The organism is Actinomycetospora callitridis, assembly GCF_028737265.1.
GTDB lineage: Bacteria > Actinomycetota > Actinomycetes > Mycobacteriales > Pseudonocardiaceae > Actinomycetospora > Actinomycetospora callitridis.
Genome location: NZ_JAQZAK010000003.1, coordinates 1 through 227,537 on the forward strand (window position 1 = coordinate 1; position 227,537 = coordinate 227,537).

The window sequence follows — 227,537 nt, forward strand, 5'->3', positions numbered from 1 at the left end:
GCGGTTATTTTCCCTCACGGGGGGTCAGGGGCGGCAGTCGCGGCAGGGGCGGTAGCCGGCGGCGCGGGCCCGGTCGAGGCTCGCGAACCCGTGGCGGTGGACGTCTGTGATCCGGCGCGCGTGGTGGCACGACGGGAAGCAGACGACGCCGGTGGTGTCGCTGCCGACCAGGCGGGTGCCCGCGGCGGCGAGGTCGGCCACCCGGTCGAGGTCCAGGCCCTCGCCCGCCAGCAGCGTCGCCTTGTCCCCGGCGCCGGAGAGGTACTGCCCGAGGCCGCCGTCGCCCCGCACCACGCGGTGGCAGGGGATGAGCAGCGGGACCGGGTTGCGGGCGAGCGCCGTGCCGACCGCCCGCACGGCCTTCGGGTGCCCGGCCTCGCGGGCCACCCAGCCGTAGGGGCGGATCTGGCCCGCCGGGATGCGCGCCGTCGCGGCGAGGACCTTGCGCGCGAACTCGCCGACGTCGGTGAGGTCGAGCTCCGGGGGCCCGCCGGTCCCGCGCAGGGCGGGCAGCAGACCCCGGGGCGGGCGTGTCGCCGGGCGCACCGGGCGGCCGTGGCGCGTCCGGTACTCCTCGAGGAAGACCTCCAGGTCGCCCGCGTGGGCGGCGGTCCGGACGAGGCGCACCCCGCCGGCGCCGGCGACGGCGTACACCTCGCCGAGCGGGCTCGGCGCGCGCACCCAGCCGTCGACCACGCGGTCCGCGAGGGTCGCGGGCGCCGGCTCCGCGAGGTCGCGCAGGGAGGCCAGCAGGGGGTCGGGGGTCGGGCGGTCGGCGGTCGGGGCGTCGGTCATGCCGTCTCCTCGGTGGTGTCGGCGGTCAGGCGGATCCGGAGCGCCGCGAGCCCGCGGGCGGCGTGCGACCGGGCGGTGCCCTCGCTGCAGGCGAGGACGGCGGCCACCTCGGCGACGGGCAGGTCGACGACGTGGCGCAGCACCACCGCGGTGCGCTGGGCGACCGGCAGCTCGGCGAGCAGGCCCGCCAGCCGGTCGCCGAGGTCGCCGGTCTCGGCGCGCTCGGCCGGCCCGGGGGCCGCGCTCGCGCGGTCGGGCACGGGGTCGACGCCGTCGGTCCGGGGCCGGCGGGCGGCGTCGCGACGGTCGTTGCGGGCGGTGTTGAGCAGGATGGTCAGGAGCCAGGGCCGCAGGGTCAGGCCCTCGATGCGCTCCGGGGTGTAGCCGCGCAGGGCGCGGTAGGCCCGCAGGAGCGCCTCGGCGGCGAGGTCCTCGGCGTCGGCCGCGCGGTCGGAGGTCCGCCGCGCGACCGCGTGCACCACGTCGCCGTGGGCGCGCACCACCGCCTCGAACCCCGCGTCGAGGTCCTCGACCAGCGCGGTGCGCAGCTGCTCGTCGTCCGCCACGTCCAGGAGAACACCAGACCGCCGGGATCCGTGGCGGGTCGGATTCGTCCAAGCCGTCGACGCCCCCGGGACGGCAGGCTGCCGGACATGACCCCGACCGTGCGTCGCATCGTCGCCAACCTCGCCGTCGCCGACCCCGCCGCCGACGCCCCTTTCTGGACCGGCCTGCTCGGGCTCGACACCCCGATGGACATGGGCTGGGTCGTCAACCACAGCGCGGGCACCGCCCAGGTGCAGCTCATCAGCCGCGATGCCACCTCCCCGGAGGACAGCCGCGTCTCGGTCGAGGTCAACGACCTCGCGACGCTGCAGTCGGTCCACGACGGTGCGGTGGCGGCCGGGTACGAGATCGTCCACCCGCTCACCGACGAGCCGTGGGGCGTGCGCCGGTTCTTCGTTCGCACGCCGCAGGGCGTGGTGGTGAACGTGCTCGCCCACCGGTGACCTGACAGGCTCCCGCCCCATGCGGACCTTGATCACCGGAGCGAGCGCGGGCCTGGGCGAGGGCATGGCCCGCGAGCTCGCCGCGCGCGGACACGACCTCGCCCTCGTCGCCCGGCGTCTCGACCGGCTCGAGGCCCTGCGCGACGAGCTCGCGCCCACCGGGGTCCGGATCGTCGTCGCCACGCTCGACGTCGACGACCACGACGCCGTCTTCACGACGTTCCGGGCGATGCGCGACGAGCTCGGCGGCCTCGACCGCGTGATCGTCAACGCCGGGGTGGGCAAGGGCGCGCCGATCGGTACCGGGCGTTTCGACGCCAACCTGGCGACGGCTCAGACCAACTTCGTCGCCGCGCTCGCGCAGTGCGAGGCGGCGATGGAGATCTTCCGCGCGCAGAACGCCGGGCACCTCGTCGTGGTCTCGTCGGTGGCCGCCGATCGCGGCCTGCAGGGTGCCCAGACGACCTACGCGGCGACCAAGGCCGCGCTCTCGCACCTCGCCGAGGGCATCCGGGTGGACGTCGCGGACACGCCGATCCGGGTGACGACGCTGGCGCCCGGCTACATCCGCACCGAGCTCAACGGGGGGATGAGCCGGCCCTTCTCCGTGGACGCGGCGACCGGCACGAAGGCGATGGCGGACGCGATCGAGAAGGCGCCTGCCTTCGCCTACGTGCCGACGTGGCCGTGGGCGATCCTCGGGCGGGTGCTGCGGGTGATGCCGACGCCGATTCTCCGTCGCCTCACGTGACTACGGTGGTCCGCGTGTCCGAGCTGAAGGAACGACTGCGCACCGACCTCACCACCGCGATGAAGGCCCGGGACCAGGTCCGGGTCTCGACGATCCGGATGGCGCTGTCGGCGATCAACACCGAGGAGGTCGCGGGCGAGGCGCACCGCGAGCTCACCGACGACGAGGTGATCACCGTCCTCGGGCGCGAGTCGAAGAAGCGCCGGGAGTCCGCCGAGGCGTTCGACGGCGCGGGCCGCACGGAGCTCGCCGAGCGCGAGCGCGCCGAGCAGCTCGTGCTGGCCGACTACCTGCCCGCCCAGCTCTCCGACGACGACCTCACCGCGATCGTCGCGGCGGCCATCGCCGAGACCGGCGCGCAGGGCCCGAAGCAGATGGGCGTGGTGATGAAGGTCGTCCAGCCCAGGGTGGCCGGCCAGGCCGACGGCCGGCGCGTGTCCGGCGAGGTGAAGCGCCAGCTGAGCGGCTCGTGAGGTCCGCGCTCGTCACCGGCGGCGGCACCGGCATCGGCCGCGCCTGCAGCCTCGCCCTGGTGTAGCTCGCTCGCGAGTGGGGAGCGAGGGACGCCCCACCTGCGTGGGACGCACTCGAGGTGACCCTCGCTCCATCACCCCCCGCGCGTCACGGCGTCGTCAGGGCCCGCTGCAGCAGGACGCCGGCGAGGACCAGTCCCGCGACGGCGATGCCGATGCGCAGCACCGTCGGCGGGAGGCGGCGGGCGATCGCGGGGCCGCAGTAGTTGCCGACGAGCAGCCCGCAGGTCAACGGCAGCGCCGCCGACCAGGCGACCTCGCCGACGACGGCGAAGGCGATCGCGGCGACGGCGTTGGACGCGCCGAGCAGCACGTTCTTCACCGCGTTGACGCGCACGAGCGAGTCGGCGAGGGCGCGCACGAGCAGGGCCATCATGACGACGCCCGCGGCGGCGCCGAAGTAGCCGCTGTAGACGCCCACCGCGACGACGCCGACGACGGTCGCGGCGCGTCCGCCGCGCGTCGCCACCGGGGCCGCGTCGATCCGCGGGGGCCAGAGCAGCACGAGCGAGGCGCCGGCGACGAGGAACGGGACGATGAGGGCGAAGGCGTCGGAGGGTGTCAGGAGCACGAGGCCGGCGCCGACGGCCCCGCCCAGGATCGTCAGTGGCAGCAGGCGCAGGACGCGGGGCGCCTGGCCGCGCAGCTCGGGGCGGGAGCCCAGCATCGAGCCGACGCTGCTGACCGCGAGGGCGATGGTGTTGGTCTGGTTGGCCGCCACGGGGGAGAGGCCGATCGCCAGCAGCGCCGGGTAGGAGAACAGCGACGCGAGCCCGGCCATCGACCCGGTGAGCCCGGCGCCCAGCCCCGCGACCACCAGCAGCACGACGTCCATCGCGCGCCATCCCACCACCGGCACGCACGCACCGCCCGGCACACTCGAGGGCGTGGAGCGCCCGCCCGTCCGTGACGTCGACATCCGCGACGAGGGGATCCGCCTCGGTCAGCTCCTGAAGCTCGCCGGTCTCGTCGAGCACGGCGCGGCGGCACGGGAGGTGCTCGAGGCCGGCGAGGTCACGGTCAACGGCCGGAGCGAGACCCGGCGCGGCCGGCAGATCGCGCCCGGGGACGTCGTGGCCCTCGCGGGGGAGCGGATCCGGGTGCGTCGGGCGGACGGTTGATGAGTACAAACAACGAGACTCGGGGTCGACGTCCCGGCGAACCGGGTGGAACGACGACGACCCCGAGTCTCGGTGGGAACAGCCCCACGGAGAGAGGTCAAGGTGGGGCTGAGCAGTAGCTTAGCGCCCCCACCCGAGCCCGTCGTCGCTGGACACGGCGGCCGATCCGGTTGACATCGGGTCGTCCTGCGGCCGTGATCCTGCCGTCACCGTGTGACCGGGACATCACGTTCGGTCACCTCTCGCGCTGCGGTCCGGGCAGAGCGTGTGATCGGAGGAGAGACCTGCTCTATCGTGGCTCCCGCCCTCGCGTCATGGTCACCATCCCGGCCGCCGCGCGAGGCGGCTCGGCCGGTGGGATACGCCGATCGGGTCCACCGAGGGGAGCGGAGCGTGAGCGAGGGCGACGGCACCGACCGGCCGCGCCGTCGCGCGCGCGTCGGTCGCACCGGCGCCCGCTTCCCGCGCGCGATCGTCCAGGACGACCCCGAGGACCAGGGCCCGGTCTCGGAGCCCCTGCCCGTCCAGGAGGCCGCCCCCGAGGCCACGCCCGAGGACTCCACCCTCGGACGCACCGGGGCCCGGTTCGGCTCGCAGGGCCGCCGCGCCCGCCGGGCGGCCGAGCGCGAGGCGGCCGAGGACGCGGCGGTGCCCGCCCAGGCCGCGCCGCCGCTGCGCCGTTCGGCGGTGTCGCCGGGGCCCGAGGCCGACGACGCCCCGACCCTGCCGCTGTTCATCACCGCGACCCCGCCGCCGGAGAGCACGCGCACCCGCGTGCGCCCGTACGTCCGCACCGGCGGGCGCACGAAGGCGCGCGCCGACCTGGCCGTCGAGACCCTCGTGTCCATCCCCTCGCCGCGCCCGCCGCTGGAGGACCCCGAGCACGTGGCGCTCGGCGACGTGGTCGGCGACCCACGCTCGGTCGCCGAGGTCGCCGCCCTGCTCTCGGTGCCGCTCGGCGTCGCCCGGGTGATCATCGACGACATGGCGGGCGCGGGCCTGCTGCTCGTGCACCCGCGGGCCGTCGCCGCCTCGGGCGCCCCGTCCCGCGACATCATGGCGCGCGTGCTGGAGGGTCTGCACAGGTTGTAGAACGGGGGGCATGACCGCGACGTCCCCTGTCACGCGCCTCACCGGCTACGCCCACGGCGGCGGCTGCGCCTGCAAGATCCCGCCCGGCGAGCTCGAGGACGTGGTGCGCGGGCTGATGCCGTCGCCGTCGACGACGCGTGAGGGCGAGCTCCTCGTCGGGCTCGAGGACGGCGACGACGCCGCGGCCGTGCGGATCCGCGACGGCCTCGCGCTGATCGCGACCACCGACTTCTTCACCCCCGTCGTCGACGACCCCTACGACTGGGGACGCATCGCGGCGGCCAACGCCCTCTCCGACGTCTACGCCATGGGCGGGCGCCCGGTGATCGCGCTGAACCTGCTGTGCTGGCCGCGCGAGGTGCTGCCCTACGACCTCGCCGCCGAGGTCCTGCGCGGCGGCCTGGCGGTGGCCGACCTCGCCGGCTGTCACGTCGCCGGCGGGCACTCGGTGGACGACCCGGAGCCCAAGTACGGCATGGCGGTCACCGGGATCGCCGACCCCGAGGCGCTGATCCGCAACGACGCCGCCCGCCCGGGCACGCCGCTGACGCTGACCAAGCCGCTCGGCCTCGGCGTGCTCAACAACCGGCACAAGGCCACCGGCGAGTCGTTCGCGGCGGCCGTCGAGGTGATGACCACGCTCAACGCCGAGGCCTCACGGGCCGCCGTGGCCGCGGGCATCCGGGCGGGCACCGACATCACCGGCTTCGGCCTGCTCGGCCACGCCCACAAGCTCGCGCGGGCGTCCGGGGTCACCGCGGTGATCGACAGCAGCGCCGTGCCGTTCCTCGACGGCGCCCGCGAGGCCGCCCGCGACGGCTACGTGCCCGGCGGCTCGCGGCGCAACCTCGACTGGGTGCGCCCGCACGCGCGCCTCGACCTCGTGGACACCGACGAGACCATGGCCCTGCTGCTCGCCGACGCCCAGACCTCCGGCGGCCTGCTGCTCGCCGGCGAGATCCCCGGCCACCCCGTGATCGGCGAGATCGTCGCCGCGCAGGAGGGGACGACGCTCCGCGTCACGTGAGTGATCCGGGTCGTCCTGACGACCCGGATCACTCACGTGCGGAGCATCCCCATCGGCGTGCTCCCTCTGATTGCTCCCAGAGGTCGAGCGCGGCCTCGCGGACCTCGGCGACGTCGACGTCGTGGGTCGCGCTCTGCTCGTGCCCGCACCAGCCGTCGAGCACCCGCATCCCGCACACCCGGCACCCGCCGTGCCACGAGACGAGCACGCGGTGCCAGACGCGGGTCAGCGGCGCCACGTCCGCGAGGTTCGCGTAGGTGAAGACGGCGACGGTCGGGGTGCCGACGGCGCCCGCGAGGTGCCGCGGCCCCGAGTCGTTGCCGAGCACCAGTGTCGCGCGCGACAGCAGCCCGACCAGGCCCGGCAGGTCGAGCGTGCCCACGGCCGTCTCGGGGGTCGAGCGCATGCCCGAGACGACGCGGGCGACCCGCTCGGCCTCCGAGGGCCCGCCCGCGACGACCACCCGGGCGCCGCGGTCGGCGAGGTCCTGGGCGATCGCCCCGAGGCGCTCCTCGGGGTAGCAGCGCCGGGCGTCGGTGGCGCCGGGGTGGACGACGAGCAGCGGCGCGTCGCCGGCCGGCACCACCGCGCGCGAGGACGCCAGGTCCTCGGCGGTGACCTCGACGCACGGCTCCACCCGGGTCGGCGTGGCGCCGGCCGCGGCGGCCACCTCGAGCCAGCGCACGGTGTCGTGCTGGAAGGGCCAGTACGGCACCCAGCGGTCGGGGCGCGGCGCATCCGGGGTCGCCGACCCCGCCGTCACGCGGGCGCCCAGCCGCAGCAGCAGCGCGTTGGAGTTCCGCCCGCCGCCGTGCATCTGGACCGCGAGGTCGTAGCCGTAGGCCCGCTGCTCGGCGGCCCAGGCCTCGATCTCGTCCTCGCTCGCGTCCGGGTCGGGACCGACCCGCACGCCGGGCATCAGGGGCACGGTGACGACCCGGTCGACCGGCGAGGGCCTGCCCGTGAGCAGCCCGACGTGGTGCTGGGCGCCGAGCAGCGTCACCTCGGCGTCGGGGTAGGTGGCGCGCAGGGCGGCGAGCGCGGGCTCGGCGACGACGTAGTCGCCGAGGCCGTTGGCCCGCAGCACCGCGAGGCGCCGGACGTCGGGGACCGGGGGAGCGGGCTGAGCCGGCAGGCCCAGAGCGGGGCCGCTGGCGGGAGCGATCACGCCGCGACACCTTACGGTCGGGGGATGAGCAGCGAGCAGCGAGCAGCGGTGGTGACCGGATCGGGCAGCGGGATCGGCCGGGCGATCGTCGAGCGGTTGACGAACGACGGCTGGTCGGTCCTGGGGGTGGACCTCAAAGTTGACGAGACCCTCCCCGGCCCCTCCCTCGCTGCCGACCTCACCACCCGCGAGGGCAACCGCGCCGCGATCGACACGGCCCTCGAGCAGTTCGGCCGCCTCGACCTCGTCGTGCCCAACGCCGGGTTCCAGCACGTCTCGCCGGTGGCCGACTTCGACGAGGACCGCTGGGACGCCCTCCAGGCGATCCTGCTGACCAGCCCGTTCCTGCTGGCCAAGTACGCGTGGGAGGCCCTGCGCGCGGCCCCGGAGGGCGGGCGCTTCGTCGCGATCGCCTCGGCGCACGCCCTGGCCGCCTCGCCGTACAAGGCGGGCTACGTCTCGGCGAAGCACGGCGTCCTCGGGCTGGTGAAGACCCTCGCGCTCGAGGGCGCCGAGGACCGGATCACCGCCACCGCCGTCTGCCCCGGCTACGTACGCACCCCGCTGGTCGAGAAGCAGATCGCCGACCAGGCCCGCGCGCACGGGATCAGCGAGGACCGGGTGATCGAGGAGGTCATCCTCACCCCGCACGCCCGCAAGCGGCTGATCGAGCCCTCCGAGGTGGCCGACGTGGTCGCGTTCCTGCAGACCCCGGCCGGGTCCACCTTCACCGGATCCCCGGTGACGATGGACATGGGCTGGACGGCGCGCTGACCCTGCTGCGCCCGGAGGGTCCGGGGGATACTCGCCGCCGTGACCCTCCGCGAGCTCGCCGGCGAGCGCTGGCTCACCGTGCCCAACGCGCTGAGCTTCGTGCGCCTGCTCGGGGTGCCGCTGTTCCTCTGGCTGCTGCTGGGTCCGCAGGCCGACGGCTGGGCGCTCGTCGTCCTGGTGGCCAGCGGCATCACCGACTGGCTCGACGGGCGGATCGCGCGCGCCCTCGACCAGTACAGCCGCCTCGGCGAGCTGCTCGACCCGCTGGCCGACCGGCTCTACACCGTGGCGACGCTGGTCGCGTTCCTCATCCGCGGGATCGTGCCGTGGTGGGTACTCGTCCTGATCATCGGCCGTGACGTCGTCGTCTCGCTCGCGCTGCCGCTGCTGCGACGCAAGGGCTACCTGGCCTTCCCGGTGCTCTACATCGGCAAGGCCGCGACGCTCAACCTGCTCTACGCGTTCCCCCTGCTGCTGCTCGCGCAGATGGACTGGCCCGGCGCCGACATCGCCCGCCCGTTCGCCTACGCCTTCACGGTGTGGGGGGTCGCCCTGCACCTGTGGTCGGGCGCGCTCTACCTCGTCCAACTCGTCCGGTCACCGGTCGCGACGGCGTGACGTGCACGGTCCCGGCTTGGCCCGCCGGTGCCCGGCGCTCTAGCCTGCCGCCGCCCGGGGAGAACCCGGGCCGGACCGAGCACAACCCCTGACGTGAGGAGTCGCCGGTGGTCCCCGAGGGCCTGCGCTACACCGCCGAGCACGAGTGGATCACCTCGAGCGAGGCCGACCCGTCGGTCGTCCGTGTCGGCATCACCGACTACGCCCAGGACCAGCTCGGTGACGTCGTGTACGTCCAGCTGCCCTCGGTGGGGGCGACGGTGTCCTCCGGCGAGTCCGTCGCCGAGGTCGAGTCCACCAAGTCGGTCTCCGAGATCTACGCCCCGCTCGACGGCGAGGTCACCGCGGTCAACGACGGGCTGGCGGACACCCCGGAGCTCATCAACTCCGATCCGTACGGCTCGGGCTGGATGATGGAGCTGCGCCTGCCCGACCCGCGCGCCCTCGAGGACCTGCTCGACGCGGCCGCCTACCAGGAGATCGTCGACGGCTCCTGACCATCCGCGGGCCCTCGTTCGGGGACCCCGGACGGTCGCCACCGTTGACGCTCCGCCACGGCACGCGGACTCTCGCTCACGGTGGGTGGGGAGGGCCTCGACCCCGTGGCGGGGACCGGTACCGTGACGGCCACCTCGCGACGATCCGTCACCGAGGCCGGGGACGGGGCCCCCTTCCAGGGTCCCGGAGCCGGCCGGGGACGGGCGGGACACCTCGATCGATCACGAGACCGAGCACGACACGACGGAGGAGCACGGTGAGCACAGGCGGTCCCCCGGTCCCCCCCGAGCGTCAGGGCGAGACGACGTCGGTCTTCCGGGCCGACTTCCTGGCCGAGCCCGAGACCGAGTCCCGCGGCGCTCCGGTGTCCGGGGTCGACGCGCTGCCCGCGGGCTCCGCGCTGCTGGTGGTCAAGCGCGGCCCCAACGCCGGGTCGCGCTTCCTCCTCGACCGGGACACCACGAGCGCGGGTCGGCACCCCGACTCGGACATCTTCCTCGACGACGTCACCGTCTCCCGCCGGCACGCGGAGTTCCGCCGCGACGGCGCGGAGTTCGTGGTGGTGGACGTCGGCAGCCTCAACGGCACGTACGTCAACCGCGAGCCCGTGGACACCGCGGTGCTCGCCAACGGCGACGAGGTGCAGATCGGCAAGTTCCGCCTCGTCTTCCTCACCGGTCCCCGTGACGGCGGGTCGGCCGGGGCGGGGGCGGGGCTGGAGTGACCGCGGCCGGGCTGTCCGAGCCTGGGGGATCCCCCCTCTCGATCGGCTCGGTGCTCGACGCGCTGCGTGCCGACTTCCCGGAGATCACGATCTCCAAGATCCGGTTCCTCGAGTCCGAGGGCCTGATCCGTCCGGCGCGCACCCCGGCGGGCTACCGGCAGTTCTCGCACGCCGACGTCGTGCGCCTGCGGTTCGTGCTGTCCGCGCAGCGCGACCACTACCTGCCCCTCAAGGTCATCCGGGCCCGGCTCGACGAGTTCGACCGCAACCCCGTCGACGGCGGCCCGACGCTGCCGGGGGAGACCCCGGGCGGCGCCGACGGTGCGCTCGCGACGGCGGCCCCGCCGGAGTCCGGTGGTCCCGGCCCCGGTGGACCCGGCGGCCCGACCACGCCCTCCGGCCCGAGCGCCGCGGCCACCGCCCGGGTGCGCAGCCTCGCCTCGGTGGCCGACCGCGTCGAGCCCGACGAGGACCCCGACGGCGCCCGCACCGCCCGCGGGGACACCGTGAGCCGCGACGTGATGCTCGCCGAGGACGGCGTGGACGCCTCGCTGCTCGACGGCCTCGAGCACCACGGCATCCTGCGTCCCGACGCCGACGGCCGCTACGAGCCCGAGGACGTCCTGGTGGCGCGCACCGCGGCCTCGCTCGCACGTCTCGGCGTCGAGCCGCGCCTGCTGCGCTCGGCGCGCGCCAGCGCGGACCGCGAGGTCGGCCTGCTCGCCCAGCTCGTCACCCCCGTCGCCCGCAGCCGCGGTCCCGAGGCCGCCCGCCGCGCCGAGGAGCTCTCCGCGGAGCTGGCGGCGCTCTCCGGACGCCTGCACGCGCTGCTCGTCGGGGCGGGTCTGCGCCACGGTCTCAAGCGCTGAACCGGCCCGTCACAGGGGCGTCACACGGCCCCCGCCCCGCTGGGCGACGGAGCCCGCGGAGGCCCTCGCGGACTCGCGCGCAGGGGTTCGCGAGCGTGTAGCGTCTCGATCCGTCGATCGAAGGAGGCGAGCCGCATGAGCGAGATGCGAGTCGTGGGGGTTCGGGTCGAGCTCCCCGCGAACCAGCCGATCCTCCTTCTCCGGGAGGCCGAGGGCGACCGGTACCTGCCGATCTGGATCGGCTCCGTCGAGGCCACGGCCATCGCCCTCGAGCAGCAGGGCGTCAAGCCCGCCCGCCCGCTCACCCACGACCTGCTCAAGGACGTGCTGGGTGCGCTGGACCGCCGGCTCGAGCAGGTCCGGATCATCGACCTGCAGGAGGGCACCTTCTACGCCGAGCTGGTGTTCGACGGTGACATCCGCGTCTCCGCCCGCCCCAGCGACTCGGTGGCCCTCGCCCTGCGGGTCGGGGTGCCGATCCACGCCGAGGAGGGTGTGCTCTCCGAGGCCGGTCTGGTGATCCCGGACGAGCAGGAGGACGAGGTCGAGAAGTTCCGCGAGTTCCTCGACTCCGTGTCCCCGGAGGACTTCCGCGGGGCCGACACGTAACGGTCGTTCGGGGGTCGGTACTCTCACCCTGAAGTCAAGGTCGAGAGTCGCCGCGCGTCGCGTTGACCCCCATCTCCGCCGCTCGTACCGTCGGCGCCACAACGGAACGAGGGAGGCAATCGGTGAGCGGTGGTCAGGACGGCGGACCCGCCGGCCCCGAGCTCGAGCCCCTCGGTCCGGAGGGCGAGCAGGGCTCGCTGTTCGCCGAGGAAGTGTTCGGCGACGGGCCGCCCTCGGGTGACGTCGTCGGGTACCGCGGGCCGGCCGCGTGTCAGATCGTCGGCATCACCTACCGCCAGCTCGACTACTGGGCGCGCACCAAGCTCGTGGTCCCGAGCATCCGCTCCGCGACGGGCTCCGGCTCCCAGCGGCTGTACTCGTTCAAGGACCTCGCGGTGCTCAAGGTGGTCAAGAACCTCCTCGACACCGGCGTCTCGCTGAACAACATCCGCGTCGCCGTCGAGCAGCTGCGCCGCCACGGCGTGCGCGACCTCGCGCGCATCACCCTGTTCTCCGACGGGGTCACCGTCTACGAGTGCACCTCCCCGGAGGAGGTCGTCGACCTGCTGCAGGGCGGCCAGGGCGTCTTCGGGATCGCCGTCGGCGGAGCCATGCGGGAGATCTCCGGCAGCATCGCGCGCTTCCCTGCCGAGCGCGCCGACACCGCCGTCGTCGACCCGTCGCCGGAGGACGAGCTGGCCTCGCGCCGCAACCGCGGAGCCCGCTCCGCCGGCTGACACGCACCGGGTGACACGGGCCACGCGGACCCTGGGTCCGGCCGCCCGACTGCGCTACCCTCATCCCGTCGTACTTGGACACCGCGCGGGAGAGACCTGCACACAGAAGCCTCTGGCCGCAGGCGCCGAAGGAGCAACTCCTCCCCGGAACCTCTCAGGCATCCCAGACCGCGCGGAGGAGACGACCTCTGGAAAGAGGTGATCGGTCCCGGTTCACGCCGGGGTCGACCACCCGCCGATGGTGCAAGCCGAGGGTGAGCCCACCTCACCGGCGAAGCTCTCAGGCGCCCACAGGTGAGTGGGCAGCGGCAGAGGGGGAGGCCGTACGCGACGGACGGCGACGTCCGCGGCGTGCGAGGCCCCTGCTCGCCCTGCCACCGGAGGCGTCATGTCCGCACCGCACGGTTCGCCCGCCCGCTCCTCGTGGGAGTCCGCTCCCCTCGCCGCGCTCGAGCACGGGGTGCCCTTCGCCGACCGGCACATCGGTCCGGACGCCGCGGGCCTCGCGCGGATGCTCGAGACGATCGGCGTCGGCTCGCTGGAGGAGCTCGCCGACACGGCGATGCCCAGCTCGATCCGCACCGACCCGGCCGACTGGTCGGACGACCCCACCGGCCACGCCCCGCCGCCCCCGGCGACCGAGGCCCAGGTGCTCGACGAACTGCGCGGGATGGCCGCGCGGAACACCACGCTGGAGCCGATGCTCGGCCTCGGCTACCACGGCACGCTCACCCCGCCGGTGATCCGACGCAACGTGCTCGAGGACCCGGCCTGGTACACGGCGTACACGCCCTACCAGCCCGAGATCAGCCAGGGTCGCCTCGAGGCCCTGCTCAACTTCCAGACGATGGTCTGCGACCTCACGGGCCTCGACGTCGCGGGCGCCTCGATGCTCGACGAGTCCACCGCCGCGGCCGAGGCGATGCTGCTGCTGCGCCGGGCCGACAAGACGCCGCCACACAAGGACAGGCCTAGCCGGTTCCTCGTCGACGCCGACACGCTGCCCCAGACCGTCGCGGTGCTCGAGACCCGCGCGGAGGCGCTGGGCATCGAGCTGCAGACCGTGGACGTCACGGGGGATCTGACGGCCGACGATTCTCCTCTGGCGAACGACTTCTTCGGCCTCCTGCTCGCCGCCCCCGGCGCGTCCGGGGCGCTGCGCGACCACCGCGCGGTGATCGAGGCCGTGCACGACCGCGGTGCTGCGGTGATCGCCGCCTGCGACCTGCTCGCCGCCACCATGGTCACCCCGCCCGGCGACCTGGGCGCCGACGTCGCGGTCGGCTCCACCCAGCGCTTCGGGGTGCCGCTCGGCTTCGGCGGCCCGCACGCCGGGTTCCTCGCGGTCCGCCAGGGCCTCGCGCGCCAGCTGCCCGGGCGTCTCGTGGGCACGTCCATCGACGCCGACGGCGACCCCGCGCACCGCCTCGCCCTGCAGACCCGCGAGCAGCACATCCGCCGCGACAAGGCCACGAGCAACATCTGCACCGCGCAGGTCCTGCTCGCGGTGATCGCCGCGATGTACGCCGTGCACCACGGGCCGACCGGGCTCCGGACGATCGCGCGGCGCACCCACCGGATGGCCGCCGTCCTGGCGGCCGGCCTGGTCAAGGGCGGCGTCGAGGTGGTGCACCGCGAGTTCTTCGACACCGTGCTGGTGCGCGTGCCCGGCGAGGCCCCGGCCGCCGTCGCCGCCTGCCGCGGCGAGGGCATCCTCGTCCGCGAGGTGGACGCCGACCACGTCGGCATCTCCTGCTCCGAGCGCACGACGCGCGAGCACCTGCGGTCCCTGTGGCGCGCCCTCGGCGCCGGCGACCTCAACGTCTCGGACCTCGACGCCGCCACCGCCGACGCCGTGCCGGCCTCGCTCGAGCGGACGTCGTCGTACCTCACGCACCCGGTGTTCCACCGCCACCGCAGCGAGACCGCGCTGCTGCGCTACCTGCGCGAGCTCTCCGACAAGGACGTCGCGCTCGACCGCAGCATGATCCCGCTGGGCAGCTGCACGATGAAGCTCAACGCCACCGCCGAGATGGAGCCGATCACCTACCCCGGGTTCGGCGACCTGCACCCGTTCGCGCCGGAGTCCGACGCGCCGGGGATGCTCCAGGTGATCACGGACCTCGAGGACTGGCTGGTGCACCTCACCGGCTACCACGCGGTCTCGCTGCAGCCCAACGCCGGCTCGCAGGGCGAGCTCGCCGGCCTGCTGGCCATCCGCGCCTACCACCGCTCGCGGGGCGACGAGCACCGCGACGTGTGCCTCATCCCGTCGTCGGCGCACGGCACGAACGCCGCGTCCGCGATCTCGGCGGGCATGCGGGTCAAGGTCGTGAAGACCACCGACCGCGGCGACGTCGACGTCGAGGACCTGGAGAAGGTCATCGGGGAGAACGCCGACACGCTCGCGGCGATCATGATCACCTACCCGTCGACGCACGGGGTCTACGAGCCGCGCGTGCGCAAGGTCTGCGCGGCCGTGCACGACGCCGGCGGGCAGGTCTACGTCGACGGCGCCAACCTCAACGCCCTGGTCGGGCTCGCCCGCCCCGGTCGCTTCGGCGCCGACGTCAGCCACCTGAACCTGCACAAGACCTTCTGCATCCCGCACGGCGGCGGGGGCCCCGGCGTCGGCCCCGTCGGCGTGGTCGAGCACCTCGCGCCGTTCCTGCCGAACCACCCGGCCCAGCCGTCGGCGGGACCCGAGACCGGGATCGGCCCCGTCGCCGGCGCACCCTGGGGCTCGGCGTCGATCCTGCCGATCTCCTGGGCCTACGTCCGGCTCATGGGTGTCGACGGACTGCGCCGCGCGACGCTGACCGCCGTGGCCGCGGCCAACTACGTCGCGAAGCGCCTGGACGAGCACTTCCCGGTGCTCTACACCGGCCCGGGCGGCATGGTCGCCCACGAGTGCATCCTCGACCTGCGCCCGCTGACCAAGGCGTCGGGCATCACGGTCGACGACGTCGCCAAGCGCCTCGCCGACTACGGCTTCCACGCGCCGACGATGTCGTTCCCCGTGGCCGGGACGCTCATGGTCGAGCCGACCGAGTCCGAGGACCTCGCCGAGATCGACCGGTTCATCGACGCGATGATCGCCATCCGCGGCGAGATCGCCCGTGTCGAGTCGGGGGAGTGGCCGGCGGACGACAACCCGCTGGTCCACGCGCCCTTCACCGCCCGCTCGGTGCTGGGCGGGGCGTGGGACCACGCCTACTCCCGCGAGGAGGCGGCCTTCCCGGCCGGCGGGCGCCCGACGAAGATCTGGCCCCCGGTGCGGCGCATCGACGCCGCCCACGGCGACCGGCACCTCGTCTGCTCCTGCCCGCCGCTGGAGGAGCTCGCCGAGTCCTAGCACGTGCCAGCGGCGGACCGTCGCAGACGCCCGGTGTGCGTTACGGGAGCACGTCGACAGGCCACATGCGCGGTCGGAGGCACCCACGTGCGGCGTGTCCTCTCATCCGTTCGTGGGACCAGAGGTGACACTGAGGTCCTAAGTGACCTGGGGGGCATCTGTGGGCACGCTCATCGCTGCAGGCATCGTGGTCGGCATCACGCTCGGGTTCGTGGTGGGGCGTCGCTGGGCGGAGTACTTCCGAGCCGCCAGCGACGCCCGGAACATCATGGCCGGCCGCAAGAGATACCGGGGAACCAGCACGCTGGCGTTCGTCCTCGGCGGTCTCCTGATCCTCGGAGTGGCGATCTTCTTCGGGAACAGCCCGTCCTTCTGACGGGGCGGTCAGCCGCTGGCCGCTCCGGGGGCGTCGTCGTCGAGGGCCGCGCGCATCGCGTGCAGCGTGACGCCCCGGGCGTGCAGCAGCGGTGCCGCGCGCCCGGTCTCGCGGTGGAGCATGCCCAGCAGGACGTGCTCGGAGCCGATGGTCCGGTCGCCGCGGCGCACCGCCTCGCGCAGGGCGAGCTCGAGGACCTTCTTCGCGCCGCGGTCGAAGGGGATGTGACCCCACAGCCGGCGGCGACGCCCGCCCGCGGCCCGGGTGTTCTCGAGCGCACCCGGGCCGAAGGCCGCCTCGACGCGGGCACGGACCTCGTCGAGGTCGATCCCCACGTCGGCCAGCGCCTCGCGGTCGGGCAGGTCGGGCGGCCCCGCGCGGCGCAGGTCCTCCTCGACCACCGCGAGGGTCACCCCGCGGGCGGCGAGCAGCGCCGCCCCGCGGGTGTCGCCCGCCCGGCAGAGCCCGAGCAGGAGGTGCTCGCTGCCGATGTGGTCGTCGGCGCGCTGGCGGGCCTCCTCCTGGGCGAGGACCACGATCCGGCGCGCCGGGTCGGTGAAGCGTTCGAACATGGTCGGACCTCCTGGACGATCCCCTAGACGACCCCGCTGCGGCGGTACTTCTTGTGCACCGCCTGCCTGCTGACCGACAGTCCGTCGGCGATCTGCTGCCAGGACCAGCCCTGGTCCCGGGCGTTGCGGACCTGCAGCTCCTCCAGGGACTCGAGGAGCGCCCGCAGGGACGCCACCGCTGCGAGACCCGTCGCCGGGTCCCGCGAGGAGGCCGCCGCCGCCACCGCCGTCGCATCAGCCATGCGTGTCAATCTAGGTTGACAGACCCGGAGCTGTCAACCGACGTTGACATCTAGAGCGCCGTGGCCCCCGGGGACAGGACGATCGGCACCGGCGAGGCCTCCAGGACGGCGGCGCCGGGGTCGCCGATGAGCAGCCGGGTAGCGGCGCCGGCGGGCGAGGCCCCGGCGACGAGCAGGTCACCCTCGCCCCACTCCAGCGACCGCACGGCCTCCTCGACCGTGTCGTCCGCGACCGCGACGGTCTCGGCGCCGTCGATGCCCAGGCCCTCGAGTGCCTCGCGCTGCGCGCCGATCATCTGCTCGCGCCACTGCTCGACGACCACCCGCTCGGCGTGCAGGCCCGCCTCCGGCGGCACCGTCGGCCCACGCTGCGGGGCGAAGGACGCGACGCGCAGGGCGGCATCGGCACGCCGCGCGAGGTCGGCGGCCGTGGCGAGCACACCGCGGGCGCGGCGTCCGGGGCCGAAGGCGCAGGTCACACGCGTGACCGGGCCGTCGGCGAGCGCCACGTGCCCGGCGAGCGCGACGGGCACGTCGGCGGCCCGCGCGAGGCGGGCGCCGACCGACCCCGGGCGGGGCGGGCCGTCGCCGAGCACGACCAGGTCGGCCTGGCGTGCGTGCGCGGCGCGGGCAAGGCCGCCGGGCACCGAGCGGTCCGCGACGTGCTCGACCTCGACGTCGACACCCTCGATCTCGGGAATCACCTCCGGGGCGTCGTCATGCCCGGGCGGCGAGACGGTGCAGACGACGAGCGGGCCGCCGATCACACGTGCCAGCCGCGCCCCGAGCGAGACCGCGGCGTCGGGGTCGGTCCCGGGCATGTGCCCGACGAGCACGGTCACGACGACTCCCCCTCGGTCGGACCGGTCGTGCCGGTCGCGCCGGCCGGGGCGATGAGCCGGGAGTGGCGGGCCCCGTAGAGCGCCCAGAAGATCAGGGCGACCGCCAGCCAGAGGACGAACACGACGTGGGTGATCCAGGAGAGCCCGAGGATGAGGTAGACGCAGGCCGCGATCGAGAGGACCGGCGTCACCGGGTAGCCGGGCACGCGGAAGCCGCGGGGGAGGTCCGGCGCGGTCCGGCGCAGCACCATGACCCCGATCGACACGACGCTGAACGCCACCAGGGTCCCCACGCTGACGAGGTCGGCGAGGACGTCGAGCGGCACCAGACCGGCCAGGACGGCGACGGCGATGCCGACGAGGATCGTCGTGGGCACCGGGGTGAGGGTGCGGGGGTTCACCCGCGAGAGCAGCGGGGGCAGCATCCCGTCGCGGCTCATCGAGAACAGGATCCGGCTCTGGGCGTACATCGTCACCAGGGTGACACTGAAGATCGAGATGACGGCGCCCGCCGCGAGGACGATCCCCGGCCAGCTGGCGCCCGTCACCTGCGTGAGGATCGCCGCGAGCCCGGCCTCCTGGCCCTCGAACTGCTCCCACGGCTGCGCGCCGAGCGCCGCGACGGCCACCAGCAGGTAGACCACGGTGACGACGACGAGTGAGAGCATCAGGGCGCGGGGGAGCGTGCGCCGCGGGTCCTTGACCTCCTCGCCGGCCGTCGACACGGCGTCGAGGCCGATGAACGAGAAGAACACCGTGCCGGCTGCGGCGCCGATGCCGCCCACGCCGAGCGGCGCGAACTCCGCGAAGTTGTCGGCGGAGAACGCGGTGAACGCCAGCCCGACGAACAGCAGCAGGACCGCGAGCTTGATCACCACCATGATCGCGTTGGCGGTGGCCGACTCGCTCACCCCGCGGATCAGCAGCAGGGTGCACAGGACGACGAGGACGATCGCCGGCAGGTTGACGATGCCGCCGGCGCCGGGCGCCCCGGACAGCGCCTCGGGCACCCGTACGCCGACCGTGCTCTGGAGCAGGGCGTTGAGGTACTCCGACCAGCCCACCGAGACGGCGGCCGAGGAGACGAGGTACTCGAGGATCAGGCAGGCCGCCACGCCCATCGCCGCGGCCTCGCCGAGGGTGGCGTAGGCGTAGGAGTACGACGACCCGGACACCGGCACCGCCGAGGCGAGCTCGGCGTAGCAGAGCGCGGTCAGCCCGGCGGTGATCCCGGCGATCACGAAGGACAGGACCACCGCGGGCCCGGCCTTCGGGGTGGCCTCGGAGAGCACGAAGAAGATGCCGGTGCCGACGGTCGACCCGATGCCGATCGCCACGAGCTGACCGAGCCCGATCGAGCGCTTGAGGTCCCCGCCCTCGTGGCCCGCGGAGGCGTCGGCGCCGGTCTCGGCCGCCATGGTGGCGATCGGTTTGCGCCGCAACCAGGCGGTGCGGTCCGGTCCGGGCACACGTCCCCCTCAGGGCCTCGGTCAGGTGGTGATCCGCGTCGCCGTCGAGCGGGTGGCGGGGAGCTTAACCCGAGGAGTGCGCTACGGCGGAAGGGTGACGCGTACGCCCGACGACCAGCGCCAGGACGGCGGCCAGGATCGTCACGAGGCCGACGACCCAGAGCCCCGCGCGCTGGCTGCCGGTGAGGTCGGCGAGCCCGCCGGTGACGTACGGCGCGACGAAGCCCGAGAGGTTCCCCAGGGAGTTGATCAGGGCGATGCCGCCGGCCGCGGCCGCCCCGGTGAGGAACTGCGAGGGCAGGGGCCAGAACGTGGGCAGGGCCGAGCAGGTCCCGACCGCGCAGACCGTCACCGCGGCCATCGTCCAGAACGGGTTGCTCTGGTAGAGCGCGATCGGGATGGCGATCCCGCCGAGGATCATCGGCAGGGCGAGCCACCAGCGCCGACCCGACTCGCCGGCGAGGAACCCACCGTCGGTGCGGGCGGCGGAGCGGTCGGCCGCGCGGCTCCAGAGCACCATGCCGACCGCCGCCACCGCGTACGGCACGGACGTGACGAGGCCCTTCTCGACGATGCCGAGCTTGGTCCCGAACTGCTGCTCGAACCCGGAGACGATCGTGGGCAGGAAGAAGCCGAGCGCGTAGAGCCCGTAGGTGACGCCGAAGTAGACGAAGGCCAGCACCAGGATGCGTGGCGCGGTCAGGGCGCGGCGCAGGGTCCAGTGGTCGGCCGCCTCCACCTCGGCGGACTCGGCGGCCAGCCGCCGACTCAGCCACGTCCGCTCGTCCTCGGAGAGCCACTTCGCCTGCTCGGGACGGTCGGTGAGGGCGAAGAACGTCACGATGCCGAGCAGGATCGCCGGGATGCCCTCGAGCAGGAACATGACCCGCCAGCCGGACAGACCGAAGAGGCCGTCGCCCACGGAGATGATCAGGGCGCTGACCGTCGACCCGACCGCGGTCGAGATCGGCACCGCGACCATGAACCAGCCGACCGCCCGCGCCCGGTACTCGGCCGGGAACCAGAAGGTCAGATACAGGATGATGCCGGGGAAGAAGCCGGCCTCGGCCACGCCGAGCAGGAAGCGCAGGACGATCAGCACCGTCGCGTTCGGCGCGAACGCCATGACCGAGGCGACGATGCCCCAGGACACCAGGATCCGGGTGATCCAACGACGCGCGCCGAAGCGGTGCAGCGCCAGGTTGCTGGGCACCTCGAGCAGCAGGTAGCCGACGAAGAAGATGCCCGACGCGAGCCCGAAGACCGTCGCGGTCATCTGGAGCTCGGCGTTCATGCCGTTCGGCCCCGCGAAGCCGATGTTGACGCGGTCGAGGTAGTTGATGAAGTACAGCAGCCCCAGGAGGGGCATCAACCGCCAGACGACCCGACGCACCGTCCGGCGCCCGAGCTCACTGTCCGTGCTCGACCCGCTCGTCTCCGTCGACACCCGTTCAGTGGACCAGGTGAGTCAAGGGCGTGTGAAGAGCGGGATCAGCCGCAGCTGCGCAGGGCCGAGACGTCGGGGGACCCGCCGCGCTCGAACGAGATGTGGACGTGGTCCTCGTGGTTGGCCGTGGCGCCGCCACGGTCCTCCATGCTCTCCCAGCCCGAGCCGGTGTTGATCCGCTGGTCCCAGATCACGTACTCGACCCCGAGGTCGCCCTTGTTCTCGATGACGCAGTCGGCGATCGCGTCGCCGCTGGTGGTCATGAAGTCGAGCGCGTAGCCGCCGGGGTGGTCGGACTGGCCGCCGCGGCTGCCTACGCCCAGGACGTCGTGGCCCGGGAAGACGCACTCCATCGCGTTGCCGACCTCCTGGACGGAGTCGGCGACGCCGCCGTAGGAGCCCGACGCGCCGCACCCGGTCACCGAGGCGGTGCGCTCCTCCTCGGCGGCGGCCTGCTGGGTCTGTCGCTGCGCGGCGGCGTCCGCCTCGGCCCGGCGGGCCGTGGCGGCGTCGGCCGCGCGGTCGCGCTCGGCGGCCTTGATGAGGTCCGCGGACGCGGCGCCGCCGGACGGCTCGCTCACCGGGGTGACGGCGGAGCCGACGGACGACGAGGACGCCGACGCGGTGTCGGCGAGGGAGGCGCCCTGCGCGGAGAGCTCGAGCGTGGTGGCCGCGTCCTGGGGGTCCTGGTCGGGCAGGGCGATGACCGCCGGGCCGACGAGGGCGAGCGCGCTGCCGGTCAGCCCGGCCGCGACGGCGCCGTGGCGCATTGCGGAGCGGGCGGGGGAGCGGTGGCGCGATGCGCCACGGACGGCGCCCGCGGGCATGACGAAGGGGACCGTCCGGGGCTCGCGTCGGCTCGTGCCTGCCTCTGCGTCACGGCCCCAGGGGGAGCGTTGCCGTGTCACGTTCTGCCTTCCGATCACGGAACGGCCTGGCGACACCGTCGGGGTCGGTGCTGCCGGACGGGGGAGCGAAGGTCCGTCGTGGGGAGCGCCGTGACCTTCTCGTAACCGTTCCGTGAGCGAGAGTAGACGAACCGGACGCGCCGACCAGGCCGGGTTGCCTCCTCGACGGCGGACGGGAGGAACCCCGCGGTCGGCGGTCACCGGCCGCGACGACCGGGTCCCGCAGCGCGACGGCGGCCGGTCAGCGGCTGGTCAGGGGCAGGTCAGCGGCCGGTCAGCACGACACGCGGTCCGCGATCGCCCGGCCGAGCAGGGTGCCCGAGCGCCAGGCCGTCTCGACCTTGGGACTGCCCCAGCCGTCGCCGCAGAGCCCGACGAGGTCGTCGTCGAGGGAGAACTCCTCCTCGTGCGGCTGTGCGGGGCTCGCGTACGTCCAGCGGTGCGCGTGGGTCCAGGCCGGCGCGTCGTCCAGGCCGAGCAGCTCCGTGACCGCGGCGACGACCGGGCCGATCGCCCCGTCGGGGTCGTCGAGGTGCCGGCGCGCCCGCTCCGCGGTGGAGTGCGCGACGAGCACGGGGGCGCCGTCGCCGCGGCGGTCGCCGTCGTCGGCGATCAGGTCGACGTCGGGGTGTCCGTTGACGAACGCCGCCGGCAGGCGCTCCCAGCCGCGGTGCCCGTAGCCCAGGGCCACCGAGATGACGGGGTTCCAGGCCCGGTCGGCGACGCCCGCGCTCGCGCGCAGGGCGGGGTCGAGCAGGCGGGCGGCCTGCGGGTCGGGCATGGCGAGCACGACGGCGCAGGCCGGTTGCCCGTCCACCGCCGGGCCGGGCGTCACCCTCGAGACCGTGTGGCCGGTGCTGACCGTGACCCCCTCGGCGAGGTCGGCCACCAGGGAGCGCAGGCCACCGGGCGCGGACCACCGCTGCGGGCCCGACGTCGACGACCACGTGCCGTCCTCGCCGCGGGCGGCGAGCGTGTCGGTCCACGGGACGGCGAGCCCGCGCCGCTGCCAGTCCTCGACGACGGCGACGAACTCGTCGTCGCGCGCGGTGAAGTAGGCGGCGCCGAGGTCGACGACGTGGTCAGCACCGTCGGGCAGCGGCCGCGCCGCCATCCGCCCCCCGACGCGCTTCGCGCGCTCGAGCACCCGCACCGGCGTGCCGGCGGTCGTGAGCGCGCGGGCGCAGGCGATCCCGCTGATGCCGCCGCCGACGACCAGGACCTCGCGCCGCATCTCCGGAGACGTCACGAGCGTGCCCCCGACCTCGTCACGTGGGTGCTGTCGCGGACCGTGCCGACGTACTCCTCGAGGAGGTCCTCCATGGCCACCAGACCGACCGTCGAGCCCTCGGAGTCGACCGCGCGGGCGAGGTGCGAGCCCTCGCGTCGCAGGGCCGCCAGCGCCTCGTCCACCGGCGCCGACAGCGAGATCTCCGGCAGGGCCCGGACCCGCTCGGCCGGCACCGGGTGGTCGGCGGCCTCGTCGTCCGAGGCCCCGTCGCCGTCGCCGTCGCCGAGGTCGAGCACGTCCTTGACGTGCAGGTACCCCGCGAGCTCGACGACCGGCGCGTGGTCGGCGTTCTCCCCCTCCGGCGTGATCGGGGTGGTGCCCGGCTCCAGGGGATCGGAGCCCAGGCGGGGGTGGGCGTCGGGTGCGGTCGGCGCCTGCACGGGGAAGCGCGAGAACCCGGTGCGGGCCACGGCCTCCTCCACGGCGCCGACGGTGGGGTTCGGGGGCAGCACCGTGACCCGGTCCAGCGGGATGAGCACGTCGGCGACGGTGTGCTCCGCCGAGCTCAGCGCCTGGGTCAGCCTGCGGGTCTGCGAGGCGTCGAGCAGGCCCTCGGCGCGGGACTCCGAGAGCATCCCGGCGATCTCCTGCGGGGTGTACGCCGACTCGCGCTCGTCCACCGGCGTCACGCCGAAGGCCTTGAGGATGTGGTTGGCGACCCAGTTCAGCACCACGATCACCGGGCGCGTGACCTTGAGGAACGCGACGAGCGCGGGTACGAGCCACAGCGAGGTGCGCTCGGGCCCGGCGATGGCGATGTTCTTGGGCACCATCTCGCCGATCACGATGTGCAGGATCGTGACGATCGTCAGCGCGACCACGAACGCGATCGGGTGGATCAGGAACGACGGGACGCCGATCGGCTCGAGGACGACCTCGAGCTGGTGGGCCACCGCGGGCTCGCCGAGGGAGCCCAGCGCCAGCGAGCAGATCGTGATGCCCAGCTGGGCGGCGGCCAGCATCATCGAGAGGTGCTCGGAGGCCCGCAGCACGGTCCCGGCGCCCGCGGCGCCCTCGGTGTGCAGGGCCTCGAGACGGTCGCGGCGCGCGGAGATCAGCGAGAACTCCGCGCCGACGAAGAACGCGTTCGCCCCGAGCAGGGCGAACATCAGGAGCAGGGCGACGCCGTCGCTCACGGGGAGGCCTCCTCGCCGCTCACGGCGACCGCGGCGGGCACCTTGGGTGGTCGCACCACGCGGACCTCGGCGATGCGTCGGGCGTCGACGCGCGTGACGATCAGCTGCCAGTCGTCGAGCGTGACCGCGTCGCCGACGTTGGCCAGCCGCTGGAGCTCCGCGGTGATGTAGCCCGCGAGCGTCTCGTAGACCTCGCTCTCCGGGAACGACCAGCCCACGACCTCGGCCATCTCGTCGGAGCGCAGCATCCCGGAGACGATCCAGCTGTCCTCGCCCTCGCCGCGCACCCGCGCCGCCTCGCCGCGGTCGTGCTCGTCGCGGACGTCGCCGACGATCTCCTCGACGAGGTCCTCGAGCGTGACGATGCCCGCGGTGCCGCCGTACTCGTCGACCACCAGCGCCATCTGGAGCCCGGCCCCCCGCAGACGGTCGAGCAGCTCGTCGCCGTCGAGGGAATCGGGCACGGTGGTGGCGGTGCGCATGAGGTTGCGCAGCTTGGTGGTGGCGCGCCGGTTGCGGGGCTCGGAGAATGCCTGCTTCACGTGGACGACGCCGCGGATGTCGTCGAGGTCGCGGTCGACGACGGGGAAGCGCGAGAAGCCGGTGCGGATCGTCGCGGCGATGAGGTCGTCCACGGTGTCGTCCTGGGACAGCGACTCGACCCGCACGCGCGGGGTCATCATCTCGTCGGCGTTGCGCTCACCCACCCGCAGGGAGCGGGCCATGACCTCGGCGGTGCCCTCGTCGATCGTGCCCTGCTGGGCGCTGGTGGTGAGGAGCGAGCCGAGCTCCTGGGGGGAGCGCGCCGAGCGCAGCTCCTCGGCGGGCTCGACGCCGAGGCGCCGCACGATCCAGTTGGCCGAGCCGTTGAGCCCGGTGATGAAGAACGAGAGCACCCGGGAGAAGCCGGCCTGGACGCCGGCCACCATGCGCGCCGTGCGCATCGGGCGGGCGATGGCGAGGTTCTTCGGCACCAGCTCGCCGAACACCATCGACAGCGCCGTCGCGAAGACCAGCGCGATCACCGAGGCCGTCCCGCCCGCGGCGCCGGGCGGCAGGCCGACGTCCTCGAGCACCGGGGAGATCAGGGTCGCGATCGCGGGCTCGGAGAGGTAACCGGTGATCAGCGTCGTGATGGTGATCCCGAGCTGGGCCCCGGAGAGCTCGAACGACAGGTTGCGGTGCGCGCGCTGCACGATCTTCGAGCGCCGGTCGCCGACCTCGTCGACGTGGTTGTCGATCTGGCTGCGCTCGAGGCTGGTCAGGGAGAACTCGGCGGCCACGAAGATCGCGGTGCCGAAGGTGACGGCGACGAACCCGATGAGTCCGAGCACCGACAGGAGGACGTCCACGGAGTACCGGGTCCCCCGTCAGCTGCTTGCCAACCGGGCGGGGAACCCGCCCGTGGCGATGGGGCCCCACCGCTGCACCGTCAACCGGATCAGGCTCTTGCCCTGGCGGGCCATCGCCTCGCGGTACTCGTCCCAGTCCGAGTGCTCACCGGAGATCGAGCGGAAGTAGTCGACGAGCGGCTCGAGCGCGTCGGGGAGGTCGAGCACCTCGGCGGTGCCCTCGACGTGCACCCAGGGGCCGTCGAAGTCGTCGGAGAGCACGCACATGGCCACCCGGGGGTCGCGGCGCACGTTGGTCACCTTCGCCCGCTCGGGGTAGGTCGACACGAGCAGGCGGCCCTCCGCGTCGATGCCCAGCGTCACCGGGGAGGTCTGGTCACCGCCGTCGGAGCGGCGCGTCACCACGATCGCCTTGTGTCGGGTGCGCAGGAACGCGTCGAGCTCCTCGCGCCCCACCCGGTCGTTCGTCGCCACGTTCACCACGTCGACGAGCGTAGCCGCGTGCCCGGCCCGCTCCGACGCTGTGGGCCCCGGCCTACGGTGATCCCGTGGCTTCCCTGGACGGCCGGCGGGTCGTGGTGACGGGCGCGTCGTCGGGCATCGGGGAGGCCGCGGCGCGGGCCGCCGTCGCCGCCGGCGCGCGGGTCGGGCTGGTGGCACGGCGGGCCGAGCGCCTCGCCGGGCTGGTCGCCGAGCTCGGGGACGCCGCGGTCGTCGGGGTCGCGGACGTCACCGACGCCGCGGCGCTGACCGACGCCGTGGACCGCCTGGCCGCCGAGCTCGGCGGCCTCGACGGCGTCGTCGCGGCGGCCGGGACCATGCACCTCGGGGCCGTGGGCGAGACCGACCCGGAGCGCTGGCGCGAGGTGTTCGACGTCAACGTGCACGGCCTGCTCGCCACCGCGCGGGCCGCGCTGCCCCACCTCGGCGAGGGTGCGAGCTGGGTGACGATCTCCTCGATGTCCGGGCGGCGCGTGCCCTCGGCCGCCGGCGGGGTCTACGCGGCGAGCAAGCACGCCGCCCACGCCGTCGACGAGACGCTGCGCCGCGAGGCGGGGGCGCGGGGCGTGCGCGTCACGACGGTCGCCCCGGGCTTCGTCGCCACCGATCTGATGGCGGGTGACCTCGCGGCGGGCGACGGAGCCGGGCGCGAGGACGTCGCCGCCTTCCGCGAACGCATGCACGCCCGGGGTCTGACGCCCGAGCACGTCGCCGCGGCCGTGGTCCACGTGCTCGGGCTGCCGCCGGAGGTGTGCGTCGTGGAGTACGCCCTGACCTCGACCGCGCAGATGCGTTCCTGACCCCTCGGACGGTGACCTGCGCCGCACGTGGTGGCGCGGCACCGGGCGCGCGCGAGAACAATGGCGCGCCATGTGCGGGAGCCCGGAGCGGGGAACGTGTCGTGAGCGGTAGCCCGTTCGTCGACTTCGACCGGGACTCCTGGTCGCAGCTGAGCGACACCAGCGCCGTGCCGCTCACCGCCGAGGAGCTCGAGGAGCTGCGCTCCCTGGGCGACCCCGTCGACCTCGACGACGTGCGCGAGGTCTACCTGCCCGTCTCACGGCTGCTCGACCTGCACGTGCGGGCCACGGCGGGCCTGCTCGACGCCTACCGGCAGTTCCTGCGCCAGGACGAGCAGGCGACGCCGTTCGTGATCGGGATCGCGGGGTCGGTGTCGGTCGGCAAGTCGACGACGGCCCGGCTGCTGCGGCTGCTGCTCGCGCGCTGGCAGGACCACCCGAACGTCGCGCTGGTGACCACCGACGGGTTCCTGCACTCCAACGCCGAGCTGGAGCGGCGCGGGCTGATGCGGCGCAAGGGCTTCCCGGAGTCCTACGACCGGCGCGCCCTCCTGCGGTTCGTCTCCGACATCAAGGCGGGCAAGCCCGAGGTGCCCGTGCCGACGTACTCGCACCTGACCTACGACGTCCTCGACGAGCACCGGGTCGTCGCGCGCCCCGACATCCTCGTCCTCGAGGGCCTCAACGTGCTCCAGCCGGCCCCGCAGACCGGCGAGCGGGCGAGCGCGCTCGCGGTGTCGGACCTCATCGACTTCTCCATCTACGTCGACGCGCACCCCACCGACGTGCGCCGGTGGTACGTCGAGCGCTTCCTGGCCCTGCGGGAGACGGCGTTCCGCGACCCCGCGTCGTACTTCCGGCGCTACGCCGAGATGGACGAGACCGCGGCCCGGGCCCAGGCGGCCACCCTGTGGGACGAGATCAACGGGCCGAACCTGCGCGAGAACATCGCCCCGACCCGCTCGCGCGCGGACCTCGTCCTCACCAAGGGTGGCGACCACACCGTGCGGCGCATCCGGCTCCGGAAGCTGTGACCCGGCCGAATCGGTGACCCGGGCGGCCCAAGCGCGTGACACAGTCGTGACGGACGGCGACACGTCGCCCGTCGGAGCCGTGGGGATGGGACGATGAGGTATGTCCACTTCCGCGACCGGGACACAGGCCGACCCGACCGATAGGTCCGGTTCGTCCGACCCTGACCTCCCTTCGCGCCTGCGGCTGGCCGTGGGACGTCTCAACCGGCGCATCCGCGTCGACTCGAACGCGGCCCTGCCGCCGCTGCAGACGTCGGTGCTCGCGACGCTGGAGGACGCCGCGCCGCTGCGGCTCTCCGAGCTGGCGCGACGGGAGGCGGTCACCCCGCCGACGATGAGCCGGGTGCTGGCGGCGCTCGACGAGGCCGGTCTGCTCATCCGGACGCCGGACCCCCAGGACGCGCGATCGGCGCTGATCCACCTCTCGGACCAGGGGCACCAGGCCATCCGGCACATCCGCACGGAGCGGACGGCCTCGCTGGCGCAGCGTCTCGACCGGCTCGACGCCGAGCAGCGCGCGGCCCTCGAGGCGGCGCTGCCGGCGCTGGAGCGTCTCGTCGAGGAGTAGCGGAGGAGGCGCGCTGCGCCACGGGGTGTAACGATCTGCGCTCGGCTGACGACAGAGGGTGTGTCAGGTGTGAACGATGCGACCCCGGGAGAGCCGGTGCGGTTCCAGGCGCCCCTGCAACGCCGACCCACGCCACCCGAGGTGGCCGACGAGCGCGAGGCGCTGGAGGGATGGCTCGACTACTTCCGGGCGCTGGTCGTCCTGGCCCTCGACGGGCTGGACGAGATCGCGCTGCGCCGGCGCATCCCCGCCGAGCGGGGCTCCAGCCTGCTGGGGATCGTCAAGCACCTCACCGAGCTCGAGCGCACGTGGCTCGTGGAGCGGTGGGGGGAGCGCGGCAACCCGACGGCGCACGCGCCGAGCTACGTCGACGACCCCGACCCGGGCTTCCGCTTCGCCGACGTGGAGCAGCCCGAGGACGTCGTCGGCTCCTACCTCGAGGCGTGCGAGCGCGGCCGTGACGCGCTGGCCGGCTCCGAGTCCCTCGACGACGCCGTGCGTGACGACCGCCGCGGGCACATCGAGCTCCGCTGGATCCTGCTGCACCTGATCACCGAGACCGCGCGCTACGCGGGGCAGGCGCAGGTGCTGCGCGACGCCGCGCAGGAGGCCGAGCCGGGGACGCTCAGCTCGCCGTGACCACCAGGTCGTCGTGCGCGAGGCTCACGAGGTCCGTGATCGCCCGCGACTCGTCGGTCGGCGACTCGTAGGACCACGCCGCGTCGGCGAGCACCCGCCCGTCGTCCAGGCGCAGCGAGTAGTAGGTCGCGACGCCCTTGTAGGGGCACACGGTGCGCTTCTCGCTGGGCTCCAGGGTGGCGGACAGGGAGTCGCGCGCGATGTAGAAGCGGTCGACCAGGCCCGTCTCGCCCAGCAGGATGCCGCCGGCCGCGTCGGCCACGGCCACGCCGTCGGTGGTGGCGGCGCTGACGTGGCGGCTGGTGTTCCGCAGGTTCACGCGGTGGTACGGGTCGGGCAGGTGCCCGAGGACCTCGTCGTCCTCGTCGAGCCAGCGGTCGGCCGCGCCCGGCGCGAGCACGGCGCGACCGGCCAGCCACGACGACTCGGCGATCGGGGTGGGGTAGGCCCACACCGCGTCGGTGACCACCCGGTCGCCCACGCGCAGGCTGCGGTAGGTCGCGTCGCCCTTGAACGGGCAGTGCGTCGTGGTGTCGCTGGGCTCGAGGAGGTCGGTGCGCAGGTCCTCCTCGGGCACGTAGAGCTGGGGCGGCAGGCCGGTCTCGAACAGCAGCGCCCCGCGGACCGTGTCGAGCACCGTCACGCCGTCCACCTCCGCGCGCACGCGCCGCGTGAACGGCTCGAGCAGCAGCGAGTGGGCGGGTCCCTCGACCGTGAACGTCCGCGTCTCCGGCACCTTGCGGGACAGCGGCCCGCCGAACATGGTCAGCGCCACGACGACCTCCTCGACTCGACTCTCTCTGCAGGGCCAACCCCCGTGATGGCCGGCGATGTTCCCGGCCCGGGTTGCCGCGTCAGGTCGCTACGCGCCCGTGGAGCGGCGGCCTCCTCAGGACCGAGATCGTGCGTGGCGGGCCTCCGCACCGGGGATGACCGGGGGTATGACCCCACCCGTCGAGCCCGTGACGCGCGAGGCACCGGGCTACACCGGGCCGACGATGATGACCCAGCGCTGGTGCGACGTGGCGTTCCTGCACTGGGCGCTCGACCCGGCGGAGGTGGCGCCCCTGCTCCCGCCGGGGGTGCGCCCCGACGTCCACGACGGCGTCACCTGGGTCGGGCTCGTGCCCTTCCGGATGGTGGGCGCCGGGGTGCTGCGCGGGCCGTCGATCCCGTGGCTGGGGACCTTCCCCGAGACCAACGTGCGGCTCTACACCGTCGACGACCGCGGGGCGCGCGGCATCGTCTTCCGCAGCCTCGACGCCAGCCGGCTCGCGGTGGTCGCCGGGGCCCGCGCCGCCTTCGGGCTGCCCTACCGGTGGGCGACGATGCGGATCGACGACGGCCCGGACCGCGTCTACGAGACGAGCCGGCCCCACCCGAGCCGGGTCCGGCTGCGGGTGGGGGAGCCGATGGCCTCCGGCCCGCTCGAGGAGTTCCTCACCGCCCGCTGGGGCCTGCACGAGCGTCACCTCGGCGTCGACTGGTACGTCCCGAACGTCCACGAGCCCTGGCCGCTGCACCGCGCCGAGCTGCTCGAGCTCGACGACACGCTGCTGGACCGGGCCGGCTTCCCGGGGCTCGCCGGGCGCCCGCCGGACCACGTCGCCGCCTCGCCCGGGGTGTCCGTGCGCTTCGGTCTGCCGCGGCCCTGGCGGCGCCCGGCGATCCTCACCGCCGCGCGTACTGGAGGTCGGCGAACACCGCGACGGCGGCGGCCTGGGCGAGCACGATGACCGCGCCGAGCACCGTGAGGCGGTCCCACGCGCCGACGACGAGGCCGAGGCTCGCGAGCACCCAGGCGGAGTTGCCGAGCACGACGACCCAGGTCGCCGGGCGCGGGATCACCGCCCGGCCCGCCAGGGCGACCAGCCCCGCGGCGTAGACGACGAGGAACACGCCGACGCCGAGGAGCAGGCTGCTCGGGAGCCCGAGCGCGGTGTCGAGCACGCCGGCCCCGGCGGTGGCGGCGAGGCCGAGGGTGCCGGATGCGACGGCGTCGAGGCGCAGGACGGCGCGCAGGTCGAGGCGGGTGGCGAGGGCGGTGGTCGTGGTCATCGGGTTCTCCTTCGGTCGCTGACTGCGTCGGGGAGAACCCTGCGGCGGCGCCGGTAGCCGCGTCGATGACCTCGGAGGTCATGGTCCGCGCGCGCCGACCGACCTACCGTCGTCCTCGTGACCAGCACGCTCGACGCCCGCCCCGGCCCCGGTGACCTGCTGCGGGGCTGGCGCACCCGACGCCGCCGCAGCCAGATGGACCTCGCCCTCGACGTGGGCGTCTCCACCCGCCACCTGAGCTTCGTCGAGACCGGACGGGCCCGGGCCAGCCGGGAGCTGCTGATCGACCTGTGCGAGCACCTGGAGGTCCCGTTGCGCGAGCGCAACACCCTGCTCCTCGCCGCAGGCTTCGCCCCGACCTACGCGGAGTCCCGGCTCGACGCGCGGGGTCTCGAGGCGGTCCGCGGGGCGCTGGAGCACCTCCTCGCGGGCCACGAACCGTTCCCGGCGCTCGTCGTCGACCGGTGCGGCGACGTGGTGATGGCCAACCGCGCCGTCGGCGCCCTGCTCGCCGTGCTCGACCCCGCGGTGCTCGCCCCGCCGATCAACATCTACCGCCTCAGCCTGCGCCCCGACGGCCTCGCGCCCCACGTGCGCAACCTCTCGGAGTGGGCCGGGCACCTGCTGCACCGCCTGGAACGCCTCGCCGACCTCACCGGCGACCCGCGCCTCGTCGCGCTGCGCGAGGAGCTGGCGGAGTTCGCGCCCCCGCCCCCGCAGGGCGGCCCGGCGGCCCGAGCGGCGCACGTCATGCTCCCGCTGCACCTCGACCACCCCGAGGGCGAGCTGCGCTTCTACTCGACGATCACGCACTTCGGCGCGGCCTGGGACGTCACGCTCGACGAGCTCTCGCTGGAGTCGTTCGTCCCCGCCGACGCGGAGTCCCGCGCGGTGCTGGAGGGGCTGGCCGCGGCCGGGGGGTGACCCGGGGCTCTCCGCTTCGATCTCCCGAAAGTGCCGCCAGTGCTCGCGCGAGGGGCACGTTCGGCAGGCGCGCGGGCCTGTGGATCCTGCGGAACGTGCCCCTCGCGGCCCGGCGGGACGCTCTACCGCCGGACGGCGTGCACCGCGATCACCGGGTCCCCGCGTGACGCGCGGCGCTGCGCGACGGGCTCGTCGAAACCGCCCGCGTCGCGCAGGTAGGACGCGACGATCGTCGCGCGCCCCTCGTCGTCGGCGGCGAGCCAGCCGCGGACCGCCTTGGTGGGGAAGCAGCGGTTCGAGAAGGTCAGCGCGAACGTCCCGCCGGGCCGCAGTACGCGGGCGACCTCGGCGCACACCGCGACCGGCGCCACGAGGTAGTCGACCGAGACCGTGCAGATCGCGGTGTCGAAGACGGCGTCGTCGAAGGGCAGCGCCGGGTCGGCGTTGAGGTCGCGCACCACCCGCGCGTCCGCCATCGGGTTGGCCTCGAGCTCGGCGGCGTTCATCCCGAGCACGGTGAGGTGCCGCGGGCGGGTGCGCAGGTGCGAGACCCACGAGCTCATGAGGTCCAGGACGTCGCCGGTGACGCCGACCTCCTCGTAGTACGCGCCGACGGCGGCGATCGCCTCGTCGTCGATGTGCTGCACCAGCCGGGGTGGGCCGTAGAAGCGGGCGTCGTCGCCGGTGTCGGCGCGGTCGAAGAACCCGGGCGGGTAGTCGGTCACGTCGCCCGGGTGCCCCGGGGGCGGTCGTCACATGTGATCCGGGTGGTGCCGCGTCGTCCGGCCCGCGCGCGGTGGGGAGCATGGGCGCCATGGCCGAGCCCGCACTGGTCCTCCCGCCCGCCGGTCCGTCGCTGGCCGGGGACGGCGGGGGCCTCACCGACCTGACGGCGTTCCCGGTCCTGCGCCCGGTCACCCCGCGCTACTCCGACCTCGGTGGCGACCGGCGCGTGACGACGGTGGCGCTCACCCGCTGGCTCGAGGAGGCGCGGGTCCAGGCCGAGCTGCCGCGCTTCCGGGCGCTCCTGCAGGACGGCGGCGGTCGCTTCCGGATCGTGCTCGCCGCACAGCGCCTCCGCGCCCTCGCGCCGGTCCCGCGCGGCGCCGAGTACCGGATCGGGCTCGGGGTCCGGCGCATCGGCGGGTCGTCGTTCTCCTACGGGTACGGGGTGTTCGCCGGCGACCGCTGCGTCGCCGTCGGCGACTCGGTGACCGTGGTGGCCACGGGGTCGGGCCCGAGCGAGCTCCCGGACGAGCTGCGCGCCGACCTCGCGTCGATGGTGATCGACGAACCGGGTGGGGCCGCCGCCCCGCGCCCGGGGCCGGCCCGCCGCGATCGCACCCGCTACCCGGCCGTGCACCGGCTGACCTCGCGCATCGGGGACGTCGACACCAACCGGCACGTCAACAACGTCGCGATCCTGTCCTGGTACGCCGACGCGGTCGCGGCCTGGCAGTCCGGGCACCTCGGCGACCCCGACGGCGGGCCGCCCGAGGAGCTGGCGGCGACCGCGTGGGAGGTGCAGTACGTCGACGAGGTCGCCCACCCGCGGACCTACGACGTCGTGCTCGCCGTCGACGCCGCGGCGGACGGCCTGCACTACCGGGCCGGCGTGTTCTCCGGCGAGCGGTGCGTGGGGCTCGCCGACGGCTTCGGCCCCGCCGGTCCGCTCGACCCGACCGGCGCCGGGCTCCGGCCCTGACGGGAACGCTGGTCGGAACGCACGACGTGCCGTCGACGTTGGACCCCTCGTGACGACACCGACGACGCCGACGACGTGGACCGAGCCGCCGCGCGAGGCGGAGACGGTGGTGCGGTCCGGGGCACGGCTGGGTGTGGGCGCCGTGGTCCTGGCGCTGCTGGTCATCGGGGCCATGCACCTGGTGGGCCCGTCGTCGGCGGTCGACCCCGTCCGCCGGACGATCAGCGAGTACGCGCTCCTGCCGGGCGGCTGGCTCTTCGACGTCGCGGTGGTCGTCCTCGCGCTCGGCTCGGCGGGCGTGCTCGCGGCGCTGGTCGCCGCACGCCTGACACCCGCCCGCTCCCTGCCGTCGGTGCTGATCGGTGCGTGGTGCGTGGGCCTGCTGCTCGTCGTCGCGTTCGAGAAGACGAACTGGTCGATCGGGCCGAGCGTCTCGGGCTACATCCACCGCTACGCGAGCCTCGTGGCGTTCATCGCCCTGCCGCTCGGCGCCCTGCTGCTCGCCCGGCGCCTCCGCGGCGACCCGGCCGCCCGGCCCTTCCGGATCGGCGTCCGGTGGGGATCCTGGCTCGCGCTGGCGTCGTTCCTGCCCATCGTCGGGGCCATCGGCCTGCGCGGGGTCACGGGCGTCCCGTGGTGGCGAGCGGTGCCGCTGGGCCTGCTCGAGCGTGGACTCGCCCTGGCCGAGGTGCTGGTCGTCGCTCTGCTCGGGCTCTGGGCGCTGGCGCACGCCCGGCGGTCCGTGGTCGCCCGGCCCGAGTAGCCGTACCGTCCCGCGAGGTGTGGGACGACAGCCTCGACCGGGCCCGGCGGTTCGCGGGGGAGTGGCTGGCCTCGCTGCCCGGGCGTCCCGTGGGGATCCCGGTCGACGCCGAGGCGGTGCGCGCCCGCCTCGACGGACCACTGCCGCCCGAGGGGCTGCCGGCCACGCAGGTGCTCGACGAGCTCGCCGCCGCCCTCGAGCCCGGCCTCGTGGCGACCGGGGGTCCGCGGTACTTCGGGTTCGTCACCGGTGGCGCGCTGCCCGCGGCGCTCGGCGCGGACTGGATGGTCTCCGCGACCGACCAGAACGCCGCCGCCGCGGTGATGTCGCCCGCCGCGGCCGCGGTCGAGGCGGTGACGACGCGGTGGGTGCTCGACCTGCTCGGGCTCCCGCCCGACGCGGCGATCGGGTTCGTCACCGGCGCCCAGATGGCGAACGTGTCGTGTCTCGCGGCAGCCCGCCACGCCCTGCTCGACGCGCAGGGCTGGGACGTCGGCGCCGACGGGCTGGCCGGGGCGCCGGTGCCGACCGTGCTGGTCGGCGGCAAGGTCCACTCCACGGTGCTGCAGGCCCTGCGGCTCTTGGGGTTCGGCTCGGACCGCGCGATCCGGGTCCCGGCCGACGACCAGGGCCGGATGCGCCCCGACCTGCTGCGCGACCTCCTCGCCGCCCTCGACGGCCCGGTGCTCGTCTGCGCCCAGGCCGGGCAGGTCGACACCGGAGCGTGCGACCCGCTCGAGGCGATCGCCGACGTCGTGCACGCCCGCGAGCAGGCCTGGCTGCACGTCGACGGCGCGTTCGGGCTCTGGGCCGCGGCCGCGCCGTCGCGTCGGCACCTCGTCGCCGGCGTCGAGCGCGCCGACTCGTGGGCCGTCGACGCCCACAAGTGGCTCAACGTCCCCTACGACTCGGGGCTGGCGATCGTCCGCGACCCGGCGGCACTGACCCGGGCGCTGAGCCTCTCCGCCGCCTACCTGACGGTGGACGCCCAGGACCCGTCCGGCCGGACCCCGGAGAGCTCGCGGCGCAACCGCGCGCTCCCGGTGTACGCGGCGGTGCGCAGCCTCGGGCGCCGCGGCGTGGCCGACCTCGTCGAGCGGTGCTGCGCCCTCGCCCGGCAGGCCGCCGAGGAGCTGGGACGCCATCCCGGCGTCGAGGTCCTCGCCGAGGTCGAGCTCAACCAGGTGCTGTTCCGCCCCCGCGACGTCGACCCCGGCGAGCTCTCCCGGGCCGTCGCGCGCGACGGCACCTGCTGGGTCGGCACCACCGTCTGGGCGGACCGCCCGGCCGTCCGCTTCTCGGTGTCGAACTGGTCGACGACGCCCGAGGACATCAGCAGGTCGGTCGCCGCGATCACGGCACTGATCGACCGGGCCTGAGCCCCGCGCTACTCCTCCGGGTTCGCCGCGCACGAACTCGTCAAGACGGCCCGGGCCGTACGGTGTCGCCGTGGCACGGACCCGACGGCACGACGCGGACGCCGGGGGACCGGCGGAGATCGTCGAGGCGAAGCACGCCCTCCGCCAGCGCGTGTGGGACGCCCTGCGCGACGGGAAGGTCGCGCGGTTCCCGGGGGCGCACGGCCGCATCCCGAACTTCGTCGGCGCCGAGGCGGCCGCGGAGCGACTGCGCGAGACCGACGTCTGGAAGCAGGCCCGCACGCTGAAGTGCAATCCGGACTCCGCGCAGTGGCCCGTGCGCCAGCGCGCGCTCGAGGACGGCAAGACCGTCTACATGGCGGTGCCGCGCCTCGCCGAGGAGGCGCCGTTCTTCCTGCTCGACCCCGACGACCTCGACGACACCCCGCGCAAGGCGTCGTCGATCAAGGGCGCCTCGCGGTCGGGGCGCACCGTCGCGGTCTCCGACCTCGAGCCGGTCGACCTCGTCGTCACCGGCTGCGTGGCCGTCGCCGAGGACGGCGCACGCCTGGGCAAGGGCGGCGGGTTCTCCGACCTCGAGTTCGCCGTCGCCGGCGAGGCCGGGCTCGTCGCGCCGGACACCCCCGTGGTGACGACGGTGCACGGGCAGCAGGTCGTCGCGACGGGGGAGATCCCCGTGACCGACCACGACGTGCGCCTCGACCTGCTCGTCACGCCCGACCGCGTCGTCACCTGCACGCGGGAGGTGCGCCACCCCGGCCGCATCGTGTGGGACGAGCTCACCGAGGAGAAGATCGCGGCGATCCCGCTGCTGCGGCGCCTGCGGCCGTCCTGAGGGCGCGCCGGTTCGATCTCTCCGGAGTGCCGTCGGAGCTCTCGCGCCGGGGCCCGGGGCCCGAGTTCGGCGAACGGCCACGGAGGTCCGGGGCCGACCTCCGAGAGGTGCTCGAGCTCGGCGACGACGGCCGGTGCCGGACCGTGGCCGAGGCGGTCGGCGACCAGACCGTCGGCTCGCACTCCCGTTCCCGGTGAGCCTGTCGCCCGCCCGGTTGCTCGAGGGCCTCCACCGATCCGGCTGACCTCGCTCAGCCGCCGATCCCGAGCACCGCGAGGCGGGCCTCGTCCAGGCAGGTCACGCGGGCGGTCGAGTTGGCCGGCGGGGCCATGACGACGCTCGTCGGCGAGCTGCAGACCGGGATGGTCGCGGTGGTGCGCGACGTCGCGGTGTCGACCACCGACACCGTGCCGTCCTGGACGTTCGCGGTGTAGAGGTGGCGGCCGTCGGCGGCGTAGCTGACGTACTGCGGGCCCGCGCCCACCACCGGCGTGGCGACCACCTGGTCGGTGGCCGTGTCGACGATCGACACGCTGGCGTCGTCGTAGTTCGCGACCGCCACCCGCGCGCCGTCGGGGGAGGGGGCGAGCGCGTGCGGGCTGACCCCGACGGGGACCGTCGCGAGCGTCGCGCCGGTGCCCGCGTCCATCACCGTGACGAGGTTCGACTCGTGGTTGGCGACGTAGGCGCGGTCGGCGCTGAACGCCACCCAGTGCGGGTTGGCGGCCACCGGGAGGCGCCCGGTGATCGTGTTGGTCGCGGTGTCGAGGAGGTCGATGGTGGCGTCGTCGTGGCTCGGCACCCACACGGTGCGGCCGTCCGGCGCGGCGGCGAGGGCGTAGGGCCTGCGGTCGACCGGGACGACGGCGACCACGTCGCGGGTGGCGGTGTCCACCACCTGCACCACGTTGACCGCGTCGTCGTCGGTGTAGGCGCTGATGTAGGCGCGGGCGCCGTCGCCGGAGAAGGCGATGAAGCGCGGTGGAGCGGCGGGCACCGGGATCGTGTCGATCGCCGCCCCCGCGGCCAGGTCGACCACCGTGACCACCCGGGGGTCGCGGTTGGCGACGTAGGCGACGCGGCCGCCCGGCGCCACCGTCAGCGATCCCGGCGTGGCCGGCGTCGGCACCGAGCCGACGACCCGGGCCGTCCCGCTGCTCGCCGCCGCCACGACGGCGTCGGCCGGGGCGCCGACGGCGCCTGTCGCGGGGTCGTCCCCGCCCCCGATCGCCACGAGCAGCACGGCGAGCAGCGCCAGGACGACGACGGCGGACCCCGCGAGGACGACGATCGCCGGGGAGCCCGGGCGGGCGGCCCACGCCCTGACGCCGGTTCGGGTGTCGCCGGTGCCGGTGTCGGCGGACGGGGCGTCGCCGGTCGGTCCGTCGGACACCGGGAGAGGGGCGGGGGACTGCTGCGCGGTGGGTGGGTCGGCCGGTGGATCGACCGCCGCGCCGGTCGGCGGGTCGTCGCCGGCCTCCTCCTCGGGGCGGGTGCTCCGGGGCGTGACCACGGTCGCCCGCTCGGTGGTGGGGACGGCTCGCGGGGGCGTGGTCGCCGTACCGCCCAGCGCCGCGCGCGCCGCGTCGCCGAGCTCGCCGGTGGTGGCGTAGCGGTCCGCGGGGTCCTTGGCCATCGCGGTCACGACGACCTCGTCGAGGGCGTCGGGGAGACCCGGGACGGTGGCGCTCGGGCGCGGGGGATCGACGTACACGTGGGCGTACATGAGCGCCGGCGCCTCGGAGCCCTCGAAGGGCGTCCGGCCGGTGAGGCACTGGTGGAGCAGGCACCCGAGGGCGTAGACGTCCACCCCCGTGTCGATCGGCCCGTTGGTGAACCGCTCCGGGGCCATGTAGTCGATCGTGCCGACGGTGGAGCCCGACATCGTCAGCCCGAACGCCGTCTGGCCCACGGCGTGCGCGATGCCGAAGTCCATGACGTAGACGAAGTCGCGGTCGGTGATCAGCACGTTGGACGGCTTGACGTCCCGGTGGATCAGCCCGTCGCCGTGCGCGGCGTCGAGCGCCTCCGCGATCTGGCCCACCAGGTGCACCGCGCGCTCCGGGGGCAGGGCACCTTCCTCGCGCAGCAGCGTCGCGACGGTGCGCCCGCTGTCGACCAGGCGCATGTCGATGTAGAGGCGGGAGTCGATCTCCCCGAAGTCGTGGATCGGGATGATGTGCGGGTCGCGGAGCCGGGCGGCCACGCGCGACTCGCGGCGGAAGCGCTCCTGGAACTCGGCGCTGCCGCTGAACAGCGGGGGGAGCAGTTTGAGGGCGACGACACGGTCCCGCTCCGTGTCGACCGCCTGGTAGACGTCACCCATCCCGCCCGAGCCGATGAGACGCTCGAGGCGGTACCGCCCGAACTCGCTGCCGTCCACCCGTGAGTGCCCCCTCGACGCCCGGTGCGGATGGGGCTGGAGCGTAACGATCGATCGGGCACGAGGGGATGGTTCGCCACGTCGGCTCCCTCCTGTCGAAATGACATAAGGGTGGAGGGCCGGTCTGAGGGACACGCTCCTCCTGTCGAAATGACATAATGTCGATTATCGGATCGAGCTGGCGATGCGGGAGGGCCGGCCGCTCCGGGTCGTCGCCACCACCAGGGCCACCGCGCCCGCCGTGAGGGCCAGGGACCGCACGAGGTTCGCGTCGAGGAGGCTCGCGATCGTCGCCTCGTCCTGGCCGATCCGGTCGAGCCGGTCGTGCCTCGGGATCGCCCACGCGACCGTCGACACCAGCGACACGAGCCCGCTGCCCGCGACGACGCCCGCCAGTCCGCGCGGCACGTCGGCCGGCTTGGTCCACGGGAACGCCGCGCACGCCAGGAACGACAGGAACCCGGGCACGATGACGACGAGCGGGATCGCCTCGTTGTACTGCGCGTGGTACGCGAGGAAGTCCTCGGACGGCACGGCCCGGAACAGCGGATAGGACACCGCCTGGGCCTGCCAGCCGACGCCCGTCGAGTACGCCGTCAGGGCCGTGAGGGCCGCCAGGTGGGGTCGGCGCCAGTCGGGTCGGGTGCTCCCCCGGTCGATCGTCCGGGCACGGATGGAGTGGCGGACGCTCATCGCGGGCCTCCCGCGGACGTGGCCAGGACGGCGGCCTGCTCCTGCACGTAGGCGTCGTAGGCCCGCGGCGGGTGCCCGAGCAGCGCTGCCGTGGCGTCGGCCTCGCGATCCATGCGGACGACGCGGGCACCGAGCAGCTCCCCCGTCGCGACCCAGTCGTCGTGCTTGCGCCCGTGCAGGCGTTGCGCGAAGGCGACCCGCCATGCGACCTCGTCGTCGCCGACGTAGGCCACGTCCCGGCCCAGCGCCCGGCTCCACGCCGCGGCGCAGTCAGCGCCGGACAGGGTGGCCGGGCCGGCGACCGGGTACGTGCCGGGGTCCAGGCGCGGCGACACGAGCTCGCGGGCGGCGAGCTCGGCGAGGTCGCGCACGTCGACGCGGTTGACCCCGCGCATCGGCATCGGGAACAGGCCCGCGCCGATCTCCGGGAGGAAGACCTCGTCGTTCTGGAAGAAGTTGCTCGGCGCGAGGACGACGGCGCGGGTGCGGCTCTCCTCCACGCGGCGGCCGATCCGCAGCTTCCCGCGGTAGCTGGGCAGCATCCACGCGAAGACCAGACCCTGCAGGCGTCCGGCGAGGGTGCGACGGGAGATGTGCACACCGGCGAACACGACGCGTGTGCCGGTCTGCTCGGCCGCGGCGAGCAGGTTCTCGGCGTACCGCTCCTCGTCGACGGCGTGCGGCGAGACGTACAGGGCGGACGCCGTGCCGTCCAGGGCGGCGCGCAGGGCCCCGGGGTCGCCGAGGTCGGCGACGACCTGGTCGACGCCGGGACGGTCGAGCGTGTCGACCGGGCGACGGACGAGGGCTCGCACGGGCACGCCCCGTGCGAGCAGCTCGTCGAGGACCAGCCCACCGACGGTGCCGGTGGCACCGACGACGGCGGTCGGAGGACGGGGGGACGGATCGGTGGTCATGACGGGGACTCCGAGGGACTCGGCCCCCGGTCTCGCCGTGGGCCGCTGATTTGGATAGAGTGACACTAACTCGATTTGGGCAGGAGTCAAACGAAATGTCGGCACGACGTCGGTACGACGCCTCCGGGCGCGAGCGCCGCGCCGCCCTCACGCGCCAGCAGATCGCCCTGACCGCCGTCGAGCAGTTCGTGGCGCAGGGGTACGCCACGACGTCGGTGGCCTCGGTGGCGAAGGCCGCGGGGGTCTCGGCGCAGACGGTCTACAACGGCTTCGGGACGAAGGCCGCACTGCTCAAGGAGGGCTACGACCTCGTCCTCGCCGGCGACGCGCAGGACGTCCCGTTGGCCGAGCGGCCCGAGGTGCGGGCGCTGTACGCCGATCCCGACCCGGCGGCGTTCCTGCGGGGATACGCGCGGCTCGGGCGGTCGCTGCTGGAGCGCCTCGGACCGCTGGCGCTGCAGATCGGCGCGGGCGCCCTCTCCGGCGACCCGGACCTCGTGGCCCTGCGGGCGACCACCGACCAGGAGCGCCTGATCGGCACCGGCATGGTCGTGCGGCGCGTGGTCGAGCTCGGGGCCCTCTCCCCCGGTCTCGACGAGGACGTCGCCCGCGACCGCCTGTGGACCCTCAACAGCGCCGAGGTCTGGCACCTCCTCACCGGTGCGCGCGGCTGGACCGGCGAGCAGTACGAGGACTGGGTCGGCGACGCCATGGGCGAGGCCGTGCTGGCGCCCGACCGTCGCGGTGCCCCCTCGTGATCGAGATCCGCTCGTCGGAGCCAAACGACCGGTGACGGCGCGCACACGACGTATCGCACACGACCGATCGGCCGCTGACCGGTTCGTGGCGCCGCCGACCGCGCGCCTCCTTCACAGCTCGCGGCACATCGAGCACGGTGAGGACACGACCGGATCGCGTGACGGACTCCGTATCTCCGTGGAGTGATTGCCGGTCACGCTCAGTGGACGTGGGGGGACGTGTGGGACGCGCGGCGGTGGGGGCACCGCGGAGCGGGCGGCGGGTCAGCTCGTGACCGAGGAGTCCGACGAGATCGATCGGCTGGTCGCCGCGGTGGTGGCCGGCGACAAGGCCGCGCTCAACCAGCTGCTGGTGATCCTGCGTCCCCTGGTCGTGCGCTACTGCCGCTCCCGGCTGGGCACCGAGCGCTCCGGGGTGGCCGCGGACGACGTCGCCCAGGAGGTCTGCCTGGCCGTCCTCAAGTCGCTGCCGACCTACACCGACCAGGGCAAGCCGTTCCTGGCCTTCGTCTACGGCATCGCCGCGCACAAGGTGGTCGACGCCCACCGTCACGCGGGCCGCGACCGCTCCGAGCCCACCGACGACGTGCCCGAGGGCTTCACCGACGCTGCCGGCCCCGAGCAGCACGCGCTCGAGGCGTCGGCGAGCGCCGAGATGCGCGCCCTGCTCGCGCAGCTGCCGCCCAAGCAGCGCGAGATCCTGGTGCTGCGCGTGGTCGTCGGCCTCTCCGCCGAGGAGACCGCGCTGGCCGTCGGCTCGACGCCCGGCGCGGTGCGGGTCGCCCAGCACCGCGCCGTCGCCAAGCTGCGCGGTGTGCTCAACGACCCCGAGGACCGGGCCGGGCCGGACGACACCCCGCCGCGCGGGATCTTCAGTACGCGGGACGCAGCGGGAAGCCGGAGCGGGCGTCGGGGCCGAGCTTGACCCCCAGCACCTGGTGCAGCTGGATGTTGTTCACGTCGAACCCCACCTGGCACGCGGGCATGTAGAGCTTCCACACCCGCGCCCGTCCCTCGCCGGCCTCCTCGACGCAGGCGTCCCAGTGCTCCTCGAGGTTCGCCGACCACCCGGCGAGCGTCCGGGAGTAGTGCTCCCGCAGGTTCTCCTCGTGGCGGATCTCGAAGCCGGCCGCGTTCATCCGCGAGATCAGCCAGCCGATCGGCAGCAGCTCGCCGTCCGGGAAGACGTAGCGGTCGATGAAGGGGTCGGCCGCGGCGCGGTGGTGGTGATCGGGCCGGGTGATGCAGTGGTTGAGCAGGCGCCCGCCCGGCCGGAGCTTCGAGTAGAGGACCTGGAAGTACGACGAGATGTTGCGGCGCCCGATGTGCTCGGTGAGCCCGATCGAGCTGACCGCGTCGAAGTCGCCCTCGGTGACGTCGCGGTAGTCGGAGTGCCGGATCTCGACGAGGTCGCCGAGCCCCCGGCGCGCGACCTCCTTCTGCGCCCAGGTCGCCTGGTCGCGCGAGAGGGTGACGCCGAGCGCCTGCACGCCGTGGTGCTCGGCGGCGTGCATCGCCATCTGGCCCCAGCCGCAGCCGACGTCGAGCAGCCGCATCCCGGGCCGGAGCGCGAGCTTCTCGGCCACCAGCGCGTGCTTGGTGAACTGCGCGTCCTCGAGGGTCGCGGTCTCCGACGGGTAGACCGCGCAGGTGTAGGCCATGGACGGGCCCAGCACCAGCTCGTAGAAGCGGTTGGAGACGTCGTAGTGGTGCTCGATCGCGGTCGAGTCGCGGTCCTTGGAGTGCCGCCGGCCGCGCTGGCGGTGCTCCTCGGGCGGCGGCGCGACGCGGTGGCGGAAGCGCAGCGGCGCCATGCGCGCCGCCATCTTCAGCAGCGTCGACGGCGTGACGTCGGAGACCGTCAGCTCGCTCATCGCGGTCAGCGCCTGGTAGAGGCTGCCCTCGACGTCGAGGTGGCCGGAGACGTAGGCCCGGGCCAGGCCCAGGCTGTTCGGCGAGGCGGCGAGGTACGCGAGTGCGGTCTCGCTGCGGACGTCGACGGTGGCCACCGGCTCGGCGGCCGACGGCGTCGAGGCGCTGCCGTCGTAGGCGCGGATGGCGACGGGGGCCTCGTCCCCCAGCACCGGTCGGAACAGTTCGGCGACCTGCACGTGTCTGTCCTCCTAGCCCGTCACGGTCTTGGTGTAGAGGTCGGGGAGGCGACCGTCCGGGTCGTACCGCGCCTTGAGCTCGCGGTACGTCGCTCCCCCGTAGAGCGCGTCGAACTCCTCCCGCCGGTAGCTGGACGTGGAGTACAGCGACTTGTGTCCGTCGAGATCCATGAGGACCTCCTCGATGCGCCGGTTGTGGTGGTCGGGCGCCTGGCCCGGGGCGAGCTCGGCGTCCGACCAGAAGCCGACGTTGACGTAGGTGGTGGCGGGGTCCAAGGGGTACAGCGGCCACGCACGCCCGTCACGCTGTTTCAACGGGCACAACCACACCGGGCTGATGCCGATTTCCCGGTGGAAGAACTCGAGGAAACCCGGGAGCCGGTCCACCGGCACCTCGACGTCCTGGATGATCGGCTCGACCCCGGCCGCCCCGTTGCGGCGGGCGAGCGCCTGGGACAGGCCGAGGCGACGGTCCAGGGCGACGAGCCGGCGGTAGACGTCGGAGCGGCGGTAGCGCGACGGCCACAGGCGCCGCACCGCCGGGTTCTGCACGCCGAGGGCCCGCGAGCACCAGAACCAGTCGGTGTCCCAGCGCCACAGGTAGTCGTGGATCGTCAGGAAGTCCGTGTCGCGGTCCTGGATGGACCGGTAGTAGATGCCCTGGCCGGTGTAGTCCGAGAGGTACGGCGCGGTGTCCACCATCTCGCCGAGCGAGAGGTGGTGCTCCTGCGGGGAGAACACGGTGCCGTCGCAGAAGTCCACCCGCTCCCCCGCCCACCGCCCGGTCGCCGTGATCTCGGCGAGCGCGGTCGCGGTCTCCTCGGCGGTGTCGAAGCGGATGTGGCGCAGCCGCACGAACGGCCGGACCGGGGCGAGCTCGATGCGCAGGCGCAGCGCGTACCCGAGCGTGCCGTAGGAGTTCGGCAGGCCGGCGAGGAGATCGGGGTGGTCGACGGTCGAGAGGATCTCGCCGGTGCCGGTGAGGACGTCGGCCTCGATCACCGACTCGTGGGGCAGGCCGTCGCGGAACGACGTCGACTCGATGCCGAGCCCGACGACGGCGCCGCCGAGGGTGATGGTCTTGAGCTGCGGGACCACGAGCGGCATCAGCCCGTGCGGGAGGGTGGCGGCGACGAGGTCGGAGTACGTCGTCATCCCGGCCACGTCGGCGGTGCGGGCCACCGGGTCGACCGACAGCACGCGGTCCAGCCCGTCGACGGCGAGCCCGCCGCCGCCGTCACGGAATCGGAACAGGTTCGACGTCTTCTTGCGCAACCGCACCGGGGCGTCCGGAGGGAGCTCCGCGAGCCCCCGCCGCACGGCGTCCACGGCCTCACGATGCGCGATTCCGGCGTCCGCGCCGACGGTCATCTGGGTGCCTCCTCCCGGATCTCGCGGAGCAGCGTATGCCCGGCGTGAGGCGGAGAGCACCGGCAATCCGATGTTCCGTACGCCACCTGAGGGATGGTGGCGCGTCGGGACGGTGCGTGGAGCGGGTTCAGCCGACCAGGTCGGCGACGAGCTCGATCCCGGTGCGGCCGGCCTCGCTGGGATCCGAGACGGATTCCGGTGCGCGGGTGTCGGTCCACACCGTGACGAGGAACAACCAGCGGACCACGAGATAGACGATCAGCAGGAAGCCGATCAGGGCGCCCAGCGCCGCCACCGCGGGCGAGGTGCCGATCAGGCGGAAGTACAGGCCACCGATCTGCTGCAGGACGACGAGTCCCACCGCGGCGACCGCCGCGGCCGGCAGCAGGGGGCGCAGGGCACGCGTCGGACGCGGCAGGTGGGCCAGGCACCACGCCACGACCAGCCAGTTCGCGGCGAGCCCGATCGCGATCGAACCGACCGCCAGCAGTGCCCGGGCGCCGAGGGTGCTGGTCAGGCCCAGGAGGTCGAGCAGCCGCCTCCCCAGCACGCCGGTCAGCGACGCCAGCGCGAACGAGACGGCCAGCGCGACGCCGATGCCCAGCAGCGCGCCGACGTCGGAGACCGCGTGGCGCAGCCGGTGCTCCGGGCACGGCCGTCCCAGCAGCGCGGTCACGGCGTCGCGCAGGTGGCTGATCCAGCTCCACCCGGAGATCGCCGCGGCCGCCAGCGCCAGCGCCCCGAGGGTCCCGCGCTCGGCCACGACGACGTGGACGACGTCGACGACCTCCACACTCACCGGCTGGGGCAGCGCCACCGCGAGGAGGCTCTCCACCTGGGCGAACACGCTCTGGCTCGAGGACAGGACGAACCCGACCACGGACACCGCGAGCATCAGCAGCGGCACCAGGGCGAGCACGGTGAAGAACGTGACCGCAGCGGCGAGGTGGTCACCGTGCCGGGCGCGGTAGAGCCGCCGGGTCTCGCGCAGACGCCGCCACGACGGCGCGATCCGGCCGGTCATCGGCCGGCGGCCCCGTGGCCGCCACCCCACCGGTGCCATCGGGTCAGGCAACCACGCCCGCCCCGGGACCCGGCACCGGGGTCCGACCCTGCCCGCGGGTCAGCCGCCGACGGGGTCCCCGGTGACCGCCGCGAGCACCCGCGGGAGCGCCTCGTCGGCGAGCGCGGCCATCTCGGCGTCGGTGCGGTCCTGGATCGGGTGGGCGACGTAGACCGCGGGCACGCTCGCGAAGCCCAGGGCGCGGGCCTGGGCGTCGGTGGCGGAGACGAACTCCGTGGACGCGACGAACGTGGCCGTCACGCCGTCGGCCTCGAGGGCGGCGAGGTCGTGCACACTGCACGACGTGCACGAGCCTCAATCGGCGAGGGCCTCGATCACCACGTCGCACTCGGCGGCGATCTCGGCGCGCAGGTCGGCGGGCGCGGGGCGGGTGAAGGTCGGCTTGGCGTAGCGCCGGACCGCCGCGCCGCGCTCGGCGAGCAGGGTCTCCAGGCGGTCGAGGAAGACCTCGCCGCGGGGCTTCGAGATGTCGAGCAGCCCGACGGTGCGCCCGGCGAGGTCGTCGGGACGCGGCCCGACGGTGCGCGCGGCGGGGCGTGCCTCGTCGGTGGGGTCCAGGACGATCGATGAGCTCATGGGTCCTCCTCGATGACGCGGGTGACGGGCGTGCTGCCGCCGGGGCCGCCGACCCAGCCGCCGAGGACGGCGGAGAACTTCCCCGCTCCCCCGCCGGCGACGGCGATCATCAGCCCGCCGGGACGGAACTTCGGACGCGGTCGTGACGGGGCCGGCATGCCCTCGTCGATGCCGTCGGCGCCGCGCGCGATCTCCTCGGGCGCCAGCAGGAGCAGCTTGTCGAGCTCGGCGTGCAGGCGGGCGCGGTCCCAGCCCGCCTCGGCGAAGACCGCGGCGTGCTCGGGGACGACGACGAGCACCGCGTCGAACCCGGGCGCGATCTTGGGGTGCCCGACGTCGCGCAGCCCCCGGGCGAGCGAGCGCGCCAGCGACCCCGGCGTCCGCGAGATCTGGTCGACGACGCCCTGGGCGCCCTCGGCGGCGAACACCGTCACCGCCGATGATCCCGCCGGCACCCCGCGCGAGACCGAGAGCGGCTCCCACGGCGAGCCGCCCTCGTCCTCGGCGAAGCAGAGCCCGACCTTGCCGGGCTGGCCCAGGGTCGCGCGGTCGACCTCGCCGGGACGACCGCCGCCGACGTTGCGGATCACCAGCTGCAGCGCGCGCCCGATCGTCGAGTTCGCCCGGGTGCCCTGCCCCAGCGCGTTGCCCCCGGTGTTGATCCCGATCCGGCGCGCGATCGGGCCGTGGACCAGGACCGCCGGTGCGGCGCCCCACGTGGTGGCGAGCAGGCCGTGGGCGTTGAACTCCTCGGCGCAGGCGGCCTCGACGGCGGCGAGCACCACGGGGAGGTACTCGGGGCGGCAGCCCGCGAGGACGGCGTTGATGGCGACCTTCTCGACGGTCGCGGGCACGAGGTTCGGGGGCACGGTGGCGACGACCTCGTCGGGCGCGCGCGACGTCCCGGCCAGCATGCGCAGCACCCGCGCCGGCGTCGGCGCCACCACCGGCAGCCCGTCGGTCCAGCCGCGGTCGTAGAGCGCCTCGGCCTCGTCCTCGAGCCCGGCGAGCTCGACGTGCCGGGCGTGGAGCTCGTGCCCGCGGGTGCGCACCAGCAGCTCCTCGGCCACCGCCGGGTCGTGGGTGCGGGAGCCGCAGCCCGGCTTCCAGTCGGCGAGGTCCGCGCCGAGGTCGGCGACGCCGGAGAGCTCCCGCCAGCGCGCCCGGTCCCAGCCCTCGGCGCGGTCGGTCTCGGCGCCGGCCCGGCGGCGCAGCAGCGTCGGCACCACGTCGATGCCCAGCGCGAGGCTCGCGTCGAGCCCGGTGTCGTCGACCACGGGGACGCCGTCGGGGAACCCCGGGTCGTCCTGGCTGTAGACGGTGGCGTCGAGGTCCCCGAGGACCGGCGCCACCAGCTGGCAGGTCGGGCAGTCCTGCTTGACCACCACGACGAGCCCGTCGTCGGGGACGGGGGCGGACGCCGTCGTGGTCACGGCGAGGACGCTACCCAGACCGGGCGCGCTCGTGTCGAGAATCCCGCGTCGGTTCCGTCCCTGCACCGAGAGCGCGCGACCGGCGCGCCCACCCGGAGGAGCACCGACCATGCGCACCCTCGTCGTCACCGCCATCACCTCGCTCGACGGGTTCGTCGCCGGACCCGGGGGCGAGCTCATGGGCATGCCCTTCGACGAGGGCTTCAACGTCTACGCCCTCGAGCGGATCCGCGCCGCCGGCACCCTGCTGGCCGGCCGGCAGACCTACGAGGAGTTCCGGTCCTACTGGCCCGCCGTGGCCGACGACCCGGCGCAGGACGAGCGCCAGCGCGAGATCGCCCGCGAGCACGACCGGCTGGAGAAGGTCGTCGTCTCGGACTCGCTGGTGATCGAGCCGGGCGCGCCCTGGGCGGACATCACCCGGGTCGTCCCGCGCGCCGACGCGCCGGCGACGGTGGCCGAGCTGACCGCGGGCGACGGCGGCGACGTCCTCGCGTTCGGCAGCTTCCGGGCCTGGAACCCGCTGCTCGTCGCGGGTCTCGTCGACGAGCTGCACGTCCTGGTCGGTCCGGCGCTGCTCGGGGCCGGGATGCCGCTCCTGGCGGGACCCACTCGCGTCCCGCTGCGGCTCCTCGGGACCCGGCAGCTCGCCGACTCGTCGCTCGTCCTGCACCGCTACGCCGCCCGCGCCTAGGACTTGCGTGCGCGTCGCCCTCCGTGCACCATCCATATGGATGGCGTGGGGAGGGCATGATGGCCGGTGAGCCGGACCGTACCGAGAAGATCACCGTGAACCTCGGGCCGGTCGACCTCGGCCGGATCGACCTCCTGGTGCAGGAAGGACACTTCACCAACCGCACCGACTTCATCCGCACCGCCGTGCGCAACCAGCTCACGGCGAGCGCCCCCGCGATCGAGCACACGGTCGCACGCCGCACCCTCGTGCTCGGCACGCAGCACTTCTCCCGCCGTGAGCTGGAGGCGATGCGTGACCGGGGCGAGCAGGTGCACATCCGGGTGCTGGGGCTCGCCACCGTCGCCGACGACGTCACGCCCGAGCTCGCGCTGGCCACGATCGCCTCGGTCGAGGTGCTCGGGGCCTTCCGCGCGAGCCGGGCCGTCAAGTCGGCGCTCGGGTCCCGCATCGTCTGACCGCTGTCCCTGGAGGCACCGTGTTCCGTACCGCCAAGCTGATCCGCGACACCCTGCGCGCCGGGACGGCGATGAACGGGACGAGCGAGGCCGCGCGCCTGATGCGTTCGGGCCGGCTCATGGAGGCCACCTCCGCCCTGCAGGAGCGCCTCGGCGGCGGCCTGCCGATGAGCGGGGGCCCGATGCCGGCCTTCACGATGCCGACGAGCTCGATGCCGGGCGGTTTCTCGATGCCGGGCGGTTTCTCGATGCCGGGGCCCCGACCCGGCGGCGCCCGGACGTCCGACCGCGCGCCCGGCACCGTCACCCGCGGCGCCGCCGGCGGCCTGGCCTACCGCCTCTACGTCCCCACCGGTGCCCCCACCGGCGCCCCGCTGCTGGTCATGCTGCACGGCGGGACCCAGGACGCCGACGCGTTCGCCGCCTGCACCGGGATGGACGAGGCGGCCGAACGCGCCGGGGTCGTCGTCGCCTACCCCGAGCAGTCGCGCTCGGCGAACGCGATGGGCTACTGGAACTGGTTCCGCCCCGGCGACCAGACGCGGGACGCGGGTGAGCCCGCGATGATCGCCGCCGTGACCCGTGAGGTGACCGCGCAGCACGGCGTCGACCCGGCGCGCGTCGCCGTCGCCGGGTTCTCCGCGGGCGCGGCGATGGCCGCGGTGATGGCGGCGACCTACCCGGACCTGTTCTGCGGCGCCTGCGTGCACTCGGGGCTCCCCCACGGCGCGGCGCGCGACGTCGGGTCGGCGTTCGCGGCGATGTCCAGCCCGCCCCGGACGGTGACGGACGCCGGTCCGGTCCCGCTGATCGTCGTGCACGGTGACGCCGACCGCACCGTCGCGGTCGGCAACGGCGAGGCCGTGGTGCGGGCGGCGCTCGTCGCGAAGGGCGCCACCGAGCACGTCCGCGAGACCGGGCGCACCGAGGGCGGGCGCGGCTGGACGCGGGAGCGCTGGTCGGAGCCGGGCGGACGGGTGCTCGCGGAGTCGTGGACGGTGCACGGCATGGGCCACGACTGGTCCGGGGGCCGCGCCGGGGAGAAGTACGCCGACCCCGCGGGTCCCGACACCGCTACGGCGATGTTCGCGTTCTTCGGGTTCACCGGGACCGAGGTGCACCAGGGCCGCGAGGTCGGGTAGATATCCGGCATGCCCGACCTCTCCGAGTACAACGCGAAGCGGGACCCGGCGCGCACGCCGGAGCCGTTCGGAGAGGTCGGGGAGGCCCCCGCCGGGGAGCGCTTCGTCGTGCAGGAGCACCACGCGCGCCGCCTGCACTACGACGTCCGGTTCGAGCGCGAGGGCGTGCTCGTGTGCTGGGCGGTGCCCCGGGGGCTGCCCGACAAGCCCGGGGCGCCCCGGCTCGCGGTGCACACGGAGGACCACCCGCTGGAGTACCTGGACTTCCACGGCGAGATCCCCGCCGGCGAGTACGGCGGCGGGGCCATGACGATCTGGGACGCCGGGCGCTACGAGGTCGAGAAGTGGTCGGACACCGAGGTCGCGGTGACGCTGCACGGCGAGCGGGTGGAGGGCCGGTTCGTCTTCTTCAAGCCGGACCGGGACGGCAGGAGCGACCACGACGAGAAGGACTGGCTCGTCCAGCGCCGGAAGTCCGACGCCCCGGCGCCCGCGCGGAACAAGGCGGCGCAGTCCCCGCGGGTCGCGGTGGGCGGCCGGTCGCTGCGGCTGTCCAACCTCGACAAGGAGCTCTACCCCGACGTCCCCAAGGCCTCGGTGATCGACTACTACGCCCGGGTCGCCGACACGATCCTCCCCCACCTCGCCGGCCGACCCCTGACGCTGCGCCGCTTTCCCGACGGCATCTCCGCCCCGTCGTTCTACGAGAAGAACGCGGGAGCCAAGGCGCCGGAGTGGCTCCGCAGCGTCGAGGTCCCCACGCCCGGCAGCAGCCGGGGCACGACGACGGCCAACTTCGTGGTGGTCGAGGAGCTCGCGACGCTGGTCTACCTCGCCAACCTCGCGGTGCTCGAGCTGCACGTGCCGCAGTGGCGGGTCGACGACGACGACGTCGTCCAGCCGCCCGACGAGCTGGTGTTCGACCTCGACCCCGGCGAGGGCACCACGGTGGTCGACTGCGCCCGGCTCGCCGAGCGTCTGCGCGGCGTCCTCGACGCCGACGGGCTCACGCCCTGCCCGAAGACCAGCGGCAGCAAGGGCATGCAGGTCAGCGCCGCGGTGCGTGTCGACGACCCGGGACGCACGTCTGGCTACGCGAAGAACGTGGCCGAGCTCCTGGCCCGCGAGACCCCGCGCTCGGTCACCGCGATCATGGCCAAGGACCGGCGACGCGGGAAGATCTTCGTCGACTGGAGCCAGAACAACACGGCGAAGACCACCGTCGCGCCCTACTCGATGCGTGCGCGCGCGGCGAACGGCGCACCGACGGTGTCGACGCCGCTGACGTGGGACGAGGTGACCGCGGCGACCGAGGTCCGGGAGCTGACCTTCTCCCCCGCCGACGTGCTGGCCCGCATCGAGGCCGACGGCGACCTCTACGCCGCGGCCCTCGGCGAGGGTGTCGAGCGCCCCGACCTGCCGGAGAAGCCGTCGGCGAGCTGAGTCGCGACCTCTCCTCTCGATCTCTCGGGAGGGCCGTCGGAGCTGGAACTCCCACAGCACTCTCGGGAGATCGACGTGGAGAGCTGCTCGCGGGTCTCTCAGCCGAGCACGCGGTTGGTGACGCGGCCGACGCCGTTCACCACGCCGCCGACGGTGTCCCCGAGCCCGCCGACGATCCCGCCACCGCGGGAGCCCGAGCCGGACCCGCCGCCGCTGCCGGACCCGCCGCCGGAGCCCGAACCGCCGCCGGAGCCCGAACCGCCGCCGGAGCCCGAACCGCCGGAGCCTGAACCGCCCGACCCGGAGCCGCCGGAACCGGAGCCGCCGCCCGAGCCCTCGTCGTCGTCGGTGTCACGGGGCGTCCGGGTCTCGCCGGTGCTGCCGCCGGCCGTGGTCTCGTCGTCGTCCTCGGCCGCGGAGGTCGTCGTGGTGCGGCGCGTCGACGGCGTCGTGGTCTCGTCCTCGGCGTCGCGGGCCAGCACCCGCGGCGTGACGGTGACGGTGCGCGGGGGCTCGGCGAGCGCCACGCTCGGGTCCTGCAGCGGCGGGAGCACCGAGGCGTCGGCCGGCGAGCCCGGCTGCGGGCCGCGGGTGCCCGTGCCGGGGGGCACGGCGCCGTCCGGGAGCGTGCCCGGGGCGACGACCGGGAAGGTGCCGACGCGCGGCAGGGCGGTGTTCCCGCCGTTGTTCGCCAGCGTCGAGACCGCCAGCGGGACCACGGCGGCGGCCGCGGCGACCGAGGCGGCGGCCAGCCCCCAGCCCCGGAGACGGTGCGAGCCACCGGCAGCGACCGGGGCGGCAGCAGCGCCGCGCCGACGGTGGCGGGTCGGAGGCGGCGGCGGCGAGGGCGCGAGCTCCTCGGGGGCCTCGTCGAGGCCACGGCGGGCCCAGCTCGGCAGGTCGTCGGGAACGGACCCGGACGACCACCAGGAGGGCTCACCCCCCGACCCCTTCGGCATCTGCGCTCCCCTCAGCCCAGCGTGATCGCCGAGACTACTGCATGTGCACGAACGCCTCCACGGTGGCCCGTGCCCCCACCGGAACGTGTCACGGGTCACGGCGCTGCGCAGCCGCCGTCCGGGGAACGAGCCCCGGATCGACTGCGGTGCGCGGGATGGCCGCCCAGCGGGCAGACTCCGCGAGCGTGACCCCGGCGCAGCACCCGTTCCTGGCCGGACGGACACCGCGCGCGTTCGCGCACCGCGGCTGGCACATCGGCGAGCTCGAGGGCCTGGAGAACTCGCTGGCCGCGTTCCGGCGGGCCGCCGAGGAGGGCTACACCCACGTCGAGACCGACGTCCACGCCACCGCGGACGGCGTCCTCGTCGTGCACCACGACGCGACCCTGCGCCGCGTCGCCGGCCACCCCGGGGTGCTGCGCACGATGCCGTGGGCCGACCTCGCCGGCGTGCGGCTGCGCGGGCGTGAGCCGCTGCCGCGGCTCGAGGAGGTGCTCGAGGCGCTGCCGGACACGCGGTTCAACGTCGACCTCAAGGCTCCGGGCACCGTCGCGCCGATGCTCCGTCTGCTCGAACGCGACGACGTGGCCGAGCGGGTGGCGGTCGCCAGCATGGACGAGAGCCGCGTGGAGGCCGTCCGGTCGCGGTTCGGCACCCGCGTGGTCACCGGGCTCGCGTCCCGGTCGGCGCTGCGGCTGCGCGGCCGGGCCGTGACGCCGTCGCTGCTCCGGCGCCCGCTGGACCGCGTGCTCCGGGTGCGCGGTGACCTCGCGCAGCTGCCGGTACGGTTCGGTGCCCTGACGGTGATCGACCCCGCGATGGTCGCTGCCGCGCACGCGCTCGGGATCGAGGTGCACGTCTGGACGGTCGACCGGACCTCCGAGATGCACCGCCTGCTCGACCTCGGCGTCGACGGGCTCATGACCGACCGGCCCGACCGGCTGCGCGACGTGCTCGTCACCCGGGGGGCGTGGACCGCGCCGGCCTGACCGGAGATCCGGATGGCGCTCAATTCATCGCGCACGACCCGATACCGTGTGGAGGCGCGCCGGTCGGGGTACTCCGTGGCCGGTGTGCACCCGTGAGTCGGGTCACGCACGGGGTGAACGGCGGGCATCGCGGGAACGAACCGTGATGCTGCGGCGTTGACCCACGCGTGCCCGGAGGCCATGTGTCCTCGGGTGCACTCGCAGTCGAGGAAAGGACACCATCATGGCCGACCGCGTCCTCCGTGGCAGCCGTCTCGGCGCTGTCAGCTACGAGACCGACCGCGACCACGACCTCGCCCCCCGCCGTTCCTTCGCGTACCGCTGCCCCAAGGGCCACGACTTCGAGGTGCCGTTCTCGGACGACGCCGAGGCGCCCGTGACCTGGGAGTGCCGCCTCCACGGCGACGAGGGCAAGCGTATCGACGGCACCGAGCCCGAGCAGAAGAAGTCCAAGCCTCCGCGTACCCACTGGGACATGCTGCTCGAGCGCCGTTCGGTGCCCGAGCTCGAGGAGCTGCTCGACGAGCGTCTCGGCCTGCTCAAGGAGCGCCGCTCCGAGAGCGCCTGAGGCACTCACACCGCAAGGCCGTCCCGGCGCCGCCGGGGCGGCCTTTCGTGTGTCCTCGAGTGTCAGCGGCGTGCCGTCGCAAGACACTGAGTGTCCGTCATCTTCCGTGGATCGCCGGGCATCACGGTCGGCGGGGCCGCGCCCGCCGGCGTCGCGCACGGTCGCGCACGGCCCAGGACGTGATCCGCCACAGCGCCTCGCGGACGACGGCGCCGCTCATCTTCGACTCACCGTGGGCGCGCTCGACGAACGTGATCGGGACCTCGCGCACCCGCATCCCCGCCCGCTGCACGCGGAACGCGACGTCGACCTGGAAGCAGTAGCCCTCCGAGGCGACCGTCGCCATGCCCACCTCGGCCAGCGCGCCGCGCCGGAAGCAGCGGTAGCCGCCGGTGACGTCGTGCAGCGAGAGCCGCAGTGCCCGGCGCGAATAGACGTTGCCCGCACGGGAGAGCAGGCGCCGGTGCCACGCCCAGCCCTCCGTCCCGCCGCCGGGCACGTAGCGGGAGCCCAGGACGACGTCCGCGTCCCGGGCCGCCGCCAGCAGACGGGGCAGCTCCTCCGGGGCGTGCGAGCCGTCGGCGTCCATCTGCACGATCCAGCCGACGCCCTCGGCGAAGCCGTCGCACCCGCCGTCCAGCACCGCGCCGAACGCGTCCACGTAGGCCGCGCCGAGACCGGCCCGCGGCGCGTGGTGGTGCACCCGCACGCGGGCGTCGGTCGCGGCGATCGACTCCGCGAGCGCCCCGGTGCCGTCGGGGCTGCCGTCGTCGACGACGAGGATCCGCAGCCCGGGCAGGGTGTCCAGCAGCCGCGTGACGAGGCCGGGGAGGCTCTCGCGCTCGTTGTACGTGGGGACGGTGACCAGCACGTCGGCCCCGTCCGGACGCGGTCCCGTCACGCGGCGTCCCGCCGACGCCGCACCAGCCCCACGGCCACCGCGGCGAACCCCAGCGCGACCAGCACCCACTCCGGACCGGGGCCCAGCCGCGTGGCGAGCGTCGTGGTCGTCCGCAGCGGCACCGTCTCGACGAGCAGCCCGGGTGTGAACAGCGGCCCGGTGCGCGCGACGAGCGTCCCGTCGGGCGCCACGATCGCGCTCTGCCCGCTCGTGGCGGCGATGACGACGGCGCGGTCGTGCTCGATCGCGCGCAGCCGCGACATCCCCTGCTGCTGGTAGGTCATGTCGCTGTAGCCGAAGGTCGCGTTGTTGGTGGGCACCGTGAGCAGGTCGGCCCCGCCGCGGACGGCGTCGCGCACGGAGTCGTCGAACACGACCTCGTAGCAGGTCACGACGCCGAGCCGGGCCGGGCCGGCGGGCAGCACGCCCGTCCCGGTGCCGGGCTCGAAGTCGGTGACCCGGTCGACCAGCGGCGAGACGAGCTCGGCGACGCCACGCAGCGGGATGTACTCGCCGAACGGGAGGATGTGGCGCTTCACGTACGTCGCGCCGGGACCCCGGCCCGGCCCCCAGACGATCGAGGCGTTGCGCGGCCCCCGGACCAGCGTGCCGTCCGGTGCGCGGGTGCCGGACAGCACCGCGCCGACCACCACCGGCACCCCGATCTCGTCGGTCACGGCCCGGATCTCCCGGGCGGCGTCGGCGTTGCGGATCGGGTCGATGTCCGAGGCGTTCTCGGGCCAGATCACCAGGTCGGGGCGGGGGGTCCGGCCCGCGCGGACGTCGTCGGCGAGGCGGCGGGTCTGCGCGACGTGGTTGTCGAGCACGGCCCGGCGCTGGGCGTTGAAGTCGAGACCCGCGCGCGGGACGTTGCCCTGCACGGCCGCCACCGTGATCGCGGGGCCCGGGGTGTCGGCGCGCACCGACGGCAGCGTCGCGAGGCCCGCGAGGGGCCCGAGCAGGACGGCGACCAGGGCGCCCGCCGCGGCGCGGGGACGCCGTGGGGGTCGCAGCGCGCGCACGAGGGCCCAGAGGCCGGCCCCGGACAGCGCGACGGCGACGCTCACCAGCGGCGCGCCACCCAGCGAGGCGAGCGGGGCGAACAGCCCGCCCGGCTGGCCGAACGCGATCTTCGCCCACGGGAAGCCGTCGAAGGGCCACCGCTCGATGAGGGCCTCGCCAGCCACCCAGAGGCACGCCACCCACACCGGCGCGCCGGGCAGGCGCGTCACCAGCGGGAACAGCGCCACCGGGACGGCGACCACCACCACCAGGGCGACGAGCAGGAGCAGCCAGACGGCGCCGACGTACTCGCCGGTCCAGTTCAGCAGCGGCAGCTGGTAGGCGACGCCGACCAGCGCGCCGAGCCCGAAGGCGGTCCGCACCCGGCACCCGTCGACGACGGCGACGACCAGGGCGAGGCCCAGCGGCGCGGCCCACCAGGCGCCGAACGGCGGGAACGCGACGTAGAGCAGGAGCCCCGCCACGACCGCGCCGAGCAGGCGCAGCCAGACGGCGCCCCGGGCGGAGCGTGCGGGTGTCGTCCGGGCGGGCTCGGGGTGGGCCGTCAGCACGAGAGCAGGTCGTGGGGCTGCCGGTTCACCGGCTCGCAGCCGTCGTCGGTGACCACGACGATGTCCTCGATGCGGGCACCCCAGCGCCCCGGGAAGTAGATCCCCGGCTCGATGCTGAAGGCCATCCCCGGCTCGAGGACCAGGTCGTTGCCGGCCACGATGTAGGGCTCCTCGTGCACCTCGAGGCCGATGCCGTGCCCGGTGCGGTGCACGAAGTACTCGCCGTGCCCCGCGTCCCGGATGATCGCGCGGGCGGCCTCGTCGACGCTCTCGGCGGTGACGCCGGGACGCGCCGCGGCGACCGCCGCCGCCTGCGCGCGCTGGAGCACCGCGTACACGTCGCGGACCTCGTCGCCCGGCTCCCCCACCACGTAGGTGCGCGTGGAGTCGGAGTTGTAGCCCTCCGGCAGCGGCCCCCCGATGTCGACGACCACGACGTCGCCGGCCTGGATCACCCGGTCGGACACCTCGTGGTGCGGGCTCGCACCGTTCGGCCCGGAGCCCACGATGACGAACGCCGCCTCGGTGTGGCCCTCCTCGAGGATCGCGGCGGTGATGTCCGCGCCGACCTCGGCCTCGGTGCGCCCGGCCACGAGCCAGCCGGGGACCCGGGCGTGCACGGCGTCGATGGCCGCGCCGGCCCGGCGCAGGGCGTCGACCTCCACGTCGTCCTTGCGCATGCGCAGCTCGCGCAGCACCGGCGTCGCCAGCTCCAGCGAGGCCTGCGGCAGGGCGTCACGCAGGCCGAGGACGTGCAGGGCGGGCATGTCGGCGACCACCGCCACGCGCCGTGCGCCCGCCGTAGGGGAAGTGGCGAGCCGGGAGGCGGCCAGGGCGTGCGGGTCGACACCGTCGGTCCAGGTCAGCGTCTCCATCGCGTCGACGGCGGTGCCGTCGAGGCCGGGACGCTCCAGCGTCGGGACGACGAACGCGACGTCGCCGTCGACGGGCAGCAGCAGGGCCGAGAGCCGTTCGTGGGAGTGCTTGACGACGCCAGTGAGGTACTGGAGATCGGGCCCGGGCGTGATCACCAGGGCGTCGACCCCGGCCTGCCGGGCGGCGGCCCGGGCGCGCTCGAGCCGGGCCGTCACGCGGTCGGACGCGAGGGTGCTGCTCATGGTCGCCGAGCCTAGGACAGGCGGGGCCGCGCGGGGTGCGCCCCGGGTCAGGTCCCCGGGGCGCACCCGCGGGATCACTCGGCGAGCTTCGCGAACGCCTGCGCCCAGAGGAAGTACTTGTTCGTGCCCAGGTCGCGCACGGTCTTGATGTTGAACGCCTCCTTGAGCTTCTCGGCGTCGCTCTCGCTCACGCCCTGCAGGGCGGCGACCGGTGCGTCGGCGATCTCCTGCGCGGACTTGGTCTCGTATTCCTTGTCGAGCTTGGACGCGATGTCACCCATGGTGGGTCTCCCTCCGGTGTGCGGGACTGGCACCCGGCCTGTGCCCGCTCGTCGCGGGAGTCACGCGGTACTCATCCTCCGGACTGAGTAGTCCTCCCCTGGGCGGGCCGGTCGCGGCAGGACAGGCTCCGTGCCATGAACACCCCGGTGCCGCAGGACGCGCTCGTCGCCCGCCTCGGTGACGACCTCGCGGGCGTGGCCCGCGAGGTGGACCGCATCCGCACGACCCTCCTGACGATGCAGAGCGCCCCGCGGCCGAGCGCCCCGGCGCCCCTGCCGGCTCCCCCGCCGCCCGGACCGTGGGCCCCGCCGGTCGCGTGGGCCCCGCCGCCCCCGAGCTGGGGGCCGCCGGCTCGTCCCCCGCGCGCGCCCCGTCCGCCCCGCGCCCCCCGCGCCGCCTGGTCGCCGGCCAAGCTGCTCGCGGTCACCGGCGCGGCCACGACGGTGCTCGGTGTCGTGCTGCTGCTCGTCCTCGCCGCCGGACGCGGCTGGTTCGGGCCCGAGGCGCGGGTGATCGGCGGCGCCGTGCTCGGCCTGGCCCTGGTCGGGATCGGGGTGCGCGTGCGGCGCCGGGCCGCCGACGCCCCCGACCCGTCCACGGCCGTACCGACCGCCGCGGTCGCCCTCGCCGCGACCGGCGTGGCGACGCTCTTCCTCACCGTCGCCGCCGCCGTCGCCCTCTTCGGGCTCCTGCCCCTCGCGCTCGGCGCCCCGTTCGCCCTGGCGGTCACCGCCGGCGGGCTCGTGCTGGCCGACCACTGGCGCCACCAGGGCCTCGCCCTCGGCGTGCTGGTCGCCGCCGGGCTGGCCGCTCCCCTGGTCGTCGGCGGACCGACGCCCACGCTCGTCGCCCTCGTGCTCGGTGCCCAGGTCGCCGCGGTGCTCGTCGCCCGCCGGCGCACCTGGCCCGCCGTCGCGACGACCGCCGCCGTCGTCTCGACCGTCGCGGCCCTCGGCGCCGCGATCCGGCTGCTCGCCGGCGCCCCCGACACCCACCTCGCCACCACCGTCGCGGTGCTCGCGGTCCTCGTCGCGGGCGGCGTCTCGGCCGTCCTGCTCGGCGCGTCCGGCCGGGTGACGGCCACGGCCGTGCTCGGGGCCCCGGTGCTGCCGGTCCTGCTCGTCAGCATCGGCCTGGCCCGCGTCCCGGGCACCCTCGTCGCCGGCGGGGTCGCGGTCGCCCTCTTGCTCGCCGTGGTCGCCCTGGACCGTGTCGGCGCTCCGACGGGCCACCGCGCGCTCGCTCTCGTCGCCGGGGCCGGCGCCACCGGCGCGCTGCTGGTCGCGACCGTCCTCGCGATGGGCTCCGGCCCGCTGTCGCTGCCCCTGCTCGCCGAGGCCCTCGTGCTCGGCGTCGCCGCGGCGGTGACCCGCCGGGCCGGCCCGTTGCTCGCCGCCGCCGTGCTGGGCGCCGTCGGGGGCCTGGTCGCGCTGGGGGTGGACGCGCCGATGGAGCTCGTCGCGAGCTTCCCGGCCCGCCCGTTCGTCGTCACCCTGCCGGGCGGCGCCGTCACCGCGGGCGCGGTCGGCGAGCTCGCCGCCGCCCTCGTCGTCGACCTCCTGCTCTCCGCCGTCGCCCTGGTCGGACTGGTCGCGCTGGGGCGGCTCGGGTGGCTGCGCGACCGCGGCCGCGCCGCGACGGCCGCCGGCCTGCTCGGCGTCGTCGCGCTCTACGGGGCGGCCGGTGCGGTCGTGACCGCGGCGCTGCTGGTCTCGCCGACCCGCGACGCGTTCCTCGTCGGGCACGTCCTCGTGACGGTGTCGTGGACCGCGATCGCGCTGGTCCTGCTCGCGCGGGGCCTGAAGGACTCGCTCTCGCGGGTGCTCGGCGGCGTGCTGGTGATCGCCGCGGTGGTGAAGCTCGTGACCTTCGACCTCACCGCCCTCGACGGCCTCGCCCGCGTCGCGGCGTTCCTCGGCGCAGGCCTCGTCCTGCTCGCGGCCGGGTCGCGCTACGCCAAGGCCGTCGCCGCCGCGCCGGGAGCGTCCGGTGCGGACGGCGCGGCCGCGGCGCCCGGCCCGGCGGGCTCGTCGGAGGTCGGCCCGTCGACGGGCGGCGGGCGCCGGCCGGAGGCGTGACGCCCGGGCTCGTGCGCGCCCGTCCGTGTCGGAACACGGGCAGGCGCGCACGAGCCTGCCGCGTCGAGTGGGAAGCTGCCGCTCATGGACGCGCCGGTGATGCTGCTCGACTCGGCCAGCCTGTGGTTCCGGGCCTTCTACGGGGTCCCGGCCACCTTGACGGCCGAGGACGGGACGCCGGTGAACGCGGCCCGCGGGTTCTGCGACATGGTCGCCCGCCTGGTCCGCGAGCGCCGCCCCGGCGCCGTGATCGCGTGCCTCGACCGCGACTGGCGTCCGGCGTTCCGCGTGCGGGCGATCCCGTCGTACAAGGCCCACCGCGTCGACCCCACGATGGGCGACCCGTCCTCCCCCGTCGGTGGCGCCCCCGACGCCGAGGCCGCGCCGCCCGAGCTCGGGCCGCAGGTCGAGATCATCTTGCAGGCGCTCGCCGCCGCCGGGATCCCGACCGCGGGCGCCGAGGGCTACGAGGCCGACGACGTCATCGGCACCCTGTGCGCCACCGAGACCACCGACGCCATCGAGGTGGTCAGCGGCGACCGGGACCTGCTGCAGCTCGTCCGCGACGAGCCCGCCCCGATCCGCATCGTCTACATCGCCCGCGGGGTGTCGAAGTACGAGCTCTACGGGCCGGAGGACGTCGCCGCCCGCTACGGCGTGCCCGTCGCCCGCGCCGGCGACGGCTACGCCGAGATGGCGATGCTGCGCGGCGATCCCTCCGACGGCCTGCCCGGGGTCGCCGGCATCGGGGAGAAGACCGCGGCGCAGGTGATCTCCAAGTTCGGCTCGTGGGACGAGATGATCTCCGCGGTGCTCGACCGCTCCGACACCCGCATGTCCTCGGCCGTGCGCGCGAAGATGGCGCGGGCCGGCGAGTACCTCGTCGTCGCGCCCGAGGTCGTCCGCGTCGCCCCCGACGCCCCCATCGACTGGACCGGCGAGCGACGCACCCTGCCCCACGAGCCCGCGGACCCGGACGCGCTCGCGGCCCTCGCCGAGCGCTGGAACCTCACCGGCTCGGTCGACCGGCTCGTCTCGGCGCTGCGGGGCGAGTAGGGCGGGTCAGCCGTCCTGGCCGCGGCCCTGCTCGGCGAGCCAGGCCTTCGCGACGGTCTTCGGCGCGCGGTCGACCCAGGCGTCCTCCACCAGCTCGCGCAGCTCGTCGACCCCGATCCGCTCCAGACGCACGAGCACCGCGGGGAAACCGTCGAAGTGCGGCGTCGTGAAGTAGACGGCCGGGTCGTCGGCGATCAGCGCCTCCTTGACGCCGAGGTCCGCCACCCGCACGCCGAGCACGTCGCCCTCGGGCAGCGGCACGCCCGCGGCCTCGAGGGCCGCCTCGTCGGAGCGGCGCAGCGGGCGCTCCCAGACGAAGCCCTTCTTCGACACCCGCCAGGTCGCCGACCCCCACGACACCGCCTCGTCGGTGCGCGGCAGGGCCAGGGCGAGACGGCGGACGTCGTCGAGCGTCGCCATCAGCGTGGTTGCCCGACCGAGTAGGTGCCGCTCGCGTCGATGATCGAGACGGGCACCTGGGCGGGCCGGCCGTCGACGGTCGCGGAGCAGGTGAACGTCGCCCCGGGCCGTACCTCCTGGTCCGACGGGCACGTGACCCCGGTGATCTGGCGGCGCCAGTCCTCGGTGACCACCCGCGTGACGCCCTGCGTCACCGAGTCCGCGTCGAGGACGTCGACCCGCGCGAACCGCGGCCCGACGACGAACGCCAGGAGCCCCAGCACGATCAGCGCGATCACGATGAGGGCCGCGACGACCAGGCCCAGCGCCTTCCAGGGGAAGGGCTTGCGGGGCTGCGGCGGGTACGGGCCACCCCAGCCGGGACCGGGCCGGCCCCACCCCGTCGCGGTGCCGGGCGCCGCCCACACCGACGTCGGGTTCGGCCCGGGGCCGGGGGCGGGCTGCTGCACGTAGCCGGTCGGGCCGTAGCCGGGCTGGGGGCCGTGGCCCTGGTGCTGTCCGTAGCCCTGCTGTCCGTAGCCCTGCTGTCCGTAGCCCTGCTGTCCGTAGCCCTGCTGTCCGTAGCCCTGCTGTCCGTAGCCCTGCTGTCCGTAGCCCTGCTGCGGTCCCTGTCCCGGCGGACCCCAGGCGGCGGTCTGCTGGCCGATCTGGCCGTAGCCGGCCTGGCCGTACCCCGGCTGCTGCCCGTAGCTCGCCTGGCCGTACCCCGTCGACGGACCGGACGGCGGGGCCCAGGGCTGCTCGGCCGGGCCGGGCTGCTGCTGGCCGGGCTGCTGTGGCGCCGAGCCGCCGGGCGGCGCCCACGGGCTCGGCTCGCCGGCGGCGGTCGCCGGCTCCGTCGGCGCGGGCAGCCCCTCGGGCGGGGTGTCGTCGCGGGTGGCCGCGCTCCCGGGAGCCGGGCCGTCCGGCCCCGCACCGTTCGGCCTCGGGTCCTCCGCCGAACGCTCCGCCTGCGAGCCCTCCGTGCCCCCCGCCGCGGGCGGCGCCCAGGGCGACTCCGGCCCGGCGCTCGGCTCCTCCGGCGGCGTGCTCACGGCCCTAGCCCTCCCCCACGGCGACGACACCGCGCCGGATGGCGCGGACCGCGTCGCCCGCGGCCCGGCCCACGGTGTCCTCGTTGCCGGCGACGGCGCGGATCTGGTCGAGCAGGTCGACGACCTGCCGGCACCAGCGCACGAAGTCTCCCGCGGACAGCTCGGTGCCGTGCGACGTGGCCCCGGCGAGCACGACCGCGAGCGAGTCGCCGCGCACCCACCGGTGCACCGGCCACGCGAAGCCGAGGTCGGGCTCGCGGGTGCGGTCGAGGCGGTGGCGGCGCTCGTCGGCGACGAGGTCGTGCCACAGGGCCACGGTCTGCTCCACCGCCGACGTCGCGTCCTCGGGCACACGGGGCACGCCGCCGTCGTCGCGGCGGCTGTCGTAGACCAGCGACGACGCGACCGCGGCGATCTCCGCCGGGCCGAGCCCGCGCCACACACCGTGACGCAGGCACTCGGCGACGAGCAGGTCGGACTCCCCCCACAGCCGCGAGAGCCGACGCCCGTTCTCGGTGACGTCCTCGTCGTCGAGGTAGCCGCGCTCACCCAGCAGCCCGCGGATGCGGTCGAACGTGCGGGCGAGCGAGTGCGTCGTCGAGCGCACGCGGTCCTGGAGCTGCTCGGTCTCGCGCTCGAGGCGCTGGTAGCGCTCGAACCACCGCGAGCGGTCGTCCCGGTCGGCCAGTCCGTGGCACGGGTGGGCGCGCAGCGCACGGCGCAGCGACGCGAGCTCGGGGTCCTCGTTGTCGGCGCCCCTGCGGCGGCGGGCCGACCCCGACCGGGTCGGCGGCTCGATCCCCGTCTCGCGCAGCGCGTTGGCGAGGTCGCGCCGCAGCCGCGGGACGCGGTGGTCCATCTTGCGCGGCAGCTTCATCGTGCCGAGCGCCGCGACGGGCTCGGGGAAGTCGGCGAGCGAGAGGCGCCCGGCCCACCGGTCCTCGGTGAGCACGAGCGGGCGCGGCTCCTGGTCGCGGGGGCTGCGGTCGATGCCCGGGTCGAGCACGACGGCCAGCCCGGCGCGCTTGCCGCCCGGGACGGCGATGACGTCGCCGGGCTTGAGCGCCTCGAGCGACGCCGCGGCCTCGGCCTTCTGCGCCGACCGGCCCTGGCGCGACAGGAGCTTCTCGCGCTCGGTCACCCGGCGGCGCAGGTCCATGTACTCGGCGAAGGACCGGAAGTCGCCCTCGTCCCCGGAGCGCCCGCCGGCGGCCTCGGCGTAGCCGGCGAGGGCCTCGCGGTTGCGCTCGAGGCGCTTGGCCAGCCCGACGACGCTGCGGTCGGCCTGGAACTGCGCGAACGACTGCTCGAGCAGCTCGCGGGCGCTCTCGACCCCGACGCGGTCGACGAGGTTGACGGCCATGTTGTAGCCGGGGCGGAACGACGAGCGCAGCGGGTACGTGCGGGTCGAGGCGAGGCCGGCGACCTGTTCGGGGTCGACGCCGGGCACCCAGAGCACCACCGCGTGGCCCTCGACGTCGATGCCGCGCCGGCCCGCCCGCCCGGTGAGCTGGGTGTACTCCCCCGGCGTCAGCTCGACGTGGGCCTCGCCGTTGTACTTCACGAGCTTCTCGAGCACGACGGTCCGCGCGGGCATGTTGATGCCCAGCGCGAGCGTCTCGGTGGCGAACACCGCCCGTACGAGGCCGCGGACGAACAGCTCCTCGACGGTCTCCTTGAACGCCGGCAGCATGCCGGCGTGGTGGGCCGCGACGCCGCGCTCGAGGCCGTCGCGCCACTCCCAGTAGCCCAGGACGTCGAGGTCGGCCTCGGGCAGGCCCGCGGTCCTGCGCTCGACGACCTCGCGGATGACCGCCGCGTCGTCCGGGCCCGTCAGCCGCAGCCCGGAGCGCACGCACTGCGTCACCGCGGCGTCGCACCCGGCCCGGCTGAAGATGAACGTGATCGCGGGCAGGAGCCCGGCGGCGTCGAGGCGCTCGATCACGTCCACACGCGACGGCGGCCGGAAGCCCGATCCCCCGCCGCGTCCCGGCGGCCCGGAGCGCGCCGGCCCGCCTCGTCGGTCACCCGGACGTCCGCCACGGCCGGGGGGCCCGGACCGGGCGCGGCCGCCGCGGATCGAGGGCCCGCGGTCGACCTCGGCGACGGCGCGCACCAGCGTCGGGTCCACCGTGAGCGTCGTCGTACCGCCGCGGCGCTCCTCGGCGAACAGGTCGAACATCCGGTGCCCGACCACCATGTGCTGCCACAGCGGCACCGGACGGGTCTCGTCGACGACGACGGTGGTGTCGCCGCGGACGGTGACGAGCCAGTCGCCGAACTCCTCGGCGTTGCTCACCGTCGCCGACAGCGACGCGATCTGCACGTGCTGGGGCAGGTGGAGGATGACCTCCTCCCACACCGCGCCGCGGAAGCGGTCGGCGAGGTAGTGCACCTCGTCCATGACGACGTAGGCGAGACCCTCGAGCGCCGGCGACTCCGCGTAGAGCATGTTGCGCAGCACCTCGGTGGTCATGACCACCACCGGGGCCGAGCCGTTGATCGCCGCGTCGCCGGTCAGCAGGCCGACCGCGTCGGCGCCGTGGCGCTCGACGAGGTCGGTGTACTTCTGGTTCGACAGCGCCTTGATCGGCGTCGTGTAGAAGCACTTCTGGCCGCGGGCCAGGGCGAGGTGCACCGCGAACTCGCCCACCACCGTCTTGCCCGCGCCCGTCGGCGCGCAGACCAGGACGCCGTGACCCTGCTCGAGGGCCAGGCAGGACTGCCGCTGGAAGTCGTCGAGCTCGAACGACAGCTCGGCGGCGAACCGCGAGAGCTGGGGGTGCGAGGAGCGGGTGCGAGCCTGCTCGTAGGCCTCGGCAGGAGAGCGAGTGGCCACGTCTCCACAGTGTCACATCCGGGCGGGGGGCCGCCGGATCAGGTGGCGTCCCACCGGTCGGTCGAGCCGTCGCTGCCCCGTTCGGGGGCCGGTGAGGCCGGGGGCAGCGGCTCGATGCGCGGGGCCGGCGCGGGGGCGGGTGACGACGAGCCCAGACGGTCGTCCAGTGGCGAGGGCTGATCGGGATCGAGGCCGTCCCAACCCTGCTCGAGACGTCTCCGGGCCTCACGCTTGTCGTGCACCCGCGCGACCTGGATGGAGAGCTCGAGCAACAGGACGAGCGAGACGCCCAGGGCGAGCATCGAGATCGGGTCCTGACCCGGCGTCGCGAGCGCGGCGAACACGAACAGCCCGAAGACCAGGCCGCGCCGCCACGAGGAGAGCTGGGCGTAGGAGACGATCCCGACGCGGTTGAGCATCACCACCAGCAGCGGCAGCTCGAAGCTCACCCCGAAGATGATCAACAGGGCGATGAGCAGGCTGAAGTAGTCGGAGCCCCGCAGCACCGTGGTCTGGATGTCGCCGCCGACGGTGAACAGGAACTGCAGGGCCTGGGTGACGACGTAGTACGCGAGCACGGCGCCGGCCGTGAACAGCACCACCGCGAGGCTCACGAACGTGTAGGCGAAGCGCTTCTCCTTCGCGTACAGGCCCGGCGTGATGAAGCCCCAGAGCTGGGCGAACCAGATCGGGCTCGACATGAGGACCCCGGCCGTGGCGGCGACCTTGAGGCGCAGCGTGAACTGCTCGAACACCCCGAACGCGACGAGTCGGCACTCCTGGCCGCCCCCGAGCTGCACGCGGTTCTCCGGCGGCAGCGCGCAGTACGGCTCGGTGAGGATCTGCCCCAGCGACGGCAGGCCGAACGGGTAGGTGGTGTACCAGAAGAACCCGAGCGCCGTGCCGATCGCGACGGCCAGCAGGGCGACCGCGAGACGTCGTCGCAGCTCGTAGATGTGCTCGACGAGCGTCATCGTGCCGTCGGGATTGGCACGACGGCGTGACCCGGGCCGGCGCAGACCGCGCCACCACCGGGCACGCGACCCGGAGGACGCAGTCATCGAGGGTTCAGGAGGTGGAGCCGGGCCGCGTGGTCGGGGTGGCGTCCGGCGACGAGGGCGCGACGCCGTTCGTGCCCGACGAGCCCTCGTCCAGCGCGCGACCCGGTGCCTGCGGCGTGCCGGAGGCCTCGCCGGGCTTGGCGGCCTGCTCGTCCTCCTTCAGCCCACGGGTCTCGGCCTTGAAGATGCGCATGGACTGCCCGAGGCCGCGTGCCATGTCGGGCAGCTTCTTGGCGCTGAAGAGCAGCACCACGCCCACGATCGCGATGATGACCCATTCGCTCACGGTGTGGCTCCTTCCACGGTGCTGCCGATGCTACGCGTGCGTCGCTGCTCGAGCCGGACCCGCAGCGCGGCGGTGCGCGCCGTGAGCATCCCGGTCTCCCGGCCGAGCTGCTCCCGGGCGACGCCCGCGACGAGGGCGAACCGCTTGACCGGCTTGAGCGCGGCGGCGACGACCAGGCCGAGCACGATCACCGCGACGACCACCGCGACGACGCTCCACAGGTACGGCACGGCGTCGACCCTAACCCGGCGTCGTGACCCTGCGGTGAACGCCCGTGTGCGGCGCGGGGGGCGGTGTCGCGGGTGTGCGCGGTGATCAGGAGCGCACGCTCCACCTCGCCGTGGACGTCGAGGGGGACGGCGCTCTCCTGATCCTCGTCAGGCGCCCTCGCCGTACGCCGCCAGGGCCTCCCGGGCCCGGGCGCGGCGGGCCTCGACCAGGTCCGGCGGGGCCAGGACCTCGACGGCGTCGCCCAGGCCGAGCAGCAGGCGGACCATCCAGTCGCGGTCCCCGTAGCGCATGGTCACGCGGGCCGAGCCGTCGTCGTCGGCGTGCAGGCCCTCGACCGGGTAGTACTCGGCCACCCAGCGGGCGGCGGGCCGCAGGACGAGGGCGGCGACGTGGGCGCCGTCGTCGGGGCGCAGCAGGTCCTCCCCCGACCCCTCGCGGCCACGGGCCCCGGGCGGCGGGGCGGAGGGCTCGTCGAGGACCTCCGCGTCGTCCACGCGGTCCAGCCGGAAGAGCCGCACGCCCTCGGCGCGGCGGCACCACGCCTCCAGGTACACCGAGGCGTCGACGAGCAGCAGGCGCATCGGGTCGACGACGCGGCGGCCGACGGCGTCGCGGGACGCCGAGTAGTACGTGAGACGCAGCGCCCGGCCCGTCTCGACCCCGCGCCGCACGGCGTCCTCCGCCCGGCCCGGAGCGCGGCCGAGGCCGACGGCGACGCCCTCGGGCTCGGCGGGGAGCTCGGTCCTCGTGCCGACCCGACCGGCGGCGTCCTCGATCTTCGCGAGCGCCCGCTGCACCGCGTCCGCGTCCACCACCCCGGGCGCGTCGGCCAGCGCCCGCAGCGCCACGGCCAGCGTCGCGGCCTCGTCGCCGGACAGGCGCAGCGGACGGCGCATGCCGGCGTCGAACGTGACGGTCACGGTGTCGCCCTCGAACGAGAGGTCGACCAGGTCGCCCGGCCCGTACCCCGGGAGCCCGCACATCCAGAGCAGCTCGAGGTCGCGCCGCAGCTGGGCCTCGGCGACGCCGAAGTCCGCGGCCGCCTCGGCCACGGCGATCCCGGGCCGGGCGAGCAGGTACGGCACGAGCGTGAGCAGGCGCGGCAGCCGCTCGGCCACCCCGGCGGTCACCGCGGGCTCCCGGCGTCGGCCGCCTCGGGGGCGCGGTCCAGCGACCCCCGCAGCAGCGCCACCACCGCGTCCCGCAGCTCGGGCGGCTCGAGGACGACGGCGTCAGGGCCGTGGCCGGCGACCCAGCGGGCGGCGGTGTCGACGCGGGAGAGGTCGATCTCCACGACGTCCGGGTCGCCGCCGGGATCGGGCCGGGCACCGCGCCGAAGGCCCTCCGCGCGCCCCGGGGTGAGGCGGATGCGGGCCAGGCCGGTGGGTGGCGGCGGGCCCGCGGAGGCGGCGACGAGCGCGACGAGGTCGACGTCCGGGGGCGGCGTCACGGCCCCGCGCGACCCGATGGCCCGGACGTCGTCGCCGATGCGCGAGAGCCGGAAGCAGCGGACGTCGTCGCGGTCGCGGTCGTGGCCGACGAGGTACCAGCGGCCGCGCCACGACACGACGCCCCACGGCTCGACCGTGCGTGTCCGGGCCTGCGCGGACGGGTTCGACCGGTGGGTGAAGGTGACGACACGGCCCGCGCGGCTCGCGGCCAGCAGCGGCGCGAACGCCGGCTCGGTGGCGCGCAGCCGGGGCTGCACCGACGACGCGGCGTCCGGATCGACCGCGATCCCCGCCGCCCGCAGCTTCTGCAGCGCCGTGCGCGCGGCCCCCGCCAGCGCCGGCGAGTCCCACAGCCGCGCGGCCAGCGCGACCGCCGTGGCCTCGTCGGGGGCCAGGTCGATGTCGGGCAGCTCGTAGTCGCGGCGGGCGATCCGGTAGCCGTCGATCGGCTCGGCCATCGAGGACCGCCCGGTCTCCAGCGGCACCCCGAGCTCGCGCAGCTCGGCCTTGTCCCGCTCGAACATCCGGAAGAACGCCTCGTCGGACGCGACGTCGGCGTATCCCGGCACCGTGGCCCGGATGCGCTCGGCGCTGAGGAACTGGCGCGTCGAGAGCAGGCAGAGCACGAGGTTGACCAGGCGTTCGGCGCGCGCGGACGGGCTGGTCGTCACCCCGGGGAGCCTACGGCCCCTCGCGCAGGTGTTCGAACGCCGGTGCCCCGGCGAGTCGGATCAGATCGAGTCCGAGCTGCGCTGTGCCCGCTCGATCCGCACCCGGCCGTCGTCGTCGCGGTCGACCTCGAAGCGGTAGCTCTCGCGGCTGGTGCGTCCGCTCGCGGTGGTGAACTCGATGTCGGCGGTGACCGTGTCGCGCCGCACCGCCACGTTGGTCGCCCGGACCTCGCGGATCCCGGACCAGAAGCTGCGGTACTCGCCGTAGCCGCCCGACTCGTCGCGGGCGCGGTCCGACAGCACCTCCCAGGCGCCGTCGATGTCGCCGGGCAGCGACGAGTAGTAGTCCACCACCACGGTCCCGGGGTCGCCGGGCGCGGCCGGGTCCACCGGCGAGAGCGGCTCCGCGACCCGCGGCGTGGGTGTCGGGGACGCCGGGGAGCCGCCACCCAGCGGATCCGCGGGCGCCTCCGAGGAGAGGGCGGGCCGCGCGGGCGCGGCGACGGGCGGGGGTGTCCGGTCGCCGGTCCCGACGGCGACCGCCACCCCGACGCCGACGGCCAGGACGGCGCCCGAGGCCGCGGCTACGACGGCGACCCGGCGGGAGCCGAAGCGCGAGGGACGGCTGCGGTCGGAGCCACCGCGCGAGGTGCGCCGGGGGCGCACGTCGGCGGGCCGCACCTCGGTGGGACGCAGATCGGCGGGACGAGGCGAGGGACCGGCGGCGACGGCCTCGGACGGGCCGCTCACCGCCGGGGTCGGCGCGACGGCGGCCATCCCCTCGGCGGGGGCGTCCTCCCCCGGCTCCTCGTCCGACGTGGCCGACGGGGCCGGCACCGGGACCTCGGCGGTGCCGGTGACCCGGGGGGCGGGCACCGCGGCCTCGCGCGGCGCCGGGACGAAGGGGGCCGTCCCGCGGCTGCGCAGGGCCCGCTCGACGGCACCGATGCCGGGCCGGTGGGCGGGGTCGAGGCGCAGCATCGCGGCGAGCGGGCGCCCGAGCACGCCGGCGCGGGTGGCCGGGCGGAGCTTGCCCTCCGCCATGGCGTGGAGCACGGCGAGGGTGTTGTCGTGGTGTCCGCACACCAACTCGTTCTCGACCGCGGCGTAGAGCGTGGCGCCGAGGGAGAAGACGTCGGAGGCCGGCGTGGGGTCCCCCCCACGGGCGACCTCCGGGGCGAAGTAGCCCGGGGTGCCCGCGACGGTGCCGCCGCCGGTGGCCGTGGTGTCCCAGGTGGCCCGGGAGACGCCGAAGTCGGTGATCTTCGCGACGCCGTCGTCGGTGATGAGGACGTTGCCGGGCTTGATGTCGCCGTGGACGATGCCCGCCTCGTGGACGGCGCCCAGGGCGTCGGCCACCTGCGCACCCACCCAGGCGGCCTCGGCGGGATCGAGCGGCCCGTGCTCGGCGATCAGCGCCGCGAGCGAGCGCGACGGCAGGTACTCCATGACCAGCCAGGGGCCGTGCCCAGAATCCGGGTGACCGTCGACGACGACGTCGAACACCGCGATGGCGCGCGGGTGCACGACGCGCGCCGCGATCCGGCCCTCGCGCATCGCGCGGGCCCGGGCGACGCGCTCCTCGGTCGCGTCGCGGTGGCCGCCGTCGGCGAGCTGCTTGACGGCGACGGTGCGCCGCAGACGCCGGTCCCACGCCGTCCAGACGACGCCCATCGCGCCGGAGCCGATGCACTCGCCGATCCGGTACCGGCCGCCGAGCACCGTGCCGGCCACGGACGCGTCGACCGGCACCGGTGCGGCGTCGTGCATCGTGCTCGGCGCCGCCACGGGGCGGTGCAGGCGGGAGGTGCGGGGCTGGTGCTGCATCGAGTTCTCGTGCCGTCCTCGGGCGTCGTCGGGGCAGTGCGTGCTGGGGCCGTGCGTACTGGGTTACCTCGTGCGCCCCGCCGCACGCCGCCGACGTGAGCGCGGTTACAAGGTCGCGATCAGTCGGTCGACGCGTTCGTCCACGGCGCGGAAGGGGTCCTTGCAGAGGACGGTTCGCTGGGCCTGGTCGTTCAGTTTGAGGTGGACCCAATCCACGGTGAAATCTCTCCCGGCGGCCTGGGCGGCGGCGATGAAGTCGCCGCGCAGCTTCGCGCGGGTGCTCTGCGGCGGGGTGTCCTTGGCCGCCTCGATCTCGCCGTCGTCGGTGACGCGGTCGACCATGTCCTTGCGCTGGAGCAGGTCGAAGATGCCGCGACCACGACGGATGTCGTGGTAGGCGAGGTCGAGCTGGGCCACCCGGGGGCTCGACAGGCCGAGGTCGTGCTTGGAGCGGTAGCGCTGCACCAGGCGGTGCTTGATGGCCCAGTCGATCTCACGGTCGATCAGGGAGAGGTCCTGGCGCTCGACGGCGTCCAGCGTCCGGCCCCAGAGCTCGAGCACGCGCTCGGTGACCGGGTCCGAGCCGCGGCGGGCGACGTGCTCGACGGCGCGGGCGTGGTACTCGCGCTGGATGTCGAGCGCGCTGGCCTCCCGCCCGCCGGCCAGGCGCACCGGGCGGCGTCCCGAGAGGTCGTGGCTGATCTCGCGGATGGCACGGATCGGGTTGTCGAGGGTGAAGTCCCGGAACTGCACGCCCTGCTCGATCATCTCGAGCACGAGGTGGGTGGTGCCCACCTTGAGCAGCGTGGTGACCTCGCTCATGTTCGAGTCGCCGACGATGACGTGCAGGCGGCGGTAGCGCTCGGCGTCGGCGTGCGGCTCGTCGCGGGTGTTGATGATCGGGCGCGAGCGCGTGGTCGCCGACGACACGCCCTCCCAGATGTGCTCCGCGCGCTGGGAGAGGCAGAACACCGCGCCCCGCGGCGTCTGCAGGACCTTCCCGGCGCCGGCGATGAGCTGGCGGGTCACGAGGAAGGGCAGCAGCACGTCCGCGATGCGGGAGAACTCCCCCGAACGGCCGACGAGGTAGTTCTCGTGGCAGCCGTAGGAGTTGCCCGCGGAGTCGGTGTTGTTCTTGAACAGGAAGATGTCGCCGCCGATGCCCTCGTCGGCCAGCCGCCGCTCGGCGTCGAGCAGCAGGTCCTCGAGGATTCGCTCCCCCGCCTTGTCGTGGGCGACCAGCTGGGTGAGCGAGTCGCACTCCGCGGTGGCGTACTCCGGGTGCGAGCCGACGTCGAGGTAGAGGCGCGAGCCGTTGCGCAGGAAGACGTTGGACGACCGCCCCCACGACACGACCCGGCGGAACAGGTAGCGGGCCACCTCGTCGGGCGAGAGTCGTCGCTGGCCGTGGAAGGTGCAGGTGACACCGAACTCGGTCTCGACCCCGTAAATCCTCCGCTGCATGCGCACCACCCTAAGCGTTCGAGGGGCCCTGTGATGCCCCGCGAGCGGCCGGGTCCCGGGTCTCCCCGACCGGATCACTACGGTCGGCCCCGTGGCACTCCCGGGACGTGGACTGGCAACGGACTTCTCCCACGGCGTGGGACGACGGGTACGCCAGGGCGCGCGCGGCAGCCGGCGGCGCCTCGCGGACGTCAACGAGCAGGACTGCCGGATCACCACCGCCATCGGCGCGCTGCCCTACACGGCGGCGGACCCTGCGCTGGCCGCGCTGACCAGGTCGGCCAACCACAGCAAGCTCTGGTTCGGCGTCGCCGCCGTGCTCGCCGCCGGCACGCGCCACACCCGCCGCGGCGCCCTGCGCGGCACGCTGGCCATCACGGGGGCGAGCCTGCTGGCCAACGGCGTGCTCAAGCCCCTGGTCCCCCGGCGCCGGCCCGCGGCGGAGCTGCTCCCGGAGTACCGCTCGCTGGACTTCCCGCCCACGTCGTCCTCGTTCCCCTCCGGCCACGCCGCCTCCGCCGCCGCGTTCGCCACCGCCGTGGCGATGGAGAGCCCGAAGGCCGCGACGTGGGTCGTGCCGCTGGCCCTGACCGTGGCGTACTCCCGGGTGCACGTCGGCGTGCACTGGACCAGCGACGTCGCCACCGGCGTGGCCCTCGGAGCCGGGGTGGCGCTGGCCACACGGCGCTGGCTACCGGTGCGCGACATCGACGAGGCCGCCGCCCGCCCCGTGGCCGGCGCGCCGAGCCTCCCCGACGGCGAGGGCCTGGTCGTCATGGTGAACAGCCGCTCGGGCAAGGCCGGCGTCGACCCGTACGACGAGCTCGTGAGCGCCCTGCCGCGCGCCCGGGTGCTGCGCCTCGAGGAGCACGCCGACCTGGCCGAGGCGCTCACCGACGCCGCCCGCCGGCCCGGGGTGCGGGCGCTGGGCATCGCCGGCGGTGACGGCTCCGTGGCCGCCGCCGCGCGGGTGGCCGAGGACCTCGACCTGCCCCTGGCCGTCGTGCCCGCCGGGACGCTCAACCACTTCGGGCGTGACGTCGGCGTCTACGACACCCAGGAGGCCGTGGACGCGACGGGCGCGGGCGAGGCCGTCGCCGTCGACCTCGGTGAGCTGCGCATCCACGCCGACGCCGAGGGCCGCCAGGAGCCCCAGCGCGTCGTCTTCGTCAACACCTCGGCGTTCGGTGGCTACCCCGAGATGGTCCGGCTCCGCGAGAAGTGGCAGCCGCGGTTCCGCAAATGGCCGTCGGCGGTGGCCGCTCTGCTGGTGACCCTCAAGCGCAGCCGGCCCATCCGCGTCCGCCTCAACGGCGTGGAGCGATCGGTGTGGATGCTGTTCGTCGGCAACGGGCCCTACGTGCCGACCGGGATGGTGCCGTCGTACCGGCCCCGTCTCGACACCGGCGTGCTGGAGGTCCGCTACCTGCGCGCCGACCGGCGCTTCGCCCGTGCCCGCGCCTTCGTGGCGCTGGCCACCGGCGTGCTCGGCCACAACCGGATCTACCAGGAGAGCGCCATGCGGTCGCTGGACATCGAGCTGCTGGACGGTCCGGTCGAGGTCGCCGCCGACGGCGAGGTCGTCGGCAAGGGACAACGCCTGCGCTACCGGGTGGCCGACCACCCCGTGCCGATCTACCGCCGTGACGAGGCGCTGTGGCCGCACCGCGCCACCGCCCGCTGACCCGAAAGCATCCCGTGACCCCAGCCGTACACCCGGTCGTGGCCGCTCCCCGCTCCGACTCCCCCGCCTGGTCCTCCTGGCTCCAGCGCCTCGACCGCACCGCCGACCGCGGCCTCATCTGGGCCGCCGTGGCCGGTGGCCTCGTGGCCTCCGGGCGGGGGCCGCTGCGCCGCGCCGGCGTCCGCGGGATCCTGGCCGCCGCCGCCACCTCGACCGTCGCCCACGCGCTGGCCAAGCCCCTGCTCCCCCGCTCCCGCCCGTGGTCGCGGCGCTTTCCCTCGGCCCACGCGGCGTCCTCGACGGCGTTCGTCACCGGCGCGGCCATGGAGTCCCCGGTGCTCGGGGCGGCGCTGGCGCCGCTCGCGATCGGGGTGTCGTCCGCCCGGGTGTCCCTCGGCGAGCGGACCTTCGCCGACGTGGCCGCCGGCGCGGTGCTCGGCGCCGGGATCGCGACCCTGACACGACGCTGGTGGCCCGTGGTGCGCCACGCCCCGGCCCGCGCCCGTCCCGCGGGCGGTGCCCCGGCCCTGGGTGACGGCGCGGGGCTCGTCATCGTCGCCAACCGGTCCGCCGGCACCCCGGGCCCGCTCGAGACCCTCGGCCAGATCGTGGCGCCGGTGGTCGGGGTCGGCGTGGACGAGGACGAGGAGGACCCGATCGCCGAGGTGCACGCCGAGATCCACGCGGTGCTCCCGAAGGCCCAGGTCGTCATCCCGACGCCGGGCGAGGACTTCGTCGTCGACGTGGAGGCCGCCCTCGACCGCCCGATGGTCGACGGCAGCGCCACCCGCGCGATCGGCGTGGCCGGCGGCGACGGCTCGGTGGCGGCCCTGGCCGGGCTGGCCCAGCGCCGCCACGTCCCCCTGGTCGTCCTGCCCGAGGGCACGCTCAACCACTTCGCCCGCGACGTCGGCATCGACGACTCGCCCTCGGCGCTGGCCGCCGCCCGCGACGGCGACGCGGTGCTCGTCGACGTCGGGCTCGTCGACATCACCCCCGCCGAGGGCGAGGAGCGCACCGTCGCGTTCGTCAACACGGCCAGCCTCGGCGGCTACCCCGACATGGTCAAGCTGCGCGAGGACTGGGAGGAGCAGTGGGGCAAGTGGCCGTCGGCGGCCATGGCCCTCGTGCGGGTGCTCGCCGAGGCGACCCCGCTCGTCGTCGAGATCGACGGCCGGCGGCAGAGCCTGTGGCTCCTGTTCGTCGGCAACGGCGGCTACCAGCCGCGCGGCATGGCCCCGCTGTCCCGCCCGCGACTCGACGCGCGGGTGCTCGACGTCCGCTACCTGCGCGCCGACGTGCCGTTCTCCCGCACCCGGTTCATGATCTCGGTCCTCGCCGGCACCCTCGCCCGTAGCCGCGTCTACGTGGCGAACACGAGGACGCGGCTGTCGGTACGCGTGGTGGGCCCGCCGGTCGGCCTGGCCACCGACGGCGAGGTGCAGCCCGACAGCGAGCGCTTCGTCTTCCGGATCGCGCCCAAACCGGTGCCGGTGTACCGGTCGCGGGAGGAGATCCCGCGACCGTAGGGGGCGCTCAGGCCTGCGGGTCGGCGCCGCCGGCGCCGGAGACCTCGTCGCCCGCGCCGGTGTCCTCGGCCGGGGTCTCCTCGGCGGCGGGGCTCTCGTCGCCGGGAAGCAGGGCCGCGAGGGCGGCGCCGGTGACCCGGCGGAACGTGCGGCGGGGACGGCGGGCGCGGTCGAGGACGGCGACCTCGAGCGCGTCGACGCCGAGGGTCTCGGCGGTCGAGGAGGTCGAGGCGGTCCCGTTCTGCGCCTGCAGCGCCTCGAGGGCGATGCGCAGCGCGTCGCGCATCTCGAGGTCCGGCTCGTACGACGAGCGCAGCGCCGCGCTGATGGGCTCGGTGGTGCCGCCCATGACCACGAAGCGGGGCTCGTCGGAGATCGACCCGTCGTAGGTGATGCGGAACATCTGGTCGCGCTCCGGCGTCGCCCCGACCTCGGCCACGCACAGCTCCACCTCGAACGGCTTCTGCTGCTCGATGAAGCTCGCCCCGAGGATCTGGGCGTAGGCGTTGGCCAGCGAGCGGCCGGAGACGTCGCGCCGGTCGTAGGAGTAGCCGCGGACGTCGGCGAAGCGGATGCCGGCCGTGCGCAGGTTCTCGAACTCGTTGTAGCGCCCGACCGCGGCGAACCCCAGCGAGTCGTAGATCTCCGAGACCTTGCGCAAGGAGTTCGAGCGGTTCTCCGCCACGAACAGCACGCCGCCGGCGAAGGTCAGCACGACGACGCTGCGCCCGCGCGCGATGCCCTTGCGCGCGAGCTCCGAGCGGTCGCGCATCAGCTGGTCGACCGACGCGTAGAACGGCATCGTCATGGCGGGGAGCGCTCCTGGGGTCGGGCGGTCGGGTGGGGTCGGGCGGTCGGGTGGGGTCGGGCGGGAGGGGGTGCTGTCCGGTGGGTGCGGCTCAGCCGCCGGGCTTCTCGCGGCGGTCGGCGACGACGGCCTCGGCGACCGCGGCCGTCTCCTCCTGCGGCAGCATCGTGGCGCCCTCGGCGTCGATGGTGACCACGATCGGGTAGATCGCGCGGATGGTGTCCGGTCCGCCGGTGGCGCTGTCGTCGTCGGCGGCGTCGTAGAGCGCCTCGACGAGCGTGCGCACGCAGTCGGCGGCCGATGCGGACGGGTCGTGGCGCTTCTTCAGCGACGACTTCGCGAACAGCGACCCCGAGCCGACGCCGGCGTAGTCGGTCTCCTCGTTGCGGCTGCCGACGACGTCGTAGGAGACGATCCGCCCGGCGCGGGCCGGGTCGGCCGCGTCGAGGTCGTAGCCCACGAACAGCGGCACGAACGACAGACCCTGCATCGCGGCGCCGAGGTTGCCCCGCACCATGCCGGCGAGCTTGTTCGCCTTGCCGTCGAAGGTGAGCTGGACACCCTCGAGCTTCTCGTAGTGCTGCAGCTCGACCGCGAACAGCCGGACCGCCTCGACGGCCAGCCCGGCCGTGCCCGCGATGCCCGCCGCCGAGTAGTCGTCGGTGACGTAGACCTTCTGCATGTCGCGCGACGAGATGAGGTTGCCCATCGTGGCGCGACGGTCGCCGGCGATCGCGACGCCGCCGTCGTAGACCGCGGCGACGATCGTCGTGCCGTGCGCGGCGGCGACGTGCCCCGCCTGCTCGGCCGTCACGGGCCGGGCGTTCGCCCCCGGCAGGAGGTCGGGCCGGACCTCGCGCAGGAAATCGACGAACGAGGCCGTCCCGGCCTGGAAGTAGGCCGGGTGCAGGGCCGACGAGGGCTCCATCGGTGGGGGCGCTCCTAGGCAGGTCGGGTGGGCTGGGTGGGTCTGTCGGGTGATGGAACACCGCCCCCGAGACCCGGCGTACCGGGCCGCGGGGGCGGCAGGGTTCTCGATGGTTCCGGCGCGGGCTGCGAGCCTCCGCCGGGAGGTTACTGGCCGCCCTTCTGGACGTACGCGCGGACGAAGTCCTCGGCGTTCTCCTCGAGCACGTCGTCGATCTCGTCGAGGATCGTGTCCACGTCCTCGCCGAGCTTCTCGCGGCGTTCCTGGCCGGCGGCGGTCGAGTCCTCGCCGCCGTCGCCGTCGTCGCCCCCGCCCTGCCGCTGGGTCTGTTCCTGCGCCATGGCTGCCTCCCGGGTCCTCGGTACTGCAGGTCGAACCCTACCCATCGAGAGCGACATCCGCCCGTACCGCGGATCATTAGCCCCGCGTCAGGGCCTCGACCAGCGCGCTGGCGTCCGCGGAGTTGTCGATGAGCTCACCGACGTGCCCGCGCGTGCCGCGCAGGGGCTCCAGGGTCGGGATCCGCACCAGGGACTCGCGTCCGAGGTCGAAGATGACCGAGTCCCACGACGCCGCGGCCACCTCGCCGGGGTAGCGCTCGAGGCAGCGGCCGCGGAAGTAGGCCCGCGTGTCCTCCGGCGGGTTGGTGACCGCGGCGCGGACGGCCTCCTCGTCGACCAGCCGCTTGATCGAGCCGCGGGAGACCAGGCGGTTGTAGAGACCCTTGGCCTGACGGACGTCGGCGTACTGCAGGTCGATGAGGTGCAGCTTCGGGGAGTCCCACGGCAGATTGTCGCGCTGCTGGTAGCTCTGCAGCAGGTTGAGCTTGGCCACCCAGTCGAGGCGGTCGGCGCAGCGCAGCGGGTCGGTGCCGAGGTCGTCGAGGACCTGCTGCCAGATGTCGAGCACCTCGCGGGTCATCGGGTCGATCTCGCCGTCCTGCGTGGTCTCCTCGTGCTTCCAGGCGCGCTCGAGGTAGGCGTGCTGGATGTCGAGCGCGGTCATCTTGCGCCCGTCGGAGAGCTCGACGACGGTCTTCAGCGTCGGGTCGTGGCTGATGCGGTGCACCGAGCGCACCGGCTCGAGCAGGCGCAGGTCGTCGAAGCGGACCCCGCCCTCGATCATCGAGAGCACCAGCGCCGCGGTGCCGCACTTGAGGAACGTCGAGTACTCGGCCAGCGTCGCGTCGCCGATGATGACGTGCAGCCTGCGGTACTTGTCGGCGTCGGCGTGGGGCTCGTCGCGGGTGTTGATGATGCCGCGCTTGAGCGTGGTCTCCAGCCCGACCTCGACCTCGATGTAGTCGGCGCGCTGGGAGAGCTGGAAGCCGGCCTCGTCGCCCGAGGCGCCGAGCCCGACGCGGCCGGCGCCGGAGACGACCTGCCGCGACGCGAAGAACGGCGTCAGGCCGGTGATGATCGTCGGGAACGGCGTCTGGCGGGCGCAGAGGTAGTTCTCGTGCGAGCCGTAGCTCGCGCCCTTGCCGTCGATGTTGTTCTTGTAGAGCTGGATGCGCGGGGTGCCCGGGACGGTGGCGGCGCGCTCGGCGGCGTCCTCCATGACCCGCTCGCCCGCCTTGTCCCAGATGACGGCGTCGCGCGGGGTGGTCACCTCGGGAGCGGAGAACTCCGGGTGCGCGTGGTCGACGTAGAGCCGGGCACCGTTGGTGAGGATGACGTTGGCGGCGCCGAGGTCGTCGAGGTCGCCGGTGTCCGGCGGCGGGCCCGCGCTCGGCCCGAGGTCGAACCCGCGGGCGTCACGCAGCGGCGACTCGACCTCGTAGTCCCAGCGGGCGCGGCGCGCGCGGGGCACGTCGGCCGCCGCGGCGTAGGCCAGCACGATCTGGGTCGAGGTGATCACCGGGTTCGCCGCCGGGTCGCCGGGGACGGAGATGCCGTACTCGATCTCGGTGCCCATGATGCGGCGCGCGGTCATGCTCTCGACCCTACGGGTGCGACGGGCGCGCGGCCTGCTCCGACCCGGGGCCCCGTCCCGGGCCCCGCCACAGGACCGCGAACACCACCGCGCCCGCCACGACCGCCCCCGCCATCGTCGCCGCCATGGGCACCGCGGAGCGGCCGCCGGCGATCCCGACGAGCGGGGCCGTGCCCGCCCCGACCAGGAACTGGGCGGTGCCGAGCAGCGCCGACGCGCTCCCGGCGTGCTCGGGGTGGTCGGCCAGGGTGAGCGTCGTCGCGTTCGGCAGGACGAACCCGACGCCGATCACGGTCACGACGAGGCCCGCGAGGATGCCGGCCAGGCCCACGTCGAGCAGCGCCGACGCCAGGAGCACGCCCGTGCCGGTGAGCGCGACGCCCAGCCCGACGACGAGCAGCCGCTCCGGGCGCACCCGCCCCGAGCCGGCGAGACGGCCCGCCACCTGCACCGACGCGACGATGGCCACCGAGTTGGCCGCGAACACCCCGGAGAACCCCTGCGGCGAGAGCCCGTAGAGCTCCTGCAGCACGAAGGTCGAGCCCGAGATGTAGGCGAACATGGCCGCGAACAGCAGGCCGGCGGCCAGGACGCAGGCCAGGACCCGCCGGTCGGAGAGCAGCACGCGGAACGAGGCCGCGGTGGCCGCCGCGCTCCCCGCGCGACGCCGGGACCGGGGCAGCGACTCGCGCACCAGCAGCAGTACCGCGACGCCGGCGAGGGCTCCGTAGACGGCCAGCACGACGAACACCCCGCGCCAGCTCGTCACGCGCAGCAGCTGGCCGCCGAGCACCGGCGCGACGATCGGTGCCACCCCGGAGACGAGCATCAGCGTCGCGAACGAGCGCGCGGACGACGTCGCGTCGCTGGTGTCGCGCACCACGGCGCGCGCCACGACGATCCCCACGGCCCCGAGCAGGCCCTGCGCCAGGCGCAGCCCGATCAGGACCTCCACGCTCGGCGCCACCGCGCACAGCACCGAGGCGACCGCGAACCCGGCCGACCCGATCAGCATCGGGCGCCGCCGTCCCAGCACGTCGGACAGGGGGCCCGCGATCAGCTGGCCCAGCGCCAGCCCGACCAGGCAGGCGGTCAGCGAGAGCTGGGTGACCGACGGCGTCGTGGCCAGGTCCGCGGTGAGCGCGGGCAGGGCCGGCAGGTAGGTGTCCAGCGACAGCGGGGCGGCGGCGGTCAGCGCACCGAGCACCACCAGCCGGGCGCGGTGCGCGCGCCTGCTGACGGTCGGGCTGCCGTTCCGGTCCTCCCCCGCCCCTGCCGCCGGACCTCCCGACGGGGCGGGCCCGGTCACGCCGGCTCGTCCTCGGTGGGAACGTCCCCCGTGTCGTCCGAGGGGTCCTCCGCCGTGAGCCAGCTCAACAGGTGGTCGTGGACGTCCGGGTCGTTGAGCAGGTGGAAGTGGTGCGACGACGTCAGCGGCTGGACGTCGGCGATCGCGCCGCCCGCCGAGTCGACGGGCACCAGCAGGTCGCCCAGGGCGTTGGCCAGCGGGTGGTGCTCGGAGCTGGTGACGCACGCGGCCACGGCGTGGTGCGAGGCGTGCGCGAGCAGCGGCACCTCGGCGTCGGACACCCCGGCCACGAGGTCGCGGATGCCGGCGGAGCGCCGATCGAGGAACTGGCCCCAGGTGGCCGAGCGCGACCAGCGTGAGAGCCCGGAGGCGACTTGGTCGACGCGGTGGGCCAGCGGCGCCCCCCGGTGCGGCGAGCCGAGGTAGATCATGCGCCGGACCGTCGCGACCCACGGCTGACCGGTCTCGACGGCGTGGTGGCAGGCGTGGCGCAGCATCAGCCCGCCCATCGAGTGCCCGACGAGGTCGAGCCGGCGCACCTCGGCCGGCCACCGGTTCCAGAGGTCGGTGAGCAGCAGGGACAGCGCGGCTCCGTTGTCGGCGATCCGCAGGCCGGAGTTGTAGCGCAGCAGCAGGGGGGTCGCGCCGGTCGCCGACGCCACCCGCTCGGCGTAGCCCTCCCCCGCGCTCGCCTCGCCGTAGAGCCGCCAGGCGTGCTCGGTCTCGCCGAGGCCGTGGACGAACAGCACGAGGCGGCCGAGGTCGCGCTCCGGGTGGTCGGCGACCGCCGCGCGGAGGTCCTCGGGGTCGGCGGGCAGCGCGTCGTGCTCGTCCTCGAGCGTCGAGGTGTAGAGCGCCATCGGCACGGCGAGGTCGTTGTCGAGGGCCACCATGTGGTCGCCGACCAGGCCGTTGATCGCCCCGGTGATCACGGCGCCCGTGGGGTTGCCGGTGATGGGGCGCCACTCCCCGGGACGGGCCAGGCCCGCGGCCACGCCGATGCCGCGCCCGGCGAGGTGGGAGATGCCGCGCACCGCGGCGTAGACGCCCGAGCTGATGCCGTCGTGCACCACCTGCACGGGGCGCGACGCCGGGCCGAGCCCGGCCCTGCGCAGCGCGCCGAAGACGGTGCCGGCGACGGCCTCGTGCGTGCCCTGGACGGGGCGCGACACGATGTCGATCGCCTCCGACGCGACGCCAGCCGCCCCGCGGACCTCGTTGCGATCCCTCGAGGGGGTGCGCTCCGGGGTGCGGGACGGCCGGGTGTGCTCGTCGGTCATGGCCCGAGATTACCGGTACTGGGCGTACACAGCTTCTCGTGTCACAGGTACTGGCCGGTGTTCGAGGCCGTGTCGATCTCCTTGCCCTGCGCCGCGCCCTTGCCGGTGACGAGCGTGCGGATGTAGACGATCCGCTCGCCCTTCTTGCCCGAGATCCGGGCCCAGTCGTCGGGGTTGGTCGTGTTGGGCAGGTCCTCCGACTCGGCGAACTCGTCCACCACCGCGTCCAGCAGGTGCTGCACGCGCAGACCGGACTGCTGCGACTCCAGGTGCGACTTGATCGCGGCCTTCTTCGCCCGCCCCACGATGTTCTCGATCACCGCGCCGGAGTTGAAGTCCTTGAAGTACAGGACCTCCTTGTCCCCGTTGGCGTAGGTGACCTCGAGGAAGCGGTTGTCGTCGGTCTCGGCGTACATCCGCTCGACGACCCGCTCGATCATGCCCTCGAGGCACGCCGCGCGGTTGCCGCCGAACTCGGCGATGTCCTCCTCGTGGACCGGGAGCCCGTCGATGAGGTACTTGCCGAAGATGTCCATCGCCGACTCCGCGTCGGGACGCTCGATCTTGATCTTCACGTCGAGCCGGCCCGGCCGCAGGATCGCGGGGTCGATCATGTCCTCGCGGTTGGAGGCGCCGATGACGATGACGTTCTCGAGCCCCTCCACGCCGTCGATCTCCGAGAGGAGCTGCGGCACGATCGTCGTCTCGACGTCCGAGCTCACGCCCGAACCACGGGTACGGAAGATCGAGTCCATCTCGTCGAAGAACACGATGACCGGCGTGCCCTCGGACGCCTTCTCGCGCGCCCGCTGGAAGATCATCCGGATGTGCCGCTCGGTCTCGCCGACGAACTTGTTGAGCAGCTCCGGGCCCTTGATGTTCAGGAAGTGCGCCTTGACGTCGCGGCTGTCCTCGCCGCGGGTCTCGGCGACCTTCTTGGCCAGGGAGTTCGCCACCGCCTTCGCGATGAGCGTCTTCCCGCAGCCGGGCGGGCCGTAGAGCAGCACGCCCTTGGGCGGGCGCAGCTGGTAGGTCCGGAACAGGTCCGCGTGCAGGAACGGCAGCTCCACCGCGTCGCGGATGGAGTCGATCTGCCGCGAGAGACCGCCGATGTCGGTGTAGGCGACGTCGGGGACCTCCTCGAGGACGAGCTCCTCGACCTCGGCCTTCGGCACCTTCTCGTACGCGTAGCCGACCTTGGAGTCGACCATCAGCGAATCGCCCGGCTTGAGCTCCGGCCCGTCCGCCCCGAGCAGCGAGTCGGCCAGGTGGATGACCCGCTCCTCGTCGGCGTGCCCGATGATCAGCGCTCGCGTGCGGCTGCCGTCCTCGTCGGTGAGGATCTCCCGCAGCGCGCACACCTCGCCGATGCGCTCGTACTCGCCGGCCTCCACCACGGTGAGCGCCTCGTTGAGCCGCAGGGACTGCCCGCGGGTCAGGTCGGCGGTCTCCACCGCCGGCGACACCGCGACCCGCATGCGGCGACCGGAGGTGAACACGTCCACGGTCGAGTCCTCGTGGGCGACCAGGAAGACGCCGTAGCTCGACGGCGGCTGCGCGAGCCGGTCGACCTCCTCGCGGAGGGAGACGAGCTGCGCGCGCGCCTCCTTGAGCGTCTCGGTGAGCTTGTCGTTGCGCTCGGTCAGCTGGGAGACGCGCTGCTGCGCCTCCCCCAGTCGCTGCTCGAGGATGCGCGCGTGCCGAGGGGATTCGGTCAGCTTGCGCCGCAACAGCGCGACCTCGTCCTCGAGGAAGCGCACCTGTGCTGCCATGTCCGCCGAGCCGCGTTCACCGCGGTCCCGGCCCTGGTCGGATCGGCCCCTGGGGTCGTCGTCAGTCGTCACGGCGCCCTCCTCCGCTACTCCGTGGCGTAACCGTACCCGCGAATCGAGGTGTCCGTGGAGTAGCGTCCCGGTGACGGACTTCTCACGCCACCCCCTTGCGCGCTGTCACGGTGGGTGAGTTGACCACCACGGAACAGCACCACTCGCTCACCCTCGGTCGACATCCGACCTGGTCGGGGACGGTCAGCCCCGACTGGGTCGCCGCTGCACCCGAGGGGGCGTGACGCCGTCCGCGAGCCGTCGCGCGGTCACGATGAAGGCCGTGTGCGCGATCATCCGGTGCTCCGGACGGACGGCGAGTCCCACCGCGTGCCACGGCCGGACCATGGCCTCCCACGCCTGCGGCTCGGTCCAGCAGGCCTGCTCACGCAGCGCCTCGGTGAGCGACGAGAGCTGCGTCGTCGTCGCGACGTAGCCGACCAGCACCCCGCCGGGCACGAGCGTCGCGCGCACGACGTCGAGGCACTCCCAGGGCGCGGCCATGTCGAGGACGATCCGGTCGGCCGTCTCCTCGGGGTCGTGGTCGGCGAGGTCGCCGACGCGCAGGTCCCAGTTCTCCGGGCGCTCGCCGTAGAAGCGCTCGACGTTCGCGACCGCGTGCTCGGCGTGGTCGGCGCGCACCTCGTAGGAGCGCACGTGGCCCGCCGGCCCCACGGCGCGCAGCAGGCTGCACGTCAGCGCGCCCGACCCGGCGCCGGCCTCGAGCACCCGCGCGCCCGGGAAGACGTCGCCCCACATCAGGATCTGCGCGGAGTCCTTCGGGTAGATCACCTGGGCGCCGCGCGGCATGGCGAGCACGTAGTCGGGCAGCAGGGGGCGCAGGGCGAGGTAGGGCGTGTTCGCCGCCGAGAGCACCACGCTGCCCTCGGGGGCGCCGATCAGCTTGTCGTGCGCGATCGCCCCGCGGTGCGTGTGGTAGCTCTGCCCGCGCTCGAGCACCAGGCTGAAGTGCCGGCCCTTCGGATCCGTGAGCTGCACCCGGTCGCCGGGACGGAACGGGCCGCTGCGGACCGGGCCGCGCTCGTCGGGGGCGTCGACGGGCGGGGTGTCCTCGGTGTCGCCGTCCTCGGTGTCGCCGTCCTCGGTGTCGCCGTCCTCGGTGTCGCCGTCCTCGGGGGCGGCGTCCGCGGTGTCGGTGTCCTCGGGCCTGATGTCCCGGGCACCGCTGTCCTCGGGCGCGACGGTCTCGACCGGCGTCTCGTCGGTGACCGCTCCGTCGCTCTGCACGACGACCCACCCTAGGGACCAGGGGGTGCGGCGCCGCGAGGGGCACGTTCGGCAGCGCGCCGCGTCTGTCGATCATGCGCAACGTGCCCCTCGCGGCGGGCGAGCCCGCGTGATCGCTCCAGGTGCTCCGGTGAGCCCGCCACACGGGCTCCGAGGAGCACCCGGAGCGATCACGGTCCCCGAGGAGGACAGGAGCTGTCGGGGTGCCGACCTACCGTGGCGGCCATGAGCACGCAGGCCGACGCGACGGATGTCCCCGCCGCACCGTCGCGCCCGCCCGCGCTCTCGCCGTCGCGGGCGGTCGACTTCCGGCGCTGCGCGCTGCTCTACCGCTTCCGCGCGATCGACCGGCTGCCCGAGACGCCCTCGCCCGCCGCGCTGCGGGGCACGCTGGTGCACGCGGTGCTCGAGCGGCTGCACGCCCTGGCGCCCGACGACCGCCGCCCGGACGCCGCCCGGGACCTCGCCCGGGACGTGCTCGACGAGCTCGAGTCCGCCGACCGCGCGCTGCTCGGCGACGACCCGGGGCTCGCCCCGCTCCTCGAGCGCTACTTCGCCCTGGAGGATCCGCGCGGCGTGACGTCGGAGGCCCGCGAGCTGCGGGTCGAGGCTGAGCTGGAGGGGCCCGAGGGGCCGACGCCGCTGCGCGGCCACCTCGACCGGCTGGACACCGGGCCCGACGGGCTCACGGTCGTCGACTACAAGTCCGGACGAGCGCCGCCGGTGCGCGGCGAGCTGCGGGCGCTGTTCGGGGTGCGGTTCTACGCGCTCCTGCTCGCCCGCAGCCGGGGCGTGGTGCCGACGGTGCGGCTGCTGCAGCTCGGCGACGTGACGACGCTGACCCTGCGCCCCACGGCCGCGGAGCTCGAGCGGTTCGCCGGCGTGCTGCGGGCGGTCTGGTCCGCGATCCGCCGGGCCGCGCCCGCCGGCGACTTCCGCCCGAACCCCGGCCCCGGGTGCGCCTTCTGCGACTACCGCCCGCGGTGCCCGGCGTGGGGCGGGACGCCGCCGCCCTACCCGGGCTGGCCCACGCCGCTGCCCGTCCCCCGGCCCCGCGAGCCGGGGTGACCACCCGTCAGCATCCGGGCCTCAGCAACCAGGTGGCGCCCCGCCGGTGCCGTCAGGGAACGGCAGCGCGCACGGCGCCCGCCGCGGGGTGCCCAGGGCCCCGCCGCCGGGGGTGGCCTCGGTGCTGTTCGTGACGATGCTCAGCGAGGTGAACAGCCGCACCATCTGTCGCGAGTCGATGTTGGGGATCTCGTTCTGGGCGCCGGCCTGGGCGTTGAGGGCGTTGGAGGGCTCGCCGCCCGTCTCGTCGACGACGTAGGCGCCGTAGTCGCGGAACGCCTCGGCGATCTTGCGGGTGTCCGGCTCGGTGATCCAGCTCAGGTCGACGTCCGGGGGCAGCCCCATCAGCGTGCCCATGTGCACGCGCGGGTCCGGCCCGCGGTAGACGTCGCGGAAGGCCCCGTCGGCCTTGAAGGCCGGCCAGCGGAACCCCTCCTGCGCGGTGCTGCAGCTCAGCTCGCAGTTGAGGTTGATCTTCAGCGGGTGCCGGAGGGGCTCGGGCTTGGACATCTCGCCGACCCGGATGCTGCCGCCGATCCCGGAGAGGTTCGAGCCGCCGTGGCACCCGAGCCTGCCGTCACCGCGCAGCGGCACCGCGGGGAAGGAGAAGTCGTAGGACGGGTCGCCGCCGGGGCGCAGGCGCAGCGGCTGCCCGGCCACCACCGTCTCCTCGTCCGGGGTGTCGGCGAGGAAGGTCGAGCAGTTGTTGTACGAGCCGTCGGCCGAGAGCCCGGGGTCGACGTGCACGTCGACGCGGCCGCGGGGCCACACCGCCTCGCGCACGGGGAACGCCGGGTCGACGCTGATGTTCTCGATGTCCAGGTAGACGTCGCGGGCCTGCGTGTTGAACGGCGCGAACTGCGCCGATTGCGCCAGCGGCAGGTTCCAGATCGAGTCCCAGGCGAAGGGATGCGTGTAGAGGTCGCGCGACGGCCCTCGATAGGGTTCCGGCCCCGAGCCCGCCCCGCCCAGCGACGTCGCCACCAGCACGCCCGCGATGGCCATGGCGGCGGTGAGCACCGCCAGCAGGACGCGTGTCCTGGCTCCCGTCACACGGTCCCCCTGGTCGGTGGCAGGCGATGATCGTAGCGAGGGCGACCCCCGGCCCCGTCCTGCTCCCTCCCCCGACCCCGCTGCGGAGAGCCCCCGTGACCCCGACCGAGCCCTTCTTCCGCCTGCTGACGCCCGCGGCCGACGACCCGCCCGGGGTCCAGCGCGTGCTCGCGACCGACTCGACGGCCGGCCCCTGGTTCCCCGGGGCGCAGCACATGGGACCGCCGAGCGCGCTGCTGGTCCGCGCGCTGGAGCGCTGCGAGCCCCGGGACGAGGTGGTGCTCTCGCGCCTGACCGTCGAGGTCCTGGGGCGGGTGCCGGTCGGCGAGCTGACCGTGTCCGCCCGCGTGGAGCGTCCCGGGCGCACGATCGAGCTGGTGTCCGCGGAGCTGGCCGCCGACGGCCGGGCGGTGGCGCGCGCGGCGGGCTGGCGCCTGGCGGTCACCGACACGTCCGCCGCCGCCACCGATCCCGGACCGGCGATGCCCGGCCCCGACGAGGGCCGCGTCATCCCCACCCCCGAGGGCTGGCTGCCGGGCTACCTCGACGCCCTGGAGTGGCGCTGGATCGCCGGGCACCTCGGCGAGTCCGGGCCCGGGCAGGCGTGGGGCCGCCTGCTGGTGCCGGTCGTCGACGACGAGGAGCCGACCCCGTGGCAGCGCCTCGCCTCGGTGGCCGACTCCACCAACGGCGCCGCGTCACGGCTCGACCTCAACGACTGGCTGTTCGTCAACACCGACCTGACGCTGCACGTCCACCGCGCCCCGCGGGGCGAGTGGATCGGGCTCGACGCCGACAGCGTCATCGGGCCGGAGGGGCTGGGGACGGCGTTCTCGGTGCTCCACGACGAGCACGGACGGGTCGGGAGGGCCGCCCAGGCGCTGACGGTCCGGCCGCGCTGATCCCTACCCGGGCCTCAGCGCGTGCCGTTCGTGGCGCCGATGGCCCGGCAGGACTGCAGCGACGAGGTCACGATGCCCGTGGCCCCGAGGTCGGCGAGCTCGTCCATGATGTCGTTGACCCGCTTGCGCTCGACCATGGAGCGCACCGCGACGAACTTCTCGTTCGACAGCGGCGCGACGGTGGGCGACTCGATCCCCGGGGTCAGCTCGATCGCCCGTTCCTTGAGGTCGATCGGGCAGTCGTAGTCGAGCATCACGTAGCGGCGGGCGTAGACGACGCCGCGCAGCCGCTCGACGAAGCGGGACTTCGAGCGCTCGATGTCCGCCGTGTCCGGCGCCTGGTCGAACTTCGCGTTGCGGTCGATGATCACGGCCTCGGACTCCGTGATCGGGTCCCCGATCGCCACCAGGCCGTGCTGGGCCAGGGTGCGCCCGGAGCTCACGACGTCGGCGATGGCGTCGGCCACCTGCAGCTCGATCGAGATCTCGACGGCGCCGTCGAGGCGGATGACGTCCTTGGCCGCGATGCGCTGCTGGGCGAGGTTCGCCCGCACCAGCCGGGGATAGGACGTCGCGATCCGCTTGCCCGCGAGGTCCTGCACGGTCCACTCGTTCCGCGCCGGGGCGGCGTAGCGGAACTTCGAGTGCCCGAAGCCGAGCCGCAGCAGCTGGTTCACCGAGGCGCTCGACTCCTCGGTGAGGTCGTGCCCGGTGATGCCGAGGTGGAGCTGGCCCTCGGACACGTAGGTCGCGATGTCCTTGGGGCGCAGGTAGAAGAACGTGACGCCGTTGGCCTCGTCGTGGAGGGTCAGGTCGCGGCTGTCGGTGCGTTGCCGGTAGCCGGCGTCGCGCAGCATCGTCGACGCCTCTTCGGACAGGGACCCCTTGTTGGGTAGGGCGACGCGGAGCACGGCTCCTCCTCCTGACACCTGTGGGTGTCGACTACAGGTGCTTGTAGACCTCGTCGAGCGTGAGACCGCGCCCGAGCATGATCACTTGGACGCGATAGAGCAGCTGGGAGATCTCCTCGGCCAGCTTGTCATCGGTCTCGTACTCGGCGGCGATCCACACTTCACCGGCCTCCTCGAGCACCTTCTTGCCCTGGGCGTGGACCCCGGAGTCCAGCGCTGCGACGGTGCCGGATCCCTCCGGCCGGTCGCGCGCCTTGGTCGTGAGCTCGTCGAAGAGCACGTCGAACGTCTTCACGTCGAGCCATCGTCGCACGGCGTCACGTGGGGTCGCACACCACGGGATTCTCCTCGTACGCCCGGGATGTTCGTCCCTCGCTCGTCCGGGGCGCCGTCCGGGCTCTCCGGCGCGCCGAACGGGCGGTCGGTAGGGAAGCCGATCACGGCGCTGGTGCGTTCGGGCACAGGCGCTCTGCCGACCGTGTGACGGAGCGCTCAGCGCGCAACGGCCCGCGTCCGGTGGTCGCTCCCCGACCCGTTCCGCAGGGCGTCGCGGAGGTCGTCGAGGGTCAGCCCGACGAGGCTCTCGCGCAGGACGCGGCGCTCCCCCGCCGGCACGGGCACCTCGGCGGGGACGACGAGCACCGTCGCGCCGGCCGCCACGGCCGAGCGCGTGCCGGTGGGCGAGTCCTCGACGGCCACGCTCGCGCGGGGGTCGACGCCGAGTCTCTCGGTGGCGAGCCGATAGGGCGACGGGTCCGGCTTCGTCGCCGGCACCTCGTCGCCGCACACGGTGACGTCGAAGAACTCCCGGCCGATGGTGTCGAGCGCGACCTCGGTGAGCTCCCGGTAGGTGCTGGTGACCAGCGCCGTGGGGAGCCCCGAGGCCCGCACCATCGCGAGGGCCTCCCGGGCGCCGGGGCGCCACGGGACGCCGCGGCCGAAGACCTCCGCGGTGCGGTCGGTCAGCCAGCGGCCGTCCGTGGCCACGCCGTCGGGGTCGTCCGGGTCGAGGCCGACCTCCGCCCGCACCGCACGCACGGTGCGGGTGAGGCTGGACCCGGTCAGCTCCTCGCGGGTCTCGGCCGACAGCTCGCCGCCGTGGTGCGCGGCGAGCTCCTGGATCGTCACCGACCAGAGGCCCTCGGTGTCGACCAACGTGCCGTCCATGTCCCACAGGACGGCCGCGAGGCTAGCGCCCATGGAGATCAGGCATTGAAGTACTTGGCCTCCGGGTGGTGCACGACGAGCGCGTCCGTGGACTGCTCGGGGTGCAGCTGGTCCTCCTCGGAGAGCTCGACGCCGATGCGGCCCGGCTCGAGGAGGTCCACGATCTTCACGCGGTCCTCGACGTTCGGGCAGGCGCCGTAGCCCAGCGAGTACCGGGCGCCGCGGTAGCCGAGCTTGAAGTACTCCTCGACGTTCTCGGGGTCCGAGTCGGCCATGACCGAGCCGTCGGAGAAGCCGAGCTCCTCACGCACGCGGCGGTGCCAGTACTCGGCGAGCGCCTCGGTGAGCTGCACGCCGAGGCCGTGGACCTCGAGATAGTCGCGGTAGGAGTTCTCCGCGAACAGCGTGTTGGCGAAGTCGGCGATGGGCTGGCCCATCGTCACCAGGTTCATCGGCAGCACGTCGACACCGCCGAGCTCCTTGGCCTCCTCGCGGGTGCGGAAGAAGTCGGCCAGGCACAGGTGGCGGTCCCGCTTCTGGCGCGGGAACGAGAACCGGTGCACCTCCTTGGCGTCCGGGTCCGGCTCGGCGAGCACGATGATGTCCTGGCCCTCCGAGATCGCCGGGAAGTAGCCGGCGACCACGGCGGCGTGGGCGAGGATGCCCTCGGCCTGCAGCCGGTCGAGCCAGTAGCGCATGCGCGGCCGGCCCTCGGTCTCCACCAGCTCCTCGTACGACGGCCCGTCCTCGCTGGCCTTGGAGCCGCGCAGGCCCCACTGCCCGAAGAAGGTCGCGCGCTCGTCGAGCAGGCCGGCGAAGTCCTTGAGCCGGATGCCGCGGACCACGCGGGTGCCCCAGAACGGCGGCTGCGGGACCTCGATGCGCCGGGCGACGTCGGAGTGGTCGGGGATCTCCTCCGGCTCCGCCTCCGCCTCGCGCTTGGCCTGGATGCGCTGTGAGCGCTCGCGGCGCTCCTTGCGCTCGGCCATCTTGGCCGCCTCGGCCTCGGTGCGCTCGGTGTCGCCGCTCATCACGGTGTCCATCAGGCGCAGGCCCTCGAAGGCGTCCTTCGCGTAGCGCACGTCGCCCTGGAAGAGCTCGCCGAGGTCGTTCTCGACGTACGAGCGGGTCAGCGCGGCGCCGCCGAGCAGCACCGGGTACTTCTGCGCGACCCCGCGGTCGTTCATCTCCTGCAGGTTGTCCTTCATGACCACCGTGGACTTCACCAGCAGCCCGGACATCCCGATGGCGTCGACCTTGTTCTCCTCGGCCGCCTCGAGGATGGCGTTGATCGGCTGCTTGATGCCGATGTTGACCACGTCGTAGCCGTTGTTGCTCAGGATGATGTCGACGAGGTTCTTGCCGATGTCGTGGACGTCGCCCTTGACCGTGGCCAGCAGGATCTTGCCCTTGCCGCCGTTGTCGTCGGCCTCCATGAACTGCTCGAGGTGGGCCACCGAGGCCTTCATGACCTCGGCCGAGGCCAGCACGAACGGCAACTGCATCTTGCCGGCGCCGAACAGCTCGCCGACGGTCTTCATGCCGGCCAGCAGCGTCTCGTTGATGATCTCGAGCGGGTCCTTCTCCTCCATGCCCGCGTCGAGGTCGGCCTCCAGGCCGTTGCGGTCGCCGTCGACGATCCGGCGCTCGAGGCGCTCGAACAGCGGCAGGGCCGCGAGCTCCTCGGCACGCGCGTCCTTGGCCGACGAGGCCGAGACGCCCTCGAAGAGGTTCATGAAGTGCTGCAGCGGGTCCGGGGTGTTGCGGGACTCGTCGCGCCGGTCGTAGACGAGGTCGAGCGCGGCGTCGCGCTGCGCGTCGTCGATCTGCGACATCGGCAGGATCTTCGAGGCGTTGAGGATCGCCGAGTCGAGGCCGGCCTCGGTGCACTCGTGGAGGAAGACCGAGTTGAGCACCTGCCGCGCGGCCGGGTTGAGGCCGAACGAGATGTTCGAGAGGCCGAGGGTGGTCTGGACCTCGGGGTAGCGCTCCTTGAGCTGCTTGATCGCGTTGATCGTCTCGATGCCGTCCCTGCGGACCTCCTCCTGGCCGGTGGAGATCGGGAAGGTCAGGCAGTCGATGATGATGTCCTCGACCCGCATGCCCCAGTTCTCGGTGAGGTCCTCGATGAGGCGGAACGCCACGCGGGTCTTCCACTCCGCGGTGCGGGCCTGCCCCTCCTCGTCGATGCAGAGGCCGATGACCGCGGCGCCGTGCTCCTTGGCCACCGTCATGATCTTGATGAAGCGCGACTCGGGACCGTCGCCGTCCTCGTAGTTCACCGAGTTGATGGCGCTGCGGCCACCGAGCTGCTCGAGCCCGGTGCGGAGCACGTCGGCCTCGGTGGAGTCGAGCACCACCGGCAGCGTCGAGGCCGTCGAGACCTCGTGGGCCAGGCGGTCCATGTCGGCGTTGCCGTCACGGCCGACGTAGTCGATGCAGAGGTCCATGAAGTGCGCGCCCTCGCGGGTCTGCGCCTTCGCGATCTCCACGCACTGCTCGTAGTCGTCCTCGACCATGGCCTCGCGGAACGCCTTGGAGCCGTTGGCGTTCGAACGCTCGCCGATCATGAGGAAGCCGGTGTCCTGGCGGAACGGCACGGCCTGGTACACCGACGCGAGACCGGGCTCCGGCTTCGGGTCGCGGGCGCCCGGCGTGAGGTCCCGGCACTTCTCGGCCAGCGCCTTGATGTGCGCGTTGGTCGTGCCGCAGCAGCCGCCGACGAGCTGGAGCCCGTAGTCGGTGACGAACGAGGCGCAGTAGTCGGCGAGCTCGTCGGGCTGCAGGGGGTACTCGGGGCCGTTGGCGCCCAGCTCGGGCAGGCCGGCGTTGGGCATCACCGAGACCGGGATGCGGCTCTGGCGGCTCAGGGCGCGCAGGTGCTCGCTCATCTCGGCGGGGCCGGTGGCGCAGTTCAGGCCGATGCCGTCGATGCCGAGGGGCTCGAGGGCCGTGAGCGCCGCGGTGATCTCGGAGCCGACCAGCATCGTGCCGGTGAGCTCGACGGTGACGTGGCAGATGACCGGGATCCGCAGGCCGTACTCGTCCATCGCCCGGTAGGCACCGAGGATGGCCGACTTGGCCTGGAGGAGGTCCTGGCACGTCTCGACGAGCACGGCGTCCGCGCCGCCCTCGAGGGCGCCGAGCACCGACTCCTTGTAGTGGTCGCGCAGCAGCGCGAACGGCGCGTGGCCCAGCGTCGGCAGCTTGGTGCCCGGTCCGTTGGACGCGAACACGAAGCGCGGACGGTCCGTGGTGGCGTACTCGTCGGCGGCCTGTCGGGCGATCTTCGTGCCCTCGCGGGCGAGCTCGCGGAGACGGTCGACGATGTCGTACTCGTTGAGGTTGGCCCAGTTCGTGCCGAAGGTGTTGGTCTCGATGACGTCGGCGCCCGCCTCGAGGTGTCCCTGGTGCACACTGAGGACGGCGTCGGGACGCGAGACGTTCAGGATCTCGTTGCAGCCCTCGAGGTCCTGGAAGTCATCGAGCGAGAGATCCTGGTCCTGCAGTGCGGTGCCCATGGCACCGTCTCCGATGAGCACCCGGGAGTGCAGGGCAGACAGGAATGCAGACTCACTCGAAGTAGTCATCACACGATCGTAACGTGATCGGCGAGCAGTCCCGGACGCACTGCGAGCCTCGTCACGACCCGTAGGCTGTGCGGGTGCCCGAGTCCGACGACCACCTCGACGAGCCCGTGTCCAGCGACGAGGCCGAGGAAACGGAACAGCTCGAGGACCCCGACGACGCGTCGGAAACCGCTCCCATCAGCGACGACGCGCCCGTGATGCTGGCGGCGTTCGAGGGCTGGAACGACGCCGGGGACGCCGCGAGCACGGCCGTGGAGCACCTCGCCCTGCACTGGGACGCCACCGAACTCTCGGCGATCGATCCCGACGAGTACTACGACTTCCAGGTGTCCCGGCCGACCGCGCGGATGGTCGACGGGGTCAGCCGCGCCATCGACTGGCCCACCACCCGGCTCACCCGCTGCCGTCCCCCGGGATCGGCGCAGGACCTCATCCTCGTGCGCGGGATCGAGCCGAACATGCGCTGGCGCGCCTTCTGTGCGGAGATCATCGACCGGGCGCGCGAGCTCGGCGTCGGCACGGTGATCACGCTCGGCGCCCTGCTGGCCGACACGCCCCACACGCGGCCCGTCCCGGTCACCGGCACCTCGTTCGACAAGGCGTCGGCCGCCCGCTACCGGCTGCAGCGCTCGCGGTACCAGGGCCCCACCGGGATCGTCGGGGTCCTCCAGGACGCCTGCGTCCAGGCCGGGATCCCCGCGATCTCGTTCTGGGCCGCCGTGCCGCACTACGTCTCGCAGCCGCCCGCGCCGAAGGCCACGATCGCCCTGCTGCAGCGCGTCGAGGAGGTCCTCGACGTCGAGGTGCCGCTCGGCGGTCTCCCCGAGCAGGCCGAGAAGTGGGAGCGCACGGTCTCGGAGATGGCCGACGAGGACGACGAGGTCCGCGAGTACGTGAAGGCCCTCGAGGAGGCCGGCGACGCCGAGACCGACCTCGAGGAGGCCTCCGGCGAGGAGATCGCGGCCGACTTCGAGCGCTACCTGCGCCGTCGCGGCCCCGGCGGCGACGGCCCCGGCGGCACCGCAGGCGGCCCGCCCGGGCCCGGCAAGGCCCCCTGGGAGCGGTGAGCGCCGCTCCGGCGGCTGAACGCTCCGGGCTCGCCCGGCTGCGGCTGGCCGCGCTCTACGCGGGCGGCTTCCTCGGCCCGTTCGGTGGCGGGGTCACCGCGTCGATGCTGCCCGAGCTGGGCGCCGACCTCGGGCTGTCGCCGTCGGCCGCCTCGGCGTCGCTGACCGCGTACCTGCTCCCCTTCGCGCTGCTCATGCTCGTGTCGGGGACGCTCGGCCAGCGCTGGGGCGCGGCCCGCACCGTGCGCGTCGCCTACGTCGCCTACGTCGTGTTCTCGCTGCTCGGCGCCGTGGCGGGCGAGGGCTGGCTCTTCCTCGCGGCGCGGGCCCTGCAGGGGGCGGCCAACGCGTTCACCACTCCCCTGCTGCTGGCGTCGCTCGCCGCGGCCACGCCGCCGGAGCGTCTCGGGCGCTCGCTCGGCGTCTACGGGTCCCTGCAGGCCGCCGGGATGACGTTCGCGCCGCTGGTCGGTGGGCTCGCCGCGGAGGTCGACTGGCGTCTCGCCTTCGTCGGCGTGGCCGTGGTCGCCGCGCTGCTGGCGGTGGCCGGGCTGCCCGCGGACCCGCCCGCCGACCCCGGCGACCGGCCCCGCCTGCGCGACGCCTGGCGCCCGTCGGTGTTGCGGCTCGGGCTCGTCGCCGGGCTGGCGTGGGGCGCGCTGGGCGGGCTGTCGTTCCTCGTCGCCCTGCGCGTGGAGGACGCCTTCGCTCTCGGCGCCGGGCTCCGGGGCGCGCTGCTCACGGCCTTCGGCGTCGCCGGACTGCTCACCGCGCGCCTCGTCGGGGCCGGCGTGGACCGCCTCGGACCGCGCGTCGTCGTGCGCCTCGGCGCGCTCGCCGCCGCGGTGCTCGTCGCCGCGATCGGCCTGCTGCCGTCGGCGATCGCGGTGGCCGCGGTCTGGGCGCTCGCCGGGGCGGCCGCCCAGCTGGTGCTCGTCGGTGTCAACGCCCTGGTCCTGCGCGGGGGCACCGCCGGCGGGGTGTCGGTGGTGCAGGCCCTGCGCTTCCTCGGTGCCGCCGCCGCGCCCGCGGTGTTCCTCGCGCCCTACCACCTCTCCCCCGTCGCGGCCTTCGGCCTGGCGGGGGTCCTGCTCGCCGGAGCCGCGGCGCTGGTGCCGCGGCGCTGATCCGTCGGGCCGGCTGGACGGTGACGGCGCTCGGGGCGCGACCGACCTCGGCGTGACACTTCGGTTCTCGAAGCGTCGCGCGTGCTCGAGGGCACGTTCGGCAGCCGTTCGAGCCCGTCGGGCCGGCTGGGCGGTGACGGCGCCCGGGGCGCGACCGACCTCGGCGCGACGCTTCGGTTCTCGAAGCGTCGTGTGCGTCGAGGGGCACGTTCGGCAGCCGTTCGAGCGCGTCGACGCTGCGCAACGTGCCCCTCGTGGGCGCTCAGCGCGCCGACTGGGCCGCGACGGCGTCGAGGGTCGGGCCGCGCGGGAGCAGGTCGAGCACCGCGCGGGGGGCCGGGCGGGGCGTACCGAGGCCCAGGGCGGCGGCGCTCGCGGGGTCCGGGACGGCGAACACCCGCCCGCCGGGGTCGACGAGCACGCCGGCAGCAGGATCGGTAGAGGCGGGCGCTCCCGGCGCGACCGGGACGACGTAGGTCCCGCCACCGGCGACCCAGGCGCCGTCGAGCGGGGGCCCGACCAGCGGGGTGGGTTCGACCGGCCCGGGGAACGCGGACGAGGCGAAGACGGCGGCGGCGCCGGAGGCCTCGGCGCGCACGCAGGTGGTGCTGGCCTCGTCGTAGGTGACCAGCCGGGGGGTCGCCGACGGGTAGGCGCGCACGTCGACGACCCCGACCCGCGGGACGGCGGCGAGCCGGCCGGGCGGGACGGCGGCGATCCCGGGGTCGGCGGCCGGGTCGGGGTTGGCGAAGCGGGCGAGCTGGGCGATCACCGCCGGCACCTCCTGCACCCCGGTGGCGGCGACGAGGAAGAAGCGCCCGCCGTCGGGGCTCACGACGGCGCCGACGGGCACGCCGAGCGCGGCGGTGCGGGCGTCGGTGGGCGTGCCCCCGCTGCCGGGGACCTGCACGGGGACGAGCGGCGGGGCCTCGGGCAGCGTGCCGAGCAGGGCCGGGCCGGCGTTCCGGGGGCGCGCACCGGTGAGCTCGAGGCCTCGGACCACGGACCCCAACGACGGGTCGATGCGCGCCCGGCGCCCCTCGGTGACGAGCCAGAACCCGTCGGGGCCGCGCAGCAGCAGCGCCTCGTCGGCCGCGAGCGGGCGCCCGGGCGTCGGGACCCCGCCGAGCGCGACGGTGGTGACCGCCGGGTCGGCGGCGGGGTCGGGCACCGAGGGGTCGAGCGTCGCGCGGTCGCAGATCGCCCAGGCGTCGGGGGCGGGAGCGGCCGGGTCCGGCAGCACCGACGGCGCGCCGGGGATGCCTGCCGGCGCGGTGCGGGGCGCGTCGGCGAGGGCGTCGTCGCGGACCGGCACCGGGGGCCCGCCCACCTCGGTGTTACCGGCCGCCCCGGCGAGCAGGCGCGCAGACGCGAGGTTCAGGGCCGGGACCAGGCGGTCCGGGCCGTGGGCCACGGCGTAGAGCGCCCCGGAGGGCTCGCCGCGCACCACCGACTCGTCGCGCCACCCCTCGTCGCCGCGCACGAGCCCGACCACGGCGAACCCCACGAGCACCAGCACCGCGAGCACCGTGCCCACGAGCAGCGCGCGATTCTGGCGGCGCCCCGGGTCGTGGCGCGGCGTCGGGTCGCGGTCGACCAGCGCGGACTCCAGGCGGCGCACGGCGAAGCGGTGCGCCTGGACCTGGGTCGCGGAGGGCGGTTCCGAGGGCACAGCGGGATGCGTACCGCATGTGAGCGATCCGGGTCGTCGAAACGGCCCAACTCACTCACGTGCGCGGTGCGCCTCCAGCTGGGCGAGGTCGACCCACTCGAGCGTGCGGGCGTGGGTGGCCTCGAGGACGACCGGCGGGGCGGCGCCGCCCTCGAGCGCCTCCTGCCAGCGGCTCGCGCACAGGCACCAGCGGTCGCCCGGTTTCAGCCCCGGGAAGCCGGCGTCGGCGCGGGTCAGGTCGTTGCCGCGCTCCGCGGAGTAGGTCAGGAACTCCTCGGTGACGCGGGCGCACACGGTGTGCACGCCCGCGTCGTCGGGACCGGTCTCGCAACAGCCGTTGCGGTAGAAGCCGGTGACGGGGTCGTGACTGCAGTCGGCGAGCTCGCCGCCGAGGACGTTGCGGGGCATGCGCGGGAGGTACCCGCGTCAGCGCAGCGTGACCCCGAGCAGGGCGTCGGCGGTGTCGGCGAGGCGCGTCGGCCCGTCGGCGGTCCACCCCTCGCCGCCGCGGCGCAGCAGCACCTCGTCGGCCCAGGCGTCGATCGCCGCGAGCGCCCCGGGCGTGTCGAGGTCGTCCGCGAGGTGCGCGCGCACCCGGGCGATCGTGTCCTCGGGGTCGGGCCCGGTCGGCGCCGCGACCGCGTCGCGCCAGCGGTGCAGCCGCGCCTGGCCGCCGGTCAGCAGGTCCGCGGTCCAGGACCGGTCGGTGCGCCAGTGCCCGCTCATCAGGGCCAGGCGCACGGCCAGGGGGTCGACGCGGTCGGCCCGCAGGCGGGAGACGAAGACGAGGTTGCCCTTGGACTTCGACATCTTCTCGCCGTCGAGCCCGATCATCCCGGCGTGGCAGTAGTGCCGGGCCAGCGGGTGCGCGCCGGTGAGGGCCTCGGCGTGCGCCGAGCCGTACTCGTGGTGCGGGAAGGCGAGGTCCGAGCCGCCGCCCTGGACGTCGTACTGGTCGCCGAGACGGTTCAGGGCGATGGCCGCGCACTCGACGTGCCAGCCGGGGCGTCCCTCGCCGAGGTCGGAGGTCCACGACGGCTCGCCCTCGCGGGCCATGCGCCACAGGAGCGCGTCGAGCGGGTCCCGCTTGCCCCGGCGGTCGGGGTCGCCGCCGCGCTGCGGGAACACCTCGCGCATCCGTGCCTCGTCGTAGCGCGAGACGTAGCCGAAGTCCCGGGTGGCGGTGTGGTCGTGGTAGACGTCCGGGAACTCGGCGTCGTCGGCGCGGTAGGCCGCGCCGCTGGCCAGGAGCTTGCCCACCAGCTCGCTGATCTCGTCCATGGCCTCGACGGCCCCGATGAAGTCACGGGGCGGGAGGATCCGCAGGGCGGCCATGTCCTCGCGGAACAGCGCCGTCTCGCGCATCCCGAGCACGACCCAGTCGTCCTTGTCCCGCTCGGCCCGCTCGAGCAGCGGGTCGTCGATGTCGGTGACGTTCTGGACGTAGTGCACGTCGTGGCCCGCGTCGAGCCACAGGCGGTGGATCAGGTCGAACGCCAGGTAGGTCGCCGCGTGGCCGAGGTGCGTCGCGTCGTAGGGCGTGATGCCGCAGACGTACATCCGGGCCGTGGCCCCCGGCGTGGTGGGTCGGATGTCCCCACCCGCCGTGTCGTGCAACCTCAGCGGGGGCGGGCTGCCGGGCACCCGCGGGACGTCGACCGATGACCACGCTCGCATGCCCCCGAGCCTAAGCCCGTCGCAGCGGTGCCCGCCCCGACTCGTGGCGAACCGCTCGCGCCTGCGGTGCGAACACCGTGGTGGACCCCGGCCGGGTCGAGTCAGCAGGACGTCGTGGGCGAGCACTCCGCCCTGCACGGGATGACGGACCCGGCCGGGGTGGCCAGGAGTCGCGGGGGGGGATCGACTCCAGCCACGATCGAGCGTAACCGCTTTCCCTCGCGGTGGCGCCCTGTGGTCGAGGCGGGGTCAATCGGACACCAGGCGTTGGGCCGTGTGGTGGATGGGCCCCGCGCCCGATGCCTCAGCGTCGTCGGCGACTCGCCAGGTAGTCGCTGACCACCGCGGCCCCGAGACCGTCCAGGTCCGGATTGACGACCCGCCCGCCCGCACGCCGGGCGACGAGGTCGACGAACGCCTCCAGGCGCGGGTCCTCCCCGAGCATGAACACGGTCATCGCCGCGTGCAGGCGCGCCAGCGCGTCGACCTCGTTGAGCGTCGCGCGCAGCGTCTCCGGGCTCGGGGGGTAGTCGAACGCCGCGTGCCCGTCCGGCTCGAGGTGCGCGGTCGGCTCGCCGTCGGTGACGACGAGGACCACCGGCGCTGCGTCGATGTTCTTGCGCAGGTGACGGCCCGCGAGCAGCAGCGCGTGGTGCAGGTTCGTGCCCTGCTCCCAGGCGCCCTCCAGCGCGGTCAGCTCCCCGAGCTCGACCTCCTTGGCGTGCCGGCCGAACGTGATGAGCTGCAGCGCGTCGCCCCGGAACCGCGTGGACACCAGGTGGTGCAGGGCCAGCGCCGTGCGCTTCATCGGCACCCAGCGCCCGTCGGCGACCATCGACCACGAGGTGTCGACGCACAGCGCCACCGCGGCCCGGGTGCGCTGCTCGGTCTCGACGATCTCCACGTCGGAGACGTCGAGGTCGCGCACATCGCCGCCGGCCTTGCGCATCTCCGCGTTCAGCAGCGTGCGCGAGACGTCCCAGCGTTCGGTGTCGCCGAACGACCACGGGCGCGTCGCGCCCGTCGCCTCCCCCGCCGCACCGGATCGCTGGGTCTCCCGCTCGCCGCGACGGGTCGACAGGGAGCCGACGACGTCGCGCAGCGAGGACTGCCCGAGCTGGCGCAGCGCCTTCGGCGAGAGCATCAGCGAGCCGTCGGCGGCGCGCTGGAAGACGCCCTGCTCCTCCAGCTCACGCTGCAGCTCGGCCAGGCGCTGGGCGTCGACGCGGGCCTGCTCGCCGAGGGTCGCCTCGAGGGCCTCGAGGTCGATGTCCTCCATCCGCGCGCCCGGGTAGGACTGCGAGAGCTGCTCGGCCAGGGCGTCCATCTGCCCCAGCTCCTCCATGGCCCGGGTGGCCTCGCCCATGCCCATCGGGTCGTCGCCGCGGAAGCGGCCGCGACCCTGCCAGTCCTCGCCGGGGCGCATGCCCTGGAGCTGCTGGTCCAGCCGGGAGAGCTGCTCGGCCAGCCGCGGGTCGCCGAAGGCCTGCTGCATGAGGCCCTCGAGCTCGGCGCGCTGCTCGGCCGACAGCGAGTTCATCATCCGCTGGGCCGCGGCGGCCCTCTCGGCGAGCAGGTCGATCAGCTCGTCGGTGGTCTGCGGGTTCTCCGGGAAGAACTCGCCGTGCTTTGCCATGAACTCGCCGAACTGCTCGGCGGTGTCCTCGCCGCGACCGTGCGCCTCGAGCAGGTCGTTCAGGTCCGAGATCATCTCGCGGACCCGCTCGACGTCCTCCGGCGTCGCGTTCTCCATGGCCTGCTTCATGCCCTGGAAGCGCTGGTCGAGCGCCTCCCGGCCCAGCAGGTCCTGGATCTGCTCGTAGGCCTGGCGCGCCTCGGCGTTGCGCCAGTCGTAGTCCTGCAGCTCGGCCACGGCCCCCGCGGGTGACGGGGGCAGCGCGTCGAGCTGCATCTCGCGGAACCGGGCGTCGTCGGAGTCCTCGGCCTGCAGGGAGTTCCGCTCGGCCTCGAGCGCCCGCTCGAGCAGCTCGCGGACCTCCTGCAGCGTCCCGTCGAGACGGTGTTCGCGCTGCAGCTTGCTGCGCCGCTCGTTGAGCCGGCGCATGAGGTCGTCGAGACCCTGCTGGTCGCCCAGCCCGCGGCGCATCAGCTCGCGCATCGCCTGCCGCGGCGACGTGCCCTCCATGACGTCGCGGCCGAGCTCGTCCATCGCCGACCGCAGGTCGAACGGCGGCGCCAGGGGGTCCGGCCCGTCGTAGAAGCGGCCGTAGGAGTAGCGCCCGCTGCGCGGGCCGCCCCCTGGGCCGCCCTCTGGGCCGCCGCTCGGGTTCGGGTCAGCCGCCATAGGCCACCGTTCCGTCCTCGGCGTCGTCGTCCTTCGCCAGCTTGCGGGTGAGGTACAGGTGCTCGAGGGCGAGCTCGACGGCGCTGGCCAGGGGCCCGGGGGCCTCCGTGCCGGCGGCGCCGAGGCGCTCCGCGACCGTGTAGACGACCGAGATCGAGGGCAGGGCGTCGACGACGTCCTTGGCGGCGATCCGGTCGCCCGTGACGACCCGCCGGTCGCCCTCCAGGGCCGACACGCCGTCGGCGAGCGGGGTCAGGTCGACCCCGGCGAGGCGGGCGCGGGCGGTCTCGGAGATCGAGCGGCGCAGCAGGTGCGTGAGCAGCTCGGCCTCGCGGCCCTCCTCCCCCGACTCGAACTCGAGCTTGCCGCGCAGCACCGGCGGCACCGCCTCGAGGTCGACGGGACGCGCCACGGCGATGTCCTCGCCGGTGACCGCGGCCCGGCGCAGCGCGGCGGCCGCGACGGTCTCGGCCGCCGCGATCGAGAACCGGGCAGACACGCCGCTGCGCTGGTCGATCGCGCCGGAGCCCCGCAGGTGGCGGGTGAAGCGGGCGAGGACCTCGACGAGGTGGTCGGGCACGTCGGCGACGAGGTGCGCCTCCTGGTGCACGAGCGCGATCTCGCCGGCGATCTCGAGCGGGTAGTGCGTGCGGACCTCGGCCCCGAAGCGGTCCTTGAGCGGGGTGATGATCCGCCCGCGGTTCGTGTAGTCCTCGGGGTTCGCGCTGGCCACGAGCATGATGTCCAGCGGCAGGCGCAGCGTGTAGCCGCGCACCTGGATGTCGCGCTCCTCCATGACGTTGAGCAGCGCGACCTGGATGCGCTCGGCGAGATCGGGCAGTTCGTTGATCGTCACGATGCCGCGGTGCGCGCGCGGCACGAGGCCGTAGTGGATGGTCTCGGGGTCGCCCAGGCTGCGGCCCTCGGCGACCTTGACGGGGTCGACGTCGCCGATGAGGTCGGCGACGGAGGTGTCGGGCGTGGCCAGCTTCTCGGCGTAGCGCTCGGAGCGGTGCCGCCAGGTGATCGGCAGGTCGTCGCCCTCGTCGGCGACGCGGCGACGGCTCGCCGGCGTGATCGGCTCACCGGGGTGCTCGCCGATCTCGGAGCCGGCGATCACCGGCGTCCACTCGTCGAGCAGGGCGACGAGGCTGCGCAGCAGGCGTGTCTTGCCCTGCCCGCGCTCGCCGAGCAGCACCACGTCGTGGCCGGCGAGCACCGCGCGCTCGAACTGAGGGAGCACGGTGCGGTCGAACCCGACGATCCCCGGCCACGGGTCCGCGCCGGCGCGCAGCCGGGCGAGGAGGTTGTCGCGCAGTTCGGTCCGGACGCCCTTGGGCGTGGCCGCCGGGTGGCCGCTGCGCGCGAGCTCACCGGCGGTGGTGGGGAGATCTGCAGGAGCGGAAGGGGTGCTCACCCCTCCACGCTACGTCCGCGACGACGATCCGGCTCCCGTGAGCGGAGATCGCGCGCGGGGCGCGGTGACCCGACGGTGGCCCCTGACGTCCGATCAGCCGGCTGGTTCCGCCCCGGCCTAGCGCCCGGAGCACGCGGCCCCGCCGTGCTCGTCGGCCGCGTCGACGCCGAGCTGCGGCTCATCGCCCACGGGGGCGCCGCCGCCGGGGACGACCTGATCGTCCACGCCCGCCTGACCGGGCAGGGCTGAGCCCCGGAGGGACGGCCTCGGCGGGAGACGCTTCGGTTGTCGAAGCTTCACCACGGAGATGTCGACCTCCCTCGGCCCCGGGAGCTGTCTCGAGGCTCCTGCTTGCGCGCCACGGGGCGCGTCCGCTTCGCTCCGTGCCGCCGTCACGCGAGCGAGGAGAGGCCACCCCATGGGCAGGATGGACGGGAAGATCGCGATCGTGACCGGAGCCGGGCGCGGGATCGGCCGCGGGATCGCCGAGAAGCTCGCCGCCGAGGGCGCCACCGTGGTGGCCACGGACGTCGACGAGGCCACGGCGAACGAGACCGCAGCCGCACTCAGAGAGGGGGCCCTCGGCGGCGATGCGCTCGGCCTGACGTGCGACGTCGCGTCGCGAGAGTCCGTCGAGGTCATGGTCGCCGCCGTCCACGACCGCTTCGGCCGCATCGACGTGCTGGTCAACAACGCGGGCTACGACAAGGTCGGTCCGTTCGTCGACTCCGACCCCGCCGACTGGGACAGGATCATCGGCATCAACCTCTACGGCGTCCTGCACACCTCGAAGGCCGTGCTCCCGATCATGGTGGAGCAGGGCGGCGGGCGGGTGGTCAACCTCGCCTCCGACGCCGGCCGGGTCGGCTCGTCCGGCGAGGCGGTGTACTCGGCGGCCAAGGGCGGGATCATCGCGTTCACCAAGACCACCGCCCGCGAGATGGCCCGCCACCAGGTCGCCGTCAACTGCGTGTGCCCCGGCCCGACCGACACCGCGCTGTTCGCGTCGGTCACCGAGGACAACCCGAAGCTGCGCGACGCACTGGTCAAGGCGATCCCGCTGCGCCGGCTCGCGCAACCCGCCGACCTCGCCAACGCCGTCGCGTTCCTGGCCTCCGACGAGGCCGCGTACATCACCGGCCAGACCCTGTCCGTCAGCGGCGGACTCTCGATGAGCTGACCGCGCCCTTCACCGGACCCACCGAGGAGACCGCCCGTGCCGTTCGAGGACTACCACCAGCTGACGTTCGAGCGCCGCGACCACGGCGTCCTGCTGATCACCATCGACCGCCCGGACAAGTACAACGCGGCCGACGAGGAGCTCCACGGCGAGCTGGCCCGGGTCTGGCGCGACGTGGGCGCCGATGAGCAGACACGCGTCGCCGTGATCACCGGCGCCGGGAAGGCGTTCTCCGCGGGCGGGGACCTCGCGATGGTCGAGCGGATGGCCGGCGACTACGACCGCGTCCAGCACATGCTCCGCGAGATGTCCGACCTGGTCTACAACATCATCGACTGCGACAAGCCGATCGTCTCGGCGATCAACGGCGTCGCCGTCGGGGCCGGGGTGGTCGTCGCGCTGCTCGCCGACATCGCCATCGCCGCCGAGGACGCCAAGCTCGGCGACGGGCACGTCAAGCTCGGCGTCGCGGCCGGCGACCACGCGGCGATCATCTGGCCGCTGCTGGCCGGCATGGCGAAGGCGCGGTACTACCTGCTCACCGGCGAGATGGTCACCGGCGCCGAGGCGGAGCGCCTGGGGATGGTCGCCAAGGCGCTCCCCCGCGACCAGGTGCTCGACGAGGCGCTGCGCGTCGCCGACACCCTGGGCACCGGCTCGCAGCAGGCGATCCGCCTCACCAAGCGCAGCCTCAACAACTGGCTGCGCAGCGCCGGGCCGACCTTCGACCAGTCCGCGGCCTACGAGATGCTCACGTTCCTGGGTCCCGACGTCGTCGAGGGCTACACGGCGCTGCGAGAGAAGCGCGAGCCCCGCTTCCCGTCGGCGGCCGACTGAGGCACCTTCGGCGCGGCCGAACGAGCCGACCGCGCGATCCCCACCAGCGCGACGATCCACACCGGGACCTGCACGAGCATCGCGACGCGGAAGGCCGTGAGGTCGTAGGCGTCCGGGGTCCCGGCGCCCTGCAGGTCGAGGGCGAGGCCGACGCACAGCACCACGGCGATGGTCGAGACGAAGCCGCCGACGTTGACGATCCCGGAGGCCCGCCCGAGCCGTGCGGGCGGGACGGCCGCGCGGGCGAGGTCGAAGGCGACCAGGGATGCCGGGCCCCCGCCGCCGATCACGACGACGAGCCCGACGAGCACGGCCATCGGTGCCGGGCCGGGCCAGGCGAGGACGACGATCCACGCCGTCGCCTGCGCGAGGACGGAGACGACGATCAGCCGGACGCGGCGCTGCGGCCGGCGCCCGGCCAGCACCCCGAACAGCGGGCCGACGACGATGCCCGCGCCGACGTAGAGCGCGAGCAGCCCGCGAGCGGTCCCGCTCGCGACGCCCTCGCCGCCGGTGAGGAACGGGAACCCCCAGAGCAGCCCGAAGACGTTGCCCGGGAACGGGGCGGCCAGGTGGCACCAGAACGCCAGCCGCACCCCGGGCTCGCGCAGCGCCGCCCCCAGCCCGCCCGCGACCGCCGGCGCGGGTGGAGCCGGCCCCGCCGGGCCGTCGCGGACCACGACCAGCACGAGCACGGCGACGAGCACCGAGGTCCCGCCCGCGGCCAGGTACGCGGGCGCCCAGCCCGTGCCGACGACCAGCGCGGCGAGCGGGATCGCCGAGATCACCTGGCCGAGCTGGCCGAGGATGCCCGCGAGCTGGTTGTAGACCGGCACCCGCCGGGCGGGGAACCAGGCGGGGATCAGGCGCAGGACGCTGACGAAGGTCACCGCGTCCCCGGCCCCGACGAGCATCCGCCCGACCACCGCCAGCCAGAACGGCGCGGCGAGCGCGAGCACCACCTGCCCGACCGCGACCAGCACCGCCCCGCCGGCGATCACCCGCCGCGGGCCGACGCGGTCGACGAGCACCCCGGCGGGCACCTGCAGCGCGGCGTAGACCGCGAGCTGCACCACGGCGAGCAGTGAGAGCACGCCCGACGAGACGTCGAAGCGCTCGGCCGCGGTGACGCCGGTGGCGGCCAGCGACGACCGCCCGAGCACCGCGGCGACGTACGCGAGGACCGCGACGCCCCACACCACGAGAGCCCGCCCGGACCGGCGCGGGGGGACCACACCGTTCACAGGACCCGCGTCCCGCCGATCGGGAGGTCCCAGAGGTCCGCGAGGTCACGCCCGGCGCGCACCCACTCGGCGCGCACGAGCTCGCGCGGCTCGGTGACCGGCTCGCCGGAGAGCACGAACGTGCCCCAGTGGACCGGCACCACGTGCCGCGCGCCCAGGTCGCCGGCGGCCCGGACGGCCTCCGCCGGGTCCATGTGCACCCCGCGGAGCAGATGACGGGGCGCGTAGGCGCCGATCGGGAGCACGGCCACGGCGAGGTCGTGGCCGAGGTCGCGGTGCCGGGCCGCGATCCGCGCGGGGAACGGGCCGTAGCCGGTGTCGCCGGCGTGGACCACGCTGCGCCCGCCGGCCCCCGTCACCACCCAGCCGCCCCAGAGCCGGCGGCAGGTGTCGAGCAGGGTGCGCCGCGACCAGTGGTGGGCGGGGACGAACTCGACGGTCACCCCTCCCACCTCCACGCTCTCCCACCAGTCGAGCTCGGTGACGTCGGTGAACCCGAGCCGGGCGAGCAGCGGCCTGCTGCCGCCGCCGGCGAGCATCCGCGTCGAGCGCGGGAGACGGCGCAGGGTCGGCGCGTCGAGGTGGTCGTAGTGGTCGTGGCTCAGCAGCACGGCGTCGACCCGCGGCAGCTCCTCCGGGGTCACCGGCGAGGGCCTCAGGCGGGTGCCCGCGCCCGGGATGCCGCCCGCGAGGACGGGGTCGACCAGCAGCGTGACGCCGTCCACGCGCAGCAGCGTCGAGGCGTGCCCGAGCCACGTCACGGAGATCTCGCCGGGCCCGGCGGGCGGGAGCGGGAGGGCGTCGACGACCGGCACCCCCGACCCGTCGCGCTCGGCCCGGGGCGGGAACGCGCGCACCAGCTCGTAGGCCTGCCGCGGGCTGAGCAGGTCCGACGTGCGGCGGTGGTGGAAGTCGCGCGGCCAGCGCGGGTCCCGGCGGGGCGGGAGAAGCCGGCTCAGAACGCCGGCCACGGGATCGGGGGCCAGCGTCCTCCCGGCGCGGGCAGCTCGTTCGCGTCGAGCAGCTTCGACAGCCGTGAGCGCAGGGCGGAGACCTCGGCGCGGGTCAGGTGCTCGTGCAGGGTGTCGTCGAGTCCCGCCTTGTTGCCCGGGGACAGGGCCTTGCGCAGGCGGCGCAGGCCGTCGACGACGTCGTCGGAGAGCGGCTCGCCCACCCAGCCCCAGAGCACCGTGCGCAGCTTCTCCTCGCGGTGCAGGCAGATGCCGTGGTCGACGCCGTAGACGCCGCCGTCGACGCCGGCGAGCACGTGCCCGCCCTTGCGGTCGGCGTTGTTGACGACGACGTCGAGGGCGGCCATGCGCCGCAGCGCGGGGTCGTCGGCGTGCACGAGCAGCGCCGGATCGCCGGCGGCGTCGCGGGCGCGCAGCACGGTGCGCCAGCCCTGGCCGACCGAACGGGCCGGGACGACGTCGACGAGCTCGCGCTCCTCGTCGGTGTCGATCCAGCGCTGGACCATGCCGGGGCCGAAGGGACCGTCGCGCAGCACCGTCGTCGGCACCACCCCGAACCCGGCCGCCTCGCTGACCAGGTACGTCGCCACCTCGCGACCGGCGAGCGTGCCGTCGGGGAAGTCCCACAGCGGACGCTCGCCGCGGACGGGCTTGTAGACGCAGCGTCCCTCGACGCCGTTGAAGTCGATGACGCACAGCAGCGTGGTGTTCGAGGCCTCCGTGAGACGGCCCTCGACCTCCATCCGCCCGTGGAGCAGCAGCTCCCGGTCGTCGGAGGACGACCCGTTCGTGCCCGTGTCCCCGTTCACGCGCCTACTCGGGGGAGGCGACGCGTCGGTAGCCGTTCTGCCGCGGGCACACGTGGCCCGACGCGTCGAGCGGCTGGGTGCACAGCGGGCACAGACGCCGTCCGGCGCCGACCACGCGCTCGGCGCGCGTGGCGAACGCGCGGGCGCCGGCGGGCGAGAGGAACACGCGCAGCGCGTCGGGGCCCTCGTCAGTGTCGTCGAGGACGACCGACTCGTCGACCTCCTCCTCGGTGACCGCGAGCAGCTCGACGACGACGTTGCGGGACTCGGCGTCCCAGCCCAGCCCCATGGTGCCGACGCGGAACTCCTCCTCCACCGGCACCTCGAGCGGCGAGGTGTCGACCTCGTCCTCGGGCACCGTGACGGGGACGTCCGCGCCGAACCGGCGGGAGACCTCCTCGAGGAGCGTGCCGATCCGCTCCGAGAGCACCGACACCTGCTGCTTCTCGAGCAGCACGCTCACCCGCCGGGCCTGTTCGGTGGCCTGGAGGTAGAAGGAGCGTTCGCCGGGCTGCCCGACGGTGCCGGCGACGAACCGGTCGGGCTGGCGGAAGACGTGGATCACCCTGGGCATGGCTTCTCGATCGTAGGACTCACGGAGGGACGCCGCTGGAGGAGGCGCGGATCCCCTGGCGTCAACGGCGGTCTCATGCTACTCCGGTCGACCCTCCGACGGTGGCCTCCGCGGGCACGGCGGTCTCGGACAGGGGGTCGCCCGAGGCGGCTGCTGTGGGGTCGTCGGCGGCGTCCGACGAGCCATCGGATTCCTCGCTCTCCGGCTTCGGGACCAGCGCGGACAGGTCGCCGCCGGTGTCGTTGACCCGCACGACGAAGGGCCGTGTCGGGGTGTAGCTGATGACGCTCACCGAGCAGGGGTCGACGACGATGCGCTGGAACGAGTCGAGGTGCAGGCCGAGCGCGTCGGCGACCGCGGCCTTGATCACGTCGCCGTGGCTGCACGCCACCCACAGGGCGCGGTCGCCGTGCTCGGCGCCGATGCGCGCGGCCTGCCGGCGGATCGCCGCGACCGCGCGGGCCTGCATCGCGGCGAGGCCCTCCCCGCCGGGGAACACCGCGGCGGACGGGTGGGCCTGGACGACCTTCCAGAGGTCCTCCTTGCCCAGGTCGCCGAGCTTGCGTCCGGTCCAGTCGCCGTAGTCGACCTCGGACAGGTCGTCCTCGACCGTCGCCTCCAGGCCGCGGGCGGCCAGCAGCGGGGCCACCGTCTCCTGGCAGCGCTGCAACGGCGAGGTCACCACGGCGGCCAGGGGCAGCTCGGCGAGCCGGTCGACCAGCTTCTCGGCCTGCGCGCGGCCGTGGTCGTCGAGACCGACGCCGGTGCTGCGACCGGCGAGCACACCCGACACGTTGGCCGTCGACCGGCCGTGCCGCAGAAGGATCACCGTTGTCACGACACGACCGTACGCGGGTGTCCGACTAGGTCGCCGGGACGACCCCGTTGCTCACGGCGAGCAGGACCACCAGCCCGAGCAGCACCCGGTACCAGACGAAGACGTAGATCGTGTGGTTCTCGACGAACCTCAGCAGCCAGGCGATCGAGGCGTAGCCCAGGGCGAACGCGATGATCGTGGCGACGATCATCTGCGGGATGCTCGGGACCACCACGAGGCTGCCCTGCACGTCGGCGGCGGACGGCTCGAGGATGTCGGGGGTCTGGGTCAGCCCGGACGCGAACACCGCGGGCAGCGCCAGCAGGAACGAGAACCGCACGGCGACGGCGCGCTCGAGGCCGAGGAACAGGCCGGCGCTGATCGTGCCGCCCGACCGCGAGACGCCGGGGATCAGCGCCATCGCCTGCGCGCAGCCCATGACGATCCCGTCGCGCAGCGTGAGCTGGTCGGGGCCGCGGCGCTGCCGCGAGTAGCGCTCGGCGGCGGCGAGGACGAGCGCGAACACGATGAGCACGGTGGCGTTGAGGTACAGGTTGCGGGCCGGGCCCTTGATCACGTCCTCGAACGCGAGCCCGAGGACCCCGATCGGGATCGACCCGAGGATCACGTACCAGGCGAGCTTGTAGTCGTAGCCACGCTCGTCCTTGCGGGCGAGGCCCACGAACCAGGCCCTGAGCAGGCGCCAGATGTCGCTGAAGAAGTAGATGAGCACCGCGGTCTCGGTGCCCAGCTGGGTGACCGCGGTGAAGGCCGCGCCGGCGTCGTTGCCGAAGAAGAACGCCGAGGTGATGCGCAGGTGCGCGGACGACGAGACCGGGAGGAACTCCGTCAGTCCCTGCACGATCCCGAGGACCACGGCCTCGAGCCAGCCCATGGGGGCACCCACCTGCACGGGCACGGACGGTAGCCCACGGTCACCCCGTGCCCGCCTCCCCCTCGGGCCCCTCGGAGGTGGTCGTGACGCCTTCGTAAGCTGGCCGACCGTGGAACAGCGACGGCTGGGCACGAGCGGGCTGCGGGTCTCGCGCCTGGCGCTCGGCACGATGAGCTGGGGCCGCGACACCGACGCCGACGAGGCGGGCGCGTCGCTGCTCGCGTTCCTCGACGCCGGCGGCACCATGGTCGACACCGCGGACGTCTACGCGGGCGGCGAGGCCGAGCGGATCCTGGGCGGACTGTTCGACGACGTCATCCCCCGGGGCGAGGTCGTCGTGGCCACCAAGGCCGGGGCCCGGCGCGAGGACGGCCCGTTCGGCGGCGGCGCCTCGCGGGGTGCGCTCCTCACGGCGCTCGACGACTCGCTGGACCGCCTGAACACCGACTACGTCGATCTCTGGCAGCTGCACGCCTGGGACGACGACGTGCCGCTCGAGGAGACCCTCGCCGCCGTCGACGTGGCGCTGACCACGGGACGCGCCCGGTACGCCGGGATCGCGAACTACGCGGGCTGGCAGGTCGCCTCGGCCGCGACACGCCAGGCCCTGACGTCGCTCCCGTTGGTGTCGGTGCAGTCGGAGTACTCGCTGCTGGAGCGGACGGTCGAGGACGAGGTGCTGCCGGCCGCCGGTCACCACGGGCTGGGGCTCCTGCCCTGGGCTCCGCTGGGCCGCGGGGTGCTCACGGGCAAGTACCGCGAGGGCGTTCCCGCCGACTCCCGCGGCGCGTCGGAGCACCTGGCGGGCTATGTCGGGCGGCACCGCACCGAGCGCACCGCGCGCATCGTGCAGGCCGTCGTCACCGCGGCGCACGGGCTGGGCACCTCGCCGCTGGCCGTCGCGCTGGCGTGGGTGCGCGACCGGCCCGGGGTCGTGGCCCCGGTGGTGGGCGCCCGCGACGGGGCCCAGCTGCTGGGCTCGCTGGCCGCCGAGGACCTCGTGCTGCCCCCGGCCATCCGCGGCGCCCTCGACGACGTCAGCTCCCCCACCGCCCCGGACGACGAGACCGACGAGCCCGACACCCCGCCCTGGGAGTGATCCACACCGGCGTCGCGGTACGTGCGCGGAGCGCGATCGGGTGCGTACGGTGGACGTCGCTCGGTCACGTGTCCCGGAGGTGATCAGCTCGTGAACGATGCTGGTGATGAGGGTGGGCTCATCGGGGCGCCCGTGGTGGACGGCGACTGGGAGTACCAGCCCGTCCGCCTCCCCCCGGACATCACGCGCATCTCGGCCACCGTGCAGCTCGGCATCCGTGCCGAGTTCGGCGGCTGGGAGCTCGCCCGCACGCTGCTCTACAGCGACGGGACCCGGAAGGTCTGGCTGCGCCGCAAGGTCTCCCGCGCCCTCCAGGCCGGCCTCGCGACCTGAGGTAGCGGCTTTCCTGGCACCCAGTGCAAGCCCTGCGGCCTCGCTGGCACTGGGTGCGCGGAAATCCGCTTCGTCAACGAGGCGGTAGGAGCACCACGCGCCCGGTGGTCCGGCGCGCCCGGAGCTCGGTGAACGCCGCCGGCAGGTCCTCGAACGCGTACTCGGCGCCGACGAGCGGGTCGATCGCCCGCCGGTCCCAGAGCGCCTCGATCTCCCGCTGCCAGGCCGCCACGAGCTCCGGCGCCCGCTGCTGGTACGCCGCCCAGTGCACGCCGAGCACGCCGTAGTTCTTCACCAGCGCGTGGTTGGTGGGCGCGTCGGCGATCCGCCCGCCGGCGAACCCGATCACCAGCAGGCGCCCCTCGAACGCCACCACGCGGCGCGCCGCGTCGAACAGGTCGCCGCCCACCGGGTCGTAGACCACGTCGGCGCCGCGGGAGTCGGTGAGGTCGCGCACGGCGGTGACCAGGTCGTCGTGACCCACGACCACCTCGTCCGCCCCCAGCGCCCGCACCACCGCCGCCTTGGCCTCGTCGCCCACCTGCGCGATCACCCGGGCCCCGGCGGCGCGACCGAGCTGCACCGCGGCCGCCCCCACCCCGCCCGCGGCGGCCAGGACGAGCAGCGTCTCGCCCGCGTCCAGCGTCGTGCGGTGGTGCAGCGCGCACCAGCCGGTCTGGTACGCCACGAAGAAGCCGGCGGCCTGGGCCGCGCTCATGCCCTCGGGCCACGGCCACGTCGTGCGCAGCACCGCCTCCTCCGCGAAGCCGCCGTGCGGCATCGTCACGGGACCGAACACCCGCCGGCCGTCGTCGGTCACGCCCGCCACCTCGAGGCCGGGCGTGAACGGTGGTGGCACGCGCTCCTGGTACTCGCCGGCGGTGTAGAGGATGTCGGCGAAGTTCAGGGCCGCGGCCGCCACCCGCACGCGCGTCCCGTCCTCCGTCGAGGGGCTCGGGACGTCGGCGATCTCGAGCACCTCGTCGAACGGCCCGTACCGCGGCACCCGCCAGGCGCGCACGTCAGCCGTCCCCGTGCAGCGGCGGCGGGGCGCCGGCCTCGGCCGGGCCCGGGACGTCGCGGAACCGGAACGGCGCCGGCTCGCGACCGGGCTGGACGAACCAGCACTCCCCCGACTCACCCTTCTCGACCATCGAGGACACGGCGTCGGCGACGTCGGACGCGCCGAGCAGCGGGAACCCGCCGAACCGGTCGCGGATGTCCGCGATCAACGCGGTGTCGGTGAAGCCGGGGCAGACCGCCATCACCCGGATCGGCTCGCCCGTCAGGCTCGCCGCCGCGGACCGGACGTAGCCGACGACGGCGTGCTTGGACAACGTGTAGATCGCGTCGCCCGGCATGCCGACGAGGCCCGCGAGCGAGGACGTCGCGATCACGGTGCCGCCGCCCGCGCGCCGCAGCGCCGGGAGCGCGGCGTTGAGCCCGAACACGACGTGGTCGACGTTGACGCCCATCACCCGGCGGTAGCCGGCGACGTCGAGGGCGTCGATCCCCGACTGGCCGCCGACCGATCCGGCGTTGAGCACGACGAGGTCGAGGCGCCCGCCCCAGGTCTCCACCTCGTCGACCGCGGCCCCCATGGCCGTGTCCGACGTGACGTCGCAGGCCACCGCGAGCCCCGAGCACTCCGCCGCCACCCGCGTCGCGGCCTCGGCGTCGCGGTCGACCACGGCCACCCGGTGGCCCCCGGCGGCGAGCCGGGCACACACCGCGGCCCCGATCCCGGCGCCACCTCCGGTGACGAGCGCGACAGGGGTCCCGTCGCTCAGCACCGGCGCAGGATCTTCTCGAGCACCCGCGTCCCGAACTGCAGGGCGTCGACCGGCACGCGCTCGTCGATGCCGTGGAAGAGCGCGGTGAAGTCGAGGTCCGGGGGCAGCCGCAGCGGCGCGAACCCGAAGCAGCGCATCCCGAGCTTCTCGAACGCCTTGGCGTCGGTGCCGCCGGACATCATGTAGGGCAGCGTGTGGGCCTGCGGGTCCTCCTCCTGCACCGCGCGGGTCATGACGTCGACGAGCTCGCCGTCGAAGCTCGTCTCCACGGCCTGCAGGTTGCGGATCCACTCGCGCTCGACATCGGGGCCGAGGATCTCGTCGAGCTCGCGCTCGAAGGCCTCCTGGCGCCCGGGCAGCACGCGGCAGTCGATGGTGGCCTCGGCGACCGACGGGATGACGTTCGCCTTGTAGCCGGCCGAGAGCATCGTCGGGTTCGCGGTGTCGCGGGTGGTCGCGCCGACCACGCGCGCGACCCCGCCGAGCTTCGCGACCGCACCGTCGAGGGCGGCCGCGGAGTCGGTCGGGAACTCGATGCCCGTCAACGCCGTGATCTCGTCGAAGAAACCCTGGACGGATTCCGTGAGCACCAGCGGGAAGCGGTGGCGGCCGAGCCGGGCGACGGCCTCGGCGAGGATCGTCACGGCGTTCTCGTCGTGGACCATCGACCCGTGTCCCGGACGGGACCGCACGCGCAGCCGCATCCAGGCGATCGACTTCTCCGCGGTCATCACGGGGTAGACGCGGACGTCCTCACCGAGGGTCAGCGAGAAGCCGCCGACCTCGCCGAGCGCCTCGGTGCAGCCCTCGAACAGGTCGGGGCGGTTCTCGGCGAGCCAGTGCGAGCCGTAGGCGCCACCGGCCTCCTCGTCGGCGAGGAAGGCGAACACGAGGTCGCGCGGGGGGACGACGCCCTCGGCGGCGAACTGGCGCGCGAGCGCCAGGATCATCGCGTCCATGTCCTTCATGTCCACCGCGCCCCGGCCCCAGACGTAGCCGTCCTGGACCGAGCCGGACAGCGGGTGGACCGACCACTCGCTCTCGTCGAAGGGCACGACGTCGAGGTGTCCGTGCACGAGCAGCGCGGGGCGCTCGGGGTCGGCGCCCTTCAGCCGCGCGAACACGTTGTGCCGCCCGGGAGCCCCGGACTCGATCACCTCGGTCTCGTACCCCACCTCGCGCAACTTCGCGTCCACGTAGGCGGCGGCCTCGGCCTCGCCCGTGGTCGTCGCGAGCTCTCCGGTGTTCTGGCTGTCGATCTGGATGAGCTCGCTGGTCAGCGACACGACCTCGTCCTCGGCACGACCCATGCGCCGCATCCTGCCACCCACCGTGATCGGGCTGCGCGGCGTCGTCTACGCTCGTTTCTCGCAAGTCCGAGTGGCGGAATGGCAGACGCGCTAGCTTGAGGTGCTAGTGCCCTAGTAGGGCGTGGGGGTTCAAGTCCCCCCTCGGACACCCTGTGGATGCGACGGCCGCGCCGGCCGTGAGGGCCGGGCCGGCGAGCGCTCAGCTCCGTGACCGTCCGGTGAGCTTGTCGCGCATCCGGTCCACCATCCCCACCCCGGGCCCGGCCAGCTTGTGGAAGAGCTCGGCGTTCGGCGCGTCCGGGTGCGGGCGCGTCGGCGCCAGTTTCTTGGCCCTGTCCACCTTCTCGCGCAGATCGACGAGCGTCTCCCGCGGCAACTGCTCGCGCAGGCGGGGGAACTGCTCGTCCTCCTCGTCGCGCACGTGGTGGCGCAGCTTCTCGGTCAGCTCGCCCACCAGCTCGTCGAACCGCGGGTCGTCGGTGGCCGTCGACTCGAGCCCCTTCATGACGCGCTCGAGCTCCTTGTGCTCCTCGGCGTCGTGCTCGGTGACCTCCCGGCCGTCCGGCAGGTGCTCGCGCATGGCGGGGTAGACGTGCATCTCTTCCGCCACCGAGTGCCGCACGAGCTCGCCGATGACCGTGTCGGCGAGGTCGCGACGCTCCTCGGGGTCCGGCGTCCTCGGGAGGCGGTCGAGGATGTCGAGCGCTTCCCGGTGGTCGGTCGTGAGTTCGTCGATGACGTCGAGGTCGGTGCGCTGGTCAGCCATGGTGGCCTCCTGCGTGGTGGTGCGTGGTGGAGCGCCCCGTGGTGGACGAGCCCCGGGGTTACCCGCACGCTGCGCGGGACATGTCGGCACGCCGAGGAAAGGACGCGGATGACGGACAGGCCGCCGGGCGCACCGTGCTGGGCCGAGCTCGACGTCGGGGAGCCGGACGCCGCCCGGGCCTTCTACGCCGCCGTGCTCGGGTGGACGTACACCGAGCAGGGCGTGGCGGGGCACCACCGGACCTCGGCGCTCGCCGACGGCCGGCCCGTGGCCGCCCTCGGCTCTCCCGGCGCCACGGCGCCGCCCGCCTGGACCCTCTACCTGGCCGTCGACGACGTCGACGCCGCCGCGGAGCACCTCGGGGAGCTCGGCGGCGAGGTGCTCCACGGCCCCGAGGACGACCTCGCCGGCGGGCGCCTGCTCGTCGCTCTCGACGCCGGCGCCGCCGTGGTGGGCCTGTGGGAGTCCGACGACGGGATCCCGGCGCCGTCGCCCGGCCGGCTGTGCTGGGCCGAGGCGGCCTCGGCGGAGCCGGGCACCACGCGCACCTTCTACCGGGAGCTGCTCGGGTGGGGCTTCGCCGACGGCACCGACGTCGGTCACCTCGTGGCGAGCACCGGCGATCGGCCCGTGGCCGGGATCGGGATCGCGGGCGACGCGCTGCCCCACTGGCTCCCGTTCTTCGCGACGGCCGACGTCGACGCCGCGGTCGAGGCGGCCCGCGGGGCCGGCGGCGAGGTCGTGACCGCGGTGGCGCCGGGTCCGCGCGGGCGTCACGCCACCCTGGCCGACCCCGCGGGCGCGCACTTCGGTGTGATCGAGGTCGGCTGAGTCGCCGCCCGTCCGGACGGTCCTGGATCGGTACTGTCGATCCGGATGCCGAACGCACGGGGGGACGTCGTCGCGCCCCCGTCGCGCCGTGCGCCGCGGGGTCCGTGGTGGATCTGGCTGCTCCTCGCGGTCCTGCCCTGGACGTGGTTCCCCCTGCGCGACCAGCTGGGGCTCGTCGGCGACGTGGTGGCGATCGTGCTCCCGGTGCTCGCCGTGGTGGCGGCGGTCGTCGCCCTCCTCGTGGGACGGCAGCGCGGCCTCCTCGCGGCGGTGTCGGTGCTGGTCGCCGGGGCGGTGGCGGTGGTCGGTCCGTGGACGCCGGCCGACACCGGGCCGGTCCGGCGCGGCGCCGCGGTGACGGTGGCGAGCGCCAACGTCACCGGGCTCGAGACGACGCTGCCCGCGCTGCGGGCGACCGCCGCCGACGTGCTCGTCGTCGTCGAGGCCACCCGCAGCATCGACCGGGAGCTCGACGAGGACCACCCGCACCACGTCTACAGCGGCGGTACGCCGTCCGTCGGGGTGTACAGCCGGTTCCCGGTGCGGCTCCTCGACGGGACCGGGCCGGGCCTGCCGGGGCTGCGGGTGGCGGTCGACGCACCGACGCCGTTCGTGCTCTACGCGATGCACGTGCCGCGCCCGTGGTGGACCGGCGGCGGCAGCTACCAGGCCACCCCCGCCGAGCACCGCCGGCTCGTCGTCGCCCTCGCGGACCGCGTCGCGCGCGAGCCGGGCCCCGTGGTGGTGGCCGGGGACCTCAACTCGACCGACCGCGGCCGCGACTACCGGCTGCTGGCCGACGACACCGGGCTCACCGACGTCATGCGCGACGGCTGGACCGGGCCCACCTCGGTGACGCAGTGGCAGGCGTTCCTCCTGCGCATCGACCACCTCATGGTCGGTCCGGGCTGGTGCGGCGACGGTCCGCGGCGCTTCCTCCTCGTGGGCTCCGACCACGACGGCATCACGGCCGGCGTGGGGCCCTGCGCCTGACGGTCAGCCGGCGGACTCGACCTCGTCGCCGACCGTGATCGTGCCCGAGGTGAGGACGCGGAAGATCGCGCCGCCGCGGCCGTGCATCGCCCGGGCCGCGCCCGGTCCGACCGTCTCGTCCATCACCCGGCACGGGGCGGCCCGGCGGACCACCTCGAGCACGACGTCGCCGACGACCAACCGGCGCCCGGGCTCGGTCGGCACCTCGCCGTGGTCGAGGGTCAGGGTGCGACGCGTCCGGTCCTCGGGCACGGGGGCGCCGAGCGCCTCGGCCGCCGCGGCCAGGTCGTCGCGGCTCTGGACGGAGACGTGGCGGTGCCGCGTGCCGTGATACCGGTCGCCGACGAGACCACGCCCCGCCTCGGCCTCGACCCGGTCCACCGCCACCATCGGCGCCTTGCGGGCCGGCGCGGTGTGCAGGGCAGCGACCCGCATCGTCATGGCGCACCTCCACGTCCACAAGGTCGGGCGTGGGCCTCGTCATTCCCCGGCCGACGCGCCGTTTCTGCCTCGCGGGGACGCGGGTAGCGCCTCCACCATGCCCCGATCGGACGCCGTCGCCCGACCGACCCTCCCCGAGGCCGCGGAGACCTACCGGCGCGCTGGCCACTGGCGGGACCGGACGCACCTCGACGACCTCCGGGACGAGCTGGCTCGCGACCCCGGCCGCACGCTGCTCGTCGACCGCTCGCGTGGACGGCGTCGGGTCCTGTCCGTCGCGGACGTCGTCGACGGCGTCGACCGGCTGGCCGCGGGGCTGCGGCCCCACGTCGGTCCGGGCGACCGCGTCGCCTACCGCCTGGCCAACCGCTGGGAGACCGTCGCCCTGTTCTTCGCGTGCGGCCGGCTGGGTGCGGTGGCCGTGCCGTTGCCGTCCTCGCTGGGGCCGGCCCAGGTCGAGCAGCGGGCGACGGCGGTCGGCGCGGTCCTCGCCGTCGACGACGACGGCACCGGGCTGATCGACCTCGACGATCTCCCGGACGCCGCCGACGCACCCACGGGCGACGCGGAGATCGGCCCGGACGACGTCGCACTCGTGCTGTTCACGTCCGGGACGACCGGGACGTCGAAGGCCGTGCTGCACACCGCGAACACCCTCCACGCGAGCACCTGCGGTGCGCTGGGCGCGCTGGTGTGCGAGGACCCGGGCCCCGATCCGCGCGTCATGACCCCGTCGGTGGCGACCCACGCGATCGGCGTCATGACCAGCGTGCTGAGCCCGCTGCTGCACCGCCACTGCGCGGTGCTCGACGACGACGGCAGCCCGGAGGCGGTGCTGCGGGCGGTGCACGAGGAGCAGGTCACCCACCTGCTCGTCGGTCCGCGCGGCTACGACTCCCTGCTCGACGCGCTCGGTCCCGACGGCGCCGGTGATGCCCCGCCGAGCCTGCGGATGATCGCCCTCGGCGGCGCCCCGCTGGCCCGTGGCGTCCTGCGCAAGGCCGACCGGCTCCCCGCCGTCCTGCGCATCCACTGGGGCATGACCGAGGTGCCCGGAGGCGGTGTCTCGCGCGGGCAGGAGGTCCCCGGCACCTCCTGGCACACCATGGGGCACCCCGTCCCGGGCCTCGAGCGCGAGCTCCGCGCGGTGCCCGGCGGCGAGGAGGGGCTCGGCGAGGTGGTCGTGCGCGGACCGCAGGTGGCCGTCGGCCTGCTCGACACCGGCGACGGCCACCTCGTGTGGTCGCCGGCCGACGACGACGGCTGGTACGCCACCGGCGACATCGCCGATCGCGACACCACCGGCGAGCTCGCCTTCGTCGACCGCGACTCCGACGAGATCAAGGGCTCGAGCGGCATGATCATCCCGGGTGCGGAGGTGGAGGACCTCCTCGCGGGCCACCCGGACGTCGACGAGGTCGTCCTCGTGGCCTTCCACCCCTCCGAACAGGCCGAGGCCCCGGCGGCGGTCGTCGTCCCGGTCGACGGACGGGCCCCCACCCTCCAGGACCTCCAGCAGCACCTGCGCGACCAGGGCACCACCGAGTGGTACCTGCCCGAGCGCCTCGAGGTGGTCGACCTCCTCCCCCGCGACCCCCAGGGCAAGGTGGACAAGAAGGCCCTGCGCGCCCGGATCGACGAGGGCGCGTGACCCCGCACGCGGCGCTGTTGCTCACCGGGTCGGTCTGAGCGGGACACCCCGGGACGTCAGTCCTCGTCGTCGTCCTCGTCGTCGTCGTCGTCCTCGTCGTCCTCGTCGTCGTCCTCGTCGTCGTCCTCGTCGTCGTCGTCCTCGTCGTCATGGTCGTCGTCGTGGTCGTCGTGCTCCTCCGCCTCGGACGGCTCGGTGCTGTCCCGGTCCCGGTCGGCGACCGCCGGACCCGTCGTGCCCTGCCCGGGACGAGCCGGCCCGCTCCTGCCCGGCTCGTCGTCGCCGGGCCGGGGGTCGTCCCTGTCGGTCGCCGGCGCGCTCGGCGTGCCACGGGACGGACCGGACTGCTCTGTCCGCTCCGCTCGGGGGCGTTCGGTCGTGGGGCGTTCGGTCGTGGGGCGTGCAGTCGTGGGACGTTCGGCCTGGGGACGTTCGGCCTGGGGACGTTCGGCCTGGGGGCGTTCGGCGCGGGGGCGTTCGGCGCGGGGACGTTCGGCGCGGGGACGTTCCGTCGCGGGCCGTTCCGTGCGGGGACGTTCCGTGCGGGGCTGCTCCGCCCGGGGCCGCTCCGTCGTGGGGCGTTCGGCCCGACGCTCGACCCGGGACCGGGCGGCCGACGGACCGTCGGCGGTCGCCCGGTCCGACGCGGACCCGGACGACCGAGAGGGGGACGAGCGGCGCGGTATGGGCCCGGGAGCCTCGCTCCGCCGCGAGGACCGGGCCTGCGGACCCTGCGTCCGACTCTGCGGGGACGTGCCGGCGTCGACCTCGTCGTGGAGCGCCCGGTATCGCACCTGGAGCCGCGTAGCGGTGCGGTCCTGCGACTTCGCCGCCAGCCTGCGCTCGGCGCGGGCCAGCGCGATCCGCGCCTCCGCCAGATCGCCGCGTTCCAGGGCCTCCGACGCGTGGTCGAGGTCGACCGACGTCGCCACCGCGTCCGCCTCGCGGGTTCCCGGGGTCGGGCCCGGCGTGCCCCAGAGGAGCACCACGACGAGGCCCGCCACGGCGGCGGCGGCCACCGAGCTGCCGGGGAGCAGCCGCCGGGGGCGGGATGGGGTCGCGCGGGCGCGGGTGACCAGTACGGCAGCCCGGTCGACGTCCACCGACCACGTCTCCGGGTGCTGCCGGACGGACCGCCGCCACGCGATCAGGGTGACGGCGAGCTCCCGCTCCACGTCCTCGTCCAGGTCGCCGACGACCGGCTCCTCGACGGCGCGGCCCGCGGCGACGCCGTCGAGGAGGGCGTCGTCCGCCGCGAGGCCGGCGCTCCACTCGTCGTGGGGACAGGCGTCGAGGGGACACCAGTCGTGGGGACACGGCGCGCCGGGGCACTGCTCGTGCCCGCCGGTGATCACCCCCGACCCCGATGACCCACCGGCGTGCCGGAGACATCCCGGTCGGTCGGCTCGGGCTCCCGCCGCCCCGAACGTCGGGCGGCGACGTCGACCGCCAGCATCTGGCGCAGGCGGCACAGCGCGCGGTGCTGCGCGATGCGGACCGCACCGAGCGTGATCCCCGTGGCGTCGGCGACCTCGTCGACACTGAGCCCGACCACCGTGCGCAGGAGGAGGACCTCGCGCTGCCGGTCGGGGAGGTGCTCGAGCAGGAGGTGCAGCCGGTGCCGGACCGCGGCGTCCACCGCCAGCTGCTCGGGCCCCGAAGCGCTCTCGGTGATCTCGAGCAGCTCGGGGACGTCCGAGGTGGCCGCGCTGCGATCCCGGCCGAGCGACCGGAAGGCGTTCGCTGTCTTGTGGGCGGCGATCCCGTAGACGAAGCCGAGGAACGGGCCGTCCTCGCGTCGCCACCGAGAGAGAGCGGTGATCACGGAGAGCAACACGTCCTGGGTCAGATCCTCGGGCGACATGATCGGCCGCTCGCGCCCCCCGAGTCGGGCGCGGCAATACCGGTGCACGATCGGCGTGAGCCGGGCCAGCAATTCCTCGAGCGCTCGCGGATGACCCTGCGACGCCTCCGCCGCCTGCACGTCGAGGTCGTCGACGACCACGGTGTCCCCCACTCCCCCCGTCGCTCCGGGCGCTCCGGCGCACCATTTCTGCGTGGTGGCCGCCGCCGATCCGATCGCCGGACCGAGGACGCTGCCTGCTCGACGAGGCAGCCACTCCGCGCGCCGGGGAAGAAGGTCGACTGTGCTCCCGACCGGCGGCGCGGACAAGGAATCGTTATCGCTCCGAAGCCGGTGACGACCCACTCGGGTGACAGGCGACTCGACGAGCCGCCCGGACGGACGGAGAGTGACGAGCCCGCTCCGCAGAGACGGCGCACGAACGCCTGGGATCGGTCTGCGAGGCGGCGCTCTGGAGCGTCGTCCGCGTCCGTTCGCGCGGCCGAGGTGAGGCCAACCGTGACCGCTCGTGTTCGTTCGACGGCTAATCGGCAGTACTGAGCGTTGCTACCGATCGTTTCCTAGGTCCGAACGAGTGAATGAAAGACGGAGTTCGGACACGGAGTAACGGGCGCAGGGTCGCCGGTGAACTGGAACATGACAGTCGACACACGGTGGTGCGACCGGGGGGCGTCATGGAGGGACCGCGAGGAGACCACTCCTCTCGTCCGCGCGGGCGTGCCGGCCGACCCCGTCCCGGATCGCCGGGTGGCGGGGGCTCCCGGGCACGGGCTCGCGCCCATTCCGCGGAAACGGCCGTGCGCAACCGGACGCGACGGAGGGAAGCGACATGACCATCATCTCCGACCCTCTCCAGTACAACGAGGACGACCTGTTCGTCGACCTGCATTCCGTGGTCGGCCACTCGCTGTTCCTCAAGTGCGAGGGATTCAACTTCGCGGGCTCCATCAAATTGAAAGCGGCCGTCGGGATGATCGAGGCGGCCGAGCGGGAGGGCCTGCTCAACCAGTGGTCGATCCTCGTCGAATCGTCGTCGGGGAACCTCGGCGTGGCCCTGGCGATGGCGGCCGCGAGCAAGGGCTACCGGTTCCTCTGCGTGACCGACTCCCGGTGCAACGACGCCACCCGCCGCCTCATCCAGGTCCTGGGCAGCGGTGTCCACGTCGTCACGGAGCCGGACCCCCTCGGCGGCCTCCTCGGCGCTCGGCTCGATCACATCCGGCGGCTCTGCGCGTCCAGCTCGCGCTACGTCTGGCTCGACCAGTACGCCAACCCGAACAACTGGATGGCGCACCACCGCACGACGGCGCCCGCGATCGCCCGCCAGTTCCCCGACCTCGACGTCCTGTTCGTCGGCGCGGGCACGACCGGGACGTTGATGGGCTGCGCGCGCTGGTTCCGCTGGTGGCACCCGCAGGTGCACATCGTCGCCATCGACGCCGCAGGCTCGGTGAGTTTCGGCGGCCCGCCCGGTCGACGGCTCATCCCGGGGCTCGGGATGAGCGTGCCCCCGCCCCAGCTCCACGCGTCCCTCGTCGACGACGTGGTCGTCGTCGAGGAGGAGGACGCGATCCGCGCCTGCCACCGGCTGGCCGGCCGCGGGTACGTGTTCGGTGGCTCCACGGGGACCGTCGTCAGCGGTGCCGCCGCGTGGCTGGACCGGTACGGCGGGGCCGACCTCACGGCCGTCGCCATCGCCCCGGACCTCGGAGAGCGTTACCTCGACACCGTCTACTCGCCGTCGTGGCTGGGCGAGCACTTCGGCGACGGCGTCCTCGAGCCGCCCATCGAGGTCGGCACCGACGTCCGATCGGCCTGACCCCGTGGCGATCGATGCCGCCACGGCGGCGCCCCGGAACGGGCGGCACCGCGCGCACGGTGTGGTGCCGATGACGATCGTGTCGCGAAGGCCGACGACCCCGGGGCCGGCGCGCCCGACGCCCCGGCCGCGGCCTCGGCCCCGTGTCCTGGTGCCGCTGTCGTCGCGCCCGGCCCCGAGGCCCGCGGTCGCACCCGGGAGCACCGAGGCGCTGCTCGCCGAGGTGCTCGCCGGCGTCCTGGACCGCAGGGAGGTCGGCGCCGACGCCCACGTCTTCGACGACCTCGGCGCCGACTCGATGGTCATGGCCAAGTTCTGCGCCCGGGTCCGCAAGCACCCCGACCTGCCCTCGATCGCGATCAAGGACGTCTACACCCACCCCACGATCGCGAGCCTCGCCGCCGCCCTCGCGCCGGCCCCGACATCGACATCGACACCGGCCCCGACACCGGCCTCCGGGAGCACCGAGGCGCTGCTCGCCGAGGTGCTCGCCGGCGTCCTCGACCGCAGCGAGGTCCCCACCGACGCCCACGTCTTCGACGACCTCGGCGCCGACTCGATGGTCATGGCCAAGTTCTGCGCCCGGGTCCGCAAGCACCCCGACCTGCCCTCGATCGCGATCAAGGACGTCTACACCCACCCCACCGTCGCGAGCCTCGCCGCCGCCCTCACCCCGACACCAGCCCCCGCCACGACCACGGAGCTCGTCCCGGCGACCGTCGAGGCCGAGCCCCCGCCGCGCCGGGCCGGGCGGCTCGCCTACGTCCTGTGCGGCGCGGCCCAGCTGCTGTTCTTCCTCGGCTACACCTTCCTGGCGGCGACCATCACGACCTGGGCCTTCGAGTGGATGGTCGTCGCGCCCGACGAGGTGCACCTCTACGTGCGGGCCGTGGCCGTCGGCGCCTTCGGCTTCGCCGTCCTGTCGCTCCTGCCGATCGCGCTGAAGTGGTTGCTCGTCGGCCGCTGGCGGGCGCGGGAGTTCCCGATCTGGGGCGTCGCCTACCTGCGCCTCTGGATCGTCAAGACGCTGGTGCGCTCGAACCCGCTGGTGCTGTTCGCGGGCACGCCGATCTACCCGCTCTATCTCCGGGCCCTGGGAGCACGGATCGGCAAGGGCGCCGTGCTGCTCACCGAGCACGTGCCCGTGTGCACCGACCTGCTCACGGTCGGGCCGGGCGCGCTGGTCCGCAAGGACTCCTTCCTCTCCACCCATCGCGCCCACGACGGCCGGATCCGGACCGGCGCGGTGACGATCGGCGCCGGCGCCGTCGTCGGCGAGAACGTGGTGCTCGACATCGACACCGCGGTGGGCGACGACGCCACCGTCGGCCACGCCTCGTCCCTGCACCGCGGGCAGGCCGTGCCCGCGGGCGAGACCTGGCAGGGGTCGCCTGCGCGGCCGACCGACACGACGTTCCCGACGGTGGCCCCGCTGCCGTGCGGGAGGCTCCGCAAGGTCGTCTACTCGCTGGTCTCGCTGGCGGTCCTGCTCGCCGTCCTCCTGCCCGTCGCCATCGGCGGGGCCGCCCTGCTGCTGATGGAGATCCCCCAGTTGCGGGCGATCATCGAGCCCGGGCCCGACGCGCTGACCAGCCGCCTGTTCTGGACCGAGACGCTGATCGTGTCGGTGATCGCCGTGTTCGGTCTGCTGCTCGTGGGCCTGCTGATCGTGCTCACGCTGCCGCGCCTGCTCGCCCTCGGGGTGCGGGCCGACCGGGTGTACCCCCTCTACGGGGTGCGCTTCTGGCTGCACCGCTCGGTGGCGGCGCTGACCAACGTCATGGCGTTCACCTACCTCTTCGGCGACAGCTCGGCCATCGCCCACTACCTCGGGCGGCTCGGCTACCGGATGCGTCCCCTGGTCCAGACCGGGTCCAACTTCGGGATGGCGGTGAAGCACGAGAGCCCGTACCTCACCCACGTCGGCGCCGGCACGGTGGTCGCGGACGGGCTGTCGGTGATGAACGCCGACTACTCGGCCACCTCGTTCCGGGTGTCACGCACCTCGATCGGCGCCCGCAACTTCCTCGGCAACCGGATCGCCTACCCGGCGCAGGGCCGGACCGGCGACGACTGCCTGCTCGCCACCAAGGTGATGGTCCCGATCGACGGTCCGGTCCGGGAGGGCGTCGGCCTGCTCGGCTCCCCCGCGTTCGAGATCCCGCGGACCGTCGCCCGGGACAGCGCCCTCGACCGGAGCCCCGAGGACCTGGCCCGCGGCGTGGCCGGCAAGAACCGGCACAACGGTGTGACGATGGCGCTGCACCTGCTCGTGCGCTGGTGGCTCGTCCTCGGGATGGCCGCGATCGTCGCCTGCATCGCCGCCGTACCGGTCCGGCTCGGCGCCCTGGAGATGCTGGCCGCACAGTTGGTGATCCTCGTGTGGGGGTCGCTGTGGCTGGTGCTCGTGGAGCGGAGCGTGGCCGGGCTCCAGTGCCGGGCCCCGGAGGGGCGGTCGATCTACGACCGGGCCTTCTGGCGCCACGAGCGCTTCTGGAAGGTCGCCCTCCCGGACTGGGTGATGCTGTTCAACGGCACGCCCTACAAGAACCTGGTCTGGCGGATGCTCGGCGTCCGGATCGGCGCGCGCGTCTTCGACGACGGCGTGAACCTCACCGAGCGCACCTTCACCGTGATCGGCGACGAGTGCACCTTCAACGAGGGCACCGTCCTGCAGGGCCACTCGCAGGAGGACGGCGCCTTCAAGTCCGACCACGTGCGGATCGGTGCACGCGTCACGCTCGGGGTCGGTGCCTTCGTGCACTACGGGACGACGGTCGGCGACGACGCCGTCCTCGCCCCGGACACCTTCCTCATGAAGGGTGAGGAGGTGCCCCCGGGCGAGCGGTGGGGCGGCAACCCGGCCCGTGAGATGGCGGCGACGACGGAGGGACATCGATGAGATCGAGGAGCGGCCACGCCGTCGCGGCGGCCCTGGCGGCGGCCGTGCTCGTCCTCGGCGCGGGCTGCGCGTCGGGCTCGGGGTCGCCCCCGGTCCCCGCGCCCTCGTCGGCGCCCGGTCCGGCCGCCTCGGCGGAGCCCGCCGAGGACGACGCCGCGTCCCCGGAGACGCCCGACGCCCCGGTTCTCGCGTTCGGCGCGACGCACGTCTTCGCCGACGGCAACGCGGTGACCGTGTCCGCTCCGGTCGCGGGGGCGGCGGTGGCCGGCGCGCCGTTCCCGCGCTCCCTCGAGGTGACGGTCACCGTCCGGAACGGGACCCCGGTGGCCGAGGACCTGTCCCGGTTCGGGTTCGACGCCTCGGTGCCGGGGCCGCCGGGGGCGACGGAGGACCGGGAGGCGCCGGCCGTCGACGACGGCCCGTCCGGGGCGTTGGCTCCCGGAGAGCAGCGGACCTTCCCGCTGCGCTTCGGCCTCCCCGACCCCGGTCCGGCCGAGGTCACCGTCGAGGTCGCGAAGGCCGACCAGACCGCGCCCGGGCAGGACGTCCCGGGCAGCGACGAGGCACCGGGCGCGGTGGTCGACTACGAGGGGCTCGTCTAGCCCTTCTCGACGAGCGGTGTGACCTCGGTGCCCAGGAGCTCGATCGAGTGCAGGAGATCCTCGTGCGCCAGGCGCGGGTTGGTCATCTGCAGGTTGATCCGCTCCACGCCGCCCAGCTGCTCGGAGACGCGCAGGACCTTCTCCGCCACGGTGCGCGGGTCGCCGACGAAGAACGCGCCGTCGGGGCCGCGCATGGCGTCGAACGCGCGCCGCGTCGGCGGCATCCCGCCGCGCTCGGCGGCGACCGTCGTGAACATCTCCTCCCACCCCGGGTAGAAGGAGTTCGTGGCCTTGGCGACGTCGTCGCCGAGGAAGCCGAAGCAGTGCAGGCCCACCCGCAGCGCCTCCGGCGGGTGCCCGGCGTGCTCGCCCGCGCGTCGGTAGAGGTCGACGAGCGGGGCGAACTGCTTCGGCTCGCCCCCGATGATCGCGATCATCAGCGGCAGGCCGAGCAGCCCGGCCCGCGCGAACGACTCGGGCGTCCCGCCGACGCCGACCCAGATCGGCAGGCGCTCCTGGGACGGCCGCGGGTAGACGGGCTGGTTCGTCAGGGCCGGGCGGTGCTGGCCCGACCACGTCACCACCGGCGACTCGTTGATCTTCAGGAGCAGGTCGAGCTTCTCGGTGAACAGCTCGTCGTAGTCCTCGAACGCCAGCCCGAACAGCGGGAACGCCTCGACGAACGAGCCACGGCCGACGACGAGGTCGACGCGGCCGCGCGAGATGAGGTCGATCGTCGCGAACTCCTGGAACACCCGGACCGGGTCGGCGGCGGACAGCACCGTCACCGCGCTGCGCAGGCGGATCCGATCGGTGCGCGCCGCCGCGGCGGCGAGGATCACCGGGGGCGCGGCGTCGTAGTACTCGCTGCGGTGGTGCTCGCCGATCCCGTAGGAGTGCAGGCCGACGCGGTCGGCGAGCGCGATCTCCTCCAGGAGGTGCTCGAAGCGCTCCTCCGGGCCGATCTCGCGTCCGGTCGACGGGTCGGTGACGCGGGCGACGAAGCTGTCGACGCCCAGGAGCACGGAGTCGGCCACTAGAGGGCCTTCTGCAGGCGCGCGGCCAGGGTCGTGACGAACGCGGCCGGCTCGGCGAGGTCGCCGCCCTCGGCGAGCAGCGCCATGCCGTAGAGCAGCTCGGCGAGGTCCTTCTCCGCCTTGCCCTCCGACTGCGCGGACTGCAGGCCGGTGACCAGCGGGTGCGACGGGTTGAGCTCGAGGATCCGCTTGACCTTCGGCGGCTCCTGCCCCATCGCCCGGTACATCTTCTCCAGGGTCGGGGTGAGGTCGCCGGGGTCGCCGACCAGGCAGGCCGGCGAGGTGGTCAGGCGCGAGGACAGGCGCACCTCCTTGACCTCCTCGGCGAGCTCGGTGCCCATCCAGGAGAGCAGGTCGTCGAAGCCCTCCGGGGTCTCCTTCTCGTCGCCCAGGTCGACCTCGCCCTTGGCCACCGACGCCAGCGGGGTGCCGTCGAACTCGGAGACCGCGTCGACCCACACCTCGTCGACGGGGTCGGTGAGCAACAGGACCTCGTAGCCCTTCGCACGGAACGCCTCGAGGTGCGGGGAGTTCTCCAGTCCCGAGCGGGAGTCGCCGGTGGCGTAGTAGATCGAGTCCTGGCCCTCGGGCATGCGCTCCTTGTAGGCCGCGAGGGTCGTCGGCTCGTCGGCGCTGTGCGTCGACGGGAACGAGCAGATGTCGAGGATGGCCTTCTGGTTGTCGTGGTCGGAGAGCAGGCCCTCCTTGACGGCCTTCCCGAGCTCGCGCCAGAACGTCGCGTACTTCTCGGGCTCGTTCTCCTGCATCGCCTTGACGGTCTGCAGGACCTTGCGGACCAGCCGCTTCCGGATCATCTGGATCTGGCGGTCCTGCTGGAGGATCTCGCGCGAGACGTTGAGCGAGAGGTCCTGCGCGTCGACGACGCCCTTGACGAAGCGCAGGTACTCGGGGACGAGCGCCTCGCAGTCGTCCATGACGAACACGCGCTTGACGTAGAGCTGCACGCCGCGCTTGTGCTCGCGCATGAACAGGTCCATCGGCGCGTGGCTCGGCAGGAACAGCAGCGCCTGGTACTCGAACGTGCCCTCCGCGGAGAGCCGCATGGTCTCCAGCGGCTCCTGCCAGTCGTGCGAGACGTGGCGGTAGAACTCCGCGTACTCCTCGTCGCTGACCTCGGACTGCGAGCGCGCCCAGAGCGCCTTGCGGGAGTTGACGGGCTCCTGCGAGCCCTCCTCCTCGCCCGGGTCCAGCCGGATCGGCCAGGTGATGAAGTCGGAGTAGCGCTTGACGATGCGCCGCACCGTGTCCGGGTTCGCGTAGTCGTGCAGCGAGTCCTCGGCGTCCTCGGGCTTGAGGTGCAGGGTGATCGCGGTGCCCTGCGGGGCATCCGCGGCGGGCTCGAGGGTGTAGGTCCCCTCCCCCGCCGACTCCCAGTGCACGCCCTCGGCGGTGCCGGCCTTGCGGGTGGTCATCTCGACGCGGTCGGCGACCATGAAGCTCGAGTAGAAGCCGATCCCGAACTGGCCGATCAGCTCGGCGGTCTGCTCCTTGCTCCCGGCCGACTCCGCCTCGTTCATCTGCCGCAGCATCTCGGCGGTGCCGGACTTCGCGATGGTGCCGATGAGCTCGACGACCTCCTCGCGCGTCATGCCGATGCCGTTGTCGCGCACGGTCAGCGTGCGCGCCTCGGCGTCGGTGACGAGGTCGACGTGGAGGTCGTCGGTCTCGACCGCGACGTCCTTGTCGACGTAGCTCGCGAGCCGGACCTTGTCCAGCGCGTCCGAGGCGTTGGACACCAGCTCGCGCAGGAAGACGTCCTTGTCGGAGTAGATCGAGTGGATCATCAGCTGGAGCAGCTGACGGGCCTCGGCCTGGAACTCGATCGTCTCGCTCATACGTCCTCTCCCCGGGGTGGGTCTCGCGGTGCGCTGTCGAGGATATCGACTGCTCCCCGCCCGCTCCGGGGGTGCGGGGCGGGGTGCCGACCGACGGTGGCCCGAGGGGCGCCGTCGAGACGAGATCGCTCCGGCTGCTCCGTGAACCCGATGTGACAGGGTCCCTGGAGCACCCCGCGGATCATGGCCGTCAGCACGAGGGATCCGGCAGGAGGAGCGCTGCGTCGAACCGGCGTATGGACACCGAGAACGATCTCGCCGCTCTCCTTCGCCGTCAGGACGGAGTGGTCTCCCGCGCCCAGGCACTCGCCTGTGGCCTCACAGGTGCGGCGATCGACCACCGACTCGCCCGGGGACTGTGGACGTTGCTGTGGCCGTGCGTGTACCTGTCGGCGGCGCATGCGCTCGGACCGAGGGTCCGGGTGCGGGCGGCGTCGCTGTGGCTGGGACCGGGCGCCACGCTGATCGGGGCTGGCGCGGCCTGGTGGTGGCGGCTGCTCGACGAACCTCCCGAGGTCCTGCGCTTCGCCGTGCCACCGGAGCATCGTGTCCGCTCACGCATCGACGTGAAGGTCGTGCGGCGGGCCCTCGAGGGGGCACGCACCATCCAGCACGGGGTGCCGGTGGTCCCCAAGGCGTACGCCGTGGTCGACGCCGCCGCGGAGCGGGGACTGCACGGCGGCGCGGCGCTCATGGATCGGGCCCTGCTCTCGGGGCGCGTCACCCTCGAGGGCCTGCGGCGCGCTCACCGCTCGCGTCTCGGTCGGCCGGGTTCGGCGATCGTCGCGCGTCTGCTCGCGCTCGCCGCCGGCGGCGCGCGGTCCGAAGCCGAGCGACGTGCCCACGACCTCCTGCGCGCGGCGGGCATCACCGGCTGGCTCGCCGACCACCACGTCGTGCTCCCGGGCTACGGGACCGCGGTGCTCGACCTCGCCTTCCCGGCCGTCCGTGTCGTCGTCGAGATCGACGGCTGGGCCTACCACCGCGACCTGCCGGCGTTCCGCCGCGACCACGCCCGCCAGAACGCCCTCGTGCTCGCGGGGTGGACGGTGCTCCGCATCGACCGGCACCAGATCGAGGGCGACCCCGACGCGATCCTCGCGGTCGTGGTGGCGGCCCTCGTCGCGTGATCCCTCCGAGTGCTCCGGGAACCCGATGTCATCGGGTTGCGAGAGCACCCGGAGCGATCATGACGTGTGGCCGGGCCCGCACCGCCCAGACCGCCAGCGGCACCGCGGTGCCGACGATCGCGACGCCCAGCGGGACGTGCACCGCGAGCACACCGGTGGCCCCGAGGGCGACCTGCGCGACCTCGCCGACGACGAGCGCCGCCGAGACCCCGATCGGCCAGGCCGGGAGCCGGCCGGGTCGCCAGGCGAGCACGGCGAGCGGGACCTGCACCGTCGCGACCAGCAGCAACGTGCCGCCGACGGCCTGGTGGACGATCAGCCCGACCACCGAGGCCTGCAGGATGCCGCCGGCGGCGACGGCCTGGACGACGGTCATGGCCGCGTGCAGCACGGCGACGATCCGGAAGAGGCCCACGGCCAGGCGATCAACCATGGTCGTGGCCCGCGATCGTCGTCGCGGCCCGCTGACCGGCGCCGACGACGAGGAACTGCAGCATCATGCCGTCGTCCTCGTGGCGCAGCAGGTGGCAGTGGAGCATGTAGGGCACCTCCGGGTCGGTGTGCGGGCCGACGCGCACCAGTGCGCGGACGGTGGTCGACGGGGGCACGGCGACGGTGTCCTTCCACGCGCGCTCGCCCGCCGGGACGTCCGGTTCGAGCACCTGCATCCGGGCGTCGTGGACGTGCATGTTGTGCGGCAGCGTGTGCCGGTTGGTGAACTCCCAGATCTCCGTCGCCGCGGCCGGGACGACCTCGTCGATCCGGGACATGTCCATCGCCCGGCCGTTGATCCGGTTGTTCGAGAGCACGAAGCGGCGGGTGCGGCCGCCCTCCGCGAGCGGGGTCTCGCGGGACAGGCGAGCGGGCACCGGGGGCGAGGTCGTCAGCCGGGCGGCGGGCCGCAGCTCGAGCAGGTCGAAGGAGTCGTCCGCTCCCGCCGCGCGCGTGACGCCGTTGACCGCCCCCAGGTCGTGGGACAGCGAGCGGAGCACCCGACGGCGGCCGGGGGCGACGTCGACGACGACCTCGGCGCGCTCCCCCGGGGTCAGCACGACGCCGGTGACCGTGCGCGGCGCCGGGAGCAGACCGCCATCGGTGCCGACGAGGGTCAGCGGCGCCTCGTCGTCCACGGCCACCCGGTAGCTGCGCGCCGACGAGGCGTTGAGGACGCGCAGGCGCACCCGGGTCGTGGTGACGTCGAGGTACGGCGCGATCGTGCCGTTGACCAGCACCGTGTCGCCCAGCAGGCCGACGGAGTTGCGGTGCTGCTCGTCGAAGGACCCGTCCGGGGCGAAGCTGCGGTCGGTGAGGACGAGCGGCACGTCGTCGACGCCGTAGTCGGACGGGAGGGCGGCAGGGATGTCGTCGTCGACCAGGAACAACCCGAACAGCCCCCGGAGGACGTGGCGCTCGGTCTGTCCGTGGGGGTGCGGGTGGTACCAGAGCGTCGCCGCCGGCTGGTCGACGCGCCAGGACGCCTCCCACGTGGCGCCGGGGGCGATCGGCTGGTGCGGGCCGCCGTCGGCGCGAGCGGGCACGCTCGCCCCGTGCCAGTGGGTGGTCGTGGTCCCCGCCAGGCGGTTGGTCACCCGGAGCACGACGTCGTCCCCGCGCGCCACCCGCACCGTGGGGCCGCCGAACGGCAGGCCGCCGTAGCCCCAGGTCGGGGTGGCGACGCCGGGGAGGAAGGAGCTCGTGCCGGGGGCGGCGACGAGCTCGACGACCCGCCGGCCAGCGGCGTCGCGGGTGGACGGCGCGAGCGGCGGGATCGCGAGGGGGCGCGGCGAGGCTCCGAGGTCGCGGATGCCGGGGTTGCCGTTCGCGCACCCCGCGACGGAGCTGACGGCCACGGCGCCGGCGGCGGCGAGCGTGGCGCCCAGGAAGCGGCGGCGGGACAACGGGGACACGACGAAGAGCGTCGCGGCGGGCGAGGGTGGCGGTCGTCGTCGCGACGACGTGTCCGCGACGTACGCCCGAGGGCGTAGGGACCCTGAGGGTGCGCTGCGCGCATGTGAGCACTTCGGAGTGCTGGAGCACTCGAAACTGCTCACATGCGCGCAGCGCACCTCGGGGTGATCAGCCCGGTCTCGTAGGCGACGACGACGAGCTGGACGCGGTCGCGGGCGTCGAGCTTGGTCAGCAGGCGGCCCACGTGGGTGCGGGCGGTGGCCGGGCTGATCACCAGGCGGGCGGCGATCTCGTCGTTGGTCAGTCCGCCGCCGACGAGCGCGAGCACCTCCCGCTCGCGCGGGGTGAGGACGTCGAGGCGCGCCGCGGGCACCCGCGGCTCCGGGCGGCCCGCGAACTCGGCGATGAGCCGTCGGGTCACCGCGGGCGCGAGCAGCGCCTCGCCGCGGGCGACGAGGGCGATCGCGCGGACGAGGTCGGCGGGCTCGCCGTCCTTGAGCAGGAACCCCGCCGCCCCGGCGCGCAGGGCGCGGTAGACGTACTCGTCGAGGTCGAAGGTGGTCAGCACCAGCACCGCGGTCCCGGCCAGCGCGGGGTCGGCGACGATCGTGTCGAGGGCGGTCAGGCCGTCGACGCCCGGCATCCGCACGTCCATGACGACCACGTCGGGACGGGTCTCGCGGACGAGCGCGACGGCCTGCGCGCCGTCGGCCGCCTCGCCGACCACCGCGAAGCCGTCCTCGGTCTCGAGCAGGACGCGCAGGCCGGCGCGGATCAGCTGCTGGTCGTCGGCCAGCACGACCCGGATCACCGGGCTGCCGTCCCCGTGAGCGCCGTCCCCGTGAGCGTCGTCCCCACGAGTGGGAGCGCGGCCTCCACGACGAAGCCGTCGGGACCCGGCGCCGCCGACGAGCGACCGCCGAGCACCGCGGCGTGCTCGGCGAGGCCCCGCAGCCCGTTGCCGGGGGTGATCTCGCCGGCCGGTCCCCCGTCGTCCACGACCCGCAGCCGCAGCTCGGCGGCGTCGCGCTCGAGGTCCACGGTGACCCGCCGCGCGTGGCGGGCGTGGCGCACGGTGTTGGTGACGGCCTCGCGCACGATGCGGAACGCGGCGTCGTCGACGCGGGTGGCCAGGGTGCCGGGGCTCCCCCGCACCTCCACGCCGACGCCCGCGAGCCGCGCGACCCGGGCGACCTCGTCGAGGCGCTCCAGGCCCGAGGACTCCGGGCACTCCGGCTCGCGCAGCACGGCGAGGGTGGTGCGCAGCTCGGCCAGCGCGGACCGGCTCGCCTCCTTGATCTCCAGGAGCGCCGCGACGGCCTGCTCCGGGCGCCGATCGGCGACGTGGGCGCCGACGCCCGCCTGCACCGCGATCATCGCGAGGCTGTGCGAGACGACGTCGTGCACGTCCCGGGCGAGGCGCAGCCGCTCCTGCTCGACCCGCCGACGGGCCTGCTCCTCGGCGCGCTCGGCGGCCTCGTTCTGGCCGCGGCGCAGCCCGCCGACCCCGACGCCGACCGCCACCGTGACGACGATCCACAGGAGGCGGTCGCGGTCGGGGGGCGCGACGACGTCCTCGCGGAACGAGACGACGCGCTCCAGCCCGAGCCACACCACGAACAGCACGACGCCGATCCCGACCGACCGGGGCCAGCTGAGCCGGGTGGCGACCGTGTACATGGCGACGGCGACCATCAACGACGCCGGCCCGTCGGGGTAGCCCATCCAGTAGTAGGGCGCCACCGTGAGCAGGGTCGAGGCGAGCACCGTCACCGGCGCGTGGCGACGCCAGACGAGGGCGAGCGCGGCGGCGACGATCAGCGCCGCGCCGCCGGGCCACCACGGTCGGTCGTCCGGCCGAGCGGTCAGGGCCGTGCCCAGGATCGTGGCCGCGCCCAGCGCCGCGGCCAGCACGACGTCGGTGGGCCGCGGCCACCACGACCGGACGTTCGGGGTCACCCCGGTCACGCTAGGGGTGCGCCGGGGCGTCGTCGTCAGCGTTCCGACGTACGCGACCCGGGGATCCCTCGGGGTGGACCCCGGCCCGGACGCCGGGGACACCTACCATCGATGGATCAATCGGTGACGAGGAATCGGGATGACGATGGCGCGCGGCGACGGTCCGACGTTCGAGAAGCAGGTCCTCGAGGCGTCGGAGCGTCTGTCGGGCATCGCCGAGCGCACCCCGCTCCAGCGCAACATCCGCCTGTCGGCGGCCACCGGCACCGAGGTGTGGTTCAAGCGCGAGGACCTCCAGGTCGGGCGCTCCTACAAGCTGCGCGGGGCCTACAACCTCATCAGCCAGCTCGACGACCAGGCCCGGGCCGCGGGCGTCGTGTGCGCGAGCGCCGGCAACCACGCCCAGGGCTTCGCGTTCGCGTGCGCGGCGCACCGGGTGCACGGGCGGGTCGTCATCCCGTCGACCACCCCGCGCCAGAAGCGCGAGCGCATCGTCGCGCTCGGCGGCGAGATGATCGACCTGGTGGTCGAGGGCGACACCTACGACGAGTCGTCGGCCGCGGCCACGCGATGGTCCGACGAGACCGGCGCGACGCTGGTGCCGGCCTTCGACGACAGCCGCACGGTCGCCGGCCAGGCCACCGTCGTCGCCGAGATCGTCGAGCAGCTCGGCCGGGCGCCCGACACGATCGTCGTGCCCGTGGGCGGCGGCGGCCTGCTCGCCGGCACCGCCACCTGGCTGCAGGCCACCCACCCGCGCACCCGCGTCGTCGGCGTCGAGCCCGCGGGCGCCCGCAACGTGGCCGCCGCCCTGCACGCCGGGAGCCCGGTGGTGCTCGACGAGCACGGGTTCGACCGGTTCGTCGACGGCGCCGCCGTGCGCAAGGCCGGCGCGGTGACCTACCCGCTGATCCGCCGCTCGGGCGCCGAGCTCGTCGCGGTCGACGAGGGCCTGGTCTGCACCGAGATGCTCTCGCTGTACCAGACCGACGGCATCATCGCCGAGCCCGCGGGCGCCCTGGCCGGCGCCGCGATCCGCCCCGACGGGCCGGGCCTGGACCTCGTGCCGGGCGAGACCGTCGTCGTCGTCCTGTCCGGGGGCAACAACGACGTCTCGCGCTACGCCGAGGTCATCGAGCGCTCGCTGCGCTTCCAGGGCCTCAAGCACTACTTCCTCGTCGAGTTCCCCCAGGAGCCCGGCGCCCTGCGCCGCTTCCTCGACGAGGTGCTCGGCCCGGACGACGACGTGACGCGCTTCGAGTACGTCAAGAAGGACAACCGCGAGTCCGGCCCGGCGCTCGTGGGTGTCGAGATCGGGTCGCGCGACGACCTCGAGCCCCTGCTCGAGCGCATGGCCCGCTCGCCGCTGCAGATCGAGGCGCTGGAGCCGGGTTCGCCGGCCTTCCGCTTCCTGCTCTAGAGGCAGACCCAGCTCGACAGATCGAGCGCCCAGCGCGTGGCGGGCGCCGACCACCCGGGCCCCTGGTAGGGCTCGCCGTCGGGGCGCCAGCCGCGGTGGGCGTAGAACGCCTGGGCACTCGTGTTCGCGGTGTAGACCCACAGGGTGGCCCGGGCGAAGCCCGCCGCCGCGAGGTGCGCGACGCCGATGTCGTGCAGCGCGCCGCCGGCGCCGGTGCCGATGACCTCGGGGTCGAGGTAGAGGGTGTACAGCACGCCGCTCATCTCCGTGGTGTCGCCGGCGAGGTCGGGATCGCGCGACGGACCGACGGTGCAGTAGCCCTGCACCCGGCCCTGATCGTCGTCCGCCACGAACACCGCCATCGGCTCGGGCGCGGCGATCGCGGTCCGGCGGACCTCGGCGATCTCGGCCGGGTCGAGGGCGTCGAGCCGCTCGTCGGCGACGATCCCGCGGTAGGCGTGCCGCCAGCCCGCGACGGTGATCTCCCCGATGCGCAGGGCGTCGGCGTCGACCGCGCGGCGGAGGGTCCAGCGCACCCGATCATTCTCCGTCGGACGCCGCCGCGGCGCGCGCGGCGACCCGTTCCGGGACGGGCTCGGCGGCGACGGGGGTCACGACGATGGCCGCGAGCGGGGCGAGGGCGGCCAGGGCGAAGCCCGCCGCGTAGCTCGAGACGCCGATGACCGCGCCGAGCACCGGCGGCGCGGCCGTCGCGACGATGTTCTGGGTGGTGTTCTGCACGCCGAGGGCCCGCCCGGACCAGGCGGTGCCGGCGATCTCCGCGGTGGCGGTGAACGCGAGACCGTTGTCGGCGACGGTGATGATCGAGCCGGCGGCGATGGCGGCGACCGCGATGATCCCGGTGGTCAGGTCGCCGAACGCGAACACGAGCAGGACGGCGGCGCTGGCCACCGCGAGCTGGCGCATCGGGCGCAGGCGGGAGCCCACGCGGTCGGACCACCAGCCGCTGGCGATGCGTCCGCCGGCGCCCGCGATCTGGGCGCCCGCGACGAAGAACCCGGCCGCGGCGGGCGCCCATCCCTGCTCGCGCACGAGGTACTCCAGCGAGAACGCCGAGATCGCGAACTGCGGGAGCACCAGCAGCGCGCTCGCCGCGTGCACCCGCGGCAGGACGACGCTGCGGTAGGGCGAGGCGGGCGGGGCGTCGCCGGGTGCGCGCACCGCCCGGGGCGGGTCCGCGGCGACCACCAGGACGAGCACCGCGCAGACCAGGCAGGCGAGCGCGGGCCAGCCCAGCGCGGCGAAGGAGCCCTCGCGCAGCGCGAGCGTGGGCAGCGCGAGCCCGGCGGCGGCCACCCCGAGCGGCTGGGCGGTCTGGCGGATCCCCATCGCGAGCCCCCGCTCGTCGACGTCGAACCAGCCCATGATCAGGCGCCCGCTCGCGGCGTTGACCGAGGCCGCGCCGATCCCGGCGAGCACCAGCAGGCCGACGGCGACGGCGATCGACTGCGGCGCGAGGAGCGCGAGCACGCCGGTGACCACGCCGCAGGCCCCGAGCCCGGCCGCCATGGGGAGGCGCTCGCCGACCCGGTCGACCACGGCACCCCAGCCGATCAGCGCGATGAGCAGCCCGAGGGTCGGCGCGGCGACCACCACGCCGACGGCGGCGAGGGAGAGCCCACGCTCGTCGCGCAGCATGGGCACGAGGAACGGGACGCCGTACACGACCGCGGACGCCGCGGTCTGGGCGGCGACTCCGGCAGCGAGGACGGCCCAGCGTCGACGGGAGCGCACGGGTTCTTGTCTACGCGATCGGTGCCCATTCCGCAGGAAATCCCTCCCACATCGTGGGACAGCTCAGCGTGATCCGAGACCCACCAGCAGCTCGGCCTCCCCCGTGCGGCCCTGGCGGGACCACGCGACGAGCACGACGACCACCGCGGCGAGCAGCGGGAGGTCGCCGAGCAGCCAGGTCAGGACCCCGGCCAGGTGCTGGTCGGCGAGCAGGTCCGGCGCCCACGGCAGGCGCAGGCGCACGAAGAAGTCGTCGACGAACACCTGCCCGCTGCCCCCGTCCGCGGGCAGCACCGGCGTCCGCGAGACGGGACGGTCGGTGGCCAGCAGGGCGAGCCCGACGAGCGCGTGCACCGGCATCGAGGCCAGCAGGAACGTCAGCCGCGCGAGATACGGCAGGCCCGGGCCCTCCGGCGCGCCGCCCACCAGCGGGCCGAGGAACAGCACGCCGACCCCCACGAACCACAGCGTCATCAGCGGCTGCAGCCAGCCCAGCGGCTGGGTCAGCGCGAACACCCGGGTCAGGTAGAGCAGCACGGGCGAGGCGACGACGAGCACGAGGGCGACGAGCGGGTGGCTCGCCCGGCGCAGGGTCGGCGCGGCGAGGACGTGCTCGAGCCACTCCGCCGGGCCCTCCGGACCGCCGGGCGAGGCCTCGCGCAGGGTGCGGCGGGCCAGCACGATCGGCGCGCCGAGCGCCCAGAGCAGGGGGACGGCCGTCGCCACCAGCATGTGGCCCGCGACGTGGACACTGAGCACCGCCGGGCCGTAGCGCCCCAGCCCCGACGACGTCGCGACCACCAGCAGCGCGCACCCGCCGAACCACGCCAGCGACCGCCCCGCCGGCCACCGCGCGCCCTCGGCGGCGAGGCGGCGCAGCCCGCCGGCGTAGAGCGCGGCGAGGGTCAGGGCGAGCACCAGGGCGGTCAGGTCGGGACGCCAGGAGGTGGCGAGCACCTCCGGATCCGGCGCGACGGCCAGGCCGTAGCCGAGGACCGCGGTCGGGGTGCTCGTCGCGCCCGGGGCCTGCACGGGCGGGACCGCGCGGGTCGCGACCGCGGAGAGCCCGACGACGACGGCGAGGACGGCGAGCTCGACGGACCGGGTCACGCGTCCGGTCCGCCGGCGCCACAGCGCTGCGCCCGCCAGGACGCCGAGTGCCGCGGTGAGCAGGACCAGGGCCGTGTAGTCGGTGCCGCCGTCCGGGGCGCCGCGCAGGGCGACCGCCGCGGCCACGGCCCCCGACCCGATCGTCGCGACCCCCGCGGCCGTGCCGACGCGGGCGGCGCGCCAGGTCGCCCGCGGATCGCGCAGGCGCAGGACCACGAGCACCCCGAGGGTCCCCGTCCACACCGCGGCCGCGACGACGTGGCCCGCGAGCGCGGGCAGGGCGAGGTCGTGACCCACCCCGTCCATGGCGTGCCCGGCCGCGACCGGGACGAGGAGGGCCGCGACGGCGAGTCCGAGGACCCCGGCGCCCCCGGTCCAGCGCCGCACCTCGCCGGCGGCCACGGCCGTCGCCACCCCGAGGGCGGCGGCGACCAGCCAGCTCACCGGCTCACCGCGCGCGAGCATCACCGTCACGAGATCCGGCCCGCGCGGGAGCCCGCCGCCCGCCGAGTCCGCGAGCGTCGCGGGCACCGACAGCGCCGCGCCGGCCGCCCCCACCCAGGCGGCCCACCGCGCGACGCCCAGGGCCCGACGGCCCTGCGGGGTGAACGGCTCGCCGCCGGCGGGCGGGGTGGTGGCCGGTGTCGCGATGACGAGGGCGACGAGCAGCCCGCCGACCGTCGCCGCGCCGGCCAGGTCGACCACCGTGCGCAGCACCGGGACGGCGACGCGGACGGCGAGGCCCGGATCGGCCAGCCCGAGCTCCGGGTAGCCGACGGGCCCGCGCACGAGCACCGCGACCGCGGCGGCGAGGACCCCGAGCAAGGCCCCCGCGATCGCCCCCGTGAGTCCAGGGCGCCGCGTCACGGGTCGATCTCGCTCGGGTACCGGGCGCGGTACTCGTCGAGGTGCTGGGACTTGCAGACGTGCTGTTCCTTCTCGTTCGGCGCCTGGCGCATGCACTCGTCGAGGGTTCGCACGCCGCCGGTCTCGAGGTAGGTCACGGCCCCGGCGAGGGTGCTCCACTCCACGACGACCGCGATCCCGACGGCGACGAGACCGAGCGCGAGCCCGGCGAGGGGGCCGCGGCGGCTCGCGTCCCGGGAGCCGCGCAGGCGCGCGAGCGCAGCCAGGGCGACGACGACCGCGAGCAGGCCCAGCGCCAGCCCGCCCCAGCCCGTCCACGCGCTGACCAGGGCCATCGCGCCCAGCACCGGCGCGGCCACGACGATGCCCGGACGCCGCACGGTGCCGGCGTCGGTGGGTGGCGCGACGGGCTCGGAGGGCACGACCGCGATCGTGACAAGCGCGTCGCGGTGGACCGTCGAGGGGGTCGGCGCGGGTGCGGCGATGGCTCCGGTTCTCGAAGGGTCTCGACCGGGTCGTCCGGTTTCCGGGAGGCCCGATGGGGTTCGACGAGGTGGGGTCGGTCGGGACCCGGGAGCTCGGCCGAGCTCCATGAGGGTCGACGAGAACGCTTCGGTTTCCGAAGCGTCGCGGTCGGGTCGGACGGGACTCCGCCTCAGCCGGGTGGGGCGAAGCCGCCCGGCGAGGGTGCGGGCTCCTCCGGGCTCGACGGGGTGCCCGACGGGGTGGTCGTCGGCGGCGCCTCGGGGGGTGCGCCCGCCGGGACCGCCGGTGCCCACCCCGGTGGTCCGCTCCCCCGCGGTGCCGCGGCCGCCCCGGCCGTGAGGCGGTCGGTCTCGCGACGGCGGCGCTCGCCCAGGACGGCGAGGAGGTAGGGCTCGGGCGGCACCCCGGGCGGTGGGGGCGGGGCGACGCGGGCGGAGACGTCGGCCGCGAGCCGCTCGGCCAGCGACGCCCGCACCCCGCCCGCGAGCTGCGGGGCGCGCACGAGGAACTGGCGGGCGGCGAGGGCCAGGTCGTCGGGGAGGCGGGAGAGCTCGCAGCCCCGCGCCCACGCCGCGAGCCCGGGGTCGGGCGGCGGGAGGCTCTCGAGGCCCGTGCGCGGCAGCCGTTCGCGGACGACGACCGTGCCGGCGAGGAGGTCGCCGACCCGCTGTCCCCGGGCCGTGCTCGCCGACACCACGATCCCGATCAGGCCCGTGAACAGCGACAACAGCCCGAAGTCGACGATGAACCCGGCGAGCGCCCGGGCGAGGGCGTGGCGGAACACGATCGGCCCGCCGTCGGTGCGCACCACCCGCAGCCCCATCGCGTACTTCCCCGGGGAGCGGCCGCGCGTGAGCGTCTCCCACAGCAGCGGATAGCCGACGAACACGCCGACGGTGGTGACCAGCGAGACCGCGGCGGCGAGCGCCGGGTCGACGTCCGCCCCGACCGCCGACATCACCAGCAGGACGGCGAGCAACAGCACCAGCATGATCAGGACGTCGAGCGCGAGGCCCAGCGCCCGGCTGGGCAGGCGGGCGGTGCGCACGTCCAGCTCGACCGCTTCCCCGATCACCACGCGGTCCACGACGGCCATCGTGCCAGCGTCGTGCTCGGTGGAAGGATCGGCGGTGTGGACGTCGACGCCTACGTGGCGGCCCATCGGCCCGACTGGGACCGCCTGGCGGCCCTGCTCGACCGGCGCCGCTGGACCGGCGACGAGGTCGACGAGGCCGTGGCGCTCTACGAGCGGACGGCCACCCACCTCTCGGTGGTGCGCTCGACGTCGCCCGACCCGGCGCTGGTGGCGCGGCTCTCGACGCTGGTCGCCCGCGCCCGCACGGCGATCACCGGCTCGGCCGGCCCCTCGTGGCGCGACCTCACGCGGTTCGCCACCGTCGGCTTCGCGGTGGCGCTGGCGTCGTCCTGGCGCTGGTGGCTGACGACGCTGGCGGTCAGCTCGGTGGTGATGGTCGCCGTCGGGGTCTGGGTGGCCCGCTCCCCCGACGTCCAGGCGGCCCTGCTCCCGCCCGAGGAGACGCGGCGGCTGGTGGAGGAGGACTTCGCGTCCTACTACAGCTCCGACCCGGCGTCGTCGTTCGCGGCTCGGGTCTGGACCAACAACGCCTGGCTCGCGGCCGTCTGCCTGATCACCGGCGTGCTGATCCTGCCGGTGCTCTGGGTACTGCTGCAGAACGTCGTCAACGTCGGGCTCTCCGGCGGGATCCTCGCCGCCAACGGCCGGGCGGACCTGTTCTTCGGCCTGATCACCCCGCACGGCCTGCTGGAGCTCACGGCCCTGTTCGTCGCGGCGGGCGCCGGGCTGCGGTTGGGGTGGTCCTGGATCGACCCGGGACCGCTGACGCGCTCGGAGTCCCTCGCCCGGCAGGGGCGCACCACCGCGGGGATGGCGCTCGGGGTCGCCGTGCTGCTGCTGATCTCCGGGGTGATCGAGGCGTTCGTGACGCCCTCGGGGCTGCCGACCGCCGCGCGGATCGGGATCGGGGTGCTCGCCGAGGCCGGGTTCGCGGCGTACGTCCTGTGGGGCGTGGTGCTGGTGCGCCGCCACGGCCCGTCCGCGCCCGCGCTGGCCGACCTCGCCACCGACCGCCGCGGTCACACGCTCCCGACATGAACACCGTCCCCGAGGACCTGCTCGTCGGGCTGCGTCGCGCGCGCGATCGCATCGACCGCGACTACGCGCAGCCCCTCGACCTCGACGCCCTGGCCGCGACGGCGGGCCTGTCGAAGTACCACTTCCTGCGCTGCTTCGCCCGCACCTACGCGCTCACGCCCCATGCGTACCTCACCGAGCGGCGCGTGGAGCGCGCGCAGGATCTCCTGCGCGCCACGAACCTCACCGTCACCGAGGTGTGTTGGCTCGTCGGCTACGAGTCGCTCGGGTCGTTCTCGACGCGGTTCCGCCGGCTCGTCGGCGCCAGCCCGTCGGAGTACCAGGCGCGGTGGGCGCGGACCGGCCCGCCGCGCATCCCGGGGTGCTTCGTGCTCATGCACGGGCTGAGCGACCGAGCAATCCGCGAGAAGCCGGTCGACGGGGCCACGCGAGGAGAATCCTCCGCATGATCACCAACGTCTCGCTCGTCACCGTCTACGTCACCGACCAGGACGAGGCCAAACGCTTCTACTGCGACGTCCTCGGCTTCGTCGAGGGCACCGACATCTCGATGGGCGAGGGCTTCCGCTGGGTGACGGTCGTGCACCCGGAGCAGCCCGAGCTGCAGGTGACGCTCATGGTGCCGGGCCCGCCCCTGACCGAGGAGATGGCCGGTGCCGTCCGCCGCGCGCTCGCGGCGGGGTCGATGGGCGGCATCGGCCTCTCGACCGACGACTGCCGTGGCGAGCACGAGCGGCTGGCGAAGCTGGGCGTCGAGTTCGTCCAGGAGCCCGCCGAGCGCCCCTACGGCGTCGAGGCCGTGTTCCGCGACAGCTGCGGCAACTGGCTCGTCATGGTCGAGCCCAAGCCGTTCACCGGGGAGGACTTCCCGCACGCCTGACTAGAGCCGCCCCGCCGCCTTGAGCGCGAGGTAGCGGTCGGCAACGGCAGGCGGCAGCTCCTCGGGCCCCGCGTCGACGACCTCGACGCCCCGGCGGCCGAGGCGCTCGGCGGTCCGGCGCCGGGCGGCGCGGGCGGTCTCGGCGGCCGCCGCCGTGTAGACGGCCTCGGCGTCCCCGCGCCCGGCGGCCATCGTCGCGAGCTCCGGGTCGTCGACGGCGGCGAGCAGCACGGTGTGCCGGCGCAGCAGGCTCCCGAGCACCGGGTCGAGGCCCTCGGCCACGGCCGCCTCGTCGAGACCCGTGACGAGCACGACGAGGCTGCGCTGTCCGGCGCGGGCGAGGACGGACGCGGCGAGCAGACGCATGTCGGTCTCGACCAGCCGCGGCTCCAGCGGCGCCATGGCCGTCACGAGCGCCGGCAGCAGATCGCCCGCCGTCGCCCCGAGCACCGAGGCCCGGACCTCGCGGTCGAGCGCGAGGAGGTCGACACGATCGCCCCCGCGGGAGGCCAGCGCGGCGAGCAGGAGCGCGGTGTCCAGGGCGGCGTCGAGCCGCGGGGCATCGCCGACCCGGCCCGCGGAGCTGCGGCCGGTGTCGAGCACGACGAGGACGTGGCGGTCCCGCTCGGGGCGCCAGGTGCGCACGACGAGCTCGGTGGAGCGCGCCGAGGCCCGCCAGTCGAGCGAGCGGACGTCGTCGCCCGCGACGTACTCGCGCAGCGAGTCGAACTCGGTGCCCTGGCCCCGCACCTGGATCGCGCGGCGGCCGTCGAGCTCGCGCATCCGCGCCAGCCGGGAGGGCAGGTGGCGCCGGGACCCGAACGGCGGGAGCACCCGCACGCGGGCCGGGACGGCACGCCCGCCCTGGCGCGCGGCGAGCCCGAGGGGACCCAGCGAGCGGACGGTGACCCGGACCGCGTCCCTATCGCCGCGGCGGGTCGGGGTGAGCGTGGTGACCACCCGGCGCCGCTCCCCCGCCGGCACGACGAGCCGGTGCCGCGCGGGCAGCGCGCCCGCGGAGGGCTCCCAGGCGTCGCGCAGCACGAGATTCGCCCGGCGGCGGCCGGGGTTGGCCACCCGCAGCGCGACCTCGAGCGAGGTCCCGAGACGCAGGGTCGTCGCGCGGGCGGGGTCCTGCTCGCGGTCGAGGTGCAGGCTCCCGACGGGGACCGCCGCCAGCGCGTCCACGACCGCGAGCAGCGCGAGCGCCCCGGACACGACCAGGACCCCGAGCAGCGACGGGACGAGCAGCCCCACGACCAGCGCGCCGAGGGCCACCAGCAGGGCGAGACGCCCGGTGACGGCCATGTCGTCAGCCCACCCGCCCCGGGCCTACCGCGGGACCGGCACGGCGCCGAGCACCCCGGACACGACGCCGTCGGCGGTCACGCCCTCGAGCTCGGCCTCGGCGCGCACCGCGACCCGGTGGCGCAGCACCGGCAGGGCGAGGGCCTGCACGTCGTCCGGCGTGACGTACGGACGCCCCGAGAGCCACGCCCAGCTCCGCGCCGCGAGCAGCAGAGCCGTCGCCCCGCGCGGGGAGACCCCGAGGCGCAGGGACGGCGACGCCCGGGTCGCGCGGCACAGGTCGACGACGTAGGCGAGCAGCTCGGGCCGGGCGGTCACGCGCGCCACGGCGGCCCGCCCGGCGCGCAGGTGCTCGGCGCCCGCGACCGGCGCGACGCCGGCGGCCGCGAGGTCGCGGGGGTCGAAGCCCTCGGAGTGCCGGGTGAGCATGCGGATCTCGTCGTCGCGGGCCGGCAGGGGCAGCACGAGCTTGAGCAGGAAGCGGTCGAGCTGGGCCTCGGGCAGCGGGTAGGTGCCCTCGTACTCGACGGGGTTCTGGGTCGCGGCCACGACGAACGGGTCGGGCAGCGGGCGCGGGACCCCGTCCACCGAGACCTGGAACTCCTCCATCGCCTCCAGCAGCGAGGCCTGGGTCTTCGGCGGGGTCCGGTTGATCTCGTCGGCGAGCAGCAGGTTGGTGAACACCGGGCCCGGGCGGAACGAGAACTCGGCGCTGCGGCCGTCGTAGACCAGCGAGCCGGTGACGTCGCCGGGCATGAGGTCCGGGGTGAACTGCACCCGGCGCTCCTCGAGCGAGAGCGCTGCGGCGACCGAGCGCACGAGCAGGGTCTTGGCGACGCCGGGCACGCCCTCGAGCAGCACGTGCCGGCGGGTGAGCAGGGCGATGACCATGCCCGTCACGGCGGCGTCGTGGCCGACGACGGCCTTGGCCACCTCGCGGCGCAGCGCGAGCAGGGCCTCGCGGGCCTCGTCACCGCTGATCTCCCCCGTGCCGGTCACACCTCCATCCGATCACGCCCGCGGTGCGGGGCCGCCGGGGGTCGCACCGGAGGCGTCGCGGACGGCGGAGCGGAGGCGGTCGAGCTCGCCGGCGAGCGTCACCAGCGCGGCGTCGTCGGACGGGGGCGGCCCGGCCAGGAGGGCACCCACCGCCCCGGCCGGCCACCCGGTCCGGCCGGTGGCCGCGTCGACGACGGCGCCGTCCCCGGCACCCCGCGGGACGCCGAGACGCCCGGCGAGGTCACGGCGCGCATCGGCGCGCAGGGCGGCCGCGGCGCGGTCGCGCGCCCCGGCGCGGCGGTAGAGCCGGGCCCGTCCCCGCACGGTCTCGCCGGCGGGGACGACCACCGGCAGGTCCTCGGTGACCACGCGCCCGAGGCGCCGCCCCCGCCACAGCGCGATCGCCAGCCCGGCCACGAGCAGCTGCACCGAACCCCACACCCAGCCCGGCGGCAGGAGCTCGGAGGTGCCGCGCTCCTGGCCGGGCTCGGCCGGGGGCGGCACCGGCAGGTACCAGAGCAGGTCGGGGTGGGCGCCGAGGACGTCCATCGCGAGGGCGGCGTTCCCGCGCTCGTCGAGGACGTCGTTGGTGAACGGGGCCGCGTCCCCGACGACGGTGACCGTGCGCCCGCGGTCCCGGACCTCGACCAGCGACACCGCGCCGCTCGGGGTGCCCGTCGGGTAGCAGCGCGCCGCGGCCGGGTCGGCGGTGGAGTACGCGGCGCCGGCGAGGTCGACCGGTCCGGCGAGCACCGCGGCGCGCAGCCCGCACGCCGGCCCGGTGGGCTCGGGCAGCTCGACCGGCTCGGGGCGCACCCCCGGGGCCAGCGCGGTGAGGGTGCGCTCATCAGGGCGCAGGAGCACGAGGTCGGCCCGGGACGCGGCGAGGGCGTCGCGCTGGCGCGTGCTGAGCTGCGCGGGCAGGGCGACGAGCACGGTGCGTCCGGCGCCTGCGGTCGCGGCGTCGAGGTCGCTGACGGTCTCGACCCGCACGCCCTGGGCCTCGAGCAGCGTGGCGAGCGCCCGCGTGCCGTCGGGCGAGGCGGCCTCCGGGTCCAGCTCCCCGGTGCGCGGCGCGGCGCCGAGCACGGCGATGACCAGCGCGGCGAGCAGCACGAGGCCGACGACGAGCACGGGGCCGCGCCAGCGCCGTCGCGCGGGGGTCGCTTCGGTGGTAGGGGCCTCGGTCGTGGCAGCGAACGGCCCGTTCGCTGCTTCTACGCGCGCGGACTCCCCGTTGATCATGCGATTCCGACCGCGCGCGTGGTGGCCACCGCGTCGTCGGCGGCCCGCATCCGCTCGGCGGCGTCGGCGTCGGCGGGGCGTCCGCCGTACACCGTCTCGTCGAAGCGCCGCGCCGCGTCCTGCAGGGCGCCGGCCGCGGCGGGCAGCGCCCGGCCGCCCTCGCGGGCCGCGTCGCCGGCGGTGCGCCCGCGGCGGGGCTCGAGCAGCGTGCGCTCCTCGAGCGACCGGACGATGGCGCGCATCCGCTCGCGCACCGCGTCGTCGTACCGCCCGGCCGCGGCGTGCTCCGCGGCGAGACGCCGGTGCTCGGCGGCGGTGCGGTCGGTGGCGCCGAGCACGGCGCCGGGCACGGCCGTGGTGCGGGCGAGCGGACCGAAGCGTCGCCGCACCAGGATCACCACGACCACCAGCAGCACGACGATCACCAGCAGCCCCCACCCGCCGCCGGGCGACACGCCGGACGCCGCGCGCAGCAGGTCCTCGATCCGCCGCGCCAGCCACTGCAGGGCCGCCGACAGCGGGTCGGGGGCGGCGTCGGAGTAGATCGGCCGCGCGAGCTCCTCACGGGCGAGCTCCCGGGCGGGGTCGGCGCCGAGGTCGATCGGTACCGCGTGCGGGGCGGGACTCCCGGGCGGGACCACCGGGACCACCGGGACCATCAGCGTCCGCCGCCCCCGCCCACCGCGGCCCGCTGCAGCTCGATGTCGAAGCCCTCCCGGCGCATGCGCTGGTCGACGTAGAGCAGGCCGCTGACGCCTGCCTGGAAGGGCGTCGTGAGGGTGGTGGCGATGATCGCGCCGATCGCGCTGATCAGCAGGACCGGGAGCGAGGTGATGGCCGCCGGGTCCCCGTTCGCGGTGGCGACGCCGAGCGCGGTGCCGATGAACTGGAACGGCAGCGCGATCACCGCCGCGATCACCGCGGCGATGATGCCGCCGAGGAGCTGGATGCCGAACACCGGCCAGAACCGGCCGGTGACGAGGAACCACGAGCGCCGCAGCGCTTCGGTGACCCCCACGCCCTCGAGGACGTAGGCGGGCGTGGCCAGCGACCAGGACACCGAGAGCCACACGACGACCACGATCGCCGCGAGCACGCCGATCCCGATCACCACGCCGCCCAGCACCCCGTCGACGGCCAGCAGCAGCAGGCCCGGCACCGCGCCGACGACGAGGATCCCGAGGGCGATGAGCGCGACGAGCACCGCGACCCCGAGCACGCCCGGGACGCGCGGGCGGGCCGCACGCCAGACCTCGCCGGGGTCGACGGGCGCGCCGAGCACCGAGCGGCTGATGACCACCATGAGCACGCCCGTGAGCACGGCCGTCGCGACGAGCGTGATGATCGCGCCGACGAACCCGGTGACGCCCGCGCCGGCCACCAGACCGGTGACCTGCGAGAGGTCCGGCGACCCGCCCAGCCCCTCGGCCGACGACGTCACCACCAGCTGCAGCACCACCTGGACGATCTGGCTGATCACCGCGACGATCGCGGACGCGCCGAGCACCACCCGCGGGTGCGCGCGGATGTAGCCGAGCGCCCCGTCGAGGACCTCGCCGAGGCCGAGCGGGCGCAGCGGGACGATGCCGGGCTTGGGGGCCTGCCCGAAGCCGGGACCGAAGCCCGGGCCGGAACCGCCTCCGAAACCGGCGGGTCCGGCGGGGCTGCCGTAGCCGGGGCCGGGGCCGGGGCCGGGGCCGCCGGGAGCCTGGCCGCCGTAGCCCTGGCCCCCGTAGCCGGGGCCGCCGGGAGCCTGGCCGCCGTAGCCCTGGCCCCCGTAGCCGGGGCCGCCGGGAGCCTGGCCGCCGTAGCCCTGGCCCCCGTACCCCTGGCTCCCGTAGCCCGGGTTGCCGTACCCCTGGCTCCCGGAGGCGCCGTAGCCCGGGGGCTGGGCGCCGGACCCGTAGCCCGAGGAGCCCAGGCCCGACGCGCCCTCGGCCGGGGACGCGAAGCCCGACGAGGGAGGTGACGACGCGCCGGTGCCCCCCGAGCCGCCCTCCGACGGGTCCCAGGCCGGGACCGAGGTGTCCGGAGCGGGCGTACCGCGCGGCGGGGTCGGTTCGTCGGCGCGGGCCTCCCGTGGCTCGTCGTTCTCGTCGGACGAGGGACCACTCACCTCGGGCACTCTCCCTCCGCGCCGGCGCGTCCGGCACCGGACCGATGACGCGGCGATCGTGCCACGCCGGTGCGACCGGCACGCGCGGATCGCCGTCGCGCCGTCTGCCACGATCCCCCGCGTGGCCCTGCACTCCGCGTTGTGGCGACGCCTCGACGTCGCCGACGGACTGGCGCACGGCGCCGTGTCCGACTTCGCCCCCGATCACGAGCACCCCGACGGTGCGCACCTCCTCGACGGGTCCGCCGTCGTCCGCGACGACAACGGGGCCTGGTCGCTGCGGTTCTCCGTGGTCGCCGACCGGGCGTGGCTGACCCGCACGGTCTTCGTCGAGGTGCTCGCCGACGACGGGCTCGAACGGGTGACGCTGTCGGTCGACGCGCTCGGGGACTGGACCCTCGACGGGCGGCCCTGGCCGGAGCTGCGCGGGTGCACCGACGTCGACGTCTCCGCGACGCCGCTCACCAACGCGTTGCCGGTGCGGCGGCTCGACCTGCCGATCGGCGGCGAGGCGGCGGTGGACGTGGCGTGGCTCGACGTCCCGTCGCTGGCCGTGCACCGCGTGCGGCAGGTCTACCGTCGCGGCCCGGACGACGCCCGGGGCCTCGCGACCTACACCTACGCCGACCCCACCTACGGCGAGTTCGCGGTGACCGTCGACCCCGTCGGCCTCGTCGTCGCCTATCAGGGGCTGTTCACACGCATCGGCTGAGTAGGCTCGCGTCCGTTCGGCACCCGACGCTGCGGTGGAGGCGGAATCCGTGCGCCTCCCGTCGCTGACCTCCGGTCGCGCCCGCTGGGTCGTGCTCGCGGTGGTGCTGCTCGCCGCGGTCGTCCTCGCCCTCCTGGTGCCGCTGCCGACGGCGCTGGAGCTGCGCGACCGGGTGCGGGACCTCGGCGCCTGGGCGCCGGTGACGTTCCTGCTCGCGCACGCGCTCGTCACGACCACGCCGATCCCGCGCACCGCGTTCTCGCTGGCCGCGGGCCTGCTGTTCGGGCCGTGGCTGGCGCTCGCGCTGTGCCTGGTGGCGAGCACGGCATCGGCGGCCGCGGGGTTCGGGATCTCCCGGCGCCTCGGCGGGCGTGCGCTCCGCCGGCTCGGACCGGGCCGGGTGCGCATGCTCGAGGCCCGCCTGTCGTCGCGCGGGCTGCTGTCGGTGCTGTCGGCGCGGCTGGTGCCGATGATCCCGTTCGCGCCGCTGAACTACACGTTCGGGGTGACGAGCGTGCGCTGGCGCCACTACCTCGGCGGCACCGCGCTCGGGCTGGTGCCCGGCACCACGGCCGTCGTGCTGCTGGGCGACGCGGTGACCGGGACGCTCTCGCCGACCCTGGTCGTGATCTTCGTCGTCAGCGGGGCGATCGGGCTCGCCGGCGTCGCCCTGTGTGCGCGCCCGACCGGGGAGACCTCCGAAGGACCGGAGTGACCGTCAGCTGCCGGGCGGCGGGGCCGGCGCGCCGGTGGGCTCCGGCTCGCTGCCGCTGGTGCGCGGCCCCTCGGTGGGCGCCGGACCCTCGGGCGGGCGCGGCTCGTCCGCGGGGGCGGGCGGGGCCACCGGGTCGGGCGTGATGACGCCGGGCTGCGGCGCCGGGCCGGGCGGCGGGAAGCCCTCGGTGGAGAACTGGTCCGGGTTCGACGGCGATCCGGGGGCCGGCTCGGCCGGGAAGACGCAGGCGCTCAGGCTGATGCCCCCGGCGAGCAGTACGGCCGCCAGGGCCGCGGTGCGCCCGGCCGTCCGTCGGTTCGGCACTCGGTTCCCTCCCAGGTCGTCGCGCCGGTCTCCCCGGCGGCGCGCAGACGGTATCGCGTCCCGTCCCCACCTGCCGTGCACCCCACGTGCGTGATCTTCACTGCTATCACCGAGAAGATCACGCACGAGGGCGGCCGGCGAGGATGCCCCGCGGGCGGATCGAGCGCATCGGCTCCGGGCCGACGCCCTCCTCGCGCAGGACGTCGTTCGCCGCCGTGACCGCGGTGACCGCCGCCCGCTCCATGAGCGCGGACGGGACGTCGCACGCCACCCAGTCGCCGGCCAGACGCAGCCCGCGGGCGTCGGTGAGGACGCCCGGCCGCACGAGGTGGTAGCCGGGGTCGAACCCGGGCGCGTTGGTGTAGCGGTGCGCCTCGACGTCGATCACGCGCAGGTCGGCGGTCTCGGGCCAGAGCGCGGCGAGCTCGGTACGCATCGCCGCGACGAGGTCGTCGGTCGGGGTCCCGGACGGGCAGGCGTACGAGTGCAGCTCGATCACGGATCCCCCGCGCTCCCGCGCCCAGCGCGCCGAGCCCCCCTCGAGCCGGTGGAACAACGTCACCGAGTCGAGGACCTCCTCCCGGGTGACGCCGGTGAACACCGCGCGTGCCGGGTCGACGTCGCCCTCGCAGAACAGCCGGGCGACGACGTAGGGCTCGCCGCTCGGTAGGGCCGCGATCCGTCGGGCCAGCCCCGGGGCCGCGGCGACGAGCTCGGGCGACGCGGCCACGAGGTCGCGCGTGGCCGGGACGTCGGTGGTGACGACGAGGTGGCGGGCGTGGCGGGCCGGCTCGCCCTCGACGTCGACGGCCCACCCGTGCGCGCCGTCGGGGCGCAGCGCGACCGCGCGCGTCCCCGTGCTCACCGTCGCCCCGTGCTTCTCCAGCAGGCGGGTGAACGGCTCCCAGAGCGAGGTGCGGTAGTCCTCGGTCGGGGCGTCCATGCCGAGGCCCTCGGGGTTGGCCGTGAAGTAGAAGTGGCACATCGCGAGGAACTCGGCCGCCGAGTAGCGCTGCTCGACGTTGAAGAACGAGTGCGCGAAGACCTCGAAGAGCATCGCGCGGCCGCGGTCGGAGAAGCCGAGGGAGTCGAGCAGCTCCGCGGCGCTGCGGTGGTCGTGCTCGGCGTAGGTCCGGACGGGGTCGTAGTGCAGCATCGCCAGCGCCTCGTCGGCGTTCACGTGCCGCAGCTCGCCCAGCTTGAAGCTCGGGCTGCGCAGGACGAGGGCGACGAGGTTGAGCAGCGGGGTGCGCGGCAGCGCGGTGAAGTCCTCGGACTCCCAGCCCACCGAGGGGCGGCTCGCGATCGGGTAGCCGCCGACGTCGCGCAGGAAGCCGAGGTCCGGGTCGAGGCGGCGCAGGATGTCGCGCAGCGTGTAGTACTGCCGGAAGAAGCCGTGGTAGCCGTGCTCGACCACGACCTCGCTGCCGTCGGCCAGGCGCCGGTCCCAGGTGCCGAGGCGCCCGCCGAGGTGCGGCGCCGCCTCGAGCAGCTCGACCTTCACGCCCCGCTCGGCGAGCACCAGCGCGGCGGTCACGCCGGCGATCCCGCCGCCGACGACGAGGGCGCTCGTCTCCGGTTCCACCCGCTGGGGCAGGTCGGGCCGGGCGCGCACGTGGTGGTGGGGTCGGGACACGGGCCGGAGCCTAGGCCGGACGGTCGGCATGGGCCTGCGGAGACGGGGGCACCTAGCGGGGCGAGGATGAGTCGTGCACGTCCCGATCGGGACGTGACGAAGCGGGAGGGGACGCATGGCCGAGACCGACCGGGAACGTCGCGTGATCGACGAGGTCACGAAGGGACTGATCATCGGCGGATCGGTGCGCGACGCCACCGAGCAGAAGACGTTCGGCGTCGAGGACCCGTCGACGGGCGAGCTCCTCTGCGACGTGGCGGACGCCTCCCCGGAGGACGGGATGGTCGCCCTCAAAGCCGCGCACGACGCGCAGCCCGAGTGGGCCGCCACCGCGCCCCGCGAGCGCGGGGAGATCCTGCGCCGCGCGTTCGAGCTGATCACCGAACGCGCCGACGACATCGCCCTGATCATGACGCTGGAGATGGGCAAGCCGCTGGCGGAGTCCAAGGCGGAGATCACCTACGCCGCCGAGTTCTTCCGCTGGTTCTCCGAGGAGGCCGTGCGGATCTCCGGCGAGTGGAAGGTCAACGCCACCGGCAACGGGCGCGTCCTCGTGATGCGTCAGCCGATCGGGCCGTGTCTGCTGATCACGCCGTGGAACTTCCCGCTGGCGATGGGCACCCGCAAGATCGGCCCGGCGATCGCGGCCGGCTGCACGATGGTCATCAAGCCGGCGAGCCTGACGCCGCTGACCATCCTCAAGCTGGCCGACATCCTCGCCGAGGCGGGCCTGCCCGACGGCGTGCTCAACGTCGTCACCACGACCTCCACCGGCAAGGTGATGGGGCCGCTGATCGCCGACGGGCGCATCCGCAAGCTCTCGTTCACCGGGTCGACCGAGGTCGGGCAGAAGCTGATCGAGCAGTCGGCGCAGCAGGTGCTCAAGACGTCGATGGAGCTCGGCGGCAACGCCCCGTTCGTGGTGTGCGCCGACGCCGACGTCGACGAGGCCGTGCAGGGCGCGATGCTCGCGAAGATGCGCAACATCGGCGAGGCGTGCACGGCCGCGAACCGCTTCTACATCCACGCCGACGTCGCCGAGGAGTTCACGAAGAAGCTCGTCGACCGGATGTCCGACATGAAGGTCGGACGCGGCACCGAGGAGGGCGTCGAGGTCGGCCCGCTCGTCGAGGCCGACCAGCGCGACAAGGTCGCCGAGCTCGTCGACGACGCCGTCCAGAAGGGCGCCACCGTGCGCACCGGGGGCCAGATCCCCTCGGGTGCGGGCTACTTCTACCCGCCGACGGTGCTCTCCGACGTGCCCACGTCGGCGCGCCTGGCCAAGGAGGAGATCTTCGGCCCGGTGGCGCCGATCTTCACGTTCACCGAGGACGACGACGCGATCCGCGCCGCCAACGACACCGAGTTCGGCCTGGTCAGCTACCTGTACACGAAGGACCTGAGCCGGGCGATCCGCCTCTCCGAGCGCCTCGAGGCGGGGATGGTCGGGCTCAACCAGGGCATGGTCTCCAACGCCGGCGCGCCCTTCGGCGGCGTGAAGCAGTCGGGCCTGGGCCGCGAGGGCGGCACCGTCGGCATCGACGAGTACCTCGAGATCAAGTACGTGGCGATGAACGTGTAGGTGCGCTTCGCGCATGTGAGCAGTTTGGAGTGCCATAGCACTCCAAACTGCTCACATGGCCGGAGGCCACAGGTCGCCCAGGAGGGTCTCGTCGTCCAGGCGGTGGGCGGCCGGGGTGTCGTGCAGGACGAGCAGACCCTCCGGCAGGACGGCGAGGCCCTCGGGGCGGTCGCAGCCCACGCCGACGGCGAGCTCCGCGACCGTCTCGATCTCCTCGCGCGGGATCGCCGGCGGCAGCGGGGCGGCCGCCGCCCCGGGCAGGCGCAGGACGCGGGCCGGCCCGTCGAGCACCATCGTCGGGCCCGCGAGGACGAGCAGGTCGTCGCCGGCGCGGGCGAGGTCGCGCACGCCGAGCCCGTCGAGGTCGAGGAAGACCTTGTCGATCCCGTCGAGCACGAGTTCGGTCCCCTCGACGCGCACCGCGAGCCACAGCAGCACGGCCCACCCGCGCAGCACCGGTCCGCGCAGGCCGAGGACGACCCGCTCCCCCAGCACCGCGACGCCCTCGACGTCGAACCCGTTGTCCTTGCCCGGGATGCCGAGGAACGGGCCGAGGTGCTCGTCGTCGGCGAGCGCGCCCCAGAGGCCCCGCCTACCCGACGGCAGGCGCGCTCCCGCACCGGGAGCGGGACGCGGACCGTCCGGCCCGTCCCGCAGCGGCAGCCGGGCGAGCAGGCGCCGCGACTTCTCCGCCGACGTCCGGGCGAGGCGCGCGGGCACGTCGGCGGGGTCGGTGCCGGGCTTCACCCGCCTGCGCTTCGGGCTGTGCGAGCCGACGACCCACAGGCAGCCGTCGACGACGTCGAGCCCCTCGGCGTCCACCTCCTCACCGGGCTTCCCCGGCAGGTCGACGGCCTCGCCGAGCGGCACCTCGTCGGGGCTCCCCCAGCCCGGGCCGTCGCGCCGCAGCGCCAGCAGCGAGGAACCCTCGTCCGGGGCCACGAAGAGCGTGTCGCCGACCGCGGCGACCCCGGAGAGGTCCACGCCCGCCGTCGGCGCGTGCGTTCCGAGGTGCAGGGGCACGGTCGTCGGGCTCATGGCGCTCACTGTCCCCGGAACGTGAAGACCGCGGTGCGCCCGTCGGAGGATTCGAGCCGCACGGTCGAGCCGTCCTCGACGAAGGTGCCGCCCTGTTCGACGCGGGTGACGATGCCGTCGTCGGAGATGTCCACCGAGCCCGGCGCCATGGCCTCCACCCGGAAGTCCACGCCGTCGCCGTCGCTCGCGGGCCGGCGGGTGGTGCTCCGGCCCGAGCCGCTGCTGTGGTTGCTGCCGGGCTGGCTCACCTCGATCGGCGTGCCCGTGACCGTCGCGCGGCAGTCGTTGCCGGAGCAGCTCACCGAGCTGCCGGCGCCTCCCGCGCAGCCGGCGAGCAGGCCGGCCGCGACGAGGGCGACGGCCGGCGCACCGGTCGCGCGCAGCACCCGTCGCCGCAGCGGCTCAGCGGGCGACTCGTGGATCGGGGCGGTCATGCGGGCACCTCGCCGTGGCTCGAGGGGGTGATCTCGATCCGTACGACGGTCCGGCCCGCCCGGAATGTTCCCGGCGACTCAGCAGGACGACCACAGCAGCACGACCACAGCAGGACTAGAGCAGGACCTCGGCCAGCACCCGCGCGAGGTCGGCCGGTTCCCACCCGTGCGCGGCCCCCGGCACCTCGCCGCGCTCCGCGTGCGGCAGCGCGTCGACCAGCGCGTCCGCGGCCTCGACGAACACCGGCCAGGCGGCCGTGCCGGTGAGCACCGTCGTCGGCGCCGTGACCTCCCGGGCGAGCGTGCCGTCGCGCAGGGCGTCGGCCGCCCACGCCAGCGCCTCGGCGTCCGCCGCCGTCGTCGGCGCGAGCCGCAGGTAGCGCTCGCGGTCCGGGCCGGCGAGCATCCCGTCGAGCCACTCCGGGGGCATGCCGTCCATCGCGAAGCGCAGCACCGCCTCGGGGCCTGCGGACCCCGTGCGCTCGACGATGCCGGCGTGCCAGGCCCGGGCGTCGGCGGAGCCGTCGGTACCGAGCGGGATCTCCCAGAGCACCAGGTGGTCGACGCCGGGGATCCGGGTGGCGGCGGCCAGGGCGATCGCGCCGCCCGACGAGCTGCCGTAGAGCGCCGCGCGCCCGCCGAGCTCGTCGATCAGCGCGCGCAGGGCCTCCACCTCCCCGGCCAGGGTGAACGGCGGGTCGCCGGTGCTGTCGCCCCGCCCGGGGCGGTCGTGGTGCACGACGTCGAACCGGCGGGCGGCCAGCTCGCCGGTCAGCGTGCGCGTCGCGGGGTCGGTGGCCCGCATCTGGCCCAGACCGCCGACGAGCACGAGGGGCCGCCCGCCCGCGCCCTCGCGGTCGTAGGCGATGCGGCGGCCGGCGCCGGTGCGGACGTACACGGACGTCAGCCCGTCACGGCGCGCAGCCGGCGCACGACCTCGTCGGCGCCGAGGGCCCGCGTGACCTCGTAGAGGTCGGGGCTGCGCTGCGCCCCGGTGATCGCGACGCGGGCGACGTTGGCGGCGTCGCGCAGCATGCCCGGGTAGGCGTCGGGGTCCTTCTTGTACGTCTTCGGGTTGGGCGCGAAGCCGTGGCGGGTCGCGAGGTCGCGGATCTGCTGGAACCACGTCGGCTGGTCGCCCTCGTGGGTGTAGGTGTCCGCCAGGTCCGCCGCGACGGTGCGCACCAGCGCGGCGTCCAGCTCGCCGAACCGCTCGTCGTCGGGGTCGGTGACGTCGGTGAAGAGCTCGGGGAAGAAGAAGCCGTAGGCCTCGCGGAAGTCCGACCACTTCGCGAGGTCCTTGCGCGGGTTCTCCACGCCCACCCGCTCGACGTCGATCGCCGCGAGCGCGAGCTCGGGGTTCGCGTCGAGCACCTTGACGACCTCGGGGTCGTACTCGGCGGCCCACGCCCGCACCCCGGCGAGCACCTCGGGCCCGGGGAGCGTCGCGATGTGGTCGGCGGAGATGTCGCTGAGCTTCACCGTGTCGACCAGCGGCCCGGCGAGCCCGAACTCGTCGAGGCGCAGCGGCGTGGCCAGGGCCTCGGCCAGCGGGACCTCGGCCAGCCGCGGGTTGGCGAGCCCACGCAGGTAGTACTGCACGGCGGGCACCGGGAAGCCGGCCTCGAGGTAGTAGTCGACGGCGGCCTCGGCGTCCTTGCGCTTGGAGAGCTTGCGCTTCGACCCGCCCTCCTGCTTCATCAGCGGCGCGAGGTGGGCGTAGTCGACGGGATCGAAGCCGAGCGCGGCGAACAGCTGGCGGTGCGTCGGCACCGACGAGAGCCACTCCTCGGTGCGCACCACCAGGTTCGTGCGCATCAGGTGGTCGTCGACGGCGTGCGCGAAGTGGTAGGTCGGCAGCCGGACCGGGCTCTCCGAGCTCTTGAGGATGACCACGTCGTTGTGGTTGTCCTCCATCTCGACCCGCCCGCGCAGCCGGTCGGTGAACGCGAACCGCTCCCCCACCTTGCCCTCGGACCGGAACCGCGCGACCCACGGCCTGCCCTCGTCGAGGGCGGCGCGCACCTCGTCCTCGCTCGCGTCCCGCCACGGCGCCCAGCGCCCGTAGTAGCCGGTGGGCAGCTTGAGCGTGCGCTGGGCGTCGGAGATCTGCGCGAGCTCGTCCTTCGTGGCGAAGTCCGGGTACGCCGTGCCCTGGCGCATCAGCTCGCGGACGTAGGTCTGGTAGATCGCCGCGCGCTGCGACTGGTGGTACGGCCCGTACTCCCCGCGCGGGGCCGGGAGTGCGGTGTCGCCCTCGTCGGGGACGAGGCCGAACGCGTCGAACGCCCGGGTGAACTGGGCGTCCGCGCCCTCGACCTCACGGCTCTGGTCGGTGTCCTCGATCCGCAGGACGTAGACGCCGTCGGTGGAGTGCGCGAGGTCGCGCGACACCATCGCGGTGTACAGGCCGCCGATGTGCACGAACCCGGTCGGGCTCGGCCCGAACCGGGTGACGAGGGCACCGGCGGCGAGATCGCGCGGCGGGTAGCGCTCCTCGAGCTCGGCGGGCTCGGGCAGGTCGGCCGGGAACAGGCCGTCGACGAGGGCGCGATCGAGCATGGCCCCAATCTACGAGGTGGCCCCCCGGCTCAGACGGTGTCGGTCGGCGGGAGCCCCGCGTCGCCGGTCGCGTGCCGTCCGAGCCCGTTCGTCTCGGGCTCCGCTACGGCGGCGTCGGCCCGCTGTTCGGCCGCCGCGACGACCTTGGCGATCTCGGGGTCGGTGCTGGTGTCGAACCAGTCCTCGACGTCGGCGTCGGTCTGGCCCGGGCGCGTGGCGGGCGACGCGTCCTCGGGCGAGGGCTGGTAGCGGAACACCCCGTCCTCGCCGGGCGCCCCGAGCATCTTCGTGAAGCCCTCCAGCGCCTTGCCGAAGTCGCTGGGCACCACCCACATCTTGTTGCTGTCGCCCTGCGCCATCTGCGGCAGCGTCTGCAGGTACTGGTAGGCCAGCATCTCCGGCGTCGGGCGCCCGGCCTTGATCGCGGCGAACGTCTTCTCGATCGCCTTGGCCTCGCCCTGCGCCTGGTAGTACGCGGCGGCCCGATCGCCCTGCGCGCGCAGCATGGTGGCCTGGCGGTCGGCCTCGGCGTTGAGGATCGCGGCCTGCTTCGAGCCCTCGGCGTTGAGGATCGCGGCCTGCTTGTTGCCCTGTGCGGCGGCGATCGAGGACTCGCGGTGACCCTCGGCGGTGAGGATCATCGCCCGCTTCTCGCGGTCGGCCTTCATCTGCTGCTCCATCGAGTGCTGGATGGAGGGCGGCGGGTCGATGGCCTTGAGCTCGACGCGGACGACGCGCAGACCCCACGGCCCGGTGGCGTCGTCGAGGGCCCGGCGCAGGCGGGTGTTGATCGTCTCGCGGGAGGTCAGTGCCTCCTCCAGGCTCATCCCGCCGACCACGTCGCGCAGCGTCGTCGTGGTGAGCTGCTGGACGCCGTTGATGTAGTCGGAGATCTCGTAGACCGCGTTGCGCGGCTCGGTGACCTGGTAGTACACAACGGTGTCGATGGAGACCGTCAGGTTGTCCTGGGTGATCACCGGCTGCGGCGGGAACGAGACGACCTGCTCCCAGAGCGCCACCCGCTCGCGGATGCGGTCGATGAACGGCACCAGGATCGTCAGGCCGGGCGCGGCGGTGCGCTGGTAGCGCCCGAGCCGCTCGATCACCGCGGCCTCGGCCTGGCGGACGACCGTGACGCTCTTGACCACCGCGGTGATGATCAGGATGAGCACGATCGCGGACACGACGTACAGCACGAGCGTGACGGGGTCCATCGGCTAGCTCTCTCCCTGCAGGGGCGGACGGGACGGGCGCGCGGGCCCGGCGACGTCCGCCGTGACCACCGCCGTCGCCCCGCGGATGTCGACGACGACCACGGGGTCGCCGGTGGCCAGCTCGGCGCCCTCGTGCAGCGCGCGGGCCGTCCAGAGCGCGCCGCCGATGCGCACGGTGCCCGCATCGGCGGCGGAGATCGGCTCGACCACCTCGGCCAGCGCCCCGAGCAGCGCCGTCGGTCCGGCGTTGGCGGTGCCGTCCTCGCGCGACCCGTGGACGCGGCGCAGCAGCGGCGGACGCGCGAGCAGGACGAGGAGGGTGGCGGCCAGCCCGAAGACCGCGACGTCGGCCCCCAGGGGGACGCCGAGGGCGGAGGCGCCGGCGGCGACCAGCGAGGCGACGCCGAGCATCAGCAGCACGAGGGTGCCGGACATGAGCTCGACCGCGATCAGGAGGACTCCCGCGACGAGCCAGAGCAGCGGGATCACACCGCTGAGTGTGCCACGCCGGGGTGTCCGCGGAGGTGAGTTCAGGGACCGACGGTCACGAAGTCGATCAGCTGTTCCATGGCCGTGATCAGGGGCGTCTCGAGGTCCGACCACGACGACACCGACGACAGGACCCGCCGGGCGCCGTCGCGGTCGTCGCCCCACCCGAGGGCCTCGCACACGCCGCGCTTCCACTCGATGCCGCGCGGGATGCTCGGCCAGGCCGCGATGCCCACGGCGGAGGGCTTCACGGCCTCCCAGATGTCGACGTAGGGGTGGCCGAGCACGAGGACGTGGGCCGCGGCGGGCCCGAGCTCGCGACGCAGGCCCTCGGCGATCCGCGACTCCTTCGAGCCGGTGACGAGGTGGTCGACGAGCACCCCGAGGCGCCGGTCGGGACCCGGCCCGAACTCGCGGGCGGCCTCGACGAGCACGTCCGCGCCGTGCAGCGGCTCGACGACGACGCCCTCGACGCGCAGGTCGTGGCCCCAGACCTGCTCGACGATCGCGGCGTCGTGCAGACCCTCGACCCAGATCCGGTGCGGCAGCGCCGTCTTCGCGCGGACGTTCTCGACCCGGCGCGAGCCCGAGGCCGAGCGCTGGACCGTGGTGTCCGGCCCGGCGGCGCGCTGCGGCGGGATCAGGGTGGCGGGGCGCCCCTCGTGCAGGAAGGCCGCGGGCTTGTTCGGGAAGAGCCGCCGGCGCCCGGCGGAGTCCTCGAGCACGACCTCACGGATGTCGGCGCGGATCACCGCGCCGCAGAACGTCTCGGCGGCGTCCTCGACGACCAGCCCGGGCTCGGCGACCACCGAGACCACCTCGCGGGTGGGCTTGTGCGGCGCGAGCCCCGGCAGCCCGCCGGTGCGCCCGGCGCCGGACGACGGCCCGCCCCCGCCCGCGCGGCCCGGGGCGCGCACCGCCCCGCCGGTCGTGCGGAAGCCGGCATCGCCGGAGGAGCCGTGCATGCCCCGGCCCTGAGTCCTCGCCACGGGCCGGGACGCTAACGGCGGGCCATGATCGTCCGGGGTCGACACGCCCACGGGTGACGGCCGGGGTGGTCGAGGAAGCCGGGCGCGAGGGTCACCCGGCGGCGTGGGGCCGCGGTGAGCGACGAGGGGCACGTTGCGCATGATCGACGGGCCGGAGCGCCTGCGGAACGTGCCGCTCGCGGCCTGGCCGGCCCGAGCTCGCCAGAACGATCTCCCGGGAGTGCCGCCGGCGCTGTCGAGCGAGGGTCACCCTCGCTGCGTCAGGAGCAGTCGGGGCGTCCCTCGCTGCGGCGGGTCGAGGGGGCGCGCCTGGTCGCCGACCGGACAACCCTCACGACACTCTCGAGAGATCGAAGTGGCGAGCCCGCCGCCCGACGGCCCCACCGCCGCGGCGCCCGTATCGTGATCGGGTGCCCTGCGCGAGTGCTTCCCTGGCCGTGTGGAGCGCGGCGTGGCTCGCGGGCTCCGCCGCGGCCGACGACGTCCTCGACGCGCTGACCCCGTGGTCCGAGGCCCACGACGTGGTCGCCGCCGACGCTGCGACCGCCGCCGTCACCGACCTGCCGACCCCGGACCGGGCCGGCACGGGGCTCGCGGTGCTGCTCGCGCTCGCCCGAAAACGCTGCTCGCCGACGGGAGCCGACGCCCGGATCGTCCTGCCCACCGCCGGTGACGTGCGCGGGCTCCCGGGCCCCGGTGCCCTGCGCGCCGCGGCGATGGAGGCCGGCGAGTGCGCGGTGCTCGCCGGGGCCGGGCTCGCGACGGTCCCCGCGCCCGTGGCCGACGGCGTGCTGCGCTGGACCGTGCACCTCGTCGACGACGTGCCCCCGGCCGCGCACCCGAGCCTGCCCGACGCCGAGCACGAGCTGCGCAGCCTCGTGCGCGACGCGGCCGACACCCTCGCCGCGCTCGACGTGGCCAAGCCCCGGCGCGGGGTGCGCGAGGAGATCGCGGACTCCCTGCGTCGCCGGCCGCGCCCGACCTGGCCGACCGGCACCCCGCCCCGTCCGCTGCGCGTGCTCCAGCACGCCGACGAGGTGGAGGCGATCCTCCTGGCGGCGTCCGGGGACGACCCGGGCGGCGCCATGTCCTCGTCGGCCGCGCTGGCCCGCAACGACGCGCTGCGTCCGCTGGCCACCGCCGTGCGGGGTGCCCGGGTCGCCGCCGTCGCCGAGACCGTCCGGGTGCTCAGCGCCGCCTAGTGCCCGTGACCGTGCCCATGGCCGTGCCCGTGACCCTCGGACGATGACGACCCGGTGGAATCGGAGCCGCCGGAGGAACCGGAAGAACCCGAACCCAGGATCGGCTCCCCCACCCGCAGCGGGGCCTGCTCGTAGCGCCCCTCGTGCGCGGCCACCGGCCGGGTGTCTCCGCGCAGCTCCGGGTGCTTCGCCTCGAGCCGCTCGCGCTGCTCCCACTTGCGCTGCATCCCGGTGACGTACTCCCGGTTGCCGTGGTAGGTGCCCCGCCACGTCTGGGGCATCTGCTCCTTGGCCAGGCCCGCGTCGGCGCGCCCGTGCAGGGCCGGGCGCGACGGCACCTTCCGGGACGCGCCCCCGCACTCCGGGCAGGCCGGGGCGGGGGCGTCGCGCTCGATCAGGCGCTCGAAGCGCAGGCCGCAGTCGCAGCGGTAGTCGTAGATCGGCACCGGGCTACCAGTTCGAGATCGACTTGCGGAAGATCTCCGCGAGGTCGTCCTCGGTGGGAGTCTTCGGACAGGTGGCCAGCAGTCGCTGCTGCTTCATCGTCCCGTCGACCAGGTCGGGGATGTCGCCCTCGCCGAAGCCGACCTCGCCGATGCCGTTGGGGATCCGGATGTCGCGCATCAGTTCGGTGACCACGTGCGGCAGCTGCTCGGACGCGTTCGACTGCGTCTCGGCGTTGGGCCCGAGCATCCGCGCCGCGGCCATGTGCCGGTCGGGCGCCGCCTCGAAGCTGAACCGGAACGCCTCCGGCGCCGTCAGCGACACCGACATGCCGTGCGGCACCATCGGCTCGTCCTGCGGGTAGCCCGCCGGGTGGAAGTCCCGGACCTGCCCGGCGATCGGGTAGGCGTTGGCGTGCGGGATGTGCACCCCGGAGTTGCCGAAGCCCATGCCGGCGAAGGTCGCCGCCATCATCATGTCCATCCGGGCGTCGACGTCCTCCTCGCCGCGCTCCACCGCCGTGCGGAACGAGCGGGCGAGCAGCGACATCGACTTCTCGCACCACAGGTCCGACACCGGGTTCGAGCCGCAGTAGGTCACCCGCTGTTCGGGCGACTTGCGGTCGAACGTCGTGTACCAGCGCGCGGTGTAGGACTCGAGCGCGTGGCAGACGATGTCCATCCCCGACGCCGCGGTGACCTCCGGCGGGAGCGTCATCGTCAGCAGCGGGTCGACCACGGCCATCGTCGGGCGCAGCCGCCAGTGGCTGATGCCGGTCTTCACGCGCAGCGAGAGCACGTCGAGGATGCACATCGCCGTGGACTCCGAGCCCGTGCCCGCGGTGGTGGGCACCGCGATGAGGGGCTTGAGCTGACCCGGCGGCACCTGCGCCTTGCCCACGGGCTTGTTGATGTAGTCCATCAGGTCGCCGGGGTGGGTCGTCAGCAGGTTGACGGCCTTGGCGGTGTCGATCGCCGATCCGCCGCCCACCGCGACGAACCCGTCCCACGGACCCTGCTCGTGGGCGTAGCCGACGGCCTTGTTCATCGAGTCGTCGGTGGGCTCGACGTGCACGCCGTCGAAGCTCTCGACGGTCATGTCGTACCGGCGGATCTGGTCGGCGATGCGGTCGGGCAGGCCCGTCTGCTGCATGCCCGGGTCGGTGATCAGCAGGATGCGCTTCGCGCCGTACTGGGCGAGATCGAAGCCGATCTCGTCGCAGGCACCCGCGCCGAACTTGAGCGGCGGGGCACCCCAGGTGAAGACCGATTCTTCGGTGGGTACCGGGGGGACGGTCATGGGAGTCGTGCTCCGATCAGGTGTAGTGGCCGCCGTTGCCCACGGTCTTGAGTTGGCGGATCTGGTCGGGGTCGTGGCCGAAGACCACGGTGGCATCCGTCTTCTCGGCGACGCCGCGGATCTTCTCCACCGACGAGTAGAACTGGCCCATGTCGTTGACGATCGCGGCTGGCGTGGTGGGCGGGCCGTAGCTCTCACCCATGTACACCGCGTCGGACGTGAAGATCATGGTGCCGCTGTCGGGCAGGTCCACCTGCATCGACATGGTGCCGGGGGTGTGCCCCGGGGTCTGCAGGAGCGTGACGCCGGGGAGGAACTCGGTGTCGCCCGAGACCGTCTCCCAGTTCAGGTCCTCGTAGTCGGTCTTGAGGTGCGCGCCGGTGAACAGGCCGTCGAACCCGAACGCGAAGTCCTTCTCCTTGTCGGAGCAGACGAGCTTGGCGGTGGAGTCCTTGAACAGGCCGGCGTTGCCGCAGTGGTCGAAATGCAGGTGCGAGAGCACCACGTAGTCGATCTGGTCGACCCCGACGCCGAGCTGCTGGAGGCGCGAGTCGAGGTACTCCTCGTCGCTGACCTTCTCGTAGGGGAAGAAGTCCTGCAGGCCCGTCGGGCCCCAGCGCTCCTCCCAGTCCCGCGGGCAGCTGGTGTCCCACAGGATCGTGCCGTCGGGGGTCTCCACGAGGACGCAGTGCGTCGGCACGTCGGCCCACTCGGTCGGCTGGTCGCGCATCTGGCGCGGGCGGATCGACCGCCCGGGCTTGAGCAGCAGCCACGTCAGGTCCGCGGTCATCATCCCGCAGTCCAGGATGCTGACCTTGATCTCGCCGCTCGCAGCCATTCAGGGCTCCTTCGCCGTGCCACCGATGGGAGGGGGACGCGGAGGCGATAGATGCATCTCCGGCCACGTGACGCCGGACACTAGCGATGCGAACGATCACTGGCAACACGCCGGATGGCGGCTGCCGGGCGACCATTTCCCCTGCTCCTGCCCCTGATTGGCAAGAGCCCGGCATCAGCTCGCCGGGCGCTTCGCGGGCTCGCAGCAGCCGGGGTGGCAGAAGGCGCCGTTGCACCCCACGCCGGCGCGCGGGGCGGTGCCGAGCTCGCGCACGGGGGCCCCGTCGACCTGCTCCGCCACGAGCTCCACGACCATCTCGACGAAGCGCGGATCGGACCCGGCGCTCGCCGCGCGGGCGAAGCCCATGCCGAGCTTCCCGGCGTGCTCGGCGGCCTCGTTGTCGAGGTCCCAGACCACCTCGAGGTGGTCGGAGACGAAGCCCACGGGGCTGACGACGGCGGCGCGCACACCGCGGTCGTGGAGGTCGTCGAGGTGGTCGACGATGTCGGGCTCCAGCCACGGGATCTGCGGCGGTCCCGAGCGCGACTGCCACACGAGGTCGTGCTCGGGGGCGCCGACGGCCTCGGCCACGAGACGGGCGGCCTCGGCCATCTGCCGCGAGTAGCGGTGCCCGCCCTCCTCCGGCGGCCCGGCGGTGCGGTCGGCGGAGACCGGGATCGAGTGGGCGGTGAAGACCAGGCGCGGGTCGTCCAGATCCTCGGCGGCGGCCCGCACCCCGTCGGCCACCGACGCGATGAACAACGGGTGGTCGTAGAAGTGGCGCAGCTTGACGAGGTCCGGTGCGGAGCCGGTCCGCTCGATCGCCGCCTCACGGGCCCGCGCGATGTCCTCGTGGTACTGCCGGCAGGCGGAGTACCCGCCGTAGGCGCTGGTCGCGAAGACGAGCGCCCGCCGCACCCCGTCCCGCGCCATCTCCGTCACGGCGTCCTCGGCGTACGGGTGCCAGTTGCGGTTGCCGAAGTACACCGGCAGCTCGCGGCCCGACTCCTCCAACGCCCGCGACAGGTCGGCGACGAGCCGCCGGTTGAGCTCGTTGATCGGGCTGACACCGCCGAAGTGCTGGTAGTGCTCCTCGACGGCGTCGAGGCGTTCCGGGGGCACGTTGCGGCCGCGGGTGACGTTCTCGAGGAACGGTCGCACCTCGTCGGGCGCCTCCGGACCACCGAAGGACAGGACCAGGACGGCGTCGACGGGCTCGCTCACCGACCCAGCATCCCCCGGCGCCCCGGGAGCTACACGGTGAGACCTGGACGGCAGCTACGCGCCCATGGCGTGGTAGCCGCCGTCGGCGTGCACGACCTCGCCGGTGGTGGCCGGCATCCAGTCCGAGAGCAGCGCGCAGATCGTCTTCGCGACCGGGGTGGGGTCCTCGAGGTCCCAGCCCAGCGGCGAGCGCTGGACCCAGGCCTCCTCGAAGGTGTCGAAGCCCGGGATCGACTTCGCCGCCATGGTGCGCACCGGACCGGCGGCGACGAGGTTCGCGCGGATGCCCTCGGGGCCGAGGTCGCGGGCGAGGTAGCGGGTGGTCGCCTCGAGCGCGGCCTTGGCGACGCCCATCCAGTCGTAGCCCGGCCAGGCGACGGTGTTGTCGAAGTCCATGCCGACCAGCGACGAGCCGCGCCCGAGCAGCGGCTTGCAGGCCATCGCGAGGGACTTGAACGAGTAGGCCGAGACCTCGACCGCGGTGGCGACGTCCTTCCACTCGGTGTTCAGGAAGTTGCCGCCCAGGGCCTCCATCGGCGCAAAGCCGATCGAGTGCAGGACGCCGTCGAGGCCGTCGACGTGCTCGCGGACGCTGTCGGCGAGGCCGTCGAGGTGCTCCTGGTTCTGGACGTCCAGCTCGATCACGGGCGCCTCGGTGGGCAGCCGCTTGGCCACGCGCTTGACCAGCGAGAGGCGCCCGAAGCCGGTGAGGACGACGGTGGCCCCCGCCTCTTGGGCCGCCTTCGCCGCGTGGAAGGCGATCGACGCGTCGGTGATGATCCCGGTGACCAGGATGCGCTTGCCCTCGAGCAGGGTCACGTTGTCTCCGTGTTGTCGCTGGCGGGTGTCTAGTGGCCCATGCCGATGCCGCCGTCGACCGGCAGCACCGCGCCGGTGACGTAGGCGGCGTCGTCGGAGGCGAGGAAGGCGACGGCCTTCGCGATGTCCTCCGGGGCGGCCGTGCGGCCCAGCGGGATCGAGGCGAGGATCTCCTCGCGCCGCTTGTCGGTGAGCTCGGCGGTCATGTCGGTGTCGACGTAGCCGGGGGCGACGACGTTGGCGGTGATGCCGCGACCCCCGAGCTCGCGCGCCGTGGAGCGGGCGAGGCCGACGAGGCCGGCCTTCGAGGCGGCGTAGTTCGCCTGCCCGGGCGCGCCGGTGAGCCCGACGACGCTGGAGAGGTAGATCAGCCGTCCGAACCGGGCCTTGACCATGCCCCGGATCGCGCGCTGGGTGACCCGCCAGGCCCCGGTGAGGTTGGCGTCGAGGACGTCGGTGAACGCGTCCTCGGGCATGCGCATGAGCAGCCCGTCGCGGGTGATGCCGGCGTTGGCGACCACCACCTCGATCGGCCCGTGCTCGGACTCGACCTGCGAGAAGGCGGCGTCGACGGAGGCGGAGTCGGTGACGTCGGCCTTGACCCCGTGCAGGCCCTCCGGGGGTTCGCCCGAGCGGTGGGTGACCACCACCGTGTGGCCCCGCTCGACGAGCTCCCGCGCGGTGGCGAGCCCGATCCCGCGGTTGCCTCCCGTGACCAGCACGACGCGGCTCACGCGACTCCTCTCGTTCGGGTCCAACGGCGGCGGAAGGGTATCCGCTTTGGGTCCATCTCGTGGGGACGCGACCGAACGGCGCCTTCCTGTCGTGTGACGGCGCTCATAGGCTTGTATCCATGACCGCGACCGACGTCCCCCCGACCCTCCCCGGCCGCCTCGGTGACCCCGGCCTCGACCTGCGCACCGACCCGCGGGCGAAGCCGGAGCTCGTCGCCGCGCTGGCGGCCTTCGGGCTCGACGGGCCGGCGGCCGGGCCCCCGGTCACCCGCGCGGACGGCCCGGCGGCGGTGAGCGAGGCCGTCGGCGGGCTCCACGAGGGGTTCAGCGCCGTCTACGCCGCCGTCCCGCTGGACCTGCCCGACGACGCCCCCGAGGACGCCGTCGAGGTCACCGAGACGTCCGTGGCCTCCCCCGACGGGCACCTCGTGCCCCTGCGCCTCTACCGCCCCGCGGGCGTGGACGGGCCGCTGCCGGGCGTCGTCTACATCCACGGCGGCGGGATGACGATCCTCGACGCCGAGACCCGGGTCCACGACCGCTGGTGCCGCGACCTCGCCCGCAGCGGCGTCGTCGCGGTGCGGGTCGGGTTCCGCAACGCGTGGACGGAGCTCGGCCCGCACCCCTTCCCCGCGGGCCTCGACGACTGCGCGACCGCCGTGCGGTGGCTCGACGACCAGCGCGGCGAGCTGGGCCTGACCCGGATCGTGCTGCAGGGCGAGTCGGGCGGGGCCAACCTCGCGCTCGCCACCACCCTGCGCGCGAAGCGCTCCGGCGACCTCGACGCCATCGACGGCGTGCACGTGTCGGTGCCGTTCATCAGCGGCGGCTACGCCTGGGACGACGCGCGCAAGCTCCGCGAGCTCCCGTCGATGATCGAGAACGACGGGTACTTCCTGGGCTGCGCCTCCATGGATCTGATCGTCGCCGCCTACGACCCCCACGCCCGCCACACCGAGGACCCGCTGGCCTGGCCGTACTTCGCCACGCCCGACGACCTCGCGGGGCTCCCGCCGCACGTGATCACGGTCAACGAGCTCGACCCCCTGCGCGACGAGGGCCTCGCCTACTACCGCAAGCTCCTGGCCGCGGGCGTCCCGGTCGCCGGGCGGACGAACCTCGGGCTCACCCACGGCGCCGAGCTGATCTTCCGGCAGGCCCTGCCCGCCGAACGACGCGCGGCGATCGCCGACGTCCGGGCGTTCGTGGACGGACTGCACGTGGTCCACGACTGAATCAGGGCAGGCGCTGCCCCGTCACGATCGCGGTGACGACGCCGAGCAGCACGAGGATCGTCGCGGCGAGGAACCAGCGCCCCGAGAGGTCGACGGTGCGCTCCTCGTAGCCGACCTGCTCGGCGAGGTTGGCGTAGGTCTCGCGCAGGTCGAGCTCGGTGGACGCGCGACGGAAGTCGCCCCCGGAGAGCTGGGCGATCTCGCGCATCTGGTCGTCGGCCACCGCGACGGACACCGGCCGCCCGTCGATCTCGATCTCGCCGTACTCGGTGCCGAACGAGATCGCCGAGATCGGGACGCCCGCCGCGCGTGCCTCGGCGGACGCGGGGAAGGCGCCGCGGTCGTCGGCCGGGTCGGTGGTCGGGGTGGTCTGCTTGCCGTCCGAGAGCAGGATGATCCGTGCCGGCGGCGGGCCCTCCGGGCCGCGGATCTGGGAGCCGAACGCCCGGATCGCCGCGAGGCTCGCGCGGATCGCGTCGCCGGTGCCCGTGGACTCCGCGAGCTGCAGCGACCCGATCGCGTTCTTGATCGCCTGGCGGTCGGTGGTCGGCGTGACCAGCGTGCTCGGGGTCGCGGCGAACGACGACAGCCCGAGGTTGATGCCGGCGGGCAGCTGGTCGGCGAAGGCCGAGGCGGCGGTCTGGGCCACCTGCAGGCGGGAGGGCTCGACGTCGGTGGCGCGCATCGAGAGCGACACGTCGATCGTGAGCATCACCGTGGCGCGGTTGCGCGGGACCTGCGCGATGCCCTGCGGCCCGGCCAGCGCGATCGTCATGAGCACCAGCGCGACCAGCAGCAGCGCCATCGGCACGTGCCGCCACCAGCCGGGCCCCTTGGGGGCGACGCGCTCGAGCAGCGCCAGGTTGGTGAAGCGCATCGTGTAGCGCTGGCGTCGACGGTTGATCCACCAGTAGCCGACCGCGAGCGCGGCGACGACGACCAGCAGCAGGAACCACCAGGGGTGCGCGAACACGGTCACCGCCCCCCGGGCGCCGCGGTCGGCACGCGGCCGGTCGTCGCGCCGCCCGACCACCCGCGCTTGCGGGCGACGGCGAAGCGCACGACGTCGGCGATCCAGTCGCGGTCGGTGCGCAGCACGAGGTGCCCGGCGCCCGCCGCGCGCAGGGAGTCGGCGACACGGCCCCGGTGGGCGGCGGCCTCGGCGGCGAAGCGCCGGCGCAGGGTCGGCGTCGTCGTCACCTCGCGGCGGCGTCCCGACTCGGGGTCGGCGAGCACGACGGTGCCGACGTCGGGCAGCTCCTCGTCGCGGGGGTCGACGACCTCGACGGCGAGCAGGTCGTGGCGGGCGCGCAGGGCCCGCAGCGCGCGCTCCCAGTCGACGTCGCCGAGGAAGTCCGACACCACGACGACCAGGCCGCGACGGCGGGGCGGGCGGCGCAGTGCCTCGAGGGCGGCGGGCAGGTCGCCGCGCGTGCCCTCGGGGGCGGGCGGGGTCGCCGCGATCCGCCGCAGCAGCTCGCGGGCCGCGGTCTCGCCGCCGCGGGCGGGCAGGCGCACCGTGCGCTCCCCCGTGGCGACGACGGCGCCGATGCGGTTGCCGCCGCCGCGGGTCAGGTGGGTGACCGCCGCGCACGCGGCGATCGCCAGGTCGCGCTTCTCGCAGGCGGCGGTGCCGAAGTCGAGGCTCGGCGAGAGGTCGACGACGAGCTGGGTCTCCAGCTCGCGGTCGGCGATGGTCTCGCGGATGTGGGGCTCGGTGGTGCGGGCGGTGACCGACCAGTCCATGCGCCGCACGTCGTCGCCGGGCTGGTAGGGCCGCGGCTCCCCCGGCTCGGTGCCCGGCCCGGGCACGAGGCCCAGGTGGTTGCCCTGCAGCAGGCCGTCGAGGCGCCGGCGCACCGAGAGCTCCAGGGTGCGCAGCGACGCCGAGAGCCGGGCCTGCGTGCGCTCCCCCGCGACCTCGTCGGGCCCGCTCGGGACCGGCGACGTGGGGGGCGGCGCCCAGCTCGGGCGGGGTCCGCCGGCCGGGCTCGTCGCCGGCGGCGCGCCCTCGGGCCGCGGACCGGGCTCGGGGACCCGCGCCGCCGGGGTGTCCGGGGAGACGGGCTCGCTCACGCGGTCACCCGCTCGTCCGGCGCCGTCACCGTCCCGCCGCCGGGACGGGCGCCGGGCCCATGCCCACCGGGCGGGCCGACACCTGCGGGAGCGGGACGGTCTGGAGCACGCGGGTGACGACGTGGTCGACGGGGACACCGTCGGCCAGCGCGTCGTAGGACAGCACGAGGCGGTGGCGCAGCACGTCGGGCGCGATGTCGACGACGTCCTGGGGCAGCACGTAGTCGCGCCCGCGCACCAGGGCCAGCGCGCGGGCACCGGCGATGATGCCGAGCGACGCCCGCGGCGAGGCGCCGTAGGCCACCCAGCCGCCGACGTCGGCCATCCCGTGCTCGGCCGGCGAGCGCGTCGCCACCACGAGGCGCACGACGTAGTCGACGAGCGCGTGGTGCACGAACACCTGCGCCGCGACGTCCTGCAGGCGGCGGAGTTCGGCGGGGTCCAGCACGCGGTGCGGCGACGGCGGGCTCACGCCCATCCGATAGACGATCTCCCGCTCCTCGTCCGCCGTCGGGTACTCGACGAGGATCTTGAACAGGAAGCGGTCGCGCTGCGCCTCGGGCAGCGGGTAGACGCCCTCGTTCTCGATCGGGTTCTGCGTCGCGAGCACCAGGAACGGGTCGGGCATCGGGTGGGTCTCGCCGCCGATGGAGACGTGGCGCTCGGCCATCACCTCGAGCATCGCCGACTGCACCTTCGCGGGCGCGCGGTTGATCTCGTCGGCGAGCACGAAGTTCGACACCACGGGGCCGAGCTCGACGTCGAACTGCTCCCGGCCCTGGCGGTAGATCCGCGTGCCGAGGATGTCGGCGGGCACCAGGTCGGGCGTGAACTGGATGCGCGCGAAGGACCCGCCGACCACGCGGGCGAACGTCTCCACCGCGAGGGTCTTGGCCACGCCGGGCACGCCCTCGAGGAGCAGGTGGCCCTTGGCCAGCAGCCCCACGAGCATCCGCTCGACGAGACGGTCCTGGCCGACGATCACCCGCTTCACCTCGAGCACCGTGCGCTCGAGCTGCTCGGCGTCGTGCGCCGGCGTCGCGGTGGCGCCCGTCGTCCCCGCGTCCGTGGGCTCGCTCATCGGCGTCCCTCCCCGACTCCCCGCACCCGGCGTCGTCCCCCTCGGTTGCTCGCTCTCCCACGGTCCGAGCCGGACGTGGGCGTCCGGGGCGGCACGCTACCTGCCCGGTAACCAGGCAACTCGTCGGCCGGTGTGGGCGTCGTGAACCTCCCGCTACACCAGCCTGGTGACGGTCGGGACGATCTCCTCGTCGAACCGCACCGGGGCGATCCGCACCTTCTTGCCCGACTCGGGCGCCTCCACCATCTGGTCGCCCCCGAGGTAGAGCGCGACGTGGTGCACGGCGCCCGCGCCGTCGTCGTCGGCCCAGAACAGCAGGTCGCCCGGCCTGCGGTCCTCCAGCGGCACGCGCTGCCCGGACTCGGCCTGGTAGCCGCTGTAGTGCGCGAGCTCCTTCCCGGCCCCGGCGAAGGCGTAGATCATGAGCCCGGAGCAGTCGAAGCCGGTCTTGTCGAAGTCCCCGAAGCTGTCGGCGACGCCGCCGTCGCGGATGCCCTTCGTCGGGCCCTGCGCGTCGCCCCCGCCCCAGGCGTAGACGACGCCGAGCTGCGAGAGCGCCCGTTCGAGCACGAGCTCCACCTCGTCGCTCATCCGGGTGGTGTCGACGCCCGCCGCGGCGAGCGCGTCCTCACCCCCGGCGACACCCCCGGCGACACGGCCGGCTCGCGCGGTGAGCCCGGCGATTGCGGCGTCGCGCAGCCGGACGTCGCGGGCGGTGTCCCGCGCGGACGCGGCCTCGTCGAACGCCTCGGCGCGCTCGCGCTGGGCGGCGAGGTCCGGGTCGGCGTCCTCCAGCTCGCGCAGCCGGGACCCGGCGGCGTCGCGCTCGGCGGTGAGCTCGCGCAGCCGGGCCTGCTGGGCCTCGCTGTCCGTGCGGACGCGGGTGACCTCGCCGTCGGCGGCGGTGCGTGCCTGCGCGGCCCGTGCGGCGGCCTCGTCGGCCTCGATGCGGGCGGCGCGGGCGCGGGAGTCGGCGTTGGCGGCCTCGATCCGGGCGTGCTCGGCGCCGTCGAGGGCCGCGCGCTGGTCGGCGGTGACGGCGTCGCGCAGGTGGGCGCGCGCCGCGACGTCCTCGGGACCGGCGGAGCCCGAGAGCACCGAGAGCGGCCCGAGCACGTCGGCCTGCTGGAACCACGCGGTGATCCACGCGTCGGCGTCGGCGCGGGCCCGCTCGGCGGCCGCGGCCGCGGCGTCGGCCCCGCGACGGCTCTCCTCGGCGGCGAGCCGCGTCTCGTCGGCGCGGGCGCGGGCGGCGGTGTCGTCGGCCAGGGCCCGGTTGGCGAGCTCCTGGCGCTGCCCGAGGTCCGCGGTGAGCGCGTCGAGCGCCGTCCTCGCGGCGACGATCTGCGCGACGAGCGAGCCGGCCTCGCCGGCCGGGTCGTCGGGGGGCGCCGAGGCAGACGGTGGCGGCGTCGTGGGCGGCGTGCCCGGGCCGGCGTGGGCGGCCGGGACGAGCGCCGGCACGAGGACACCGGTGACCACGGCGACGAGGACCAGGCGGTGGGCACTGCGGCGGGCACAGCGGCGGATGCGGGGGGCGTGCACGCCGTCCTCCTCCGCCGGTCGTCGGTCTCGGGCGCAGTGGAGAGTGGACGTCGCACGCCCCGTCACCGGTGCGACACGCAGAGGTGTGGCACGAATCGCCCGCCCGGGTGGGGTCTCCGCGCCGGTCGGGGTGCGCGGCGGCCCTCCGTCCTGGGTAGTCCGAAGTAGGCTGGTGAGGGCGGGAGTGCGGCACCCCGGTGGGTGCGCGAGACTCCCGGCGAGACCCCCGTGTCGGGCGTCGTCACCGCGCCGGCCGGCACGAGCCGCGCCGTCGGGCCACCACCGAGGACGACGCGGTAGACACCGAAACGACCCCGCGGTCGCGGCCGATCGCCACTCGCCGTCACCGTGAGGACCAAGGAGGAACGTGTCCGTGAGCTCGCCAGACCAGTCCGACGGAGCGACGGGGAGCGCCGACTCGTTCGGCGCACGGGGGACCCTCGAGGTCGGCGGCCAGTCCTACGAGATCTTCCGTCTGTCCGCGGTCGAGGGCTCGCAGCGCCTGCCGTTCAGCCTCAAGGTGCTGCTCGAGAACCTCCTGCGCACGGAGGACGGCCTCGTCACCACCGAGGCCAGCATCCGCGCGCTGGCGGACTGGGACCCGACGGCCGAGCCCGACACCGAGATCCAGTACGTCCCCGGCCGCGTCGTGATGCAGGACTTCACCGGCGTCCCGTGCATCGTCGACCTCGCCACCATGCGCGAGGCCGTCACCGAGCTCGGGGGCGACGCCCAGAACGTCAACCCGCTCGCGCCCGCCGAGCTGGTCATCGACCACTCCGTCGTCGCCGACCTCTTCGGCACGCCGGACGCGTTCGAGCGCAACGTCGAGCTGGAGTACCAGCGCAACGAGGAGCGCTACAAGTTCCTGCGCTGGGGCCAGACCGCGTTCAGCGAGTTCAAGGTCGTCCCGCCCGGCACCGGCATCGTCCACCAGGTCAACATCGAGCACCTGGCGCGCGTGGTCATGACCCGCAACGGTCAGGCCTACCCCGACACCCTCGTCGGCACCGACTCGCACACCACGATGGTCAACGGCCTCGGCGTGCTGGGCTGGGGCGTCGGCGGCATCGAGGCCGAGGCGGCGATGCTCGGCCAGCCCGTCTCGATGCTCATCCCGAAGGTCGTCGGCTTCCAGCTCTCCGGTGAGCTGCCCGCGGGGGCCACCGCCACCGACCTGGTCCTGACGATCACCGAGATGCTGCGCGAGCACGGCGTCGTCGGGAAGTTCGTCGAGTTCTACGGCGAGGGCGTCGGCGCCGTGCCGCTGGCCAACCGCGCCACGATCGGCAACATGAGCCCGGAGTTCGGCTCCACCTGCGCGATCTTCCCGATCGACGACGAGACCCTCGAGTACCTGCGCTTCACCGGCCGCGACGACGAGCAGGTCGCGCTCGTCGAGGCCTACTGCAAGGAGCAGGGCCTCTGGCACGACCCGAGCCACGAGCCGGACTACTCCGAGACGCTCTCGCTGGACCTGTCGACGGTCGTGCCGTCGATCGCCGGCCCGAAGCGCCCGCAGGACCGCATCCAGCTCGACGCCGCCAAGGAGTCGTTCCGCGCCGCGCTGCCCGACTACGTCGACGACGACGGGACGGCGCGCAGCCAGTCCGAGGAGTCCGACAGCGAGTCGTTCCCGGCCTCCGACCCGCCCGCCGAGCACCCCAACGGCGACGCCGACCGCCCGCGGGTCCACCGCCAGCCGGTCGACCCCGACGGCCGGGCGTCCAGCCCGGTGCCGGTGACGCTGTCCGACGGCACCGAGCTCGAGCTCGACCACGGCGCCGTCACGATCGCCGCGATCACCTCGTGCACCAACACCTCGAACCCCTCGGTGATGATCGGCGCGGCGCTGCTCGCGCGGAACGCCGTCGAGAAGGGCCTCGAGCGCCGGCCGTGGGTGAAGACCTCGCTGGCCCCCGGGTCGAAGGTCGTCATGGACTACTACGAGCGCTCCGGGCTGCTGCCCTACCTGGAGAAGCTCGGGTTCAACCTCGTCGGTTACGGCTGCACCACCTGCATCGGCAACTCCGGGCCGCTGCCCGAGGAGATCTCGCAGGCGGTCAACGACGGCGACCTCGCGGTCACCGCGGTGCTCTCGGGCAACCGCAACTTCGAGGGCCGCATCAACCCCGACGTGAAGATGAACTACCTGGCCAGCCCGCCGCTGGTCGTGGCCTACGCGCTCGCCGGGACGATGGACCTCGACCTCGCCACCGAGCCGCTCGGCCACGACTCCGACGGCAACCCGGTGACGCTCGAGGACATCTGGCCCTCGCCGCAGGAGATCCAGGAGACGATCTCCTCGGCCCTCTCCCCCGAGCAGTTCACCGAGGGCTACTCCGACGTCTTCGCCGGCGACGAGCGCTGGACGTCGCTCGACACCCCCGAGGGTGAGACGTTCACCTGGGACCCGGACTCGACCTACGTGCGCAAGCCCCCGTACTTCGAGGGCATGGACCGCGAGCCGAGCGAGGTCACCGACCTCGAGGGCGCCCGGGTGCTGCTCAAGCTGGGCGACTCGGTCACCACCGACCACATCTCCCCCGCGGGTGCCATCAAGGAGGACTCGCCGGCCGGTCGGTACCTCAAGGAGAACGGGATCGAGCGCAAGGACTTCAACTCCTACGGCTCCCGTCGCGGGAACCACGAGGTGATGATCCGCGGGACGTTCGCCAACATCCGGCTGCGCAACGAGCTGCGTGACGGCGACGGCAAGGAGCTCCCGCAGGGCGGCTGGACCGTCGACTTCACCCGCGGCGGCGAGCAGACGGCGGTGTACGACGCGGCGCAGAACTACGCCGCCGAGGGCACCCCGCTGGTCGTGCTCGCGGGCAAGGAGTACGGCTCGGGCTCCTCGCGCGACTGGGCGGCCAAGGGCACGACGCTGCTCGGCGTGCGCGCCGTGATCGCCGAGTCCTACGAGCGCATCCACCGCTCCAACCTCGTCGGGATGGGCGTCCTGCCGCTGCAGTACCCGGACGGTCAGGACGCCGACTCGCTGGGCCTCACGGGCACCGAGACGTTCGCGATCTCGGGCGTCACGGCGCTCAACGACGGCGAGGTGCCCGACACCGTGCACGTCACCGCGACCCCGGAGTCCGGCGACGCGATCGAGTTCGACGCGCGTCTGCGCATCGACACCCCGGGTGAGGCGGCGTACTACCGCAACGGCGGCATCCTGCCGTACGTGCTGCGCAAGATGCTGGGCTGAGGCCCGGGGCTTTCCGCGCGAAGGGCACCTTCGGCCGACCAGATCGGTGGAAGGTGCCCTTCGCTCGTTTCCGGGCTAGTCGTCGGCGGGCGCGCTGCCGTCCATCGCGGCGCGCACCTCCTGCTCCTCGGTGCGCCCGCGGCGCCAGTAGCCGGTGAAGCACACGTCGCCCTTGGGCACGCCGCGCTCGCGCACGACGTGTCGGCGCATGGCCTTGACCTCCGAGGCCTCGCCGGCCAGCCAGACGTACGGGCGCACGCCGGGGAGCTCGAGGTCGCGCAGACGTCCGGCGAGCGCGTCGGGCGTCGTCCAGTGCACGGTGACGTTCCCGGCGGTGTCCCAGGCCTGTTGCTCGGTGACGTCCCGGGCGGCGGCGAGGACCGTCGCGCGCCGCCCGGGCGGCAGTCCCTCGACGATCGCGGCCACCGCCGGCACCGCGGTCTCGTCGCCGGCCAGCAGCACGGCGTCGTGCTCGTCGCGCGGGGTGTAGAGGCCGTACGGCCCGGTGAACGCGACACGCTCGCCGGGCGTGGCCCGCAGCGCCCAGTCCCGCGCCGGGCCCTCGTCGTGCAGGACGAAATCGACGTCGAACTCCACCGGGCCCTCGCGTCGCCGCCGCAGCGTGAAGGTGCGCATCGGGGGGCGGACGTCGTCGGGCATCGCGAGGTAGCGCCGGAACCAGCCGCCGACGTCGTCCCCGTCGAGCGCGGGGACCTGCGGGGCCACCTCGTCGGGCCGCGGGAAGAACATCTTGAGGTAGCCGTCCGGCGCCGCGAGGGGCAGGTCGGCGAGGTCCGGACCCGCGAGGGTCACCCGGAGCACCCGCGGGGTCGGTCGTTCGGTCGCGCGCACCACCGCGCGTCGCAGGCAGGTCGCCGGACGTGTCGCCGCCGTCGTCACGCGCTCACCCTTCCTCGCCGCCAGGTGAGGTGACCCTAACTTCTGCGGGTGTGGTCGGGGCAAGGGCGCATGTCGGGCGCCGCCATCGGTCAACCCCCTCCGGCAGACGGAAGGAGTGGCCATGACGCTGCAGGAGACGGCACGCGAGATCCTCGCCGACGGCCGGGGCATCCTCGCCGCCGACGAGAGCACCGGGACGATCACCAAGCGCTTCGAGGCGGTGGGGATCTCCTCGACGGAGGAGACGCGGCGCCGCTACCGCGACCTGCTGTTCACCACGAAGGACGTCGAGCAGTACCTGGGCGGGGTGATCCTCTACGACGAGACGGTGCGGCAGGACGCGCTCGACGGCACCGGCATGGTCGAGACCCTGCGGCGGCGCGGGATCGTCCCGGGCATCAAGGTCGACGCGGGCGCCAAGGACCTCGCCGGCTTCCCCGCCGAGAAGGTCACCGAGGGGCTCGACGGTCTGCGCGAGCGCTTCGCCGAGTACGCGGACCTCGGCCTGCGCTTCGCCAAGTGGCGCTCGGTGATCACGGTGTCCGACACGCTGCCGACGGCGACGGCCATCGACCTCAACGCCCACGGGCAGGCGCGCTACGCCGCCCTGGCCCAGGAAGCCGGCCTGGTGCCGATCGTGGAGCCGGAGTCGATCATGGACGGCGACCACGGCATCGACCGGTCCGCCGAGGTCACGGAGGCGGTGCTGGCGGCGGTCGTCGAGCAGCTGCGTCGCCAGCGGGTCGCCCTCGAGGGCGTGCTCGTGAAGACCAACATGGTGGTGTCCGGCTACGGCGGACCCGACCAGGCCGGCCCGGACGAGGTCGCCGACCGCACGCTCGAGGTGCTGCACCGCACGATCCCCGCCGCCGTGCCGGGCATCGTCTTCCTCTCGGGGGGTCAGGACGACGAGCAGGCCACGGCCAACCTCGACGCCATCGCCCGCCGCGGCCCGCAGCCCTGGACCGTGAGCTTCTCCTACGCCCGCGCGCTGCAGGGCCGCCCGATGTCGGTGTGGGCCGGCGCGGAGGAGAACGTCGCGGCCGCCCAGGACGCCTTCGCGGAGCGTCTGCGGCTCACCGGCGCGGCCAACCGCGGCGAGTGGAGCCCCGGGGGCGCGGCCTGACGGCGGCGCGGCGTTCCGCGCGAAGGGCACCTTCGGCCGGAGAGAGCTCCCGAAGGTGCCCCTCGCCGAACCCGCCGGGGCCTCAGGACGTCGGTTCCTGGGGCTTCAGCGCGGTCACGTCGTCCGTCAGCTCCTCCACCGACGCGTACACCGACGTCGCGCCCGCCTCGCGCAGCTCGTCGTTCGAGAAGCCGCCCGTGCGCACGGCCACCGACGGGAGCCCGACGCGCGCGGCGGCGCGGCAGTCCCACACGGAGTCGCCGACGACCACCGCGGCGTCCGCGCCGACGCGGTCCATGGCGACCTGCAGCAGGTCCGGGGCCGGCTTGGTCTGCTCGACGTCGCCCGAGCTCACCCAGGCCTCGGGGAGCTCGCCCGCCTCGATCAGCTCGGCGTAGCGCGCCACGTGGTGCGGCTTGCCCGAGCTCGCCATGACCAGCCCGAACCCCGCCTCGCGAACGGCCTCGAGCAGCGCGTGCGCGCCCGGGAGCGCGCTGATCTCGTCGAGCATCCCGTCGGCCTGCTCGAGCCACGCGGCGCGGATGTCGTCGCCGTGCCCGCGCTCGACGTCGTCGCCCGCCACGGCGCCGACGAGCTGGTCCCCTCCCATCCCGATGTGGCGGTGGATGGCCCAGACGGGCACCGTGACGTCGTAGCGGCGGAACGCGCGGTACCAGGCGGACGACACCCCACCCGGACGCGGATCGCCCGCTCCGCCGGGCCCGCCCCGTCCGTCGGGGCGGGCCCGGCGGGGGCCTACCGCGGGTTCTTGATGAAGTCGGCGCAGCGCTCGCCGATCATCATCGTGGTGATGCACGGGTTCACCGTGATCAGGTCCGGCATGACCGACCCGTCGGCGACGCGCAGGCCGTCGACGCCCTTCACCCGCAGCTGCGGGTCGACCGGGGCCATGGGGTCGGAGTCCGCGCCCATCTTCACCGTGCAGGACGGGTGGTAGACGGTGTTGTGGGTGGTGCGGATGTACTCGAAGAGCTCCTCGTCGGACTCCGCCCCGGTGCCCGGGGCGAGCTCCTTGCCCACCCAGTCCTTCAGCGCCGGCGCCGCCGCGATCTCCCGGGCCACCCGGATCCCGCGGATCATGACCTCGCGGTCGTGGTCGTGGCTGAAGTAGCGCGGGTCGACCCTGGGCTTGTCGTGGTAGTCGCGGGTCGAGAGCCGCACCGTGCCCTTGGACTGCGCCCCGGTGACGTTCGGCGTGAGGCAGAACGTGTTGTCCGAGGTCGGGTAGCCGTAGCGGACGATGTTCATGTCGAACGGCACCGAGCCGTAGTGGAACATCAGGTCGGGCGTGGTCCGGCCCTCGGAGCCCGCGAAGATCCCGATCTGCCACCACTGCGTCGACACGGTCGGCATCGTCTGCAGGGCCTCCCACTGCACGAGGCCCTCGGGGTGGTCCTGGAGGTTCTCCCCCACGCCCGGGGAGTCGACGACGACCTCGATGCCGACGTCGCGCAGGTGCTCGGCCGGGCCGATGCCCGAGAGCATCAGCAGCTTCGGCCCGTCGATGGCCCCCGACGAGAGGATCACCTCGCGGCGGGCGGTCACGTCGATCGCGTGCCGGGTGTCCGGGGTGCGCAGGCGCGCGCCGGTGGCCCGGGGACGCGGGCCGGACGTGTCGAGGTTCAGCTTCTCGGCCCGGTAGCCGGTCATTAGCGTGAGGTTGGGGCGGCCGAGGTTCGGGTGGATGTAGGCCACCGACGCCGACGACCGCGAGCCGTCGGTCTTCGCGTTGACCTGGAACCAGTTCGCGCCCCGCAGCACCGTGCGCCCGGTGTTGAACGGGGTCGTCGGGAGCCCGACCTGCTCGCACGCCGCGAGCAGCGCCTCGCCGCAGGGGTCGTGGTCCCCGACGGTGCGGATGGTGACCGGTCCGTCGGTGCCGCGACCGGGGGGCTCGGCCTCCTCCGTGGTGTCCAGCGCGGTCTCGAGCTTGCGGTAGAAGGGGTAGCACTCCTCGGCGCTCCACCCCGTCGCCCCGCTCGAGGCCCAGTCGTCGAGGTTCTCCTTCGGCGCCCAGAAGGCGATCGCGGAGTTGTGCGACGAGCAGCCCCCGAGCACCTTCGCGCGGGCGTGGCGCATGTAGGAGTTACCCGACTCCTGCGGCTCGATCGGGTAGTCCCAGTCGTAGCCGGACTCGAGCAGCTCCATCCAGCGGCTCAGGTCGAGGATCGCGTCGTCGCCGACGTCGGAGGGCCCGGCCTCGATGAGACAGACCGACACGTCCGGGTCCTCGGAGAGACGCGAGGCCACCGCGCAGCCGGCGGTGCCCCCGCCGACGACGACGTAGTCGAACTCGTTCTCGGCCATCACGCCTCCTGGGTGGGGGTGTCGGTGGGGACGTCCGCGCGCGCGTGCTCGGCCACGACGCCGGTCTTGTGCCGCTGCACGGTCCAGTAGTACGCGAAGCCGGCGCCGAGGATGATCCCCGGCAGCAGCACCCCACCCCACTGCAGGTACCAGTGGAACGGCTCGCTGGCGTTGTAGACCTCGTTGCGGGGCCAGGCGAGGTTGATCGTCATGAACCCGCCCCAGAGCACCGCCAGGATGTTGACCGGGATGCCCCAGCGGCCCAGGGAGAAGGCGCCCTCGCGGGGCTCCCACTCGCCGCGGAGGCGCTTGATCAGCAGCGGGACCGTCACCAGCAGGTAGGCGGTGTAGATCATGATGATCGCGATCGACGTGACCACCGTGTAGATCTGCGGGCTGAAGGTCACCAGGAGCAGGATGATCGCGAGCGCGCCGATCACGACCGAGGAGACGATCGGGGTGCCGAAGCGCGGGCTGATCGTGCACAGCTTCGAGCCGGCGGGCAGGTTGTTGTCCCGGCTCATCGCGAAGGCCAGCCGGATCGCCGCGGCGTGCACCGCGAGCGCGCAGACGATGACCGCGATGACGACCGCGACGAGGATGACCGAACCGCCGAGCGGGCCGAGCACGGCGAGGATGAGGTTCTGGAGACCGCCGAGGCTCGAGAAGGCCGGGTCGCTGAGGTCCGGCGCCGACATGAGCGCGAACAGCAGGATCAGCCCACCGAGCAGGAACGAGAAGAACAGCGCACGGAGGATCGCCTTCGGGGCGTTCTTCCGGGGCTCGTGCGACTCCTCGGCCAGCGAGCTCGCGGTGTCGAACCCGTACATGACGTACAGCGAGGCGAACATGGCCACGAGGAAGGCACCGGCGTAGCCGAACGGTCGCCCGCTGGTGTCGACGCCGCCGGTGTCGAACACGATCTGCGGGCCGCGCACGATGTTGATCGCGAGCAGGATGATCAGCAGCACGGCCGCGATCAGCTCGATGAACACGCCCGCGGAGTTGATACGCGCCATCAGCTGGGTGCCGAAGGCGTTGATCGCGGTGGTGAAGAGGATGAGGACCGTGGCCAGGACGACGCCGTTGAGGGCCTGCGCCGTCGTGTCCTCGCCGGTCGGGTCGGGGATGAACTGGAAACCGTCCCAGAGCTCCGGCAGCGTCGCCTGCAGGGCCAGGGCCACCGCCGCGATCGAGACGATCGAGGCCGTGAGCATCGTCCAGCCGGCCAGCCAGGCGGTGTGCGGGCTGGTCAGGCGCTTGGTCCAGTTGTAGATCGAGCCGGCCACCGGGAAGCGCGCCGCGAGCTCGCAGAAGCACAGCGCGACCATGAGCTGGCCGACGAAGACCAGCGGCCACGACCACCAGTACGCCGGTCCGCCGGACCCGAGGCCGAAGTAGAAGAGCTGGAACGTGCCCGTGAGGATCGAGATGTAGCTGATCCCCGCCGCGAACGTGTGGAAGCTGCCGAGGGACCGCACGAGACTCGGCTTGTAGCCGAACTCGTCGATGTCGGCGGCGTCGGTCCCCGTGGCGTCCTTGTTGTCCGTACTCACGAACCACTCCCTTGGCTGGAAGAGGGGAACCACCCGGTCGGACCCGGCCGGGTGTTGGTCCAGATGTGCTTGGCCTCCTGGTACTCCGCGAGGCCCTCGCGGCCGAGCTCCCGGCCGAAGCCCGAGTGCCCGAAGCCGCCCCACTCGGCCGCGGGCACGTACGGCCCGAAGTCGTTGATCCAGATGGTGCCGTGGCGCAGGCGCGCCGCGACCTCCTCACCGTTGCCGTGGTCGGACGAGAAGACCGCGCCCGCCAGGCCGTAGGAGGTGTCGTTGCCGATGCGGACGGCGTCGTCGAGGTCGGTGAAGGTCTCGACGGTGAGCACCGGGCCGAACGACTCGTCGTGCACCACGGACATGTCCTGGGTGCAGCGGTCGAGGATCGTCGGCGGGTAGAAGTAGCCGTTCTGCAGGTCCGGGTCGGTCGGGCGCTCGCCGCCGCAGCGCAGCACCGCGCCCTCGGCGACCCCGGCCGCGACGTAGGCCTCGACCTTCTCCCGGTGCGCGGCGGAGATCAGCGGGCCGGTCTCGGTGCGGGGGTCGTCCGGCCCGCCCATGACGATGCGCCGGGCGCGCGCGACGAGGTCGTCGACGATCCGGTCGTGCGCCGACTCCTGGACGACGAGCCGCGCGCCGGCGGAGCACACCTGACCGGAGTGCAGGAAGATCGCCGTCAGGGCGTTGTCCACCGCGGTCTCGTGGTCGGCGTCGTCGAAGATCACCAGCGGGTTCTTGCCGCCCAGCTCCAGCGCGACCTTCTTCACCGTGGCCGCCGCCGACTCCATGATCTTCCGCCCGGTCTGCAGGCCGCCGGTGAAGCTCACGAGGTCCACGTCGGGGTGGCTCGACAGCGGCGCCCCGGCCGCCGCGCCCGCCCCGAGGACGAGGTTGGCGACGCCGTCGGGAAGGCCGGCCTCGGCGAGCAGCTCCATGAGGATGATCGCGGTGTGCGGCGTCAGCTCGCTGGGCTTGAGCACGAACGAGCACCCCGCCCCCAGCGCCGGCGCCACCTTCCAGGCGGTCTGCAGGAGCGGGTAGTTCCACGGCGTGATGAGCCCGCAGACGCCGACGGGCTCGTGGACGACCTTGCTGCGCGCGGCGGGGATGCCGGTGTCGACCAGCCGCCCGTCGTCGGTGGCGGAGATGTGCCCGAACCACCGGAAGCAGTTCGTGATGTCGTCCATGTCGATCTCGGACTCGACGACCCGCTTGCCGGTGTCGTCGGTCTCGGCCTTCGCGAGCCGTGCCTTGTCGCGCTGCAGCAGGTCGGCCACCCGTAGCAGGAGTGCGCCGCGCTCCTGCGCCGGCACGGACGACCAGCGCTTGTCGTCGAAGGACCGCCGAGCCGCGGCGATCGCGAGCTCGGTGTCCTTCGGACCCGCCTCGTCGACCTCGGCCACGAGGGTCCCGTAGGCGGGAGACCGGATCTCCCGTCGTCCCCCGTCGACCGCCGACACCCACGCTCCGTCGATGAACAGCTGCCCCACGTCCGGCGCCTCCTCGGTCCCATCACCCGGTCGGCCCTGTGCGGGCCGTGATGAGTATCGACCCTCCCCCACCGTCGGCACCATGTCTTGACACCGACCACACGCGTGGCCACGAGGAGTGACGCCGGAGCACGTGTCGCCCGGCGTGGTCGGGGAACACGACGGGGTGTCCGGACGCGCGCTGGTGGTCGGGGGTGGCATCGGCGGCCTCGCGACGGCGCTCGCGCTGGGCCGGGCGGGGTGGGAGGTCGAGGTCCGCGAGCGACGGACACGGCCGTGGGACGGGGGCGCGGGCATCTCGCTCTGGCCGAACGCGCTGCGGGCGCTCGACACCCTGGGGGTGGGCGACGACGTCCGGGCCGTCGGGCACGCGAACGAGGCCGGCGGGATCCGGGACCGGCGCGGGCGGTGGCTCGCCCGCACCGACAACGCCGCGCTCGCCCGCCGGCACGGCGACGGCATCCTCGTGCTCGACCGCGCCGACCTGCTGCGCGTGCTCGCGGAGGCCCTGCCCGCCGGGGTCGTCCGGACCGGTGTGCCCGTGGATGCCCCCGACGCGGGACCGGGGGACCTCGTCGTCGGCGCCGACGGGATCTCCTCGTCGACCCGCGCGCTCGTCGACCCCGCCGCACGGTCCCGCTCGACGGGCACCGTCGCCTGGCGTCTGAGCGCTGCCGTCGACGAGCCGCCGCGGGCCGGCGGCGAGACCTGGGGGGTCGGCGCCTACGCGGGTGTCGCTCCCCACCGCGGCGGCCGTGTGCACCTGTGGGCGGTCGTGCCCACGGGCGAGCAGGCCGCGTCGGATCTCGGTGCCCTGCGCCGCCGCCTCGCCGGGTGGCACGCGCCGATCCCGGAGCTCCTGGACCGCGTCGACCCGGCGACCGCGCTGGTCACCGAGCTGCGCTGGCTCCCGCCGCTGCGGTCGTTCGTCGGGACCGCGCCCGGCGGCGGGCGGGTCGTGCTGCTCGGCGACGCCGCCCACGCCATGACCCCGAACCTCGGCCAGGGCGCCTGCCTCGCCCTCGAGGACGCCGCGACCCTCGGACCGTGCCTGCGCGACGCGTCCCTCGACGAGGGACTCGCCCGCTACGACCGCCTCCGCAGGCCCCGGACCGCCCGCCTGACCCGGACCTCGCGGCTCGCGGGCCTCGTCGCCGGGATGCCCGGTCGCCTGCCGACGGCCCTGCGCGACGGCCTGGGCTGCCTCGCGCCGCCCGCCCTGACGGTGCGGGGGCTCGACGGTGTCCTGGGGTGGCGCCCGCCGGACTAACGACGGGCGACCAGGCGCGCCTCGCCGTCGCCCTCCTCGTGGTGCAGGACCTCGAGGTGGGAGAAGGCGGCCCGCAGCTCGCCGGGCGGGGCGCGGAACGGACCGCCGGTGTCGCCGACCTCGGAGAGCACGGTCACGAGGAGCAGGCCGCCCGGGGCGACCAGGTCGGCGAGGGCCGGGTAGAGCGACGGCGCGCGGAAGCGCTGGCACACGACGACGTCGTAGGGCCCGGCCACCGGCAGCCCGTCGTCGAGGTCGGCCTCGATCCAGTGCACCGGCGTCGCGCCGGCGAGCTCCCGCCCGGCGGCGAGGCCCACCGGGGAGACGTCGACGGCGTCGACGGTCAGCCCGCGGCGGGCGAGCCAGACCGCCACCGTACCCCGTCCGCACGCGAGGTCCAGCGCCCGCCCGGAGGTCGGGACGAGGTGTTCGCGGCCGACCAGCGCGCCGGGCGGCGCGGGCTCCCCCGCGCCGAGCCCGCCGAAGCGGGCGTCCCAGCGCTCCCGGTCCGCCGTGCTCATGGTCGGGTCGGGATCAGGGCTTGCGGCCCACCACGCCGGCGATGCAGCGCTGGGCGGGCACGATCGGCTTGAGCGCCGGGCCGTCGGGCCACCACTCGAAGCACCGGACGAGCCCCGGATCGATCAGGTCCAGGCCCGGCAGCATCGCCCGGATCTGCTCGCGGGTGCGGAAGCGTCCGGTGCCCATGGGGCTGTGGACGAAGACCTCCTCCATCCGGCGCGCGAGCTCGCTGTCCGCGTCCTCGGGGTCGAGGAAGTGGGCGATCGCCACGTACGAGCCCGACGGCAGGGCCGCGATGTACTGCTCCATGATCTCCGGGACGGAGAGGCGGTCCTCGTCGTAGTGGTGCAGCGTCCCGGCCTGCAGCAGCGCGATCGGGCGGTCGAAGTCGAGGTTGCGGGTGACCACCGGGTCGTCGAGGACCTGTCGGGGGTCGGTGAGGTCGCCCGGGGAGAAGGACGTGAGGTCGTTCTCCTCCAGCAGCGCGCGCCCGTGCGCGACCACCGACGGGTCGTTGTCGACGTAGACGACCCGGGCCTCGGGGTTGAGGCGCTGGGCGACCTGGTGGGTGTTCTCGGCGGTGGGCAGGCCCGAGCCGCAGTCGAGGAACTGGTCGATGTCCGCTTCCCCGGCGAGGAAGCGGACGGCGCGCACGAGGAACGCGCGGTTGTCGACGGCCAGCAGCTCGGCCTCGGGCGCCGCCCGGCGCAGGCTCTCGATGACGTCGCGGTCGACCGGGTAGTTGTCCTTCCCGCCGAGCGCATAGTCGTAGACACGCGCGATGCTCGCCTTGGACGTGTCGACGAGGGCAGGAGCCGACCCCGGACGGGACGAGGAGTGCGCAGCGGTCATGACTTCCCATCGGGCGGTGCGATCACGGACGGTGGCTCACCCTAGGAGCCTAACCTCCGCTGCTCCGGGACGGGTCGAGGAGCGCACGGGCACCCGGGACGCCGTGTAATCTCTCGGGCTCGGCGGCATCCGCCGTGACACCCGACGCCGAACCGGGGAGCGCACGAACCGTGGCCGGACGGGACCAGACCGAGCCGGAGGGCACCGGGCCCACCGCACGCCGGATCATCCTGGGCGCCCAGCTGCGGCGCCTCCGTGAACGGGCCGGGGTCGCCCGCTCCGACGCCGCGTGGTCGATCCGCGGCTCGGACTCCAAGATGTCCCGCCTCGAGGCCGGCAAGGTCGGCTTCAAGGAGCGCGACGTCGCCGACCTGCTGACCCTCTACGGGATCACCGACGACGCCGAGCGCGAGCTGCTGCTCGACACCACGCGCCGCAGCAACGAGCCGGGCTGGTGGCAGCCCTACGGCGACGTCCTCCCCGACTGGTTCGAGGACTACGTGGGCCTGGAGATGAGCGCCTCGCGCATCCAGACCTACGAGCTCATGTTCGTGCCCGGCCTGCTCCAGACCGAGGACTACGCCCGCGCGGTCATCACGTCGGGCCACCCGGACCGCGCCACGCCCGACGACGAGCGCCGTCTCGCCGTGCGCATGCGCCGCCAGCAGACCCTCGGGCGCCGCGACGCCCCGACGGTGTGGGCGATCCTCGACGAGTCGGTGCTGCACCGCCCCATCGGCGGCGCCTCGGCGCTGGTCGCCCAGGTCGAGCACCTGCTCGAGCTGTCGTCGCTGCCCAACGTCGTCGTGCAGGTCCTGCCGTTCGGCCTGTCCGGGTACGCGGCCGAGAGCACCTTCTCGATCCTGCGCTTCTCCGAACCCGAGCTGCCCGACCTCGTCTACCAGGAGCACCTCACCGCGGCGGTGTACCTCGACAAGCGGGCCGACGTGGAGTCCTACAGCCGCGTGATGGACCGGGTCGCCGTCGATGCGCTGACCCCGGACGAGACGCGCCAGCACCTCTCCAAGATCGTCGCCGAGGGCTGACGTCCCGGGCGGGAGACCCGCCCGACGCCGTCTGCACGTGCACGTGATCAAAGCGCTTGCTACGGTGGCTGCACTGTCGGATGCACGTGCAGATGAGCGAGGCGGTCGCATGGGCCAGGTGGCGAATGCACGAGTCGCCCTCCCCGGCGTGACGTGGCGCAAGAGCGCCCGCTCGGGCAAGCAGGGCAACTGCGTCGAGCTCGCGCGGGTGCGCGCGCGGGGTGTCGCCGTCCGCAACTCCCGCTTCCCCGAGGGGCCTGCGCTGGTGTTCTCGGTCGCCGAGCTGAGCGCGTTCGTCGCCGCCGTCAAGGGCGGTGCCTACGACCACCTGCTCCCCGACGACCTCGCGGAGCGCTCGGCATGAGGCGGCCCGGCACCCGCGCCCTGTGGCTGACCTGCGCCGTGGACGGTGCGGACCACGCCGTGTCCGACGCCGCGTTCCTCGCGGCCCAGGGCGGCGACGGCCGGTACGAGGCCCTCTGCCGGGCCACCGTGTGGGCCTCGTCGCTGGCGGCGCCCCCGGCAGGACGCTGCCCGTCGTGCGCCACGGCGGCCGGCGAGTCCACGGCGGTGACACCCGATCGGCGCACCGGCGGGCTGTGGTCCCGGCTCGTTCCCCGCGCGTCGGCCTGATCAGCCCTCGGATGACTCCGTTCGGCGCAGAGTAATCACTCCGCATTCGGACGATCGGTTGCGTCACCCGGGCAGTGCGGATTCCTCGTTCGGTCGATTGCTCTCCGTAAACGAGAACCTTAGGCTCGTGACCTCATCGAGAGCTGAGCGAGAGGGATTCGTGATCACGGAGGCGACGCGACCGGCGGCCCGCCGGGGGGACACCCCAGGAGCCCCGGCGACCTCGGTGACCGCGTCGACCTCGGTCGCCCTCCCGGCCACGGCGCCGTCGCCCGCCACGGCCGCCCTCGAGCCCCTGCGTGATCTCCCCGGTCTCGCCCACGCGTGCCTCCTCGACGAGGGCGGGCACGTCCTCGGCGAGATCGGCACCGACGGCGGTACCGCGGGCGCGGTGCTCGCCTGGGGCCGGCGCGCGGGCGGGGTGGCGTCGGACCGGGGGCTCGCCCTCGAGGACGTCATCGTCACGTCGGACGCCGCCCACCACCTCCTGAGGGCGGTCGACGGCGCCCCCTCTCGCGGCTCCTGGGTCTACCTGCGGGTCGACCGGGAGCGCGGCAACCTCGCCCTCGCCCGGCGGCGCCTCGCCGCCGTCGCGTCCCCGCCGGCGGCACGACCCACCCCGGCCGCGCCGCGGCCCTCGTCGTCCGCACAGCGCCCGCCCGGCGCTCCGGTCCCGGTGCCCGTGGCGACACCGCTGCCCTCCGCTGCGCCGGCGGCACCCTCGGCACCGCCCGCGGCCCACCCGATGGGAGGCACGTTCCCGCGGCGCGTGCCGGACCGCTCGATCCCGGCCGCGGCACCCGCGGCGATCGCCGCCCCGCCCACCACGTGGCCCACCCGGGGACCGGCAGCGTCGCCGGCCGCGGTGGCCACCGACCCGCCCGCACTGCCGGAGCCCCGTCGCCCGGTGGGGCAGGCACCCACGACCCGGCCGGCAGGACCCGTCCCACCGGCCGACCTCGAGCACCGGCGCTCACCACCGCAGGACAGCGCCGGCGTGCTCTCCCAGCGGTGGCGCACCGATCCCGAGACGTTGCGTCGTGTCCTGGCGGGCCTGCTCCGCCTGGGACGCGGCACACCGCCGGCCGGAGCACCACCGCACGGTCCGCCACCGGCCCTCCCCGGCCGCTAGGCCACGACCACCCCTCCCGCTCCCACGACCCCGGAGCGGACCCCGATACGGAGGCAATCCATGAGTGACATCGAGTACGCCCTCAACCAGGCCGCCAACATCAAGGGCGCCTTCGCCGTGGCGATCGTCGACTACGACAGCGGCATGACCCTGGGCTCCCGCGGCGGCAGCGCCGAGTTCGACCTCGACGTCGCCGCCCCCGGCAACAGCGAGGTCGTCCGGGCCAAGTTCGACGTCATGCAGAAGCTGGGCCTGCGCGAGACGATCGAGGACATCCTGATCACCCTCGACTCGCAGTACCACCTCATCCGGCCGATCTACTCGAACAACGAGGACAAGCTCTTCTTCTACCTCGTGCTCAACCGGCAGCAGGCCAACCTCGCGATGGCGCGGCGCGACCTGCGGATGATCGGGCAGCGCTTCTACCTCGACGACCCGTCGTCGGCGGCGGCCGTCCCCGCGCAGGACCAGGGCTACTACCCCGCCGTGGGCCGTCGCTGATCACGACCGGCGGACGGGAGCGGCGAGGGTGGGGCGGCACCAGCATCTGACGTGTGTCCGTTCGGACGGGCTGTCGGCCGTGCTGCGTCCGCTGCTGGACGACCGCAGCATCGTCGCCGCCACCCTCGTCGACGTCGACAGCGGCCTCGTCCTGGACGGCTACGTCGACGCCCCCGACGAGCACCCCTCGCTCGCCGACCTCGAGCTGCTCGGGGCGAGCCACGCGGACATGGTCCGCGCGGCCGCCGCCGTGGCGGGCCCCGCGCTCGCCGAGCTCACCGTGAGCACCGACGACGGCCACCACCACGTCCTGCACGCCGTGCCCGACCCGCACGGCGACAGGCTGGTGGTGGCCGTCGTCGTGCGCGGGGCGGCCCGTCACGTCGCCCGGGCGCGCCGCCGTCTCCGCACGGTGTCGGTGGACGCCCTGACCGCCGGGCCGAGCCTCGCCAAGCGTCCCGTCGACGGACGATGGGTGCTGGACGAGCCCGGTCCCGAGGGGCCGTCGGAGGCCGAGGCCCTGGACGACACCGGTGCCGACGAGCCCCTCCCGGCGGCGCCGGTCGGCACGTCGGCGCCCCTGCTCTCGGCCATGGTCCCGGGGAGCGCCACCGCACCCCCACCGGCGGCGTCCGCGATCGTCCGCCTCTCGGGGACCGTGTCCTCGGTGGCGTCGCCGGCGACCGACGGCGTGACGAAGGGCCTCGCGAACGGCCTGTCCTCGCCGCTCGTCCCGGTCAGCGGCGTACGGCCACCGACAGCGCGAAACGGCCCTGCGGGTCGGTGAACCAGCCGTCGTGGGAGAACCCCGCGGCCGCCAGCTCGTCCCGGATCCGTTCCCGCGTGAACTTCGTCGAGATCTCCGTGCGCATCTCCTCGCCGGCCGCGAAGTCGATCTCGAGGTCGAGCTCCGACACCCGCACGTGCATCGGACGCCGGGCCCGCAGGCGCATCTCGATCCGGCTCGACTGCGGCACCCACACCGCGAGGTGGTCGAAGCCCGAGCGGTCGAAGTCGGCGCCCAGCACACGGTTGAGCACCGAGAGCACGTTGAGGTTGAACGCCGCGGTGACGCCCTGGGAGTCGTCGTAGGCCGCGACCAGCGTCGACTCGTCCTTGACGAGGTCGGTCCCGACGAGGAACGCCTCCCCCGGCTCGAGGGCGTCCGCGAGGGCGGCGAGGAACGTCTGCCGGTCGGCGGGCTCGAAGTTGCCGAACGTCCCGCCGAGCAGGGCGACCAGGCGCCGGCCGCCGTCGCTCGGCACGCTGCGCAGGTCGCTGGTGAAGTCGGCGACCACCGCGTGCACGTCGAGCTCCGGGTAGGCCCCGATCAGCCCCGGGACGGCCTCCTCGAGCGCCGACGGGGACACGTCGACGGGCACGTAGCGGCGCAGGGTGCCCGCGCGGTGCAGGGCGTCGAGCAGCACCGGGGTCTTCGACGACGACCCGGATCCGAGCTCGACGAGGGTGTCGGCGTCGGCGGTCCGGGCGATCGCATCGGAGTGGGCGGCGAGGGCCTCGCGCTCGGCGGTGAAGGGGTAGTACTCGGGCAGCGCGGTGATCTGCTCGAACAGCTCGCTCCCCCGGGCGTCGTAGAGCCACTGCGGGGTGAGGATCTTGGGGGTCGACGTCAGGCCGCGACGCGCGTCGGTGCGCAGGGCGGCGTCGGCGTCGTCGGCGGTGAGGTGTACGTCGAGGGCGGGCAGGCTCATCGGTGTCGGTTCACGTCCTGGGTGTCGGGGCGCGCGCCGGGTTGGCGCGCGGCGTTCACGGCGTCGGGAACGGGTCCCAGCGATCTCGGGGGCGCTCCGGGAGAGCGCCGGGCTGAAGCCCCGGACTACAAGGCGGCGACGGCGACGGACGGGGGGTCGTGCCCCTCGCCGGGCCGGGCGACGAGCAGCGAGCCGTCGGGGACCGGGGTCCAGGCCGGGTCGTCGTCCAGGGGCTCCGAGGCGACGGTCACCCCGCCGTCGGGCCAGGCCCGGTAGGACAGGGCGTGGTCGACGGCCGTGGCGACCACCTGCTCGCCGTCGCCCAGGAGCAGGTTGAGCCGTGAGCCGGGGGCGGCGGCCAGCGCGTCGGTGACCACGCCGGCGACGGCGTCGACGGGGTCCTTGCCGGTGGCGATCCGGGCGCGGAGCAGGGCCCACAGCAGCGCCGAGTCGGTGGCCGCCTCGAGGGTCAGCAGGTCGAGCGCGGGGAGCGTGGCGGCGAGGTCGGCCATGCTGGGCGGCCAGCCGCGGACCACGCCGTTGTGGCTGAACAACCACGTCGACCCGCCGGCCTCGCCGCGGAACGGGGCGCAGGCGGCCGTGGACACCGGCATGCCGACCGTCGCCGAGCGCACCGCGGCGACCAGGGCCGTGGTCTCCACCGCCCGCGCGAGGTCGAGGAACGACCCGTCGGTCCACATCGGGTCGTCCCGCCGGTACAGCACCGGCCCACGTGCGTGATCTTCTGAGCTATCACTCAGAAGATCACGCACGTACCAGCCGGCACCGAACCCGTCGGCGTTCACGGTGCCGCCGCCGCGCATGTCGGCCGGGGCGTAGCTCTGCACGAGCAGGGAGTGCGACGGCTCGGTGAGCAGCGACGCCAGCGTGACCGGCGTCGGGCCCACGTGGGCCAGGTGGCGGCACACGCCGTTACGCCGACCGCGCGCAGCGGAAGCCGGTGAAGATCTGGCGGCGGATCGGCAGGTCCCAGTTGCGGAACGTGGTGCGGGCGTTGGGCGTGCCGACGCCGAAGGACGAGCCGCGCAGCATCCGGAAGTCGCCGCCGAAGAAGACCTCGGAGTACTCCTTGTACGGGAACGGCTCGAAGCCCGGGTAGCCCTCGAAGCCGGAGTCGCACCACTCCCAGACGTCACCGATCAACTGGTGCACGCCCAGCGGCGAGGCGCCGGCCGGGTAGGCGCCGACCGGCGCGGGCTGCAGGTGGCGCTGGTCGAGGTTGGCGCGCTCGGGGCTCGGGTCCTCGTCGCCCCACGGGAAGCGCCGGGTGAGGCCCGAGGCGTGGTCGTAGCGGGCGGCGAACTCCCACTCGACCTCGGTGGGCAGGCGCTTGCCCGCCCAGGCGGCGTAGGCCGCGGCTTCTCCGAAGCTGACGTGCAGCACGGGCTGGTCGCCGACGTCGGCGATCGCCTCGCGCACCCCGAAGGACGTCCGGTACCAGCGATCCTCGACCTTCTCCCAGGTCATCGGCGCGTGCCAGCCCTCGCCGGTGATGTGCTCCCGGCCGGCCGCGGACCACAGCGAGCGGTCGGCGTAGCCGCCGGCGTCGACGAAGCGGGCGAACTCGGCGTTGGTCACCGGGGCGGCGTCGAGCCAGAAGTCGTCGACGCGCACGGGGTGAGCGGGCTTCTCGTTGTCGAGCGCGAACGGCTCGTCGGACGTGCCCATCAGGAACTCCGCACCCGGGTGGAGGATCTCCGTGCCGGCGATGCCGGGCACCACTGAGGGCGGCGGCGGGTCGGCGTGCAGCACCGGGGCCCCGTCGCGCAGCTGGTGGGTGGCCAGCATCGTCTCCACGTGCTGCTGCTCGTGCTGGACGATCATGCCGAACACGAAGCCCCCGGCCAGGGTGCGGCGCTCGTCGAACGCCCCGGCCTCGAGGTGGGCGAGGGCCTTCTCGCGCACCTGGTCGCCGTAGGCCCGCGCCTCGGCGGGGCTGAGCAGCGGCAGCTGGGGGCGCCCGGCGCGCGGGTTGGTGAACGCGTCGTAGTACTGGTCGAGGTCCTCGCGGACCCCGGGGGTCTCCTCGGTGTCCGGAGCGCCGCGGCGCACCAGCCAGTAGTCCTCCATGTTCGCGATGTGCGCGACGTCCCAGTGGAACGGCGACATCAGCGGCGAGTGCTGGCGGGTGAAGTCGGCGTCGTCCGCGGCGAACACGTCGTGGGTCAGGGCGCGCGTCCGGGCCCGCGCCGCCTCGAGGTCGGCGGCGAGGCGTCGGCGCAGCGCGGGGACGTCCCCGGTCTCGCCCTGGGTGTGGCTGGTGGCGGTCATGGACTGCTCACCTCCGAGGAGGATCGGTCGCCCGGCGACGGGTACAGGTCGTCGGGATCGGACGGCGGCGGGGCGGCCGCCGGGGGCAGGTGGGTCTCGGCGGGGTCGAGCGGCTCGTCGGCCGGGCAGCGTCCGCGCAGCACCCGCTCGCTGATCACGTGGTCGACCAGCTCGCGCACGTCGGCGTCGAGGTCGGCGAACGCGGGCCCGGCGAGCGTGCGGTGGGCCTGCGCGAAGACCTCCCCCGCGGCCCGGCGCAGGACGCGGTCGTCGAGCCCGTGGCGGGCGGCGGCGGTCCAGCGGTCGACGGCCGGCTCGGCCGCGGCACGGGCGCGCGCCACCGTGTCCCGGTCGTGCATCAGGGCCGCGACGACCACCAGCGGCACCACCCACTCGTCACCGGCCTGCTGGTCGATGTAGCGGACCTCGAGGTGGCCCTGCGGGCGCACGGGCGGGAAGAGCGTGGTCAGGTGGTAGTCGAGGTCGGCCAGGGTGGGCGGGGTGTCGAGCGCGCCGCCGATCCACTGGGCGAACGTGACGTCGGGCGCCTCCCAGGAGACCCCGCCGGCGCCGTCGCGGCGCACGCACAGCAGGTGGGTGTCGAGCGCCCGCCGCGCGTACTCCCGGCCCGGGTCGGCGCCCAGGGCGGCCGGGGGCGAGGTGCGCTCGGGATCGAGCGCGAGCCAGCTCGCCATGCGCGTCGACTTCCACCCGGTGCGGCGGCCGTGCACCACCGGCGAGTTGGCGAACGCGGCGAGCAGGACGGGCCCCAGCTCGTGCAGCGCGGCCCAGCGCCCGGCGACGTCGGCACCCTCGCCGGCGTCGACGCAGACCTGCACGGCGGTGGTCGAGCACATCATCGTGCGCCCGTGCGGTCCGATGCGGTCGAACGAGGCCTCCATGGCCTGGTAGCGCGGCACGTCGAGCAGTCGCCGTGGCGGACGCAGCGGATCGCTCGCCCGCGGAACGGTGACCAGGCCCTCGGCGGCCAGCCGCTCGCGGATGGCTCCCGCGTCGAGGCGGACGGCCCGCACGAGGTCGCCGACGCTCGGCAGCGGGAGGCTGGCGATCTCCACCTGCCCACCGGGCTCGACGGTGACCGCGCCCCCCGCGGGGAGCGGGGTGGGTCCGGAGCTCTCGGGGGTCTGACGGTGGGGGCGGTGGCCGTTGGTCTCGGCCGTGCTCAGAGAGGGGCTCGGGGCGGGGAGGGTGGCGGGGGCGTGCGGGCCGAGGGCTCGGGCCAGCAGCGCGGGATCGAGGGGGTGGGCGGGGTCGTGGGCGTCGCGGACGAGCCATTCGAGCTCGGTACCGACGAGGCGTGGCGGCCCGTGCTTGAAGCACACGAAGGCGACGTAGGCCTCGGCGGTCGCGCGGTCGGTCAGCGGCGATGCGGGGTCGAGGGCGACCGGGTGCCGCATCACGGGCGGGCCCGCGGGTGGTGACGTCGGGGCGCTCGGGGCGCCACCGGCATCGCGTACCGAGGGTGACGACTTCGGCACGGAGCCTCCCTGATCGACCGACCCGACAGGCTCGCCGGGAACTGCTGCGGACGCGCACGGACGCTCAGCGACGCTACACGCGCCCTCGGCGCCCCGCATGGGGTCGAGCGCCGAGTGGCCGCGAAGCGAATGTCACTGTGAGTGATTACTCAGGCCGCGCTCGGACGTGAGGCGAACTGCGTGTGGTACAGGTCCGCGTACCGGCCGCTGCGGGCCAGGAGCTCGTCGTGCGTGCCCTGCTCCACCACGCGCCCGTGCTCGACGACGGCGATCGTGTCGGCCGCCCGCACCGTCGAGAGGCGGTGGGCGATGACGACGGCCGTGCGCCCGACCAGCGCCTCCGTGAGCGCCTCCTGCACCGCGTACTCCGACTCCGAGTCCAGGTGGGCGGTGGCCTCGTCCAGCACCACGACCCGCGGTGACGCCAGCAGCAGCCGCGCGATCGTCAGCCGCTGGCGCTCCCCACCCGAGAGCCGGTGCCCGCGCTCCCCCACCACCGTGTCCAGCCCGGCCGGCAGCTCGTCGAGCAGCTCGCCGAGCCGTGCGCGGACCATCGCCTCGCGCAGCTGCGCGTCCGTCGCCTCCGGGGCGGCGTAGGCCAGGTTGGCCCGCACCGTGTCGTGGAAGAGGTGGCCGTCCTGCGTGACGACGCCCACGGCGCCCCGGAGGTCGGCGAAGGACAGTTCGCGCACGTCCACGCCGCCGATCTCGACCCCGCCGCTGTCGACGTCGTAGAGCCGGGGCAGCAGCGAGGCGATCGTCGACTTCCCGGCACCCGACGGGCCGACCAGCGCGAGCATGCCGCCGGGCGCCACCGACAGGCCGACGCCGTGCAGGATCTCGTGCTCCACCCGGTCGTCGAGGCGCGCGACCTCCTCCAGGGAGGCCAGCGACACCTCGGCGGCCGACGGGTAGGTGAACCGCACGTCGTGCAGCCGCACCCCGAGGGGGCCGGCGGGCAGCGGCGTGGGCGTCTCCGGCTCGGTGAGGACGGGCTCCAGGTCCAGCACCTCGAAGACCCGCTCGAAGCTGACGAGCGCGCTCATCACGTCGACGCGGGCGTTCGCCAGCGAGGTCAGCGGGGAGTACAGCCGCGTGAGCAGCAGCGCCAGCGCCACGACCGTGCCGGCGTCGAGGGAGCCGGTGACCGCGAGCCAGCCGCCGAGCCCGTAGACCAGCGCCTGCGCGAGCGCCGAGACCAGCGTCAGGCAGGTGAGGAAGACGCGGTTGACCATCGCCGTGCGCACCCCGACCGCGCGGACCCGGTCGGCGCGGTGGCCGAACTCGTCGGCCTCGGCCTGCGGGCGCCCGAACAGCTTGACCAGCGTCGCGCCGCCCGCGGAGAAGCGCTCGGTCATCTGCCCGGTCATCGAGGCGTTGAGGTCGGCCGACTCCCGCTGCAGCGCCGCGATCCGCCGGCCCATGCGCCGCGCCGGCAGGATGAAGATCGGCAGGAGGATCAGCGCGAGGAGCGTCACCTGCCAGGCCAGCGCCACCATGACCACGACGGCCAGGACGAGCTGGATCGAGTTGGTGACGAGGCCCGAGAGCGTCGAGGTGAACGCGCGTTGCGCGCCGATGACGTCGTTGTTCAGCCGGCTGACCAGCGAGCCGGTGCGCGTGCGCGTGAAGAAGGCCAGCGGCATCCGCTGGACGTGGGAGAACACCGCGAGGCGCAGGTCGTAGATCAGGCCCTCGCCGATGCGCGACGACAGCCAGCGCTCGGCGAGGGTGAGCCCGGCGTCGACCACGGCGAGACCCGCGATGACCAGCGCGATCATCACGACGGTCGACGCCGGCGCGGCGGTGGTGATCGCGGAGATCACGCGCCCCGCGAGGACGGGGGTCGCCACGCCGATCACCGCCGATGCGGTGGCCAGGGTGAGGAACACCGCCAGCATCCGGTGGTGACGGTGGGCGAAGCGCCAGATCCGGGGCAGCGTCCCCTTCGGCACGGAGCGCGGCACGGTGTCCGCCTGCGCCGCCGACTGCATCAACGACCAGGCGTCCATGGTTCGCCCTCCGCTCCTCGGACCGTGTACCCCGAGAGCGTGCGACCTCGACCATCGTCGAGGTCAAGCGAGCCGTCCCGTGGCCGGCGGGTGGTGGGCCGCCGGATCCTCTGGAACGAGGTGTACCCCTCGCCGACACGGCCGAGGGGTCGCGCCCCTACTTCTTCTTCGTCCGTGTGGCGCCCCCACGCCCGCGCAGCGTCACGCCCGACTCGGACAGCACCCGGTGCACGAACCCGTACGAGCGGCCCGTGGACTCGGCGAGCGAACGGATGCTCGCGCCCTTCTCGTACTTCTTCTTCAGATCCGTGGCGAGCTTGTCCCGCTGGGTGCCCGTGATCCGTGCACCCTTCTTCAGATCGGCCATCTCGATCTCACCCCTTGCTCCGACCGCAGGTCCGGTCGAACCATGGTGATCGAAAAGTAGGATGTGCGCCACGGCACATTTCGCGTGATCGGTAAGCGGTTCGGCCGATCGGAGTGGATCAGCGTCCGTTTGCGGTACGCCGTCTACCTGCGGGAATGTCAGCTACCTTGCGACCGCGGCCGACTGGGTCAGGCGAGCTCGACCAGTTCGAGGTGCTCGGTCGAGAAATGGTCCTCGGTGCCGTCGGGCAGCAGGATGACGCGTTCGGGCTCCAGGGCCTCGACCGCACCCGGGTCGTGGGTGACGAGCACGACCGCGCCCTCGAATCGGCGCAGGGCGTCGAGCACCTTCTCGCGGCTGGCCGGATCGAGGTTGTTGGTCGGTTCGTCGAGCAGCAGGACATTGGCCGCGCTGGAGACGAGACCCGCGAGCGCGAGGCGGGTGCGCTCACCGCCGGAGAGCGTGCCGGCGGGCTGCTCGAGCTGCTCGCCCGTGAAGAGGAACGCGCCGAGCAGGGTGCGCAGCTGCTGCTCGGGGGTGTCCGGCGCCGCGCTGCGGGCGTTCTCCCAGACGCTGCGGTCCATGTCGAGCGTGTCGTGCTCCTGCGCGAAGTAGCCGGTGCGCAGGCCGTGGCCGGCCTCGACCGCGCCCGTGTCGGGGTCCTCGGCGCCCGCCAGGATCCGCAGCAGCGTCGTCTTGCCGGCGCCGTTGAGGCCGAGGATCACCACCCGGGACCCGCGGTCGACGGCGAGGTCGACGCCGGTGAACACCTCGAGCGAGCCGTAGGTCTTCGACAGGCCCTGCGCCGTCATCGGCACGCGCCCGCACGGCGCGGGGGCCGGGAAGCGGATGTGCGCGACCTTGTCCTCGGTGCGCTGCTCGTCGAGCCCGTCGAGCATGGCCTGCGCGCGGCGGGCCATCTGCTTGGCGGCGACGGCCTTGGTGGCCTTCGCGCCCATCTTGGCGGCCTGGACCTGCAGCGCGCCGGCCTTCTTCTCGGCGTTGGCACGCTCGCGGCGGCGGCGGGCCTCGTCGTCGGCGCGGGCCTGCTGGTACTTCGCCCAGCCCATGTTGTAGCTGTCGAGCTCACCGCGGGTGGCGTCGAGGAACCACACCTTGTTGACCACGGCGTCGATCAGCTCGGTGTCGTGGCTGATCACGATGAGCCCGCCGTCGTGGGAGAGCAGGAAGGAGCGCAGCCAGCCGATGGAGTCGGCGTCGAGGTGGTTCGTGGGCTCGTCGAGCAGCAGCGTCGTCCCGGCGTTGCCGCCCGAGTCGCCGCTGGCGGCGAAGAGGATGCGGGCCAGCTCGACGCGTCGGCGCTGACCGCCCGAGAGCGTCTGCAGGGGCTGGGACAGCACGCGCGCGGGCAGGCCGAGGTTCGAGCAGATCCGCCCCGCCTCGCTCTCGGCGGCGTAGCCCCCGAGGTCGGCGAACCGCTCCTCGAGGCGGCCGTAGCGCGCGATCGCCTTGTCGCGCGCGGCGTCGTCGGCCAGCTCGGCCATCGCGGTCTGCGTCTTCTCCATGTCGCGCAGCAGCTCGTCGAGCCCCTTGGCCGACAGCACGCGGTCGCGCGCGAGCACCGTGAGGTCGCCCTCGCGGGGGTCCTGCGGGAGGTAGCCGACCGGCCCGGTGCGGCGGATCGTGCCGCCGTAGGGCTCGCCGACGCCCGCGAGGCTGCGCAGCGTCGTCGTCTTGCCCGCGCCGTTGCGCCCGACCAGCCCGATCCGGTCGCCCGGCTGGACGCGCAGCGACGTCCCGGACAGCAGGATGCGCGAGCCGGCGCGCAGCTCGAGATCGGACGCGGTGATCACGGGAGGAGTCCTCGGGGAGGGTCGGTGCGGGCGGACGGGGCGCCACGCTGACCTTCCCAGTGTAGGCGACCGTCACCACCGCCCCGGCCGCACGCTCCGATCTCACCGGCCCGCGCCAAGGAGATTCGCACGACAGCGCTCCTCTGTCGCGCTGCCCTACGAACTCCGGCGCCAGGAGGTGAACCTCCCTAGGGTCGCCCCATGACCGACGCCACTCCCCCTGCTCAGGACCTCGCCGGGCGCACCGCCCTCGTCACCGGCGCGAGCCGGGGCATCGGGCTCGGGGTGGCGCGCCACCTGCTCGACCGCGGTGCCGCCGTGACGATCACGGCCCGCAAGCAGGCCGAGCTGGAGGAGGCGGCGGCCTCGCTGGGCGCCCCGGAGCGCGTGCTGGCGCTGCCCGGCAACTCCGGCGACGGGGCCGCCCGGGCGGCCGCGGTCGACGCCTGCGTCGAGCGGTTCGGCTCCCTCGACGTGCTGGTCAACAACACCGGCATCAACCCGCAGTACGGCCCGCTGGTGCAGGCGGACCTCGCGGCCGTCTCGAAGATCTTCGAGGTCAACGTGGTGGCGGCGCTCGGGTTCGTGCAGGAGGCGCACCGGGCGTGGATGGGCGCGCACGGCGGTGCCGTCGTCAACATGGCCTCGGTGGGTGGGCTGCGCTCGAGCGGCGTGATCGGCGCGTACGGGGCGTCGAAGGCCGCGCTGATCCGTCTCACCGAGGAGCTCGCCTGGGAGCTCGGGCCCGACATCCGCGTCAACGCCGTCGCGCCCGCGGTGGTGAAGACGCGCTTCGCGGAGGCGCTCTACGCCGACGGCGAGGACGCCGTCGCATCCCGCTACCCGATGCGCCGCCTCGGGACCCCGGAGGACGTCGCCGCGCTCGTCGGCTTCCTCGTCTCCGACGCCGCCTCGTGGATCACCGGCGAGACCGTCCGGGTCGACGGCGGACTGCTGGCGACCGGGAGCACCTGAACCGCACGAGCACCTCAGGCGGACACGGGCAGAATGACGGTGAACGGGGAGGTGCACACCCATGGGCTTGTTCAGCAGATGGCGCCGCGGGGGCGGCGGCGCGGGCGGTGACGGACGGCGCCAGGTGCTCGACCGCGAGGCCACGAGCGCCGACCTCGACCACCTCCGCGCGTTCGCCAAGTCCCGCGAGGGCGTGGCGTTCTACGTCGAGCCCGAGACCACGGCCACCGACACGACGGTCGTCGCGGTCGCGTTCGACGGGGAGTGGACGCGCCGGCGCGTCGGCACGCCGAAGGCCGCGGAGAAGCTGGCGCGCTCCTGCAAGGTCGCGATCCACGACGTCCAGGTCACCGGCTACCCACCCGAGATGCGCGCGTGGAACGCCCGCGCGAAGGCCGACCGCGCCGCGCTCGAGGAGATGGCCCGCCTCGAGGAGGACCACGACCGGTGACCCGTCCGTGACCGCTGCCATGCCGGCGGCCCCGGTCGCCGATGTCGTGATCGCCGGGGCCGGCCCGGCCGGTCGTGCCCTCGCCCGGGCCTGCGCCGCGCTGGACCTGCGGGTCCTGCTCGTCGACCCCCGTCCCCACCGCCCCTGGACCCACACCTACGGCGCCTGGGCGCACGAGCTGCCCGACGACCTCCCGGCCGACGTCGCCGCCGCGCGCGGGCGCGGGGTGGCCATCGGCGAGCGGACCCACGAGCTCGACGACACCTACGTCGTCCTCGACACCTCGGCGCTGCAGGTGCACCTCACCGACCCGACGGTCGCGGTGCGGCGCGGCCGGGTCGTGGCCGCGGTGCCGGCGGCGCCCGGGCGGAACCCGGCGGTGATGCTCGACGACGGCACCAGCCCGAGCGGGCGGGTGGTGGTCGACGCCACCGGCGCCCGCCAGGCCCTGGCCCGCCGCGGCGCCGCCCGCGGGCTCGAGGGCGTCCGCCCCCGCGCGGAACAGACCGCCTTCGGCGTGGTGGTGCCGCGCGAGGTGGCTGCGCGTGTCAGCGGCGACCGTCTGCTGTTCATGGACTGGCGCGCCGACCACGGGCACGAGGGCTGGCCCACCTTCCTCTACGCCGTGCCGCTGGACGCCGAGCGCGTGCTGCTCGAGGAGACCTCGCTCGCCCGCCGCCCGGGGCTGCCGATGCCCGAGCTGCGCGCCCGTCTGCGGGCCCGCCTGCTCGCGGCCGGGCTCACCGAGGCGGAGATCCCCGACGACCCCGCCGACGTGGAGAAGGTGCGCTTCCCCGTCGACTCGCCGCGACACCGCTCCCCCGCCGGCGTGGTGGCCGTCGGTGCGGCGGACTCCCTCGTGCACCCCGCCTCGGGATTCAGCCTCGCGACCTCGTTGCGCATGGCCCCGCGGCTCGCCACCGTCCTCGCCGACGCCCTGCGGGGCGGTGCCGACCCCGTGGCCGCGGCCAAGGCGGCCCGGCGGGTGGTGCGCTCCCCCGCGGCGGCCACCGTGCACGCGCTGCGACGCCGGGGCCTCGAGACGCTGCTCGCGATGCCCCCCGCCGACGTCCCGGCGTTCTTCGACCGCTTCTTCGCGCTCCCGGACGTCCACCGGCGGGCCTATCTCGACGCCCGGGAGGACGTCACCGCATCGCTCGCGGCCATGACCTCGTTGTTCGGAGGACTGACACCCCGTCTCCGCCTCCACCTGATCAGGGGAACGGTGCTCGGGGCCCGCAGCGTCCGAACGGAGCAATAGCGGTACGCTCGCGAACCGGGATCGTGACGGGATCGTGACCTGTCACCGATGAAAGGGGTTCTCCGCCATGGGTGCCTACCAGACCGTCGCCGTCGGGACCGACGGCTCGGAATCGTCCTACCGCGCCGTGGACCGCGCCGCGACGATCGCCGCCGACAGCAAGGCGACCCTGCTCATCATCTGCGCCTACAAGCCGGCGAAGTCCACCGGCGAGGCCGAGCAGGCCCTCGGCGAGGACGCCGCCTTCCACGTCGTCGGCTCCACGCCCGCCGAGGAGACGCTGCGCGACGCCCGCGAGCGCGCCGCCACCAAGGGCTCGCTCGAGATCGAGACCGTCGCGGTACAGGGCGACCCGATCGAGCGCGTCATCGAGACCGTCTCCGAGCGCAAGGCGGACCTCGTGGTGGTCGGCAACCGCGGGCTCAACAGCCTCGCGGGCCGTCTGCTCGGCTCCGTCCCCCAGGGCATCTCCCGCCGCGCGGGCAGTGACGTCCTGATCGTCCACACCACGTGACGGCGGGTCCGGACCCCACCTCCGCGGACCCGCAGCGGTGGGCGCGTGCCCAGGAGCGGATCGAGGATCTGCTCCTGGGCGGGCCCCGGACCATGACCCGCGGGGAGGTGCACGAGCGCACCGGGCTGTCCCCCGAGCACACGGCCCGGCTGTGGAGCGCGCTCGGCTTCCCGGCCGCCGGTGACGACGCCCGCGGCTTCACCGAGGCCGACATCGACGCGCTCGAGCTCTCCGGACGCCTGCTCGACGAGGACACGTTCGACGAGGCCGAGGAGCTCGCCGTCGCCCGGGCCCTCGGGCAGGGCCTCGGGCGGCTCGCGGAGTGGCAGGCCAACCTCGTGCGCCGCACCATCGCCGGCTCCGGCCGCGCCGACGACCCGGACGCCGTCGTCGACGCCGTCGAGGCGCTCGTGCCGACGCTCGAACGGCTCCAGTCCTACGTGTGGCGCCGGCACCTCGCCGTCACGGCCGGCCGGATGCTCGCCGTGCTCGCGCGCCCCGAGGGCGAGCGCACCGAGGAGAACCGGGTCGTCGTCGGGTTCGCCGACATCGTCGGCTTCACCGCGCTGAGCCGGAAGATCGACGAGACCGAGCTGCGGGCGCTGCTCGAGCGGTTCGAGACCGTGTGCACCGACGTCGTCGCCCGGCGCCACGGACGGATCGTGAAGACCCTCGGCGACGAGATCCTCTTCGTCTGCGAGCGGGTCGAGGACGCCGTCGACATCGCCTTCCGGCTGCACGAGCAGGTGCCCGACGAGGGCGGCCGCCTCATCCTGCGCGTGGGCCTGGCCCTCGGTGACGTCCTGCCCCGCTACGGCGACGTCTACGGCCCCGTCGTCAACATCGCCAGCCGCCTGACCTCCGAGGCCCGCCCCGGGACCGTCCTCGTCGACGAGGACCTCACCCACGCGATCCGCGAGACCGACCTCGACGTCGAGGTCCGCGCGGTGCCCCAGCTCGCGGTGCGGGGCTACCGCCACCTGCGCCCGCACGTGATCCGCGAGCGCGCCTCCTAGGCCGCAGCGAACGCGCCGTTCGCTGCTTCTAGGCGCACGAACTCCCCGTTGATCACGGCGAGCGCGCGAGCCGCGGCTCCCCTGGGCGCCGACCCCAGAACGAACGAACGGCGGGTTCGCTGCTACGGGAGCAGCGAACCCGCCGTCGTTTCGTTCGCGAGGGCCGAGCTCAGACGGTGAACCCCAGGGCGCGCAGCTGCTCGCGGCCGTCGTCGGTGATCTTGTCCGGGCCCCACGGGGGCATCCAGACCCAGTTGATCCGCACGTCGTTGGCCAGGCCGCCGCCGGCGCCCTGGGTCAGCGCCGCGCGGGCCTGGTCCTCGATGACGTCGGTCAGCGGGCAGGCCGCCGAGGTCAGGGTCATGTCGAGCGTGACCACGGGACCCGCCGGGTCGCCCTGGACGTCGATGCCGTAGAGCAGGCCGAGGTCGACGACGTTGATCCCGAGCTCCGGGTCGACGACGTCGCGCATCGCCTCCTCGAGGTCGTCGACCGACGGCAGCGCGTCGTCCGACGTCGCCGGGGCCTCGGGCATGCCGGCGGCACCCCGCTGGACGGTGTCTTCGCTCATGCTGTTCCTCCGGTCTGTGCCGACGCCTGGGCCTGTGACGCCTGAGCCTGGGCGACCGCGTCCTTGAACGCCAGCCATCCCAGCAGCGCGCACTTCACGCGGGCCGGGTAGGCGGCCACGCCCGCGAACGCGACGGCGTCGTCGAGCACGTCCTCGTCCGGTTCGACCTTGCCGCGGCTCTGGACCATCGCCTGGTAGGCCTCGAGGGTCTCGAAGGCCTCCCCGACGGTGTGCCCGACCAGCAGGTCGTGGGCCACCGAGGTCGCCGCCTGGCTGATCGAGCAGCCGAGCGCGTCGTACGACAGGTCCTCCACCTTGGCGTCGCGACCCTCGCCGCCGGTGAGGTGCACGCGCACGGTCACCTCGTCGCCGCAGGTCGGGTTGACGTGGTGGACCTCGGCCTCGAACGGGTCGCGCAGCCCGCGTCCGTGCGGGTTGCGGTAGTGGTCCAGGATGATCTCCTGGTACATCGAGTCGAGCTTCACGGGGCGACTCCGAAGAACTCCTGCGCCCGACGGACGCCCGCCACGAGGGCGTCGACCTCCTCGAGCGTGTTGTACACGTGGAAGCTCGCGCGGATCGACGACTGCACGCCGAACGCCCGGTGCAGCGGCCACGCGCAGTGGTGGCCGACGCGCACGGCGATGCCGGAGTCGTCGAGCACCTGCGAGGCGTCGTGCGGGTGGATGCCCTCGATCTCGAACGCCACGGCGCCGCCGCGGGCCTCGGTGCTGCGCGGGCCGATGATCGAGACGCCGGGCAGGTCCTGCAGCTTGAGCAGGGCCGCGCCGGTCAGCTCGTTCTCGTGCGCCTTGACGGCGTCCATCCCGATGAGGTTGAGGTAGTCGACGGCCGCGCCGAGACCGATGGCCTGCGACGTCATCGGCACGCCGGCCTCGAACCGCGCCGGCGGCGGCGCGTACGTCGAGCCCTCCATGCGGACCGTCTCGATCATCGAGCCGCCGGTGAGGAACGGCGGGAGCGCCTCGAGCAGCTCGCGCCGCCCGTAGAGCACCCCGATGCCCGAGGGGCCGAGCATCTTGTGCCCGGAGAACGCGGCGAAGTCGACGCCGAGGGCGTGCAGGTCGACCGGGGCGTGCGGCACCGACTGGCAGGCGTCGAGCACCGTGTAGGCGCCGACCGCGCGGGCCCGTCGCACCAGCTCCTCGACCGGCGGGACGGTGCCCAGCACGTTCGACTGGTGCGTGAACGCCACGACCTTGGTGCGCTCGGTGATCGGGTCGTTCTCGAGGTCGAGCCGCCCGTCCTTGGTCACCGAGAACCAGCGCAGCGTCGCCCCGGTGCGCCGGCAGAGCTCCTGCCAGGGCACGAGGTTGGCGTGGTGCTCCATCTCGGTGGTGACGACCTCGTCGCCCGGCCCGAGACGGAACCGCTCGGCGGCCGCGTCGACGCCGTCCCCGACCGAGGCGTTGCTCATGCCGTAGGCGACGAGGTTGATCGCCTCGGTCGCGTTCTTGGTGAACACCACCTCGTCGACGTCGGCCCCCACGAACGCCGCGATCCGCTCGCGGGCGGACTCGTAGGCGTCGGTGGCCTCCTCCGACAGGGCGTGCGCCCCACGGTGGACGGCGGCGTTGGACGTCTCGAGGAACGTCCTCTCCGCGTCGAGCACCTGGCGCGGACGCTGGGAGGTCGCGCCCGAGTCGAGGTACACCAGCGGCTTGTCGTCGCGGACGGTGCGGCTCAGGATGGGGAAGTCCGCTCGGATCTTCGCGACATCCAGGGTCGCACCCGCCGAGGGAGCGGATGCGAGTGCGGTCATGCCGGCTGCTCCTCCTTGTCGGCGCCGAAGGCCCCGACGAACCGCTCGTAGCCGTTCTCCTCGAGCTCGTCGGCGAGCTCGGGGCCCCCGGACGCGGCGACCCGGCCGTTCACGAACACGTGGACGCGGTCGGGCGCGATGTACCGGAGGATGCGGGTGTAGTGCGTGATCAGCAGGATGCCGACGTCCGACTGCGACTTGTACTCGTTCACGCCCTTCGACACGACGCGCAGGGCGTCGACGTCGAGGCCCGAGTCGGTCTCGTCGAGGACCGCGATCTTCGGCTTCAGCAGCGACATCTGCAGCACCTCGTGGCGCTTCTTCTCGCCGCCGGAGAAGCCCTCGTTGACGCTGCGCTCGGCGAACGCCGGGTCGATCTCGAGGTCGGACATCGCGCCCTTGACCTCCTTGACCCAGTGCCGCACCTTCGGCGCCTCGCCGCGCGTGGCGGTGGCGGCGGAGCGCAGGAAGTTCGACATCGAGACGCCGGGGACCTCGACCGGGTACTGCATGGCGAGGAACAGGCCGGCGCGGGCGCGCTCGTCGACGGCCATCTCAAGGACGTCCTCGCCGTCGAGGAGGACCTGGCCCTTGGTCACGGTGTACTTCGGGTGGCCCGCGATCGAGTACGCCAGCGTCGACTTGCCGGAACCGTTCGGACCCATGATCGCGTGGGTCTCGTTCGAGTTCACGGTGAGGTCGACACCGCGCAGGATCTCCTTGGGACCGGACTCGGTCTCGACCTCGACGTGCAGGTCGCGGATCTCGAGGGTGGACATCAAGCCTCTTTCGGGAGTGTTCGTGTGGTGGGGGGCGGAGCCGTCAGACGCCGACGACCTCGAGCTCGGCCTCGATGGCCGCCTCGAGACGGTCGCGCAGCGCCGGCACGCGGACCTTCTGGATGACCTCGCCGAAGAAGCCGCGGACGACCAGCCGGCGTGCCTGGGCCTCGGGAATCCCCCGCGCCATCAGGTAGAACAGCTGCTCGTCGTCGAACCTTCCCGTGGCGCTGGCGTGGCCGGCGCCGACGATCTCGCCGGTCTCGATCTCGAGGTTCGGCACCGAGTCGGCCCGGGCGTTGTCCGTGAGCAGCAGGTTGCGGTTGAGCTCGTAGGTGTCGGTGCCCTCGGCCGCCTTCCGGATCAGCACGTCGCCGATCCAGACGGTGTGCGCGGCGGTACCGCCCTCGACGCCCTGCAGGGCGCCCTTGTACATGACGCGCGAGCGGCAGTTCGGCACCGAGTGGTCGACGAGCAGGCGCTGCTCGAAGTGCTGGCCGCCGTCGGCGAAGTACAGCCCGTCGAGCTCGACGTCGCCGCCGGGCGCGCGGTAGTTGATGACCGGGGACAGCCGGACGAGGTCGCCGCCGAGCGTCACCGAGGTGTGCCGGATCGTCGCGTCGCGCCCCACCGAGAGGTGCTGCGCACCGACGTAGACCGCGTCGTCCGCCCAGTCGTGGACCTCCACGACCTCGAGCTTCGCGCCGTCGGCGACCACGAACTCCGTGTTCGCCGCGACCGTGCCCGAACCGCGGTGGTCCAGGACCACGACGGCCTGGGCGTGGTGCTCGAGACGCAGCTGCAGGTGCGCGAACGCGGTGGCGCCGGCCCCGGGGCCGCCGACGGTGATCGTCAGCGGCTCGTCGTCGGAGCGGGCCTCGTTCACCGTGACCACGTGGGCCTCGGTGAACGACGACCACGCCTGCGCCGCGACGCGGTCGGCGGGGATGCCGCCGTCGCCGAGCCGGGCGTCGTCCCGTCCGACGGTCTCGTGACGGGTACCGGAGCCGGTGAGGTCGCCGGCGGCGTCACCGAACCCGGTGCGCACCGAGACCTCGATGCGGCCGTCGGCCGACGCCGAGCCGTCGTGGAGTCCGTGCAGGCGCCGCAGCGGCGTGAACCGCCACTGCTCCTCGCGGCCGCGAGGGACCTCGAAGGCCTCGACGTCGTAGGAGGTGAAGCGCAGCTCCCACGGCGCGAGCTTCGGGCTGCCCGCCGTCTTGATGCCCGGGTCCACGTCGAGGACCGGGGCGCCGGGGGCGGTCGTCGTGCCGCCCCCGGTCTGGGCCACCGGCTGGGTCATCCGACAGCACCCTCCATCTGCAGCTCGATCAGGCGGTTCAGCTCGAGCGCGTACTCCATGGGGAGCTCGCGCGCGATGGGCTCGACGAACCCGCGCACGATCATCGCCATGGCCTCGTCCTCGGAGAGCCCGCGGGACATCAGGTAGAAGAGCTGGTCCTCGCTGACCTTCGAGACGGTCGCCTCGTGGCCCATCGTCACGTCGTCCTCGCGGACGTCGACGTAGGGATAGGTGTCCGAGCGGCTGATCGTGTCGACCAGCAGCGCGTCGCACTTCACCGTGGACCGCGAGTGGTGCGCGCCCTTGTTGACCCGGACCAGACCGCGGTAGCTCGTCCGTCCACCGCCGCGTGCGACCGACTTCGAGATGATCGTCGACGACGTGTACGGCGCGAGGTGCACCATCTTGGCGCCCGCGTCCTGGTGCTGGCCCTCGCCGGAGAACGCCACCGAGAGCACCTCGCCCTTGGCGTGCGGGCCGGTCAGCCAGACGGCCGGGTACTTCATGGTCACCTTGGAGCCGATGTTGCCGTCGACCCACTCCATGGTCGCGCCCTCTTCGGCCTTGGCGCGCTTGGTGACCAGGTTGTAGACGTTGTTCGACCAGTTCTGGATGGTCGTGTAGCGGCAGCGGCCGCCCTTCTTCACCACGATCTCGACGACCGCGGAGTGCAGGGAGTCCGATGAGTAGATCGGCGCCGTGCAGCCCTCGACGTAGTGGACGTAGGCGTCCTCGTCGACGATGATCAGCGTCCGCTCGAACTGGCCCATGTTCTCGGTGTTGATCCGGAAGTAGGCCTGCAGCGGGATGTCCACGTGGACGCCCTTGGGCACGTAGATGAACGAGCCGCCGGACCACACCGCGGAGTTCAGCGCGGAGAACTTGTTGTCGCCGGCCGGGATCACCGAGCCGAAGTACTCCTCGAACAGCTCCGGGTGCTCGCGCAGCCCGGTGTCGGTGTCCATGAAGATGACACCCTGCTGCTCGAGGTCCTCGCGGATCTGGTGGTAGACGACCTCGGACTCGTACTGCGCCGCGACACCGGAGACCAGACGGCTCTTCTCGGCCTCGGGGATGCCGAGCTTGTCGTAGGTGTCCTTGATGTCGGCGGGCAGGTCGTCCCAGGTGGCCGCCTGCTTCTCCGTCGAGCGGACGAAGTACTTGATGTTGTCGAAGTGGATGCCCGAGAGGTCGGAACCCCACTGCGGCATCGGCTTCTTCTCGAACGTGTTCAGCGCCTTGAGCCGCAGCTGGAGCATCCAGTCCGGCTCGCTCTTCTTGTCCGAGATGTCACGCACGACCGCCTCGCTGAGGCCGCGCTGCGCGCTGGCGCCCGCGACGTCGGTGTCGTGCCACCCGAACTGGTAGTTCCCGAGCGCAGCGAGGGTCTCCTCCTGCGTGAGCTCGACGGGGGCGGTGGGGGTGGTCCGCTCCGCGGAGGTGGTCATACGACCTGCCTTCCCTTGACGGTGGTGGTGGTGACCTGCGCCGGTACGTGCGTGGTGCACGCGGCATCGCCGCGCGCGATCGTCGACAGACGCTGGACGTGGGTGCCCAGCAGCTCGGCGAAGACCTCGGTCTCGGCCTCGCAGAGCTGGGGGAACTCGGCGGCCACGCCGGCCACCGGGCAATGGTGCTGACAGAGCTGCGCGCCCGTGCTGGCGGCCCGGGACGAGGCGGCGTACCCCTCCCCGGACAGGGCGCCCGCGAGGGCTTCGACCCGGTCCGGGCGATCGGCCTGCGCCTCGATGTCCTCGCGGTGCTCCGCGAGGAGACCGAGGATGCGGCGGCGGGCGAACGCCCGGACGGCGTCCTCCCCCGCGGCGTCGGCGAGCTCGCGCAGCGCGGCGATCGCGAGGTCCGCGACGTCGTCCTCGCCGCGCCCGGCACGGCGCCGTCCCTGCTCGGTGAGCAGGTGCTGGCGTGCGGGCCGTCCGCGACCGCGCCCGGAGGCGCGCGGGGCGTCGCGGGTGGAGACGGTGCCGTCGGCGACGAGGGCGTCGAGGTGACGGCGCACCGCCGCCCCGGAGAGACCCAGCACCCCGGCCAGGTCCATCGCCGTGGTCGGCCCGTGCTCCAGCAGGCGGCGGACGATGAGGTCCCGCGTGCGGCCGTCGTGTCCGTCGGTGCCCATGGTCCTCACCTCCTCACTGTGGTCTCCACAGTCTGCCCGCTATTTGACAACGTCAGTCTTGCTTATTTCGCGGCGCCGGGCAAAGTGGCGGCCCTGATCAGCGTGGTGATCGCCCTCACGCAGGGTTACCTACCCTCACCCCGGCCCTCACCCCGGCCCTCACCCCGGCCCTGACCGCGGCGCCCGGGGACGCCGACGGGGTCGTCCGGGGCGCTCGGTATCGTCCCGTCGCGTGACCGGGACGGCGCAGGCCCCGCAGGCGCCTGCCGAGGTGTCCCCGTCCGTCACCCCGCCGGGTGCCGTCCCGCCGCCGCCGACGCCCGACGAGCGGCGGCGCCTCCGCACCGTGCGCCGGTTCGGCACCACGGGTGCGCTGCTCATGGCCGTCGGCGCCCTCGGCTGTGGGGCCACGCCCGCCCCCGCCTACAACCCCCTGCTGGGCACGCGCGTGCTCGGCCTGTGGGGGCGCATGCCGACGGTGTCGCTGACGCTCGCCTACATCGGCATGGGCATGCTCGTCCTCGCCTGGCTGTGGCTCGGGCGGCTCGCGTGGCCGGGGCGCGTGCGCCTGTCGGTGCGCCAGCTGACCCGGATCCTCGTCATGTGGATGGTGCCGCTCGCCGTCGCGCCGCCGCTGTTCTCCACCGACGTCTACGGCTACCTCTCCCAGGCCGAGGTCGTCTCGCGCGGGTTCGACCCCTACGTCTACGGCGCCGCCCAGGCCCTCGGGCTCTCCGACCCGCTCGTCGCGAGCATCCCGACGATCTGGCGGACGACGCCGTCGCCGTACGGGCCCGGCTTCCTCACCTTCGGGCGCCTCATCACCGGCATCGCGGGCGACGACATCGTGCTCGGCGTCTACCTGCACCGCGTGCTCGCGCTCGCCTCGCTGGGCCTCGTCATCTGGGCGGTACCGCACCTCGCGCGCCGCGCCGGCGTCGAGCCGATCGCGGCGCTCTGGCTCGCGATCAGCCCGCTGGTGCTCTTCCACCTGGTCAGCGGCATCCACAACGACGCGATCATGCTCGGCGTCGTCCTCGCGGGCCTCGAGATCGGGATGCGCCGCTCGTGGGTGCTGGGCGCGCTGCTCATCGGGCTCGGCGCCTCGGGGAAGATCCCCGCGGTGCTCGCGCTGGGCTTCCTCGCCGCGCACGTCGCCCGCGAGCGCGGGGGTGGGATCGGGCGTCTCGTCCGCTACGGCGCCGCCTGCTCGGCGCTCGGGCTCGGGATGGTCGCCGCGGTGTCGGTGGGCAGCGGGCTCGGCTTCGGGTGGATCCAGGCGCTCTCGGTGCCGAACCTCCTGCGCAGCTGGCTGTCGGTGACCACCGACCTCGGCGTCCTCGGCGGCTGGCTCGGCGGGGTCCTCGGCCTCGGCGACCACACCGACGCCGTCCTCGACCTCACCCGCGCGGCCGGGCTCGGCGTCGCCGCGCTGGTGTGCGTGCTGCTGCTGTTCATGGTGCTCAACGGCCGTCTGCACGCCGTCGCGGGCATGGGCTACGGATTCGGCGCGGTCTTCCTCGCCGGCCCGGTGCTGCACCCCTGGTACCTGCTGTGGGCGATCGTCCCGCTGGCGGCCTCGGTGCGGAACCCGCGCATCCGCGGCTTCGCCGTCGCCATCTGCGCGATCGTCGCGCTGCTCGTGCCCCCGACGGGCGCCGACTTCTCGTTCCGGACCTACCAGCTGCCGATGGCCATCACCGCGGCCGCCCTGCTCGCGCTGGTCCCCCTGGCCGCGGTGCGTGGGCGCGTGCCGCGGACCCCGGCCGCCTAGGCTGTCGACGTGTCGGGATCCCCGGCCGCGCTCTCGGTGCGCGGCCTCGTCGTGCGCTACCAGGGGCGTGCGGCGGTCGACGGTCTCGACCTCGACCTCGCGCCCGGCAGCGTGCTCGCGCTCCTCGGGCCCAACGGCGCCGGCAAGACGACCACCGTCGAGGTGTGCGAGGGGTTGCGCTCCCGCGACAGCGGCGAGGTCCGGGTGCTCGGCGCCGACCCCGCGGGCGCGCCGGACACCCTGCGCGCCCGCATCGGCGTCATGCCGCAGGGCGGCGGCGCCTACCCGGGCGTCCGCGTCCGCGAGATGGTCGGCCTGGTCGCCGCCTGCGCCGCCGACCCGCTCGACCCGGACTGGCTCGTCGACACCCTCGGGCTCGCCGGGTGCGCCCGCACGCCCTACAAGCGGCTCTCGGTCGGCCAGCAGCAGCGCCTCGCGCTCGCGTGCGCCGTCGTCGGTCGCCCGGAGCTCGTGTTCCTCGACGAGCCCACCGCGAGCCTGGACCCGCAGGGCCGGCGTCTCGTGTGGGACCTCGTGCGCGCGCTGCGCGCCGACGGCGTCGCGGTGCTGCTCACCACGCACCTGATGCAGGAGGCCGAGACGCTCGCCGACCACATCGTGATCGTCGACCACGGACGGGTCGTCGCCGAGGGCAGCCCCGAGGACCTCACCGCCGCGGGCGCCGACCGCGAGCTGCGCTTCCGGGCGGCCGCGGGCATGGACCTGAAGCTGCTGACGGCGGCGCTCCCCGAGGGGTGCACGGTGTCCGAGCCGAGCTCCGGCAGCTACCTCGTCGAGGGCGCCATCGACCCGCAGGTGCTCTCGACGGTGACGTCGTGGTGCGCGCGACAGGGCGTGCTCGCCGACGACCTGCGCGTGGCCCGCCGCAGCCTCGAGGACGTGTTCCTCGAGCTGACAGGACGCGAGCTGCGTTCGTGATCCCCCGCAACGACCGGGCCCTCGGTCACTCCTTCGTCGTGCCCGCGCGCCCGTCGGCGGGGGCGGGATCGTGAGCGCGGCACGGTTCGAGGCCGGCACCTTCACGCCCGCCCCCGGGCGCGGGCCGCTGGGACGGATGCTCGCGACGCAGGTCGCCCTGGAGACGAAGCTGGCGCTGCGCCAGGGCGAGCAGGTGCTGCTCACGCTCATCATCCCGCTCGCGCTGCTCGTCGGGCTCTCCCTGCTGGAGTTCGTCCCGCTGCCCGAGCCACGCGTCGACGCGGCGCTGGCGACGGTGCTCGCGCTCGCCGTGATGTCGACGGCGTTCACGAGCCAGGCGATCTCGCTGGGCTTCGACCGGCGCTACGGCGTGCTGCGGCGGCTCGCGGCCACCGCGGTCCCCCGCTCCATGATCGTGCTCGGGCGCCTGGGCGGGATGGCCGCGGTCGTGCTCGTCCAGGTCGTCGTCCTCGGCGCCGTCGCGCTCGCGCTCGGCTGGCGACCCGGGCTCGGCTCGCCGGGCTGGGCGCTGCTGCTCGTCGTCCTGGGCACCGCGGCGTTCGGGGCCGTCGGCGTGCTGCTCGGCGGCAGCCTGCGCGCCGAGCTGGTCCTCGCCGTCGCCAACATCGTGTGGTTCGTGCTGCTGTTCGCCGGCGGGGTGCTCGTCCCCGCCTCGGCCCTGCCGGGCCCGCTCGCCGTCGTCGTACAGCTGCTGCCCTCCGGAGCGCTCGCCGAGGGCCTGCGCACCGCCCTGCTCGGCGGCACCCCGGCCCTCGGCCACATCGTCGTCCTCATCGTGTGGGCCGTGGTCGCCGGCGGGATCGCGACCCGCACCGTGCGCTGGACCTGAGCACCGCACAGCACCGCACCACGCCGCGCCGCACTACCGGGCGTCGTAGGATCGCGACCGTGCTGGAGCGCCTCCTCGCCACACCTCCCGGCCTGATGCGCGGCCTGGCGATGGCCGCGGTCGTCGGCCAGGCCGGCATCGCGGTCACGGGAGCGGTCGTCCGGGTCACGGGGTCCGGTCTCGGCTGTCCGACGTGGCCCCAGTGCTTCCCCGGCAGCCTGGTCCCGGTGCCCCACCCCGAGATCGCGGTCCTGCACCAGTGGGTGGAGTTCGGCAACCGGCTCCTCGGCATCGCGCTCGTGGTCGTCACCGGGGCCTGCCTGCTCGCGGCCCTCAACGTGCGCCCGCGCCGCGGCCGGCTCGTGCTGCTCGCCGCCACCATGCCGCTCGGCGTGGTCGCCCAGGCCGTGATCGGCGGGATCACCGTGCTCACGGGCCTCGCCTGGTACACGGTCGCGCCGCACTTCCTCGTGACGATCCCGCTCATCTGGCTCGCCGTGCTCCTCGTGCGCGAGTCCTCCCCGGCCGCCATGGCCGCCCCGCCCGGCACACCCTGGCGCCCGGCGGTGCCCTCGGCCCTGCGCGGGCTGCTCGCGGTCGCGTCCGTGGTGCTCGTCGCCCTGCTCGTCGCGGGCACGCTCGTCACCGCGGCCGGCCCGCACGGCGGCGACGCGGCCACCCCGCGCCTCGCCGCCGTCCCGCTCCCGACGCTCGCGACGGCTCACGCCCACCTGCTGTTCGCGTTCCTGGGCCTGCTCGTGGGGGTCGGCTTCATGGTCCACGCGGTGTCCGTGCCGCGCGCCGTCGTCCGCCGCCTCCGGGTGCTCGTGCTGCTGACGCTCGCCCAGGGCGCGCTCGGCGGGATCCAGTACGCCCTCGGGGTGCCGGAACTGCTCGTGGCCCTGCACGTCCTCGGCGCGGTCACGACCGTCGCCGCGGCGGCGTGGCTGTGGTCGGCGACCGCCGAGCCCGATCCCGTGACCTCGGCGCCCCCGGCCGACGCCGCCTCGGCCCCCGCCCTCGCCGGGAGGAGCTGACGTGCACGCCGTCCGCATCCCGCGCCACGGCGGGCCCGAGGTCCTCGAGTCCGTCGCCTGCCCGACCCCTCCGCGGGCGACGGTGAGGTGCTCGTCGACCTCGCCGCGGCCGGCGTCAACTTCATCGACACCTACTTCCGCGAGGGCATCTACCCCGCGCCGCTCCCCCTCGTGCCGGGCGTGGAGGGCGCCGGGACGGTGCGCGAGGTCGGCCCCGGCGTCACCGGCTTCGCGCCCGGCGACCGCGTCGCCTGGACCAACACCCTCGGCAGCTACGCGACCGTCGCCGCGGTGCCCGCCACCGACCTCGTCGTGGTGCCCGAGGCGATCGACTTCGAGACCGCGACGGCCGTCGTGCTCCAGGGCATGACCGCGCACTACCTCGTCCACGACACCCACCCCGTCGCCCCCGGCGACGTCGTCCTCGTCCACGCCGGGGCCGGCGGGATGGGTCTGCTGCTCTGCCAGATGGCGAGCGCGCTGGGCGCCCGCGTCCTCGCCACCACCTCGTCGGAGGAGAAGGACGCCCTCGCCCGCGAGGCCGGCGCCCACGAGACGCTGCGCTACTCCGACGACCTCGCCGACCGCGTGCGCGCCCTCACCGACGGCGAGGGCGTCGCGGTCGTCTACGACGGCGTCGGCGCGTCCACCTTCGACGCCTCCCTCGCGAGCCTGCGCGTCCGGGGCGTCCTGGCCCTCTACGGCGCCGCCAGCGGGCCCGTCCCGCCCGTCGACCCCCAGCGACTGAACAGCGGCGGCTCGCTCTACCTGACCCGCCCCTCGCTGCACTGGCACGTCCGCACCCCCGAGGCGCTGGCGGCCCGCGCCGACGCGGTGTTCTCCGCCGTGGCGGCCGGCGACCTGAGCGTGCGCATCGGCGGCCGCTACCCCCTCGACGCCGCGGCGGAGGCACAGCGCGATCTCCAGTCCCGCCGCACGACGGGCAAGCTCCTGCTGCTGCCCTGAGGGGTCGCGAAGGGCACGTTGCGCATGATCAACAGGCCGGGCGGCCTGCGGAACGTGCCCCTCGTCAAGCGCGGGCAGCCAGGGCCGCCTGCACGCGGGCGGCGAAGGTGGCCGAGCGGCGGTGGACGTCCGCCCACGTCGCGGGGATGACGAGCCACCCCGCGGCCGCCAGCAACGCCCACCGCTCCTGGTCGCGGCGCCACTGCACGGGATCGGTGCGGTGCTGGTCGCCCTGGTACTCGACGGCCACGCGGTGCTCGGGCCACGCCATGTCGACGTGCGGGATCCACCCGGCCGGCACGGCCGGGACCGCGTACTGGAGCTCGGGACGCGGCAGCCCGTTCGCGATCAGCTGGAGTCGGAGACGCGTCTCGGGCGGGCTCTCCGCGCGCGGGTCGGCGGCGGCGACAGCCGGGGCGAGGCGACGTCGTCCACGCGTGCGCGGACGACCTCCGACGTACTCGAGCAGGTCACCGGGCTCGAACTCGCCGACGCGCGCCAGGGCGTCGAGGGCGACGACCCCCTCGACGAGTCCCAGGCGGCGCACGAGGTCGAACGCCGTCCGGATCGGCGTCGTCACCCGCAGGTCGTCGACGAGGACGATCTCGTCGTCGTGCAGCTCGTCCTGGCGCACCAGCAGCCCGGTCCGGCTGCGGATGCGACGGCGACCGACGACGAGGTCCACCGGTGCGTGTCGGGGCGCGCAGTCGGCGCCGTGGATCGCGGCCGCCGCGTAGCCGCCGACCACCGCGTCGTCGACCAGGAGGCCGGCGGCACGGGCGCGCACGAGGAGGTCGTCGTCGACGGGCGACGCGACGTGGGTCCCGCGGAACAGGGGTCGGAAGCGTGGGCCCGCGAGGGTTCCCCGCGACGGCGCGTCCCCGTCACGGGTGCGGAAGGGCTGTGAGGTGTCCACACGGTGTTGGAGGGCCGCCGCGCCCGATCGGTTCCCTCTCGCCGCGAGAGGCACGTTCCGCATGATCGAGAGGGTCCGGCGCCAGCCGAACGTGCCCTTCGCGGCAGGGCAGGGAGGCGACCCGCGAACCCGCGTTCACGACGGGCACGTTCCGCATGATCGACGGGCCCGAAGACCTGCCGAACGTGCCCCTCCCGAAAGGACTAGAAGGGCCAGCCGAAGACCGGCCAGCCGACGGCGGAGTCGACCGCGACGGCGACGAACAGACCGGTCAGGTAGGTGTTCGAGAGGTGGAACAGCCGCATCGACTTCACGACCTCGTCGCGCTTCACGGCGCTGTCGAGACGGTGGGCGGCGATCAGGAACCAGGCGCCGCCGAGGACGGTGGCGGCGAGGTAGATCCAGGACGTCGCGGGCACGAGGAGCGCCGAGCAGGCGACCATCGCCCAGGAGTAGGCGACGATCTGGCGGCTCACGCGCCGCGGCGAGGCGACGACGGGGAGCATCGGGATGCCGGCGGCGGCGTAGTCGTCGCGGTAGCGCATCGCGAGCGCCCAGAAGTGCGGCGGCGTCCAGAAGAAGATGATCGCGAAGAGCACCAGGGCCGGCCAGCCGACCGTGCCGGTGACCGCGGCCCAGCCGATCACGACGGGCATGCACCCCGCGGCGCCGCCCCAGACGATGTTCTGGCTGGTCCGGCGCTTGAGCAGCAGGGTGTAGACGAGGATGTAGAAGGCGATCGCGGCGACCGCGAGCCACGCCGCCACCCAGTTCGAGGTGAGGCCCAGCCACACCGCCGACGCCGCGCCCAGCAGGAGCCCGAACACCAGGGCGTGGGAGCGGGGCACCGCGTCGCGGGCCAGCGGACGCTTGCTCGTCCTGGCCATCTTCGCGTCGATGTCCGCGTCGACCACGCAGTTCAGGGCGTGGGCGCTGGCCGCCGCGCCCGCGCCGCCGACGAGCACCGAGAGCACGAGCCAGAGCGAGGGGACGGAGCGCTCGGCGAGCATCATCGCCGGCACCGTGACCACGAGCAGCTGCTCGATGATGCGTGCCTTGGTCAGCGCCAGGTACGCCTTCACGGTGGTGAGGAAGCCACTCCGCCGCGTCGCGGGAACCGGGCCGACCGCCGTGCTCACTCGGTGGCACCTCGCTTGGTGGACGGGACTGCTTCGGTCACGACCCGCGTCTCCTACACGCTGTCGTCGGGGAAGTCTGCACCCCCGCGGCCGCGCCCGCTCGCGGGGGGCGCCACCGGTCGGTGCGGTGTCCGCCACGTCACGGCGGATGACGGCCCCGATGAGGATAGGCCCCGTGTCCGTGACGGGCCGTGAGGGTATTCAGCATCGAGCGGGATGGACCAGGATCGGTGCAGGTCCGAGTGGACTTGAATCGATCCCGTGGGAGCATCGCGCGGGCATCCCGAGACGCTCAAGGAAGGCACGGTTCGTGACCGCGACAGACGTCAGCAGCACACAGCCCGCGAGCGAGTCGGCCGAGGAGATCGAGGCGCTGACGACGCCGCATCGTCCCGACGACTGGTCCGACCTCGACCAGAGGGCCGTGGACACGATCCGGGTCCTCGCGGCCGACGCCGTGCAGAAGGCCGGCAACGGCCACCCGGGCACCGCGATGGCGCTCGCACCGCTGGCCTACGAGCTCTTCCAGCACACGATGCGCCACGACCCGTCCGACCCGGGCTGGCAGGGCCGCGACCGCTTCGTCCTCTCCGCCGGTCACTCGAGCCTGACGCTGTACCTGCAGCTCTTCCTCGCCGGCTACGGCCTCGAGATGCGCGACCTCGAGGAGCTGCGCACCTGGGACTCGGCCACGCCGGGTCACCCCGAGTACAGCCACACCCCGGGCGTCGAGATCACCACCGGCCCGCTGGGCCAGGGGCTCGCCTCCGCCGTCGGGATGGCGATGGCCTCCCGCCGTGAGCGCGGCCTCTTCGACCCCGACGCCCCCACGGGCGAGAGCCCGTTCGACTCCCACATCTTCGTGATCGCCTCCGACGGCGACATCGAGGAGGGCGTCACCGCCGAGGCGTCGTCGATCGCCGGGCGCCAGCAGCTCGGGAACCTCGTCGTGATCTACGACGACAACCACATCTCGATCGAGGACGACACCACGGTCGCCCTCGACGAGGACGTGGTGAAGCGCTACGAGGCCTACGGCTGGCACACCCAGGTGGTGCGCGGCGGCGAGAACGTCGTCGGCATCCGCGAGGCCCTCGCCAACGCGAAGGCCGAGACCGGGCGCCCGAGCTTCATCGCGCTGCGCACGGTCATCGGCTATCCCGCCCCGGACAAGATGAACACCGGCGCCGCGCACGGTGCCGCGCTGGGCGAGGACGAGGTCCGCGCCGTCAAGGAGATCCTCGGCTTCGACCCCGACAAGCACTTCGCCATCGACGACGACGTGCTCGCCCACACCCGGGCGGTCGGCGAGCGGGGCAAGGCCGCGCACGAGGCGTGGGACAAGCAGTTCGAGGACTGGGCGCAGGCCAACCCGGAGCGCCGCGCGCTGCTCGAGCGCATGGCGCGCCGCCAGCTGCCCGACAGCTGGCACGCCAAGCTGCCGAGCTGGTCGGTCGGCGACGACGCCGTCGCCACCCGCAAGGCACTGCAGAAGATCCTCGGCGAGATCGGGCCGGAGCTCCCCGAGCTCTGGGGCGGCTCGGCCGACCTCGCGGAGAGCAACAACACCACGATCAAGGGTGCGGACTCGTTCGGGCCGGCGACGGTCTCGACGAACATGTGGGGCCAGATGAGCCCCTACGGCCGCACGATCCACTTCGGGGTCCGCGAGCACGCGATGGGCTCGATCCTCAACGGGATCGCGCTGCACGGCGGCACGCGGGTCTACGGCGGCACGTTCCTGATCTTCTCGGACTACATGCGGCCCGCGGTCCGGCTCGCGGCGCTGATGAAGCTGCCGACGACCTACATCTGGACCCACGACTCGATCGGTCTCGGCGAGGACGGGCCGACCCACCAGCCGATCGAGCAGCTCAGCTCGCTGCGCGCCGTGCCGGGACTGTCGATCGTCCGCCCGGCCGACGCCAACGAGACCTCGGCGGCGGTCCGCGCGATCCTCGACAACCCCACCGGCCCGGCCGGTCTCGCCCTCACGCGGCAGAACCTGCCGATCCTCGAGGGCACCGACGCCGACGGCGTCGCCCGCGGCGGCTACACCCTCCAGGACGCCTCGGGCGGGCAGCCGCAGCTGGTGCTCATCGCCACCGGCTCGGAGGTCCAGCTCGCGGTCGAGGCCCGGAAGGTCTTCGAGGACGAGGGCGTTCCCACCCGGGTGGTGAGCATGCCGTGTGTCGAGTGGTTCCAGGCCCAGGACCGCTCCTACACCCGTCACGTCATCCCGCCGGACGTCAAGGCGCGTGTCTCGGTCGAGGCCGGGATCGCGCAGTCCTGGCACCGGTTCGTCGGCGACGACGGCGAGTGCGTCTCGATCGAGCACTTCGGCGCCAGCGCCGACTACAAGACCCTGTTCCAGCAGTTCGGCTTCACGACCCAGCACGTGGTCGAGGCGGGGCGCCGCACGCTCGCCCGCGCCGCGGAGCACTCGGCCTGAACCCGAGCTGATCCCGGACCTCCACGGTCCGGCGTCCCGAGGAGGACACCCCCCATGGCCAGCACCACGCCCCTCGCCGACCTCTCCGCGGCCGGCGTCTCCATCTGGCTCGACGACCTGTCGCGCCAGCGCATCGAGTCCGGCAACCTCGCCGGGCTGATCAAGGACTCCGAGGTCGTCGGCGTCACCAGCAACCCGACGATCTTCGCGAGCGCCTTCGCGGACGCCGATTACTACGCCGAGGACCTCGACGCGTTCGCCGCGCGGGGCGCCTCGGTCGAGGACGCGATCCGCGAGCTCACCACCGAGGACGTCCGTCGCGCCTGCGACGTCTTCCGCGAGGTGTGGCAGCGGACCGGCGGCGTCGACGGACGCGTCTCCCTCGAGGTCGACCCGGGCAAGGCCCACGACACCGAGGCGACCGTCGCCGAGGCGGCCGACCTGTGGAAGACGGTCGACCGGCCCAACCTGATGATCAAGATCCCGGCGACGCCCGAGGGCATCCCGGCGATCACCCGCACCCTGGCCGAGGGCATCAGCGTCAACGTCACGCTGATCTTCTCGGTCGAGCGCTACCGCCAGGTGATGGACGCCTACCTCGCGGGCATGGAGCAGGCGCGGGCCAACGGCCACGACCTCACGGGCATGGCCTCGGTCGCGTCGTTCTTCGTCTCCCGCGTGGACTCCGAGGTCGACAAGCGCCTGGACGCCATCGGCACCGACGCCGCGCGCAACCTCAAGGGCACCGCGGCCATCGCGAACGCCCGCCTGGCCTACGCCGCCTTCCTCGAGGTCTTCTCGACCGAGCGCTGGGCGGCCCTCAAGGGCGCCGGGGCCAAGCCGCAGCGGCCCCTCTGGGCCTCGACGGGCGTGAAGAACAAGGCCTACCCGGACACGCTCTACGTCACGGAGCTGGTCGCGCCGAACACCGTCAACACGATGCCCGAGGCCACGCTGAGGGCGTTCGCCGACCACGGCGAGCTGCACGGCGACGCCGTGAGCGGCACCGAGGACGCCGCGCGCGAGGTGTTCGCGGGCCTGGCCCACGTGGGCGTCGACGTCGACGACGTCTACCAGGTGCTCGAGGACGAGGGCGTCAAGAAGTTCGACGACTCCTGGGGCGAGCTCACCCACACCGTGTCGGAGCAGCTCACGCGCCGCAGCCCGGAGCAGGCGTGAGCGCCGCGGGGGGACCACAGGTCCGCATCACCGACGGCGCGCTCGCCGACGCCGCGTCCGCGCTGGTCGAGAAGCTGGTCGGGGACGGCGCCGCGTCGAAGCTCTCGGCCGGTGACCCCACCCTCTGGGGGCCGGAGGCGGAGCCGGAGGCCAGCAAGCGCCTGAGCTGGGTGTCGCTGCACGAGAGCTCGCGCCCGCTCGTCGACGAGCTCGCGGCCCTGCGCCGCGGCCTGCACGACGAGGGTGTCGACCGCGTCGTGCTCGCGGGCATGGGCGGCTCGTCGCTGGCCCCCGAGGTCATCTGCGCCACCCGCTCGGGCGGACCGGTCGGCGGGGACCACCCCCTGGTCGTGCTCGACACGACCGACCCGGGCCAGGTGTCCGACGCGCTCGCCGGCGACCTGAGCCGCACCGTGCTCGTCGTGTCGTCGAAGTCCGGCGGCACGGTCGAGACCGACAGCCAGCGGCGGATCTTCTCCGAGGTCTTCGAGGCGAACGGCATCGACGCGGCGGCGCGGATGGTCGTGGTCACCGACCCCGGCACGACGCTCGCCGACCTCGCCCGCGAGGAGGGCTACCGCTCGCTCGTCGAGGCCGACCCCGGTGTCGGCGGGCGCTACTCGGCGCTCACCGCGTTCGGCCTCGTGCCCTCGGCGCTGGCCGGCGTGGACGTCGGCGAGCTCCTCGACGAGGCCGCGCAGGCCGCCCCCGAGCTGGCGCGCGACGCGTCCGACAACCCCGCGATCGTGCTCGCCGCCGCGATGGCCGCGGCGCACAGCGCGGGTGCCGAGAAGGTCGTGCTCGCCGACACCGGCTCGGGCCTGGTCGGCTTCGGCAACTGGGCCGAGCAGCTCATCGCCGAGTCCACCGGCAAGCAGGGCACCGGGCTGCTCCCGGTCGTCGTCGAGGGCCCCGACGCGCCCGGCTTCGCCGACCACGGCCCGGACGCCACCGCGGTGGCGATCGGGCCGGAGGACGCGGGCGCGCAGATCGCGGTGTCCGGCAGCCTCGGCGGGCAGTTCCTGCTCTGGGAGCACGCCGTCGCGCTGGCCGGCCGCCTGCTCGGCATCAACCCGTTCGACCAGCCCGACGTCGAGTCGGCCAAGCAGGCCACCCGTGACCTGCTCGCGTCGGCGTCCGACGGCGGCGGGTCGACCGGCTCCGGCGACGACACCCCGGTGCTCACCGACGGTCCGGTCGAGGTCCGCACCGCAGGCGACGGCAGCTGGCTCGGCACGCCGAGCACGCTGGCCGAGGCCATCCAGGCGCTGGTGGACGCGACGCCCGAGCGCGGCTACCTCGCGATCCAGGCCTACCTCGACCGGCTCGACGACGCCTCGTTCGAGACCCTGCGCCCCGAGCTCGCGAAGGCGACCGCCCTGCAGACCACCTTCGGGTGGGGGCCGCGGTTCCTGCACTCCACGGGCCAGTACCACAAGGGCGGGCACCAGAACGGCGCGTTCCTGCAGGTCACGGGCTCCGTCGCCGACGACCTGGCGATCCCGGGCCAGCCGTTCTCGTTCGGCACGCTCGAGCACGCGCAGGCCATCGGCGACGCCGGGGTGCTCGCGGCGCCCAAGAACGGCGGGACCGCGCGGCCCGTCCTGCGCCTGCACCTGGCCGACCGCGCCGCCGGCCTGGTGGCGCTCGCCCACGCGGTCCGGGAGGTGAGTCGGTGACCCGACGGTCGGTCACCGGGACGACCGAGCACGACGACTGGGTCAACCCGCTGCGGGACGCCCGCGACAAGCGCCTGCCCCGCATCGCCGGGCCCTCGGGACTCGTGCTCTTCGGGGTCACCGGCGACCTCGCCCGCAAGAAGCTCATGCCGGCGATCTACGACCTGGCGAACCGCGGGCTGCTCCCGCCCGGCTTCGCCCTCGTCGGGTTCGCCCGGCGCGACTGGGCGGACGAGGACTTCGCCGAGGTCGTCCACGACGCCGTGCGCGAGCACTCCCGCACCCCGTTCCGCCAGGAGGTCTGGGACCGCCTGGCGGAGGGGCTGCGGTTCGTCCAGGGCACCTTCGACGACGACGAGGCGTTCGACCGCCTCGCCGCGTGCGTGCAGGAGCTCGACGAGCAGCGCGGCACCAACGGCAACCACGCGTTCTACCTCTCGATCCCGCCCTCGGCCTTCCCGACCGTCTGCAAGCAGCTCTCGCGCTCGGGCCTGGCCGACGACGAGGGCGACGTCTGGCGTCGCGTGGTGATCGAGAAGCCGTTCGGCCACGACCTGCGCTCGGCGCAGGAGCTCAACGCGATCGTCAACGACGTCTTCCCCGAGGACGCGGTCTTCCGCATCGACCACTACCTCGGCAAGGAGACCGTCCAGAACCTGCTGGCCCTGCGGTTCGCCAACGAGCTCTTCGAGCCGATCTGGAACGCCCACCACGTCGACCACGTGCAGATCACGATGGCCGAGGACATCGGCGTCGGCGGTCGCGCGGGCTACTACGACGGCATCGGCGCGGCCCGCGACGTCATCCAGAACCACCTGCTGCAGCTCCTCGCGCTGACGGCGATGGAGGAGCCGGTCTCCTTCTCCCCCGACGACCTGCGCGAGGAGAAGATCAAGGTCCTGTCGGCCGTGAAGCTCGCCGAGCCGCTGGACGAGACCACCGCCCGCGGGCAGTACGCCGCGGGGTGGCAGGGGTCGTCGGAGGTCAGGGGCCTCCAGCAGGAGGACGGCTTCCCGGCCGACTCGGTCACCGAGACCTACGCCGCGATCACCTGCGAGGTGAACACCCGCCGCTGGGCAGGCGTGCCGTTCTACCTGCGCACCGGCAAGCGGCTCGGGCGGCGCGTCACCGAGATCGCGATCGTGTTCGAGCGGGCCCCGCACCTGCCGTTCGACCAGACCATGACCGAGGAGCTCGGCCAGAACGCGCTGGTCGTGCGCGTGCAGCCGGACGAGGGCGTCACCCTGCGGTTCGGGTCGAAGGTGCCGGGCTCGGGCATGGAGGTCCGCGACGTCACGATGGACTTCGGCTACGGCACGGCGTTCACCGAGGCCTCCCCCGAGGCCTACGAGCGCCTGCTGCTCGACGTCCTGCTCGGCGAGCCGTCGCTCTTCCCCACCAACACCGAGGTCGAGCTGTCCTGGCGGATCCTCGACCCGGTGATCGAGAAGTGGCACCGGGAGGGCACCCCGGACAGCTACAACGCCGGCACCTGGGGCCCGCCGTCGGCCGACACGCTGCTCCACCGCACCGGCCGGCAGTGGCGTCGTCCCTGACGCGAGCGCGTCGACGAAGGAGACAACCGTGATCGTGGACCTGCCGTCGACGGACACGTCGGCGGTCAACCGGACGATGGTCGACCTGCGCGAGAGCGCGGGCGCCGTCGCGCTCGGGCGGGTGCTGACGCTCCTGATCATCACCGAGGACGGCCCCGACGCCGAGGCCGCCATCCAGGCCGCCAACGACGCCAGCCGCGAGCACCCGTGCCGCGTGCTGGTGCTGGCCCGCGGCATCCGGCGGGCCGCCTCCCGCCTCGACGCCCAGATCCGCATCGGGGGCGACGCGGGGGCCAGCGAGGTCATCGTCCTGCGCATGTACGGCCCGCTGGCCGACCAGGGCGGGGCGATCGTGGTCCCGCTGCTGCTCCCCGACGCCCCGATCGTCGCGTGGTGGCCGGGCGAGGCGCCGACGTCGCCGTCCGAGGACCCGGTGGGCAGCGTCGCCGGCCGTCGCATCACCGACGTGGGCTCGGCGAAGTCGCCGTCCAAGGCGCTGGCCAAGCTGCGCCAGCGCTACGCGCCGGGCGACACCGACCTCGCCTGGAGCCGCATCACCAGCTGGCGCGCCCTGCTGACCGCCGCGCTGGACCAGCCCCCGCACGACCGCGTGACACGCGCGGCGGTGGGCGGCGCGCCCGACTCGGCGTCCGCCGACCTGCTCACCGGCTGGCTGGCCTCCCGCCTCGGCTGCCCCGTCTCGCGCACCACCCGGGACGTGCCGGGCGGCCAGGGCGGGCAGATCTCGATGGTCCGCCTCGAGCGCGCGAGCGGGCCGATCGAGCTGGTCCGCCTCGACGCGAAGAGCGCGATGCTCTCCCAGCCCGGGCAGCCCGACCGTCGCGTCGCCCTCTCCCGGCGCACGACCCGCGAGTGCCTGGCCGAGGAGCTGCGCCGGCTCGACCCCGACGACATCTACGCCGAGGCCATCGAGGCGATGCCGACGGCCCGCAGCCGGTCCAAGGGCTCCCCCACCGCGGCGAAGGCGGACGCATGAGCACCCCCGAGGTCGTCGTCCACCCCGACACCGACACGACGGCGTCCGACGCCGCCGACCGCCTGATCACCGCGCTCGCCGCGGCGCAGGCGGCCCGGGGCACCGCGTCGGTGGTGCTCACCGGCGGCGGGGTCGGGATCGCGATGCTGCGCGAGGTGGCGTCGTCCACCCGGCGCGACGCCGTCGACTGGGGTGCGGTCGAGGTGTTCTGGGGCGACGAGCGCTTCGTCCCCGCCGGCGACGCCGAGCGCAACGACGCCCAGGCCCGCGAGGCCCTGCTCGACGCGCTGCCCCTCGACCCGGCGCGGGTGCACCCGATGGCGCCGTCCGATGCGCCCGAGGAGGCCGGCGGCGGCGACCCGGACCTCGCCGCCGACGTCTACGCGAAGACGCTCTCGTCGGCGGCGGCGCGGCTCGGGGGCGACGCGATCCCGGCCTTCGACGTGCTGCTCGCCGGCTGCGGGCCGGAGGGCCACGTGCTGTCGGTCTTCCCGGACTCGCCCGCGGTGCACGCGACGGCGGCCGGGGTGGTCGCCGTCCGCGACTGCCCCAAGCCGCCGCCCACCCGCGTCTCGCTGACGCTGGCGGCGGCCCGCCACGCCCGCGAGGTGTGGCTGGTGGCCACCGGCGAGGGCAAGGCCGAGGTCATCGCCCGGGCCCACGCCGGCGCCGCCGAGGCCGACGTCCCGATCGCCGGCCTCCGCGGCACCGAGCGGACCCTCTGGCTCCTCGACGAGGCGGCGGCGGGCGACCTGTCGTCGTAGGAACGCAACGAACGGGCGGTTCGCTGCTTCTAGGCGCCCGAAGTCCCCGTTCGCACCGGCGCTACGGGCGCCGCCGGCGTCTCCCAGGGACGCAGCGAGCGCTCGAAGAGCTCCCAGCACCGGAGCTGGGCGAACCACGCGCGGGCGAGGCGGAGGTCCCGGCGCGGCGTGTGCTCGCGGACCGGGCCGGTGGGCCAGGCGGCGTCGCGACCGGTCGGGTCGCCGGACATCCGGGAGTCGGCGCCGTAGCGCGCGACGAGCAGGAGCCCGGCGACGACGAGGACGCCGAGCAGGGTGACCGTGAGGGCCATCGGGAGCTCCTAGGGGGATCGCAGTGGGCGGGACGTCCTCCAGGGTGGCTCCCGGTGGCAGGAGGCGCCACGGCCACTTCACGCCAAGTGGCAGAGCTAGTGGCAGAAGTGGCAGACTGCAGCCATGGACGTCCAGCTCGGTGCCGGGAGCCTCGCCCGCCTGCTCACCGGGTGGCGTGACGACGGCGGCACGGGCGCGAGCGCCCAGGCCGCGCTGGCGACCCGGGTGTCGTCGCTGCTCACCGACGGGCGGCTCGCCGCCGGGACGCGGGTGCCCAGCGAGCGCGAGCTCGCCGCGGCCCTGGGCATCGGACGGGGCACGGTGGCCGCCGCGTACGAGCAGCTGCGCGAGGACGGCTACCTGGTGCGCCGCCGGGGCTCGGGCACCTGGACGGCCCTCCCGAGCGCGACACCGGCCGGCTCGGGCGGCGTCGTCCCGGCGGCCTTCGGCGGGGTCACGCCGACCCCCGCCGCCGGGTACACGCCGTTCGCGCCGATGGGGCCGGTGAGCGGGTGGTCGCCGGGCCGCGACGTCATCGACCTGGCCCACGCCGCGCCCTGGGCGCCCATGGAGGCCGTGGGCGAGGCCGCCGCCCGCGCGCTGACCGAGCTGCCCGTGCACCTCGCGAGCACCGGCTACGACGTCCTCGGCCTGCCCGTGCTCCGCGAGGCCGTCGCCGCGCGCCTGAGCGCCCAGGGACTGCGCACCTCCGCCGACGAGATCATGGTGACCGCGGGCGCCCAGCACGCCCACGCCCTCGTCGCCCGCGCGCTCGTGCGTCCCGGCGACCGCGTGCTCATGGAGCAGCCCACCTACCCCGGCGCCATCGACCTCGCCCGCCACGTCTCGGCGCGCGCGGTGCCGGTGGCGATGGTGGAGCAGGACGGCGTCCACGGCTGG

At 74.3% G+C, this 227,537-nt stretch carries 215 protein-coding genes, 1 tRNA gene, 2 pseudogenes and 1 riboswitch (1 of these 219 running past the window's edge); of the genes and pseudogenes, 88 read left to right on the plus strand and 130 right to left on the minus strand.

Features of this window, described 5'->3' with window-relative positions; genetic code table 11:
- Positions 1 to 24 precede the first annotated feature (24 nt).
- Positions 25 to 795, minus strand: a complete 771-nt coding sequence (locus PH191_RS11370; protein ID WP_274194727.1) for a methylated-DNA--[protein]-cysteine S-methyltransferase — start codon at positions 793 to 795, stop codon at positions 25 to 27.
- Positions 792 to 1,361: an RNA polymerase sigma factor gene (locus PH191_RS11375; protein ID WP_274194728.1), complete on the minus strand. Its 570-nt coding sequence runs from the start codon at positions 1,359 to 1,361 to the stop codon at positions 792 to 794. Before PH191_RS11375 ends, PH191_RS11370 begins: the two co-directional genes overlap by 4 nt.
- A gap of 87 nt (positions 1,362 to 1,448) precedes the next feature.
- Between PH191_RS11375 and PH191_RS11380 the strand changes: the two genes are divergently transcribed.
- From PH191_RS11380 to PH191_RS11390, 3 genes are read left to right on the plus strand one after another with little or no spacing between them, the layout of a single operon-like run.
- Positions 1,449 to 1,805, plus strand: a complete 357-nt coding sequence (locus PH191_RS11380) for a VOC family protein (RefSeq protein WP_274194729.1) — start codon at positions 1,449 to 1,451, stop codon at positions 1,803 to 1,805.
- Between the two features lie 19 nt (positions 1,806 to 1,824).
- Positions 1,825 to 2,556, plus strand: a complete 732-nt coding sequence (locus PH191_RS11385; protein ID WP_274194730.1) for an SDR family oxidoreductase — start codon at positions 1,825 to 1,827, stop codon at positions 2,554 to 2,556.
- A gap of 14 nt (positions 2,557 to 2,570) precedes the next feature.
- Positions 2,571 to 3,029: a GatB/YqeY domain-containing protein gene (locus PH191_RS11390; protein WP_274194731.1), complete on the plus strand. Its 459-nt coding sequence runs from the start codon at positions 2,571 to 2,573 to the stop codon at positions 3,027 to 3,029.
- Positions 3,030 to 3,177: 148 nt separating this feature from the next.
- Here the strand turns inward: PH191_RS11390 and PH191_RS11395 are convergent, their stop codons facing one another.
- Positions 3,178 to 3,948, minus strand: coding sequence for a sulfite exporter TauE/SafE family protein (locus PH191_RS11395; protein WP_420791794.1), 771 nt, complete (start codon positions 3,946 to 3,948; stop codon positions 3,178 to 3,180).
- 28 nt (positions 3,949 to 3,976) lie between these two features.
- Between PH191_RS11395 and PH191_RS11400 the strand changes: the two genes are divergently transcribed.
- From PH191_RS11400 to selD, 3 genes are all read left to right on the plus strand, one after another.
- A complete protein-coding gene (locus PH191_RS11400; protein WP_274194732.1) occupies positions 3,977 to 4,210 on the plus strand; it encodes an RNA-binding S4 domain-containing protein in 234 nt (77 codons plus the stop codon).
- Positions 4,211 to 4,603: 393 nt separating this feature from the next.
- Positions 4,604 to 5,302, plus strand: coding sequence for a DUF742 domain-containing protein (locus PH191_RS11405; protein WP_274194733.1), 699 nt, complete (start codon positions 4,604 to 4,606; stop codon positions 5,300 to 5,302).
- A gap of 10 nt (positions 5,303 to 5,312) precedes the next feature.
- Positions 5,313 to 6,329 carry a selenide, water dikinase SelD gene (gene selD, locus PH191_RS11410; protein WP_274194734.1) on the plus strand — a complete coding sequence of 339 codons (1,017 nt, stop codon included), beginning with the start codon at positions 5,313 to 5,315 and terminating at the stop codon, positions 6,327 to 6,329.
- Positions 6,330 to 6,357: 28 nt separating this feature from the next.
- Here selD and PH191_RS11415 read toward each other — a convergent pair whose 3' ends face one another.
- Positions 6,358 to 7,497 carry a glycosyltransferase family 9 protein gene (locus tag PH191_RS11415; protein ID WP_274194735.1) on the minus strand — a complete coding sequence of 380 codons (1,140 nt, stop codon included), beginning with the start codon at positions 7,495 to 7,497 and terminating at the stop codon, positions 6,358 to 6,360.
- A 24-nt stretch (positions 7,498 to 7,521) separates the two neighbouring features.
- Here PH191_RS11415 and PH191_RS11420 point away from each other — a divergent pair, with 24 nt between their 5' ends.
- The 9 genes from PH191_RS11420 to PH191_RS11460 all read left to right on the plus strand — a co-directional run bounded on the left by PH191_RS11420 (position 7,522) and on the right by PH191_RS11460 (position 16,057).
- A complete protein-coding gene (locus PH191_RS11420; RefSeq protein ID WP_274194736.1) occupies positions 7,522 to 8,271 on the plus strand; it encodes an SDR family oxidoreductase in 750 nt (249 codons plus the stop codon).
- A gap of 39 nt (positions 8,272 to 8,310) precedes the next feature.
- Positions 8,311 to 8,889 carry a cardiolipin synthase ClsA gene (gene clsA / locus PH191_RS11425; protein ID WP_274194737.1) on the plus strand — a complete coding sequence of 193 codons (579 nt, stop codon included), beginning with the start codon at positions 8,311 to 8,313 and terminating at the stop codon, positions 8,887 to 8,889.
- 107 nt (positions 8,890 to 8,996) lie between these two features.
- Positions 8,997 to 9,386 carry a glycine cleavage system protein GcvH gene (gene gcvH, locus PH191_RS11430; RefSeq protein ID WP_274194738.1) on the plus strand — a complete coding sequence of 130 codons (390 nt, stop codon included), beginning with the start codon at positions 8,997 to 8,999 and terminating at the stop codon, positions 9,384 to 9,386.
- A 257-nt stretch (positions 9,387 to 9,643) separates the two neighbouring features.
- Complete coding sequence (garA, locus tag PH191_RS11435) at positions 9,644 to 10,111, plus strand: glycogen accumulation regulator GarA (RefSeq protein ID WP_274194739.1); 468 nt, start codon at positions 9,644 to 9,646, stop codon at positions 10,109 to 10,111.
- A 50-nt stretch (positions 10,112 to 10,161) separates the two neighbouring features.
- Positions 10,162 to 10,980 (plus strand): MerR family transcriptional regulator, encoded by an 819-nt coding sequence (locus tag PH191_RS11440; RefSeq protein WP_476293931.1) that lies wholly within the window; start codon positions 10,162 to 10,164, stop codon positions 10,978 to 10,980.
- A 135-nt stretch (positions 10,981 to 11,115) separates the two neighbouring features.
- Positions 11,116 to 11,589, plus strand: a complete 474-nt coding sequence (locus tag PH191_RS11445; protein WP_133828637.1) for a bifunctional nuclease family protein — start codon at positions 11,116 to 11,118, stop codon at positions 11,587 to 11,589.
- A 122-nt stretch (positions 11,590 to 11,711) separates the two neighbouring features.
- The gene (locus PH191_RS11450) at positions 11,712 to 12,326 is read left to right on the plus strand and encodes a MerR family transcriptional regulator (protein ID WP_420791795.1); all 615 of its coding nucleotides are present in this window, start codon (positions 11,712 to 11,714) and stop codon (positions 12,324 to 12,326) included.
- A 76-nt stretch (positions 12,327 to 12,402) separates the two neighbouring features.
- Positions 12,403 to 12,507: riboswitch (glycine riboswitch) on the plus strand.
- A gap of 207 nt (positions 12,508 to 12,714) precedes the next feature.
- Positions 12,715 to 15,681 carry an aminomethyl-transferring glycine dehydrogenase gene (gene gcvP, locus PH191_RS11455; protein ID WP_274194741.1) on the plus strand — a complete coding sequence of 989 codons (2,967 nt, stop codon included), beginning with the start codon at positions 12,715 to 12,717 and terminating at the stop codon, positions 15,679 to 15,681.
- 160 nt (positions 15,682 to 15,841) lie between these two features.
- Complete coding sequence (locus PH191_RS11460) at positions 15,842 to 16,057, plus strand: hypothetical protein (RefSeq protein WP_274194742.1); 216 nt, start codon at positions 15,842 to 15,844, stop codon at positions 16,055 to 16,057.
- An 8-nt stretch (positions 16,058 to 16,065) separates the two neighbouring features.
- Here the strand turns inward: PH191_RS11460 and PH191_RS11465 are convergent, their stop codons facing one another.
- The 10 genes from PH191_RS11465 to PH191_RS11515 form a co-directional block, all read right to left on the minus strand.
- Entirely contained in the window at positions 16,066 to 16,629 is a 564-nt protein-coding gene (locus PH191_RS11465) for a Clp protease N-terminal domain-containing protein (RefSeq protein WP_420791796.1), read from the minus strand.
- A gap of 23 nt (positions 16,630 to 16,652) precedes the next feature.
- Positions 16,653 to 16,871 carry a helix-turn-helix domain-containing protein gene (locus PH191_RS11475; protein WP_274194743.1) on the minus strand — a complete coding sequence of 73 codons (219 nt, stop codon included), beginning with the start codon at positions 16,869 to 16,871 and terminating at the stop codon, positions 16,653 to 16,655.
- A 50-nt stretch (positions 16,872 to 16,921) separates the two neighbouring features.
- Positions 16,922 to 17,713 (minus strand): universal stress protein, encoded by a 792-nt coding sequence (locus PH191_RS11480; RefSeq protein WP_274194744.1) that lies wholly within the window; start codon positions 17,711 to 17,713, stop codon positions 16,922 to 16,924.
- The gene (locus PH191_RS11485; RefSeq protein WP_274195275.1) at positions 17,710 to 19,131 is read right to left on the minus strand and encodes an APC family permease; all 1,422 of its coding nucleotides are present in this window, start codon (positions 19,129 to 19,131) and stop codon (positions 17,710 to 17,712) included. The genes PH191_RS11480 and PH191_RS11485 overlap by 4 nt, the downstream gene beginning before the upstream one ends.
- Before the next feature lie 115 nt (positions 19,132 to 19,246).
- Positions 19,247 to 20,551, minus strand: coding sequence for an MFS transporter (locus PH191_RS11490; RefSeq protein WP_274194745.1), 1,305 nt, complete (start codon positions 20,549 to 20,551; stop codon positions 19,247 to 19,249).
- Between the two features lie 122 nt (positions 20,552 to 20,673).
- The gene (locus PH191_RS11495) at positions 20,674 to 21,456 is read right to left on the minus strand and encodes a VldE C-terminal domain-containing protein (RefSeq protein WP_274194746.1); all 783 of its coding nucleotides are present in this window, start codon (positions 21,454 to 21,456) and stop codon (positions 20,674 to 20,676) included.
- Positions 21,457 to 21,811: 355 nt separating this feature from the next.
- Positions 21,812 to 22,786, minus strand: a complete 975-nt coding sequence (locus PH191_RS11500) for an NAD(P)/FAD-dependent oxidoreductase (protein ID WP_274194747.1) — start codon at positions 22,784 to 22,786, stop codon at positions 21,812 to 21,814.
- The gene (locus tag PH191_RS11505) at positions 22,783 to 23,964 is read right to left on the minus strand and encodes a hemolysin family protein (protein ID WP_274194748.1); all 1,182 of its coding nucleotides are present in this window, start codon (positions 23,962 to 23,964) and stop codon (positions 22,783 to 22,785) included. The genes PH191_RS11500 and PH191_RS11505 overlap by 4 nt, the downstream gene beginning before the upstream one ends.
- Positions 23,961 to 25,316, minus strand: coding sequence for a hemolysin family protein (locus tag PH191_RS11510; protein WP_274194749.1), 1,356 nt, complete (start codon positions 25,314 to 25,316; stop codon positions 23,961 to 23,963). Before PH191_RS11510 ends, PH191_RS11505 begins: the two co-directional genes overlap by 4 nt.
- A gap of 18 nt (positions 25,317 to 25,334) precedes the next feature.
- Positions 25,335 to 25,799: a PPOX class F420-dependent oxidoreductase gene (locus PH191_RS11515; RefSeq protein WP_274194750.1), complete on the minus strand. Its 465-nt coding sequence runs from the start codon at positions 25,797 to 25,799 to the stop codon at positions 25,335 to 25,337.
- Positions 25,800 to 25,864: 65 nt separating this feature from the next.
- Here PH191_RS11515 and PH191_RS11520 point away from each other — a divergent pair, with 65 nt between their 5' ends.
- The 4 genes from PH191_RS11520 (at position 25,865) to PH191_RS11535 (ending at position 28,858) form a co-directional block, all read left to right on the plus strand.
- Positions 25,865 to 26,617 carry an SDR family oxidoreductase gene (locus tag PH191_RS11520; RefSeq protein ID WP_274194751.1) on the plus strand — a complete coding sequence of 251 codons (753 nt, stop codon included), beginning with the start codon at positions 25,865 to 25,867 and terminating at the stop codon, positions 26,615 to 26,617.
- A 101-nt stretch (positions 26,618 to 26,718) separates the two neighbouring features.
- Entirely contained in the window at positions 26,719 to 27,651 is a 933-nt protein-coding gene (gene coaA / locus PH191_RS11525; protein ID WP_274194752.1) for a type I pantothenate kinase, read from the plus strand.
- Between the two features lie 190 nt (positions 27,652 to 27,841).
- A complete protein-coding gene (locus PH191_RS11530; RefSeq protein WP_274194753.1) occupies positions 27,842 to 28,219 on the plus strand; it encodes a MarR family transcriptional regulator in 378 nt (125 codons plus the stop codon).
- A gap of 69 nt (positions 28,220 to 28,288) precedes the next feature.
- Positions 28,289 to 28,858: a mycothiol transferase gene (locus PH191_RS11535; protein WP_274194754.1), complete on the plus strand. Its 570-nt coding sequence runs from the start codon at positions 28,289 to 28,291 to the stop codon at positions 28,856 to 28,858.
- Here PH191_RS11535 and PH191_RS11540 read toward each other — a convergent pair.
- A complete protein-coding gene (locus tag PH191_RS11540; protein WP_274194755.1) occupies positions 28,845 to 29,633 on the minus strand; it encodes a DUF427 domain-containing protein in 789 nt (262 codons plus the stop codon). The two genes, PH191_RS11535 and PH191_RS11540, sit on opposite strands and share 14 nt — an antisense overlap.
- Before the next feature lie 166 nt (positions 29,634 to 29,799).
- On the opposite strand from PH191_RS11540, the gene PH191_RS11545 reads away from it, so the two are divergent.
- Positions 29,800 to 30,594 (plus strand): YqjF family protein, encoded by a 795-nt coding sequence (locus tag PH191_RS11545; RefSeq protein ID WP_274194756.1) that lies wholly within the window; start codon positions 29,800 to 29,802, stop codon positions 30,592 to 30,594.
- Here PH191_RS11545 and PH191_RS11550 read toward each other — a convergent pair.
- Positions 30,530 to 30,916 carry a hypothetical protein gene (locus tag PH191_RS11550; RefSeq protein WP_274194757.1) on the minus strand — a complete coding sequence of 129 codons (387 nt, stop codon included), beginning with the start codon at positions 30,914 to 30,916 and terminating at the stop codon, positions 30,530 to 30,532. The two genes, PH191_RS11545 and PH191_RS11550, sit on opposite strands and share 65 nt — an antisense overlap.
- Positions 30,917 to 31,033: 117 nt before the next feature.
- Between PH191_RS11550 and PH191_RS11555 the strand changes: the two genes are divergently transcribed.
- Positions 31,034 to 31,840 carry an MmyB family transcriptional regulator gene (locus tag PH191_RS11555; RefSeq protein ID WP_274194758.1) on the plus strand — a complete coding sequence of 269 codons (807 nt, stop codon included), beginning with the start codon at positions 31,034 to 31,036 and terminating at the stop codon, positions 31,838 to 31,840.
- A gap of 122 nt (positions 31,841 to 31,962) precedes the next feature.
- Here PH191_RS11555 and PH191_RS11560 read toward each other — a convergent pair whose 3' ends face one another.
- Positions 31,963 to 32,565, minus strand: coding sequence for a methyltransferase domain-containing protein (locus PH191_RS11560; RefSeq protein ID WP_274194759.1), 603 nt, complete (start codon positions 32,563 to 32,565; stop codon positions 31,963 to 31,965).
- A gap of 89 nt (positions 32,566 to 32,654) precedes the next feature.
- Between PH191_RS11560 and PH191_RS11565 the strand changes: the two genes are divergently transcribed.
- The 4 genes from PH191_RS11565 (at position 32,655) to PH191_RS11580 (ending at position 36,522) form a co-directional block, all read left to right on the plus strand.
- Complete coding sequence (locus PH191_RS11565; RefSeq protein WP_274194760.1) at positions 32,655 to 33,545, plus strand: acyl-ACP thioesterase domain-containing protein; 891 nt, start codon at positions 32,655 to 32,657, stop codon at positions 33,543 to 33,545.
- Between the two features lie 49 nt (positions 33,546 to 33,594).
- A complete protein-coding gene (locus PH191_RS11570; RefSeq protein ID WP_274194761.1) occupies positions 33,595 to 34,308 on the plus strand; it encodes a DUF998 domain-containing protein in 714 nt (237 codons plus the stop codon).
- Positions 34,309 to 34,325: 17 nt separating this feature from the next.
- Positions 34,326 to 35,687, plus strand: a complete 1,362-nt coding sequence (locus PH191_RS11575; protein WP_274194762.1) for a pyridoxal phosphate-dependent decarboxylase family protein — start codon at positions 34,326 to 34,328, stop codon at positions 35,685 to 35,687.
- Between the two features lie 70 nt (positions 35,688 to 35,757).
- Entirely contained in the window at positions 35,758 to 36,522 is a 765-nt protein-coding gene (locus tag PH191_RS11580) for a 5-formyltetrahydrofolate cyclo-ligase (protein WP_274194763.1), read from the plus strand.
- A gap of 250 nt (positions 36,523 to 36,772) precedes the next feature.
- Here the strand turns inward: PH191_RS11580 and PH191_RS11585 are convergent, their stop codons facing one another.
- The 3 genes from PH191_RS11585 to PH191_RS11595 form a co-directional block, all read right to left on the minus strand.
- A complete protein-coding gene (locus tag PH191_RS11585; RefSeq protein ID WP_274194764.1) occupies positions 36,773 to 38,905 on the minus strand; it encodes a protein kinase domain-containing protein in 2,133 nt (710 codons plus the stop codon).
- Between the two features lie 165 nt (positions 38,906 to 39,070).
- Positions 39,071 to 39,598, minus strand: coding sequence for a hypothetical protein (locus tag PH191_RS11590; protein WP_274194765.1), 528 nt, complete (start codon positions 39,596 to 39,598; stop codon positions 39,071 to 39,073).
- Positions 39,595 to 40,515, minus strand: coding sequence for an SDR family oxidoreductase (locus tag PH191_RS11595; RefSeq protein ID WP_274194766.1), 921 nt, complete (start codon positions 40,513 to 40,515; stop codon positions 39,595 to 39,597). The genes PH191_RS11590 and PH191_RS11595 overlap by 4 nt, the downstream gene beginning before the upstream one ends.
- Before the next feature lie 95 nt (positions 40,516 to 40,610).
- Between PH191_RS11595 and PH191_RS11600 the strand changes: the two genes are divergently transcribed.
- Positions 40,611 to 41,273, plus strand: coding sequence for a TetR/AcrR family transcriptional regulator (locus tag PH191_RS11600; RefSeq protein ID WP_274194767.1), 663 nt, complete (start codon positions 40,611 to 40,613; stop codon positions 41,271 to 41,273).
- Between the two features lie 271 nt (positions 41,274 to 41,544).
- A complete protein-coding gene (locus PH191_RS11605; protein ID WP_274194768.1) occupies positions 41,545 to 42,198 on the plus strand; it encodes a sigma-70 family RNA polymerase sigma factor in 654 nt (217 codons plus the stop codon).
- Here PH191_RS11605 and PH191_RS11610 read toward each other — a convergent pair.
- From PH191_RS11610 to PH191_RS11635, 5 genes are all read right to left on the minus strand, one after another.
- Entirely contained in the window at positions 42,146 to 43,384 is a 1,239-nt protein-coding gene (locus tag PH191_RS11610) for an SAM-dependent methyltransferase (RefSeq protein WP_274194769.1), read from the minus strand. The genes PH191_RS11605 and PH191_RS11610 overlap by 53 nt on opposite strands.
- A 12-nt stretch (positions 43,385 to 43,396) precedes the next feature.
- Complete coding sequence (locus PH191_RS11615) at positions 43,397 to 44,755, minus strand: FAD-binding oxidoreductase (RefSeq protein ID WP_274194770.1); 1,359 nt, start codon at positions 44,753 to 44,755, stop codon at positions 43,397 to 43,399.
- A 127-nt stretch (positions 44,756 to 44,882) separates the two neighbouring features.
- Positions 44,883 to 45,779, minus strand: a complete 897-nt coding sequence (locus PH191_RS11620) for a YihY/virulence factor BrkB family protein (protein WP_274194771.1) — start codon at positions 45,777 to 45,779, stop codon at positions 44,883 to 44,885.
- Between the two features lie 99 nt (positions 45,780 to 45,878).
- Positions 45,879 to 46,415 carry a UGSC family (seleno)protein gene (locus PH191_RS29960; protein ID WP_337994060.1) on the minus strand — a complete coding sequence of 179 codons (537 nt, stop codon included), beginning with the start codon at positions 46,413 to 46,415 and terminating at the stop codon, positions 45,879 to 45,881.
- Complete coding sequence (locus PH191_RS11635) at positions 46,412 to 47,848, minus strand: thioredoxin domain-containing protein (protein WP_274194774.1); 1,437 nt, start codon at positions 47,846 to 47,848, stop codon at positions 46,412 to 46,414. Before PH191_RS11635 ends, PH191_RS29960 begins: the two co-directional genes overlap by 4 nt.
- A 109-nt stretch (positions 47,849 to 47,957) precedes the next feature.
- On the opposite strand from PH191_RS11635, the gene PH191_RS11640 reads away from it, so the two are divergent.
- The 4 genes from PH191_RS11640 to ligD are packed head-to-tail and all read left to right on the plus strand — an operon-like array spanning position 47,958 to position 51,585.
- Positions 47,958 to 48,542, plus strand: coding sequence for a dihydrofolate reductase family protein (locus PH191_RS11640; protein WP_274194775.1), 585 nt, complete (start codon positions 47,958 to 47,960; stop codon positions 48,540 to 48,542).
- 56 nt (positions 48,543 to 48,598) lie between these two features.
- Positions 48,599 to 49,000 carry a CopG family transcriptional regulator gene (locus tag PH191_RS11645; RefSeq protein ID WP_274194776.1) on the plus strand — a complete coding sequence of 134 codons (402 nt, stop codon included), beginning with the start codon at positions 48,599 to 48,601 and terminating at the stop codon, positions 48,998 to 49,000.
- Between the two features lie 20 nt (positions 49,001 to 49,020).
- On the plus strand, positions 49,021 to 50,142 hold the full coding sequence (locus PH191_RS11650; RefSeq protein ID WP_274194777.1) for an extracellular catalytic domain type 1 short-chain-length polyhydroxyalkanoate depolymerase: 1,122 nt from the start codon (positions 49,021 to 49,023) through the stop codon (positions 50,140 to 50,142).
- Positions 50,143 to 50,151: 9 nt separating this feature from the next.
- Positions 50,152 to 51,585, plus strand: a complete 1,434-nt coding sequence (gene ligD, locus PH191_RS11655; protein ID WP_274194778.1) for a non-homologous end-joining DNA ligase — start codon at positions 50,152 to 50,154, stop codon at positions 51,583 to 51,585.
- A gap of 98 nt (positions 51,586 to 51,683) precedes the next feature.
- Here the strand turns inward: ligD and PH191_RS11660 are convergent, their stop codons facing one another.
- On the minus strand, positions 51,684 to 52,544 hold the full coding sequence (locus tag PH191_RS11660) for a hypothetical protein (protein WP_274194779.1): 861 nt from the start codon (positions 52,542 to 52,544) through the stop codon (positions 51,684 to 51,686).
- Positions 52,545 to 52,729: 185 nt separating this feature from the next.
- Here PH191_RS11660 and PH191_RS11665 point away from each other — a divergent pair, with 185 nt between their 5' ends.
- Together PH191_RS11665 and PH191_RS11670 are read left to right on the plus strand one after the other, a co-directional pair.
- Positions 52,730 to 53,533 (plus strand): glycerophosphodiester phosphodiesterase family protein, encoded by an 804-nt coding sequence (locus PH191_RS11665; protein WP_420791797.1) that lies wholly within the window; start codon positions 52,730 to 52,732, stop codon positions 53,531 to 53,533.
- A 223-nt stretch (positions 53,534 to 53,756) separates the two neighbouring features.
- Positions 53,757 to 54,101 carry an RNA polymerase-binding protein RbpA gene (locus tag PH191_RS11670; protein ID WP_274190467.1) on the plus strand — a complete coding sequence of 115 codons (345 nt, stop codon included), beginning with the start codon at positions 53,757 to 53,759 and terminating at the stop codon, positions 54,099 to 54,101.
- A gap of 121 nt (positions 54,102 to 54,222) precedes the next feature.
- Here the strand turns inward: PH191_RS11670 and PH191_RS11675 are convergent, their stop codons facing one another.
- The 4 genes from PH191_RS11675 to PH191_RS11690 form a co-directional block, all read right to left on the minus strand.
- Positions 54,223 to 55,002 (minus strand): polyprenol monophosphomannose synthase, encoded by a 780-nt coding sequence (locus tag PH191_RS11675; protein ID WP_274194781.1) that lies wholly within the window; start codon positions 55,000 to 55,002, stop codon positions 54,223 to 54,225.
- Complete coding sequence (lnt, locus tag PH191_RS11680; RefSeq protein ID WP_274194782.1) at positions 54,999 to 56,576, minus strand: apolipoprotein N-acyltransferase; 1,578 nt, start codon at positions 56,574 to 56,576, stop codon at positions 54,999 to 55,001. The genes PH191_RS11675 and lnt overlap by 4 nt, the downstream gene beginning before the upstream one ends.
- Positions 56,570 to 57,694, minus strand: a complete 1,125-nt coding sequence (locus PH191_RS11685) for a M24 family metallopeptidase (protein WP_274194783.1) — start codon at positions 57,692 to 57,694, stop codon at positions 56,570 to 56,572. The genes lnt and PH191_RS11685 overlap by 7 nt, the downstream gene beginning before the upstream one ends.
- 74 nt (positions 57,695 to 57,768) lie before the next feature.
- On the minus strand, positions 57,769 to 57,975 hold the full coding sequence (locus tag PH191_RS11690) for a hypothetical protein (RefSeq protein ID WP_133828686.1): 207 nt from the start codon (positions 57,973 to 57,975) through the stop codon (positions 57,769 to 57,771).
- A gap of 135 nt (positions 57,976 to 58,110) precedes the next feature.
- On the opposite strand from PH191_RS11690, the gene PH191_RS11695 reads away from it, so the two are divergent.
- Both PH191_RS11695 and PH191_RS11700 read left to right on the plus strand, forming a co-directional pair.
- On the plus strand, positions 58,111 to 60,054 hold the full coding sequence (locus PH191_RS11695; RefSeq protein WP_274194784.1) for a DUF2339 domain-containing protein: 1,944 nt from the start codon (positions 58,111 to 58,113) through the stop codon (positions 60,052 to 60,054).
- A gap of 84 nt (positions 60,055 to 60,138) precedes the next feature.
- The gene (locus PH191_RS11700; protein WP_274194785.1) at positions 60,139 to 61,110 is read left to right on the plus strand and encodes a 5'-3' exonuclease; all 972 of its coding nucleotides are present in this window, start codon (positions 60,139 to 60,141) and stop codon (positions 61,108 to 61,110) included.
- A gap of 6 nt (positions 61,111 to 61,116) precedes the next feature.
- On the opposite strand, the gene PH191_RS11705 is transcribed toward PH191_RS11700, so the two are convergent.
- The 10 genes from PH191_RS11705 to pafA all read right to left on the minus strand — a co-directional run bounded on the left by PH191_RS11705 (position 61,117) and on the right by pafA (position 72,394).
- Positions 61,117 to 61,530 (minus strand): MmcQ/YjbR family DNA-binding protein, encoded by a 414-nt coding sequence (locus tag PH191_RS11705; protein WP_274194786.1) that lies wholly within the window; start codon positions 61,528 to 61,530, stop codon positions 61,117 to 61,119.
- The gene (locus PH191_RS11710) at positions 61,530 to 62,564 is read right to left on the minus strand and encodes a DUF4333 domain-containing protein (protein ID WP_274194787.1); all 1,035 of its coding nucleotides are present in this window, start codon (positions 62,562 to 62,564) and stop codon (positions 61,530 to 61,532) included. The genes PH191_RS11705 and PH191_RS11710 overlap by 1 nt, the downstream gene beginning before the upstream one ends.
- A 4-nt stretch (positions 62,565 to 62,568) precedes the next feature.
- Positions 62,569 to 65,403: a DEAD/DEAH box helicase gene (locus PH191_RS11715; RefSeq protein ID WP_274194788.1), complete on the minus strand. Its 2,835-nt coding sequence runs from the start codon at positions 65,401 to 65,403 to the stop codon at positions 62,569 to 62,571.
- Between the two features lie 38 nt (positions 65,404 to 65,441).
- Entirely contained in the window at positions 65,442 to 66,377 is a 936-nt protein-coding gene (tatC, locus tag PH191_RS11720) for a twin-arginine translocase subunit TatC (RefSeq protein WP_274194789.1), read from the minus strand.
- A 94-nt stretch (positions 66,378 to 66,471) separates the two neighbouring features.
- Entirely contained in the window at positions 66,472 to 66,750 is a 279-nt protein-coding gene (gene tatA, locus PH191_RS11725) for a Sec-independent protein translocase subunit TatA (RefSeq protein WP_274194790.1), read from the minus strand.
- Entirely contained in the window at positions 66,747 to 66,980 is a 234-nt protein-coding gene (locus PH191_RS11730) for a hypothetical protein (protein WP_274194791.1), read from the minus strand. The genes tatA and PH191_RS11730 overlap by 4 nt, the downstream gene beginning before the upstream one ends.
- A gap of 147 nt (positions 66,981 to 67,127) precedes the next feature.
- Entirely contained in the window at positions 67,128 to 68,111 is a 984-nt protein-coding gene (locus PH191_RS11735) for a helix-turn-helix transcriptional regulator (RefSeq protein WP_274194792.1), read from the minus strand.
- Complete coding sequence (locus PH191_RS11740) at positions 68,108 to 69,103, minus strand: helix-turn-helix transcriptional regulator (RefSeq protein ID WP_274194793.1); 996 nt, start codon at positions 69,101 to 69,103, stop codon at positions 68,108 to 68,110. Before PH191_RS11740 ends, PH191_RS11735 begins: the two co-directional genes overlap by 4 nt.
- Positions 69,104 to 69,163: 60 nt before the next feature.
- Positions 69,164 to 70,930, minus strand: a complete 1,767-nt coding sequence (locus PH191_RS11745) for a serine/threonine-protein kinase (RefSeq protein ID WP_274194794.1) — start codon at positions 70,928 to 70,930, stop codon at positions 69,164 to 69,166.
- A gap of 105 nt (positions 70,931 to 71,035) precedes the next feature.
- Positions 71,036 to 72,394: a Pup--protein ligase gene (gene pafA / locus PH191_RS11750; protein WP_274194795.1), complete on the minus strand. Its 1,359-nt coding sequence runs from the start codon at positions 72,392 to 72,394 to the stop codon at positions 71,036 to 71,038.
- Positions 72,395 to 72,530: 136 nt separating this feature from the next.
- On the opposite strand from pafA, the gene PH191_RS11755 reads away from it, so the two are divergent.
- A complete protein-coding gene (locus PH191_RS11755; protein ID WP_420791805.1) occupies positions 72,531 to 74,078 on the plus strand; it encodes a bifunctional phosphatase PAP2/diacylglycerol kinase family protein in 1,548 nt (515 codons plus the stop codon).
- A 38-nt stretch (positions 74,079 to 74,116) separates the two neighbouring features.
- On the plus strand, positions 74,117 to 75,607 hold the full coding sequence (locus PH191_RS11760) for a bifunctional phosphatase PAP2/diacylglycerol kinase family protein (RefSeq protein ID WP_274194797.1): 1,491 nt from the start codon (positions 74,117 to 74,119) through the stop codon (positions 75,605 to 75,607).
- A gap of 7 nt (positions 75,608 to 75,614) precedes the next feature.
- Here PH191_RS11760 and prcA read toward each other — a convergent pair whose 3' ends face one another.
- The 8 genes and pseudogenes from prcA to PH191_RS11800 form a co-directional block, all read right to left on the minus strand.
- Entirely contained in the window at positions 75,615 to 76,415 is an 801-nt protein-coding gene (gene prcA, locus PH191_RS11765; protein WP_274194798.1) for a proteasome subunit alpha, read from the minus strand.
- A 91-nt stretch (positions 76,416 to 76,506) separates the two neighbouring features.
- Entirely contained in the window at positions 76,507 to 77,343 is an 837-nt protein-coding gene (prcB, locus tag PH191_RS11770; protein WP_274194799.1) for a proteasome subunit beta, read from the minus strand.
- A 146-nt stretch (positions 77,344 to 77,489) separates the two neighbouring features.
- Positions 77,490 to 77,684 (minus strand): ubiquitin-like protein Pup, encoded by a 195-nt coding sequence (locus PH191_RS11775; protein ID WP_274194800.1) that lies wholly within the window; start codon positions 77,682 to 77,684, stop codon positions 77,490 to 77,492.
- 76 nt (positions 77,685 to 77,760) lie between these two features.
- Positions 77,761 to 79,278 carry a depupylase/deamidase Dop gene (gene dop / locus PH191_RS11780; RefSeq protein ID WP_274194801.1) on the minus strand — a complete coding sequence of 506 codons (1,518 nt, stop codon included), beginning with the start codon at positions 79,276 to 79,278 and terminating at the stop codon, positions 77,761 to 77,763.
- Positions 79,279 to 79,288: 10 nt separating this feature from the next.
- On the minus strand, positions 79,289 to 80,587 hold the full coding sequence (locus tag PH191_RS11785; RefSeq protein ID WP_274194802.1) for a multidrug effflux MFS transporter: 1,299 nt from the start codon (positions 80,585 to 80,587) through the stop codon (positions 79,289 to 79,291).
- Positions 80,584 to 81,867, minus strand: coding sequence for an esterase/lipase family protein (locus PH191_RS11790; RefSeq protein ID WP_274194803.1), 1,284 nt, complete (start codon positions 81,865 to 81,867; stop codon positions 80,584 to 80,586). The genes PH191_RS11785 and PH191_RS11790 overlap by 4 nt, the downstream gene beginning before the upstream one ends.
- Positions 81,868 to 81,908: 41 nt before the next feature.
- Positions 81,909 to 83,711 carry a proteasome ATPase gene (gene arc / locus PH191_RS11795; RefSeq protein WP_274194804.1) on the minus strand — a complete coding sequence of 601 codons (1,803 nt, stop codon included), beginning with the start codon at positions 83,709 to 83,711 and terminating at the stop codon, positions 81,909 to 81,911.
- A 183-nt stretch (positions 83,712 to 83,894) separates the two neighbouring features.
- Positions 83,895 to 84,716 (minus strand): annotated as a pseudogene (locus PH191_RS11800) (tRNA (adenine-N1)-methyltransferase); the annotation flags it as partial.
- Positions 84,717 to 85,163: 447 nt separating this feature from the next.
- Here PH191_RS11800 and PH191_RS11805 point away from each other — a divergent pair.
- A complete protein-coding gene (locus tag PH191_RS11805; RefSeq protein ID WP_274194805.1) occupies positions 85,164 to 86,006 on the plus strand; it encodes a RecB family exonuclease in 843 nt (280 codons plus the stop codon).
- 21 nt (positions 86,007 to 86,027) lie between these two features.
- Here PH191_RS11805 and PH191_RS11810 read toward each other — a convergent pair whose 3' ends face one another.
- Positions 86,028 to 87,059 carry a hypothetical protein gene (locus tag PH191_RS11810; protein ID WP_274194806.1) on the minus strand — a complete coding sequence of 344 codons (1,032 nt, stop codon included), beginning with the start codon at positions 87,057 to 87,059 and terminating at the stop codon, positions 86,028 to 86,030.
- 95 nt (positions 87,060 to 87,154) lie between these two features.
- Between PH191_RS11810 and PH191_RS11815 the strand changes: the two genes are divergently transcribed.
- A complete protein-coding gene (locus PH191_RS11815; RefSeq protein ID WP_420791798.1) occupies positions 87,155 to 87,961 on the plus strand; it encodes a thioesterase family protein in 807 nt (268 codons plus the stop codon).
- Between the two features lie 14 nt (positions 87,962 to 87,975).
- Here PH191_RS11815 and hisG read toward each other — a convergent pair whose 3' ends face one another.
- The 4 genes from hisG to metH all read right to left on the minus strand — a co-directional run bounded on the left by hisG (position 87,976) and on the right by metH (position 93,629).
- A complete protein-coding gene (gene hisG, locus PH191_RS11820) occupies positions 87,976 to 88,872 on the minus strand; it encodes an ATP phosphoribosyltransferase (protein ID WP_274194807.1) in 897 nt (298 codons plus the stop codon).
- Positions 88,873 to 88,903: 31 nt separating this feature from the next.
- On the minus strand, positions 88,904 to 89,167 hold the full coding sequence (locus PH191_RS11825) for a phosphoribosyl-ATP diphosphatase (RefSeq protein WP_274194808.1): 264 nt from the start codon (positions 89,165 to 89,167) through the stop codon (positions 88,904 to 88,906).
- Between the two features lie 197 nt (positions 89,168 to 89,364).
- Positions 89,365 to 90,072 carry an HAD family hydrolase gene (locus PH191_RS11830; RefSeq protein ID WP_274194809.1) on the minus strand — a complete coding sequence of 236 codons (708 nt, stop codon included), beginning with the start codon at positions 90,070 to 90,072 and terminating at the stop codon, positions 89,365 to 89,367.
- A 5-nt stretch (positions 90,073 to 90,077) separates the two neighbouring features.
- Positions 90,078 to 93,629, minus strand: a complete 3,552-nt coding sequence (gene metH / locus PH191_RS11835; RefSeq protein ID WP_274194810.1) for a methionine synthase — start codon at positions 93,627 to 93,629, stop codon at positions 90,078 to 90,080.
- Positions 93,630 to 93,826: 197 nt separating this feature from the next.
- Here metH and PH191_RS11840 point away from each other — a divergent pair, with 197 nt between their 5' ends.
- Together PH191_RS11840 and PH191_RS11845 are read left to right on the plus strand one after the other, a co-directional pair.
- Positions 93,827 to 94,696: a PAC2 family protein gene (locus tag PH191_RS11840; protein WP_274195278.1), complete on the plus strand. Its 870-nt coding sequence runs from the start codon at positions 93,827 to 93,829 to the stop codon at positions 94,694 to 94,696.
- Positions 94,693 to 95,823, plus strand: a complete 1,131-nt coding sequence (locus PH191_RS11845) for an MFS transporter (protein WP_274194811.1) — start codon at positions 94,693 to 94,695, stop codon at positions 95,821 to 95,823. Before PH191_RS11840 ends, PH191_RS11845 begins: the two co-directional genes overlap by 4 nt.
- Positions 95,824 to 96,085: 262 nt before the next feature.
- Here PH191_RS11845 and eccB read toward each other — a convergent pair whose 3' ends face one another.
- The 5 genes from eccB to PH191_RS11870 form a co-directional block, all read right to left on the minus strand.
- Positions 96,086 to 97,495, minus strand: coding sequence for a type VII secretion protein EccB (eccB, locus tag PH191_RS11850; protein WP_274194812.1), 1,410 nt, complete (start codon positions 97,493 to 97,495; stop codon positions 96,086 to 96,088).
- Between the two features lie 51 nt (positions 97,496 to 97,546).
- Complete coding sequence (locus PH191_RS11855; protein WP_274194813.1) at positions 97,547 to 97,903, minus strand: DUF2237 family protein; 357 nt, start codon at positions 97,901 to 97,903, stop codon at positions 97,547 to 97,549.
- Between the two features lie 18 nt (positions 97,904 to 97,921).
- Positions 97,922 to 99,172, minus strand: coding sequence for a cysteine--1-D-myo-inosityl 2-amino-2-deoxy-alpha-D-glucopyranoside ligase (mshC, locus tag PH191_RS11860; RefSeq protein ID WP_274194814.1), 1,251 nt, complete (start codon positions 99,170 to 99,172; stop codon positions 97,922 to 97,924).
- Positions 99,173 to 99,476: 304 nt separating this feature from the next.
- Positions 99,477 to 101,477, minus strand: a complete 2,001-nt coding sequence (locus tag PH191_RS11865; RefSeq protein ID WP_274194815.1) for a vWA domain-containing protein — start codon at positions 101,475 to 101,477, stop codon at positions 99,477 to 99,479.
- The gene (locus PH191_RS11870; RefSeq protein ID WP_274194816.1) at positions 101,467 to 102,894 is read right to left on the minus strand and encodes an ATP-binding protein; all 1,428 of its coding nucleotides are present in this window, start codon (positions 102,892 to 102,894) and stop codon (positions 101,467 to 101,469) included. The genes PH191_RS11865 and PH191_RS11870 overlap by 11 nt, the downstream gene beginning before the upstream one ends.
- 418 nt (positions 102,895 to 103,312) lie before the next feature.
- Between PH191_RS11870 and PH191_RS11875 the strand changes: the two genes are divergently transcribed.
- Both PH191_RS11875 and PH191_RS11880 read left to right on the plus strand, forming a co-directional pair.
- Positions 103,313 to 104,074 carry an SDR family NAD(P)-dependent oxidoreductase gene (locus PH191_RS11875; RefSeq protein WP_274194817.1) on the plus strand — a complete coding sequence of 254 codons (762 nt, stop codon included), beginning with the start codon at positions 103,313 to 103,315 and terminating at the stop codon, positions 104,072 to 104,074.
- 36 nt (positions 104,075 to 104,110) lie between these two features.
- Complete coding sequence (locus PH191_RS11880) at positions 104,111 to 104,911, plus strand: enoyl-CoA hydratase/isomerase family protein (protein ID WP_274194818.1); 801 nt, start codon at positions 104,111 to 104,113, stop codon at positions 104,909 to 104,911.
- Here the strand turns inward: PH191_RS11880 and PH191_RS11885 are convergent.
- From PH191_RS11885 to PH191_RS11910, 6 genes are all read right to left on the minus strand, one after another.
- Positions 104,857 to 106,146 (minus strand): MFS transporter, encoded by a 1,290-nt coding sequence (locus PH191_RS11885; RefSeq protein ID WP_274194819.1) that lies wholly within the window; start codon positions 106,144 to 106,146, stop codon positions 104,857 to 104,859. The two genes, PH191_RS11880 and PH191_RS11885, sit on opposite strands and share 55 nt — an antisense overlap.
- Before the next feature lie 5 nt (positions 106,147 to 106,151).
- Positions 106,152 to 107,126, minus strand: a complete 975-nt coding sequence (locus PH191_RS11890) for an MBL fold metallo-hydrolase (RefSeq protein ID WP_274194820.1) — start codon at positions 107,124 to 107,126, stop codon at positions 106,152 to 106,154.
- Complete coding sequence (locus PH191_RS11895; RefSeq protein WP_274195279.1) at positions 107,111 to 107,869, minus strand: SCO1664 family protein; 759 nt, start codon at positions 107,867 to 107,869, stop codon at positions 107,111 to 107,113. The genes PH191_RS11890 and PH191_RS11895 overlap by 16 nt, the downstream gene beginning before the upstream one ends.
- A gap of 70 nt (positions 107,870 to 107,939) precedes the next feature.
- Complete coding sequence (locus tag PH191_RS11900; protein ID WP_274194821.1) at positions 107,940 to 108,509, minus strand: DUF3090 domain-containing protein; 570 nt, start codon at positions 108,507 to 108,509, stop codon at positions 107,940 to 107,942.
- A 73-nt stretch (positions 108,510 to 108,582) separates the two neighbouring features.
- Positions 108,583 to 109,347: a histidine phosphatase family protein gene (locus PH191_RS11905; RefSeq protein ID WP_274194822.1), complete on the minus strand. Its 765-nt coding sequence runs from the start codon at positions 109,345 to 109,347 to the stop codon at positions 108,583 to 108,585.
- 25 nt (positions 109,348 to 109,372) lie between these two features.
- A complete protein-coding gene (locus tag PH191_RS11910) occupies positions 109,373 to 110,221 on the minus strand; it encodes an undecaprenyl-diphosphate phosphatase (RefSeq protein ID WP_274195280.1) in 849 nt (282 codons plus the stop codon).
- A gap of 109 nt (positions 110,222 to 110,330) precedes the next feature.
- Between PH191_RS11910 and PH191_RS11915 the strand changes: the two genes are divergently transcribed.
- The gene (locus tag PH191_RS11915; RefSeq protein ID WP_274194823.1) at positions 110,331 to 111,320 is read left to right on the plus strand and encodes an aldo/keto reductase; all 990 of its coding nucleotides are present in this window, start codon (positions 110,331 to 110,333) and stop codon (positions 111,318 to 111,320) included.
- 90 nt (positions 111,321 to 111,410) lie between these two features.
- Positions 111,411 to 111,653, plus strand: coding sequence for a DUF5703 family protein (locus PH191_RS11920; RefSeq protein WP_274194824.1), 243 nt, complete (start codon positions 111,411 to 111,413; stop codon positions 111,651 to 111,653).
- A 73-nt stretch (positions 111,654 to 111,726) separates the two neighbouring features.
- Here PH191_RS11920 and PH191_RS11925 read toward each other — a convergent pair whose 3' ends face one another.
- The 3 genes from PH191_RS11925 to PH191_RS11935 are packed head-to-tail and all read right to left on the minus strand — an operon-like array spanning position 111,727 to position 114,756.
- On the minus strand, positions 111,727 to 112,674 hold the full coding sequence (locus PH191_RS11925; RefSeq protein WP_274194825.1) for an NADPH:quinone oxidoreductase family protein: 948 nt from the start codon (positions 112,672 to 112,674) through the stop codon (positions 111,727 to 111,729).
- Position 112,675: 1 nt separating this feature from the next.
- Entirely contained in the window at positions 112,676 to 113,446 is a 771-nt protein-coding gene (locus PH191_RS11930; protein ID WP_274194826.1) for an SDR family oxidoreductase, read from the minus strand.
- Positions 113,440 to 114,756, minus strand: coding sequence for a M20/M25/M40 family metallo-hydrolase (locus PH191_RS11935; RefSeq protein ID WP_274194827.1), 1,317 nt, complete (start codon positions 114,754 to 114,756; stop codon positions 113,440 to 113,442). Before PH191_RS11935 ends, PH191_RS11930 begins: the two co-directional genes overlap by 7 nt.
- 64 nt (positions 114,757 to 114,820) lie before the next feature.
- On the opposite strand from PH191_RS11935, the gene PH191_RS11940 reads away from it, so the two are divergent.
- Positions 114,821 to 114,904 (plus strand) — tRNA-Leu (locus PH191_RS11940).
- Between the two features lie 51 nt (positions 114,905 to 114,955).
- On the opposite strand, the gene PH191_RS11945 is transcribed toward PH191_RS11940, so the two are convergent.
- A complete protein-coding gene (locus PH191_RS11945) occupies positions 114,956 to 115,522 on the minus strand; it encodes a hemerythrin domain-containing protein (RefSeq protein WP_274194828.1) in 567 nt (188 codons plus the stop codon).
- Positions 115,523 to 115,630: 108 nt separating this feature from the next.
- On the opposite strand from PH191_RS11945, the gene PH191_RS11950 reads away from it, so the two are divergent.
- Together PH191_RS11950 and PH191_RS11955 are read left to right on the plus strand one after the other, a co-directional pair.
- On the plus strand, positions 115,631 to 116,353 hold the full coding sequence (locus PH191_RS11950) for a VOC family protein (RefSeq protein WP_274194829.1): 723 nt from the start codon (positions 115,631 to 115,633) through the stop codon (positions 116,351 to 116,353).
- Between the two features lie 45 nt (positions 116,354 to 116,398).
- On the plus strand, positions 116,399 to 117,346 hold the full coding sequence (locus tag PH191_RS11955; protein WP_274194830.1) for an endonuclease/exonuclease/phosphatase family protein: 948 nt from the start codon (positions 116,399 to 116,401) through the stop codon (positions 117,344 to 117,346).
- Between the two features lie 3 nt (positions 117,347 to 117,349).
- On the opposite strand, the gene PH191_RS11960 is transcribed toward PH191_RS11955, so the two are convergent.
- Entirely contained in the window at positions 117,350 to 117,787 is a 438-nt protein-coding gene (locus PH191_RS11960; protein WP_274194831.1) for an MOSC domain-containing protein, read from the minus strand.
- A gap of 97 nt (positions 117,788 to 117,884) precedes the next feature.
- On the opposite strand from PH191_RS11960, the gene PH191_RS11965 reads away from it, so the two are divergent.
- Positions 117,885 to 119,438, plus strand: a complete 1,554-nt coding sequence (locus PH191_RS11965; protein ID WP_274194832.1) for a class I adenylate-forming enzyme family protein — start codon at positions 117,885 to 117,887, stop codon at positions 119,436 to 119,438.
- Between the two features lie 56 nt (positions 119,439 to 119,494).
- On the opposite strand, the gene PH191_RS11970 is transcribed toward PH191_RS11965, so the two are convergent.
- Positions 119,495 to 120,793 (minus strand): hypothetical protein, encoded by a 1,299-nt coding sequence (locus tag PH191_RS11970; protein ID WP_274194833.1) that lies wholly within the window; start codon positions 120,791 to 120,793, stop codon positions 119,495 to 119,497.
- Positions 120,790 to 121,443 (minus strand): sigma-70 family RNA polymerase sigma factor, encoded by a 654-nt coding sequence (locus PH191_RS11975; protein ID WP_274194834.1) that lies wholly within the window; start codon positions 121,441 to 121,443, stop codon positions 120,790 to 120,792. The genes PH191_RS11970 and PH191_RS11975 overlap by 4 nt, the downstream gene beginning before the upstream one ends.
- 688 nt (positions 121,444 to 122,131) lie before the next feature.
- Here PH191_RS11975 and sbnA point away from each other — a divergent pair.
- The 3 genes from sbnA to PH191_RS11990 all read left to right on the plus strand — a co-directional run bounded on the left by sbnA (position 122,132) and on the right by PH191_RS11990 (position 126,625).
- The gene (gene sbnA / locus PH191_RS11980; protein ID WP_274194835.1) at positions 122,132 to 123,121 is read left to right on the plus strand and encodes a 2,3-diaminopropionate biosynthesis protein SbnA; all 990 of its coding nucleotides are present in this window, start codon (positions 122,132 to 122,134) and stop codon (positions 123,119 to 123,121) included.
- 151 nt (positions 123,122 to 123,272) lie between these two features.
- A complete protein-coding gene (locus tag PH191_RS11985) occupies positions 123,273 to 126,023 on the plus strand; it encodes a Pls/PosA family non-ribosomal peptide synthetase (protein WP_274194836.1) in 2,751 nt (916 codons plus the stop codon).
- Complete coding sequence (locus PH191_RS11990; protein WP_274194837.1) at positions 126,020 to 126,625, plus strand: hypothetical protein; 606 nt, start codon at positions 126,020 to 126,022, stop codon at positions 126,623 to 126,625. The genes PH191_RS11985 and PH191_RS11990 overlap by 4 nt, the downstream gene beginning before the upstream one ends.
- Here PH191_RS11990 and PH191_RS11995 read toward each other — a convergent pair.
- Positions 126,622 to 127,662 carry an LLM class flavin-dependent oxidoreductase gene (locus PH191_RS11995; protein ID WP_274194838.1) on the minus strand — a complete coding sequence of 347 codons (1,041 nt, stop codon included), beginning with the start codon at positions 127,660 to 127,662 and terminating at the stop codon, positions 126,622 to 126,624. The two genes, PH191_RS11990 and PH191_RS11995, sit on opposite strands and share 4 nt — an antisense overlap.
- On the minus strand, positions 127,662 to 129,518 hold the full coding sequence (htpG, locus tag PH191_RS12000) for a molecular chaperone HtpG (protein ID WP_274194839.1): 1,857 nt from the start codon (positions 129,516 to 129,518) through the stop codon (positions 127,662 to 127,664). The genes PH191_RS11995 and htpG overlap by 1 nt, the downstream gene beginning before the upstream one ends.
- A 380-nt stretch (positions 129,519 to 129,898) precedes the next feature.
- Here htpG and PH191_RS12005 point away from each other — a divergent pair, with 380 nt between their 5' ends.
- The gene (locus tag PH191_RS12005; RefSeq protein ID WP_274194840.1) at positions 129,899 to 130,648 is read left to right on the plus strand and encodes an endonuclease domain-containing protein; all 750 of its coding nucleotides are present in this window, start codon (positions 129,899 to 129,901) and stop codon (positions 130,646 to 130,648) included.
- Positions 130,649 to 130,676: 28 nt separating this feature from the next.
- On the opposite strand, the gene PH191_RS12010 is transcribed toward PH191_RS12005, so the two are convergent.
- The 4 genes from PH191_RS12010 to PH191_RS12025 form a co-directional block, all read right to left on the minus strand.
- On the minus strand, positions 130,677 to 131,081 hold the full coding sequence (locus PH191_RS12010) for a hypothetical protein (RefSeq protein ID WP_274194841.1): 405 nt from the start codon (positions 131,079 to 131,081) through the stop codon (positions 130,677 to 130,679).
- Entirely contained in the window at positions 131,074 to 132,555 is a 1,482-nt protein-coding gene (locus PH191_RS12015; protein WP_274194842.1) for a multicopper oxidase family protein, read from the minus strand. The genes PH191_RS12010 and PH191_RS12015 overlap by 8 nt, the downstream gene beginning before the upstream one ends.
- A gap of 140 nt (positions 132,556 to 132,695) precedes the next feature.
- The gene (locus PH191_RS12020) at positions 132,696 to 133,367 is read right to left on the minus strand and encodes a response regulator (RefSeq protein WP_274194843.1); all 672 of its coding nucleotides are present in this window, start codon (positions 133,365 to 133,367) and stop codon (positions 132,696 to 132,698) included.
- Positions 133,364 to 134,515: a sensor histidine kinase gene (locus tag PH191_RS12025; protein WP_274194844.1), complete on the minus strand. Its 1,152-nt coding sequence runs from the start codon at positions 134,513 to 134,515 to the stop codon at positions 133,364 to 133,366. Before PH191_RS12025 ends, PH191_RS12020 begins: the two co-directional genes overlap by 4 nt.
- A gap of 139 nt (positions 134,516 to 134,654) precedes the next feature.
- On the opposite strand from PH191_RS12025, the gene ilvA reads away from it, so the two are divergent.
- Entirely contained in the window at positions 134,655 to 135,935 is a 1,281-nt protein-coding gene (gene ilvA, locus PH191_RS12030; protein WP_274194845.1) for a threonine ammonia-lyase IlvA, read from the plus strand.
- On the opposite strand, the gene PH191_RS12035 is transcribed toward ilvA, so the two are convergent.
- The 5 genes from PH191_RS12035 to PH191_RS12055 form a co-directional block, all read right to left on the minus strand.
- Entirely contained in the window at positions 135,932 to 136,471 is a 540-nt protein-coding gene (locus tag PH191_RS12035; RefSeq protein ID WP_274194846.1) for a GNAT family N-acetyltransferase, read from the minus strand. The genes ilvA and PH191_RS12035 overlap by 4 nt on opposite strands.
- 4 nt (positions 136,472 to 136,475) lie before the next feature.
- Entirely contained in the window at positions 136,476 to 137,690 is a 1,215-nt protein-coding gene (locus PH191_RS12040; protein ID WP_274194847.1) for an MFS transporter, read from the minus strand.
- A 63-nt stretch (positions 137,691 to 137,753) separates the two neighbouring features.
- Complete coding sequence (locus PH191_RS12045; RefSeq protein ID WP_274194848.1) at positions 137,754 to 139,667, minus strand: cytochrome c oxidase assembly protein; 1,914 nt, start codon at positions 139,665 to 139,667, stop codon at positions 137,754 to 137,756.
- Complete coding sequence (locus PH191_RS12050) at positions 139,664 to 140,089, minus strand: hypothetical protein (RefSeq protein WP_274194849.1); 426 nt, start codon at positions 140,087 to 140,089, stop codon at positions 139,664 to 139,666. Before PH191_RS12050 ends, PH191_RS12045 begins: the two co-directional genes overlap by 4 nt.
- 233 nt (positions 140,090 to 140,322) lie before the next feature.
- Positions 140,323 to 141,249: an RDD family protein gene (locus tag PH191_RS12055; protein ID WP_274194850.1), complete on the minus strand. Its 927-nt coding sequence runs from the start codon at positions 141,247 to 141,249 to the stop codon at positions 140,323 to 140,325.
- Positions 141,250 to 141,285: 36 nt separating this feature from the next.
- Between PH191_RS12055 and PH191_RS12060 the strand changes: the two genes are divergently transcribed.
- From PH191_RS12060 to PH191_RS12070, 3 genes are read left to right on the plus strand one after another with little or no spacing between them, the layout of a single operon-like run.
- A complete protein-coding gene (locus PH191_RS12060; RefSeq protein WP_274194851.1) occupies positions 141,286 to 142,287 on the plus strand; it encodes a stage II sporulation protein M in 1,002 nt (333 codons plus the stop codon).
- On the plus strand, positions 142,284 to 142,736 hold the full coding sequence (locus tag PH191_RS12065; protein ID WP_274194852.1) for a helix-turn-helix transcriptional regulator: 453 nt from the start codon (positions 142,284 to 142,286) through the stop codon (positions 142,734 to 142,736). The genes PH191_RS12060 and PH191_RS12065 overlap by 4 nt, the downstream gene beginning before the upstream one ends.
- Complete coding sequence (locus PH191_RS12070) at positions 142,733 to 143,167, plus strand: VOC family protein (RefSeq protein WP_274194853.1); 435 nt, start codon at positions 142,733 to 142,735, stop codon at positions 143,165 to 143,167. Before PH191_RS12065 ends, PH191_RS12070 begins: the two co-directional genes overlap by 4 nt.
- Here the strand turns inward: PH191_RS12070 and PH191_RS12075 are convergent, their stop codons facing one another.
- From PH191_RS12075 to PH191_RS12095, 5 genes are all read right to left on the minus strand, one after another.
- Positions 143,168 to 144,475, minus strand: coding sequence for a DUF58 domain-containing protein (locus PH191_RS12075; protein ID WP_274194854.1), 1,308 nt, complete (start codon positions 144,473 to 144,475; stop codon positions 143,168 to 143,170).
- Positions 144,476 to 144,499: 24 nt separating this feature from the next.
- A complete protein-coding gene (locus PH191_RS12080) occupies positions 144,500 to 145,474 on the minus strand; it encodes an AAA family ATPase (RefSeq protein ID WP_274194855.1) in 975 nt (324 codons plus the stop codon).
- A gap of 12 nt (positions 145,475 to 145,486) precedes the next feature.
- Positions 145,487 to 146,608, minus strand: coding sequence for a DUF4350 domain-containing protein (locus PH191_RS12085; protein ID WP_274194856.1), 1,122 nt, complete (start codon positions 146,606 to 146,608; stop codon positions 145,487 to 145,489).
- Between the two features lie 107 nt (positions 146,609 to 146,715).
- A complete protein-coding gene (locus tag PH191_RS12090) occupies positions 146,716 to 147,378 on the minus strand; it encodes a DUF4129 domain-containing protein (protein WP_274194857.1) in 663 nt (220 codons plus the stop codon).
- On the minus strand, positions 147,378 to 148,835 hold the full coding sequence (locus tag PH191_RS12095) for a DUF7847 domain-containing protein (RefSeq protein ID WP_274194858.1): 1,458 nt from the start codon (positions 148,833 to 148,835) through the stop codon (positions 147,378 to 147,380). Before PH191_RS12095 ends, PH191_RS12090 begins: the two co-directional genes overlap by 1 nt.
- Before the next feature lie 121 nt (positions 148,836 to 148,956).
- Here PH191_RS12095 and PH191_RS12100 point away from each other — a divergent pair, with 121 nt between their 5' ends.
- A complete protein-coding gene (locus PH191_RS12100; protein WP_274194859.1) occupies positions 148,957 to 149,547 on the plus strand; it encodes a putative glycolipid-binding domain-containing protein in 591 nt (196 codons plus the stop codon).
- A gap of 49 nt (positions 149,548 to 149,596) precedes the next feature.
- Positions 149,597 to 150,262, plus strand: coding sequence for a TVP38/TMEM64 family protein (locus PH191_RS12105; RefSeq protein ID WP_274194860.1), 666 nt, complete (start codon positions 149,597 to 149,599; stop codon positions 150,260 to 150,262).
- Positions 150,263 to 150,265: 3 nt separating this feature from the next.
- On the opposite strand, the gene PH191_RS12110 is transcribed toward PH191_RS12105, so the two are convergent.
- Positions 150,266 to 150,586: a hypothetical protein gene (locus PH191_RS12110; RefSeq protein WP_274194861.1), complete on the minus strand. Its 321-nt coding sequence runs from the start codon at positions 150,584 to 150,586 to the stop codon at positions 150,266 to 150,268.
- A gap of 118 nt (positions 150,587 to 150,704) precedes the next feature.
- Positions 150,705 to 152,222 carry an FAD-dependent oxidoreductase gene (locus PH191_RS12115; protein ID WP_274194862.1) on the minus strand — a complete coding sequence of 506 codons (1,518 nt, stop codon included), beginning with the start codon at positions 152,220 to 152,222 and terminating at the stop codon, positions 150,705 to 150,707.
- Between the two features lie 115 nt (positions 152,223 to 152,337).
- On the opposite strand from PH191_RS12115, the gene PH191_RS12120 reads away from it, so the two are divergent.
- The gene (locus tag PH191_RS12120) at positions 152,338 to 153,804 is read left to right on the plus strand and encodes an NAD-dependent succinate-semialdehyde dehydrogenase (RefSeq protein ID WP_274194863.1); all 1,467 of its coding nucleotides are present in this window, start codon (positions 152,338 to 152,340) and stop codon (positions 153,802 to 153,804) included.
- Between the two features lie 51 nt (positions 153,805 to 153,855).
- On the opposite strand, the gene PH191_RS12125 is transcribed toward PH191_RS12120, so the two are convergent.
- From PH191_RS12125 to PH191_RS12155, 7 genes are all read right to left on the minus strand, one after another.
- Positions 153,856 to 154,842 (minus strand): DUF3616 domain-containing protein, encoded by a 987-nt coding sequence (locus PH191_RS12125; protein ID WP_274194864.1) that lies wholly within the window; start codon positions 154,840 to 154,842, stop codon positions 153,856 to 153,858.
- A 5-nt stretch (positions 154,843 to 154,847) separates the two neighbouring features.
- Positions 154,848 to 155,276 (minus strand): hypothetical protein, encoded by a 429-nt coding sequence (locus PH191_RS12130; RefSeq protein ID WP_274194865.1) that lies wholly within the window; start codon positions 155,274 to 155,276, stop codon positions 154,848 to 154,850.
- A gap of 115 nt (positions 155,277 to 155,391) precedes the next feature.
- Entirely contained in the window at positions 155,392 to 156,174 is a 783-nt protein-coding gene (locus PH191_RS12135; protein WP_274194866.1) for an alpha/beta fold hydrolase, read from the minus strand.
- Between the two features lie 5 nt (positions 156,175 to 156,179).
- On the minus strand, positions 156,180 to 157,838 hold the full coding sequence (locus PH191_RS12140) for a glutamate--tRNA ligase (RefSeq protein ID WP_274194867.1): 1,659 nt from the start codon (positions 157,836 to 157,838) through the stop codon (positions 156,180 to 156,182).
- Between the two features lie 29 nt (positions 157,839 to 157,867).
- On the minus strand, positions 157,868 to 159,052 hold the full coding sequence (locus PH191_RS12145) for an SPFH domain-containing protein (protein ID WP_274194868.1): 1,185 nt from the start codon (positions 159,050 to 159,052) through the stop codon (positions 157,868 to 157,870).
- Between the two features lie 3 nt (positions 159,053 to 159,055).
- Positions 159,056 to 159,541: an NfeD family protein gene (locus PH191_RS12150; RefSeq protein WP_274194869.1), complete on the minus strand. Its 486-nt coding sequence runs from the start codon at positions 159,539 to 159,541 to the stop codon at positions 159,056 to 159,058.
- 41 nt (positions 159,542 to 159,582) lie between these two features.
- Positions 159,583 to 160,530, minus strand: a complete 948-nt coding sequence (locus PH191_RS12155; RefSeq protein WP_274194870.1) for a DUF3097 family protein — start codon at positions 160,528 to 160,530, stop codon at positions 159,583 to 159,585.
- 410 nt (positions 160,531 to 160,940) lie between these two features.
- Here PH191_RS12155 and PH191_RS12160 point away from each other — a divergent pair, with 410 nt between their 5' ends.
- Positions 160,941 to 161,732: a hypothetical protein gene (locus PH191_RS12160; RefSeq protein ID WP_274194871.1), complete on the plus strand. Its 792-nt coding sequence runs from the start codon at positions 160,941 to 160,943 to the stop codon at positions 161,730 to 161,732.
- Here the strand turns inward: PH191_RS12160 and PH191_RS12165 are convergent.
- From PH191_RS12165 to PH191_RS12190, 6 genes are all read right to left on the minus strand, one after another.
- On the minus strand, positions 161,729 to 162,178 hold the full coding sequence (locus tag PH191_RS12165) for an FmdB family zinc ribbon protein (protein ID WP_274194872.1): 450 nt from the start codon (positions 162,176 to 162,178) through the stop codon (positions 161,729 to 161,731). The genes PH191_RS12160 and PH191_RS12165 overlap by 4 nt on opposite strands.
- 4 nt (positions 162,179 to 162,182) lie before the next feature.
- The gene (locus PH191_RS12170) at positions 162,183 to 163,475 is read right to left on the minus strand and encodes a hydroxyacid-oxoacid transhydrogenase (protein ID WP_274194873.1); all 1,293 of its coding nucleotides are present in this window, start codon (positions 163,473 to 163,475) and stop codon (positions 162,183 to 162,185) included.
- Between the two features lie 16 nt (positions 163,476 to 163,491).
- Entirely contained in the window at positions 163,492 to 164,313 is an 822-nt protein-coding gene (locus PH191_RS12175) for an N-acyl homoserine lactonase family protein (protein WP_274194874.1), read from the minus strand.
- 174 nt (positions 164,314 to 164,487) lie between these two features.
- On the minus strand, positions 164,488 to 165,537 hold the full coding sequence (locus PH191_RS12180; RefSeq protein WP_274194875.1) for a ferrochelatase: 1,050 nt from the start codon (positions 165,535 to 165,537) through the stop codon (positions 164,488 to 164,490).
- A 54-nt stretch (positions 165,538 to 165,591) separates the two neighbouring features.
- Entirely contained in the window at positions 165,592 to 166,356 is a 765-nt protein-coding gene (fabI, locus tag PH191_RS12185) for an enoyl-ACP reductase FabI (protein ID WP_274190379.1), read from the minus strand.
- Between the two features lie 29 nt (positions 166,357 to 166,385).
- Positions 166,386 to 167,090 (minus strand): beta-ketoacyl-ACP reductase, encoded by a 705-nt coding sequence (locus PH191_RS12190; protein WP_274194876.1) that lies wholly within the window; start codon positions 167,088 to 167,090, stop codon positions 166,386 to 166,388.
- Positions 167,091 to 167,209: 119 nt separating this feature from the next.
- On the opposite strand from PH191_RS12190, the gene PH191_RS12195 reads away from it, so the two are divergent.
- Positions 167,210 to 168,325: an alpha/beta hydrolase fold domain-containing protein gene (locus tag PH191_RS12195; RefSeq protein WP_274194877.1), complete on the plus strand. Its 1,116-nt coding sequence runs from the start codon at positions 167,210 to 167,212 to the stop codon at positions 168,323 to 168,325.
- Between the two features lies 1 nt (position 168,326).
- Here the strand turns inward: PH191_RS12195 and PH191_RS12200 are convergent, their stop codons facing one another.
- The 4 genes from PH191_RS12200 to PH191_RS12215 form a co-directional block, all read right to left on the minus strand.
- Positions 168,327 to 169,304, minus strand: a complete 978-nt coding sequence (locus PH191_RS12200; RefSeq protein WP_420791799.1) for a VWA domain-containing protein — start codon at positions 169,302 to 169,304, stop codon at positions 168,327 to 168,329.
- Positions 169,301 to 170,401 (minus strand): DUF58 domain-containing protein, encoded by a 1,101-nt coding sequence (locus tag PH191_RS12205; RefSeq protein WP_420791800.1) that lies wholly within the window; start codon positions 170,399 to 170,401, stop codon positions 169,301 to 169,303. Before PH191_RS12205 ends, PH191_RS12200 begins: the two co-directional genes overlap by 4 nt.
- Positions 170,402 to 170,426: 25 nt before the next feature.
- Positions 170,427 to 171,482, minus strand: coding sequence for an AAA family ATPase (locus PH191_RS12210; protein WP_274194878.1), 1,056 nt, complete (start codon positions 171,480 to 171,482; stop codon positions 170,427 to 170,429).
- A gap of 153 nt (positions 171,483 to 171,635) precedes the next feature.
- The gene (locus PH191_RS12215) at positions 171,636 to 173,027 is read right to left on the minus strand and encodes an NlpC/P60 family protein (RefSeq protein WP_274194879.1); all 1,392 of its coding nucleotides are present in this window, start codon (positions 173,025 to 173,027) and stop codon (positions 171,636 to 171,638) included.
- Positions 173,028 to 173,400: 373 nt separating this feature from the next.
- On the opposite strand from PH191_RS12215, the gene PH191_RS12220 reads away from it, so the two are divergent.
- Positions 173,401 to 176,241 carry an aconitate hydratase gene (locus PH191_RS12220; protein ID WP_274194880.1) on the plus strand — a complete coding sequence of 947 codons (2,841 nt, stop codon included), beginning with the start codon at positions 173,401 to 173,403 and terminating at the stop codon, positions 176,239 to 176,241.
- A 75-nt stretch (positions 176,242 to 176,316) separates the two neighbouring features.
- On the opposite strand, the gene PH191_RS12225 is transcribed toward PH191_RS12220, so the two are convergent.
- Complete coding sequence (locus PH191_RS12225; protein WP_274194881.1) at positions 176,317 to 177,141, minus strand: siderophore-interacting protein; 825 nt, start codon at positions 177,139 to 177,141, stop codon at positions 176,317 to 176,319.
- A gap of 121 nt (positions 177,142 to 177,262) precedes the next feature.
- On the opposite strand from PH191_RS12225, the gene PH191_RS12230 reads away from it, so the two are divergent.
- A complete protein-coding gene (locus PH191_RS12230; RefSeq protein ID WP_274194882.1) occupies positions 177,263 to 178,267 on the plus strand; it encodes a class I fructose-bisphosphate aldolase in 1,005 nt (334 codons plus the stop codon).
- 82 nt (positions 178,268 to 178,349) lie between these two features.
- Here PH191_RS12230 and PH191_RS12235 read toward each other — a convergent pair whose 3' ends face one another.
- The 4 genes from PH191_RS12235 to PH191_RS12250 all read right to left on the minus strand — a co-directional run bounded on the left by PH191_RS12235 (position 178,350) and on the right by PH191_RS12250 (position 183,638).
- Positions 178,350 to 178,955, minus strand: coding sequence for an HAD family hydrolase (locus PH191_RS12235; protein ID WP_274194883.1), 606 nt, complete (start codon positions 178,953 to 178,955; stop codon positions 178,350 to 178,352).
- Between the two features lie 68 nt (positions 178,956 to 179,023).
- Complete coding sequence (locus PH191_RS12240) at positions 179,024 to 180,595, minus strand: GMC family oxidoreductase (protein WP_274194884.1); 1,572 nt, start codon at positions 180,593 to 180,595, stop codon at positions 179,024 to 179,026.
- Positions 180,595 to 182,151, minus strand: coding sequence for an APC family permease (locus PH191_RS12245; RefSeq protein WP_274194885.1), 1,557 nt, complete (start codon positions 182,149 to 182,151; stop codon positions 180,595 to 180,597). Before PH191_RS12245 ends, PH191_RS12240 begins: the two co-directional genes overlap by 1 nt.
- Positions 182,148 to 183,638 (minus strand): aldehyde dehydrogenase family protein, encoded by a 1,491-nt coding sequence (locus PH191_RS12250; RefSeq protein WP_274194886.1) that lies wholly within the window; start codon positions 183,636 to 183,638, stop codon positions 182,148 to 182,150. The genes PH191_RS12245 and PH191_RS12250 overlap by 4 nt, the downstream gene beginning before the upstream one ends.
- 133 nt (positions 183,639 to 183,771) lie before the next feature.
- Here PH191_RS12250 and PH191_RS12255 point away from each other — a divergent pair, with 133 nt between their 5' ends.
- Entirely contained in the window at positions 183,772 to 184,908 is a 1,137-nt protein-coding gene (locus tag PH191_RS12255) for an FAD-dependent monooxygenase (RefSeq protein ID WP_274194887.1), read from the plus strand.
- On the opposite strand, the gene PH191_RS12260 is transcribed toward PH191_RS12255, so the two are convergent.
- On the minus strand, positions 184,905 to 185,429 hold the full coding sequence (locus PH191_RS12260) for a class I SAM-dependent methyltransferase (RefSeq protein WP_274194888.1): 525 nt from the start codon (positions 185,427 to 185,429) through the stop codon (positions 184,905 to 184,907). The genes PH191_RS12255 and PH191_RS12260 overlap by 4 nt on opposite strands.
- A gap of 13 nt (positions 185,430 to 185,442) precedes the next feature.
- Positions 185,443 to 186,282, minus strand: coding sequence for an SAM-dependent methyltransferase (locus PH191_RS12265; RefSeq protein ID WP_274194889.1), 840 nt, complete (start codon positions 186,280 to 186,282; stop codon positions 185,443 to 185,445).
- A gap of 170 nt (positions 186,283 to 186,452) precedes the next feature.
- Here PH191_RS12265 and PH191_RS12270 point away from each other — a divergent pair, with 170 nt between their 5' ends.
- From PH191_RS12270 to PH191_RS12295, 6 genes are all read left to right on the plus strand, one after another.
- Positions 186,453 to 187,328: a helix-turn-helix domain-containing protein gene (locus PH191_RS12270; RefSeq protein ID WP_274194890.1), complete on the plus strand. Its 876-nt coding sequence runs from the start codon at positions 186,453 to 186,455 to the stop codon at positions 187,326 to 187,328.
- Positions 187,329 to 187,446: 118 nt separating this feature from the next.
- Positions 187,447 to 187,692 (plus strand): DUF397 domain-containing protein, encoded by a 246-nt coding sequence (locus PH191_RS12275; protein WP_274194891.1) that lies wholly within the window; start codon positions 187,447 to 187,449, stop codon positions 187,690 to 187,692.
- Positions 187,689 to 187,961, plus strand: coding sequence for a hypothetical protein (locus PH191_RS12280; protein WP_274194892.1), 273 nt, complete (start codon positions 187,689 to 187,691; stop codon positions 187,959 to 187,961). Before PH191_RS12275 ends, PH191_RS12280 begins: the two co-directional genes overlap by 4 nt.
- Positions 187,962 to 188,187: 226 nt before the next feature.
- A complete protein-coding gene (locus tag PH191_RS12285) occupies positions 188,188 to 189,093 on the plus strand; it encodes a hypothetical protein (protein WP_274194893.1) in 906 nt (301 codons plus the stop codon).
- Positions 189,094 to 189,153: 60 nt separating this feature from the next.
- Positions 189,154 to 189,594: a hypothetical protein gene (locus tag PH191_RS12290; RefSeq protein WP_274194894.1), complete on the plus strand. Its 441-nt coding sequence runs from the start codon at positions 189,154 to 189,156 to the stop codon at positions 189,592 to 189,594.
- 79 nt (positions 189,595 to 189,673) lie between these two features.
- Complete coding sequence (locus PH191_RS12295) at positions 189,674 to 190,381, plus strand: hypothetical protein (protein ID WP_274194895.1); 708 nt, start codon at positions 189,674 to 189,676, stop codon at positions 190,379 to 190,381.
- Here PH191_RS12295 and egtD read toward each other — a convergent pair.
- The 7 genes from egtD to PH191_RS12330 form a co-directional block, all read right to left on the minus strand.
- A complete protein-coding gene (gene egtD / locus PH191_RS12300; RefSeq protein ID WP_274194896.1) occupies positions 190,332 to 191,306 on the minus strand; it encodes an L-histidine N(alpha)-methyltransferase in 975 nt (324 codons plus the stop codon). The genes PH191_RS12295 and egtD overlap by 50 nt on opposite strands.
- A 125-nt stretch (positions 191,307 to 191,431) precedes the next feature.
- Entirely contained in the window at positions 191,432 to 192,235 is an 804-nt protein-coding gene (gene egtC / locus PH191_RS12305; RefSeq protein WP_274194897.1) for an ergothioneine biosynthesis protein EgtC, read from the minus strand.
- 4 nt (positions 192,236 to 192,239) lie between these two features.
- Positions 192,240 to 193,598 carry an ergothioneine biosynthesis protein EgtB gene (egtB, locus tag PH191_RS12310; protein ID WP_274194898.1) on the minus strand — a complete coding sequence of 453 codons (1,359 nt, stop codon included), beginning with the start codon at positions 193,596 to 193,598 and terminating at the stop codon, positions 192,240 to 192,242.
- Positions 193,595 to 195,016, minus strand: a complete 1,422-nt coding sequence (gene egtA / locus PH191_RS12315; RefSeq protein ID WP_274195283.1) for an ergothioneine biosynthesis glutamate--cysteine ligase EgtA — start codon at positions 195,014 to 195,016, stop codon at positions 193,595 to 193,597. The genes egtB and egtA overlap by 4 nt, the downstream gene beginning before the upstream one ends.
- Positions 195,017 to 195,246: 230 nt before the next feature.
- The gene (locus PH191_RS12320) at positions 195,247 to 197,109 is read right to left on the minus strand and encodes an ABC transporter ATP-binding protein (protein WP_274194899.1); all 1,863 of its coding nucleotides are present in this window, start codon (positions 197,107 to 197,109) and stop codon (positions 195,247 to 195,249) included.
- Between the two features lie 157 nt (positions 197,110 to 197,266).
- Positions 197,267 to 197,476, minus strand: coding sequence for a helix-turn-helix domain-containing protein (locus PH191_RS12325; RefSeq protein ID WP_116707459.1), 210 nt, complete (start codon positions 197,474 to 197,476; stop codon positions 197,267 to 197,269).
- A gap of 188 nt (positions 197,477 to 197,664) precedes the next feature.
- Positions 197,665 to 199,290, minus strand: a complete 1,626-nt coding sequence (locus PH191_RS12330) for an ABC-F family ATP-binding cassette domain-containing protein (protein ID WP_274194900.1) — start codon at positions 199,288 to 199,290, stop codon at positions 197,665 to 197,667.
- A 201-nt stretch (positions 199,291 to 199,491) separates the two neighbouring features.
- Between PH191_RS12330 and PH191_RS12335 the strand changes: the two genes are divergently transcribed.
- The 5 genes from PH191_RS12335 (at position 199,492) to PH191_RS12355 (ending at position 203,507) form a co-directional block, all read left to right on the plus strand.
- A complete protein-coding gene (locus tag PH191_RS12335; RefSeq protein WP_274194901.1) occupies positions 199,492 to 200,265 on the plus strand; it encodes an SDR family oxidoreductase in 774 nt (257 codons plus the stop codon).
- Between the two features lie 61 nt (positions 200,266 to 200,326).
- The gene (locus PH191_RS12340; RefSeq protein WP_274194902.1) at positions 200,327 to 200,716 is read left to right on the plus strand and encodes a hypothetical protein; all 390 of its coding nucleotides are present in this window, start codon (positions 200,327 to 200,329) and stop codon (positions 200,714 to 200,716) included.
- 7 nt (positions 200,717 to 200,723) lie between these two features.
- Positions 200,724 to 201,977, plus strand: coding sequence for a lycopene cyclase family protein (locus PH191_RS12345; RefSeq protein ID WP_274194903.1), 1,254 nt, complete (start codon positions 200,724 to 200,726; stop codon positions 201,975 to 201,977).
- Positions 201,978 to 202,044: 67 nt separating this feature from the next.
- Positions 202,045 to 202,491 carry a universal stress protein gene (locus tag PH191_RS12350; RefSeq protein ID WP_274190350.1) on the plus strand — a complete coding sequence of 149 codons (447 nt, stop codon included), beginning with the start codon at positions 202,045 to 202,047 and terminating at the stop codon, positions 202,489 to 202,491.
- Positions 202,488 to 203,507, plus strand: coding sequence for an adenylate/guanylate cyclase domain-containing protein (locus PH191_RS12355; protein WP_274194904.1), 1,020 nt, complete (start codon positions 202,488 to 202,490; stop codon positions 203,505 to 203,507). The genes PH191_RS12350 and PH191_RS12355 overlap by 4 nt, the downstream gene beginning before the upstream one ends.
- A gap of 169 nt (positions 203,508 to 203,676) precedes the next feature.
- On the opposite strand, the gene PH191_RS12360 is transcribed toward PH191_RS12355, so the two are convergent.
- The 7 genes from PH191_RS12360 to PH191_RS12390 are packed head-to-tail and all read right to left on the minus strand — an operon-like array spanning position 203,677 to position 210,077.
- Complete coding sequence (locus tag PH191_RS12360) at positions 203,677 to 204,078, minus strand: metal-sulfur cluster assembly factor (RefSeq protein ID WP_274190348.1); 402 nt, start codon at positions 204,076 to 204,078, stop codon at positions 203,677 to 203,679.
- Complete coding sequence (sufU, locus tag PH191_RS12365; RefSeq protein ID WP_274194905.1) at positions 204,075 to 204,563, minus strand: Fe-S cluster assembly sulfur transfer protein SufU; 489 nt, start codon at positions 204,561 to 204,563, stop codon at positions 204,075 to 204,077. Before sufU ends, PH191_RS12360 begins: the two co-directional genes overlap by 4 nt.
- Positions 204,560 to 205,861 (minus strand): cysteine desulfurase, encoded by a 1,302-nt coding sequence (locus PH191_RS12370; protein WP_274194906.1) that lies wholly within the window; start codon positions 205,859 to 205,861, stop codon positions 204,560 to 204,562. The genes sufU and PH191_RS12370 overlap by 4 nt, the downstream gene beginning before the upstream one ends.
- Positions 205,858 to 206,640: a Fe-S cluster assembly ATPase SufC gene (gene sufC, locus PH191_RS12375; RefSeq protein WP_274194907.1), complete on the minus strand. Its 783-nt coding sequence runs from the start codon at positions 206,638 to 206,640 to the stop codon at positions 205,858 to 205,860. The genes PH191_RS12370 and sufC overlap by 4 nt, the downstream gene beginning before the upstream one ends.
- Before the next feature lie 43 nt (positions 206,641 to 206,683).
- The gene (gene sufD, locus PH191_RS12380) at positions 206,684 to 207,943 is read right to left on the minus strand and encodes a Fe-S cluster assembly protein SufD (RefSeq protein ID WP_274194908.1); all 1,260 of its coding nucleotides are present in this window, start codon (positions 207,941 to 207,943) and stop codon (positions 206,684 to 206,686) included.
- Positions 207,940 to 209,391 carry a Fe-S cluster assembly protein SufB gene (sufB, locus tag PH191_RS12385; protein ID WP_274194909.1) on the minus strand — a complete coding sequence of 484 codons (1,452 nt, stop codon included), beginning with the start codon at positions 209,389 to 209,391 and terminating at the stop codon, positions 207,940 to 207,942. The genes sufD and sufB overlap by 4 nt, the downstream gene beginning before the upstream one ends.
- The gene (locus tag PH191_RS12390; RefSeq protein WP_274194910.1) at positions 209,388 to 210,077 is read right to left on the minus strand and encodes a helix-turn-helix transcriptional regulator; all 690 of its coding nucleotides are present in this window, start codon (positions 210,075 to 210,077) and stop codon (positions 209,388 to 209,390) included. Before PH191_RS12390 ends, sufB begins: the two co-directional genes overlap by 4 nt.
- Before the next feature lie 232 nt (positions 210,078 to 210,309).
- Between PH191_RS12390 and mptB the strand changes: the two genes are divergently transcribed.
- The 5 genes and pseudogenes from mptB (at position 210,310) to PH191_RS12415 (ending at position 215,643) form a co-directional block, all read left to right on the plus strand.
- Positions 210,310 to 211,851 (plus strand): polyprenol phosphomannose-dependent alpha 1,6 mannosyltransferase MptB, encoded by a 1,542-nt coding sequence (gene mptB / locus PH191_RS12395; protein WP_274194911.1) that lies wholly within the window; start codon positions 210,310 to 210,312, stop codon positions 211,849 to 211,851.
- 9 nt (positions 211,852 to 211,860) lie between these two features.
- Positions 211,861 to 212,790 carry an ABC transporter ATP-binding protein gene (locus PH191_RS12400; RefSeq protein ID WP_274194912.1) on the plus strand — a complete coding sequence of 310 codons (930 nt, stop codon included), beginning with the start codon at positions 211,861 to 211,863 and terminating at the stop codon, positions 212,788 to 212,790.
- Positions 212,791 to 212,926: 136 nt separating this feature from the next.
- On the plus strand, positions 212,927 to 213,640 hold the full coding sequence (locus PH191_RS12405; RefSeq protein ID WP_274195284.1) for an ABC transporter permease: 714 nt from the start codon (positions 212,927 to 212,929) through the stop codon (positions 213,638 to 213,640).
- 95 nt (positions 213,641 to 213,735) lie between these two features.
- Positions 213,736 to 214,677 carry a COX15/CtaA family protein gene (locus PH191_RS12410; RefSeq protein ID WP_274195285.1) on the plus strand — a complete coding sequence of 314 codons (942 nt, stop codon included), beginning with the start codon at positions 213,736 to 213,738 and terminating at the stop codon, positions 214,675 to 214,677.
- Between the two features lies 1 nt (position 214,678).
- Positions 214,679 to 215,643 (plus strand): annotated as a pseudogene (locus PH191_RS12415) (quinone oxidoreductase family protein).
- Between the two features lie 64 nt (positions 215,644 to 215,707).
- On the opposite strand, the gene PH191_RS12420 reads toward PH191_RS12415, so the two are convergent.
- Together PH191_RS12420 and PH191_RS12425 are read right to left on the minus strand one after the other, a co-directional pair.
- Positions 215,708 to 216,430: an endonuclease domain-containing protein gene (locus PH191_RS12420; protein WP_274194913.1), complete on the minus strand. Its 723-nt coding sequence runs from the start codon at positions 216,428 to 216,430 to the stop codon at positions 215,708 to 215,710.
- A 332-nt stretch (positions 216,431 to 216,762) separates the two neighbouring features.
- Positions 216,763 to 217,698: a heme o synthase gene (locus PH191_RS12425; protein WP_274190336.1), complete on the minus strand. Its 936-nt coding sequence runs from the start codon at positions 217,696 to 217,698 to the stop codon at positions 216,763 to 216,765.
- A gap of 364 nt (positions 217,699 to 218,062) precedes the next feature.
- Between PH191_RS12425 and tkt the strand changes: the two genes are divergently transcribed.
- The 6 genes from tkt to pgl are packed head-to-tail and all read left to right on the plus strand — an operon-like array spanning position 218,063 to position 226,325.
- Complete coding sequence (gene tkt / locus PH191_RS12430) at positions 218,063 to 220,150, plus strand: transketolase (RefSeq protein WP_274195286.1); 2,088 nt, start codon at positions 218,063 to 218,065, stop codon at positions 220,148 to 220,150.
- A 54-nt stretch (positions 220,151 to 220,204) separates the two neighbouring features.
- On the plus strand, positions 220,205 to 221,329 hold the full coding sequence (tal, locus tag PH191_RS12435) for a transaldolase (RefSeq protein ID WP_274194914.1): 1,125 nt from the start codon (positions 220,205 to 220,207) through the stop codon (positions 221,327 to 221,329).
- A complete protein-coding gene (locus tag PH191_RS12440) occupies positions 221,326 to 223,008 on the plus strand; it encodes a glucose-6-phosphate isomerase (protein WP_274194915.1) in 1,683 nt (560 codons plus the stop codon). The genes tal and PH191_RS12440 overlap by 4 nt, the downstream gene beginning before the upstream one ends.
- Positions 223,005 to 224,564: a glucose-6-phosphate dehydrogenase gene (gene zwf, locus PH191_RS12445; protein ID WP_274194916.1), complete on the plus strand. Its 1,560-nt coding sequence runs from the start codon at positions 223,005 to 223,007 to the stop codon at positions 224,562 to 224,564. The genes PH191_RS12440 and zwf overlap by 4 nt, the downstream gene beginning before the upstream one ends.
- A gap of 28 nt (positions 224,565 to 224,592) precedes the next feature.
- Positions 224,593 to 225,561, plus strand: coding sequence for a glucose-6-phosphate dehydrogenase assembly protein OpcA (locus PH191_RS12450; protein ID WP_274194917.1), 969 nt, complete (start codon positions 224,593 to 224,595; stop codon positions 225,559 to 225,561).
- Positions 225,558 to 226,325 (plus strand): 6-phosphogluconolactonase, encoded by a 768-nt coding sequence (gene pgl, locus PH191_RS12455; RefSeq protein WP_274194918.1) that lies wholly within the window; start codon positions 225,558 to 225,560, stop codon positions 226,323 to 226,325. The genes PH191_RS12450 and pgl overlap by 4 nt, the downstream gene beginning before the upstream one ends.
- A gap of 29 nt (positions 226,326 to 226,354) precedes the next feature.
- On the opposite strand, the gene PH191_RS12460 is transcribed toward pgl, so the two are convergent.
- Positions 226,355 to 226,636: a hypothetical protein gene (locus PH191_RS12460; protein WP_274194919.1), complete on the minus strand. Its 282-nt coding sequence runs from the start codon at positions 226,634 to 226,636 to the stop codon at positions 226,355 to 226,357.
- Between the two features lie 124 nt (positions 226,637 to 226,760).
- Between PH191_RS12460 and yczR the strand changes: the two genes are divergently transcribed.
- On the plus strand, positions 226,761 to 227,537 hold the 5' portion of the coding sequence (yczR, locus tag PH191_RS12465) for a MocR-like transcription factor YczR (protein ID WP_274194920.1). It continues 756 nt past the right edge of the window; the window shows 777 of its 1,533 coding nt (coding positions 1-777); its start codon is at positions 226,761 to 226,763; its stop codon lies beyond the right edge, outside the window.

What these genes read in the sequence shown, in the direction of transcription:
- PH191_RS11370 (WP_274194727.1), bottom strand. Translation starts at nt 795, where the DNA reads ATGACCGACGCCCCGACCGCCGACCGCCCGACCCCCGACCCCCTGCTG.
- PH191_RS11380 (WP_274194729.1), top strand. Translation starts at nt 1,449, where the DNA reads ATGACCCCGACCGTGCGTCGCATCGTCGCCAACCTCGCCGTCGCCGAC.
- PH191_RS11385 (WP_274194730.1), top strand. Translation starts at nt 1,825, where the DNA reads ATGCGGACCTTGATCACCGGAGCGAGCGCGGGCCTGGGCGAGGGCATG.
- selD (WP_274194734.1), top strand. Translation starts at nt 5,313, where the DNA reads ATGACCGCGACGTCCCCTGTCACGCGCCTCACCGGCTACGCCCACGGC.
- PH191_RS11420 (WP_274194736.1), top strand. Translation starts at nt 7,522, where the DNA reads ATGAGCAGCGAGCAGCGAGCAGCGGTGGTGACCGGATCGGGCAGCGGG.
- PH191_RS11445 (WP_133828637.1), top strand. Translation starts at nt 11,116, where the DNA reads ATGAGCGAGATGCGAGTCGTGGGGGTTCGGGTCGAGCTCCCCGCGAAC.
- gcvP (WP_274194741.1), top strand. Translation starts at nt 12,715, where the DNA reads ATGTCCGCACCGCACGGTTCGCCCGCCCGCTCCTCGTGGGAGTCCGCT.
- PH191_RS11465 (WP_420791796.1), bottom strand. Translation starts at nt 16,629, where the DNA reads ATGTTCGAACGCTTCACCGACCCGGCGCGCCGGATCGTGGTCCTCGCC.
- PH191_RS11475 (WP_274194743.1), bottom strand. Translation starts at nt 16,871, where the DNA reads ATGGCTGATGCGACGGCGGTGGCGGCGGCGGCCTCCTCGCGGGACCCG.
- PH191_RS11485 (WP_274195275.1), bottom strand. Translation starts at nt 19,131, where the DNA reads ATGGCGGCCGAGACCGGCGCCGACGCCTCCGCGGGCCACGAGGGCGGG.
- PH191_RS11490 (WP_274194745.1), bottom strand. Translation starts at nt 20,551, where the DNA reads ATGCCCCTCCTGGGGCTGCTGTACTTCATCAACTACCTCGACCGCGTC.
- PH191_RS11495 (WP_274194746.1), bottom strand. Translation starts at nt 21,456, where the DNA reads ATGCCCGCGGGCGCCGTCCGTGGCGCATCGCGCCACCGCTCCCCCGCC.
- PH191_RS11545 (WP_274194756.1), top strand. Translation starts at nt 29,800, where the DNA reads ATGACCCCACCCGTCGAGCCCGTGACGCGCGAGGCACCGGGCTACACC.
- PH191_RS11550 (WP_274194757.1), bottom strand. Translation starts at nt 30,916, where the DNA reads ATGACCACGACCACCGCCCTCGCCACCCGCCTCGACCTGCGCGCCGTC.
- PH191_RS11565 (WP_274194760.1), top strand. Translation starts at nt 32,655, where the DNA reads ATGGCCGAGCCCGCACTGGTCCTCCCGCCCGCCGGTCCGTCGCTGGCC.
- PH191_RS11590 (WP_274194765.1), bottom strand. Translation starts at nt 39,598, where the DNA reads ATGAGCGTCCGCCACTCCATCCGTGCCCGGACGATCGACCGGGGGAGC.
- PH191_RS11595 (WP_274194766.1), bottom strand. Translation starts at nt 40,515, where the DNA reads ATGACCACCGATCCGTCCCCCCGTCCTCCGACCGCCGTCGTCGGTGCC.
- PH191_RS11600 (WP_274194767.1), top strand. Translation starts at nt 40,611, where the DNA reads ATGTCGGCACGACGTCGGTACGACGCCTCCGGGCGCGAGCGCCGCGCC.
- PH191_RS11615 (WP_274194770.1), bottom strand. Translation starts at nt 44,755, where the DNA reads ATGACCGTCGGCGCGGACGCCGGAATCGCGCATCGTGAGGCCGTGGAC.
- PH191_RS11620 (WP_274194771.1), bottom strand. Translation starts at nt 45,779, where the DNA reads ATGACCGGCCGGATCGCGCCGTCGTGGCGGCGTCTGCGCGAGACCCGG.
- PH191_RS11640 (WP_274194775.1), top strand. Translation starts at nt 47,958, where the DNA reads ATGCGCACCCTCGTCGTCACCGCCATCACCTCGCTCGACGGGTTCGTC.
- PH191_RS11645 (WP_274194776.1), top strand. Translation starts at nt 48,599, where the DNA reads ATGATGGCCGGTGAGCCGGACCGTACCGAGAAGATCACCGTGAACCTC.
- ligD (WP_274194778.1), top strand. Translation starts at nt 50,152, where the DNA reads ATGCCCGACCTCTCCGAGTACAACGCGAAGCGGGACCCGGCGCGCACG.
- PH191_RS11660 (WP_274194779.1), bottom strand. Translation starts at nt 52,544, where the DNA reads ATGCCGAAGGGGTCGGGGGGTGAGCCCTCCTGGTGGTCGTCCGGGTCC.
- PH191_RS11670 (WP_274190467.1), top strand. Translation starts at nt 53,757, where the DNA reads ATGGCCGACCGCGTCCTCCGTGGCAGCCGTCTCGGCGCTGTCAGCTAC.
- PH191_RS11685 (WP_274194783.1), bottom strand. Translation starts at nt 57,694, where the DNA reads ATGAGCAGCACCCTCGCGTCCGACCGCGTGACGGCCCGGCTCGAGCGC.
- PH191_RS11690 (WP_133828686.1), bottom strand. Translation starts at nt 57,975, where the DNA reads ATGGGTGACATCGCGTCCAAGCTCGACAAGGAATACGAGACCAAGTCC.
- PH191_RS11695 (WP_274194784.1), top strand. Translation starts at nt 58,111, where the DNA reads ATGAACACCCCGGTGCCGCAGGACGCGCTCGTCGCCCGCCTCGGTGAC.
- PH191_RS11700 (WP_274194785.1), top strand. Translation starts at nt 60,139, where the DNA reads ATGGACGCGCCGGTGATGCTGCTCGACTCGGCCAGCCTGTGGTTCCGG.
- PH191_RS11705 (WP_274194786.1), bottom strand. Translation starts at nt 61,530, where the DNA reads ATGGCGACGCTCGACGACGTCCGCCGTCTCGCCCTGGCCCTGCCGCGC.
- tatC (WP_274194789.1), bottom strand. Translation starts at nt 66,377, where the DNA reads ATGACGCTCGTCGAGCACATCTACGAGCTGCGACGACGTCTCGCGGTC.
- PH191_RS11745 (WP_274194794.1), bottom strand. Translation starts at nt 70,930, where the DNA reads ATGCAGCACCAGCCCCGCACCTCCCGCCTGCACCGCCCCGTGGCGGCG.
- pafA (WP_274194795.1), bottom strand. Translation starts at nt 72,394, where the DNA reads ATGCAGCGGAGGATTTACGGGGTCGAGACCGAGTTCGGTGTCACCTGC.
- prcA (WP_274194798.1), bottom strand. Translation starts at nt 76,415, where the DNA reads ATGACGATGCCGTTCTACGCGTCGGTCGACCAGCTGATGCGCGACCGC.
- prcB (WP_274194799.1), bottom strand. Translation starts at nt 77,343, where the DNA reads ATGGAGCCCTCGTCGGCCCTGCACCCGGCCTACTTCCAGGCCGGGACG.
- PH191_RS11775 (WP_274194800.1), bottom strand. Translation starts at nt 77,684, where the DNA reads ATGGCGCAGGAACAGACCCAGCGGCAGGGCGGGGGCGACGACGGCGAC.
- dop (WP_274194801.1), bottom strand. Translation starts at nt 79,278, where the DNA reads ATGACCGCGCGCCGCATCATGGGCACCGAGATCGAGTACGGCATCTCC.
- PH191_RS11790 (WP_274194803.1), bottom strand. Translation starts at nt 81,867, where the DNA reads ATGACCGACGAGCACACCCGGCCGTCCCGCACCCCGGAGCGCACCCCC.
- PH191_RS11805 (WP_274194805.1), top strand. Translation starts at nt 85,164, where the DNA reads ATGAGCACGCAGGCCGACGCGACGGATGTCCCCGCCGCACCGTCGCGC.
- PH191_RS11830 (WP_274194809.1), bottom strand. Translation starts at nt 90,072, where the DNA reads ATGGGCGCTAGCCTCGCGGCCGTCCTGTGGGACATGGACGGCACGTTG.
- metH (WP_274194810.1), bottom strand. Translation starts at nt 93,629, where the DNA reads ATGACTACTTCGAGTGAGTCTGCATTCCTGTCTGCCCTGCACTCCCGG.
- PH191_RS11840 (WP_274195278.1), top strand. Translation starts at nt 93,827, where the DNA reads ATGCTGGCGGCGTTCGAGGGCTGGAACGACGCCGGGGACGCCGCGAGC.
- PH191_RS11855 (WP_274194813.1), bottom strand. Translation starts at nt 97,903, where the DNA reads ATGCCCCGCAACGTCCTCGGCGGCGAGCTCGCCGACTGCAGTCACGAC.
- mshC (WP_274194814.1), bottom strand. Translation starts at nt 99,172, where the DNA reads ATGCGAGCGTGGTCATCGGTCGACGTCCCGCGGGTGCCCGGCAGCCCG.
- PH191_RS11865 (WP_274194815.1), bottom strand. Translation starts at nt 101,477, where the DNA reads ATGGCGGCTGACCCGAACCCGAGCGGCGGCCCAGAGGGCGGCCCAGGG.
- PH191_RS11875 (WP_274194817.1), top strand. Translation starts at nt 103,313, where the DNA reads ATGGGCAGGATGGACGGGAAGATCGCGATCGTGACCGGAGCCGGGCGC.
- PH191_RS11895 (WP_274195279.1), bottom strand. Translation starts at nt 107,869, where the DNA reads ATGGAGGTCGAGGGCCGTCTCACGGAGGCCTCGAACACCACGCTGCTG.
- PH191_RS11900 (WP_274194821.1), bottom strand. Translation starts at nt 108,509, where the DNA reads ATGCCCAGGGTGATCCACGTCTTCCGCCAGCCCGACCGGTTCGTCGCC.
- PH191_RS11910 (WP_274195280.1), bottom strand. Translation starts at nt 110,221, where the DNA reads ATGGGCTGGCTCGAGGCCGTGGTCCTCGGGATCGTGCAGGGACTGACG.
- PH191_RS11935 (WP_274194827.1), bottom strand. Translation starts at nt 114,756, where the DNA reads ATGGGTCGTGCCGAGGACGAGGTCGTGTCGCTGACCAGCGAGCTCATC.
- PH191_RS11945 (WP_274194828.1), bottom strand. Translation starts at nt 115,522, where the DNA reads ATGGCTGACCAGCGCACCGACCTCGACGTCATCGACGAACTCACGACC.
- PH191_RS11950 (WP_274194829.1), top strand. Translation starts at nt 115,631, where the DNA reads ATGACGGACAGGCCGCCGGGCGCACCGTGCTGGGCCGAGCTCGACGTC.
- PH191_RS11955 (WP_274194830.1), top strand. Translation starts at nt 116,399, where the DNA reads ATGCCGAACGCACGGGGGGACGTCGTCGCGCCCCCGTCGCGCCGTGCG.
- PH191_RS11960 (WP_274194831.1), bottom strand. Translation starts at nt 117,787, where the DNA reads ATGACGATGCGGGTCGCTGCCCTGCACACCGCGCCGGCCCGCAAGGCG.
- PH191_RS11965 (WP_274194832.1), top strand. Translation starts at nt 117,885, where the DNA reads ATGCCCCGATCGGACGCCGTCGCCCGACCGACCCTCCCCGAGGCCGCG.
- sbnA (WP_274194835.1), top strand. Translation starts at nt 122,132, where the DNA reads ATGACCATCATCTCCGACCCTCTCCAGTACAACGAGGACGACCTGTTC.
- PH191_RS11990 (WP_274194837.1), top strand. Translation starts at nt 126,020, where the DNA reads ATGAGATCGAGGAGCGGCCACGCCGTCGCGGCGGCCCTGGCGGCGGCC.
- htpG (WP_274194839.1), bottom strand. Translation starts at nt 129,518, where the DNA reads ATGAGCGAGACGATCGAGTTCCAGGCCGAGGCCCGTCAGCTGCTCCAG.
- PH191_RS12010 (WP_274194841.1), bottom strand. Translation starts at nt 131,081, where the DNA reads ATGGTTGATCGCCTGGCCGTGGGCCTCTTCCGGATCGTCGCCGTGCTG.
- ilvA (WP_274194845.1), top strand. Translation starts at nt 134,655, where the DNA reads ATGACGATGGCGCGCGGCGACGGTCCGACGTTCGAGAAGCAGGTCCTC.
- PH191_RS12055 (WP_274194850.1), bottom strand. Translation starts at nt 141,249, where the DNA reads ATGGCCGTCGTGGACCGCGTGGTGATCGGGGAAGCGGTCGAGCTGGAC.
- PH191_RS12065 (WP_274194852.1), top strand. Translation starts at nt 142,284, where the DNA reads ATGAACACCGTCCCCGAGGACCTGCTCGTCGGGCTGCGTCGCGCGCGC.
- PH191_RS12070 (WP_274194853.1), top strand. Translation starts at nt 142,733, where the DNA reads ATGATCACCAACGTCTCGCTCGTCACCGTCTACGTCACCGACCAGGAC.
- PH191_RS12075 (WP_274194854.1), bottom strand. Translation starts at nt 144,475, where the DNA reads ATGGCCGTCACCGGGCGTCTCGCCCTGCTGGTGGCCCTCGGCGCGCTG.
- PH191_RS12090 (WP_274194857.1), bottom strand. Translation starts at nt 147,378, where the DNA reads ATGGTCCCGGTGGTCCCGGTGGTCCCGCCCGGGAGTCCCGCCCCGCAC.
- PH191_RS12120 (WP_274194863.1), top strand. Translation starts at nt 152,338, where the DNA reads ATGGCCGAGACCGACCGGGAACGTCGCGTGATCGACGAGGTCACGAAG.
- PH191_RS12125 (WP_274194864.1), bottom strand. Translation starts at nt 154,842, where the DNA reads ATGAGCCCGACGACCGTGCCCCTGCACCTCGGAACGCACGCGCCGACG.
- PH191_RS12130 (WP_274194865.1), bottom strand. Translation starts at nt 155,276, where the DNA reads ATGACCGCCCCGATCCACGAGTCGCCCGCTGAGCCGCTGCGGCGACGG.
- PH191_RS12140 (WP_274194867.1), bottom strand. Translation starts at nt 157,838, where the DNA reads ATGCTCGATCGCGCCCTCGTCGACGGCCTGTTCCCGGCCGACCTGCCC.
- PH191_RS12145 (WP_274194868.1), bottom strand. Translation starts at nt 159,052, where the DNA reads ATGGACCCCGTCACGCTCGTGCTGTACGTCGTGTCCGCGATCGTGCTC.
- PH191_RS12170 (WP_274194873.1), bottom strand. Translation starts at nt 163,475, where the DNA reads ATGACCGTCCCCCCGGTACCCACCGAAGAATCGGTCTTCACCTGGGGT.
- PH191_RS12175 (WP_274194874.1), bottom strand. Translation starts at nt 164,313, where the DNA reads ATGGCTGCGAGCGGCGAGATCAAGGTCAGCATCCTGGACTGCGGGATG.
- PH191_RS12195 (WP_274194877.1), top strand. Translation starts at nt 167,210, where the DNA reads ATGACCGCGACCGACGTCCCCCCGACCCTCCCCGGCCGCCTCGGTGAC.
- PH191_RS12210 (WP_274194878.1), bottom strand. Translation starts at nt 171,482, where the DNA reads ATGAGCGAGCCCACGGACGCGGGGACGACGGGCGCCACCGCGACGCCG.
- PH191_RS12230 (WP_274194882.1), top strand. Translation starts at nt 177,263, where the DNA reads ATGACGCTGCAGGAGACGGCACGCGAGATCCTCGCCGACGGCCGGGGC.
- PH191_RS12240 (WP_274194884.1), bottom strand. Translation starts at nt 180,595, where the DNA reads ATGGCCGAGAACGAGTTCGACTACGTCGTCGTCGGCGGGGGCACCGCC.
- PH191_RS12260 (WP_274194888.1), bottom strand. Translation starts at nt 185,429, where the DNA reads ATGAGCACGGCGGACCGGGAGCGCTGGGACGCCCGCTTCGGCGGGCTC.
- PH191_RS12265 (WP_274194889.1), bottom strand. Translation starts at nt 186,282, where the DNA reads ATGACCGCTGCGCACTCCTCGTCCCGTCCGGGGTCGGCTCCTGCCCTC.
- PH191_RS12280 (WP_274194892.1), top strand. Translation starts at nt 187,689, where the DNA reads ATGAGGCGGCCCGGCACCCGCGCCCTGTGGCTGACCTGCGCCGTGGAC.
- PH191_RS12290 (WP_274194894.1), top strand. Translation starts at nt 189,154, where the DNA reads ATGAGTGACATCGAGTACGCCCTCAACCAGGCCGCCAACATCAAGGGC.
- egtD (WP_274194896.1), bottom strand. Translation starts at nt 191,306, where the DNA reads ATGAGCCTGCCCGCCCTCGACGTACACCTCACCGCCGACGACGCCGAC.
- egtB (WP_274194898.1), bottom strand. Translation starts at nt 193,598, where the DNA reads ATGACCGCCACCAGCCACACCCAGGGCGAGACCGGGGACGTCCCCGCG.
- egtA (WP_274195283.1), bottom strand. Translation starts at nt 195,016, where the DNA reads ATGCGGCACCCGGTCGCCCTCGACCCCGCATCGCCGCTGACCGACCGC.
- PH191_RS12320 (WP_274194899.1), bottom strand. Translation starts at nt 197,109, where the DNA reads ATGGACGCCTGGTCGTTGATGCAGTCGGCGGCGCAGGCGGACACCGTG.
- PH191_RS12325 (WP_116707459.1), bottom strand. Translation starts at nt 197,476, where the DNA reads ATGGCCGATCTGAAGAAGGGTGCACGGATCACGGGCACCCAGCGGGAC.
- PH191_RS12335 (WP_274194901.1), top strand. Translation starts at nt 199,492, where the DNA reads ATGACCGACGCCACTCCCCCTGCTCAGGACCTCGCCGGGCGCACCGCC.
- PH191_RS12340 (WP_274194902.1), top strand. Translation starts at nt 200,327, where the DNA reads ATGGGCTTGTTCAGCAGATGGCGCCGCGGGGGCGGCGGCGCGGGCGGT.
- PH191_RS12350 (WP_274190350.1), top strand. Translation starts at nt 202,045, where the DNA reads ATGGGTGCCTACCAGACCGTCGCCGTCGGGACCGACGGCTCGGAATCG.
- PH191_RS12360 (WP_274190348.1), bottom strand. Translation starts at nt 204,078, where the DNA reads ATGAGCGAAGACACCGTCCAGCGGGGTGCCGCCGGCATGCCCGAGGCC.
- PH191_RS12370 (WP_274194906.1), bottom strand. Translation starts at nt 205,861, where the DNA reads ATGACCGCACTCGCATCCGCTCCCTCGGCGGGTGCGACCCTGGATGTC.
- sufC (WP_274194907.1), bottom strand. Translation starts at nt 206,640, where the DNA reads ATGTCCACCCTCGAGATCCGCGACCTGCACGTCGAGGTCGAGACCGAG.
- sufD (WP_274194908.1), bottom strand. Translation starts at nt 207,943, where the DNA reads ATGACCCAGCCGGTGGCCCAGACCGGGGGCGGCACGACGACCGCCCCC.
- sufB (WP_274194909.1), bottom strand. Translation starts at nt 209,391, where the DNA reads ATGACCACCTCCGCGGAGCGGACCACCCCCACCGCCCCCGTCGAGCTC.
- PH191_RS12390 (WP_274194910.1), bottom strand. Translation starts at nt 210,077, where the DNA reads ATGGGCACCGACGGACACGACGGCCGCACGCGGGACCTCATCGTCCGC.
- PH191_RS12405 (WP_274195284.1), top strand. Translation starts at nt 212,927, where the DNA reads ATGCTCGCGACGCAGGTCGCCCTGGAGACGAAGCTGGCGCTGCGCCAG.
- PH191_RS12410 (WP_274195285.1), top strand. Translation starts at nt 213,736, where the DNA reads ATGCGCGGCCTGGCGATGGCCGCGGTCGTCGGCCAGGCCGGCATCGCG.
- tal (WP_274194914.1), top strand. Translation starts at nt 220,205, where the DNA reads ATGGCCAGCACCACGCCCCTCGCCGACCTCTCCGCGGCCGGCGTCTCC.
- pgl (WP_274194918.1), top strand. Translation starts at nt 225,558, where the DNA reads ATGAGCACCCCCGAGGTCGTCGTCCACCCCGACACCGACACGACGGCG.
- PH191_RS12460 (WP_274194919.1), bottom strand. Translation starts at nt 226,636, where the DNA reads ATGGCCCTCACGGTCACCCTGCTCGGCGTCCTCGTCGTCGCCGGGCTC.